203 protein-coding genes, 1 tRNA gene and 1 pseudogene (2 of these 205 only partly in view) are annotated in these 227362 nt (G+C 65.2%); 121 read left to right on the top strand and 84 right to left on the bottom strand.

The window, feature by feature from the left end; all coding sequences use genetic code 11:
• Positions 1-1120 carry the final stretch of an AAA family ATPase gene (locus tag ACP59X_RS21550; protein WP_428562495.1) on the top strand. The gene continues 1310 nt to the left of window position 1, outside the view, so only the last 1120 of its 2430 coding nucleotides appear in the window; the start codon falls outside the window, past its left edge; the stop codon is at positions 1118-1120.
• Here ACP59X_RS21550 and ACP59X_RS21545 read toward each other — a convergent pair.
• A protein-coding gene (locus tag ACP59X_RS21545; RefSeq protein WP_428561184.1) for an IS3 family transposase occupies positions 1091-2202 on the bottom strand; the annotation gives its coding sequence in 2 pieces (ribosomal slippage) (positions 1091-1944 and positions 1944-2202; 1113 coding nt in all). The two genes, ACP59X_RS21550 and ACP59X_RS21545, sit on opposite strands and share 30 nt — an antisense overlap.
• Positions 2203-2669: 467 nt before the next feature.
• Entirely contained in the window at positions 2670-9203 is a 6534-nt protein-coding gene (locus tag ACP59X_RS21540; RefSeq protein ID WP_428562493.1) for a DUF3320 domain-containing protein, read from the bottom strand.
• 768 nt (positions 9204-9971) lie between these two features.
• On the opposite strand from ACP59X_RS21540, the gene ACP59X_RS21535 reads away from it, so the two are divergent.
• The 3 genes from ACP59X_RS21535 to ACP59X_RS21525 all read left to right on the top strand — a co-directional run bounded on the left by ACP59X_RS21535 (position 9972) and on the right by ACP59X_RS21525 (position 14375).
• Positions 9972-10553, top strand: coding sequence for a YagK/YfjJ domain-containing protein (locus ACP59X_RS21535; protein ID WP_428562491.1), 582 nt, complete (start codon positions 9972-9974; stop codon positions 10551-10553).
• Between the two features lie 138 nt (positions 10554-10691).
• The gene (locus ACP59X_RS21530) at positions 10692-11309 is read left to right on the top strand and encodes a hypothetical protein (protein ID WP_428562490.1); all 618 of its coding nucleotides are present in this window, start codon (positions 10692-10694) and stop codon (positions 11307-11309) included.
• A gap of 930 nt (positions 11310-12239) precedes the next feature.
• Positions 12240-14375: a C1 family peptidase gene (locus tag ACP59X_RS21525; protein WP_428562488.1), complete on the top strand. Its 2136-nt coding sequence runs from the start codon at positions 12240-12242 to the stop codon at positions 14373-14375.
• Positions 14376-15025: 650 nt separating this feature from the next.
• Here ACP59X_RS21525 and ACP59X_RS21520 read toward each other — a convergent pair.
• On the bottom strand, positions 15026-16123 hold the full coding sequence (locus ACP59X_RS21520) for a transposase (protein WP_428559722.1): 1098 nt from the start codon (positions 16121-16123) through the stop codon (positions 15026-15028).
• A gap of 205 nt (positions 16124-16328) precedes the next feature.
• On the opposite strand from ACP59X_RS21520, the gene ACP59X_RS21515 reads away from it, so the two are divergent.
• From ACP59X_RS21515 to ACP59X_RS21475, 9 genes are all read left to right on the top strand, one after another.
• A complete protein-coding gene (locus ACP59X_RS21515) occupies positions 16329-17198 on the top strand; it encodes a WYL domain-containing protein (RefSeq protein WP_428562486.1) in 870 nt (289 codons plus the stop codon).
• A 100-nt stretch (positions 17199-17298) separates the two neighbouring features.
• Positions 17299-18786 (top strand): magnetosome protein MamC family protein, encoded by a 1488-nt coding sequence (locus ACP59X_RS21510; RefSeq protein WP_428562485.1) that lies wholly within the window; start codon positions 17299-17301, stop codon positions 18784-18786.
• 6 nt (positions 18787-18792) lie between these two features.
• Positions 18793-20436 (top strand): hypothetical protein, encoded by a 1644-nt coding sequence (locus ACP59X_RS21505; RefSeq protein WP_428562484.1) that lies wholly within the window; start codon positions 18793-18795, stop codon positions 20434-20436.
• Between the two features lie 553 nt (positions 20437-20989).
• Entirely contained in the window at positions 20990-21805 is an 816-nt protein-coding gene (locus ACP59X_RS21500; protein ID WP_428562482.1) for a tyrosine-type recombinase/integrase, read from the top strand.
• Positions 21798-22265 (top strand): terminase small subunit-like protein, encoded by a 468-nt coding sequence (locus tag ACP59X_RS21495; RefSeq protein ID WP_428562480.1) that lies wholly within the window; start codon positions 21798-21800, stop codon positions 22263-22265. Before ACP59X_RS21500 ends, ACP59X_RS21495 begins: the two co-directional genes overlap by 8 nt.
• On the top strand, positions 22262-22531 hold the full coding sequence (locus ACP59X_RS21490) for a hypothetical protein (protein ID WP_428562478.1): 270 nt from the start codon (positions 22262-22264) through the stop codon (positions 22529-22531). The genes ACP59X_RS21495 and ACP59X_RS21490 overlap by 4 nt, the downstream gene beginning before the upstream one ends.
• A 1372-nt stretch (positions 22532-23903) precedes the next feature.
• Positions 23904-24755, top strand: coding sequence for a DNA damage-inducible protein D (gene dinD / locus ACP59X_RS21485; RefSeq protein ID WP_428562476.1), 852 nt, complete (start codon positions 23904-23906; stop codon positions 24753-24755).
• A 1178-nt stretch (positions 24756-25933) separates the two neighbouring features.
• Positions 25934-28201 (top strand): RIFT barrel domain-containing protein, encoded by a 2268-nt coding sequence (locus ACP59X_RS21480; protein ID WP_428562474.1) that lies wholly within the window; start codon positions 25934-25936, stop codon positions 28199-28201.
• Positions 28202-28283: 82 nt separating this feature from the next.
• Positions 28284-29585 (top strand): chloride channel protein, encoded by a 1302-nt coding sequence (locus ACP59X_RS21475; protein ID WP_428562472.1) that lies wholly within the window; start codon positions 28284-28286, stop codon positions 29583-29585.
• 100 nt (positions 29586-29685) lie between these two features.
• On the opposite strand, the gene leuS is transcribed toward ACP59X_RS21475, so the two are convergent.
• The 9 genes from leuS to ACP59X_RS21430 all read right to left on the bottom strand — a co-directional run bounded on the left by leuS (position 29686) and on the right by ACP59X_RS21430 (position 39496).
• On the bottom strand, positions 29686-32199 hold the full coding sequence (gene leuS / locus ACP59X_RS21470; protein ID WP_428562470.1) for a leucine--tRNA ligase: 2514 nt from the start codon (positions 32197-32199) through the stop codon (positions 29686-29688).
• 54 nt (positions 32200-32253) lie between these two features.
• On the bottom strand, positions 32254-32760 hold the full coding sequence (gene nusB, locus ACP59X_RS21465; RefSeq protein WP_428562468.1) for a transcription antitermination factor NusB: 507 nt from the start codon (positions 32758-32760) through the stop codon (positions 32254-32256).
• 3 nt (positions 32761-32763) lie between these two features.
• Positions 32764-33234: a 6,7-dimethyl-8-ribityllumazine synthase gene (ribH, locus tag ACP59X_RS21460; RefSeq protein ID WP_428562466.1), complete on the bottom strand. Its 471-nt coding sequence runs from the start codon at positions 33232-33234 to the stop codon at positions 32764-32766.
• Between the two features lie 52 nt (positions 33235-33286).
• The gene (locus ACP59X_RS21455; RefSeq protein WP_428562464.1) at positions 33287-34507 is read right to left on the bottom strand and encodes a bifunctional 3,4-dihydroxy-2-butanone-4-phosphate synthase/GTP cyclohydrolase II; all 1221 of its coding nucleotides are present in this window, start codon (positions 34505-34507) and stop codon (positions 33287-33289) included.
• Between the two features lie 147 nt (positions 34508-34654).
• Positions 34655-35131, bottom strand: a complete 477-nt coding sequence (locus tag ACP59X_RS21450; protein WP_428562462.1) for a VOC family protein — start codon at positions 35129-35131, stop codon at positions 34655-34657.
• 45 nt (positions 35132-35176) lie between these two features.
• Entirely contained in the window at positions 35177-35611 is a 435-nt protein-coding gene (locus ACP59X_RS21445) for a DUF4019 domain-containing protein (RefSeq protein WP_428562460.1), read from the bottom strand.
• Positions 35612-35740: 129 nt separating this feature from the next.
• Positions 35741-36931, bottom strand: coding sequence for an acyltransferase family protein (locus ACP59X_RS21440; RefSeq protein WP_428562458.1), 1191 nt, complete (start codon positions 36929-36931; stop codon positions 35741-35743).
• Complete coding sequence (locus ACP59X_RS21435) at positions 36928-37590, bottom strand: TetR/AcrR family transcriptional regulator (RefSeq protein ID WP_428562456.1); 663 nt, start codon at positions 37588-37590, stop codon at positions 36928-36930. The genes ACP59X_RS21440 and ACP59X_RS21435 overlap by 4 nt, the downstream gene beginning before the upstream one ends.
• 424 nt (positions 37591-38014) lie before the next feature.
• Positions 38015-39496 carry an SLC13 family permease gene (locus ACP59X_RS21430; RefSeq protein ID WP_428562454.1) on the bottom strand — a complete coding sequence of 494 codons (1482 nt, stop codon included), beginning with the start codon at positions 39494-39496 and terminating at the stop codon, positions 38015-38017.
• A gap of 296 nt (positions 39497-39792) precedes the next feature.
• Here ACP59X_RS21430 and ACP59X_RS21425 point away from each other — a divergent pair, with 296 nt between their 5' ends.
• A complete protein-coding gene (locus ACP59X_RS21425; RefSeq protein WP_428562452.1) occupies positions 39793-40224 on the top strand; it encodes a phage regulatory CII family protein in 432 nt (143 codons plus the stop codon).
• 284 nt (positions 40225-40508) lie between these two features.
• Here the strand turns inward: ACP59X_RS21425 and ACP59X_RS21420 are convergent, their stop codons facing one another.
• From ACP59X_RS21420 to ACP59X_RS21380, 9 genes are all read right to left on the bottom strand, one after another.
• Entirely contained in the window at positions 40509-42302 is a 1794-nt protein-coding gene (locus tag ACP59X_RS21420; protein ID WP_428562450.1) for a putative 2-aminoethylphosphonate ABC transporter permease subunit, read from the bottom strand.
• The gene (locus ACP59X_RS21415; protein WP_428562448.1) at positions 42299-43408 is read right to left on the bottom strand and encodes an ABC transporter ATP-binding protein; all 1110 of its coding nucleotides are present in this window, start codon (positions 43406-43408) and stop codon (positions 42299-42301) included. Before ACP59X_RS21415 ends, ACP59X_RS21420 begins: the two co-directional genes overlap by 4 nt.
• A gap of 58 nt (positions 43409-43466) precedes the next feature.
• Positions 43467-44477 carry a putative 2-aminoethylphosphonate ABC transporter substrate-binding protein gene (locus ACP59X_RS21410; RefSeq protein WP_428562446.1) on the bottom strand — a complete coding sequence of 337 codons (1011 nt, stop codon included), beginning with the start codon at positions 44475-44477 and terminating at the stop codon, positions 43467-43469.
• Positions 44478-44677: 200 nt separating this feature from the next.
• Positions 44678-47059 carry a bifunctional diguanylate cyclase/phosphodiesterase gene (locus ACP59X_RS21405; protein WP_428562444.1) on the bottom strand — a complete coding sequence of 794 codons (2382 nt, stop codon included), beginning with the start codon at positions 47057-47059 and terminating at the stop codon, positions 44678-44680.
• A 306-nt stretch (positions 47060-47365) separates the two neighbouring features.
• Positions 47366-49597: a toxin-antitoxin system YwqK family antitoxin gene (locus tag ACP59X_RS21400; RefSeq protein ID WP_428562442.1), complete on the bottom strand. Its 2232-nt coding sequence runs from the start codon at positions 49595-49597 to the stop codon at positions 47366-47368.
• A 538-nt stretch (positions 49598-50135) separates the two neighbouring features.
• A complete protein-coding gene (locus tag ACP59X_RS21395) occupies positions 50136-50885 on the bottom strand; it encodes a zinc metalloprotease (protein WP_428562440.1) in 750 nt (249 codons plus the stop codon).
• A 74-nt stretch (positions 50886-50959) separates the two neighbouring features.
• Positions 50960-52978, bottom strand: a complete 2019-nt coding sequence (locus ACP59X_RS21390; RefSeq protein WP_428562438.1) for a CHASE2 domain-containing protein — start codon at positions 52976-52978, stop codon at positions 50960-50962.
• 106 nt (positions 52979-53084) lie between these two features.
• Positions 53085-56546, bottom strand: a complete 3462-nt coding sequence (locus ACP59X_RS21385; protein ID WP_428562436.1) for a tetratricopeptide repeat protein — start codon at positions 56544-56546, stop codon at positions 53085-53087.
• Positions 56547-56641: 95 nt separating this feature from the next.
• A complete protein-coding gene (locus ACP59X_RS21380; RefSeq protein ID WP_428562434.1) occupies positions 56642-58930 on the bottom strand; it encodes a methyltransferase domain-containing protein in 2289 nt (762 codons plus the stop codon).
• A 330-nt stretch (positions 58931-59260) separates the two neighbouring features.
• Here ACP59X_RS21380 and ACP59X_RS21375 point away from each other — a divergent pair, with 330 nt between their 5' ends.
• The 3 genes from ACP59X_RS21375 (at position 59261) to mnmM (ending at position 61853) form a co-directional block, all read left to right on the top strand.
• Entirely contained in the window at positions 59261-60598 is a 1338-nt protein-coding gene (locus ACP59X_RS21375) for a glutamine synthetase family protein (RefSeq protein ID WP_428562432.1), read from the top strand.
• Positions 60599-60668: 70 nt separating this feature from the next.
• Entirely contained in the window at positions 60669-61178 is a 510-nt protein-coding gene (locus tag ACP59X_RS21370) for a YchJ family protein (RefSeq protein WP_428562430.1), read from the top strand.
• An 84-nt stretch (positions 61179-61262) separates the two neighbouring features.
• A complete protein-coding gene (gene mnmM, locus ACP59X_RS21365) occupies positions 61263-61853 on the top strand; it encodes a tRNA 5-(aminomethyl)-2-thiouridylate-methyltransferase MnmM (RefSeq protein WP_428562428.1) in 591 nt (196 codons plus the stop codon).
• Positions 61854-62613: 760 nt separating this feature from the next.
• Here the strand turns inward: mnmM and ACP59X_RS21360 are convergent.
• Genes ACP59X_RS21360 through ACP59X_RS21350 form a run of 3 tightly spaced genes read right to left on the bottom strand, consistent with a single transcriptional unit; the run spans position 62614 to position 67197 of the window.
• A complete protein-coding gene (locus ACP59X_RS21360) occupies positions 62614-63981 on the bottom strand; it encodes a sensor histidine kinase (RefSeq protein ID WP_428562426.1) in 1368 nt (455 codons plus the stop codon).
• Complete coding sequence (locus ACP59X_RS21355) at positions 63968-64645, bottom strand: winged helix-turn-helix domain-containing protein (protein WP_428562424.1); 678 nt, start codon at positions 64643-64645, stop codon at positions 63968-63970. Before ACP59X_RS21355 ends, ACP59X_RS21360 begins: the two co-directional genes overlap by 14 nt.
• A gap of 14 nt (positions 64646-64659) precedes the next feature.
• Complete coding sequence (locus ACP59X_RS21350; protein WP_428562422.1) at positions 64660-67197, bottom strand: response regulator; 2538 nt, start codon at positions 67195-67197, stop codon at positions 64660-64662.
• Positions 67198-67401: 204 nt separating this feature from the next.
• Between ACP59X_RS21350 and ACP59X_RS21345 the strand changes: the two genes are divergently transcribed.
• Complete coding sequence (locus ACP59X_RS21345; protein WP_428562420.1) at positions 67402-68691, top strand: ABC transporter substrate-binding protein; 1290 nt, start codon at positions 67402-67404, stop codon at positions 68689-68691.
• 69 nt (positions 68692-68760) lie between these two features.
• On the opposite strand, the gene ACP59X_RS21340 is transcribed toward ACP59X_RS21345, so the two are convergent.
• Genes ACP59X_RS21340 through rnr form a run of 4 tightly spaced genes read right to left on the bottom strand, consistent with a single transcriptional unit; the run spans position 68761 to position 74466 of the window.
• Positions 68761-70965 carry an ATP-binding protein gene (locus ACP59X_RS21340; RefSeq protein ID WP_428562418.1) on the bottom strand — a complete coding sequence of 735 codons (2205 nt, stop codon included), beginning with the start codon at positions 70963-70965 and terminating at the stop codon, positions 68761-68763.
• A gap of 11 nt (positions 70966-70976) precedes the next feature.
• A complete protein-coding gene (locus ACP59X_RS21335; protein WP_428562416.1) occupies positions 70977-71843 on the bottom strand; it encodes a substrate-binding domain-containing protein in 867 nt (288 codons plus the stop codon).
• Positions 71840-72247 carry a hypothetical protein gene (locus ACP59X_RS21330; RefSeq protein WP_428562414.1) on the bottom strand — a complete coding sequence of 136 codons (408 nt, stop codon included), beginning with the start codon at positions 72245-72247 and terminating at the stop codon, positions 71840-71842. The genes ACP59X_RS21335 and ACP59X_RS21330 overlap by 4 nt, the downstream gene beginning before the upstream one ends.
• Entirely contained in the window at positions 72244-74466 is a 2223-nt protein-coding gene (rnr, locus tag ACP59X_RS21325; protein WP_428562412.1) for a ribonuclease R, read from the bottom strand. Before rnr ends, ACP59X_RS21330 begins: the two co-directional genes overlap by 4 nt.
• 125 nt (positions 74467-74591) lie before the next feature.
• Between rnr and ACP59X_RS21320 the strand changes: the two genes are divergently transcribed.
• Both ACP59X_RS21320 and ACP59X_RS21315 read left to right on the top strand, forming a co-directional pair.
• Entirely contained in the window at positions 74592-74942 is a 351-nt protein-coding gene (locus tag ACP59X_RS21320) for a hypothetical protein (protein WP_428562410.1), read from the top strand.
• 30 nt (positions 74943-74972) lie between these two features.
• Complete coding sequence (locus ACP59X_RS21315; protein ID WP_428562408.1) at positions 74973-75698, top strand: hypothetical protein; 726 nt, start codon at positions 74973-74975, stop codon at positions 75696-75698.
• Here the strand turns inward: ACP59X_RS21315 and ACP59X_RS21310 are convergent.
• A complete protein-coding gene (locus ACP59X_RS21310; RefSeq protein WP_428562406.1) occupies positions 75668-76444 on the bottom strand; it encodes a M48 family metallopeptidase in 777 nt (258 codons plus the stop codon). The two genes, ACP59X_RS21315 and ACP59X_RS21310, sit on opposite strands and share 31 nt — an antisense overlap.
• Positions 76445-76576: 132 nt before the next feature.
• Between ACP59X_RS21310 and ACP59X_RS21305 the strand changes: the two genes are divergently transcribed.
• Both ACP59X_RS21305 and ACP59X_RS21300 read left to right on the top strand, forming a co-directional pair.
• Positions 76577-77947 carry an SH3 domain-containing protein gene (locus tag ACP59X_RS21305; RefSeq protein ID WP_428562404.1) on the top strand — a complete coding sequence of 457 codons (1371 nt, stop codon included), beginning with the start codon at positions 76577-76579 and terminating at the stop codon, positions 77945-77947.
• 52 nt (positions 77948-77999) lie between these two features.
• Positions 78000-78434, top strand: coding sequence for a hypothetical protein (locus ACP59X_RS21300; protein WP_428562402.1), 435 nt, complete (start codon positions 78000-78002; stop codon positions 78432-78434).
• A gap of 55 nt (positions 78435-78489) precedes the next feature.
• Here the strand turns inward: ACP59X_RS21300 and ACP59X_RS21295 are convergent, their stop codons facing one another.
• From ACP59X_RS21295 to ACP59X_RS21275, 5 genes are all read right to left on the bottom strand, one after another.
• The gene (locus ACP59X_RS21295) at positions 78490-79689 is read right to left on the bottom strand and encodes an iron-containing alcohol dehydrogenase (protein ID WP_428562400.1); all 1200 of its coding nucleotides are present in this window, start codon (positions 79687-79689) and stop codon (positions 78490-78492) included.
• Positions 79690-80032: 343 nt separating this feature from the next.
• Positions 80033-80518, bottom strand: a complete 486-nt coding sequence (locus tag ACP59X_RS21290) for a hypothetical protein (RefSeq protein ID WP_428562398.1) — start codon at positions 80516-80518, stop codon at positions 80033-80035.
• Positions 80519-80727: 209 nt separating this feature from the next.
• On the bottom strand, positions 80728-82284 hold the full coding sequence (locus tag ACP59X_RS21285; protein ID WP_428562396.1) for a DHA2 family efflux MFS transporter permease subunit: 1557 nt from the start codon (positions 82282-82284) through the stop codon (positions 80728-80730).
• A gap of 4 nt (positions 82285-82288) precedes the next feature.
• Complete coding sequence (locus ACP59X_RS21280; protein ID WP_428562394.1) at positions 82289-83497, bottom strand: HlyD family secretion protein; 1209 nt, start codon at positions 83495-83497, stop codon at positions 82289-82291.
• Between the two features lie 9 nt (positions 83498-83506).
• Positions 83507-83965: a MarR family winged helix-turn-helix transcriptional regulator gene (locus ACP59X_RS21275; protein ID WP_428562392.1), complete on the bottom strand. Its 459-nt coding sequence runs from the start codon at positions 83963-83965 to the stop codon at positions 83507-83509.
• A 206-nt stretch (positions 83966-84171) separates the two neighbouring features.
• On the opposite strand from ACP59X_RS21275, the gene ACP59X_RS21270 reads away from it, so the two are divergent.
• Positions 84172-85419, top strand: a complete 1248-nt coding sequence (locus ACP59X_RS21270) for an Nramp family divalent metal transporter (protein WP_428569995.1) — start codon at positions 84172-84174, stop codon at positions 85417-85419.
• Positions 85420-85611: 192 nt separating this feature from the next.
• Here ACP59X_RS21270 and ACP59X_RS21265 read toward each other — a convergent pair whose 3' ends face one another.
• The 3 genes from ACP59X_RS21265 to ACP59X_RS21255 all read right to left on the bottom strand — a co-directional run bounded on the left by ACP59X_RS21265 (position 85612) and on the right by ACP59X_RS21255 (position 88394).
• The gene (locus tag ACP59X_RS21265; RefSeq protein ID WP_428562390.1) at positions 85612-85860 is read right to left on the bottom strand and encodes a hypothetical protein; all 249 of its coding nucleotides are present in this window, start codon (positions 85858-85860) and stop codon (positions 85612-85614) included.
• A 386-nt stretch (positions 85861-86246) separates the two neighbouring features.
• Positions 86247-87047 (bottom strand): class I SAM-dependent methyltransferase, encoded by an 801-nt coding sequence (locus ACP59X_RS21260; protein ID WP_428562388.1) that lies wholly within the window; start codon positions 87045-87047, stop codon positions 86247-86249.
• Between the two features lie 102 nt (positions 87048-87149).
• Positions 87150-88394 carry a hypothetical protein gene (locus ACP59X_RS21255; protein ID WP_428562386.1) on the bottom strand — a complete coding sequence of 415 codons (1245 nt, stop codon included), beginning with the start codon at positions 88392-88394 and terminating at the stop codon, positions 87150-87152.
• Positions 88395-88604: 210 nt separating this feature from the next.
• Here ACP59X_RS21255 and ACP59X_RS21250 point away from each other — a divergent pair, with 210 nt between their 5' ends.
• The 4 genes from ACP59X_RS21250 to ACP59X_RS21235 all read left to right on the top strand — a co-directional run bounded on the left by ACP59X_RS21250 (position 88605) and on the right by ACP59X_RS21235 (position 93073).
• A complete protein-coding gene (locus ACP59X_RS21250) occupies positions 88605-89729 on the top strand; it encodes an acyltransferase family protein (RefSeq protein WP_428562384.1) in 1125 nt (374 codons plus the stop codon).
• A gap of 101 nt (positions 89730-89830) precedes the next feature.
• Entirely contained in the window at positions 89831-90988 is a 1158-nt protein-coding gene (locus tag ACP59X_RS21245; RefSeq protein WP_428569990.1) for a BMP family lipoprotein, read from the top strand.
• 180 nt (positions 90989-91168) lie between these two features.
• On the top strand, positions 91169-92317 hold the full coding sequence (locus ACP59X_RS21240; RefSeq protein ID WP_428562382.1) for an autotransporter domain-containing protein: 1149 nt from the start codon (positions 91169-91171) through the stop codon (positions 92315-92317).
• A gap of 12 nt (positions 92318-92329) precedes the next feature.
• Positions 92330-93073: a FecR family protein gene (locus ACP59X_RS21235; RefSeq protein WP_428562380.1), complete on the top strand. Its 744-nt coding sequence runs from the start codon at positions 92330-92332 to the stop codon at positions 93071-93073.
• A 209-nt stretch (positions 93074-93282) separates the two neighbouring features.
• Here the strand turns inward: ACP59X_RS21235 and ACP59X_RS21230 are convergent, their stop codons facing one another.
• The 4 genes from ACP59X_RS21230 to ACP59X_RS21215 all read right to left on the bottom strand — a co-directional run bounded on the left by ACP59X_RS21230 (position 93283) and on the right by ACP59X_RS21215 (position 99292).
• The gene (locus ACP59X_RS21230) at positions 93283-94191 is read right to left on the bottom strand and encodes an alpha/beta fold hydrolase (protein WP_428562378.1); all 909 of its coding nucleotides are present in this window, start codon (positions 94189-94191) and stop codon (positions 93283-93285) included.
• A 60-nt stretch (positions 94192-94251) separates the two neighbouring features.
• Positions 94252-96513, bottom strand: coding sequence for a CHASE2 domain-containing protein (locus tag ACP59X_RS21225; RefSeq protein WP_428562376.1), 2262 nt, complete (start codon positions 96511-96513; stop codon positions 94252-94254).
• A 124-nt stretch (positions 96514-96637) separates the two neighbouring features.
• Complete coding sequence (locus tag ACP59X_RS21220; protein WP_428562374.1) at positions 96638-97990, bottom strand: APC family permease; 1353 nt, start codon at positions 97988-97990, stop codon at positions 96638-96640.
• Between the two features lie 177 nt (positions 97991-98167).
• Positions 98168-99292: an SGNH/GDSL hydrolase family protein gene (locus ACP59X_RS21215; protein ID WP_428562372.1), complete on the bottom strand. Its 1125-nt coding sequence runs from the start codon at positions 99290-99292 to the stop codon at positions 98168-98170.
• 251 nt (positions 99293-99543) lie between these two features.
• Between ACP59X_RS21215 and ACP59X_RS21210 the strand changes: the two genes are divergently transcribed.
• The gene (locus tag ACP59X_RS21210) at positions 99544-99891 is read left to right on the top strand and encodes a transposase (RefSeq protein WP_428562370.1); all 348 of its coding nucleotides are present in this window, start codon (positions 99544-99546) and stop codon (positions 99889-99891) included.
• A 372-nt stretch (positions 99892-100263) separates the two neighbouring features.
• On the opposite strand, the gene ACP59X_RS21205 is transcribed toward ACP59X_RS21210, so the two are convergent.
• The 3 genes from ACP59X_RS21205 to ACP59X_RS21195 form a co-directional block, all read right to left on the bottom strand.
• Complete coding sequence (locus ACP59X_RS21205) at positions 100264-100689, bottom strand: Lcl C-terminal domain-containing protein (protein ID WP_428562368.1); 426 nt, start codon at positions 100687-100689, stop codon at positions 100264-100266.
• A gap of 222 nt (positions 100690-100911) precedes the next feature.
• Positions 100912-103794, bottom strand: coding sequence for an Lcl domain-containing protein (locus ACP59X_RS21200; protein ID WP_428562366.1), 2883 nt, complete (start codon positions 103792-103794; stop codon positions 100912-100914).
• A 1132-nt stretch (positions 103795-104926) separates the two neighbouring features.
• Positions 104927-105478: a helix-turn-helix domain-containing protein gene (locus ACP59X_RS21195; RefSeq protein WP_428562364.1), complete on the bottom strand. Its 552-nt coding sequence runs from the start codon at positions 105476-105478 to the stop codon at positions 104927-104929.
• A gap of 251 nt (positions 105479-105729) precedes the next feature.
• Between ACP59X_RS21195 and ACP59X_RS21190 the strand changes: the two genes are divergently transcribed.
• Positions 105730-106143 (top strand): hypothetical protein, encoded by a 414-nt coding sequence (locus ACP59X_RS21190; protein ID WP_428562362.1) that lies wholly within the window; start codon positions 105730-105732, stop codon positions 106141-106143.
• Positions 106144-106371, top strand: coding sequence for a helix-turn-helix domain-containing protein (locus ACP59X_RS21185; RefSeq protein WP_428562360.1), 228 nt, complete (start codon positions 106144-106146; stop codon positions 106369-106371). It abuts the gene before it with no gap.
• 3 nt (positions 106372-106374) lie between these two features.
• On the opposite strand, the gene ACP59X_RS21180 is transcribed toward ACP59X_RS21185, so the two are convergent.
• Positions 106375-106794: a hypothetical protein gene (locus ACP59X_RS21180; protein WP_428562358.1), complete on the bottom strand. Its 420-nt coding sequence runs from the start codon at positions 106792-106794 to the stop codon at positions 106375-106377.
• A gap of 360 nt (positions 106795-107154) precedes the next feature.
• On the opposite strand from ACP59X_RS21180, the gene ACP59X_RS21175 reads away from it, so the two are divergent.
• The 15 genes from ACP59X_RS21175 to ACP59X_RS21105 all read left to right on the top strand — a co-directional run bounded on the left by ACP59X_RS21175 (position 107155) and on the right by ACP59X_RS21105 (position 115649).
• Complete coding sequence (locus ACP59X_RS21175; protein WP_428562356.1) at positions 107155-108939, top strand: Mu transposase C-terminal domain-containing protein; 1785 nt, start codon at positions 107155-107157, stop codon at positions 108937-108939.
• Positions 108936-109631, top strand: a complete 696-nt coding sequence (locus ACP59X_RS21170; protein WP_428562354.1) for an AAA family ATPase — start codon at positions 108936-108938, stop codon at positions 109629-109631. Before ACP59X_RS21175 ends, ACP59X_RS21170 begins: the two co-directional genes overlap by 4 nt.
• Before the next feature lie 2 nt (positions 109632-109633).
• Complete coding sequence (locus ACP59X_RS21165) at positions 109634-110179, top strand: hypothetical protein (RefSeq protein WP_428562352.1); 546 nt, start codon at positions 109634-109636, stop codon at positions 110177-110179.
• Positions 110179-110508 (top strand): helix-turn-helix domain-containing protein, encoded by a 330-nt coding sequence (locus ACP59X_RS21160; protein ID WP_428562350.1) that lies wholly within the window; start codon positions 110179-110181, stop codon positions 110506-110508. Before ACP59X_RS21165 ends, ACP59X_RS21160 begins: the two co-directional genes overlap by 1 nt.
• A 3-nt stretch (positions 110509-110511) precedes the next feature.
• Complete coding sequence (locus ACP59X_RS21155; RefSeq protein ID WP_428562348.1) at positions 110512-110709, top strand: hypothetical protein; 198 nt, start codon at positions 110512-110514, stop codon at positions 110707-110709.
• Positions 110706-111320 (top strand): DUF3164 family protein, encoded by a 615-nt coding sequence (locus tag ACP59X_RS21150; RefSeq protein ID WP_428562346.1) that lies wholly within the window; start codon positions 110706-110708, stop codon positions 111318-111320. The genes ACP59X_RS21155 and ACP59X_RS21150 overlap by 4 nt, the downstream gene beginning before the upstream one ends.
• A 21-nt stretch (positions 111321-111341) precedes the next feature.
• The gene (locus ACP59X_RS21145) at positions 111342-111539 is read left to right on the top strand and encodes a hypothetical protein (RefSeq protein ID WP_428562344.1); all 198 of its coding nucleotides are present in this window, start codon (positions 111342-111344) and stop codon (positions 111537-111539) included.
• A 2-nt stretch (positions 111540-111541) separates the two neighbouring features.
• Complete coding sequence (locus ACP59X_RS21140; protein ID WP_428562342.1) at positions 111542-111826, top strand: hypothetical protein; 285 nt, start codon at positions 111542-111544, stop codon at positions 111824-111826.
• A 287-nt stretch (positions 111827-112113) separates the two neighbouring features.
• Positions 112114-112548: a regulatory protein GemA gene (locus tag ACP59X_RS21135; protein ID WP_428562340.1), complete on the top strand. Its 435-nt coding sequence runs from the start codon at positions 112114-112116 to the stop codon at positions 112546-112548.
• Positions 112545-112868 (top strand): Mor transcription activator family protein, encoded by a 324-nt coding sequence (locus ACP59X_RS21130; protein WP_428562338.1) that lies wholly within the window; start codon positions 112545-112547, stop codon positions 112866-112868. The genes ACP59X_RS21135 and ACP59X_RS21130 overlap by 4 nt, the downstream gene beginning before the upstream one ends.
• A gap of 13 nt (positions 112869-112881) precedes the next feature.
• Complete coding sequence (locus tag ACP59X_RS21125) at positions 112882-113133, top strand: hypothetical protein (RefSeq protein WP_428562336.1); 252 nt, start codon at positions 112882-112884, stop codon at positions 113131-113133.
• Positions 113134-113233: 100 nt separating this feature from the next.
• Entirely contained in the window at positions 113234-113659 is a 426-nt protein-coding gene (locus ACP59X_RS21120; RefSeq protein ID WP_428562334.1) for a thermonuclease family protein, read from the top strand.
• A gap of 21 nt (positions 113660-113680) precedes the next feature.
• Entirely contained in the window at positions 113681-114205 is a 525-nt protein-coding gene (locus ACP59X_RS21115; protein ID WP_428562332.1) for a hypothetical protein, read from the top strand.
• 251 nt (positions 114206-114456) lie between these two features.
• Positions 114457-115377, top strand: a complete 921-nt coding sequence (locus ACP59X_RS21110) for an antA/AntB antirepressor family protein (RefSeq protein WP_428562330.1) — start codon at positions 114457-114459, stop codon at positions 115375-115377.
• Positions 115374-115649, top strand: a complete 276-nt coding sequence (locus ACP59X_RS21105) for a hypothetical protein (protein WP_428562328.1) — start codon at positions 115374-115376, stop codon at positions 115647-115649. The genes ACP59X_RS21110 and ACP59X_RS21105 overlap by 4 nt, the downstream gene beginning before the upstream one ends.
• 62 nt (positions 115650-115711) lie before the next feature.
• Here ACP59X_RS21105 and ACP59X_RS21100 read toward each other — a convergent pair whose 3' ends face one another.
• The 6 genes from ACP59X_RS21100 to ACP59X_RS21075 all read right to left on the bottom strand — a co-directional run bounded on the left by ACP59X_RS21100 (position 115712) and on the right by ACP59X_RS21075 (position 119424).
• Positions 115712-116167 carry a phage virion morphogenesis protein gene (locus ACP59X_RS21100; protein ID WP_428562326.1) on the bottom strand — a complete coding sequence of 152 codons (456 nt, stop codon included), beginning with the start codon at positions 116165-116167 and terminating at the stop codon, positions 115712-115714.
• A gap of 148 nt (positions 116168-116315) precedes the next feature.
• On the bottom strand, positions 116316-117623 hold the full coding sequence (locus ACP59X_RS21095; RefSeq protein WP_428562324.1) for a phage minor head protein: 1308 nt from the start codon (positions 117621-117623) through the stop codon (positions 116316-116318).
• 102 nt (positions 117624-117725) lie between these two features.
• Positions 117726-118652 (bottom strand): phage portal protein family protein, encoded by a 927-nt coding sequence (locus tag ACP59X_RS21090; protein WP_428562322.1) that lies wholly within the window; start codon positions 118650-118652, stop codon positions 117726-117728.
• A complete protein-coding gene (locus ACP59X_RS21085; protein WP_428562320.1) occupies positions 118649-118876 on the bottom strand; it encodes a phage terminase small subunit-related protein in 228 nt (75 codons plus the stop codon). The genes ACP59X_RS21090 and ACP59X_RS21085 overlap by 4 nt, the downstream gene beginning before the upstream one ends.
• Complete coding sequence (locus ACP59X_RS21080) at positions 118869-119126, bottom strand: hypothetical protein (protein WP_428562318.1); 258 nt, start codon at positions 119124-119126, stop codon at positions 118869-118871. The genes ACP59X_RS21085 and ACP59X_RS21080 overlap by 8 nt, the downstream gene beginning before the upstream one ends.
• Positions 119116-119424 (bottom strand): hypothetical protein, encoded by a 309-nt coding sequence (locus tag ACP59X_RS21075; RefSeq protein ID WP_428562316.1) that lies wholly within the window; start codon positions 119422-119424, stop codon positions 119116-119118. Before ACP59X_RS21075 ends, ACP59X_RS21080 begins: the two co-directional genes overlap by 11 nt.
• A gap of 160 nt (positions 119425-119584) precedes the next feature.
• Between ACP59X_RS21075 and ACP59X_RS21070 the strand changes: the two genes are divergently transcribed.
• From ACP59X_RS21070 to ACP59X_RS21020, 11 genes are all read left to right on the top strand, one after another.
• Positions 119585-120097 (top strand): transglycosylase SLT domain-containing protein, encoded by a 513-nt coding sequence (locus ACP59X_RS21070; protein WP_428562314.1) that lies wholly within the window; start codon positions 119585-119587, stop codon positions 120095-120097.
• Entirely contained in the window at positions 120090-120488 is a 399-nt protein-coding gene (locus ACP59X_RS21065; RefSeq protein WP_428562312.1) for a hypothetical protein, read from the top strand. Before ACP59X_RS21070 ends, ACP59X_RS21065 begins: the two co-directional genes overlap by 8 nt.
• The gene (locus ACP59X_RS21060; protein ID WP_428562310.1) at positions 120481-120792 is read left to right on the top strand and encodes a hypothetical protein; all 312 of its coding nucleotides are present in this window, start codon (positions 120481-120483) and stop codon (positions 120790-120792) included. The genes ACP59X_RS21065 and ACP59X_RS21060 overlap by 8 nt, the downstream gene beginning before the upstream one ends.
• Positions 120793-121212: 420 nt before the next feature.
• Positions 121213-121638, top strand: coding sequence for a hypothetical protein (locus ACP59X_RS21055; protein ID WP_428562308.1), 426 nt, complete (start codon positions 121213-121215; stop codon positions 121636-121638).
• Positions 121639-121647: 9 nt separating this feature from the next.
• Positions 121648-121968, top strand: coding sequence for an amidohydrolase (locus ACP59X_RS21050; RefSeq protein WP_428562306.1), 321 nt, complete (start codon positions 121648-121650; stop codon positions 121966-121968).
• A 3-nt stretch (positions 121969-121971) separates the two neighbouring features.
• A complete protein-coding gene (locus ACP59X_RS21045) occupies positions 121972-123129 on the top strand; it encodes a hypothetical protein (RefSeq protein ID WP_428562304.1) in 1158 nt (385 codons plus the stop codon).
• Position 123130: 1 nt separating this feature from the next.
• Positions 123131-125068 carry a collagen-like domain-containing protein gene (locus tag ACP59X_RS21040; protein ID WP_428562302.1) on the top strand — a complete coding sequence of 646 codons (1938 nt, stop codon included), beginning with the start codon at positions 123131-123133 and terminating at the stop codon, positions 125066-125068.
• An 8-nt stretch (positions 125069-125076) separates the two neighbouring features.
• Entirely contained in the window at positions 125077-125646 is a 570-nt protein-coding gene (locus ACP59X_RS21035; protein ID WP_428562300.1) for a hypothetical protein, read from the top strand.
• 389 nt (positions 125647-126035) lie between these two features.
• On the top strand, positions 126036-126995 hold the full coding sequence (locus ACP59X_RS21030) for a collagen-like triple helix repeat-containing protein (protein ID WP_428562298.1): 960 nt from the start codon (positions 126036-126038) through the stop codon (positions 126993-126995).
• A gap of 65 nt (positions 126996-127060) precedes the next feature.
• Complete coding sequence (locus tag ACP59X_RS21025) at positions 127061-127480, top strand: hypothetical protein (RefSeq protein WP_428562296.1); 420 nt, start codon at positions 127061-127063, stop codon at positions 127478-127480.
• A 14-nt stretch (positions 127481-127494) separates the two neighbouring features.
• The gene (locus ACP59X_RS21020; RefSeq protein ID WP_428562294.1) at positions 127495-127776 is read left to right on the top strand and encodes a DNA methyltransferase; all 282 of its coding nucleotides are present in this window, start codon (positions 127495-127497) and stop codon (positions 127774-127776) included.
• A gap of 205 nt (positions 127777-127981) precedes the next feature.
• Here ACP59X_RS21020 and ACP59X_RS21015 read toward each other — a convergent pair.
• Positions 127982-128057, bottom strand: a tRNA-Asn gene (locus ACP59X_RS21015).
• A gap of 183 nt (positions 128058-128240) precedes the next feature.
• Between ACP59X_RS21015 and lysS the strand changes: the two genes are divergently transcribed.
• The 6 genes from lysS (at position 128241) to fabZ (ending at position 135687) form a co-directional block, all read left to right on the top strand.
• Positions 128241-129833 (top strand): lysine--tRNA ligase, encoded by a 1593-nt coding sequence (lysS, locus tag ACP59X_RS21010; RefSeq protein ID WP_428562292.1) that lies wholly within the window; start codon positions 128241-128243, stop codon positions 129831-129833.
• The gene (locus tag ACP59X_RS21005) at positions 129830-131059 is read left to right on the top strand and encodes a lipoprotein-releasing ABC transporter permease subunit (RefSeq protein ID WP_428562290.1); all 1230 of its coding nucleotides are present in this window, start codon (positions 129830-129832) and stop codon (positions 131057-131059) included. Before lysS ends, ACP59X_RS21005 begins: the two co-directional genes overlap by 4 nt.
• Positions 131052-131753 carry an ABC transporter ATP-binding protein gene (locus tag ACP59X_RS21000; RefSeq protein ID WP_428562288.1) on the top strand — a complete coding sequence of 234 codons (702 nt, stop codon included), beginning with the start codon at positions 131052-131054 and terminating at the stop codon, positions 131751-131753. The genes ACP59X_RS21005 and ACP59X_RS21000 overlap by 8 nt, the downstream gene beginning before the upstream one ends.
• A complete protein-coding gene (bamA, locus tag ACP59X_RS20995; RefSeq protein ID WP_428562286.1) occupies positions 131725-134373 on the top strand; it encodes an outer membrane protein assembly factor BamA in 2649 nt (882 codons plus the stop codon). The genes ACP59X_RS21000 and bamA overlap by 29 nt, the downstream gene beginning before the upstream one ends.
• Before the next feature lie 163 nt (positions 134374-134536).
• Entirely contained in the window at positions 134537-135043 is a 507-nt protein-coding gene (locus ACP59X_RS20990; RefSeq protein ID WP_428562284.1) for an OmpH/Skp family outer membrane protein, read from the top strand.
• A gap of 179 nt (positions 135044-135222) precedes the next feature.
• Positions 135223-135687: a 3-hydroxyacyl-ACP dehydratase FabZ gene (gene fabZ / locus ACP59X_RS20985; RefSeq protein WP_428562282.1), complete on the top strand. Its 465-nt coding sequence runs from the start codon at positions 135223-135225 to the stop codon at positions 135685-135687.
• A 152-nt stretch (positions 135688-135839) separates the two neighbouring features.
• On the opposite strand, the gene ACP59X_RS20980 is transcribed toward fabZ, so the two are convergent.
• Positions 135840-137546: an HD domain-containing phosphohydrolase gene (locus tag ACP59X_RS20980; RefSeq protein WP_428562280.1), complete on the bottom strand. Its 1707-nt coding sequence runs from the start codon at positions 137544-137546 to the stop codon at positions 135840-135842.
• Positions 137547-137568: 22 nt separating this feature from the next.
• Entirely contained in the window at positions 137569-137955 is a 387-nt protein-coding gene (locus ACP59X_RS20975; protein ID WP_428562278.1) for a response regulator transcription factor, read from the bottom strand.
• A 54-nt stretch (positions 137956-138009) separates the two neighbouring features.
• Here ACP59X_RS20975 and ACP59X_RS20970 point away from each other — a divergent pair, with 54 nt between their 5' ends.
• Positions 138010-138315 carry a hypothetical protein gene (locus ACP59X_RS20970; protein WP_428562276.1) on the top strand — a complete coding sequence of 102 codons (306 nt, stop codon included), beginning with the start codon at positions 138010-138012 and terminating at the stop codon, positions 138313-138315.
• Between the two features lie 224 nt (positions 138316-138539).
• Here the strand turns inward: ACP59X_RS20970 and ACP59X_RS20965 are convergent, their stop codons facing one another.
• The 3 genes from ACP59X_RS20965 to ACP59X_RS20955 all read right to left on the bottom strand — a co-directional run bounded on the left by ACP59X_RS20965 (position 138540) and on the right by ACP59X_RS20955 (position 139745).
• On the bottom strand, positions 138540-138866 hold the full coding sequence (locus ACP59X_RS20965) for a hypothetical protein (RefSeq protein ID WP_428562274.1): 327 nt from the start codon (positions 138864-138866) through the stop codon (positions 138540-138542).
• A gap of 105 nt (positions 138867-138971) precedes the next feature.
• Entirely contained in the window at positions 138972-139304 is a 333-nt protein-coding gene (locus ACP59X_RS20960; RefSeq protein ID WP_428562272.1) for an IscA/HesB family protein, read from the bottom strand.
• Positions 139305-139424: 120 nt separating this feature from the next.
• Positions 139425-139745, bottom strand: coding sequence for an IscA/HesB family protein (locus ACP59X_RS20955; RefSeq protein WP_428562270.1), 321 nt, complete (start codon positions 139743-139745; stop codon positions 139425-139427).
• Positions 139746-139948: 203 nt separating this feature from the next.
• Between ACP59X_RS20955 and pyrR the strand changes: the two genes are divergently transcribed.
• The 3 genes from pyrR (at position 139949) to ACP59X_RS20940 (ending at position 142240) form a co-directional block, all read left to right on the top strand.
• Entirely contained in the window at positions 139949-140506 is a 558-nt protein-coding gene (gene pyrR, locus ACP59X_RS20950) for a bifunctional pyr operon transcriptional regulator/uracil phosphoribosyltransferase PyrR (protein WP_428562268.1), read from the top strand.
• A gap of 82 nt (positions 140507-140588) precedes the next feature.
• Positions 140589-140945: a helix-turn-helix transcriptional regulator gene (locus ACP59X_RS20945; protein ID WP_428562266.1), complete on the top strand. Its 357-nt coding sequence runs from the start codon at positions 140589-140591 to the stop codon at positions 140943-140945.
• A gap of 638 nt (positions 140946-141583) precedes the next feature.
• Positions 141584-142240, top strand: a complete 657-nt coding sequence (locus ACP59X_RS20940) for a flavodoxin family protein (protein WP_428562264.1) — start codon at positions 141584-141586, stop codon at positions 142238-142240.
• Positions 142241-142396: 156 nt separating this feature from the next.
• On the opposite strand, the gene pspC is transcribed toward ACP59X_RS20940, so the two are convergent.
• The 5 genes from pspC to ACP59X_RS20915 all read right to left on the bottom strand — a co-directional run bounded on the left by pspC (position 142397) and on the right by ACP59X_RS20915 (position 144549).
• Entirely contained in the window at positions 142397-142783 is a 387-nt protein-coding gene (gene pspC / locus ACP59X_RS20935) for an envelope stress response membrane protein PspC (protein WP_428562262.1), read from the bottom strand.
• A complete protein-coding gene (locus tag ACP59X_RS20930) occupies positions 142780-143028 on the bottom strand; it encodes a hypothetical protein (RefSeq protein WP_428562260.1) in 249 nt (82 codons plus the stop codon). The genes pspC and ACP59X_RS20930 overlap by 4 nt, the downstream gene beginning before the upstream one ends.
• A gap of 9 nt (positions 143029-143037) precedes the next feature.
• Positions 143038-143460 (bottom strand): hypothetical protein, encoded by a 423-nt coding sequence (locus ACP59X_RS20925; RefSeq protein WP_428562258.1) that lies wholly within the window; start codon positions 143458-143460, stop codon positions 143038-143040.
• On the bottom strand, positions 143457-143711 hold the full coding sequence (locus ACP59X_RS20920) for a hypothetical protein (protein WP_428562256.1): 255 nt from the start codon (positions 143709-143711) through the stop codon (positions 143457-143459). Before ACP59X_RS20920 ends, ACP59X_RS20925 begins: the two co-directional genes overlap by 4 nt.
• 151 nt (positions 143712-143862) lie before the next feature.
• The gene (locus ACP59X_RS20915) at positions 143863-144549 is read right to left on the bottom strand and encodes a PspA/IM30 family protein (RefSeq protein WP_428562254.1); all 687 of its coding nucleotides are present in this window, start codon (positions 144547-144549) and stop codon (positions 143863-143865) included.
• A gap of 171 nt (positions 144550-144720) precedes the next feature.
• Here ACP59X_RS20915 and ACP59X_RS20910 point away from each other — a divergent pair, with 171 nt between their 5' ends.
• From ACP59X_RS20910 to argB, 7 genes are all read left to right on the top strand, one after another.
• Positions 144721-145815, top strand: a complete 1095-nt coding sequence (locus ACP59X_RS20910) for a sigma 54-interacting transcriptional regulator (RefSeq protein ID WP_428562252.1) — start codon at positions 144721-144723, stop codon at positions 145813-145815.
• 9 nt (positions 145816-145824) lie between these two features.
• Complete coding sequence (locus ACP59X_RS20905; RefSeq protein WP_428562250.1) at positions 145825-147084, top strand: M16 family metallopeptidase; 1260 nt, start codon at positions 145825-145827, stop codon at positions 147082-147084.
• Positions 147085-147121: 37 nt separating this feature from the next.
• On the top strand, positions 147122-147688 hold the full coding sequence (locus ACP59X_RS20900) for a macro domain-containing protein (RefSeq protein ID WP_428562248.1): 567 nt from the start codon (positions 147122-147124) through the stop codon (positions 147686-147688).
• A 240-nt stretch (positions 147689-147928) separates the two neighbouring features.
• Positions 147929-148705, top strand: a complete 777-nt coding sequence (locus ACP59X_RS20895) for a methyltransferase domain-containing protein (RefSeq protein WP_428562246.1) — start codon at positions 147929-147931, stop codon at positions 148703-148705.
• A gap of 165 nt (positions 148706-148870) precedes the next feature.
• On the top strand, positions 148871-149413 hold the full coding sequence (gene hslV, locus ACP59X_RS20890) for an ATP-dependent protease subunit HslV (protein ID WP_428562244.1): 543 nt from the start codon (positions 148871-148873) through the stop codon (positions 149411-149413).
• A gap of 93 nt (positions 149414-149506) precedes the next feature.
• Positions 149507-150880 carry an ATP-dependent protease ATPase subunit HslU gene (gene hslU / locus ACP59X_RS20885; RefSeq protein ID WP_428562242.1) on the top strand — a complete coding sequence of 458 codons (1374 nt, stop codon included), beginning with the start codon at positions 149507-149509 and terminating at the stop codon, positions 150878-150880.
• Between the two features lie 21 nt (positions 150881-150901).
• Positions 150902-151795, top strand: coding sequence for an acetylglutamate kinase (gene argB / locus ACP59X_RS20880; protein WP_428562240.1), 894 nt, complete (start codon positions 150902-150904; stop codon positions 151793-151795).
• 48 nt (positions 151796-151843) lie between these two features.
• Here the strand turns inward: argB and ACP59X_RS20875 are convergent, their stop codons facing one another.
• A complete protein-coding gene (locus ACP59X_RS20875) occupies positions 151844-152830 on the bottom strand; it encodes a hypothetical protein (RefSeq protein ID WP_428562238.1) in 987 nt (328 codons plus the stop codon).
• 144 nt (positions 152831-152974) lie between these two features.
• On the opposite strand from ACP59X_RS20875, the gene ACP59X_RS20870 reads away from it, so the two are divergent.
• Positions 152975-153811: a ribonuclease H-like domain-containing protein gene (locus ACP59X_RS20870; RefSeq protein ID WP_428562236.1), complete on the top strand. Its 837-nt coding sequence runs from the start codon at positions 152975-152977 to the stop codon at positions 153809-153811.
• A 151-nt stretch (positions 153812-153962) separates the two neighbouring features.
• Here ACP59X_RS20870 and ACP59X_RS20865 read toward each other — a convergent pair whose 3' ends face one another.
• From ACP59X_RS20865 to ACP59X_RS20855, 3 genes are all read right to left on the bottom strand, one after another.
• Positions 153963-155105 (bottom strand): MFS transporter, encoded by a 1143-nt coding sequence (locus ACP59X_RS20865; RefSeq protein WP_428562234.1) that lies wholly within the window; start codon positions 155103-155105, stop codon positions 153963-153965.
• 257 nt (positions 155106-155362) lie between these two features.
• The gene (locus tag ACP59X_RS20860) at positions 155363-155854 is read right to left on the bottom strand and encodes a hypothetical protein (protein WP_428562232.1); all 492 of its coding nucleotides are present in this window, start codon (positions 155852-155854) and stop codon (positions 155363-155365) included.
• A 38-nt stretch (positions 155855-155892) separates the two neighbouring features.
• Entirely contained in the window at positions 155893-157242 is a 1350-nt protein-coding gene (locus ACP59X_RS20855; RefSeq protein ID WP_428562230.1) for an SGNH/GDSL hydrolase family protein, read from the bottom strand.
• 243 nt (positions 157243-157485) lie between these two features.
• On the opposite strand from ACP59X_RS20855, the gene ACP59X_RS20850 reads away from it, so the two are divergent.
• From ACP59X_RS20850 to ACP59X_RS20790, 13 genes are all read left to right on the top strand, one after another.
• Positions 157486-158940: an MBOAT family O-acyltransferase gene (locus ACP59X_RS20850; protein ID WP_428562228.1), complete on the top strand. Its 1455-nt coding sequence runs from the start codon at positions 157486-157488 to the stop codon at positions 158938-158940.
• A gap of 318 nt (positions 158941-159258) precedes the next feature.
• On the top strand, positions 159259-161748 hold the full coding sequence (locus tag ACP59X_RS20845) for a DUF459 domain-containing protein (protein ID WP_428562226.1): 2490 nt from the start codon (positions 159259-159261) through the stop codon (positions 161746-161748).
• A gap of 222 nt (positions 161749-161970) precedes the next feature.
• A complete protein-coding gene (locus ACP59X_RS20840) occupies positions 161971-162129 on the top strand; it encodes a hypothetical protein (RefSeq protein ID WP_428562224.1) in 159 nt (52 codons plus the stop codon).
• An 83-nt stretch (positions 162130-162212) separates the two neighbouring features.
• Positions 162213-162497 carry a hypothetical protein gene (locus tag ACP59X_RS20835; protein WP_428562222.1) on the top strand — a complete coding sequence of 95 codons (285 nt, stop codon included), beginning with the start codon at positions 162213-162215 and terminating at the stop codon, positions 162495-162497.
• 425 nt (positions 162498-162922) lie between these two features.
• Positions 162923-163801, top strand: a complete 879-nt coding sequence (locus ACP59X_RS20830; protein WP_428562220.1) for a 50S ribosomal protein L11 methyltransferase — start codon at positions 162923-162925, stop codon at positions 163799-163801.
• Positions 163802-163885: 84 nt separating this feature from the next.
• Positions 163886-164839 carry a UDP-glucuronic acid decarboxylase family protein gene (locus ACP59X_RS20825; RefSeq protein ID WP_428562218.1) on the top strand — a complete coding sequence of 318 codons (954 nt, stop codon included), beginning with the start codon at positions 163886-163888 and terminating at the stop codon, positions 164837-164839.
• A gap of 18 nt (positions 164840-164857) precedes the next feature.
• Complete coding sequence (locus ACP59X_RS20820) at positions 164858-165844, top strand: glycosyltransferase family 2 protein (protein ID WP_428562216.1); 987 nt, start codon at positions 164858-164860, stop codon at positions 165842-165844.
• Positions 165844-166863, top strand: coding sequence for a glycosyltransferase (locus tag ACP59X_RS20815; protein ID WP_428562214.1), 1020 nt, complete (start codon positions 165844-165846; stop codon positions 166861-166863). The genes ACP59X_RS20820 and ACP59X_RS20815 overlap by 1 nt, the downstream gene beginning before the upstream one ends.
• 1 nt (position 166864) lies before the next feature.
• Complete coding sequence (locus tag ACP59X_RS20810) at positions 166865-168340, top strand: B12-binding domain-containing radical SAM protein (RefSeq protein ID WP_428562212.1); 1476 nt, start codon at positions 166865-166867, stop codon at positions 168338-168340.
• Between the two features lie 98 nt (positions 168341-168438).
• Entirely contained in the window at positions 168439-169380 is a 942-nt protein-coding gene (locus tag ACP59X_RS20805; protein WP_428562210.1) for a glycosyltransferase family 2 protein, read from the top strand.
• Positions 169381-169424: 44 nt separating this feature from the next.
• Positions 169425-170492 carry an NAD-dependent epimerase/dehydratase family protein gene (locus ACP59X_RS20800; RefSeq protein WP_428562208.1) on the top strand — a complete coding sequence of 356 codons (1068 nt, stop codon included), beginning with the start codon at positions 169425-169427 and terminating at the stop codon, positions 170490-170492.
• Positions 170493-170810: 318 nt separating this feature from the next.
• Positions 170811-171878 carry an NAD-dependent epimerase/dehydratase family protein gene (locus tag ACP59X_RS20795; RefSeq protein ID WP_428562206.1) on the top strand — a complete coding sequence of 356 codons (1068 nt, stop codon included), beginning with the start codon at positions 170811-170813 and terminating at the stop codon, positions 171876-171878.
• A gap of 40 nt (positions 171879-171918) precedes the next feature.
• Positions 171919-172761, top strand: coding sequence for a tetratricopeptide repeat protein (locus ACP59X_RS20790; RefSeq protein ID WP_428562204.1), 843 nt, complete (start codon positions 171919-171921; stop codon positions 172759-172761).
• A 9-nt stretch (positions 172762-172770) separates the two neighbouring features.
• On the opposite strand, the gene mnmE is transcribed toward ACP59X_RS20790, so the two are convergent.
• Both mnmE and ACP59X_RS20780 read right to left on the bottom strand, forming a co-directional pair.
• Complete coding sequence (gene mnmE, locus ACP59X_RS20785; protein WP_428562202.1) at positions 172771-174171, bottom strand: tRNA uridine-5-carboxymethylaminomethyl(34) synthesis GTPase MnmE; 1401 nt, start codon at positions 174169-174171, stop codon at positions 172771-172773.
• Positions 174172-174177: 6 nt separating this feature from the next.
• The gene (locus ACP59X_RS20780) at positions 174178-175380 is read right to left on the bottom strand and encodes an aminotransferase-like domain-containing protein (protein WP_428562200.1); all 1203 of its coding nucleotides are present in this window, start codon (positions 175378-175380) and stop codon (positions 174178-174180) included.
• Between the two features lie 413 nt (positions 175381-175793).
• Between ACP59X_RS20780 and ACP59X_RS20775 the strand changes: the two genes are divergently transcribed.
• Both ACP59X_RS20775 and ACP59X_RS20770 read left to right on the top strand, forming a co-directional pair.
• On the top strand, positions 175794-176183 hold the full coding sequence (locus ACP59X_RS20775; RefSeq protein WP_428562198.1) for a helix-turn-helix transcriptional regulator: 390 nt from the start codon (positions 175794-175796) through the stop codon (positions 176181-176183).
• Between the two features lie 20 nt (positions 176184-176203).
• The gene (locus ACP59X_RS20770; protein ID WP_428562196.1) at positions 176204-177055 is read left to right on the top strand and encodes a hypothetical protein; all 852 of its coding nucleotides are present in this window, start codon (positions 176204-176206) and stop codon (positions 177053-177055) included.
• Here the strand turns inward: ACP59X_RS20770 and ACP59X_RS20765 are convergent.
• Complete coding sequence (locus ACP59X_RS20765) at positions 177052-178050, bottom strand: glycosyltransferase family protein (protein ID WP_428562194.1); 999 nt, start codon at positions 178048-178050, stop codon at positions 177052-177054. The two genes, ACP59X_RS20770 and ACP59X_RS20765, sit on opposite strands and share 4 nt — an antisense overlap.
• Positions 178051-178145: 95 nt before the next feature.
• Between ACP59X_RS20765 and ACP59X_RS20760 the strand changes: the two genes are divergently transcribed.
• The 3 genes from ACP59X_RS20760 to ACP59X_RS20750 all read left to right on the top strand — a co-directional run bounded on the left by ACP59X_RS20760 (position 178146) and on the right by ACP59X_RS20750 (position 181506).
• Positions 178146-179474, top strand: coding sequence for an ATP-dependent 6-phosphofructokinase (locus tag ACP59X_RS20760; protein WP_428562192.1), 1329 nt, complete (start codon positions 178146-178148; stop codon positions 179472-179474).
• Positions 179475-179569: 95 nt separating this feature from the next.
• Positions 179570-180637 (top strand): nicotinate-nucleotide--dimethylbenzimidazole phosphoribosyltransferase, encoded by a 1068-nt coding sequence (gene cobT / locus ACP59X_RS20755; protein ID WP_428562190.1) that lies wholly within the window; start codon positions 179570-179572, stop codon positions 180635-180637.
• A 308-nt stretch (positions 180638-180945) separates the two neighbouring features.
• Positions 180946-181506 carry a tetratricopeptide repeat protein gene (locus ACP59X_RS20750; protein ID WP_428562188.1) on the top strand — a complete coding sequence of 187 codons (561 nt, stop codon included), beginning with the start codon at positions 180946-180948 and terminating at the stop codon, positions 181504-181506.
• A 77-nt stretch (positions 181507-181583) separates the two neighbouring features.
• On the opposite strand, the gene ACP59X_RS20745 is transcribed toward ACP59X_RS20750, so the two are convergent.
• The 4 genes from ACP59X_RS20745 to ACP59X_RS20730 all read right to left on the bottom strand — a co-directional run bounded on the left by ACP59X_RS20745 (position 181584) and on the right by ACP59X_RS20730 (position 184818).
• Positions 181584-182891 (bottom strand): hypothetical protein, encoded by a 1308-nt coding sequence (locus ACP59X_RS20745; RefSeq protein WP_428562186.1) that lies wholly within the window; start codon positions 182889-182891, stop codon positions 181584-181586.
• 2 nt (positions 182892-182893) lie between these two features.
• Entirely contained in the window at positions 182894-183826 is a 933-nt protein-coding gene (gene hemC / locus ACP59X_RS20740) for a hydroxymethylbilane synthase (RefSeq protein WP_428562184.1), read from the bottom strand.
• A gap of 94 nt (positions 183827-183920) precedes the next feature.
• A complete protein-coding gene (locus ACP59X_RS20735) occupies positions 183921-184157 on the bottom strand; it encodes an FmdB family zinc ribbon protein (RefSeq protein ID WP_428562182.1) in 237 nt (78 codons plus the stop codon).
• Positions 184158-184203: 46 nt separating this feature from the next.
• A complete protein-coding gene (locus ACP59X_RS20730) occupies positions 184204-184818 on the bottom strand; it encodes a D-sedoheptulose 7-phosphate isomerase (RefSeq protein WP_428569988.1) in 615 nt (204 codons plus the stop codon).
• A 148-nt stretch (positions 184819-184966) separates the two neighbouring features.
• Between ACP59X_RS20730 and thrB the strand changes: the two genes are divergently transcribed.
• From thrB to ACP59X_RS20685, 9 genes are all read left to right on the top strand, one after another.
• A complete protein-coding gene (thrB, locus tag ACP59X_RS20725) occupies positions 184967-185497 on the top strand; it encodes a homoserine kinase (RefSeq protein ID WP_428562180.1) in 531 nt (176 codons plus the stop codon).
• On the top strand, positions 185494-186114 hold the full coding sequence (locus tag ACP59X_RS20720; protein ID WP_428562178.1) for a hypothetical protein: 621 nt from the start codon (positions 185494-185496) through the stop codon (positions 186112-186114). The genes thrB and ACP59X_RS20720 overlap by 4 nt, the downstream gene beginning before the upstream one ends.
• A 10-nt stretch (positions 186115-186124) precedes the next feature.
• Complete coding sequence (locus tag ACP59X_RS20715; protein ID WP_428562176.1) at positions 186125-186661, top strand: hypothetical protein; 537 nt, start codon at positions 186125-186127, stop codon at positions 186659-186661.
• A gap of 117 nt (positions 186662-186778) precedes the next feature.
• On the top strand, positions 186779-188068 hold the full coding sequence (locus tag ACP59X_RS20710) for an alginate O-acetyltransferase AlgX-related protein (protein WP_428562174.1): 1290 nt from the start codon (positions 186779-186781) through the stop codon (positions 188066-188068).
• A gap of 600 nt (positions 188069-188668) precedes the next feature.
• Positions 188669-189682, top strand: a complete 1014-nt coding sequence (locus ACP59X_RS20705) for an Lcl C-terminal domain-containing protein (protein ID WP_428562172.1) — start codon at positions 188669-188671, stop codon at positions 189680-189682.
• Between the two features lie 1142 nt (positions 189683-190824).
• Entirely contained in the window at positions 190825-191649 is an 825-nt protein-coding gene (gene nifH / locus ACP59X_RS20700) for a nitrogenase iron protein (protein WP_428562170.1), read from the top strand.
• Between the two features lie 192 nt (positions 191650-191841).
• Positions 191842-192972: an FtsX-like permease family protein gene (locus ACP59X_RS20695; RefSeq protein WP_428562168.1), complete on the top strand. Its 1131-nt coding sequence runs from the start codon at positions 191842-191844 to the stop codon at positions 192970-192972.
• A gap of 2 nt (positions 192973-192974) precedes the next feature.
• Positions 192975-193676 (top strand): ABC transporter ATP-binding protein, encoded by a 702-nt coding sequence (locus ACP59X_RS20690; protein WP_428562166.1) that lies wholly within the window; start codon positions 192975-192977, stop codon positions 193674-193676.
• Positions 193676-194821 carry an HlyD family secretion protein gene (locus tag ACP59X_RS20685; RefSeq protein ID WP_428569985.1) on the top strand — a complete coding sequence of 382 codons (1146 nt, stop codon included), beginning with the start codon at positions 193676-193678 and terminating at the stop codon, positions 194819-194821. The genes ACP59X_RS20690 and ACP59X_RS20685 overlap by 1 nt, the downstream gene beginning before the upstream one ends.
• A gap of 136 nt (positions 194822-194957) precedes the next feature.
• Here ACP59X_RS20685 and ACP59X_RS20680 read toward each other — a convergent pair whose 3' ends face one another.
• The 3 genes from ACP59X_RS20680 to ACP59X_RS20670 form a co-directional block, all read right to left on the bottom strand.
• Entirely contained in the window at positions 194958-196613 is a 1656-nt protein-coding gene (locus ACP59X_RS20680; RefSeq protein WP_428562164.1) for a glycosyltransferase family protein, read from the bottom strand.
• Positions 196614-197043: 430 nt separating this feature from the next.
• The gene (locus ACP59X_RS20675) at positions 197044-197352 is read right to left on the bottom strand and encodes an isoamylase early set domain-containing protein (RefSeq protein WP_428562162.1); all 309 of its coding nucleotides are present in this window, start codon (positions 197350-197352) and stop codon (positions 197044-197046) included.
• Between the two features lie 136 nt (positions 197353-197488).
• A complete protein-coding gene (locus ACP59X_RS20670; RefSeq protein ID WP_428562160.1) occupies positions 197489-197884 on the bottom strand; it encodes a response regulator in 396 nt (131 codons plus the stop codon).
• 189 nt (positions 197885-198073) lie between these two features.
• Between ACP59X_RS20670 and ACP59X_RS20665 the strand changes: the two genes are divergently transcribed.
• From ACP59X_RS20665 to ACP59X_RS20655, 3 genes are read left to right on the top strand one after another with little or no spacing between them, the layout of a single operon-like run.
• On the top strand, positions 198074-198790 hold the full coding sequence (locus tag ACP59X_RS20665; RefSeq protein ID WP_428562158.1) for a lysophospholipid acyltransferase family protein: 717 nt from the start codon (positions 198074-198076) through the stop codon (positions 198788-198790).
• Positions 198787-200442, top strand: coding sequence for a ribonuclease J (locus ACP59X_RS20660; protein ID WP_428562156.1), 1656 nt, complete (start codon positions 198787-198789; stop codon positions 200440-200442). The genes ACP59X_RS20665 and ACP59X_RS20660 overlap by 4 nt, the downstream gene beginning before the upstream one ends.
• A gap of 22 nt (positions 200443-200464) precedes the next feature.
• Complete coding sequence (locus tag ACP59X_RS20655) at positions 200465-201232, top strand: fumarylacetoacetate hydrolase family protein (RefSeq protein ID WP_428562154.1); 768 nt, start codon at positions 200465-200467, stop codon at positions 201230-201232.
• Between the two features lie 102 nt (positions 201233-201334).
• On the opposite strand, the gene ACP59X_RS20650 is transcribed toward ACP59X_RS20655, so the two are convergent.
• Positions 201335-202537, bottom strand: a complete 1203-nt coding sequence (locus ACP59X_RS20650) for a hypothetical protein (RefSeq protein ID WP_428562152.1) — start codon at positions 202535-202537, stop codon at positions 201335-201337.
• A gap of 231 nt (positions 202538-202768) precedes the next feature.
• On the opposite strand from ACP59X_RS20650, the gene rpsB reads away from it, so the two are divergent.
• From rpsB to ACP59X_RS20620, 6 genes are all read left to right on the top strand, one after another.
• A complete protein-coding gene (rpsB, locus tag ACP59X_RS20645) occupies positions 202769-203551 on the top strand; it encodes a 30S ribosomal protein S2 (RefSeq protein WP_428562150.1) in 783 nt (260 codons plus the stop codon).
• Between the two features lie 12 nt (positions 203552-203563).
• Positions 203564-204169, top strand: coding sequence for a translation elongation factor Ts (gene tsf / locus ACP59X_RS20640; protein ID WP_428562148.1), 606 nt, complete (start codon positions 203564-203566; stop codon positions 204167-204169).
• Positions 204170-204290: 121 nt separating this feature from the next.
• A complete protein-coding gene (gene pyrH, locus ACP59X_RS20635; RefSeq protein ID WP_428562146.1) occupies positions 204291-205013 on the top strand; it encodes a UMP kinase in 723 nt (240 codons plus the stop codon).
• A 1-nt stretch (position 205014) separates the two neighbouring features.
• Entirely contained in the window at positions 205015-205569 is a 555-nt protein-coding gene (gene frr, locus ACP59X_RS20630) for a ribosome recycling factor (RefSeq protein WP_428562144.1), read from the top strand.
• The gene (gene uppS, locus ACP59X_RS20625; RefSeq protein ID WP_428562142.1) at positions 205569-206288 is read left to right on the top strand and encodes a polyprenyl diphosphate synthase; all 720 of its coding nucleotides are present in this window, start codon (positions 205569-205571) and stop codon (positions 206286-206288) included. The genes frr and uppS overlap by 1 nt, the downstream gene beginning before the upstream one ends.
• A gap of 309 nt (positions 206289-206597) precedes the next feature.
• Positions 206598-209861, top strand: coding sequence for an ATP-binding protein (locus tag ACP59X_RS20620; protein ID WP_428562140.1), 3264 nt, complete (start codon positions 206598-206600; stop codon positions 209859-209861).
• A gap of 249 nt (positions 209862-210110) precedes the next feature.
• Here ACP59X_RS20620 and ACP59X_RS20615 read toward each other — a convergent pair whose 3' ends face one another.
• Positions 210111-211343, bottom strand: coding sequence for a hypothetical protein (locus ACP59X_RS20615; RefSeq protein WP_428562138.1), 1233 nt, complete (start codon positions 211341-211343; stop codon positions 210111-210113).
• A gap of 272 nt (positions 211344-211615) precedes the next feature.
• Here ACP59X_RS20615 and upp point away from each other — a divergent pair, with 272 nt between their 5' ends.
• Together upp and ACP59X_RS20605 are read left to right on the top strand one after the other, a co-directional pair.
• The gene (gene upp / locus ACP59X_RS20610) at positions 211616-212242 is read left to right on the top strand and encodes a uracil phosphoribosyltransferase (RefSeq protein ID WP_428562136.1); all 627 of its coding nucleotides are present in this window, start codon (positions 211616-211618) and stop codon (positions 212240-212242) included.
• A gap of 374 nt (positions 212243-212616) precedes the next feature.
• A pseudogene (locus ACP59X_RS20605) lies at positions 212617-212862 on the top strand (ammonium transporter); the annotation flags it as partial.
• A 94-nt stretch (positions 212863-212956) separates the two neighbouring features.
• Here ACP59X_RS20605 and ACP59X_RS20600 read toward each other — a convergent pair.
• Together ACP59X_RS20600 and ACP59X_RS20595 are read right to left on the bottom strand one after the other, a co-directional pair.
• Positions 212957-213787 (bottom strand): DUF1176 domain-containing protein, encoded by an 831-nt coding sequence (locus ACP59X_RS20600; RefSeq protein WP_428562134.1) that lies wholly within the window; start codon positions 213785-213787, stop codon positions 212957-212959.
• Positions 213788-213888: 101 nt separating this feature from the next.
• The gene (locus ACP59X_RS20595; RefSeq protein ID WP_428562132.1) at positions 213889-214305 is read right to left on the bottom strand and encodes a hypothetical protein; all 417 of its coding nucleotides are present in this window, start codon (positions 214303-214305) and stop codon (positions 213889-213891) included.
• A gap of 356 nt (positions 214306-214661) precedes the next feature.
• On the opposite strand from ACP59X_RS20595, the gene ACP59X_RS20590 reads away from it, so the two are divergent.
• A complete protein-coding gene (locus ACP59X_RS20590; protein WP_428562130.1) occupies positions 214662-215342 on the top strand; it encodes an SGNH/GDSL hydrolase family protein in 681 nt (226 codons plus the stop codon).
• 53 nt (positions 215343-215395) lie between these two features.
• A complete protein-coding gene (locus tag ACP59X_RS20585; protein WP_428562128.1) occupies positions 215396-217843 on the top strand; it encodes an ATP-binding protein in 2448 nt (815 codons plus the stop codon).
• A gap of 110 nt (positions 217844-217953) precedes the next feature.
• On the opposite strand, the gene ACP59X_RS20580 is transcribed toward ACP59X_RS20585, so the two are convergent.
• Entirely contained in the window at positions 217954-218322 is a 369-nt protein-coding gene (locus tag ACP59X_RS20580; protein ID WP_428562126.1) for a response regulator, read from the bottom strand.
• A 72-nt stretch (positions 218323-218394) separates the two neighbouring features.
• On the bottom strand, positions 218395-221043 hold the full coding sequence (locus ACP59X_RS20575) for a methyl-accepting chemotaxis protein (protein WP_428562123.1): 2649 nt from the start codon (positions 221041-221043) through the stop codon (positions 218395-218397).
• Positions 221044-221230: 187 nt separating this feature from the next.
• Here ACP59X_RS20575 and ACP59X_RS20570 point away from each other — a divergent pair, with 187 nt between their 5' ends.
• Together ACP59X_RS20570 and tsaA are read left to right on the top strand one after the other, a co-directional pair.
• On the top strand, positions 221231-222076 hold the full coding sequence (locus tag ACP59X_RS20570) for a hypothetical protein (protein ID WP_428562121.1): 846 nt from the start codon (positions 221231-221233) through the stop codon (positions 222074-222076).
• A gap of 44 nt (positions 222077-222120) precedes the next feature.
• Complete coding sequence (tsaA, locus tag ACP59X_RS20565) at positions 222121-222618, top strand: tRNA (N6-threonylcarbamoyladenosine(37)-N6)-methyltransferase TrmO (RefSeq protein WP_428562119.1); 498 nt, start codon at positions 222121-222123, stop codon at positions 222616-222618.
• A 193-nt stretch (positions 222619-222811) separates the two neighbouring features.
• Here the strand turns inward: tsaA and ACP59X_RS20560 are convergent, their stop codons facing one another.
• Complete coding sequence (locus ACP59X_RS20560) at positions 222812-223006, bottom strand: hypothetical protein (RefSeq protein ID WP_428562117.1); 195 nt, start codon at positions 223004-223006, stop codon at positions 222812-222814.
• A 20-nt stretch (positions 223007-223026) separates the two neighbouring features.
• The gene (locus ACP59X_RS20555; protein WP_428562115.1) at positions 223027-223443 is read right to left on the bottom strand and encodes a hypothetical protein; all 417 of its coding nucleotides are present in this window, start codon (positions 223441-223443) and stop codon (positions 223027-223029) included.
• 284 nt (positions 223444-223727) lie between these two features.
• On the opposite strand from ACP59X_RS20555, the gene ACP59X_RS20550 reads away from it, so the two are divergent.
• The 5 genes from ACP59X_RS20550 to ACP59X_RS20530 all read left to right on the top strand — a co-directional run.
• Complete coding sequence (locus tag ACP59X_RS20550; protein ID WP_428562113.1) at positions 223728-224003, top strand: hypothetical protein; 276 nt, start codon at positions 223728-223730, stop codon at positions 224001-224003.
• Complete coding sequence (locus ACP59X_RS20545) at positions 224003-225811, top strand: portal protein (RefSeq protein WP_428562111.1); 1809 nt, start codon at positions 224003-224005, stop codon at positions 225809-225811. The genes ACP59X_RS20550 and ACP59X_RS20545 overlap by 1 nt, the downstream gene beginning before the upstream one ends.
• Positions 225798-226163: a zinc ribbon domain-containing protein gene (locus ACP59X_RS20540; RefSeq protein WP_428562109.1), complete on the top strand. Its 366-nt coding sequence runs from the start codon at positions 225798-225800 to the stop codon at positions 226161-226163. The genes ACP59X_RS20545 and ACP59X_RS20540 overlap by 14 nt, the downstream gene beginning before the upstream one ends.
• A gap of 71 nt (positions 226164-226234) precedes the next feature.
• The gene (locus ACP59X_RS20535; RefSeq protein WP_428562107.1) at positions 226235-226801 is read left to right on the top strand and encodes a hypothetical protein; all 567 of its coding nucleotides are present in this window, start codon (positions 226235-226237) and stop codon (positions 226799-226801) included.
• A gap of 18 nt (positions 226802-226819) precedes the next feature.
• On the top strand, positions 226820-227362 hold the 5' portion of the coding sequence (locus ACP59X_RS20530) for a phage major capsid protein (RefSeq protein WP_428562105.1). Its footprint extends 429 nt past the window's final position; the window shows 543 of its 972 coding nt (coding positions 1-543); its start codon is at positions 226820-226822; its stop codon lies beyond the right edge, outside the window.

The following is a 227362-nucleotide window of genomic DNA, read 5'->3' as shown; positions in this document are numbered from 1 at the left end:
ATTTCCTCCGTCAATAAATACAACAGAAATAGTGCCAAGTGGCATGAATCGTATGGTGTGGGATAATATTTTTCAACATAATGATATTGGGCTCGTTTTGGGTCCTAGTCATTCCGGAAAGACAATATTTCTTATGTCGATTCTGTATGCCATTAGTTATGGTGTGACACTGTTTGGCATTAAAGTTATGAAGAGTAGGAGGGTGTTACTGATAGATGGGGAAACATCGCCAGGTGGCATCAAAGAGATGTTTCGAAGAATTCAATTTGCTTACCCTCTGTCGAAGCCTTTGCTTGAAAATGATCCGTTCCGATATGAAGGGTATCCTAGAGACCATAGTTTTAATTTTTCCGAGCGAGCTTCACGACAACAAGTGGAAAAATGGCTGGAGTCTGGAAAAATAGATGTAGTTGCTTTTGATAACCTAAATACACTTCTTCCTGGAAATGTTCAAAAACCATGCATGGTCACAAATTTTCTGGTTTGGGTAAAGCTCTTGCAATCTAAATTCAAGATTTCTATTGTTTTAGCGCACCACACCAAAGATACTAGAGCTGTATTTAAAAAGGCGTCTGGGTCAAAAGAACTAGAAGAAAGAAGTCAAACAATTATAGCATTGACTAATCGTTTCGAAATTAAAGAAAAGTATAAAAATAATGAAAATAATGCTTTTTTTGAGTACATTGACAAGAAAGGGGCTCTTTTTGAAATGCATGTAAAAAAATGTAAACATGTGCATGAATTTGATGGTGCACGGTGGGGATGCTATCTTCCATTGAATGTGGAAAATTCAATGGAGGGGCCCGTATGGCATATCTTTGCAGTTGATGAAAATGGTAGCTTTACTTGTTCTGCCGAAACGTGTGCGGAAAATAACGAAAATTATATTCCAGAATATGATCAGTTGAGTGAGGATGAGAAACGTATAATGGTTGAGCTTGCCCATAAAAAAAATAATTTTACAAGAGGAGATGTTGATAGCCTGTTGAAGCGCAGTGGTGAAACCTCTCGGAATCGACTTAAATTGCTTATTGCTAAGAATCTAATAGAAAAGAAATGCGTAGTGACCTGCCGGTGTTCTTCGGACCAGTCAATTCTTGAGGGTGACTCCTTGGTTTGAGGTACTATCGAGCATCCGAGCAAAGGCCCCCGGCGTCATTTTGCCGAGGCTCGAATGCGGCCGCACCTCGTTATAGCTTTTGCGCCAATCCTCAATAACCACCTTGGCTTCCACTCTGGAACGAAACCACTCCATGGAGAGGCATTCATCCCGGAATTTGCCGTTGAAGCTTTCGACCATCCCGTTTTGCCAGGGCTTGCCGGGATCGATCAGGGCGACTTCGAGCCCTTGATTCGCCACCCAGCGCAAAAGCGCCTTGGAGACAAACTCCGGACCGTTGTCCGAACGCAGGTGATGCGGCGCCCCGCGTTCGCTGACCAAGCGCGACAGGATTTCGATCACCCGATTTGACCGGATGCTCCCGGCAACGTCAATGGCAAGGCACTCCCTCGTATATTCGTCAATGATCGTAAGGCATTTGAGCTGCTGCCCATTGGCGCAAGCATCGTGCACGAAGTCGTAGGCCCAAACCTGGTTGGCTCCTGACGGCAATTGCGGACGAGGCCGCGAGTGCGCCACACGTTTGCGCGGCCGCTTTCGAGGCACCTGCAGCCCGGCCTTTTGCCAAAGACGCAACGCTTTGTCGGGTCCCATGGCATGCCCCAACTGCTCCATGAAAACCAATATCCGCCGGTAGCCGAACCGGGGGAACTGGTCTGACAACTGCTTCATGGCCGCCAGGAGCGGACCATCACGAGCGTCGATGCGCGACGCATAGCCAAGCGTCGATCGAGAAACGGAAAACAGCGCACACGCCCTGCGCTGCGACAGTCCGCGTCGCTGCGCAAACACCACCTGCCGGCGTCTGGCGGGTGCGCCTACCATTTTTTTGCGGCGACTTCCTTCATGACCTCGATCTCGAGGTCCCGCTCGGCCAGGAGCCGTTTGAGCCGGGTGTTCTCCTGCTCCAACTGGCGCAGGCGTTTGACGTCGTCGGCGTTCATGCCGCTGAAACGCTGCCGCCAGCCATAGATCGTCTGTTCGCTGACGCCGTGGCGCTTGGCGACCTGGGCAACCGGATCCTTGTCGGCCTCGCGCAGGATGCCGACCATCTGCTCTTCGGAAAATCGTCCCTTTCTCATGGCTCCCTCTTCGTCGTCGGGAGTCACCTTCTCAAGTTTCAGATGGTCCGAAAAGGCCCAAGCAGGTCAAAAACACTTTTTATACTCTTGTGAACAAGCAAGGATTGTTGGCAAAGAACTGATTTCCAGAAAATTGAATTGCTGATATTGATGCGATCAAGGCCAAAGTTCTTAACAAAAAAGTTGCTAAATCTAGCCAAAGTGTCAATCCTAGGTGTAACTTTTGCGCTGTCGTTGACTGATGGAAGCGGTACTGGAAGGCGGCATTTTCCTCCAAAGTTGCACCAAAAATGCGCCAAGTTTTGGTCCAAATTGGCGAAAATTTTGATTTTTATAAATATAAAAATCAATTATTTCAATAGAGTATTTGGGTGACGTTCCAAATGGAGAGACGCCGGAACTGGCTTTCGCCGGAATCGTCGACTTATGTCGTAATCAGATGTCGTTGCCTTCAGGTGGTGGCGGTTTCACTTTTCTGGTCGTGCTTGCTTGGAGAATCGCATATCCCAGGCTCGTTCAAGTCTGGCTCTTGTGACGGCACGAAGACGCTGTAATCCCATCATACGCGCCATCACTGCTACAGGGTCTTCAGCCTGGGCGAGGGAAGTGGAGGCGGCGCATGCGAGTGCGGCGAGTTCGGCTAAACTGATTTCATCTGCCGGGCGTGACTCGCCGTTCACTTCCATCCGAAAAAGGTCCCACTGGCCGAGCGTGGTGCCGACGGGCCAGAAAAAGACACCCCCATCTTCCTCTGCGAAGCTCGTAAATTCCTGAGAAGCAACCTTAAGGACTTTCTCCCGAATTTTGCTGCCAGCCTTGTGGAGGCCGCACCGCTTGGCAATACGCCTAGCCAGGACATCACTCCGGATTGGACCTTCAGCGGCCACAACTTCCCGGATGGCTTCGGCGAGTGCTGTTTCCTGACCATCGGTGAGGAGGTCTGAACTCGTCGCCACTGCCGGAGCCGCCACACAGCCTGTCTCTTGAGCAACACTACGGAAGGCATAGACAGCATCTGCCGCAGGCTCAGAGGGCACATCCGCAGCGGGCGTGGCAGAAAACAAAGAGATCTGGCGTGGACTGTCGTTTTCATCCGTTGGGGAAGCCATCATTTCGTTTGAAGCTGACTCTTGTGCCTCGCGCCGGGCTGCTTCCTGATGCGTCCGTTCCGCTTCGGCTTTGGCCTGTTCCTCTCGGGTTTCTTCAAGGATCTTTCGCAGCTTAGAGTCAACGGTCTTCGCGGCCGTCTCGGCATCATGCCACCAATCCGTAGACCAGATGCGCACGATCCTCCAGCCCAAACCCTTCAGGACCTGCTCGCGGAGCCAGTCCCGATCCCGTGCCGTAGCAGCCCGGTGATAGGTAGCGCCATCGCACTCAACACCAGCTAGATAGCGGCCAGGTCGTTCAGGATCGACCACACCCAAGTCTATGCGGAAAGCGGAGACACCGACCTGAGGGTGGACCGTCCATCCCCGACGGGACAAAGCTGCGGCCACGATTTCCTCGAAGGGTGACTCAAAGTCACCTTGTAGTGCAGTTGTTTCCTCAGCCAAGGCCCTGATGCCACGCTGGGCATAATCGAGAAAAAGCTTCAGGTCAGCCACTCCTTTGGCTTTGGTGCGCGTCAGGTCGATTTGATCAGGCAGAAGACTCGTGAAAATCCGCAGCCCGTGCTTGGCCCGGGTGACAGCCACATTGAGTCGCCGCTCCCCGCCATCCTTGTTCAAGGGGCCGAAGTTCATGGACACCCGGCCTGCGAGGTCCGGGCCATAGGTGATGGAAAAATAAATCAGGTCTCGCTCGTCGCCTTGAACGTTTTCCAGGTTCTTCACAAAGACCGGTTCGTTCAGATCATCGGAGAAAAACCTTTCCAACGCAGTGTCGCGGCGACGCTCTTCGTCGAGGAGGTCCTCGATCAGCTTTTGTTGCTGCGAGTTGAACGTCACTACGCCAATGGATTTGCCGCTGGCCACAAAGTCTGGAGCCTGGAGTTGGCGAACGATATCGGCCACGACCGCCTTGGCTTCAACCTGATTCGTGCGGCTCCCGCCTTTGTCATAGTGCCCACCTTCCACCATGTGCAAGGAAACCGCGCTGTCGTCAGTCACGGGCGAAGGGAAAGTGACAAGGCCACTGCCGTAATATCGGTTGTTCGAGAAGGCGATGAGACTTTCGTGGCGGCTGCGGTAGTGCCAATTCAGGCGCTGGCAGGGCAGGCCGGCACTCAGGCATTCGTTAAGGATGCTTTCCATGTCGCCGCCGATCTCCACGCTATCGTCAGCATCCTCATCCTCGGCCCGGTTGAAGAAGTTGGTTGGCGGCAGTTGCTTGGGGTCCCCCACGACCACGACCTGCTTTCCCCGGGCCATGGCCCCGATGGCGTCCCACACCGGGATTTGGCTGGCTTCATCGAAGACCACCAGATCGAACAGGGCTCGGCTTGGTGGCAGGTACTGGGCAATGGACAGCGGACTCATCAAAAGACACGGCGTCAGCCGGGGCAAGGCCGTAGGTAACTGTTCGAGAAGCTGTCGCAGGGGCAGGTGTCGACGTTTTTTCGCCATTTCACGACGCAAGACGCCCCATTCCGAGGCGCGTTTGGTCTCCTCGGCCTCGGGCACATCCTGGCGGACAATTGCCCGAATGCAGTCCCTGGCCAGATTGGCCAACACAAGGTCAAGGCGTCGAAAATCCTCAATGACCTGTTCGTGTTCCAATGAGACGAAGCGTCGCAACAGGACATCGCCGTCCACCACGGCTCTGAGCCACCAACGGCAGTAATTGATCGCAAAAGCCTCCCTGGCCTGCCCGGCGACAATGGATCCTTTGGCCAGGGCTTCGGCCAGTCCGCCCAGCCCGACGGCATGCGCTTCTTCCACGACTCGGTTCCAGGCGCACCAGAGGCGCAACAATTGGGGGCGCGCCAATATGTCGCGGCAATAATCGGCAAGCCGTGAGGACGTCAGGGCCTCCAGGCTGCGTGTCCCGGTTGTGTCGCTGCCACACCACTCTTTCAACGTAATCAGTGCGGTCCGCAACCGAGCGACTTTGGCTTCGAAATCGGCGCCGGACCGAGCCACCACGCCTGAAGGGGAAAGCAGAAGGTTGTTTTCACCGATAAGCCGTTGGAGGGCTTCCACCCCGGCCTTGAGCGTCTCGGGACAGTCATAGAGGCCGGCTAGACTGGCCTTGAGTCCATCTCCCAATTTACGGGCCAAGACAAGGTCCTCGGCTCTGGTCTCCACTCCTTTCCAGAGGCCGCCAGTTGCCGGGCCCAGCGCGGTATAGGCGGAGAGTTTCGTGTCCAGATCCCGTATTTTGACGAGGGCATTGAAGACGGCAGCCGCACGATTCAGCTTTTGCCAGAAGCGGTCGAACGCTGCTTGAAAGGTTGCGTGGCGTTCGGGCCAGTCCCAGGTGTGCTCGATAGGGTCTTTCAGGTCTTCGAAGGGGGCAAGCTTGGCATCCAGATCCCGAATACCAATGAGCAGGCCTAGGTCCTTTGCGTCATTCGGAGTCTTGGCTGGCTTGGCTTTGGCTACAGCCTGAAGAGCCTTGCGGACTTTGCCCTGCGCCAGGGTACTTTTGGGCCACCAAGCCGTGGCCGCCTGCTGCCAAGTTTGACGATGTCCCTCAAGGTCAAGGTTCAAAGCCTCAGGGAGATAATCCCGTGACAGCTGGTCCCACAACCGCTGGCGCTCCGTAACCAGGGCCTGCCCCTCCTGCAAACGGGCCAACGCGGTCTTATGTACGGCCTTGGCCGTGGTTGCCAAGGAAGATATCTCTTGCCGCAACCCGTCGAGTCCTGAGAAAATGGGAGCTTCCTGACTGTCGCCAAAAGGCGATACAGAGATTGCCTCGGTGCATGCGCGGTACCGGGACAATTTCCGTTCCATCTCTTGTACCGACTCTTCCAGCTCAGGCCATGGTCCTGAATTTTCATCGGCAGGACCGGCCGTGGGGGCCCCTGCGGCGTCTTGTTCCTGAAGCTCGGCCAGGAGTGCCCGACGAGGGCCAACGAAGGATTCCCCTTCCCCGAGTCGGACAAGGAGGTCCGGCCCGTCAGGGCGCAAGAGAAAGCTCCAGTCCCGACCGGATGCCTCAGGCAGGAGGGCGGCCAGCGAGGACAGGGCCTGTCGAACGGGTTCGGCCAGGGCTGCTGCGGGTAAACCGGTTGCAGCAAAAAATTGGGCGCCGGCGGTTTCTGTCTCCTCGCAAAGCATGAGCGCCTGGCGCAGGGCCTCCGACAGGGATTCTTCCCACCCTGGCGACCATTCCGTGGCCGTGACCAGGGCCAGACTATCCTTGGGTGCATCCATGACCTGGTCAGCATTGATGCCGAGCCGGGTGGCGATGTCCATCAGCCTGTTGAGGTCTGCCTTGTCATGGTTTCCCGGATCAGACCAACGGAGGGGAATCATCGCCATGTCTCGGGCCGAGAGGGTCTTGCTTATGGCAGTGAAGACGCTCAGGCCGTTAGGCCAGCGGTGGTGGAGGGTACTGACGAGGGCGTTTAGTTGATCGCGCAGGGAGCCCATGCGGGCGGCTTCTTGTTCCCACCGTGATTGATCGACACTGACGCGAGCATCCCAGGATTGCTGGAGTTGCTTGAGGATTTCCAGCTTGTTGGCCTTGTGGGAATGGAGTTCCAGGCAAAATTCTCCCAGTTCGACCTCTTTGAGCCGGCGATAGACCACGTCCAGAGCGGCGGTTTTCTCGGCCACGAAGAGCACCGTTTTGTTCATGGCCAGACATTGGGCGATAAGGTTGGCGATGGTCTGGCTTTTCCCGGTGCCGGGAGGACCTTCCAGCACGAAATCATTGCCCTGGGCCGCGGCCACCACTGCCGCGAGTTGAGAAGAATCAGCCGGGAGAGGACAAAAATTATGAGATGGGTGCAGGTGTCGGTCCAGGTTCCCCGGTTCGATGAAGGCGGCTCGATCACCGTATGTCTCAGTCGGGGTATCGATCAGGTGGCGCACCACGGGGTTTCGTTTCAATTCCTCCGTATGGTCGGTGAGGTCTTTCCACATGAGGTATTTTGCAAAGGAAAACTGTCCAAGGCTGACCTCTTCGGCCACTTCCCAGCCGGGCATGTCCTTGATGGCCGTGGCTACAGTCCGCCAGATGGCGAGCACGTCCAACCCCGAGTCATCATGCGGCAGTTCAGACTCGAGGCCCGGGAGGAGCAGGTGGAAATCCTGCCGCAGCATTTCCAGCAAGGTCAGGTTAAAGCGCGGTTCGTCTTCGTGGCTCGCAAGGGAGAAACCCGAGCGGACGGCTTGGCGGTTTAGCGTGACTGGAATCAGTATCAGAGGAGCCCGCAGCCGGCGCCCGTCCTTACCCTCCTGGGTCCAGACCAGGAATCCGAGCACAAGGTACAGCGTGTTGGCGCCGCCCTCCTGAAGGGCCATGCGAGAGGCACGGAACAGTTCCACCAGCCGACGCTCCATTTCCTCCTCGGACAGGCAGGTGAAGAGTTCGCCTTTACCGAGGCCCTCCCGCGCATGTTCTCGTTCAACCTCTTCTTTATGGCGCGCTTGATGAATGGCTTCGTCGCGCGGGTCGTTCCCCTGCATCAGGCGAATGCCCGGCCGCAGCTTGAACCGCTTGCCGTCGGCCAGCATGTCCTCCAGGTGACCGGGGTCGGGAACCATGAGCTCTAAGACCCGTCTGGTAGAGCGAAAGTTGAGCAGGTTGTTGCGCAGAGAAAGATCCAGAAGCTTGCGCTGCCAATTTCCGAGTCGGTCCTGAGGACCACTCGGAGTCGTGCTCTCAGGTTGCGTTTCGACTTCCGTGAGGTCCGGGACATCGTCGAAATCAAGAACATCGGGAATCTGCGTCGCGGACTCCTCTGGAGGCGCTGGCTGGACGAGACTTTCTTCGCTGGCCAAGGGCAAAATTCGTTCCATCCTCGCCCGTTGGATATCCAGCGCCAGTTGAAAAGGCCGCGGCTCTTCCTCGGAAACTTGGCGTGCTCCTACTTCGCATGACCATTTGAACTTGGCGGGGTCCTGCTGGCCACGCACCGCAAGGGTGGGCTCGAAAAGAAGGATTTCCTGAAGTTGCAGACGCTTTCGAAGGGCTGTGACATCGTCGATGGCGGTGGTCGCAAAGACTTCGGGTACGAGCCAAGCGCCGGCAAAAGCGTGCCCGTCTATGAAAATGAGGAGCGGATGGAGTCGGCACTGCTCAAGACATGAGGCGAAAAGCAAGGTCAGGTCGAGGCAGGTGGCGAGGCCATTCTGGAGAATCTGCTCAGGCGAGCGGACTTTCTGGCCCTGCTGCTCGAAGCCGGCTGGCGGGAGGGCATAGTTCAGGGACAGCGAGCAGATAGCTTGCCAGATGGCGGCCATGATCTCCCACACCCGGAGTTTGCCGCCTGTTTTGTATCCTTCCAGGGCAGATTCCTTCCCCGCCTGGTGCAGAAGGTCGGCTGCCTTTCTCAGCACCCGGTCCACGGCCGGATCATTGGGCCTCACGAAGGCCGCCGCCAGTTCGGGGAACTGATTCAATCCCCCCCATTCATTGCGGGCGAGCAGTGCTACTGACTGCTCTAATCGGCATAAGCTGGTGTCACCTTGACGCAAATCAAATACGATTTGACTCTTTTCGGCCTCGGTAAGCCGGAACAATTGCCCCCCGTCCATATTTAAGTCCAAGTCCGTGATTGTATAGCGCTGCTGCGGACTGATTTTGCTTATTTGCCAGTCCCGAGATCGGAAGAAAGCTGGAATGGAGTGCAGGGAAAGGACAAGATCCTCTCTGTCTTGATTGCTGGTATTTTCAACAGAGAGTTCCAAAAGCACTGGAATGGAGTTTTGATGCAAGGCAAAGGATATCTTTGGAGCAAAAGAACTTTTGATGACAAATTCAGTAGTTGTAATAGCTAGTTCAGTCATTATAATTCCCCATGACAATAGCTGCCTTACAATACTTGAGTGAAAGATAGTCCTGTCAGATGAAATTTTCTTTTCGACTGGAACGAAAGAGGGCAAGGAAAAAATCCTTGGCAGAAAAGGCCTGGGCAGGTCAGGGCCAGTAAAGTGAACGGGCAACTAAAGTCTACGCCGCGCATGATCAATAATCCTATCTCTGCCTGTTCGAAAAGTGAATAGACTTCTTATGCTGAGCTCGCCAATGCCCGGCAATGGAAGAGCATTGGTATGGAATTTTGAAAGCGCAAAAAGATAGGTTTGGCATGTACCTCACCTGGTCAGTTCATCCTCCCTCGCCATCAACTCGCCAGCGGTCTCAACTTTCGACTGGCACTAAGAATGGGAGGTTTACTCAATGGCTGAGCATCCCACAGCCTCTCCTTAAAACCTGCGTTTTTGAGAGGTCTTTAACTTCAATGAGGATAATCAGAATAGCCGCTATCGTTTTTTATAGGTGTATTTTGATGAGATCTCCAATCGCATCATTCATAAGAAGCAATGAAACAATACCTTTCTGAGTATTTGTGTATTATTTTTAACTAATTCACTCACTATAGTATGATCTAGATGTGATCACAATTAAAAGTCTAGCCGTTAATATCTGGTGTGTTCAAAATGATACTGGTGCAGGATGTTATGTAATACATAATAGATCATCTCTTCTAAATAAATCATATCTATAAAATAAACTAATATAAAAAATAAACAATAACCTCGTAACCAAATATAAAATTTAATAAAAGAACAGTAATGCCAAACACAACAAACTTTCTGTTTCAGATATAATAAAAGTACAATAAAGAAATTATGCAAGGAGGAGAAGCAATCATGCTCAATCACTGGAATGAAATGAGTGTATTGATGACACGATACGATTATGAATATTCTATATTTCAAAAATTAATAGAGTTATTAAATTTTTATTTAAACAAACACAGTAAATGTCTCGTTGTTAGATTTGATTTAACCTTCCCATTAAATTACATGTCAGTTGCAATAAATGTACTTATAAGTAGCTTTACTCAAAAACTGATACAAAAATATAAAAGACAAGGACTTGATCCATTTTATATCTGGGCAAGAGAACAGAATACAAGTGACCATCCTCATTATCACTTTGCATTATTGCTCAATGGACATAAAATAGAAAGTTTTAGTCATGTGTTTATGAATGCTCAGAGCCTTTGGGCTAGTACGTTAGGAGTAGACGTTTCTGGGCAGGTACACTATTGTATTGGAGAAAAGTATTATAAAAATTATGCTAATGGCATTATGATTGAAATGTACCATGATGAAGCCCAAGCTAAGTACGATGCAGTCATATGTCAATTGTCCTATTTGGCTAAGATAAAAGATAAAAGAGACTACGGTGACCCTTGGAGAAATTTTGGTATGTCTCGACTGGAATGATTTAAAATTTAAGTTCATCATTCTATAGGCAGACAGAGAGGGCAGGATGCTCTGGCCATATCCTGCCCTCTTTTGTTTAGGCATCTTTGGGACAGCTCTCTGTGACAACAATGTTTTTTTAAAAACAGGAGGATCTCCATGGATTCCAATAAGAAATTTCCCAAGATCAAGCAGGCTGGTGTGGTTCAGATTAGAGGTAAAGATGTGACCACTTATGAAAGTAAACTGGACTATGCTCACCAATATGGCATAAAAAGCTTGAAGGTAGAGGTGTTGCAGGTTCCTTCTGAACAAAATGGTCAAATGTGTTTTTGCAAAGCTGAACTGGTGACTGCTGATGACAAAGTCTTCTCTGATATTGCAGATGCATCGCCAAGCAATGTACCAAGAGGATGCGCTGACAGTTTCCCTCGGATCGCTGCCACGAGAGCAAAGGGAAGAGTGCTTTCAGATGCTTTCAATATCAAGAGTGTGATGATCGATGATGCGGATATGCCTCCAGATGGTGCTGGAGGTGGTCACATCATAGATGCTGATTATACAGATATTACGGATGAAAAACCACAGTGCAATCAAGCTCAAAATGGTGGTGGCTTTAAGCCCGCCTCGGAGAAGCAATTGGCGCTGATTTCATCTTTAGCTAGAAATCAAACTGTTTCGCCTGAAGATATTGCCAATACTTTGTTTGGCAAGTCGTTAAGTGACTTGCAGGGTTGTGAAGCAAACAAAATTATCCAGGAGTTAAAAGTGAAGTAAAGAATGGGCTTTTTCATGGATGCTGGAGTTTAGTTGTCGTATAGACCGGTAGCTTATGACGTTGTTTATCCTTAGCCAGGGAGAAGAGTTTGCTCTGAAGGGAAACGACAGGATGAGCCCGGCATATTCATTGGCAATTTGGAAGTCGGCCTGTCAGCGTTATCCATCTCCGCTTTCATTCTGCGGCTGGTATGCACCAATGGGCTCATTCCCAAGATGGAAGTCGAAGCCTCGTATCGTCATATCTCGACGCGGATACTCGCCGATTTCCCTACAGTGGTAGGCGATGTCAGCATAGTGACGCTTGCGTAAAAGAGGCAGTTGCAATATTCACTTGAATCAGAAGGGAAAAATCCCATGGATACCTTGCGATCATTCAACCGCCAGTTTCAATTGGGAAAGCCCGAGGTCGAGACCGTTGAGTGGGCGTGGTCGCAGTAGCAAGGGGAGACCATGTTCCACGTTATCAATGCCTACACCAAAGCGGCCAGCACCCTCGGTTGACGGCGGAGAGTGGCTATCGGTTGCAACGTGTTGTCGTTTGACAACGTGTCGGCGGGATGGTCCTGGGGATGGTCAATTAAGGTAGGAACGAGAGGCCCGGAAGAAGATCGAAAGCTGAGCCACGATCTCTTGCCAGTTCCTCGTTCGCTTCGTCCAGAGCTTCTCGGCTTCGGCCAACCTGAGCGTAAAAAACCCGGAAAGGCCAAAAATTTTTAGTTATAATTTTATGCAGTGAAATTATCTTGTTTTACCATTCGTTCTCGGGATACATGGCTTGAGAATGAAAACGTTTTATCATCGGGATGGGGCAAAGACTTTTGGTGCATAATGCTTGGTTGTTGTGCTAAATACAGCAAGAAAACTTGTAAAAATAGTTAAGCAAGGTGTAGTAAGGTGTTACATCAAAGGCTATCGAGGATTAGTAGTGTGTCTAGAGCCATAATCTTGGTTTTAATAGTTATTATTAAATTGTCTGATGTTGGGTGGGCTGATACAAAAATTTTTCAAAACAAAAACATTGATTCTATTAATTCCGTTAATGCACATCTCGCCCAACGGGGTGCTACCTGGAAGGCAGGGGAAACGTTCATTACCAAGATGCCGGATGACCAACGCAAGGCGCTTTTTTCCGGAGGTGCTTTGCTTCCTCCCAACCTCGATGAGATCAAGGCTCAGCACAAGCCTCTCACCCCACTCAAGCGTACCAACGGCGTTACGCCATTACCTGTCAAGTTTGACTGGCGCAATGTAAATGGTGTCAACTACGTGACTCCGGTCAAGAACCAAGGCGGCTGTGGCGCCTGCGTGATGTTCGCCACTACAGCTGTACTGGAGTCGCTCATCCGCATCAATACTTATGCCGATCGTCCTCTGTGGACCCAGGACTTCAGTGAGCAGTATATTCTGTCCTGCATGTCCTCGATCGGTTGCACCGGCTCCTATCTTGACGAGGTCCTCAATGATCTCATCAAGGATCAGGGTACGGTCATTGAACGGTATGCTCCCTATCAGGAGAAGGTGACTGATTGTGCCACGGTGGTGTCTGACGAGCATAAGACCACTGCCGGTCGGTACAAGATCCAAAACTGGTATGACCCTGGTACGGATCTTGAGACCATCAAGCGGACCATCGTAGAAAAGGGTCCGTTCGTAGCTACGATCTATGCTACCAGCGAGTTTCAATCTTACGTCAGTGGCATATATCAATCCACCAAGCCTGGTGGCATGTTGTCCGGCTATCACGTAGTGGAAGTCATTGGCTATGACGATGACCAAAAGTGTTTCATCATCAAAAACTCCTGGGGCAACTATTGGGGTGAGGATGGCTATGGCCGTATTGCTTATGCAGAAGCATCAGCTTCCAGCTACACCCAATTTCTCAACATCTTCAACACGGTCATGGAAGGTTCGGTGATTTCCCAGGCTGAGCCGAATGTTGAGTATCGTGCTAAGATCCCCAATTCCGACATCAAATACAGTAATTTCAATTACTACTACGTAGGCATTGTTGCTACGGGTGATGTGCTGTTTTACAAGTATCGTATGGATGGAGGAGATTACTCTGAAGTAAAAACTGTTGGTGCGGATGGCTTAATCATGATTGATAATCTGTATGAAGGTCTCCATACACTGGAGATGATCGGATGTGATTTTCTTGGCAATTGGCAGTCCACGCCTACGGTCTATACGTTTACAGTGGATCTGACATTTCCAATAATTATCCCAACGCAATACCCCGATGCAATCACCAATCAGACCAAGTACACGTTAACGTGGCGTGGGATAAACAACATCGATGATGTGGTTGGGTATCGGTTCAGTCTGGATGAGGAAACTTATCTGGAAAAACCAATAACCCCTGTCTCTCAACCTGCTGAGTTCACCATCACAAGAGACGGTGAACATTATTTTTGGTTTTATGCTTGCGACCGTGCAGGAAATTGCATGGCCAATAATTACACGTGGATAGTGGACACCGTTGCTCCCATCGGGAAGTGGACTACTCCTCCTGATCCTATTACCACTGAGGTGGATTACTATGTACTTGTGGATACGAGTGACGAACAAGCTGTGGTCTACAAGTACAGCCTCGATGGTGGTGATTGGGTAGAACAGTCTGCTGGTATATACAACGGGATACGCTTTTACAACTTGTCTCGTGGCACTCATGTGCTTAAGATCCTGGCGAAGGATATTGCCGGCAATTGGCAAAATGTTGCAGCACCGACGGTCTATACCTGGACTATCGTGGATCCTGCTGCACCAGTGGCCAAGCTTATGGCTTACCCGGGATATGAGTCTTATCTCAAAACTGGTACGATCACTGTCGGAGGCGACAACGTCGTCGCCTACAAGTATCGTATCGATGGAGGTGCTTATTCAAACGAAACGTCGGTGAGTACTCCCATTACCTACAACCTCAATTTTGGTCAGCACACTATCGAGATCGTGGGCAAAAACAGTCAGGGTACTTGGCAGACCGGATCTACCATGTATACTTGGAACATCTCACAGCAGCGTCGGAGTGTTCCACTAGCTGCGCTTCAGTTGCTGTTGCGGTAACAAAGGACATATGGGGTGCGCACAAACGCACCCCATATGTCTTACTGTATATATAATTTTTTTATTTATGAAATAGTGCTACTCATTTTATTTATATCTCATTTCATTCGATAGATACGATGATCAGCATTTCATGCTGATCATCATATTTCACATATATATTACATCAATGATTTGGTATTCAAACCTTTAACCCGAGTGAGGTTGTTGTGGCTGGAACCTGTGTTCGCTGGTGAGCATGTATGGGAAGGGACGCGGACCGCGTCAGCCAGAAGAACGAACAAAGCTTTCGCTGCCGGGCAACCTGTTGACAAAAAAAAGTGTTTATGATGATAAGAAAAAGTGTTTTAGTGAAGGTTATTAACAGCAAGCAGAGTTATGGCCTTTGTTCCGTTATCACTATTTCTGTGGGCTGGCGTATAAATTATGGCACAAAGACTCAATCCTGATTCATCAAGTTCGAGGAAAATGCTTGAGCTTTATAGTCTGAGGGTTTTGCAAAAATAATACGAGCTACAGAATTAACACATTCCAACGGGCATGAGTGCTCATTTTTAAACACTAATGTGTTTTAATGCTGTCGTGTTTCTATTTTGCACATAATTCAGAAACGAATATCCTGATTTATGAGTATCAAAATCATATTGTTGCTATACTGTCAACAAACGAATCAATTGATCTGCTGTCAACGCAAGGATGCCAAACATAAGATGAGCAAAGACCTTAGGTCCACCGCGAACCATAAGACTTCTTCCGCCAAAATCATCTTTAAGACGGCTGTTAACACGTTCAGAATTAGTTCTTTCTCTGTATCGAATGCTAGTTGCTGGCTCCATTTCTTTTTTTATTCCATTGCGTCTTTTGTTAAAATCAATAATCGGAACGTGCCCCAATGAACGACTAAAGTCGCGAATTGTTTTGGAATCGTACGCTGAATCCATCAAGTCATAGAGACTTGTTACTCGTTCAGCGGACATTTTTGCCAACGGTATGGCTGCCTGACTATCGTGTAGTGAAGCAGAAGTAAGTATACAACTGATAGGAATTTGACCATCCGCCGAATCAATATGTAATTTATATCCAATCCATCGACGAAAATGCCCCTTACTGCTAGATTTAGCACCGATATCACATGCCATAGGAAGAGTCATTCTGGCTTCGTCGCTAGTCATTTCTATCTGTCGCTCAAGTAGCTTCTTTGTCTTTGGCTTTGTCTTGCTATTAATCGGCCGCCCCCTGCGGCGGCGTTTTTTGGGTTTGGGCGGATTCATTTTTTTAGTTGGTTTTTCTCTGGCGTTAATTTCTGTCGAATCACGACTAATATGCCCAATCAATCGTTCGCTACAATGTAGCCTGACAAGTCTTTCATGGGCATTTTGAGGCAAACCTTTTAAAGAGAATTCTGAAAATGCACGACTAAATACAGATTCATGCGGAATAGTTTTGTGTTCTTCAAAACCGCAAATCCGTCTAAGACTTGGCATCAATTGCAACGCTTCAACGAGAGCCCTTGTGTTAGGAAAATTTAAAACAGCTTTCGCAATAAACGCTCTGGCAATAGCTGCGCGACTATATGATGGCCTACCTCTTCCGAATCGAGGCAAATCCGAAATATGATCTTCTATGCGAACCAACTCAATAATCTCAACGAGTCTTTTCTGCTTATCTGTCAAAGAACCAAACTTTTCTTCTAAACATGGAATCAAAGAACCTTGTATGGCACCGAGGATGCGTGATAGGAGTCTCATGGAAGCTGGCTCGTGTGGTTTTAGTTTAGGTTTGTGGTGAACTCAAACTACCACATAACCAGCTTCCGTTCTACTCCTATCCATACGGTTTTGCAGGATTATTTAGCAAAACCGATTTTTGCAAAACCCTCGTCTGTTAGTATTTTCTGGAAGGAAGCATACATTAACTAAGCTAGCTGAAAGGCTTCAGTGTTCCAAGGCAACTGTGCTTCGTCTGATGACAGATGTCGAACTTACTGAAGTTATAGATACTGGGAAAGATGGAAAGGAGCGTTGGTTTAGAATAAACAAATTAGCGAAAAGAACAGCAAAAATATTTACTCATGAAAATATACAGCAATTAGTTCTCTGTAGAGATATTCTTTTTAGCCTATTGCCTGCAGATTTGGTCGTAGAATTGGGGGATACTGTTGATAGCGCTGCTGAATTGATCCCGGACAAAGAAATAAGAAGCTATGCATTGTCACCGTTGGCAAGGTCCTGTATGAAGGGTGCTGTTGATTATACACCATTTCAATCGATAGTTACAAAAATAATGCAGGCTATTCCCAAGAAAAGGGTGTGCACTGTTTTGTATCGCAGTATAAAAAGCAAAGAAATTCGTGAATTTGTGGTCGCTCCAATGCGCATTATGGCGTATCATGAGAGTTTATATGTTGAGTGTTGGAGAATTAAGAATGAAAATGGACAAGAAGTGATTCAGCCGATGACTTTGGCTGTGCAAAGAATTAAGTCTTTTGACCCGATGCTAAAAAGGAAGCATGAATTCACAGAATATCCCGTATGTGATGAAGTGTCGTTTGGTTTTATGAAACAAGCTTCAGAACGAGTTCGCGTTCATTTTGATGAATCTATTTCGATGTATGTGTCAGAGCGAAAGTGGAGTGAAGATCAAGAAATTTTTGTATTAGATGATGGCTCAATAGATCTTCTGCTGACAATTGGTAGTAAAGAAGAATTTTTTTCTTGGATTTTGAGTTTTGGACAATTGGCTGAGATTGTTGAGCCTATAGATTTGCGTGATGAATTTGTTTGTAAGTTAAATTCGCTAAAAGATGTTTATATCAAAAAATAGTTTTAATATTATTTGCTCTGAGCTATTTATTTTTTAACCTCTGTCTTTTCTTAGTTTTCTATTGCATTTTTTGTATTTTTAAACTTGCGAGGTAGGCGTTGTGGATCATGATTCTTTAGAAAAAAAGTTTGAAAATGCATTTTCTGTGGCTTCTGCTACTTCCCCGGTGTTTAGTCATGAGGCTAAACAGCAAATGGGGAAGATGGTTGAGACTATTCTGCGTGGCAACAAAAATATGCAAACGCATCCCGGTCTAGCTGCTGCGAATAGAGGAGGCTTTATAGCGGAAGAGTTTCATGTTGAGTCCTTTAATCTTGATACAATTTTAAAAAATAAAGATATACGCGCATATACAGATAAATATCATCCTGAGTGGCTGAATTTGTCAAGACGTGGGAATGATGGTGCTACTGATATCGTCGTCGTTCAAGACGGTAAGGAAGTTTTGACAGCACAATCAAAGTATTGTGCATCAGCTGAAGATACAAGCCGAGCTTTATCTGAAGTTAAAGACAGTGTCCCTAAGTATGGTGATAATGATGTTTACTTGGCTCCTTCTGATCAGGTCAAAGCAAAAGATGGGTGCACTGGCATTTCAGAGCATGCAGAAGCTGCATCGTATGCCCAGGAACAAGCTGGCAAAACAATAGAGTCTAAGGCTTCGGCTCAAACGGCTCGAAAAGTGAGGGATGTTATTGAGCAGGACGGAGTTTCTTCTTCTCCCTTGACAAAGGAGGAAGCGACTAAGTTGGGCGAAGGAGATTTGTCAAAAATAAAAAAAATTGAATCTCAATACCAAACTCAATCGACTATTCAACAAGTAACTAACGCTGCGTCAGGTGCTGCAGCATTGTCTGCAATTGTTTGTGGGACTGTCAATGTCGTGAAATATATACAAATGGTTCGCAATGGTGAAATTGCTGAGGAAGAGGCGATTTTAAAAATAATTTGTGAAACTGCTTCTTCTGCAGCAGACAGTGCAGTAAAAGCTGGGTCTGTTGTCTGCGCCCAAAGTTTGCTTGTTCGTTATGGTGCGGAATCCGTTGTTATTGACAGTTTGGCAAGGCAAAGTGTTAGTAGTTTACTTAAAACAAACGCGGCCACTGTCGGTGTAGTATGTATGATTGATGCTATAAAGGATTTGGTTTTGTTGGGAACTGATAAAATCACATCAGATCAATTTTTTGAACGCCAAGGAAAAGGTATACTGAATACATCGTCTGGCATTTTTGGAGGAAGTCTCGGAGCTGTTAGTGCGCAAACTTTAGCTTCAAGTTTTGGATTAAACATCGCTATGGTTACTCCACTAGTAGGGGGACTTGCTGGGGGCTTGATTGCGGGATTAGCCATGAATCTGGCGATAGAGAACCATGTTGAAAAACCATACAAAGAATTGGTCTATAATACTGAAAATCTTCGTGGTGCAGTTTGTGAACTACAGCGTCTTTCCCAATTTGTTTTTAAAAGCCAAGTGTTGTTTGTACAAGTATTTGAACGAGATCATCAGCTTGATCAACTGTTTGCTTCAAAACTTGATAAAATCGACGAAACGGGTTTGTATGCTCGTTCTGTCATTGCAAAAATTTAGGAGAATATGATGCTTACACTTACTGACGCTGAAGTGAAGACCTTTGATACTGAGCTTGAACCTGTTCTTGAATGGGCGAAAACTCGTAGTGTCGAAGCGGAACAATTGGCACTTGATTGTGCTCGACTTCTTTCCTGCACTGAAGACCGTTTGGATCAAATAAAAGGTCAAGGTTTTTTTCGGCGCTGTTGGGGACAGTTGTCTGGAAAAACTGGAGAAATGGAGCGAGCCAATACTTCGGATTTAATTCTAATGCAAAAAGCCTCTTTGAGGTATATCGGTTTGTTGCAGGAAAGGCAATTGATGATGGCTCATTCCATGCTTACTTTGAAGAACAATTTAGTTGCTTTGGCAGTAAAGGAAGAGGAGACGCGCCTCTTGATTTTGGATTTAGCTAATAATGCATTGAAAAGATTTCAAGAATTAGAAAACAGAGTAGATCAACTTGCGATTTCTACAAATCTTCAAGGTTGGGTTTTGACTTTAGAGGAGAGAGGGTATGAGGAAAAGTTTAAAACAAATTTTTTTCGCATGTTTCGTATCGTAAATGATTTTTATAATTACAAAAGCGACGAATGGAATTATACAGATATACTTTTTTTACGTAAAGCTTTGAAGTTGGTTGGGATAGATCCAAAAATGGAAATATCTATTCAGGAGTTTGTTGAAAAATCTATCGAGGAAATACTTTATCAAGGTTTTGATATTTATGAAGACTTGGTGTTATCACAGTTCGTTGACAGGCAAATGGGCGGAGAATTAACGATTAATAGCGTCTCTTCTAATTATTTCACTGCAATACATGCTTTGCTTTTTCATTATATTGATAAGTCTGAGATTGTTGAAACTTTAAGTGAGGAATTGTCTGTCTCGAAAGATATTGCTTTGAAAAAAATTATTACACGAACCATCTCTCGTTTGAATGTTGATGTGTCGAAAACGTTGCCTCTTTCTGACATTGCTATTGAAATTTTGGGTGGAATACGTCTTGCTAATATGCTTATTGAACCTAATTTAGTCGGAGGCTGTCTGTCTAATGTAGAAACGCCATGTGAAGATGTCGCGGCTGTATTTCCTGCTACTTCAGAAAAAGATGGTGTAGATGAGGCTGATAGTGATAACAATATCTGTTCTTTTTTAGTCGATGCATTGGGGTTGGATAAAAACAAAACTAATTTCACAGATTATTTTATCAAAGGGTATGAAGATATTTGTAGTCCTTTGAATCTTTGTGATGTGCCAAGTGGTTTTGATTGTACTAAAAATGACTTGATTTTTTGTGCAAAATACACAGTTGCTGGACTAAAGCTATTGACAAGGGAATGGGTTTACTTTGGATACGGACTTTGTTTTTCTCGCAGTTATTTGTGTTTTGATTTTAGTTTTTTAAATCTAGTGTCGATGCCTATTCTTGAATTTGCTAGGATTATTCGTATTGAACGCAATCGCCAAAAAGACTATCAAAAATATGACTTGATTTATTATGACTCTGGTTCTCATGTGGAAATATTTTCTACATTTGAACCGAAGAATCTGTTTAATCTAGACGGTAATAATTATGAAAAATTATTTTCTATTTTAGAAGGTATAATTAGTCTCCGTGGGGGCTACAAGGGCCGCTATCTAGATGTTCCCCGTGTAAAGATATGACCATAAATAGATAGCGTCTATTGGGCCTAGCGCCCCTTGCTCCGGGCGTCTGTAGGCACTGCAGTCAGATAGAGGGACTCTAACTGTCATGTCGGGACAATTTTACCCTTGCCGGAAGAGGGTCAAACTGATAGGTCCAAATCAGAGAAAATGATTGTCAACTATTTTTGAAGTCTAAATATACTAGGCTGTTATCTCTTGAGGTGGGGTCCGAGGGTGCAGAGTCTCCCCTTCGGCACCATCTGAACATCCGACACGGTCCGATTTAGTCCAAAAGACCGCGAGATTCTTAAGAAACCGGGCGAGAGATCGTCCGGTTTCGTCTTTTTGCGTCCGTTGACATCCAGTATTCTTAGGGACACATGTAGGGGCATGGACGAAATGCCTCTGTCTGCTAGGGGCATCTCGAAGGCAAGCCCAGGGACATGTGAAAGAGGCTTAGTGGCCCTTGGGTTTGCGGGCGATGCGGGACACCAGAAAAGTGCCCCAAACCAACCCCGAAAACGCTTGATGCCCCTATCAGGGATGAGGTGCCCCCATGCCAAGAAGGGTCTTGCCTCTCACCGACGTGGCCGTCAGAAATGCCAAGACCCAGGCCAAGGCCTATAAGCTCGCGGACGGCGGTGGCCTTTACCTGGAAGTGTTGCCATCGGGCGGCAAGTCCTGGCGCATGAAGTATTACATGGATGGCCAGGAAAAGCGGATCGTCTTCGGCCTGTGGCCCGACGTGACGCTCAAGCAGGCTCGGCAATACCGTGATGAAGCTCGTGCCCTGGTGGCTGGCGGTATCGACCCGGCAGCATCCATCAAGCAGGAGAAGGCCGAGGCCCGCGCCAACGCCGTGACCTTCGAGAAGGTGGCCCGGGAATGGCTGGCGAAGATCAGCCCCACCTGGGTGGATTCCCACGCCGACAAGATGACGCGGCGCTTCGAGGTCGAGCTTTTCCCCTGGCTGGGGGCGCTTCCCATCAAAGACATCAAGGCGGCCGAACTGCTGGCCGTTATCCGTCGTATCGAAGCCCGGGGAGCCAAGGACACGGCCCGCCGGATGATGCAGAGCACCGGGCAGGTCTTCCGCTACGCCGTGGCCTGCGGGCTGGCCGAACGCGACATATCCGCCGACCTGCGGGGAACGGCTGCACGGCTGGGAGATGCTACCTCGACCAGTCGCCGTGTCCGGTCTGGCCCTTCAGGTCGGGGCGGTCCCCATACTATGGCGAAGGACGCAAGGAACGGCTTCGGGAGCACGCCATCCGGTCGGGTTCAGAAGCGAATTTTCGCCCGAAATTGGACGGAGCATGCCCGCCCCTTCCTTCGGGTCATCCCGCCGTCATCGGGCGATAAAAAAAGGAGCCATTGCCATGGGTAAAATACAGGTTGCGAAGACCGGGCGGCCGAGCACGTACTCGGAGGATGTGGCAGACACGCTCTGTCAGGAACTTATGGCGGGCAAGAGCCTTCGGACGATCTGCGCCGTGGAGGGGATGCCATCAGCCTCGACGGTCTATGCTTGGCTGAGGCAGTACCAGGAGTTTGCCGCGCAATACGCCCGCGCGCGCGAGGTGCAAGCCGACGTGCTGGCCGATGAAATCCTCGAAATCGCCGACTCGGACCTCGACCCGAACCGTGCGCGTGTGATGATCGACGCCAGGAAATGGCTTGCCGGGAAGCTGCGGCCGAAGAAATACGGCGACCGTGTGGAGCTTGACCACAAGGTGGACGGAACCCGGCCGATGCAAGTCACGGTGAACGTGGTGCCTTACGAAAAAACCGAGTCCGCCATTGAAGGCGAGATCGTCAAGCCCGCGCTGGAAAGGGGGACCGAATGAGTTTCGATATTTGGGAGCAGGCCCGGCGGTTTCTCAACGGCGAGGTGCCCGACGATGACGACGCGGCCCGACGCGCGAGGGAAGAGGCCGAGGCCCAGACGAATGCGGCAATGGCACGGCAGCGTGGCCTGTTTTTCGGTGCGGACGGCGAGGACGAAACCAGGATTTCCCGAATGCGAAAACGCCAGGTCCGAGAATGGCAGGCCATAGTGAACGCGCCGAGTAGCTTGCGGTCACAAGGAGCAACGCTGACGCCAGAGGAATAGACCTCATTGAAAAATTCCCACATGGGCGGCCTGCTTCCATTATGAGGTGGGGCTGACCGTGAGGCGGTTGGGTAGCGTGTTGGGGAGCCGGGAAGAGGTTTTGGAGTAAGGACAGCGGTACGCACGCACGCGCGTAAGAATATGAACCGCCGCCAAGACACAGTGACTTGAAGTGACTTGCCCCGTTGGCCCGAAAACTACGGGCAAATACGGCTATCCACCTGCGACGAAGATTTCGTCGAGGCCCTGGTCGGGCGAGGTGTGTATAAAAAATATACACAAAGCGGCTGTCTCCGGTTCGGGGGCGGCCGTTTCCATTTTCGCCGGCACGGTCGCCGTCCGGGTGGTCACAAAAACTCACGTTGGCGGGCGTGATCTCCTTCAGAAAAGTTCAGTCGCCGCCCACGGTGTCGGACCTCACAAAACCTCACATTGGCTGCGTCTATGGCGAGGGGGCCGCTAGGGAAAACTAGGTTTGGCAGGCATGGTGCCGAACCTGAAAAAACCTGAGATCGTCCGCTTGTGGCTGGACCTGCTGCTTGGGAAAACTTGTGCCCGGCGCTGGCGTCGTATTGATAAATATTGAGATCGCGACGGCGCTTGCGTCCGTCCCTGCGGCGGTAAGCAATAGTCAGTTCTTCTCGGCTGGCCACGTCGCTTGCGACCTGTCAAAACCAGTCAGCCCAAGGCGTGGCGGCAGTCCCATCGTTTGCGGTTCGCACGCAGGTTTGCACAAATTCCTTCGCGCGAGAGTGCGTACCGTCAAACCGAATCGAACAAGTTCATATCCCTGAAAGACAGGAAGGGCGCGGCGTTCCGGTGACGAGTGTTCGGTTGTGAGCGGTTTTTGTGCGCGGCATTTCTTCACACGCGCGCATAGGCGTCGGAGAACCCGGCCCGATTTCCACTCCGGTTTCCACGAAATCCTTCACCGCGAGGGGTGGCAACCTGACGACGGTTACCAGGGTTCCCTACGCGCGGGAGGATGGTAACCACGAAGTCACCGGCTTGGTCGCCAGGAACCCCACGTGCGAGAGGTGGGGACTATCCCCGGTCAATCCTCGTGAGCATGGCCTTTGCCTTTGCGCCCATGTCTTGCCGAATGGATTCCAGGGCCACTTTGTCGTTGCCCTGGAAACTATGGATAGGCATAAAGGAGCTTACCAAGACGACTAAAGCTCTCCGTCTGCCCCCTGGGCCTGCGCACGGACTTTCGACAGACTGGGGACACGCCTGCACGCCGCCATCAATGTGATGATCGAGTGCTCTTGCCTGAGCATATTTCGATCGGTCGAGGAGTTATTGGCGGGGCTGGCGGGGGTGAGAGACAAAAGGGATGGGGCAGAGCGGAAAAATTTAAAGGGGAAAGATAATGAGCCCAGACGAGATTGAAAAAGAGCACCACCAAACGTTTGAGGAAGTTCGGAATTCTGACGACGACGGGGGTGAATATTGGCTTGCTCGAAAATTAAGTGAAATATTAGGGTATTCCCAGTTTAGACACTTCCTTCCGGTTATAGAAAAAGCGAAAGAGGCATGCCGGGGTAGCGGACAAAATGAGGATGACCATTTTGAGGACATCCTCACAATGGTCCCCATCGGTTCTAGGGCGCATCGCCAGATCGAAGACATAAAATTATCAAGGTATGCTTGCTACTTAATCGTTCAAAATGGCGACCCTTCAAAGCCAGTGATTGCAGTAGGCCAGGCTTATTTCGCAATTCAGACACGACGGCAGGAACTACGGGATGGCTCGGCGTTCGGCCAACTCTCCGAGGATGATCGGAGGCTGGCTCTGCGATCTGAAATGGCCAACCACAACAAGGGATTGTGCGCCGCTGCTAAAGATGCTGGTGTTTTAACAAGCCTTGATTATGCGATATTCCAAGATCATGGGTACAAAGGACTGTATAACGGGTTGGGCGCAAAAGCTATCAAGGCAAAGAAAGGGCTGAAGAAAAGCCAGCAGATTCTTGACCATATGGGAAGCACTGAATTGGCAGCAAACTTATTTAGAGCTACTCAGACAGAAGAAAAGCTACGCCGCGAAAATATTAAAGGTAAACTAGCTGCTAACAAAACACATCATGCTGTTGGCGCAAAAGTCCGCCAAACAATAAAAGAGCTTGGCGGGACAATGCCTGAAGATCTGCCAACTCCTGAAAAAAGCATCAAAAAAATAGAGTCTGAAAAGAAGAAGGCTCTACCGCAATCTGAAGAGTAACCTCTCCCCCCCGGCCCGCCCCGCGCGGGCCTTCTCTTTTCCCGCCCCGAGTTCTACCGGAGTGGGGCTTGGCGCAGATTCGGACAGGAAATTTCACCTGAAAATGGCGGTCGTGCATTACCCCGCCCGCAAGGTCACATACTCCAAGACCAGTTCCCGCATGTGGTAAAATGATGGCACGTCTAGCCCCCGCTGGTGAAGCTCCCGGGCTTCGTCGTGGAGGCCGGCCTTCCGTAGCGCGGCGACGGCGGCGAGGTGAAACTCGTACATATCCCAGCCGGGAAGGACGGTAAGCGACGGCTTGGCCATGGCAGGCTGGTATCAGGCCGAGGCCCAGGCGGTCTACCAGTGGACAGTGAGTGGACACCTGAAAAAAGGGCAGGAGATTACATCGAGGTTACACCCGAAAAGGGCCGGGACCATGGGTGTGGTGGTGGGATGCCGATTGCCGAAATACCGTCCACCTGTGGCGCGGGCCTAGACGACGGCGTGCTCGCCGGGTGTGAAATCGGGCGCGGTGGAGGTGATGGGGGTAGCCTGAAATTTTAGGGGCACATTTAGGGGCATGCAAATTTTTTCAATTTTTTTTCATGTTGAAATACGAATAGTTATATATAAAATATGTGCCTCCCCTTCGCACCATATGAAAGTAAAGCCTCAGGTAGCCGCCTGGGGCTTTTTGGTCTTTGTTCTCCTGTCTTTCTCGCCATTTTTCCCCGAATGCACACTGTTTGATGACAGTTGGAGTCGAGGAAGCCGGTCCTTGCGACGGCCAGGACGGCTGCGACCACGTTTGTGAGCATCGAGCACGAAGGTCGTTGCGGTCTCTCGGCCAGGTGATTTCTCACCAGAGCCGCTTCCGGCCCGGTGCGTCACGGTGGCACGGCACGAAACCCTCCCGGGACCTTCGGCCGCTCGTGGCGGTTGGCACGGATTATTCCAGACGGCAAAAAAATATTACCTTGTCCGGATTTTCCGTGTAATGCTTGCATGCACTGGAAGCTCCTTGCTTCCTGTCCCGCAATATTCATAATGGTTATGATTGTTCGTATGTTTGCCAAGCAAATTGGTTCGGTTGCATTGTGCATCATGTCAAAATGGTACATTCGCTTGTTGGCTTGATTTATTGATATGCCACAAAGGCAAGCACAGCCCTGGCGCCAGTCTGGAGGAACGGCATGACCACCGCCCCGCTGTCGCACCTGCTCCTTGTCGTCGGTCTCGTGTTGTCCGCGCTGCCTGGCCCGGTCCTGGCCATGGATGTGCCCTTGACCATCACCAATCCCGAAGCCGTGGCGAAAACCGCGGAACCCATCACCTCGGGCGTGCCTTTTGCCCCCGGGGTGCTCACCGACGCGGCCGACGTCGGCCTGCTGCGCGACGGCGCGGAGATCCCCGGCCAGTTCCAGGCCACGGCCCGTTGGCCGGACGGAAGCGTACGCTGGTTGCTGTGCGATTTCCAAAGCGACCTGCCGGCCGGCGGCAGCGCCGTGGTTACCCTGCGTACCGGCCGGCGCCAAAGCCCGGTGGCCGACATCACGGTCAGCGAAGACGCCGTGGCCGTGCATGTCGACACGGGAGCCACGGTCTTCCATTTCGCCAAGGACGCCCTTTCCCTGGCGGGCGCCCCCTACACGGCACGCCATGCCGGCCATGACTACCTGGCCGTGCCCGCAGCCGGAGGCTGGGTCGTGGAGGAGGCCGGCCCCATGAAGGTCGTGATCCGCATCGAGGGCGACTGGCGGCGGGACGGCGCCGGCCTGCGGGACCCGCTGATCCGGTTCCGGGCCCGGTTGTTTTTTTTCAGGGGCAAAACCTGGTACCGGGCGGCCCTGACGTTTCGCAACAACAATCCGGCCGGCTTCAACGCCGAGGTCACGCCCCCCGGGCCTCTGACCCTGGACGGGCTCGCCTGCGGCCTGGCCTTGCTGCCCGCGGGCGGCGCCTACGTCTTCGGCGCCGGAGTGGAAAGGACCCACGAACTTCTCGTGTCCGGTTCGGATGGCGTGACCCTGGCCGAGCCCCGCTACGACGTCAACGGCCAGATCGCCCCGGGCTGGACCGCCGACAGGCCGCTGGCCCTGCCTGCCCCGGCCTACACCTGGGCCACCAGGGCCTTCGGCTACGTGGTCCCGCCCGTGACCGGGTTGCCGGCCGGCCGCCAGGCGGTCTTTGACCATTTCGAGCGCCTGCAGCGTGCCAAGGTCGACCCCGACGTGTTGCAGGACCTGCCCCACATCCCGGGCATCACGGCCTTCGGCCATCTGGCCGCCGACCTGGACAGCTGGCACGACTACGGGGACCTGCGCTGGGGCGGCGGCTTCGGCCCCTTTTCGGGCAACCACTACGACTGGAGCTATGGCCTGTACCTGCATTTCCTGCGGACCGGCCGGACAGGTTTCGCCAATCTGGCCCGTGTCATGGCCCGGCACGAGATCGACATGGACCTCTATCACTGCGGCACGGACGGGACCGCCTACAATTACCAGAAAAACTGGGAGTCGCGGCCATCCCACGACGGCCCGGAAAACGGCTTCGGCCCGGGCCGCCCCAGCCACGGCTGGATGCAGGGCTACGCGCTGCATTGGCTCCTGACCGGCGACCCGAGGGGAAGGGATGCCGTGGAGGAACTCCGTGAAGGCCTCGGCCAGTACATCTACGAGTCCTTCAACAACGAGGGCTACATCGACACCAACGAGATCCGCATCGCGGGCTGGATGGTGGACGCCCTGGTGACGCTCTGGCGCCTCGATCCCACCTGGACCTTTGCCACGACCAACTACGGAACCAAGACCATTCCCCAAGCCATCCAGGACATCCTGCGGGCGGTCTTCGACCGCGAACAGGCGGCCGGCGGCCAGGGGTTCGTGTACGCCGGGGATTCGTATGCCCCGGACCCGAACCTGCGCCAGCCCCTCATGAACTGCTACGTGCTCGAACCCCTCATGAAGGCCTACGAGGAGGTCTTCCGGGGCAGGGACGACGGCTATGCCGCCAGCCTGCTGGGGCTCATCCGCCGCATGACCGGGTTTCTCATGGCCGTGACCTACGGCGGGGACAGCAATGCCGAGGGGAACTACCGGCCCCGGCAGATGCCGTATATGGTCGATATCGCCACCGGGCCGACCGACGGCCAGGTGCCCTACATCCTCATGGCGGCCAACGCGGCGGCCTTCGGCTTCCTGCACACCGGCGAGCCCCGATTCCTGGGCTACGCCCGCCAGGCCTTCGCCGATTACGTCCAGTACATCGGCCTGGCCGGCGGCGACAGCTATGTCGACCCCGCCCGGTGGACACCCACCTGCTACAATTCCGACGTCTACCCGGACACCGAATCCAAGGTCCATGGCTGGTCGTCGCGCTACGGGCAATACATCCTGCACATGGAGACGCTGCTTTCCAGCCGCTTGCCCGCTTGGCCGCTCTTGCTCCTGCTTGGCCATTGAGTCCTGGTCGGGCAGGCCTTGGCAAGGGCGTGGCCGGCCCTTGCCATTGCGAAGTCCTGCCCGGCTGGGGTATGCGCGGGCGATGGGCAAGCCGACATCCCCGCCCCGGGCGGGCCAAGCCTCGGGTTCGCCGCTGCACCGGCTCGGCGGCGTGGTCGTGCTGACCGGGCTTGTCGCCGGCGTCGGCGGCATGGGCCTGGCCCTGCTGTTGCACGCCGTCCAGCACCTGGCCTTCGGCTACGAAATCGGCCACTGGCACGGCACGGTGAGCTTTCTGCAAGGGGTTGCCGGGGCGAGCCCCGAACGGCGGGTCCTGGCGCTTGGCGTCTGCGGCCTGGTGGCCGGGTTGGGCTGGTGGGGCCTGCGCCGCTACTGCCGGCCGCTGGTCTCCATCGCCCAGGCCGTGGCCGCCGACGACCACCGCATGCCGGTTTTCGCCACCACGGCCCACACCCTGCTCCAGATCGTCACCGTGGGCCTGGGCTCGCCGCTCGGGCGCGAGGTGGCGCCCCGGGAGTTCGCCGCCGTCTATGCCGGGCGCCTGGCCGGGTTGGCCGGGCTGACCGGCGAGGAGACGCGGGTGATCGTGGCCTGCGCCGCCGGGGCCGGGCTCGCCGCCGTGTACAACGTGCCGGTTGGCGGCGCGCTGTTCACCCTGGAAGCCTTGCTGTGCACCTACCGGTTTTCCGCCGTCATCCCGGCCCTGGCCACGGCCGGCATCGCCTCCATGGTCGCCTGGCTGGGCCTGGGCGATGTCTGGCAGTACCAGTTCCCGCCGCTGGCCATTTCGGCCTCCCTGGTCGGCTGGTCCGTGGCGGCCGGGCCGCTCTTGGGCGCCGTGGCCTTCGGTTTCTCCCGGGCCGCGGCGGCGGCGCGGGAAAGCGCTCCCCGGGACCGGCGGCTCATCCCGCTGTGCCTGGTGAATTTTTTGGGGCTGGGCCTGCTGTCCATCCCCTTTCCGGAACTGCTCGGCAACGGCCGGGGGCCCATCCAGCTCAGCCTGGAAAACGAACTGGGTACCGGGTTGGCGGCGGCGCTTTTCGCGCTCAAACTGGGCGTCGTCGTGGCCAGCCTGCGGGCCGGGGCCGCGGGCGGGCTGCTCACGCCCGGCATGACCCTGGGCGCCATGCTGGCCACGGTCACGGCCGGCGCCTGGAACGCCGTGTTCCCGCCGCTGGCGCCGGCCGCCTTCGCCATCATCGGGGCCGGGGCCTTCCTGGCCGCCTCCATGCGCATGCCCCTGGCCGCCATCGTGCTCACCTTCGAGTTCACGCGCTTCGACCACGATTTCTTCTATCCGCTGGTGTTCGCCGTGGTCGGGGCCTACGGCACCTGCGTGTGGCTGTCGGGCCGGGCCGGCCAGCCGGTGCCGGCCGGCCATTGAGGCGCGGGGCCGTCGCCCGCTGGGGCACGGCCGAGGCCGAACGAAAAAGGCCGGCGGAACGGACGTCCCGCCGGCCTCAAGAACCATTTGAATCGCGCGTCTAGCCGACCACCACGTTGACGAGCTTGCCCGGCACCACGATGACCTTGCGCACGGTCTTGCCCTCGATGTGCTTGGCCACGTTGGCGTCGGCCAGGGCGGCCTTTTCCACGTCTTCCGTGGCGGCGTCGCGGGCGACGCTCACCTTGCCGCGCAGCTTGCCGCACACCTGGACCACGATCTCCACCTCGTCGGTGACGAGCGCGGCCGGGTCGTGGCTGGGCCAGGGCTGTTCGATGAGGAGCTTTTCGTGGCCGATGCGCCGCCACAACTCCTCGCAGATGTGCGGGGCGATGGGCGAGAGCACGGTGAGCAGGGTGGCCACGGCCGAGGACACGGCCTTGGCCCCCTTGGGCTCGGCCTTGAGGGCGTCCACGTTGGCGTAGAGGAAATTGACCAGCTCCATGACCGCGGCGATGGCCGTGTTGAACTGGAAGCGCTCGCGGATGTCGGCCCCGGCCTTGGCGGCGGTGGCGTGTTCGCGCCGGCGCAGTTCGGCGAAAAGCGGCGGCAGGGCGTCGGTTCCCAGTTCCCCGGCCGGGGCGCAGGCCCCCACCGGCGAAAGCAGCCCGGCCAGCTCCTCGGTCACCAGGCGCCACAGGCGCGACAGGAACCGCGACGAGCCCTCGATGCCGGTATCGCTCCACTCCAGGTCCTTTTCCGGCGGCGCGGCGAAGAGGATAAACACGCGCACCGTGTCGGCCCCGTACCTGCCGATCATCAGGTCCGGGTCCACCACGTTGCCCTTGGACTTGCTCATTTTCGAGCCGTCCTTGATGACCATGCCCTGGGTGAGCAGATTGGAAAACGGCTCGTCGAAGGCGACGTAGCCGCAGTCGCGCAGGGCTTTGACGAAAAAGCGCGAGTAGAGCAGGTGCAAAATGGCGTGCTCGATGCCGCCGATGTACTGGTCCACCGGCAGCCAGTAGCCGATCTCGGCCGGGTCGAAGGGGCGGCCCGCCTCCCGGGCCGAGGCGTAGCGGGCGAAGTACCAGGAGGACTCGAAGAAGGTGTCGAGGGTATCGGTCTCGCGCCGGGCCTTGCCGCCGCACAGGGGGCAGGCGACGTCCGTAAACGACGGCGAGGCGGGCAGGGGCGAGCGGCCGTCGGGCAGCAGGGCCAAATCGCGCGGCAGCTCCACGGGCAGGTCGTTTTCCGGCACGGGCACGATGCCGCAGGCCTGGCAGTAGATGACCGGGATGGGCGCGCCCCAGTAGCGCTGGCGCGAGATGTTCCAGTCGCGCAGCTTGTAGTGGACGGCCCGCGTGCCCCGGCCCGTTTCGGCCAGCCAGTCGATGATTTTCCCCTTGGCCTCTTCGTTGGCCAGGCCCGTGAAGTCGCCCGAATCGACCAGCAGGCCGGGATCGACGTAGGCCTCGGTCATGGCCGCCGCATCGAGGGTCTCTCCCTCGGGGCTGATGACGACCCGAAGCGGCAAATCGTACTTGCGGGCGAACTCGAAGTCGCGCTGGTCGTGGGCCGGCACGGCCATGACCGCGCCGGTGCCGTAGCCCATGAGCACGAAGTTGGCGACGTAGATGGGGATTCGCGCGCCCGTGGCCGGGTTGACGCAATAGGCCCCGGTGAACACGCCCTCTTTTTCCAGGTCCTCGCCGCCGCGGGCGATGCGGTCCATGTTGCGCACGCTCTCGACGAAGGCGGCCACGGCCGTCTCTTGGGGCTTGCCGGCAATAAGCTTGGGCACCAGCGGATGCTCGGCGGCCAGGCTCATGAAGGTGGCGCCGAAAAGGGTATCCGGCCGGGTGGTGAAGACGGTGATCCCGGTCTCGCCGTCCACGGGCTCGGCCAGGTCGAAGGACAGCTGGGCGCCCACGGACTTGCCGATCCAGTTGCGCTGCATGGTCAGCACGCGCTCGGGCCAGCCGCCGGAGAGCTTGTCCAGGTCGGCTAGCAGCTCCTCGGCGTAGGCCGTGATACGCAAAAACCACTGTTCCAGGTCCTTTTGCACCACCGGCTGGTCGCACCGCCAGCAGCAGCCGTCGATGACCTGCTCGTTGGCCAGCACCGTGCCGCAGGTCTCGCACCAGTTCTGGGGCGAGTGTTTGCGGTAGACCAGACCCTTTTTGAGGAAGTCCAGGAAGAAGCGCTGTTCGTGGACGTAGTAGCCGGGGTGGCAGGTGGCGATCTCGCGGCGCCAGTCGTAGGAATAGCCCAGGCGTTTGAGCTGGGTGCGCATGGAGTCGATGTTGGAGATGGTCCAGGCGGCCGGGTGCAGGCCGTGCTTGATGGCGGCGTTTTCCGCCGGCATGCCGAAGGCGTCCCAGCCCATGGGGTGCAGGACGTTATGCCCCTCCATGCGCTTGAACCGGGCCACCACGTCGCCGATGGAGTAGTTGCGCACATGTCCCATGTGGATGCGCCCCGAGGGGTAGGGGAACATTTCGAGGACGTAGTATTTCGGCCGGGAAGGATCGGCCTCCACCTTGAAGTGGCCGCCCTCTTCCCAGATGGCCTGCCATTTTTTCTCGACGTCCTCGGGCACGTACTTGCTCATGGGAAAACGCTCCTTGGCGATGGCGCAAGACGGATGCGCTGGTATCCTAATGCATTAGAGGTCTTTGTGGATTTCGAACTCGCCGCTGTCAACGGCCTTGGCGATGGCGTCGAGGATGCCGTTGATGAAGTTGCGCGAGTTCTCGTCGCCGTAGCGCTTGGACAGTTCGATGGCTTCGTTTAAGGCCACGCGCAGGGGGATGTCCGGCCGGTGCATGATCTCGAAAACGGCCAGGCGCAGGATGGTCAGCTCCACCTTGGCGATGCGCGAGAGCTTCCAGTTCTTGGAAAACCGCACGATCACGGCGTCGAGGGCCGTCTGGTTGTGCCACACCCCAGAAACGAGCTCCCAGGCGAAGTCGCGGCCGGCGTCGGCCTCGCTGTCCTCGCTGACGTCGTGGGGACAGCGCGCGAACACCCGGCGTAGCGACCGTTCGTCGGCGGCGGATTCGAAAATGAGCCCGTAAAGGCACTCGAAAGCCTGCTTGCGACCCTTGCGCCTGGAGGCGACGGGCTTTTTATCCTCGGACTGCGGCATGATGCATTTCGCTGCTTGGGCCATGGGTTAGAGTTGCTCCAGCACGCGCACCATCTCCAGGACGGCGGCGGCGGCTTCGACGCCCTTGTTGCCGGCCTTGGAGCCGGCCCGCTCGATGGCCTGCTCCAGGGTGTCCACGGTGAGCACCCCGAAACCGACCGGCACGTTGGATTCGAGCATCACGTGGGCCAGGCCCTTGACGCATTCGTTGGCCACGTAGTCGAAGTGGGGCGTGGCGCCGCGGATGACGGCGCCCAGGCACACCACGCCGTCGTACTTGCCGGAGCCGGCCAGCTTTTTCGCGGCCAGGGGGATCTCGAAGGCCCCGGGCACGCGCACGATGGTGATGTCGGCCCGGTCGCCGCCGTGGCGGGTCAGGTAGTCCACGGCCCCGCCCACCAGGCGTTCGGTGATGAAGTCGTTGAAACGGCCGGCCACCAGGGCGAATTTGAGCCCCTTGGCGTCGAGCTGGCCTTCGATGGTGTTGACGTGCAGCATGTGTTTTCTCCCGGGCGGCGCGCCGCCCGATTGGCTTCGATGCCGGGGTTGCTTATTTGGCCGCCTGGGTGGGCAGGTGCAGCAGGTGACCCATGCGGTCGCGCTTGGTGGTCAGGTAGCAGGTGTTCTCGGCGCAGGGCCGGGTCTCGATGGGCACCCGCTCCACGACCTCGAGGCCGTAGCCCTCGAGCCCCACGATCTTCTTGGGGTTGTTGGTCATCAGCCGCATCTTGGACACGCCCAGGGCCACGAGGATTTGCGCGCCGGTGCCGTATTCGCGCAGGTCGGGCTTGAAGCCCAGGCGCAGGTTGGCCTCCACGGTGTCCAGGCCCTGCTCCTGGAGGGCGTAGGCCTTGATCTTGTTGGCCAGGCCGATGCCGCGGCCTTCCTGGCGCATATAGAGGATGACCCCCTTGCCCTCGGCCTCGATCATGCGCATGGCCTCGTGGAGCTGGTTGCCGCAGTCGCAGCGCAGCGACCCGAACACGTCGCCGGTCAAGCACTCGCTGTGCACGCGCACGAGTACGGGCTCGTCCGGGTGGATGTCGCCCTTGACCAGGGCGATGTGGGTCTTGTGGTCTTCGCTGGCGGTGAAGGCCACGGCCCGGAAGGTGCCGAAGGCCGTGGGCAGGCCGGCCTCGGCCACCTTGGTCACGGCCAGGTGGCCGAACTTCATGCGGTAGCGGATGAGGTCGGCCACGGTGGCGATCTTGATGCCGTGCTGCTCGGCGAATTCGACCAGGTCCGGCATGCGGGCCATGTTGCCGTCCTCGCGCATGATCTCGCAGATCACGCCGGCGGGCTTGAGCCCGGCCAGCCTGGCCAGGTCCACCGAGCCCTCGGTCTGGCCGGCCCGGTCGAGCACGCCGCCTTCCTTGGCCTTGAGCGGAAAGATGTGGCCCGGGGTGACCAGGTCGTCGGGGCCGGCGCCCTCGGCCACGGCGGCCAGGATGGTGGTGGCCCGGTCGAAGGCGGAGATGCCGGTGGAGACGCCGACTTTCGCCTCGATGGAGACGGTGAACCCGGTGCCGAACGGCGACTTGTTGTCGTTTGTCATCATGGGCAGCCCCAGCTGGTCGACCAGGTGGGGGGCCAGCGACAGGCAGATCAGCCCGCGCCCATGGGTGGCCATGAAATTGATGGCTTCGGGGGTGACTTTTTCGGCGGCGATGGTGAGGTCGCCTTCGTTTTCGCGGTCTTCGTCGTCGACGAGGATGACCATCCGTCCGGCGCGGATTTCCTCGATGGCTTCCTCGATGGGGCTGATGCGCATGGCTGCGTGTACCTCGTTTGGGGGGCCTTGGCCGCCCGTGTGGAAAAGACCAAAGACCCGGCCGGGCCGGGTCCAAGGGGGAAATAGTCTACGCGACGCGGGTTGGCAAGGCAAGCGCGCGGGGTTTTCGCGGCCTGTCGCCGCACGTCAGGAAGAAAGCGCCGCCCGCACCAACCCCGGCGGCATCATGGTAGCCGCGACGATGGCCGCCTCGTCCATCCCGGACGCCGCCAGGCGCCGCACCACAACCTCCATGGGTTCGGCCACTTCCACGATGTGCCCCTCCGGGTCGCGCACCCGGAAGCAGCGCTGCCCCCAGGGCTGGACCCGCATGGCGGTGACCAGTTCGCCTCCGGCCGCCACGGTTTCAAAGGCCGCGGCCACGTCCTCGGTCTCGAAATACAGCTCGAAGTTGTCGCGCCCCAGCCGGCCGGGCGCGATGGCCAGGGCGTCGTCAAAGATATGCCTGCCGGCCGTGTCCGCCCGCCACAGGGAAAAACCCGGGTAGGTCACGTAGCCGTCCAGGACCAGCGTCGGCGACTGGCCCAGCACATCCTCGTAAAAGGCGCGGGCCCGCTCCAGGTCGGCAACGAACACGCAGGGGCTGTGGAAACGGATGGGCATGCAACCTCCCAACGGGGCCGGATGGCGGCGGCGCTTCCGGTGCCCCTAGCGGATGAAATACCCCACGGCCCGCCATTTTCCGTCGTCCTCGCGCGAGAAGGCCACGGTCTCGAAAGCCTCCTTCTTGTTGGCAAACGAGGCGGCGAATTCCATGACCACATAGGTGCCGTCCGGCGCGCCCTGCAGGCTCGTCAGGCTCTTGGCCCGGGTGACCTCGCGGGATTTGAGGCCGCCCAGGGGCTTGCGGAAGGCGGTCAGGGCCGTTTCCCAGTCCTTTTGCGAGACCGCGCCGCGAAAATAGGCTGCGGCCTGCTGCCAACTGGCGCCGTAGCCGCCGGCGTCGATGCCGGCCAGCCAGGCCGTGGCCGCGTCCACGGCCGGCTTTTGGTCGTCGGTTACGGGCGTATTCGCTTCCTGGGCCAGGACGGTGGCCGGCAGCAGCACCAACAGCAGGAGCAAGGCGGCAAGCGGGGTCTTCATGGGAGCCTCCGGAGGTGATGGATTCCCGGCGTTATGCCGCCTTGCGGCCCGGCCGTCCAGGGTTGGCGGCGGCACGACCGGGGACGGCCCGCAGCAAGCCTCCCGGCCACGGGCCGATACCCCGGCGCCTCAGGGGAAGGCCAGGCACATGCCGATGAAAAAGGCCAGCAGGCCGGCGAAACTGGCCACAGGCCCCAGGCGCCGCCCGAGCGCCCCGAGGGCCAGGCTGGCTGTCGCGGCCGCGACGGTGACGAGGAGCATGGCCAGGCTCGGCGCCAGGGCGGCCGGCAAGGCGAAGGCGGCGAAAACCACCAGGGGCATGTGCAGCAGGTAGATGTCGTAGGAGCCCCGGGCCAGGACCGCTTCCGCCGGGGACAGCGGGCGCGGCTGGGCGGCGCCCAGGCGCAGGCAGCCGAGGAGGAGCAGGCCGTTGGCCGCGACCAGGGCCGTGGCGTACAGGGCCATGGCCCCGGCCGGGGCCGGGCCAGGGACATACACGGCCGGGCCGAGGACGAAAACCGCCGCCAGGGCGGCCGCCGCGCCGGCCAGGCTCGGCCAGGCCCGGCCGGTGCGCAGCCGCTCGAAATCCCGGCCGCGCAAGCCGGCCTGGGCGCCGAGGAGAAAGGCGGCGGCATACAGCGGCAGCCGCACCGGTTGCAGCAGCAGCACGATATTCCAGCGCCACCAGACCCCGATGGGCATGGCCGTGCCCAGGGCCGTCATGGCCGCGGCCACGGCCGCCCCGGCGCAAAGCCAGGCCAGGCCCAGGGACCGGGGACGGCCGGCGAGCAGGGCGCCGAGGCCGGGCGTGAATCGGTAGACCAGGAAAAACAGGAACAGCAGGGTCAAAAACCACAGGTGGTGCTGGGAGAGGCTGTTTTGACTGCTTAAGGCCTGTTGGAGGCTGGCGATGCACCAGGGGCGGAAGTTGGCCAGCCCGGCCAGGGAGGCGCGCCAGAAGTCGAAAAAGCCGGCCGGGTCGGCCGTGCGCTGCCGGTAGCCGGCATAGACCATGGCCGGCAGGAAGAAAAACACCAGTGGCGCGATGGGCGCGAGCAGCCGCCGGGCCTTTTTGGCCACGAACCCCCCGGCCGAAACCTTCGCCGCCGAGGCCGGGGCGAAACAGCCGGCAATGAAAAACAGAAACGGCATGAGGATCACGTCCAGCCCCGTGACCAGAACATCGGCCAGGGGGCTCGGCGCGCCCCGCATGTGCCACCAGGGCACGTAGCGGGAGTAGCCGCAGGCGGCGTGCAGCAGCACCACGCCGAGGATCAGCCAGGACCTGGCCCGGTCGAAAAAGGCCCAACGCGCGTTCATGGATGGTCCTCCCTTGGGGCGGCCACGGCCAGTCGGGCCAGGCCGCCGAGGATGAAGGCGCAGGCCTCCTCGGCCGTCTCCTCCCAGGCTTCGGTGATGTCCGGATGGTCGGGGAAGATGCGCCGGAAAGCCTCGTTGTTGTAGGCGAAATAGGTGATGGTGCCGATGGTGAAGGCCGCTGCCCGGCGCACGAGCCCGGGCGCGGGATCGGGGCCGAGCAAGGGGCGCAGCAGGTCAAGGAGCTCCTGGGCGCCCGGGGCCAGCGTCTGCCGGGCCACGGCGTCCAGGAAGGGCGAGGGGCTGAGCATCTCCCGGGCGTAGATGCGGCCCAGGTCGATGGCCAGGGGGCCGCTGCCGTAGAGCATGCGGCAATAGCCCGTGACGAAGGCCCGCAGGGCGTCCTCGCCCGTCGGGGCCTCGCCGGAAGCCGTGGGGCCGGGGCGCGCCCCGTCGAAAAGCCCGGTCAGCATCAGGCGCAGGATCTCGGCGTACAGGTTCCCCTTGCCGCCGAAGTAGTAATTGACGGCGCTGACGTTGACCCCGCCGGCCCGGGCGCACAGGTCGCGCACGGTCGCGGCCGCGTAGCCCTTTTCGGCGAAAAGGCCGATGGCCGCGACAAGGATGGCGCGGCGGGCGTCGGGTTTCGGTTCCTGGGGCATGGACGGCTCCTGGGCGAATCGTTCTCAAACACGTGTTTAATACAATTGTTTGAAAATCCCTCCCCTGTCAAGGGGAAAACGCGGCAAACGGCCGTGGCAAGGGTGCCCTGGCCGGCGCACGGGCCTGGGGGCGGCCCGTCGGGCCAGGGGCGAAAGGCGCGGCACGGGAACGCGGCCGGCCTGCGAGGCCCTTGGGCCAAGGGGTCAGGGCAAGGCCCGGGTGGGCGATGCCGGAGACGGCGGCCAGGGCAGGCGATGTCGGAGACGGCGGCCAGGGCCGGGGAAGGCGATGGGCCGCAACGCCGGCCCTGGGGTCAGGGCTGGCGACAGGCGAACGGGGCGTCGGCGGGGTGGGGCGCGTTGGCCGCGCCTGGTCCGGCCCCGGCCGACAATGTCGCCGGCCGGGGCTTGGGAGGGAGGTCCCCTACTTGGGCAGGGCCCAGCTGGGCAACGTCGTCAGGTCCACGTGCCAGACCGCCGGCATGAGGAAGTAGACCACCAGGGTGATCTGGATGATGCCGAGGATGTTGAGCCACAACCCGGTGCGGGCCATCTGGCGGATGGTCACCGCGCCCGAGCCGAAGACCACGGCGTTGGGCGGCGTGGCCACGGGCAGCATGAAGGCGTAGGAACAGGCGATACAGGCCGCCACGATGGGGCCGAGGGGGTTGATCTTCATGCCCACGGCGATGGCGCCCATGACCGGGATCATGAGCGTGGCCACGGCCGTGTTGGAGGTGACTTCCGTCAGGAAGATGTTGAGCGCCACGATGCAGGCGATGATCCATATGAGCTGCATGCCCTCGAGGTCGACGAGCAGGCCGGCGATGTACTTGGTCAGCCCCGTTTCCTGGAAGCCGTCGGCCAGGCACAAGCCGCCGCCGAAAAGCAGGATCACGTCCCAGGGAATCTTGACCGCCGTCTTCCAGTCGAGCAGGAACACGCCCCGCTTGAGGTCCGAGGGGATCACGAACAGGAGCAGCGCGCCAGCGATGGCCACCGAGGCGTCGGAAACGCCCTTGAATATGGGCCATTTGACCAGACCCATGAGAATCCACAGCGTGGCCACCACGATGAAGACGCCAATGATGAGCTTTTCTTCCTTTTTCATGGGGCCGAGCTTGTCCAGTTCCGCCTGGATGAGCGTTTCGCCGCGGCCCTGGAGGATGTCGCCCTTGACCCGGAAGAGGACCTTGGTCAGCAGCAGCCAGGTGATGATCAGGAAGGTGGCGGCCAGGGGCACGCCCACCTTCATCCAGTCGAGGAAGCTCACGGTCTGGCCGTAGAGCTTGTCGAGCTGGGCCACCATGATGGTGTTGGGCGGGGTGCCGATGATGGTGGCCAGGCCGCCGATGGAGGCGGCGTAGGCCAGGGCCAGCATGAGGCTGACGGCAAAGGGGTTGTGCTGGAGGTCGTGGTCGCCGGTGATGTCGGCGCAGGCCTTGATGATGGCCAGGCCGATGGGCATCATCATGACCGTGGTGGCCGTATTGGACACCCACATGGACAGGAAGCCGGCCGCAACCATGAAGCCGAGGACGATGCGCGAGGGGCTCGTGCCGACGAGCTTGATGGTGTGCATGGCGATGCGGTAGTGCAGGTTCCAGCGCTCCATGCACACGGCGATGAAAAAGCCGCCCATGAACAGATATATCAAGTGATTGGCGTAAGGCAACGTGGCCTTGGCCGTGGGCATGATCTTGAGCAGCGGGAAAAGGACGATGGGAACCATGGACGTGGCCGGAATGGGGATGGCTTCGCTGATCCACCACGTGGCCATGAGCGCCGTTGTCGCGGCGCAGTACAAAGCCGGCTGCGACATGCCCTGGGGCAGCGGCAGCATACAGATGAGCAGGAACAAGACGGGACCCAACGGCAGACCGATTTTCTTCATTCTGTCGACCATCAACATGCTCCTTGGCGCGTAGCCTGTGCGTTGTGCTTCATGCAACCATATTCGCCTGGCACAGTGGAAACAGGTTGTTTCTTCGACCTCCTGTGTCGCCGCATGGGTTGTCTGGGTCCGCTTCTGTCGTCGCCTGGGGCTTCGCGCAACCGGGGCGGCCGCAAAAACGGGAGCTTGGCCCGTCCTGTCGCGGATCGGAAACTCGCGATCGAGCCTTGACATTTCGCCGCTTGTTCATGCTATCAGCGCAAACAGGGTTAGATGCAACACGCTTATAATCTAACAGGTGTTTTATAATGCAGAAGGGCATCCAGGACCTGATCCTCCGGATGGTCCACAACAGCCTGCGGCCCATCAAGAGCATCGCCGAGGAAGTGGGGAAACCCTACTCGACGCTCATGCGCGAGCTGGACCCCGAGGACAGGGGCGCCAAGCTCGGCGTGGAGATGCTCCTGCCGCTCATGCGGGCCTGCGATTCCACGCTGCCCCTGCGCTTTCTGGCCGAGGGCATGGGGCACCGGGTGGTGTCGGTGCGGGACATCGAGCCGGACAAGCCGACCTTTCACGAGGAGTTGCTGGACACCTACCAGGCCCTGACGGCCTACCATCGGGCCATGCTGGAGGGGCGGTCCGTCGAGGAGGTGGCCAAGCGGCGCGAAGTGCTCATCCGCCAGCTCAAGGAGGATTTCGCCTTCTATACGACCCGGAAGGAACAGGAAAAAGCCTAGCGGCGGCAAGGCGCGCCGCCTGCGGCCGCCCGGAGTGCCCGGGCGGCTTTTTTATTTGGCGGGATCGGGCGCGGCCGAGTGTTGCATCCCCTAAAAAATACGATCGTATTTTTTAGAGAAAAATAATTATTCCTTGGTGTGTTATGTGAAAAAGCGAACGTCCTCTTCGAGAACGCGACACTAGTGTGGCGTTCGCGAAAAAATATTAATATTTTTTAGTAAAAAATAATTATTTAAATATTTTGTTCTCGAAATTCGCATGCCCGGATTTCGAGAACGCGACACTAGGTGCCTTCCCGGCGCATCCAGCGGCCGGCCCGGCGGGTCAGGCCGGCCGCGGCCAGGCCGCTTGCCCAGCGGGCCAGCACGTTGATCAGCACGATGCACACGGACATGGCCGCGGCCGGGGCGATGTCGCCGGCGTCGTCCATGTTGGCCACGGCCACCGAAGCCAGCGGGATGTCCGCCGAATACAGGAAGATGACGGCCGAAACCGTGGCCATGGAACTGACGAAATAGAACTGGCCGACCTCGATGATGGCCGGCAGGCACACGGGAACGGTCACCCGGCGCAGGGTCGTCAGGAAGGACACGCCCAGCGATTCCGAAACCGCCTCGTATTCCTTGTCCAGTTGCTTCAGCGCCGTGGTGGCGGTCAGAAAGGCCACCGAATAGAAGTGGGTGACGTTGGACAGGACCAGGATGCCCATGGTGGCGTACAGGAAATGGAAGGGGTTGGGGAGGGTCAGCCCGGCCAGGCTGAAGCCCGGGGCGTTGAAAAAGAAGATGTAGGCCAGGCCGATGACCAGCCCCGGCAGGGCCAGCGGGATCATGGCCAGGAAATAGGCCAGCTGGCGCAGGCCGGTCAGTCCCCGCGTCTTTTCGATGAGGTAGGCCGAAAAGAAGGTTATGGCCGTGCCGGCCACGGCCGAATACAGGGACATGCGCAGGCTGCCCCACAGGGCGGCGTAGCCGCCGCCGCCCATGTCGCCGAAGCGGTAGTGGGCCAGGGACAGGCGCAGGTCGTAGGGCCAGACCGTCACCAGGGAGGCGAACACCCCGGTGCCAAGGAAGGCGAGCAGGGCCAGGGCGACGAGCCCGCAATAGGCCGAAAAGAAGCGCTTGGCGGCCGGGTCGTCGCTGGGGGGCAGGGGCACGGATTTGGCGGCAATGAGCGCCGTCTGGCGTTTCTGGGCCAGCCGGTCGCAGCAGTAGGCCAGGACCGTGGGGATGAGCAGGATCACGCTCACCGTCGCGCCCATGGTGAAATTCTGCTGGCCGATGACCTGCTTGTAGATGTCCGTGGCCAGGACGTTGCACTGGCCGCCGACGACCTTGGGCGCGCCGAAATCCGTGAAGCACAGGATGAAGCTGACAAAGGCGGCCGAAAGCAGGCCGAAGCGCACGCCCGGCAGGGTCACGGTGAAAAAAAGGCGTCCGCCGCCGGCGCCCATGGACCGGGCCGCCTCGTAGAGCCTGGCGTCGGTTGCCCGCAGGGCAATGGACACGATGAGCACGACCTGGGGGAAGGTGAAGATCGTTTCGGAAATGATGATGCCCACCGGCCCGTACAGGCCGATGTCCCAGGACAGGTCGAGGCCGGCCACGCTGGTCAGGGACCCGAAAAAACCGGTGGTGACCAGCCCCTTGCGGCCGAAAAGGTAGATGAGGTTGATGCCGTACAGGAGCGTGGGCGCGAAAAGCGGGGCCATGGCCAGGCCGCGCAACAGGCCCTTGGCCGGGATGTTCACCCGGGTGAGGCCGTAGGCGTAGGCGAAGCCCAGCGAGACGGACAGGGCCGTGGTCACGGCGGCGATGTACAGGCTGTTGCCCAGGGACCGCGACAGGCTGGGGCTTTGGAAAAACGCCCGGAAGTTGGCCAGGCCGATGGAAAGCCCGTCGCGGTCCTGCAGGCTCTTGGCCAGGATCTGGGCCAGCGGCCCGAGGACCGCCGCGGCCAGGAACAGGGCGCACAGGACGAGCAGCGCCGCCCGAAGCCCGCGCTCGGAAAAAAGCGCCTCGGCCAGGGAGAGCCGTAGCGGGCGGATGGCGGTCGGGAAGCCGGCGGCGTCGCTCATGGGGCGGCGTAGGCGCTGACCCGGTCCGGGGGCAGCACGAGGTGCAAGACCTGGCCGGCGCCCAGGGCCAGCTCCCGGGCCCGGGCCGCCGGGATGTCGGCCTCGATGGGCGCATGTTCGGGCGCCGGGCCTTCCAGGACCAGGGAGACGCGGGTGCTTGGGCCGCGAAATTCCACCTGGCGCACCACGGCGGCCATGGCGTCATGGCCGGGGGCGGCCGGGGCCAGGGCCACGTCCTCGGGCCGTATGCCGAGGCTCGCCGCCTGGCCCGGCGACAGGGGCCGGGGCTCCCGGGCCGGGGGCAGTACCCGGCCGGACAGGTCGTAGCCGCCGTCGCCGCGTTTTTTCGCCCCGGCCAGGAAATTCATGGAACCGACGAAGGCGGCCACGAAGGGCGTGGCCGGCCGGTCGTAGATCTCGCGCGGCGCGCCTTCCTGGGCGATGCGGCCCTGGTCCATGACCAGGATGCGGTCGGCCATGGTCAGGGCCTCTTCCTGGTCGTGGGTGACCATGACCGTGGTCACGCCCAGGCGCTGTTGCAGGGCCTTGATCTCGGCCCGCAGGTGGACGCGGACCTTGGCGTCCAGGGCCGAGAGGGGTTCGTCGAGAAGCAGGATGTCCGGGGACAGGGCCATGGCCCGGGCCAGGGCCACCCGCTGCTGCTGGCCGCCGGACAGGGCGGCCGGGTATTTGCCCTGCATGGCCGTCAGCCCGACCAGGTCCAGGAGCTCGTTGACGCGCCGGGCCAGTTTGGGGCCGCCGAGCTTCTGGCCGCGCAGGCCGTAGGCCACGTTTTCGGCCGCAGTCAAATTGGGGAACAGCGCGTAGGACTGGAAGACGATGCCGACGTTGCGCCGGGAAACCGGCAGTTGCGTGACGTCGCGGCCGCCGATGGCGACCCGGCCCGCGTCAGGGGCTTCGAGGCCGGCCAGCAGGCGCAGCACCGTCGTCTTGCCGCAGCCGCTGGGGCCGAGGATGCTGACGAAGGCGCCGCGGCCGGCCGTGAAGCGCACGCCCGACAGGGCGGCGAAGGCGCCGTAGCGTTTGACGAGGCCCGAGGCGGCCAGGTAGGCCTGCCCGGGCGTGGGGCGGGTTGCCGGCTCCATGGCCTGCTCCGGAAAGCGGGCCGGGGCCGCCACAAGGCGGCCCGGCCGCGGGACGGGGTTATTTCTTGGCTTCGCTCTTGCCGTCGTAGCGCTTGGACCATTCGGCCAGGATGCGGTCGCGGTTTTTTGCCGCCCAGTCGAAATCGTTTTTGATCATCTGCTTGCCCGGATCGGCCGGGTAGCCCTCGGGGATGGGCGTGCCGGTGGGGTAGCCGGTGACGGCGAAGCTCTGGGCGTATTCCTTCATGGCCTCCATGGACAGGGCCCAGTCGAGGAAGGCCTTGGCCTCGGGCTTGATGGCCGCCTTGTTGACCAGGGCGTTGGCTTCCAGGTCCCAGCCCGAGCCTTCCTTGGGGAAGACGGTCGCGATGGGCTCGCCCTTTTTCTTCTGCTGGAGCCCCCGGTAGCCGAAGGAGACGCCGATGACGGCCTCGCCCGTGCCGGCCAGCTTGCAGGGCTTGGAGCCGGAGTGGGTGTAGGAGCCGATGTTGTCGTGCAGCGCGTCGAGGTAGGCCCAGCCCTTTTCCTCGCCGAGCAGTTGCAGGATGGCCGAGACGGTCAGGAAGCCCGTGCCCGAGGAGGCCGGGTTGGGCATGACGACCAGGCCCTTGTATTCGGGCTTGACCAGGTCGGCGTACGATTCGGGCATGGGCAGCTTCTTGGCGCCAAGCTCCACGGTGTTGACGCAAAAGCCGGTCATCCAGGCGTCGATGCCGTACCAGGCCGGGGGCGTGGCCGCGTCCTTGAACTGGGCGGACACCTTGGCCCCCTCCTTGGGGTCGTAGGGGGCGAGCAGGCCGGCCTGCTTAAGCTGCATGAGGCTGACGGCGGACAGGCCCCAGATGACGTCGGCCTGGGGGTTGTCCTTCTCGGCCAGCAGTTTGGAGGTGACGATGCCGGTGGAGTCGCGCACGAACTTCACGTCGATCCCGGGGTTTTGTTCCTTGAAGCTTTTGATGTAGCGGGGGATCTGGTCGTCTTCCAGGGCGGTGTAGACGAGCAGTTCCGCCGCCAGGGCGTGGGTCGAAAAGGCCACGAGCAGAACGAGGGACAATACGAGGCGTTTCATGGCGACGCTCCTTGGGCGGGTCGGGGTATGCCGTTTCCGGTGGGCAATCCCAGGGAGGCTAGCCCGGGCGGCTTTCGGGCGCGTGACCGCCGCGTGGCGGCTTGGTGACGGTCGGGGGCGCAGGCAAGCGGCTCCCCGCCGGGGCCCGTGTTGCCCCCTCCCGGCTGGACGGGCCAAGGGGATACGAAAAGGCAGTCCGCTCAGTCGTTGTCCTGGCAGAAGCATCCATCCTCTTTCTGGGCGCGTGCCGAGTCGGCCTGGGCCAGGGCCGCCCCCAAGGGGGCGCGGCGGTCGCGGACCACGGAATTGCCCGCCTGGGCCTTGGCCAGCTTTTTGACCGAGGCCACCCGGTGGCTCAAGTCCTCGAAGCTCACGCGCGTCTCGAACAGGCAGTCCAGAATGGCGATGGACAGGGTGATGAGGGGGAAGTCCCGGGGGCGGCCGTCGCGGTCCTTGCCGCGCATGGCGCCACGCTCCCGGTCCTCGGCGTCGTAGAGGGCCGGGACCTCGGCGGCGAACAGCGCCACCGTGGCCCCGGCGATGGCGTCGGCGCCGTCGCGCTCGGCGATGGCCACGAAGTCGTCGCCGCCGACGTGGCCGACGAAGTCCCCGGGCGCGCCGTGTTTGCCGACAGCCTCGCGCAGGGCTTGGGCCGTCAGCAGGATGACCCGGTCGCCCTGGCTGAAGCCGTAGACGTCGTTGTAGGCCTTGAAGTTGTCGAGGTCCACGTACAGCATGCAGCAGGGCAGGCCCTCGGCGGCCCGGCGCGAGAATTCCCGCTCGATGGACACGTTGCCGGGCAGCCCCGTCAGGGGGTTGGAACCCTTGGCCAGTTCCACCTGCACCCTGGCCAGGGTGTCGAGCATCTTCTGCACGGACACCGTACCGGCAAGCGCCCCGCCGCGCGTGACCACGATGTCGTCGTAGATCTTGGCCGGCGCCCGGTTCATGGCCTGGCGGGCCGCTTCCTCGATGGGCAGGTCGTGCTCCACGCACAACGGGTCGGCGTCCATGAGGCGAGCCACACGTTTGCGGTGGTAGAGGTCCACGCCGAACTTGGAACTGAGCGCCTTGTCCAGGTTGTAGTTCATGACGAGGCCGGTGGGGGCGTCGCCGTCGAGGATGACCACCGAGCACATGACCGGCTTGTCGGCCAGCATGTCCTTGACCTGGCCGATGGAGGCCTCGGTGGGGGCCACCAGGCAGGGCGCGGCCAGTTCGCCGATGGGCGAGGCGCATTTCCAGTCCCCGGCGGCCACCTGGCCGTAGCCGGCCTTGGGCGGCATGGCCCGGCTGGACTCGGGCTTGGGATAGGCCGGGGCGCCCAGGTGGTAGCCCTGGCCGGCGTGGACGCCCATGGAGACGAGCGACGTCAGGGCCAGCTCCGTTTCCACCCCCTCGGCGATGACCCGGGCGCCGATTTTCTCGGCCACGAGCACCAGCGTCTCCACCATCACCCGCTTGAAGGGGTTGCACTCGATGTCGCGCGTCAGCGTCACGTCGGCCTTGAAATAGTCCGGCCGCAGCCTGGCCAGGAGCATCATGTTGGCCTGCCCGGCGCCCACGTCGTCGATGGCCGTGCCAAAGCCGAGCGCCCGGTAGGCCTCCAGGCGTTCGGGCAGGACGGTCAGTTCGCCGGGACTCAGGCGTTCGGAAAATTCCAGCACGATCTGGTTGCGCGAAAGGCCGTACTCCTCCACAAGCCGGGCGAACCCCGAGGCCTGCTGCCCGGTGGCGGCCAGGCAGGCCGGGCCGACGTTGAGGAAGAGCTTCTGGCGGGGCTTGAGCGGGCCGACCTCGGCCAGGGCGGTGCGCCACAGGCCGTGTTCGATCTCCAGGCCCCGGTCCGAGGAGCCGATCATCTCGAACAGGCGCAGGGCGTCCTGGACGGCGATGCCGGAGCGGCCCCGGGCAAAGGCTTCCCAGCCGAGTATCGTCCCGGTGGCCAGGTCGGCGACGGGCTGGAAGACCACGCCGGCCTGGCCTTCGGCAAAAAGGGTCTTGAGTTCGGCGCGCGACGGGAAGGCCCCGGGATCGATGGTTTGCTGGGAGATGCGCCTGGCCTTGCACATGGCCGCGAACAGGGCGGTGGCGGCCGGGGCGTCGCCCGCCGGCTCCAGGCAGGCGAAGCCGACGCGCAGTTCGAGGCCCTCGCCGGTCAGGGCGGCCATCCGTTCGGCCACGGTGCGCAGGACCGCCGTGCGGTAGGAAAGGTAGCAGGAGAACAGCTCGTTGCGGTCCTCGCCGCCGTGGTCGAACAGCAGCACGCAGTCGCCCGGGGAGGCTTCCTGGACGCACAGCAAGGCCTTGCCCGGGAAGGACTGGGGGAACTGGTCCAGGGCGATGTCCAGGCAGGCGCCGAGGCAGGCGATGCCGGCGTCCACGCCGATGCCGGCGAACTTCAGGTGGAAATCGGCCGCCTGCAGGGTGAGCAGGGCCAGCCGGTCGTCCCGGATGTCGGGCACGGCGGCCAGCAGCGGGGCGACGCGGGGACGGACCCCCCCCGCCCGGCCGGACAGGACCTTTTTCTGTTCGAGCATGTGCTTGAACATGATCGAGGCTTCGATGCGAGTCGGTTCCATCCCTCCCTCCGCCGGGGCCGGCCGCCGGCGGACTGACTCAAGCCCAGGGCGGGCGTTTTCGCGCGACGAAGCGGCGACGAAAAGGTGAGCGTTTCGTGACGATTGCATGACGAATGGGGGATGGCCCGGCCAGGTCGCGCCCCGCGCCCGTCGTCGGCTCCGGGCCGGTCGCGGCGACGGCCCCCGGGGGCCACAGCGGGCCGGTCGCGGCGATCCGGCGCCCTGGGCCGTTCCCGTCGATGCGGCGCAGGGGTGCAAGCCGGTTGCAGGCGACAGGACGCGCCATGGCCGGACGTCGCTGCCGGCCTACAGGCTGCCGAATTCCTGCCAGCAGGCGTCGGTCGGCCCGGATTGCAGCAGGTCGTCGGCGTAGACGCAGGTCAGGACCGGGGTGCCGGCCGTGTCGTACTTGATGAAGGCCCCGTTTTTCTTGTCGCCCGCGTAGGTGCCCCGGTAGGCAGGCTGGCCGTCGGAGTGGTTGACCAGCCAGACGCCGTCCTTCTTGCCGTGGTTGTACTGCATTTCGTACCACAGGGTGCCGCTCTCGTAGTACCAGTAATGCGTCCCGTGGCCTGAGCCATTGGTGTCATAGGGCAGGAGATATTCCTGGCCGCCGGAGGAGTAATAGGTGCTGTGCAGCCGCATGTTGAAGGTCGATGGCCAGTTGCAGACCAGATCCTTGGGTTTGGTCCCTGCCGCGTCGTAATAACTGATCGAGGCATAGTAGTTCGAGCTTCCCGCCGCAGGCCGCCAGTACTTGTAGGCGCTGCCCGAATAGACGGTCATGCCGAAGACGGCCGTGGCCGGCACGTCCGGGCAGTAGGCGCAGCTTTCCTGGGGGCCGATGTGGACCGCGGCCTGCTCCGTGGCGGTGTAGGGCGCGGTGCTGTCGGTGTTGGTGACCGAGACCAGGTAGATGTCGCCCAGGGCGGCGGTTATGGACTGGGGATAACCGAAGCGCAGGTTGCCGAGAAAGGTGAAGGGGCCGGCGACGTCGCGGCCCTTGTAGAGGGCGTAGGTCAGGTTGGCGGGCGGGGTGAGCACGCTTACGGCGTAGTCGGGCGAGGTCACGGCGGTGTTGAAGACGAACAGCAGCTTGCGGGCGCTGTAGGGCGCCAGGTCCGAGGCGATGTCGGCCGAGGCCAGGCTGGCGTTGTACCAGGTGCGGTCGCTCGGTGGCATGGGCCAGCCGGCATAGCCCGTGCTTTGGGTATGGAAGCGGGTGGCGAAGGTGGTCCACTTGCCGCCAAGGGCCATGCCGCTGCCCACGGTGTCGATGAGCGCCCGCAGGTCGCTGTAGCCCGAGGTGCCGGCGACCTGGTTGCGCACGGTGGTCCACAGATTGAAAATAAAGGCGTCGGAGCCCTGGTCCAGGCGCAGAAAACGCAGGAAGCCGCTGGCCCAGTAGCCGATGTTTTGCATTTCCGTCCGGTTCGCGCCCGTTTCCAGGCCGCGCGGGGCCATGTCGGTGTTGTCGAGAAAGACCGAGGAGACGTAGGCCGGGTCGTCGAGCATGACGGACTCGAACCACACGGAGCTGGCTTCGGCCAGCCACAGGAAATGGGGGCTGAACAACAGGGTGTTGCGGATGGCCAGGGCCGAGCGCGGGTCGTAGAGGTTCTGGACGGCGTGGAAGAATTCGTGGCCCACCGTGGCCTTGAGGAGTTTCTCCTTGCCCGGGACGCACAGGGCGGCATTGATGTTGACGCTCTGGTAGCGCTTGCCGGAAAGGGGCAGTTCGGTTTCCCCGTCGCGTTCGCCCAGGCCCGTGAGGATGTTGATGCGAAACGGCCAGGAAAAGCGGCTGGCGAAATCGAAGCCCATGGCGCACAGTTTGGTGTAGGCCTCCTCGGCGGCGTCCAGGACGAGCTGGGGATAGTCCTCGGATTCGCCCAGGATGCCGATGGGGTAGACGAGGTAGAAATGGGTGCTGACCTCGGCCCGGAAGCCGCTTACGGCCCAGAAGGTGATGGCCCGTTTGGTGGCCACGGCGGCGGGTGCCTGGCCGGTGGCAGCCGCGCCGGCGCTTGCTGCCGGGCATTCGGCGCTTTCCGGCAGGGGCAGCGTCAGCAGGCCGCCGGAGACCGTGCCGACCTGGATTTCCGGCAGGTTGGCGCTTTGGCTGTCGGCGGCGAAGCTGACGGTTTCGCTCAGGGCCACGGCCACCTGCCGGTCCGGGCCGCCCAGGCGCAGTTGCAGGCTGGCCGGCTGGCGCAGGCAGGCATCGTCCATGTCCAGGGTGTAGGCCTTGCCGGACGGGGTGAGGCCGTAGGTGGCTTCCGGGGTGGCCTGGCGCAGGGTCACGGCGGTTGCGGCGTCGAAGGCGGCGGCCGGGAAGGTGACGCTGCCCGGCCCCAGTTTGAGGCTGCCGCCGGACGCGCCGATGGTGGCGCTGGTGGATTGGGGCGGGTGCAGGCCCGCCAAGACCAGGAGCAGGCTATCGTCGTCGGGGGCGGCCGTTGCGGCGGCGGGTGCGAAGGCGAGCAGGGCGGCCAGAAGGAGCGCGCCGGTCAGGGCGATGGTGGACAGGCGGTGCATGGTGGGCTCCTTGGGCAAGGCCCTTGCGGAAACGAGGTTATGCCGTCCGTGTTGCGTTGCGTGGGAATGCGGTGAAACAGTTTGTCCCGGTGAGGATGCCTCACTCTATGTCTACAGGGAGTTCGAGCGGGTTTGCAAGATAAAGTTCAACTGTGCATGAAAAGAGTAATAATTAATATGTGACAAGTTGTGGATGTCTCTGTTGATGGATACAACAGTATAGCAGGCATGGCAAACAGCTATTCCAAAAAATGGTGTTGATGTTTATTTTTTTTACACGAAATTGTTTTGATGGCTTGGCAAAAACATGAAAAAAAGCGAGGCCACCCTGTAGTTTTTGTCGGCCCCGCCAAGCCGCAAAGGACAAGCCTTTGGGATGTGATCGGCGAGGCAGGCGATGCTGTCTGGATTGTGACAATCGGAGGGACGTTACGGACCTGCGCACGAAAGGAGCCGGGCTGTGCGCTGGCGATGCGATGGACAGGCAGGCGTCCGATGCGCGAAGCGGCCCGGCCTCAGTCCACGGCGCGCCTTGGCCCTAGCCCACGGCCAGGGTCGCGCCCAGGCTCGGGGAGGTGGACACGTCCGGCCAGCCGACGACCGGGATGACGCCGAAGGAGCGGATGGTGCCCGAATCGGCGTAGAGGTACTGGAGCGTCTGCATGTCCAGGACGGAAAAATTGCTCTTGTAGGTGTCGGTCTCGTTGTAGGACATGACCGTGTAGTCCGTATTGTCCAGGACGGCCGGCAGGGTCTGCGTGTAGGCCGTATCGTCGAGGCCCAGGGTGTGGCCGATCTCGTGCAGGATGGTCTCGTAGCCGAGCGTCCCCGGCAGGGGATTGGACAGGACGGCGCCGTATTCGTTGTTGTCAAGGTAGACGTAGTCCTGGCGGTCGATGGTGACCTGGCCGCTGCTCTCCTTGGTTATGGTCGAGCCGGTCATGGTGTAGGCCATGACGCCGGGGTCCGTGATGTCGATCGTCCCAAAGGAGATATCGGCCGTCAGCGCATTGGACGTTTCGACGAAGGTAAGGCCGGTCAGCGGCTCCGACGTGGCGTAGACCAGGCGCACGGCCGCCTGTTGGGTGGCGTTTAAGGGCGCGAAATCGACGATGGCTTCCTCGTTGTCGGCCGGGACCAGCGGCGTGGTCATGAAGGCGTAGGTGACGGTGAGCCCGGAGGATGGTGTTTCCTGCGTCCACAGGGGCAATCCGACATAGACCAGGGAGTCGATGAGCACGTTGCCGCTTTCCCGGGCAAAGGTGTCGTCGGAGAGGGTCTGGGCCATGACCTGCCTTCCATCGTTGGATTTTTGCCATAACAACTACGACGAATCAGTGCCTGTCGCAAGGGGCGGAGCGGTCATTTTTCACCGGGCACGAACACGCCGTCCCAGTCCTTGGCCGGCGGCGCGGCCAAATAGCGGCGACAGCGGGCGGCCAAAACGCGCGCCGGCCCGTCGCCGTCCCCGCCCCGGGCGGCGTCGGCGGCCGCGAACCCCTCCAGGGCTGCCGCGAAGCGCCGTTCCCGGTAGTCGGCCAGGGCGGCGGCATAGGGCGCGGCATACGCGGGCAGAGGCGTGCCGGGCAGCCCCAGGGGCTCGAACACGGCCACCGCCGCCGCCCGGCCCTTGACCCGCACCCGGTCGACCTCCCGGGCGGGAAAGGCGTCGCCTGCCGCGTCCATGACCGCCGCGCTGACGAGGATGGTGGTGCCGTACTGCTTGTTGAGGGATTCCAGGCGCGAGGCCAGGTTCACCGTGTCGCCGAGGATGGTGTAGTTGAAGCGCTCGCGCGAGCCCACGTTGCCGACCACGGCCGGCCCGGCGTGCAGGCCGAAGCGGGCGGCCAGGCGCGGCAGCCCCCGGGCGGAAAGCCCGGCCGAAACCGTTTCCATGACCCCGGCCATGGTCAGGGCGGCCCGCACGGCCTTGGCCGCGTGGCGCGGTTCGGGCAGGGGCGCGCCCCAGAAGGCCATGACCGCGTCGCCGATGAACTTGTCGAGGGTCCCGCCGGCAGCCAGGATGCTGTCCGTGGCCGGGGTGAACCAGGCGTTCAAAACGGCGATGAGCTCCCTGGGAGCCAGCGTCTCGGAAAAGCTGGTGAATCCGGCCAGGTCGGAAAAAAGCACCGTGACCTCGGCCTCCTCGCCGCCCAGTTCCAGCCGCTCGGGCCGGCGCACCAGGTCGCGCACCACCACGGGCGACAGGTAGCGGGAAAAGGCCCGGGCCAAAAACCGCTTCTCGCGCGATTCCACCAGCCCCCGGTAGAGGGTGGCCGCCGCCCCCGTGGCCAGCAGCCCGGCCGAGACGAGCGCCGGCGGCAGCCAGTAAAAACGCCAGACGAAAAGCCCGGCCGCAAGGCCGCACAGGCCGCCGGCCAGGCCCACGGCGGTGGCGGCGGCGGCAACCGGCCGCAGGCAAAAGACAAGCGCCCCGCCCACCGGCAACAGCAGGCCCAGCCAGGCCAGGGCGGCGCCCGGGGGCAGTTCCCGGCCGGGGCCGCCGTGCAGCAGCGTGGCCAGGATGGCGGCGTGGATTTCTGGGCCGAAGGCCGGCTGGCCGGTTTGGCGGGTAAAGGGCGTGGGAAAGGTGTCGGCCTGCCCGAGCGGCGCGGCCGAGGCGGCCATGGCCCGGCCCACCACCACCAGCCGGCCGGCGATGCGGGAATCGGGCAGGGGATGGTCGGGGTCGATGACCGCGGCGTAGGAGACCGTGTCCATGGTGCGCGGCGGGCCGGGATAGTCGATGAGCCCGGCCGCCTCAGGCACCCGGCCGTCCGGGGCCAGCAGCCCGGCCGCCCTGCCGGCCAGGGTGGGCAAGCCGGCGTGGCGGCTGGCGAAGCGGCGCACCACGCCGTCGGGGTCGGGCGTCAGCACGGCCAGGCCCACCCCGGCGGCGGATGCGGCGAAAAGGGGCAGGGGATCGATGCGCACCAGCCGCGAAAAAGCCGGGTCGTCCACGGTTTCCAGCGCCGCCGCCAGCACGGCCGGGGCGCCGCCGGCCAGGGCGGCGGCCAGGGCCGCGTCGTCGACGGGGTCGCCCGGCTCGGCGAAGACCATGTCCAGGAGCACGGCCCGGGCGCCGGCCCGGTGCAGGCGGTCGAGGAGCCTCGCGTGCAGGCGCCTGGGCCAGGGCCAGGACAGGCCGATCTCCTGGAAGGAGGGCTCGTCCACGGCCACGACCAGGACGTCCGCCGGCCGGTCTTTTCGGGTTCGCAGCAGGTAGGCCGCATCCAGGGCCAGGTCCTCCAGGGACCGCCCCTGGGGCGTGCCGCCGGCCAGGACGAGCAGCCCCCACAGGCAGCCGCCGACAAGCCCGCCGAGCAGGGCGGCCCGTGGCCGCAACCGTCGCCCCGTGTCCCGTCCCGTCGCCTCGGCCATGGAAGTCCTTATGCCGCGCCCCTGCAAAAGGGGCCAGGGATTGTGGCGGCGCCGGGCCGGGAGGGGCACCCGTTGCCGCGGATGCCCGGCGCGTCGCGGCTTCGCCCTAGAAGTACCAACCCAGTTTGAAGACGATCTGCCGGTCCGGGTAGAAGGCGTCCAGGGCCACGGCCTCGCGCTGGTAGGTGAAGCGCGTGGCCGTGAGGTTGGTGCCGGTGACCGACACGAAACCGCGCTTGCCCGGGAACTGGTAGGAGACCTGGGCATTCAACAGTCCGAACAGTGTTTCCGTGCGCCGCTCGCCGTAGACGTTTTGGTAGCGGTTGTCGCAGTAGTACTGGTGCACGGCCGTGCCGGACACGCCGGCGCCGAGCCCCGATTCGTGCAGGAAATTGAGCGCCAGCACGCCGTCGGCCTCGAAGAAGTCGTTTGCCGGGTAGCGCCGGGCCGTGACCTCGGTGGGCAGGAGCCGCTTGGCCACGCCGAAGGCCGAAAGCCCCAGATACGGGGCCAGGATGCGGTTGACGCCGAGGGTGGCCATGTAGCGGCTGACGGTCACGTCGACCTCCCGGTTGCCGCTGGCGTAAGGGTCGTACTGGGGATTGACGACGTTGTGGTAGGTGAGCTTGGCCACGGTGAAGGTGTCCGGGTCCCACTGCGCCTCCCAGCCGGCCCCGAGTTCCGTGACCGTGGAGCCGTCGTCGGCGTTGAGCCGGGCCGGGAAGCCGGCCACTTCCGAGGGCTGGATCACGGACTGGAACAGGGTGTGGGTGTTCAAATAGCGCTGGAAGGCCAGGCGCAGGGTGTGGGCCTCGGTCATCTGCCAGTCGAGACCCAGCCGGGGGCTTATAAGCTCGCGGTGGATGGGGTCGGGCCAGCCGTAGCGCGGCGAATCCACGGCGTCGTAGCCAAGGCCGATCTCGGCCACCAGGCCCGGGGCCAGCTTCCAGTAGTCCATGGCGTAGACGCCGCCGGAGCGGTTGGCCGGGTTGTAGTGGTAGCGGTGGTAGGCATCCTCGGCGACCTGGCCGTAATAGACGTAGAAGTCGCGGGATTTGCGCAGGTAGTCGAGCTCGCCGCTGAAGTAGTCGGCGCCGGCCATGAGGGTGTGGTCGCCGAGGACGAGCTGCTGCTGGGCCTGCAGGCTCAGGTACTGCTGCCGGGTGCGCCGGTACTGCCGGTAGGATTCCACCAGGGGCGCGTCGGACTCGGTGGTGGAATAGTAGGTGCTGTCCTTCCAGTCCCAGATGTTGCTGGTGGCGGCGGCGTAGCCGATGAAGGTCGCCTGGGGGCCGAAGCGGTGGACGTAGCCGGCCTCGAGGTTCTTGTTGTCGAAGAACTGTTTTTGGTGGGGCGAGTTGGCGTAGTACCAGTCGTTTTGGCTCGTGTTGTCGCCGGTGTCGGTGTTGTTGGAGGTCACGGCGGCGAGCAGCGCGTCGCGCACGCTCGGGTCCCACTTGAGCTGGGCGAAGCCGTAGAGCGAGCGGGTGTCGCCGTTGTTGTCCCGCATGCCCCCGTCCTGGGACCAGGAGCCGTAGACGTCGCCGGCCAGGCCCGGCACGCCGCCGTAGGCCTCGGCCGAGGCCGACCAGGCCGGTTTGCCGTTGCCCCAAATGCCCGCGCTGCCCACGGTTTGCAGGCGCAGGTAGGGCATCTCGAACATGGGCGTGTAGTCGTTGTAGACGGTGAAGGTGTTCTGGTTGGCCGGGGAGAGCAGGCGGTAGAGGAGCAGTTCCGTGCCCGAGGCCCCGACGCGCTGGCGGGTGGCCATGTAGGCGGTGCTCATGAACAGGTGGGCCGAGGGGTTCAGCGGATCGTTTTTGACCGCCGTGACGGCCTTGGAATAGGCCCAGTCGGCCAGCCCGAGCAGGGTGAAGGAGCGGGCCAGGTCGACGTTGCGCACGGCCAGGTCGCGGTCGAGCGTCAGGCGCGAGCGGAAGATGGCCTGGTTGCCGTTTTTGGCGATGGAGGCGTTTATTTCCCGCACCGCTTCGCCCGGCCGGTTGAGGTCGGTGAGCGCGATGCCCTTGTAGAGGTGGGGCGTGGGGTCGTTGGGGTCCAGGCGGGCGGCGTAGTCGTAGGTGGCCAGGGCCTTGTCGAAATCGCGGTTCTGGTAGAGCGCCTTGCCAAGCGAGGACTGGAGCAGGGACAGGCGCGGCGAGAGCAGCGTGGCGGCCAGCATCCGTTCGAGCCCGAGGCCCTTTTGGCCCCTGGAAAAGGCCACGTAGCCCAGCCCCAGCCAGGCGTCGCCCAGGGCGTTGTCGCGCTCCCGGGCCTTTTGAAAAAAGGACTCGGCCCCGGCGAAATCACGGAACCCCAGGCGCACGAAACCGGCCGTGGCCAGGACCACGGCCTCGTCCGGCGCCGTGTCCAGGGCTTTTCGGATGGTGCGCCAGGCCGCTTCCAACTCGTCGGAGCCCAGTTCGATGCGGGCCAGGTACACGGCGGCGGCAACGAAAGCGGGGTCCAGGGCCAACGCCTGGCCGAAGCGGGCCTTGGCCCGGGGCAGCTCGAAGGCGGCCATGGCGGTCAGGCCGCCGGTGACCTGGGCCAGGGGGGCGTCCGGGGCGGCGGCCAGCAGGGCGTCGGCATCCTTGGCGGCCGCCTCGCGGCGATTTTCGAAAAGCGCGACCTGGGCGGCCAGGGCCCGGGCGGGGACGGAGCCGGGGTCTCGGGCCAGGGCCGCGGCCAGCCACTGGCGGGCTTGGGCCGGTTCGCCGGCCATGAGCGCCACGTAGGCGGCGGCGCACAGCGATCCGGCGTCGGCGCCGGCAGCGGAAAAGTCGCGCCGCAAGGTGGCATAGCCCCCGGCCACGTCCCCGGCGCCGGCCTTGGCCAGGGCCGCCCTGGCCGTCTGGCCGCCCTGGCCCTGCGGCGCGGCGGCCAGCAGCCGGGCCGGGTCGGCCACGGCCGGGTAATACAGCGTCCACTGCACGGCGTTTTCTGGATTGACCAGCACCTGCTTGGTCGGGGCCTGGCCCGGCCGGGCCGAGCCGATTTCCCCGGCGGCCAGGGCCAGTTCGCCCTGGGCGTTATAAAGCGTCAGGCTGCCGCCGAGCAGGGCCACCGAGGAAAACCCGTCGGCGGCCACCCGCACCACGAATTCCGTGCCGCGAATGGCGGCGGTCATGGCCGGGGTGGCCATTTCGAAACGGAAGCGCTCGGCCTCGTTTTTGAGCCAGACTTCGCCTTGGGGCACCTCGTAGAGGCTGGCCGCCTGGTCGGGCGCGGCCTTGGCCGGCACCAGGCCGCCGCCGGCCAGGCGGGCCGAGACGGCTGCGGACTTGAGTACCAATATGGTGTTTTCGTTGAGTTTTATTTGCGATTCGTCCACGCACAGCACGGCGGCCTTGGAGGCGGGGCCGGTTTGCAGGCTGTCACCCGGAAAAAGGTCCCGGCCCGGGGCGGCCTCGCCCCAGCCGGCCTCGCCGGCCGGGCGCAGCCGTACGTCGCCCTGGGTGGCGATGAGTCGGCCGACGGGGGCGGTGGCGGCCTGGAGTGCTCCGACAGCCGAAAGAAGTAAAACTATTGCAATGCCAAAGCAGTGGGCGGCCAGACTGCGGCGCATGGCGGTTCTCCGGCGGCTTGAATGGAGTATTGGCAACGGATGGCGCCAAGCTAGCCGATACCCCGGAGGAAATCCATACGCAGCAAACGGAAAAATCAGGCCAAGCCCTTTTGTATCCAGAACTGGTACATCTCCAGGAACGTGTCCTGGTTCTCCCGTTCGAAGACATGCCAGTTATCGAGGTTGGTTGCCGCCGGGTCGCTCGGGAAGCGCGCCCTGTAGGTCGCAAGCGTCGCCGGTTCGATGTCGAAGCCGAGAAAGCGCAGGCCGTTGCCGTCGAGGAAGGCCGCGATGGCCGGCAGGGTCATGGCCGATTCGCAAACATGGAAGAAGAGGTCGCGGCAGCCGCTGATGCTGTAGAAATCCTGTACCAAGAGGCGGCGTGCCGGATCGGTTTCCGGCAGGGACAACAGTTCCTGGCGGCACTGCCGCAAGGACTGGGGGGTCGGCACATAGCCTTTGGCCTGGAGCATCACGCGCAGGCGGGGGATGTCGCGGCGGGCCAGGTCGCTGTAAAAGCCCAGCCGCATGCAGCCACCGGGGCGCAACAGCGCCAGCAGCGCCCGCCAGCCGGCCATGGGGTCGTGCAGGTGGTGCAGCACGCCCGTGGACTCGATGACGTCGAAGCGGCGGTCGATGGCGCCCAGGCGCAGGATGTCGGCCTGGGCGAAGGTGATGTTGGCCACGCCGAGCTCGCGGGCTTTGCGCTTTGCGTAGGCCAGGCTGGACAGGCTCAGGTCCACGGCCAGCACCTGCGCGCCGCGAAGGCGTCGGGCCGTCTCCAGGGCGTGCTGGCCCGAGCCGCAGCCGGCGACCAGGATGTCCAGGCGGTCGTGGCGGCCAAGGGGCGCGAAGGACGAAAAGGGAAAGCGGCGGGACAGGAAGGCGTCGAAGGGCTGGGGTTCGTCCACGGGCGCGGCCCGTATCCAGCGCGGATAGGGGTTTTCCTCGTACTGGCGGCGCACGCGCCGGGAGACTTCGTCCTCGATGGGCGTCAGGCGCGGCATGGCCTCGCGGGAACCGCGCTCCTCGGCGTCCTCGGCCAGCCAGCGGCCCAGGGCTGCGGCCACGGGCGCCGGCCAGGGCCGTCGCGCCAGGGCCTCGGCGCCGGCCAGGCCGTTTACGGGCCGGTAGGCGGCCACGGCCAGGACGGCCAGGGCCGATACGGCCCCGTCCGCGCGCAGGGCGGCGTCCAGCCGCTCGGCCAGGGCCTCGGCCAGCCGCGCCTCGTCGTCCCCCTCGGCGAAGGCGTATTCGTTGACGCGGCACTGCCCGGCCAGGGCGGTGAAAAAGCGCAGCCCGGCGGAGTCGGCTTCCCAGGCGGCGTTTCCGGTCAGGCCCGCCTCCAGGAGGCAGCGGCGGGCCAGGGTGCAAAAGCGCTCCAGGGGCAGGGTGCAGACCGGGCCGGCGGCCAGCGTTTCGGTCAAAAGCCCGTTGTCGCCGCAGGCTCCCGGGCCATCCGGCCCGAACAGGTCCTGCGGGGCGAGGCTGGTCGGCCAGGCCGCCACGGCCCGGGCCAGGGCCGGGCCCAACAGGGCGTCGTGCTCCAGGACCCGGGCCGCCACGGGGACGAGCCGTTCGGGCCGATCCCAGGGTTCGGCCAGGGCCGTGGCCAGGCGCCGGGCCAGGGAGCCCGCGAGTTCCTGGGGCGGCAGCCGGTGCAGGCATTCCACGAAAAGGCGCTTGGCCTCGAGGCCGGCGTCGAGGGCCAGGGAGCGTTCGACGAGCGCCAGGACCTCGGCCGGGTCGGCCGCGCGGGAGAGCAGGCAGCGGGCCAGCAGGTCCAGGGCTTGCGGCAGGTCCGGGGCGGCGAGAAGGGCCGCCCGGGCGTCGGCCTCGGCCCGGCGCATCTGGCCGGCCTCGGCCCGCAGGATGCCCCGGGCGGCCAGGGCGTAGGCGTAGTCCGGCACCAGCGCCAGGGCTCGGTCGTAGCCGGCCAAGGCTTCCTCGAACTGGCCGAGTTCCTTGACGGCGTTGGCCCGGTTGTAGTGGGCCTTGGCATGGTCCGGCGACAGGCGCAACGCGGCGTCGTAGCTGGCCACGGCCTCGGCCAGGCGGCCGGCGGCCTGCAGGGCCGCCCCCCGGTTGGTCAGGGCGGGGACGCAGGCCGGGTTGCGGGCCAGGGCGGCGTCATAGCAGGCCAGGGCGGCCTGGCCGTCGCCGCAGTCGGCCCGGGCCAGGCCGAGGTTGACGTGGAGGTCGGCCACGTCCGGGGCCAGGGCCACGGCCCGGGCCAGGCAGGGTTCGGCCGCCGCGGCCAGGCCCCGGGTCAGGCGCAGGGAGCCGAGCACGCTCCAGCCGAAGACGTCGTCCGGGTAACGCCGGGTCCAGTCGCCGGCCAGGTCCTCGGCCTCATGCGCGTGCCCGTCCCGTAACAGGTTCACAATCGCATGTTTCTCTGCGAGGATACCGTCCTTGTCTGCCGCTTGGAAAGGCGCTTGCACGGGCATGGTCACCCTCCGGACCGCTCTTGGGGATTACCTTCACGGGTATCAAAAAAGCCAGGACAGTCCAAGGCGTATTGCGGCCGGGACGCGGCGGTGCGTCCTGCCCGGCGGCGATGGGGCTTTACGCCTGTCACGGACTGGGCTACCCAGGGGAATGGACGAAGGCCGGTTGCGGCTGCCGGCAGGGCCTGCTTTTGCGGCCGGCTGGCCGCGTGTTTCGCAGCGCCTGGGGCTTTGAGGCTGGAACACCAACAGGAGGACACATTCATGGCGGTATTTCACTGCAAAAACGCCGACGACGTGTTGCGGGCCGTGAAGGACTACAACGTCTCCTTCATCCAGTTCTGGTTCATCGACGTGCTCGGGGTGCTCAAAAGCTTCCAGATCACGCCGCGGGAACTGGAAAACGCCTTCGAGGAGGGCATGGGCTTCGACGGTTCCTCCATCACCGGGTTCACCAAGATCCAGGAATCGGACATGGTGGCCTTTCCCGACCCCACCACCTTCCAACTGGTGGCCTGGCGCCCTTCGGACCGTCCGGTGGCCAGGCTTTTTTGCGACGTGAAAAATCCCGACGGCACGCCCTTTGCCGCCGATTCGCGCTACGTGCTCAAGCGCCTGCTGAAAAAAGCCGCCGACATGGGGTTCACCTACTATGTCGGCCCGGAACTCGAATTTTTCCTGTTCGCCAATTCCTCCGAGCCGCAGATCCTCGACCGCGGCGGCTACTTCGACGCCCCGCCCCGCGACCTGGCCAACGACGTGCGCCGCGACATCAACTTCGCCCTGGAATCCATGGGCGTGGCCGTGGAATATTCCCACCACGAGGTCGCCCCCAGCCAGCACGAGATCGACCTGCGCTACCAGGAAGGGCTGATCATGGCCGACTACGCCCAGACCTACCGGGTGGTGGTCAAGGAGATCGCCCGCAAGCACGGCTGCTACGCCACCTTCATGCCCAAACCCCTTTTCGGCGAGAACGGCTCGGGCATGCATTGCCACCAGTCGCTGTTTAGGGGCTCGAAAAACGCCTTCTACGACGCTTCCGACGCCTACCACCTGTCCGGCGAGGCCAAGAGCTACATCGCCGGGCTTTTGCGCCACGCCCCGGAATTCGCCCTGGTCACCAACCAGTGGGTCAATTCCTACAAGCGCCTGGTGCCCGGCTACGAGGCCCCGGTCTACATCGCCTGGGCCCGGCGCAACCGGTCGTCGCTGGTGCGCGTGCCCATGTACAAGCCCGGCAAGGAAGCGGCCACCCGCATCGAACTGCGCAGCCCCGACCCGGCCTGCAACCTCTATCTGTGCTTCGCGGCCATGCTCGGCGCGGGGCTTAAGGGCATCGAGGAAGGCTACGAACTGGCCCCGCCCATCGAGGAGAACATCTTCAAGATGACCGAGGAGGAGATGGCGGCCAAGGGCATCGCCTCCCTGCCGGGCAGTTTGCGCGAGGCCGTGGATAATTTGGAGAAAAGCGAGCTTATGCGCGAGATCCTGGGCGACCACCTGCACACGGCCCTGCTCGACAACAAAAAGGCCGAATGGGACGCCTACCGCACCCAGGTCACCGAGTGGGAAATCGAGCGCTATCTGCCCATCCTCTAACCGTATCACCCAGCCGCGCCGCGCCGGGGCCGCCCGCCGGGCGGCCCCGGCGCGGCCTGCCGGACAAGCCATGACCGAAGAACCCTGCCCCTGCGGCTCGGGCCGCGCCTTTGCCGCCTGCTGCGGCCCCTGCCTGGCCGGGGCCGTGGCGGCGCCCACGGCCGAGGCCCTCATGCGCTCGCGCTACGCCGCCTACGCCCGCGGCGACATGGACTACCTGGAAAGGACCCTGCTTCCCCGCAAACGGGCCGGGTTCTCCGCCGAGGCCACCCGGGCCTGGTGTGGCGACGTCCTCTGGACGGGGCTGGACGTCGTGCGCACCGAAGGCGGCGGCCCGGACGACGAGACGGGCCTGGTGGAATTTGTCGCCCACTACGTCAAGGCCGGCGAGCCCATGGCCCTCCACGAGGTCAGCCGCTTCCGGAAAAAGGGCGGGCACTGGTTTTACGTGGACGGCCTGGCCGGCGACGACGGGGCCGCGGCCGCGCCCGCGCCCGAGGCGCCCCGGGGGGCGGCCGTTGGCCGCAACAGCCCCTGTCCCTGTGGCAGCGGCAAGAAATACAAGCGCTGCTGCGGCTGACCCCGCCGCCAACCGACACGGCGCGAACCGGGGCGGCCCTGCCCGGTGGCCAACCCTGTTTCGCCCGGCCGTGACGAGCCCGCCATGCTGGCCACCGCCGCCCTGACTTTTTCCCAGGCGCTTTTGGCGCGCATCCTGCGCCCCGGCGACATCGCCGTGGACGCCACGGCCGGCAACGGCCACGATGCCGTGTTCCTGGCCCGCCACGTCGCCCCGAACGGTTTGGTCCACTGCCTGGACATCCAGCCGGCGGCCCTGGACAGCACCCGGGCCAGGCTCGCCGCGGCCGGGCTTGCGGACATGGCCCGGCTCCACGACGCCGGGCACGAGCGGCTCGGCGACATCGTCCCGGCCGCGGACCGGGGGCGGGTGCGGGCCGTGGTCTTCAACCTGGGCTACCTTCCCGGCGGGGACGCCACCGTGACCACCCGGCCCGTGACCACCCTGGCCGCCCTGGAGGCGGCCCGGCGGGTCCTGTGCCCGGGCGGGGCCCTGGCCGTGGTCTGCTACACCGGCCACCCCGGCGGCGCCGACGAGGCCCGGGCCGTCGCGGCCTGGTGCGCCGGCCTGCCGTTCGCCGCCTGGCGCGCCGCCCGCTACGAGCTGGTCAACAAGCCCGGCGATGCCATCGTCTCCTTTTTCGTGGAAAACATTCCGGCCAGGCCCGCCGCCTGACCCTGGCTCCCAGGCCCCCACCTTCCCTGGCCCCAAAAAACACAGACCCTCGCCGGGGAAGCGAGGGCCTGCTCAAGGAGGGAGGAGAGAGAGTTATATGGTCGGGCCAGCGTGGTGCGCGCCGGTCGCGGCCTTGTCGGCGGTCCGCCAGAGGGGAGGCGGAGTCGCCGTCGAGTATGAACTAACCACGGAACATGGAGGGGGAATGGCCGGCGCATGAATTCTGCGTAGGGCAGCCGGCAAAAGGAAGCCCCCGCCGTGGGGGAGGCGGGGGCTTCGTTCGAGGAGGGAGCGGTTGCCATGGCTTGGGCGGGAGGGGGGACGCCGGCCATGGATCACAACAAGGGGCGGACGGCGGGGGAGGAGAGGGGATTCCCCGTTGCCGTTGGAAGCAAGATAGGACCGGGCCATGGACCAGGCATGGCCGCAACATGAATTCTGGTTAGGAAATGCGCCGCCGCACGCCCCGGCCATTTCGCCGCCCACCCGCCAGCCACCGCCTTCGCACACCGCGGCCCAGCCACGGCTTCCCCCAAAAACGCAAGCCCCCGCCGGGGAGCGGGGGCTTCGTGTAAGGAGGGGAGAGTAACCATGGGCCGTTGCGGAAGGGAGGGGCCAGCCGCAGGGCTCATCAAAACAGAGGGTTTGGTTAGGGCTTTTTTGGATCGGTCCGGCTTCCCGCCTTGTCCGATGGCTACCGAATAGAGGAGCGTCATGGAGGGGGGATTGCCGCAAGATGAACGAAAATTTAGTTTTGGGTTCAGGCCCGGGGAAAGCGCAGGGTGACGCGCAGCCCGGGCTGGTTGTCGGCCAGCAGCAGCCTGGCCTGGTGCAGCCCGGCCACGGCCGCCACCAGCGACAGGCCCAGGCCGCTGCCCGGGGTGTTGCGGCTCGATTCCAGGCGGGTGAAGCGTTCGAGCACCAGTTCGCGGTGCTCGGCCGGCACGCCCGGGCCGGTGTCGGCCACGGTCAGTTCCGGGCCCGTGGCCGGGTTGGTCACGAGCACGGTGATGGTGCCGCCGGCCGGGGTGTACTTGACGGCGTTGTCCAGCAGGTTGGCCAGGGCCTGGGAGAGCAGGTGCCGGTTGCCGGGCACGCGGACCCCCGGGGCCAGGGATACGCGCAGGCTGAGGTCTTTCTCCTCGGCCAGGGCGTCGTAGAGTTCGGCCGCGTCGGCGGCCAGGCTGGTCAGGTCGATGTCGGTGAAATCCTGCCGCCGGGCCCCGGATTCGGCCTGGGCGATGGTCAAAAGGGCGTTGAAGGTCATGAGCAGGTTGTCGATCTCGCCGACGGTGGTTTCGATGACGGCCCGGTATTCCGTCGGGGAGCGGTCCTTGGACAGGGACAGTTCCAGGCCGGACCGGATGCGGTTGAGGGGGCCGCGCAGGTCGTGGGCGATGTTGTTGGAGACCTGCCTGACCCCGTCCATCAGCCGGGTGATCTGGTCGAGCATGGCGTTTAGGTTGCCGGCCAGGCGGTCGAACTCGTCGCCGGCCCCGCGGCTGGGGATGCGGCGGCTCAAGTCCCCGGCCATGATCTCCCGGCTGGCCTTGTTGATGACGTCGATGCGCTTGAGCATCCAGCGGCTGGTGAGAAGCCCGCCCACGCCGCCGAGGACCACCGTGAGCCCCAGGCCCCAGAGGAGCGCGTCCATGATGAGCCGGTCCATCTTGAGGCGCTGGGACACGTCGCGCCCGACCACCAGGTGGAAGTTGCCGGGCAGCAGGAAGTAGCGCATGCGCACGCGCCGGGGCTCGAAATTCTCCGTGTCCTCCAGGGTGGCGTCGAACCAGCCCGAGCCGGTGTCCTTGAATTTGGGCCATTCGGGCAGGTTGCCGGCCAGGGGGTTGAACTTCCAGTCCGTCAGCAGGTAGACGCTGGAGCCGGCCTTGTCCTTGGCCACCCGGGACTTGATGACCCGAATCAGCCCGGTGAGCCCGAGCTGGCTGTACTGCTCGGCCAGGCCCTGGATCTCGGCGTTGATCGTTTCGTCGGTCTGGCGCTCCATGAAGCCGGCCGTGGAGGTGTAGATGAACCACAAAAGGACCAGCACCGACAGGCCGAAGGCGGCCATGTGGATGATGGACAGGCGCAGCGTCGAGGAACGCAGGAGCTTAGTTGGAATCACGCAGGCTGTACCCGGCGCCGCGGATGGTGGCCAGAAGCGGCTTGTCGTGGCCCTTGTCGATCTTCTGGCGCAGGCGGCTTATATGCACGTCGATGACGTTGGTTTGGGGGTCGAAGGAGTAGTCCCAGACGTTTTCGAGCAGCATGGTGCGGGTGACCACGTGGCCGGCGTGGCGCATGAGGTATTCGAGCAGGGCGAATTCCTTGGGCTTGAGTTCGATGGGCCGGCCGGCGCGCTTGACCGTGCGGGCCACGAGGTCCATTTCCAGGTCGGCCAGTTTGAGCGTCGTGTCCGGGGCGTCGGCCCGGCCCCGGCGCAGCAGCGCCTCCAGGCGGGCGAGGAGCTCGGCGAAGGCGTAGGGCTTGACCAGGTAGTCGTCGCCCCCGGCCCGCAGGCCCTTGACCCGGTCGTCCACGTCGCCAAGGGCCGAAAGGATGAGCACCGGGGCGTGGTTGCCGGCCGAGCGCATGGTGCGCACGATGGTCAGGCCGTCGACGCCGGGCAGCATGCGGTCCACGATGACCGCATCGTAGTTCTCGGCCGCCACCCGGTACAGGGCCTCGCGGCCGTCGGCCACATGGTCGACGATGTAGCCGGACTCCTTGAGCCCCTTGACCATGTAGGCGGCGGCCTCCTGGTCGTCTTCCACGATGAAAAGCCGCATGGCCGGCCTCCTTGTCAGGCGCGCCCGGCCGCCGAGGCCTGGCCGGCGGGCGGGGGCGCGCCGCGCTTGGCCGCCGCCCGGGCCAGGGCGGCGGCCAGTTCCCGCATGTCGATGGGTTTGGAGACGTAATCGTCGAAACCGGCCGCCAGCATCCGTTCCCGGTAGCCCTTGACGGCATGGGCGGTGAGCGCCACCACGGGCAGGGCGGCGGCCGGGCCGTAGACCGAGGCGTCGCGCAGCCGGGCAAGGGTCTCCAGGCCGTTTAAGCCCGGCATCTCCACGTCCATCAGGACGCAATCATACGCGTATTGCCGCAGCAGTTCCAGGGCGGCCAGGCCCGAATCCACGGCCGTGACCAGATGCCCGCGCCGCTCGAGCAGCCGTTTGGCCACCAGCTGGTTGATGCAGTTGTCCTCGACGAGCAGGATGTTGAGGGCCAGCGGTGCCGGTTCCCTGGCGAAGGCATCGTCCGGCTCCGGTACAAGCAGCCGGGTGGCCTCCTGGGGCTGGTCGAACAGGGCGGTGAAAAAAAACGTGCTGCCCGCGCCGGGTGTCGATTCCACCCACAGCCGGCCGTCCATGAGCCCGACCAGGCTCTTGCAGATGGAAAGGCCGAGCCCGGTGCCGCCGGCGCCCCGGGTGAGGCTGCCGTCGAGCTGGGTGAACGGGTCGAAGATACGTTCCTGCTTGTCGGTGGGGATGCCCGGGCCGTTGTCGGACACGGCGAAAAGCAGCGTCAGCGGCCGTTCGAACGTCTTGCCCAGGGGGCATTGCAGGGGCGGGGACGTCTCCACCGCCAGGCGCACGAAACCGTTTCTGGTGAACTTGATGCCGTTGGAGACCAGGTTGGCCAGGACCTGGAACAGCCGGCCGGCGTCGCCGATGAGGCTGTCGGGCACGTCCGGGGCCAGGGTCAGGGCCAGTTCGTCGCACTGGCGCGAGGCCTGGGGGGTGAACAGGCGCAGGCAGCGGGTCAGGGTTTGGCTCAAGGAGAAGGGTTCGCGCACCATCTCCATGCGGCCGGCCTCGATGCGCGAAAAGTCCAGGATGTCGTTGATGATGTCGAGCAGGGCCAGGGCCGACTGGCGGGCCAGGTCGAGGTATTCCCGCTGCTCGTCGGAGAGTTCGGTTTGCAGGGCGAGCTCGGTCATGCCCATGATGCCGTTGATGGGCGTGCGGATCTCGTGGCTCATGGTGGCCAGGAATTCGGATTTGGCCCGGTTGGCCGCCTCGGCGCCCTCCATGGCCCGGGTCAGGCGTTCGCGCGTGCGCATGAGCTCGGTGACGTCGACCATGGCCTCGATGATGCAGGGCGCGTCGGGCAGCTTGGCCGCGGTCTTGTACATGATGCGTTCGCCAGACAAGGTCTTGATGGCGCACTCCCGGTCGCGCACCAGGCCCGAATCGGCCCGCAAGGCCGGACAGGCTTCCTTGTTGCACAGATAGGGCTTGCACGACCGCCCCAGGGCGTCGGGGCCAAAAAGCGCGGCGGCGGCCGGGTTCTGGTAGTCCAGGACGCGGTCGCCGTCCTCCATGACCCGCACCTTGACGATGGGGATGGGGGCGCTGTCGAGCACGGTTTCCAGGTCCCGTCGGGCCAGGCGTTCCTCGGTCACGTCCAGGGTCAGCCCCTGAACGGCGTTGACCCGGCCCTTGGCGTCGCGCAGGAGCTGGATGCGGTCCGTGACGTGGCGGACCTGGCCGTCGCGCGGCCGCAGGCGGTAGTCCAGGCTGAAGACGTCGCAGCCGGTGGCGGCATTGTGGCGCAGGGTCTGCTCGACACGGTCCAGGTCGTCCGGATGGACCAGGTCGCGCGGCGAGACGGCTCCGGCGAGAAGGTCCTCGCGGGAAAAGCCGAAGCGCTTGATGTTGGAGGAGACGTATTCCACGGGTCCGGGTTCGCCGTCGACGACCGGATAGCGGATCAGGTAGGCGGGGCTGGCTTCGACGATGAGGCCCGCCAGGCGCAGGGCCTCGTCGGATTCGTGCCGGCTGGTGACGTCGGTGACGGTCATGCGCAGGCTGGCCGGCGTGGCCGTGGCGACGATGGCGGGACGGGGTTCGGCGGTGATCTCGGCGAAAAAGCGGCTGCCGTCGCGGCGGGTGAGCCGCAAGTCCAAGCTGCCGGGCCGGCTGGATTCGAACAGGCGGGCCAGGCCGGCGTGGAAGGCGGCCTGGTCGCTGCGGGCCACGAAGACGAGGAAGGGCTTGCCCACGAGGCGTGTCCGGTCCTGGCCGAGTATGACCGCGCCCTTGCGGTTGGCCTGCAGGATCACGCCCCGGGCGTCCAGGGTGAAGTAGCCTACCGGCGCGAAATCGTAGAGGTCGGCGTAACGGTCCCGGGTTTCGGCCAATTCGGCCTGGGTGCGGCGCAGCTCCTCGTTTTGCAGTTCGAGTTCCACCTGGCTGACACGCAGTTCGTGGATCAGCCGGGCCATGTCCACCGGGGAGAGGAGCGTGCCGTCCGCGGCGGCGGGGGCCTCGGCCAGCAGGGCTTCGGCGGCCAGGCGCAGACGGGCCTGCCGGTCGTCGTCGCGGGGTGAGTCGGCCATACACTTCCTTGCGGGCGCGTCGGGAATCGATCACGGGATCGGACGCCTTGCTGATCCCATAAAACAAGGGCCGCGCCTTGGAAAGAGGGGCGCCCCGCCATCGGGAGGCGTCAGTCCGGTTTTCTTTTGCCCGCATTGGGGGTATGGCCGGGAAGGCGCCAGGCGCCTTTTCCCGGACCGCGGTCCGGAAGCCAAGGAGCGGACATGAACGGGCAGGAAAAAAACAACGCAGGGCGTTTCGTGCAATCGACCGGACGGGTGGCCGTGGCCCTGGCCGCGCTGCTGGCGCTGCTGGCCCTGGCCGGGCCGGCCGGCGCCCAAAAGGCGGGCGGGTACGGCTTCGGGGCGCTGCTGCCGCTTTCGGGCGCCCTGGCCGACCGGGGCAAGACCTCCAAGGTCGCCCTGGATCTGGCCCAGGCCGACATCAACGCCTACCTGGCCGCGGGCGGCTTCGGCGGCCAGATGAGCATCAGCGTGGAAAATACCGGCAGCTCCCCCCAGCAGGCCCTGGAAAAACTCAAGGCCCTGGCCGGGCGCGGCATCAAGGTGGTCATCGGCCCCTACGGCGACGACGAGGTCGAGGCCTGCCTCGATTTCGCCGACAAAAACAACATCCTGCTGATAAGCCAAGGCAGCTCCAGGCCGTCCCTGGCCAAGCGCGGCGACAACCTTTTTCGCCTCTCGCCCTCGGACACCTACCAGGCCGAGGCCGTCACCGGGCTCATGCGCCAGGAGGGCGTGGGCACCATCGTGCCGTTGTGGCGCGGCGACCAGATGGGCGACGACCTGGTCGTGCACGTCAAGGCCCGGTTCAAGCAGCTCGGCGGCCAGGCCCTGCCCGGCTCGCGCTTCGCCGCGGACCGCAAGGACTTCGCCCCCATCCTCGACGACCTGGCCAGGCAGCTGGCCCAGGCGCAAAAGGACGGCAAGGCCGGCAAGGCGGCCATCTACTTCGCCGGCGGCGAGGAGATCGTGCCCATCCTCAAGGCGGCGGCCAAGCGGCCGGAGCTGGCGGCCGTGGCCTGGTACGGCTGCGACGCCACCTCCATGTACGACCCCATCGCCAAGGACCCCGAAAGCGCCGCCTTCGCCCTGAAGGTCCGCCTGGCCAGCCCCCGCTACGGCGAGGGCGGGGCCAACGTCTACGCCCTGACGGAAAAGCGCATCCAGGACAAGGTCGACACCTTTCCCGACACCCAGGCCGTGGCCGCCTACGACATCGCCTGGGCGGCCTTTTTCACGGCCCAGGCCGTGGGCGGGACCGGGGATTTCGCCCGGTTCAAGCAGCTTTTTCCCCAGGTGTGCGAGCGCATGTACGGCGTGACCGGCTGGCTGGCCTTAAACGAGCACGGCGACCGCCGCGAGGACTGGGACTTCGATTTCTGGGTGCTCGGCACCGAGGACGGCAAGACGTATTTCTGGCAAAAGGCCGCCCGCTACCAGTTCGAGCCGGGGACGGCCAAGGAGTTGTTCCTCGGTTCCGGCAAGAAATAGGCCGCGCACGCGCCACCGGTGCCTGACGCGAAAGGCCCCGCCGCAGCCCCTGCGACGGGGCCTTTCGCGTCAGGCCTCGGCCGCCTCTTCCACGGGCAGGCTGACCCAGGCCTGGGTGCCTTGCCCCTCGCGGCTTTCCAGGCACAGGCTGCCGCCCATGAGGGCCACCAGCCGCCAGGTGATGGACAGCCCCAGCCCCAGGCCGCCGAAACGCCGGGTGGAGGTGGCGTCCTGCTGGGTGAAAGGCTCGAAGATCGATTCCAGCTTGTCCTCGGCCACGCCCAGGCCCGTGTCCGTAACGGACACCAGCAGGTGGCGCCGGGCTCCGGGGCGGTGCAGGTGCGGCCCGGGGGCCACGGACAGGCGCAGGCCGACCGTGCCGGCCGGGGTGAAGCGCACGGCGTTGGAAACCAGGTTGCCGATGACCTGGCCCAGCCGGGCGGGGTCGCCGATGATGCGGGGGGGCATGTCCGCGTCCACGACCACGGTCAGGTCCAGGCCCCGCAGCCTGGCCGGCGTGGCGAAGCGCGCGGCCGCCTCGCCGGCCAGCCGGCGCGGGTCGAAGCCCTGGCGGCGCAGCAGCACCCGGCCCGCTTCCAGGCTCGCGTAATCGAGCATGGCCTCGATGACCTCCTGCAAGGTCTGGCCCGAGGCCAGGGCCTGGTCGATGCCGGCCAGGGACAGGGACGGCAGGGGCTGGTCGCGCAGATGCTCCAGGATGCCGAGGACGATGTTGAGCGGGGTGCGCATCTCGTGGGAGACCACGGCCAAAAATTCCGTCTTGGCCCGGCTGACGGCCTCGGCCGCCTTGCGGGCCCGGGTGAGGGCCTCGGCCCGGCGGCGTTCGGTCACGTCCATGGCCAGGCAGATCACACCCTGCCCGGGCTGGCCCGATTCGCGCAGCAAGGCCAGGGACACGAGCACCGGCACGGTGCGGCCGTCCTTGCCGACGAGCTCTTTTTCCAGCCCGGACACGCCGCCGGTGGCCAGCAGGTCCTGGTGGTCGGCCATATCCAGCAGGGCGCGCAGCGGGTCGGCGGCGGGGAAAAAATCCGAGCCCGGCCGGCCCTCGGCCTCGCCCGGGGCGTAGCCGAGCAGCATTTCCCCGGCCCGGTTGAGCATGGTCAGGCGGCCTTGCCGGTCCACCACCATGATGACTTCGTTGACGTTGGCCAGGATGCTTTCCAGGAAGTGCTTGGCCCGCTGCAGTTCCTGGCGCGAGGCGGCCAGGCGCGAGGCCATGGTGTTGAAGGCCCGGGCCACCTGGCGGGTCTCGGTCGGGCCGTCCACCGGGGCGCGCACGCTCAGGTCGCCGCTGCTGGCCACCTGGGCCGCCCGGGCCAGCCGGCCCATGGGCCGGGCGATGCCGCCGGTCCACCACACGGCGACAATCGTCGTCAGGCAGGCCGCCCCGGCCGCGAGTATGGCCACCAGGAACCGCAGCCGGCCGATTTCCCGGTCGATGGCGGCCTCGCGGGGCAGGGCCACCACGGCCGACAGGCCGTATTTGCCCACGGGCGCGGCGGCCAACAGGTAGGGCGCGCCGTCGAAGGCCTCGGTATGGTCCGTGGGTTTCTGGGCGGCCAGGGCCTGGGCCAGGGGGGTGCCGGGCTCGATTTTGTCCGGCAGGCCCGGCAGGCTCTCGCCGAAAAGCAGCCGGCCGCTGCCGTCGGCCAGGACCGCGCCCCCACCCTGGGCCAGGCGCAAGGCCAATACCCCCCGGGCGATGGCCTCCACCGGGCAGGCGGCCACCACGGCGCCCATGTCCCGGCCGAAGGGGCTGCGCCGGGCCAGGGCCAGCATCAAGGTCGGTTCGCCCCCGGTCGAGGCGCTGCGCAGGCCGTGGACGATGGTCCCCGGCGCGGCCAGGGCCGCGGCCACCAGGGGGTCCTCGCCTACGGGCGCGTCCCGGTCCGTGTAGCCCGGGCCCGAGGCGGCGTATTCCCGCACACCCCGGGGATTGACGTAGGCCATGAAGGTGAAGGCCGCCCGGTAGCGGTCGAACAGGGCCTGGAGCAGATGCGGGTTGCCGGTCTCCAGGTAGGTTTCGAAGGGCTGGCTGGTGACCAAAAGCCGCAGGAAGGTCTCGCCGCGTTCGGCCGTCAGCGCCGTTTCCCGCGCCAGGGCCTGGGCCAGCAGCCGGACCTTCTCCCGCTCCTTGTTCTCCAGAATCGAGGCGGCCACATGAAACACGCCGCCACCCAGGGCCAGAGTGAGCAGGGCCACCAGCGCGAACTGGCCGAGCAGCATCTGGTTTCGCAGCGAGCGCAGCATGCCGGTTTTCTTTACGGCGCGGCGATCTTGACCGGCAACGGCAGGCAGCCGTAGTTAGCCAGGGCCGTGCGCCCGTCCGGCAGGCCCAGGGCCTGGATGAACCTGGCCGCCAGCGGGGAAAGGGGTGGTTTGTAGACCAGGGCGAAGGGAATAAAAAGCGGATAGCGTTCCCGGGCCAGGTTTTCCGGCGAGGGCGGCACACCGTCGTAGGCCAGGGCGCGCAACTTGGAGCCGGTCATGGCCGGCTTGGCGAAATAGCCGATGGCGCCGGGATGGTCGGCCGTGAGCTTGACGGCCTCGGGCGTGGAATAGGCCACGGCCTGGCCCTGACAGCCCAGGGCCGCGAAGCCGGGGATGGCCGCGTTGAGGGTGTCGCGGCTGGTTTCCGGCGTCTCCCGGCAGACCTTGTGGATGGGGCCGGCCGGACCGCCCAGGGCGGACCAGTCCGTGACCTCACCGGAGAAAAGCTCCAGGACCTGCCTTGCGGTCAGGGATTCGACGCCGCTGACCGAGGGGTTGACGGCGAAGACCACCGGAGCCTTGGCGAAGACGATCTCCGCCAGTCCCTGGGCTTTTTCCTCGTCGCGAAGCGGCCTGGCCGTGCGGGCCAGTTCGGCCTTGCCGGCCGCGACCGCCCGGATGCCGCCCGTGGAACCGACGGAGTCGGGCACCTCGACTTGGGTATCGGGGTTGTCGCGCATAAAGCGCAGGGCAAAGGTGCGCAGCAGTTCCTCGCTGTCGCCGGTGCCGGCGATGACCAGGGGGGCGGTCTCGGCCGCGCCGGCGCGAAAGGCGCCGCCAAACAGGCAAAGCAGGGCCAGGGCAACGGCCGTCAGGAATCGGGCCCGTCGCGGGGCCGGCGTAAACAGGGGTTTCATGGCGTCTTGCCTCGCAAAAGGTTGCGGATCACCCCCAACAGCCCCCAGACGGCGGCTGTGGAGGCCAGGGCGAAGGCGGCGATGGCCGCCCGTTCCCGGGCCATGCCGGCCAGGGAGGCGGCATGGCGGTTGGCCACGAAGGCGATGTCGAAGCGCTCGCCGAACCGGGCCGTATAGTCGGCCACGAGCTCCTGGTACTGGGCGTCGGGGTCGGGGCCGATGGGCGCGTCGTAGGGGCGCAGGTCCTTGTCCAGGGCGTTGGCCCACAGGTAGGCCAGGCGCAGCCGCTCCTCGGAAAGCTTTTGGGGCGTGGGCCAGTCGCTGGCCGCCGCGCCCAGGGCCACCACGAGCCAGCCGGCGGCCAGGGCGGCGAAGAGGCGGTCGCGGCGGGCAGGGGCGGTCATTTGCGCCGCCTGCGGGAGGAGCTCTTTTTCCGGGCCGGCAGGGCCAGGGGCGATTCGCCGCCCTCGACCAGGCCCAGGTCCACGGACAGGCGGCCCATGTCCACATTGGTCAGCTCCACTTCCACGGGCTGGCCCAGCCGGAAGCGCCGGCCGGTGCGTTCGCCGATGAGTTCGTGGCGCTCGGGGAAGTAGGTGTAGTAGTCGTCGGACAGCGACGACAGGCGCACCATGCCCTCGGCCATGACTTCCTTGAGCTCCACCCAGAAGCCGAAATCGGCGATGGAGCCGATGACCCCGGTGAAGCGCCGGCCGGTCTTGTCGGACAGGAAATGCACGGTCACGCGTTTGAGGATTTCGCGCTCGGCCTCCATGGCCACGCGTTCCCGGCGGCTGATGTGCTCGGCCACCTTGGCCAGCCTGGCCGCCCGTTTTTCCGAGGTGGGCTTGCCGGCGAAGACATTTTTGAGCGAGCGGTGGACCACCAGGTCGGCGTAGCGGCGAATGGGCGAGGTGAAGTGGCAGTAGCAGGTCGAGGCCAGGCCGAAATGCCCGTCGAGCTTGGGCGAATAGGAGGCCTGCATCATGGTGCGCAGCGCCAGGCGGCTGACCAGGAAGTCCAGGTCCGAACCCGAGGCCTGGCGCAGCACCTGGGCCAGGTCGGCTGCTCCCGGCGCGGCCGGCAGCGTCTGGGCCAGGTCGGTGGTGCCCAGCAGCTTGAACAGGGCCTCCAGCTTGGTCGGGTCGGGTTCGGGGTGGACGCGGTAGAGCACCGGCGCCTCCCGTTCGGTCAGAAACCGGGCCACGGCCTCGTTGGCCGCCACCATGAACTCCTCCACGATCTGGTGGCCGAAATGGCGCACCTTGGGCCGGATGTCCTGGGTCTCGCCCTGGAAGTTGAACAGGATCTCCGGTTCGGGCAGGTCGAAGTCCAGGCTGCCCCGGGCGGCGCGCACGGCGTTGATGGCCCGGGCCAGGGTTTCGGCCGTGGTCAGCATGGGCAGCACGGCGGCGATGTTCTGGCGCTCCGCCTCGTCGCCAAGCAGCAGGGCCCGGTTGACCTGCGAGTAGGTCAGGCGCGCCTTGGATTCGATGACCGCCGTGTAGAAATCCGTGCGGCCGGGCTCGCCCTTGGCCGAGAAGTCGATTTCCGCCACCACGGCCAGGCGCGGCACGTTGGGGTTTAAGCTGCACAGCCCGTTGGAGATGCGCTCGGGCAGCATGGGCTCCACGGACTGGGGGAAGTAGTAGGAATTGCCGCGCTCCAGGGCCTCGGCGTCCAGGGCGCCGCCCTCGGGCACGTAGTGGGAGACGTCGGCGATGGCCACCCACAACGTGTAGGCCCGGCCGCGTTTTTTCACGTAGACGGCGTCGTCGAAGTCCCGGGCCTTGGCCCCGTCGATGGTGACGAAGGGCAGGGCGCGCAGGTCTTTTCGGCCGGCGAAATCGGCTTCGCCCGGCAGTTCGGGCAAGGCCTCGGCCTCGGCCAGGGCCTTGGGCGGGAAGGGGCCGGGGATGTCGTGGTTGAGCTTGACCAGCCGTTCCTGCACGGCCACGTCGCCCTGCGCCCCGAGCAGTTCCAGGCCCTTGCCGGAATAGAGCTTGTATTCGATCTTTTCGCCGATGCCGACACTGATGATGTCGTCGGCGACCGGTTCGGGATCGCCCGGCCCGGGCGGCAGGTAGTCCACCATGAAGCTCATGGTGTGGCGGCTGTCCGTGGGCCGGCACAGGAACAGGTCAGGGGCCAGCCGCTTGACCACCCGGCAGGGCAGTCGGGACACGGTGTGTTCGATGACCCGGGCCACCCGGCCTTCGTGGTTCTTGTCCTTGCGTTCGCGGGTGACGGCGGCGGCCACCCGGTCGCCGTGCCAGGCGTCGCCGATGTCCTTGGGGTGGATGAAGATGTCCTTGCGCCGCTTGTCGTCGGGGATGACGTAGCCCACGCCCGAGCGGCTGATTTCCAGCACGCCCGTGACCAGGCGCATGCTTTCGACCAGGCCCCAGCCTTTCTGGACGCGGATGAGCTTGCCGGCCTCGCGCAGGTCCTCGAGCAGGTGGCGCAGGTCGTGGAACTTGAAGGTGATGCCCTTTAAGTTGTGCGCCACCTCCTTGTCGGACAGGGGTTTGCCGCTTTCGCGGAAGACCCGCAGCACCACGGCGGCGTCGAGTCCCGCCCCGTGTTTCTTCGGGGCTTTTCCCCGTTTTCTCCTGGCTCCCATGATTCCTCCGGATGTCGCGCTCTTCGCTGTCTAGCGCCCCTTGGGGCGCGGCACAAGCCCGGCGGCGCGTTGCCGGGCGCATTGCGGCATGGTATCTGCCAAAAAAAGCATGTTTCGGAGGCGGTATGCCCGACGCACCCTGTCGGCTGCTTGGTGAAATACGCTATCCCGACGAATATTCCTTCGAGCGGGTGGGCGAGATTGAATCCGAGGCCGGCGAGGTGCTGGCCGGGGCGTTGGCCGGCCTCGACGTGGCCAGCCTGGAGGTGACGCCCGGGCCGGAATCGCTGCGCTTCGAGGCGGCCTGCCGGGCCTGCTTACCCGAGGCGGCGGCGGCCGTGTGCGAGGCGCTCCTGGACATGGCCGGCGACGGCCCGCTGGGGCGGCTGGTGGTGGTGCGTCGTATTGGCGAACCTATTTCCGTTTTTTATTTTCGCGAGGAGGAATTGGACGAGGTCACGGTCGAGCGGCCCTAGTAAAAGAACTGTATATCAAAGGGGACTTTTATGGCTTTGGATGATGTGGTGGTGGATAATGATCTTAAAAAAATACACAATGAAATTAATACATTAGGAAATGTTAGAGTTGTAATAGCAATCGGAGCTGTATCCGCACTCGGCTTTGCGGTATCGGCTGGCTTGAAATTTACTCCGCCACAAAATTCGATTGAATCGATGCATATTGCTATTCTGGTTAACTGGATTTGGGGGGTGGTGCTTATTTTAAACATTGCTTCTTTGGCTGCTTGGAAAAGAGTGAGGCTGTATGCTGCGTATTTGCGATTTAAGGATTATTCGTATTGGGAAAGAGATTGGCATGCATTTAGATTTGAACGGGTCGAAGATGATAAGTTAAATTGTTTTAGAAATGAGCTTCGGCGTATAGATGTGCAAGGGTTTGGAGGGGTATTTATTTATGCAAGGATATTGATTTGTATTCAAACTTATTATATGGTATGGGCTGCAACGATTTCGGTTGGAGAGCCTCTGTTTATAAATCCGTTGTATTCAATTGTCCCAATAGCTTGCTCAATAGCGTTGTGGCTTGGTTTTTCGTATGTGTTTCGTGAATCGCATAACGATGAATATGGACTTGAGAAAAAGATGATATATATATGGTGCATTCTTCTTCGGAAGCGTCACCATTCGAAGAAATGTGGTGAACATTATTGTTGCGAATGTTGCGTGAACCCCAGGTTGATTCATAAACTCGACAGCCATAGCGGCAGGTAGTGCCGGGCGCTGTTGAGCCGGGCGTCCAGCTCCCGACAGCCGGGCACGAACCCTTCCACCACGTCCCAGAAGCGCGGCGAATGGTTGAGTTCCACCGTGTGGCACAGTTCGTGGAGCATCACCAGCCGGCACAGCTCCCAGGGCAGGAAGGCGATGGTGTAGTTGAGGCTTATGCGCCCCTTGGCCGTGCAGCTGCCCCAGCGGGTGCGCTGGGCCCGGATGGTCAGGGCGCTGTAGGGAAGCCCCGTCTCCCGCGACACCTGCGCCAGGGCCGGGCGCAAAAGCTCCCCGGCGCGCAGGCGGCAAAACGCGCTCAGCGCCGCCGCCACCGCCGCGGCTTCCTGCACCGCCCCGGAAACGACCAGCGCCCCCGGCCCACGGGCGGTCACGGCGCAGCCGGGCCGGTCCTTGGACAGGTAGGTAAGCGCCCACTCCCGGGAAAAGGCCGTGAGCACCAGCCGGGCCGGGCGCGGCACCTCGGCTGCCCGGCCGGAAAACCCGCCCTCGGCCGAAAGTCGGCCGAACACCCGGGCGATCCAGTCCCGGCGCGCCTCCACCGCCTGGAGCAGATAGGCCGGCGCAACCCCGGCCGGCGACACCACCTCCAGGCCACTGCCCGGCAACATGCGCAGCACGATGCCCCGGGCCCGGGCGCTCACCCGCACCGTAACCGGCAACGCCGGCGGCAGCCCCAGGGCGATCAGCCGGGCCGTCTCCTGGACGTCGATGACCTTGCGCGCGCGCATTGCCACGGCCTTTCAGGAACATGCCGCCCGGATCGGGCTTGTCTTCGGTTGCGCCAACGTCTACTTTCCCCCGGCAACCGGATAGTCGGTGGCCGTGCCGGCCGTCAAGCCGGCCCAGGGAGTCCGTCCGCCATGAACCGTGCCCTTCGCCGTTTCCGTTTTGCCGTCCTGGCCGCCTTTTTGCTCCTGGCCTTCGGCTGCGCCAAGCCGCCGGCGCCGTCCTTCACGCCGCCGCCCCAGGCCAAGGGCAAGGGCGAGGTCGAGGACCTGCGCGTCCTGCCCCAGGACCTCAACGCCTACCTGCGGCCCGACAACGCCGACAAGCCCCTTTATCCCCAGGAACAGATCGGCCTGCGCCTGGACGGGTTCGTCCAGGAATGGTCCGCGCCCTGGCACATGGCCAAGCCCGGCTATCCCCGCAAGGCCGTGGAGGAGATTTTCCGCCGCTTCGAGAAATCCCCGGGCTTCGGGGCGGGCGGGCGGCGCAACCCGGCCGAGTTCGCCACCGCGCTGCACGCCGCCGCCGGCCTGGGCAGCTACCCCAACGTGGTGCGCAAGGCCGTGACCGTCAAGAACACCAACCTGCGCGGCATGCCGACGGCCAGTCCCCGCTTCGCCGACCCGAGCCTGCCCGGCGAAGGCTATCCCTTCGACTACCTCCAGCACACCGCCCTGCCGCCGGCAACGCCGGTGCTCGTCACCCACGCCAGCCGCGACGGCTCGTGGCTCCTGGCCGAATCGGCCCTGACCTTCGGCTGGCTGCCGGCCACGGACGTGGCCTACGTGGACGACGCGGCCATGGCCGCCCTGGCCACGACCAAGCTGGCCGCCGTCATCAAGGACCAGACCGCCCTGCCCGAGGTCGGGCTCACCGTGGACGTGGGCGCGGTCTTTCCCCTGGCCGGGCCGCCGGAAAAATCCGGGTTGACCGTGCTCGTGCCCGTGCGCGCCCCGTCGGGCGCGGCCGAACTGCGCCGCGTGCGCCTGCCGGCCGGGGCCGGGGCGGTCATGCCCATGCCCATGACGCCGCGCAACGTGGCCGGCGTGGGCAACCAGTTTATGGGCAAGGTCTACGGCTGGGGCGGCCTCGACGGCAAACGCGACTGCTCGGCCCTGACCCACGACCTTTTCGTGCCGTTCGGCATCTACCTGCCGCGCAACTCGGCCAGCCAGGCGGCCTACGGCGGCTCGGTGCCCCTTGGCGACCTGCCCAACGACCAAAAGGAAGCCACCATCCTCAGCCAGGGCGTGCCGTTTGCCACATTGGTCTGGATGCAGGGGCACATCCTCGTTTATGTCGGTCAGTACAAGGGGCGGCCCGTGGTCTACCACGACATCTGGGGGCTGCGGACCTTCGGCGAGGGCGGCCGCGACGGCCGGCTGGTGCTGGGGCGGGCCGTGGTGACCACGCTGCGGGCCGGCGAGGAGGCCCCGGCCGTGGGGCCGTCCCATATCCTGCTCAACCGGATCCGGTCCATGTCGATCCTGGCCCGGCCGAATTGAGCCGTGGCGCGGCCGGCACCGCCTGGCCGGCCTTTTTTGGGGGGAGGGAAGGATGCGCAATATCTTCGGCTGGACGAGCCTGTGTTTCGCCGCCGGCCTGGCGGGCGGATTGGTCAACAGCCTGGCCTTGTGGATGGCCGGCTACTACGGCTGGACGGCGGCCCTGGGCGTGCAGCTGGCCCCGGCCTGGACCCTGGCCTGGCTCTATCCCCGGCTGGTCTGGGGCGGCATCTGGGGGCTGCTATTCCTGCCGCGCTGGATGGCCGATTCGGTCTTCTGGCGGGGCGTCCTCGCCAGCCTCGGGCCGACCCTGGTCCAGTTGCTGGTGGTCTTCCCGCGCCAGCTCGACAAGGGCATGTGGGGCCGGGACCTGGGCGACTGGACCCCTGTGGTGGTGCTGGCGGCCAACGCGGTCTGGGGCATCGTGGCCGCCCTGTGGCTGTCCCTGGCCGACGACGCGCCCAGGGGCTATTCCCGCCTGCGCTAGCGCTGTGCCCCTTCCCCAATACGATCGTATGGGAGAAGGGGTGTCGCACGGGGCGTCACAGCGCCCGTTGGAAGACGCGCTCCACCAGTTGCGCGTCCACCCGCACCGGGGCCAGGGGCAGGAGCATCCTGGCCAGGGACGAGCGCAAGGTCATGCGTGACAGCGCCGGCACGTCCGCGCCGGTGAAGTAGACGGACAGGCGCGGCGCAAGCCCGATGGCCGTCAGCCATTCCCCCAGTTTTTCCACCGCTTCCGCGGCTTCCCCGGGCACGCCCTTAAGCCCCGGCGCGATGGGCGCGAGCAGTTCGGCCAGGATCTCCGGCGCGGCCGGGTAGATCTCCCGCAACACCGCCGGCAGTAGCAGCCCCAACCCCTCGCCGTGGCTGATGTCGGCGTTGAGGGCGCTCATGGCGTGCTCCAGGGCGTGGGTGATGTGCAGCATCCCCCGGTCGTAGCTCATGCCGGCGATGGCCGAGGCGTAGAGCAGCCAGTAGCGGGCGGACAGGTTGCCGGGCTGGGCCAGGGCCGTGGGCAGGTAGGCGACGATGAGCCGCACGGCCTCCTTGGCCAGCACGATGGAATAGGGCGAGGCCGTCACGGCCGTGGCCGCTTCCAGGGCATGGCACAGGGCGTCGAGGCTGGTGAAGACGGTCTGGCGGGGCGGCAGGGACTGGGTGAGCCTGGGGTCCTCGATGGCGTAGGCCGGGTAGAGGTGGGGCGAGTGCAGGGCGGGCTTGTCCTCGCCGTCGGACTGGGCCACGGCGAAACAGTCGCATTCCGAGCCCGAGCCGTGGGTGGTGTTGACGGCGACCACGGGCAGGGCGCCGCTGATGGGCACGCCTTTTTCGTAGAAATCCGAAGCCTTGCGCACGGGATGGCGCAGCAGTGCCGCCGCGGTCTTGGCCGTGTCGATGGCGCTGCCGCCGCCGATGCCGAGCACGGCCTTGGCGCCCAGGGCCTTGCCGATCTTGGCCGCCGCCTCGCAGTTGGCATAGGTGGGGTTGGGGCGCACGCCGTCGTAGTGCTCGAAGGCCACCCGGCGCGAGAGCATGGGCAGGATGGAGTCCCAGGCGCCGCTGGCCTTGTAGGCCACGGGGTCGGTGACCACCAGGATGCGGTCCTGCCCGGCCGCGGCTAGGTCGGCCAGGATGCCGTCGAGGCGGGCAAGCGCGCCCAGGCCGAAATAGGTCGTCGGCCGCGTGGGTTGCAGGACGAACACCTTGTGGATGTCGATCTTGGCTTCCCAACCGCCCATGTTGCGCCTCCCATGCTCCGGTCCCGACAGGCCGCGGGACAGCCTGTCGCGAAAGGGGCCGATCAATTCCCGTGCCACATAGTTTTACATATTATTCCAGTAAATTAGGGAGTTGGTGCGCTGTCGGACGTGGCATAACACCCCGAAGGCGCCGTGAAACCCGAAGCCTGGGCCCCTGGCGGCTGCGCCAGGCGGCCGGGGCCGGGGTTTTTTGCGCATGGGTAAAAAAGAAACACGTTTGGACAAACATGGGAATATATGACCCGAGACCGGTCGCCTGCCCGTGGAGGGCCGACCAAACGCCCCGCCCATCCGGCGGCGGGGCGTCTGATCCCGGGAAAACCTACTTGGTGACGGTGGTGGAGCGGTTGACGTCGGCGCTGTTGCCTTGGGGGCCGGTGTAGGTGGTGGTGTTGGTCCAGGTCTTGGTGGCCGGGTCCCATTGGCCCTGGGCGGTCCGGTTGACGGAATTGTTGGCCGGCCCGGTGGCGGTGCCGCTGTGGGTGTAGCCGCCGGGGGTGGCGGTGGTGGTGGCGGCCCGGGAGGTGGTGGCGCCGTAGGGGCCGGTGGTGGTGCTGCCGGTGGACCAGGTCTTGGTGGCCGGATTGTACTGGCCGGCCGCATTGCGGGTGACGGTGTTGTTGCCTGGGCCGGTGGTGGTGGCGCTGCGGCTGTAGCCGCCGGGGGTGCGCACGGTGGTGGCCTGGTTGGTGACGGTGTTGTTGCCGGGGCCGGTCACCGTGGTCTTGCGGTTGAAGGCCTGGCATGGCGTGGCCAGGGCCAGGGCCAGGGCCAGGGTCATGAGGGCGGCGGGGCGCGAAACGGTCATGGGGCGTCTCCTTGGGTTTGGCACGACTGGGTTTGGGGGTCGCGCGCCAGGGGGCGCGGTGGTGTCATGGTAGTGTATTTGCCAGGATTGTGCCAGGCGGTTGGGAAATAAATTGGTCCGTATCGGCGCCGGGTTGGCTCGGGCACGAAAAAGGCCGCCCGGGGCGGCCTGGAGGAATCGCCGAAATACCGGCATTGCGACGGCGCGCGTCAGTGCATGCCTTCGGGCATCTTGCTCCCCATGGGCGGTTTTTTCATGATCCACATGAGCACGGCCAGGCCCAGGAAAAAAAGCCCCTGGGCATGGAAGACGTCGTAGAAGGCCATGGCGTTGGCCTGCTGGAGCATGAGCTTGTACAGGGCCGCCCCGGCCATCTGGGAGGCGTCGTAGACCCCGAGGAACTTGGTCCCGAGATAGGCTTTGATCTGCTCCAGGGCAGACTGGTAGCTCAGGTCGTAGGGCGTGAGGTTCTCGATGAGCCGGGCCTGGTGGAACTGGGCCCGCCGGGCCAGCAGGGTGGTGACGAAGGCCACGCCGAAGGAGCCGCCCAGGTTTCGCAGCAGGTTGAAGATAGCCGAGGCGTTGTTCATGCCTTCCTTGGGGATGTAGGCCATGGTCAGGTAGGACAGGGGCACGAAGAAAAAGGCGATGCCGATGGCCTGGATGTTGCGGGCGGTGATGGCCGTGCCGAGGTCGATGCCCAGGGTGAAGCCGGCCATGTTGAACAGCGAATAGGCGCTGACGAGCAAGCCGGTAAACAGGATGAACCGGGCGTCGATCTTCTGGGTCAGCTTGCCGACCACGGGCAGGATGACGAGCATGATCAGCCCCCCCGGCCCGAGCACCACGCCCGAGAGGAAGGCCGTGTAGCCCATGAGGTTTTGCAGGTAGAGCGGCAACAGCACGATGGCCCCGAAAAAGGCGAAAAAGCCGAAGAACATGACCACGTTGCCCGTGGCGAAGCTGCGGTCGGCGAAGACCTTGAGGTCGACGACGGGTTCCTTGCAAGTCAGCTCCCAGGCGATGAAGGCGGTCAGGCAGATGGCGGCGACGACCGACAGGGTCAGGATGAAGTTGTCGTTGAACCAGTCGTCCTGCTGGCCCTTGTCCAGCACGATCTGCAGGCAGCCAAGGCCCAGGCTTAAAAGGCCCAGGCCGATAACGTCCACGGAATCGCCGCGCTTGCGCCGCTCCAGGTAGTCCGGGTCCTTGATGTAGAGCCAGATGAGCCCCAGGGCCAGGACGCCCACGGGCACGTTGATGTTGAAGATCCAGCGCCAGGAGTAGTTGTCCGTGATGTAGCCGCCCAAAAGCGGCCCGAGGATGGGCCCGAGCACGGCGCCCATGGCGAAGATGGCCATGGCCAGGCCGCGTTCGCGCGGCGGATAGGCCTCGAGCAGGATGGCCTGGGACATGGGTTGCAGGCCGCCGCCGCCGATGCCCTGCACGATGCGGAAAAATACCAGCATGCCAAGGCTCGTGGCCAGGCCGCAGAGCATGGAGGCGACCGTGAAGACCACCACCGACAACAGCAGGTAGTTGCGCCGGCCGAAGACCTTGGAGAGAAAGCCGCTGATGGGGATGACGATGGCGTTGGACACGAGGTAGGAGGTCAGCACCCAGGTCACCTCGTCCTGGCCGGCCGAAAGGCTGCCCTGGATATGGCCCAGGGCCACGTTGGCGATGGAGGTGTCCAGGATCTCGATGAGTGTCGGCACCATGACCGCGATGGTGACGAGCCATTTGTTGGGGGCGCGTTCGGCCATGGCACTAGTCGGTGTGGATGGTGGGCACGACGCTCATGCCCAGGCGCAGTTTGGGCAGTTCGCCGTTTTCCTTGTCGAAGACGATCTTGACCGGGATGCGCTGCACGATCTTCACGTAGTTGCCCGAGGCGTTCTCCGTGGGGAAAAGCGAGAAGACCGAGCCCGTGCCGGCCATGATGGAATCGACCGTGCCGGTGATCTCGCGGCCGGGGTAGGTGTCCACCTCCATGGTCACGCGCTGGCCGGGGTGGACGTTTTTGAGCTGCGTTTCCTTGTAGTTGGCCGTGACCCACAATTCGTCCGGATCGAGCGGCACCACGGTCATCAGGGCCTGGCCGGCGGCGACCAGGCGGCCGGATTCGATCTGCTTTTTCGTGACATGCCCGGCCACGGGGGAAACGATGCGGGTATAGCCCAGGTTGAGCTCGGCCTGGCGGACCTTTTCCCGGGCCAGTTCCGCCCGGGCCTTCTGGGCGGCCGCTTCCTTGGTCTGGATCACGGCCTGGTCCTCGCCGGTCTTGGCCAGGTCGATCTGGGACTGGAGGCGCTTGATCTCGGCCTTGATGGATTCGAGGCCCCGGCCGGCGGCGGCGGCCTTGGCCATGGCGGCGCGCAGCTCGGCCTCGTGGCCCCGGCGCTTGTTCTCGATGTTGTCCAGGTCGGACTGGGAGACCACGTCCTTGTGGCGCAACTGGCTGATGCGGTTGAAATCGAGCTTGTCCTGGTCGAGCTGGGCCTGGATTTGGGCCACCAGCTCCTCGGCCGCGTCGCGTTCCTTGACGGCCTGGTCCAGGCCGCGTTGCTGGCTTTCCAACTGCGCCTTGGCCGAGTCGACCTTGGACGAGGTCTGGGACAGCTGCAGGGGTACGCCCAGGTCCTGGGCGGCCAGCTGGGACTCGGCCGCGGCCAGGTCGGCCTTGGCCTGGGCCAGGGCCACCTGGTAGTCCGTGGGGTCGAGCACCACCAGCACGTCGCCCGGGGCCACGAGCTGGTTGTCGGTCACGGGCACCTCGTTGACGTAGCCGGCCACGCGCGGGGTGATGGGGTGGACGCGGCCGTCGACGAAGGCGTCGTCGGTGGCGATCAGCGACCGGGTGTAGAGGTAGTAGCCGAAGCTGGCCAGCACCAGCACGGCCACGGCGGCCAGGGCGAGGCGCTTGCGGTTCGACGGCGGGCCCTCGGGCTTGTGCTTGGCGCGGAAGATGCGTTTCATGCGGGTTCCTCAGGGTTCGAGCAGAGTGTCCAGGCGCGCCTCGATGGTGCCGAGGATGCGCCGCAAGGTTTCGCTGTCCTGGTCGGGGACGTCGGCGAAGGCGGCGGCGGCATAGGCCCGCACCAGCGGGACGAGCCGTTCGACCAGGGCCCGGCCGGCCGGGGTGAGGGCGATGCGCTGGCTGCGACGGTCGTGGGGGTCGCGGCGGCGGGTCAGCAGTGCCTTGTCGGACAGCCTGTCCAGGATGCGGGTGATGGTGGTCTTGTCCTTGACCGTGCGCTCGCCCAGTTCGGCCTGGCTCAGGCCCGGGGCCTCGTAGAGGCGATAGAGCACGACCCACTGTTCCGGGGTCACGTCGTGGCCATGGGCCAAGAACGTCCGGCGCAACCCGATCTTGAGCCGGGCGGCGGTATGGCCGATGGCGTAGCCCACGGCGTTGTCCATGTCGAAGAAGAAGGGGGTGTCCATGTCATGGCCCATAAATAGTTGTCGCGCGGAAAATAGGCATGGCAACGAATTTGGTCAAGGGCAACCATCGGTCGGGCGCACCGGTGCCGCGGCGGGCGCGGAAGCGGTTGCCGCCGTGGGCGCCTTCTGTCAGGGTAGGGGATGAAAAATCGCGGGAGGCGGGCGTGAGGGAAGCGATCAAACGGCTGGCCGGGGCGGTGGCGGACATGGTGCACGGCAGGGATCATGCCCGGCCGCGCCTGACGGCCCTCGAAATCTTCAAATACGTGGGGCCGGGGCTGCTGGTCACGGTGGGGTTCATCGACCCGGGCAACTGGGCCTCCAACGTGGCCGCCGGCTCGGACTTCGGCTACACGCTGCTGTGGATGGTCACCCTGTCCACGGTGATGCTGATCATTTTGCAGCACAACGCCGCCCACCTGGGCATCGCCACCGGGCTTTGCCTGTCCGAGGCGGCCGTGAGGCACCTGCCCCGGCCGGTGGCGGTTTCGGCCCTGGGCACGGCCGTGGCCGCCGCGGTCTCCACGGCCCTGGCCGAACTGCTCGGCGGGGCCATCGCGCTGCGCATGCTCTTCGGCCTGCCCCTGCCCCTGGGGACCTGCCTGACCCTGGCCGTGGTGCTGTGGATGCTCTTTTCGAAGTCCTACCGGCGGCTCGAAAAATACATCATCGGCTTCGTGTCGCTTATCGGCCTGTCGTTCGTCTTCGAGCTCTCCCTGGTGCACATCGATTGGGGCCAGGCCCTGGTCGGCTGGGTCAAGCCCGCTTTGCCCGAGGGCTCGCTGCCCGTGGTCATGAGTGTGCTCGGGGCGGTGGTCATGCCGCACAACCTCTTTTTGCACTCGGAAGTCATCCAGAGCCGGCAGTGGAACCTGGATTCGCCGGAGATGATCCGCAAGCAACTCAAATACGAGTACCTGGACACGCTTTTTTCCATGCTGGTGGGCTTTTGCATCAACAGCGCCATGATATTGCTCGCGGCGGCGGCCTTTTTCAGCCACGGCCTGTCCGTGTCCGAGCTGGAACAGGCCAAGGAGCTGCTTTCGCCCATGGTGGGGCCGGCGGCCGGGCTTGTTTTCGCCATCAGCCTGCTGCTGGCCGGCGTGGCCTCGTCGGTGACGGCCGGCATGGCCGGGGGCAGCATCTTCGCCGGCATCTTCGGCGAACCTTACGACATCCACGACAGCCACTCCCGCCTGGGCGTGGTCATCACCCTGGTGGGCGCGGCCGTGGCCATCCTGTTCGTGGGCGATCCGCTCAAGGGGCTGATCTGGTCCCAGATCGCCCTGTCCATCCAGTTGCCCATCACCATCCTGCTGCAGATCGGCCTGACCTCGCGCCGCTCGGTCATGGGCCCCTACGTCAACCGGCCCTTCACCACGGCCGTGCTGGCCGTGGTGGCGGCGGTGGTCATCGCGCTCAACATCATGCTGCTCATCGAGGCCCTGGGCTAGGCCGGCGGCCAGGCGGGACGGGCCAGGGCGGACGCGAACCGGCGCTTCCCGCGCCCGGGCGCAGCAAGCCAAGCCAGCGAGGCCCCGCCGAGGGCTTGAGCCCGGCCCGGCCCGGCTGGCGAACAGCCCCCAAAAAAAACGCCGCCGCCCGGACTGGCCGGGCGGCGGCGCCTTCCCCTCATGAAAACGGAACTACATTTTGCCTTTCTTGGCCTTCTTGCCCATCTTGGCCGGGGCGGCCTTGTCCGGGCCGGGGTAGTTGGCGACCATGCCGCCCATCTTCATGCAGGCCTCGACCGTGGGGGTCATGGTGGTCTGGCCACCGACGTTGCACTGCCAGGTGGCCTTGGCGGCCTTCTTGGCGGCCTTGCCCTTGGCGAAGGCCGGGGCGGCGGACAGGACGAGCGTGAGCGCGGCAGCGAGCACGAGCAACTTTTTCATGGGTTCCCTCCTCGAACGGAACTGTTTTCGGTTGCATATAACGGCCCGATGGGGAGCGCAAGCAACGCAGCGCCGACAAGTTGGACGGACAGCGGCGGTTGCATGGCAGGGAAGACATGCAAGGCGGGACGGGAAAGCGGTTCCGGGAAATCCTTTCCCGTTGCTACATTATAAAAATGTAATGTGCTTCAGCCGCAGGGACGGGATGGCGCGGCAAGGGCGCAAACCCCGCCGCCGGGCTGCGGCCAAAAGGGGCGGACAGCCTCCGCCCTTGTGGCCTGTCGGCCCGACGCGCCCCAAAACACTGCCGCTGTTGCGTGCGGCGGCGATGGTGGGTGTTCCCGCGGCGGCCGGCGGAAAAGGCCGGTTCCCCGGGGAGGGGCGCCCTAGGCCGCGTCCTTGCGCAGGACCAGATAGATGGTGCTGGTCAGCAGGTCGTCGGCCGGATAGGCGCAGGCCAGTTCCGGAGGCGGGACGAATTCGGCCGACACCCGCACGGGCAGGGCCGCCAGCACCGTCAGGCCCGACGCCTGGGCGAAGTAGAGGAGCTGGCGCACCGTCAGGCGGTTGAGGTCCAGGAACTGCTCGAGGAGGTGCTTTTTAAACCCGGCGAAATCGTTGTGGACATAGAGCAGGTCGCCCTTGTCCGTGGCGTCGGCGCCGTCGTCGGCCGCGGCCGCCCGGGCCGTGAAGGCGGCCGTGCTCTCCAGCAGGTGGCCCCAGGGCCTGGGCGTCAGCCGGCGCAGGTGGGAGCCGAAGGGCGAATAGTAGAGCGGATCGATCTGGATGAGGCAATGCCCCCCCGGCCGCAATACCCGGCGCAGGGCGGCCAGGGCGGCCGGCACGTCGCGCAGGTGTTCGAACACGGACCAGGAATAGACCGCGTCGAAGGCCCCCGTGGCAAAGGGCAACTGCAAGTCGTCCGCCACCTGGACAAAGGACAGGTGCGGCGGCAAGGCCGGCAGATCGAGATTGGCCGTGGCCAGGGCCGCTAGATGGCGAAATGCGGGGTTGATGTCCACGCCGACCACGGCCCCCGGGCCGAGCCGGGACAAGCCCAGGGCGGTTATGCCGTCGCCGCAGCCGAAATCCAGGACGCGCGCCCCGGCCAGGGGCAGGCGCTCGGCCAGGAAGCCATGGACCATGCGGGCGGCGTGCTCGTAATGGCTCTCAAACCAGCTGTCCATGACGCCTCGGTACCGGTGGGATGTGTATCACCGGGCGGAGGTATCAGGAAGTGGCTCGAAAGTCATGCCCCGCAAGGCGCTTTCGTCCGGCGCGCCGCCGGGTCAGGGTGTGGCGGACTGGCGGGCCTGCTGCAGCTTGCGATAGGTTTCGCGGTCGAGCTCGTGCCTGAGGGATTCGGGGATGGGCGCGGCCTGGCGCGTTTTTCGTTCGGCCTTGGTGAGGCCGGGCCCGATGAGCCCGTCCGCGCTGTAATTGATGTTTTCCCAGTTGTTCTGGGCCGCAAGCGTTGTCTTGTCCTCCTCGGCCGGCTCGTCCGGATCGCAATGGATGCCGAACGACACGCCGGCCTCGATTTTTCCGTCCTGGTTCCAGTCGATGGCCGCGTTGGCGTCGTTGATGTTGACCTGCCGACAGGTCTGGTTGGCGTAGTAGTAGAACACCGTGCCGTAGCCGGCGACGCTGCCGGCCCCGGTCAGGCCGAGGGTTTCGTTGAGGTCCGTCTCGTTGAGCGCTGGCGTGTCCTGGCGCTGGTAATCGAACAGCAGCGGATGGCCCGCGTCGCCGAAGTGGCCGTCCTTGTACAGCCCGGTCATCTGGAAGGTGTAGCTCATGATGCTCAAGTAGTTGGGCTTGTAGTTGGTGTCGTCCGTGCCGCCGTGTTTGAGGCCCAGGCAGTGGCCCAGCTCGTGGATGAAGGTGCCGAGTTTCTCCCAGCTCGTGCCGCCGGTGGTGGGGAAGGTGCCCAGGGAGACGATGAAGTCCGTGGCCGGGATGTTGCGGGCCAGGCCGCTGGAACCGCTTTGCTGGTAGTCGTTGGCCCAGATCATGTACCGGTGGGACCGGGCCAGGGCCGCGTTGAAGTCGGTGTCGGCGTCCTTGAGGGCGTCGAAATCGGTCCACACCGAGGCGTCGTCCCCTTTCGTGCCGAGTTGCTCCTTGTAGGCCACCTGGTTTTTGAGCAGGGGGTGGATGGTGACGCCCTTGGTGCCGTCGGGGTTGTCCACCGGCGCGTTGGCGAAGACGGCCTTGATGTTGTCGATGACCGTCTGGTCCGGCGCCAGGCTGGTGCTGTCGGGCTTGACCATGTAGTCCATCCAGACGAACAGGTCCTTGTGCCAGGGGTCGGCCCCCATGGCCGGCAGGTCCACGAAGGTGCCGCCCTCGGTGTAGCCGCGCAGCTCCCACACGTCCGGCAGGCCGTCGCCGTCGGAATCCCGGCCAAGCGGGACGCCGGTGAGCGGGGCGATGAAAAGCGGCAGTTCGAAGTCCCCGCCGGCGGCCTGGCCGGGGCTGGGAAGGGTCAGGACGAGGCACAGGGCGGCAAGGGCGGCGAAAAAAGGGCTCATGGCGATCCTCTCGGAGGTTGGGGTGTCTGGACCGGGAGGTGAAAGCAGCCGTGGCGCTGCCGATGATGCGGGAATCGATACGGGAAAAAGGGATTGTTGACAATCCCGGTCCATTATGCCGCAGCCCGGGGACGGTGCGCCTGAACGATGTGTAACTTGCGGGACCAAAGGCGGCGTGTTCCTGTGCGCGAACAAGGGAGGCTTGCGTCCATGCCTCGCCCCGTCGCCGCGCCGGCCGGCCGCAAAGCGCGTCTGCCTTCGGTGGATGTCATCCGCGGCTTGGCCGTGGCCGGCATGATTTTGGCCAACAATCCCGGCGATCGCACCAGCGTTTTCGCGCCGTTGCGCCATGCCGCCTGGCATGGCCTGACCGTCGCGGATTGCGTGTTTCCGCTGTTTCTGTTCCTGGTCGGCGTATCCGTGGCCCTGGCCCTCGACCGGGAGGCGCCCGGCACCCGGGCGGTGTGGCCCAGGATCCTGCGGCGGGCCTGCCTGCTGTTTGCCTTGGGGCTTTTGGAAAACGCCTATCTGCGCCTGAGTTTCGAAAGCCTGCGCCTGCCGGGCGTGCTCCAACGCATCGCCCTCGTCTACCTGGCCGCGGCCTGGCTGCACCGGCGCCTTTGCGACCGGGGGCTCGCCGCGACCATCGCCGTCGTCCTTGGGGGCTACTGGCTGCTGCTGGCCTGGGTCCCGGTGCCGGGCCTTGGCCGGCCGAGCCTGGACAGCGGGGCCAACCTGCAGGGCTACGTGGACCAGCTGGTCCTTGGCAGCCACATCTGGAAGGCCGGCACGACCTGGGACCCCGAGGGCGTGCTGTCCACCTTTCCGGCCGTGGCCCTGGGGCTTGGCGGCGTGCTGGCCGGGCGCTGGCTGCGCCGGGGCGGACGGGGCGCCGGCCGCGTCGCCGCCCTGGGCCTTGGGGCGCTGGCGGCGGGCTTGGCCTGGACGGCCGTCTTGCCGCTCAACAAATCGCTTTGCACGAGTTCCTTCGTACTGGTCCTCGGCGGCGGGGCGACGGTGCTGCTGGCCGCCTGCCATGCGGCCCTCGACGGCCGGCCGCGCCTGCCACGGGCGGTGGCGCCCCTGGCCGTCCTGGGCACCAATGCGCTGCCTGTGTATATCGGGGCCTCGTTTGTGGCCTCGACCCTGCGCCACATCACCTTTCCCGATGGCCGGGGCGGGCTGGTCAACACCCAGACCGCCCTGTTCCGGCTGCTGTTTTCCGGCTGGCCGGACCCGGAGTGGGCCTCGCTTGCCTGGGCGGTTCTGTTTTTGGCCTGCCTGTACCTGCCGGCCTGGCTCCTTTACCGCCGACGCATCGTGTTGACGGCCTGAGGCACCGTTTTTTTCTGGCGCCCGGCCGTCGCTTCTTTTACAGTCTGGCCGCCCGCAGCCTGTCGGCCAAGGAGGCCACCATGCGTCCCGTGTTCGTGCTCATGGCCATGCTGTTGCTGTCCCTTGCCCTCATGGACCCGTCGTTTGCCGGGCGCACGCCGTTCGTTTTCGGCCTGCTGCTGGTCGGCCCGGCCAACGACAAAGGGTACAGCCAGGCCCAGTACGAAGGCGGCAAATACGTCGAGGCCCACCTGCCCGAGGCGAAAATGCTCTACCTCGACAAGGTCAATCCGGCCGACCGGCCCGGGCTGACCATTCCCCAGGTGGTGGACGACATGGCCGCCAAGGGGGCCCGGCTGATCCTGGCCGGCTCCGACGATATGCGCGACGGCATCCTCGAAGCCGCCGCCCAGCACCCCGAGCTGGCCTTCGTCCACATCTCCGGCGACGACGCGCTCATGGGCAAGGCCCCAAAAAACCTGGGCAACCTGTTCGCCAAAATCGAATACGCCAAGATGCTGGCCGGGTTCGCGGCGGGCATGACCACGAAGACCGGGAAAATCGGCTACCTGGGGCCGCTGGTCAACGCCGAGACCCGGCGGGTGGCCAACGCCGCCTACCTCGGCGCCCGCTACGCCTGGGAGAAGGTGCGCGGCCAAAAGCCCGACGACCTGACCTTCAAGGTGGCCTGGATCGGCTTCTGGTTCAACATCCCGGGGGTGACGGCCGACCCCAACCAGGTGGCCGGCTCGTTTTTCGACCAGGGCTGCGACGTGGTCATCTCCGGCCTCGACGCGCCCGAGGCCCTGGTCGTGGCCGGGGCGCGGCGCAAGGCCGGCGCCGACGTGTACGCCCTGCCCTACGTCTACCGGCCGGCCTGCGCCATGGCGCCCGAGGCCTGCCTGGGCGTGCCCTATTTCAACTGGGGGCCGCCGTTTCTGGCCGTGGCCCGGGAGGTGGCGGCCGGGGCCTACAAGCCGTCCTTCCTCTGGCTGGCCCCGTATTTCGCGGCCATAAACGACCCGGACAAAAGCCCGGTGGGCTTCGAGCCCGGGCCGGGGCTCCCGGCCCCGGCCCGCAAGGCCCTGGAGCGGTTCACGGCGGGGCTCGGCTCGGGGGAAATCGACCCCTACGCCGGGCCGCTGTTCTACCAGGACGGTTCGGTCTTCGTGCCGGCCGGCCATTCGGCCAGTGAACGCGAGCAGTGGTTTTGCCCAAGGCTCCTTTGGGGCATGGAGGGCGACAGCGCGGCCAAATAACCGGCGGCGCCGCCGGGCGGCCGCCGTTTCGAGGACGGTTGACATTCGGGACATGCGCCAGCATGTTCGACCACAAGCGAATCCAGTTTGGCGTGTCCGTGGCGGCGTCGGCCGGAGGTCTGGCGACCGGGCGGCAGGGGCGTATCGCAAGCATCGGCGCGCACGTCGTGGAGAATGATCATGCGATGCCTTCTTTTGTTTCTGCTTGTCGCGCTGTGCCCCCTGCCCGCCCTGGCCCAGGACGGCAACGCGACGCTCGTGTACGCGGTCAACAGCGGCGACAGCCGGCAGGAAACGGCCAGCGTCAACGGCTGGTCCTACACGGCCCGTTCGGGCTCGGCCTACGCCAACGTGAGCGACTCGAGTTTCCAGGCCCTTTCCTATGATTCCCAGGGCCGGCTCGCGTCCTATACCGTCAACGGCCAGCAGCATTATATTGTGTACACGGACGATGCCAGCGGCCAGGTCCGCAGCATCGTCTCCACCGCCGCCCAGCAAACCGTCAACACCCTCAATCTCCTGGCCAGCCAGCGGGCCATCGACCGCTCCATCTTCGACCGCCTGTTCACCACCCTGGTCACCAACCGCCTGGGCGGCCGGGGCCTGGCCGCCGGGGACGAGCCGTCCGGCTCCCTGGCCGCCTGGGTCGACGGCTCGTTTACCCTGCAAGGCAGTTCCAAGGCCGGCTCCCAGAACGCCTCCAACCAGTACATGATCCTGGCCGGCCTGGACCGCACGGCCTCCGAGCGCCTGACCTACGGCATAAGCGCCGGGTTCAACCGCAACAACACCACCTACCACGTGGCCAAGGGCGGCGACCAGCAGGACGATTACTTCCTGCTCAACCCCTATGTCGGCCTCAACCTCTTCGGCAATGCCTTCCTGGGCCTGCAGGCCGGGCTCAAGTACGGCCGCACGAGCCTGACCGGCAAAACCAACACCGACTACCAGTCCCTGACAGCCTCGGCAGGGGCCTTCGCCACCTATGCCTTCCTGTGGGACAGGTTCCTGTTCAACCCCACGGTCGGCTACACCTACAGCTCCCGCACCGCCTACGCCGACGGCGTGGAGGGCAGTGCCTTGGGCCTGCTCAAGGCCGGGGGGCGCCTGACCTGGCAATCCGAGAAGCTCATTCCCTACCTCGACCTGGCCTACAACTACGATACGGTGGGCCAGGCCGGCGGCCAGCGCAGCGACATGCTCGGCACGGTCGGCCTGGATTTCCTGCCCAGCCCCAAGTGGCGCGTCAGTGCCTTCGTCTCCAACACGTTTTTCCGGGACCAGGAATACGCCACCACCTTCGACCTGAACCTGCGTTACTGCTTCTAGCCGGGAGGTCCCATGCCACGGCCCCGCCCCGTCCGCCGCGTCCTTGGCGTCCTCGCCGGCCTCGTTGCCGGCCTCGCCGCCTGCCTGGCGCTTTTTGCCGCCCCGGCCCGGGCGGCCGGCCCGGAGCAGGCCGGCCTGGTCACGGCCATCGAGGGGCAGGCCCTGGCCACGGGACGCGACGGCGTGCGCCGGGCCCTGGCCCTGGAATCCCCGGTCCGGGTGGGCGACAGCCTGGAAACGGGTGCCGACGGCGCCTTGCAGGTCACCCTTCAGGACGGCACGGCCATCACCATGCAGGCCTCGGGCCGCCTGGAAATCAACGACTTCCTCTACAAGGACCAACAGCCCGGGGCCATGGCCATGGCCGTGACCTTCCTCACCGGCGTGTGCCGGCTGGTCACCGGCGAAATCGTCAAGCACAACCCCGAGCGCTACAAGGTCAATTCGCCCTATGCCTCCATCGGCATACGCGGCACGGAGATCGGCTCGCGCGTAACGGCCGACGGCCAGCTCGTGGCCCTGCTGTCGGGCTCGCCCATCACTGTCACGGGAAAAAGCGGCGAGGCCCGGCTGATCGCCCAGGCCGATTTCGGCGTGGACGCGGCCAAGGGCGCGCCGCTGTCCGCCCCCCGTCCCCTGACCGAGGAGGAAAAGCGGCTGTTCGCCCGGCGCGTCTTCCGCAGCCAGATGGACAGCCAGCGCCTCCAGATGCTGCTGCAATCCAACCGGCCCATCTTCCGGCCGGGGCGTTTCTAGCGGCCTGTCCGGGCCATCCGCGCAATCGGACGCCCGGGCGCCCCGGCAACCCCGCCGCGATCCGTCCGGGAGGCCGGAGGCTTTCCTTACGGCCATCCCCGGCGATCCTTCTCCCTCGGTTCAGGCAGGAGCCTGCCCGGTCTTGTCCATCGTCACGGCGCGTCATGGGGCGGCCCGTGTCCGGCCTCCTTGCGGCCCGTGCCGGTTGGTCAGGGCCGGTCCGGGGGCGTCGACGGCGGCAGGCCGGGGACGAGGGCCGGCCAGGCCGCGGCCAGGCCGTCGTGGTGGCCCGCCCCCTCGATGACCAGGCAGCGGGCGTCGGCCCCGGCCGGCAGGCGCGCCAGGAAACGCTCACACAGCCAGGGCGGCGTATTGCGGTCGTTCGATCCGGCGTAGTGCGCCTGGGGGATGTGGGCCACGGCGGCGGCCGCTTCGGCCGGGTTGCGGGACGCGGCCAGGGGCGGCACATGGTGCAGGGCCGTCCAGGCCTCGGTGTCGAGGTTGGCGGCAACGGTCGCGAGGCCGGTCACGTCCGGGCGCCCGGCGGCCAGCAGCACGGCCAGGGCGCCGCCGCCGGAATAGCCCACCAGGCGCAGGCTCGTGGCGCCAAGGGCCGTCTTGGCCGCGTCCAGGGCGGCGTCGAGGCAGGCCAGGGCCTGGGGGCCGTAGCGGGCCGTGGTCCACAGGGCCAGGTCGCAGCCGGCCAGGGCCTCGGGCGGCAGGTACTGGCCCGGCCGGGCCAGGTAGGCGACCTTTTGCCCGGGGTCGAGGCCGGCCAGGCGCAGGGCCAGCGGATCGGCCGGGGTCGGGTCGTTGGCCGGGGTGAAGCGGTCGCTGTAGGCCTGGCCGTCGCCTTCGATGTAGACGGTCAGCGTCTGGCCGGGGCCGTTTCTGGCGTAGGCGGCCAGGGGCGGGCGGCAGGCCGGGCCCGTGTCCAGGATCAGGGGTCGCAACCGGCCGGAGGCGGCCAGGGCTTCGGCCGCTTGGCGCCGGGCGGCCCCGGACGGCACCCCGGCGCAGCCGGCCAGGGCCACGGCAAGGGCCAGGGCCAGGAGGGCGACCTTCCGGTATCGCCCCGGGCCACGGCCCCGCGGCGCCCCTATAGGCCAACCCCTCATGAACATTCCCTTCGGGGGCGAGGCAAGCGTTGGGCTAGGCCGAGGCACGGTGGCGGCCCCCTACCGGTTGCGCGGTTCGTACACCCCGTCCCAGTCCTCGGGCGGCGGCGCAAGGGCCAGTTCCCGGGAGCGGGCCGCGAAAAGGGCGTAGCGCCGGCGGCCGTAGCCCGTGGCCAGGGCCTGGTAGACCGTTGCGGCCTCGGAAAACCGCCTGGCCGTGTACAGGCCCCTGGCCTCCCGGGCCGTATCGAATTCCGCTTCCCCGGCGGCGTACTCGACCGGGGTGCGGACGGTGAAGATGGTGACCGGCCGCCGCTTGCCCTTGACCCGCACCACATCGATCTCCTCGAACACGAATTCCCCGTTGTCCTCCTCCCGCAGGCTGTCCGTGACCAGCAGGCGCACCCCGTAGACCTTGGTCAGGCCTTCCAGCCGGGCGCACAGGTTCACGGCGTCGCCGATGACCGTGTAGTCGAACAGGTCCTTGGTGCCGAAATTGCCCACCCGGACCACGCCGCAATGCAGGCCGATGCCGGCCTTGATGGCCAGGCCGAAGCTGGCCTTGAACCGGGGGTTGAGCCGGTCCAGTTCGTCGCGCATGGCCAGGGCCGCCCGCATGGCCAGGGTGCGGTGGCCGGGCACGTGCACCGGCGCGTTCCAAAAGGCCATGATGGCGTCGCCGATGAGCTTGTCGAGGGTGCCCATGTGGGCGGTGATGATGCCGGTCATGGGCGTGAAATAGCCCTGGAGCAGGTTGACCACCTGGGTCGGGGCGAGGTTCTCGGACAGGGTGGAAAAACCCCGCACGTCGGAAAAAAGGATGGTGATCTCGCGCTCTTCGCCCGAAAGGGCCAGAGCCTGGCGGTTGGCCACGATGCGCGAAACCACGGCCGGCGAGACGTAGCGGGAGAATGCCCCGTGCAGGAAGCGTTTTTGCCGCTCCTCGCGCCAGAATTTGAGGAACGTCAGGGCTGTGAAATTGGCCGCCAGCACGAGCAGCGGCCCCAGGGGGGACAGGAAGATCCCCTGGCCGAGCAGCGCCGCCGCGCCGTACCAGACCCCGGCGGCCAGGGCCGCGAACGGCGCCAGCAGCGCCAGGGCGCCGGTGACGGCCAAAAGCGCCGCGGACAGCAGGCCGGCCAGGCACAGGGCGAGCAGTTCCGCGCCCAGGGCCCAGTCCGGGCGGTAGAGGAAATCCCCGCCCACGAGCATGTCGGCGATGGTGGCATGGACCTCCACCCCGGGCATGGCCTGGTCCAGTGGGCTGGCCCGCAGGTCGTGCAGGCCCGCCGCCGAGGCGCCGATGAACACGATCCTGCCGGCCAGGTCGGCTTCCCGGGCCCGTTCGGCCAGGACGTCGGCGGCGCTTACGCGGGGAAAGCTGCCACCCGGCCCCCGGTAGTTGATGAGCAGCAGGCCCGAGGCGTCCAGGGGGACGACCCGCTGGCCCAGGGACTCGCTTTTGAGCGTGAGCGAGGCCAGGCCGCCCGAGGTGGCGCGGACCGTGATGTCGCGCACGCCGTAAGCCTCCATCACCGTGGCCAGGGCCAGGCTCGGGTAGACCTTGCCGTCATAGCCGGCCAGTAGCGGGCAACGGCGCAGGATGCCGTCGGCGTCGGGCACGATGTTGAAAAAGCCGGCCCCGGGCGCGGCGGCCAACAGCCGGGGCAGGGGGCAGACCGGCCAGGCCGGCCGCACCAGGCTGTCCGCCAGGGGGGCGGCCCCGGGGGCGCTCTGCACGGCCAGGCGCAGGGCCGGCAGGGGGCAGGTGCCCTGCGGCCTGGCCCCCAGGCCGGCCTTCTGGGGGAATTCGAAGAAATAGCCGAGGACAAAGGGGCCTTGGCGCAGCACGTCGGCCAGGACCTGGTCATAGTCGCGCAGGGCCTCGGGCAGCCCGGTCACGGCGGCCTCGATGTGCAGGTCCCGCCACAACTGCTCGACCACGGCCCGGGGCGAGGCCCGGTCCGGCTCGGCCAGGAGCATGTCCAGGCCGATGGCCCGGCTGCCAAGGTTCTTGAGCCGGGTCAACAGCAGGGCCAGGCGGTAGCGGGGCCAGGGCCATTGGCCGAAGGCGGCCAGGCTCGCCTCGTCGATGTCCACCACCACCGGCAGGTTGCCGGCCGCGCCGAAGCGCTGGTGCCTGGACAGTTCGTCGGAGAGCTTGAGGTCCTGGTAGGCCAGCCAGCCGGGCCGGGCCAGGCACAAGACGGCCACCAGCGCCGTGACGCCAAGGCCGGCCACGAACACGCCGGCCTTGCCGCCAAGGGGCCGCAGGATTGCGGAGAGGCGCGAGGGCTGGCCGTTGGCTGCGGTGTCGGGCATGGCGTATCCGCAAGGGGTTTGGTGTTGTTGTCGTGGCGTGGGCACGGACGGTCCGGCGCGCGAGTCCGACCCACCATGGCCGTTGTCCCCGAAAAAAGCATGCCCGCCCTGCGCAGGCGCGGCCCTAGGCGGCCCTTTGCGGGGCGGGCGTCGCCCCGGCCTTGAGCCGGCGCCCCGTGGCGCGGCGATAGGCCCACTCCAGGCCGAAGCAGACCGGGAAAAGCCCCAGCATGGTCCAGAAGGCCGGCTTGGAATGCGTGAACATGTTCGAGCCAAGGACGCCGAGCAGCGACAGGCACAGGGCGATGGAAAGCCAGATGAGCCCCGGCCGGCCGCCGGTTGCGGCCCGCAGGCGCAGGTGGGAGTAGGCCACGGCGGCGTAGATGAACAGGAAGGCGCCGCTGCCCATCATGGCGACGCTGGAGAGGTCGAAAAAGAGCACGAAGACCAGCACGAGGCAGGCCGTGAGGAAAAGCCCCTCCGGGGCACGTTTCCAGGCCAGGCGGTCCAGGCCGGCCGGCAGCTCGCCGTCGCGGGCGATCATGAAGCAGACGTTGGCCGCGCCGAAAAGCGTGGCGTTGAGCGCCGCCGCCGTGGCGAACAGCGCGCCCACGGCAATGAAGGTGAAGCCGGTGCCGCCCATGAACGTGCCGGCCGCCTCGGACAGGGCATAGTCCTTGGCCGCGTCGATATGCGGCAGGGAGAGGTGGCCGAGCACGGCCAGGGAGACGCCGAGGTAGACGACGATGACCGCGCCCACCGACAGGTAGAGGGCCTTGGGCAGGGTGCGGGCCGGGTCGGCCATGTCGCCGGCGGCATTGGCCACCAGGCCGAAGCCTTCGTAGGCGATAAAGAGCATGCCGCCGCCGAAGGCGATGCCCGTGGGCGGGGCCCAGGTGGCGGTGGTCGCGAGGGCGCCCCAGTCGGCCGTGGCGCAGCCCCAGACGGCGAAAACCGACAGCACCACCATGTTCACGGACACGGTGAGCAGTTCCGAGCGCCCGACCCAGGCCGCGCCGAAGACGTTGACCGCGGTGAAAAGGAGCACCGCCCCGGCCGCGCTGGCTTTGGCCAGCCAGGGGATGCCGGCGTGGGGGAAGAAGGTCATGAGATAGCCGGCGAACCCGGCGGCGTACATGGCCAGGGCGATGATGTAGCCGATATACATGTAGATATTGAGGCCGCCGCTGACGATGCCGTCGCCCAGGCCCCGGACGAGGAATTCCACGGCCCCGCCCTTGGTGGGGTAGCGCGCGCCGAGCCTGGCGTAGTTGTAGGAGGTGGCCAGGGCCACCAGGCCACCCACGAGAAAGGACAGCCACAGGGCCGAACCGGCGACCCCGGCGGCCGCGCCGAAGATGGCATAGACCCCGCCGCCGACCATGCCGCCGATGCCGATGGCGATGGCGGCGGACAGGCCGATCTGTTTAGGGGCAGCGGCAGGGGCCGCCGGGCCGGAAGTGGTGGTTTGGGGCATGGCCTGGCTCCGGCTGCGGTTGGCGGGGCGTCTGTTCCACGACGGTCCAATGCGTCAGGGGCCATTGCAGGGGAGAGGCGGCTGCATGGCCTTGGCGAGGCGCCGGCCCTCGCAGCAATGGCCCATAGCTATGGCTGCCGCGACCGAGGAAGTCAATGGAAGGGGCGGCGGCCGGGCTTACGGCAAGAGATAGGGGAAAGCCTTCTCGACGACGAATGGCAAGGGCACGCCGCTGTCCGGGGCCATCCTGTTTGCCAGCACGGTGGCTATGCCGTAGGCGATCAAGAAATTACCGATCTTGTTGAAATGGATATAGTCGTTTTTGACAAAAAGGCTGCGCCTGTCCGGGGCCGCATCGATGGCGGCCTGGACGTCGATGACCGTGGTGCCCAGTTTGCGGCCCAGGGCGTCATTGACGCTGCGCAGCAGGGGGGCGCCATACCAGAGGATGTTGAAATCCTCCCTTGCGATCGTGAAGTCGCGGTGCAAATCGTTCCAATTGTCCGGCATCCCCCGGTCCGTGTTGAAAATCCAGGGGGCATTGACGACGTACAATGCGGCCCCCGCGGCCTGGCAGGCCTTGGCCATCGCTTCGATATTGGCGGCATAGCCGGCCAGGGCCAAGGCGATGGTGCGCTTCACCTGCTCTTCCGATTCGCTCCGGATCAGAAACCGCCAATACAACCCGGCCAGCACATCGAGGCGGGCCGCTTTGAGCAGGCCGAGCAACCGCGCATGCTCCACGTTGCCGGCCACGAAGGCCTGGCCATAGTGCCGCCTTGCCGCTTCCGAGGTCAGGTTTTTCTTGTAGGCCGTGGCCATGTCGTTGAGCCCGTCCATGACCAGGACAATGTCCGGCTTCAGGGCGAGCAGTTCGTGGTCGAGCTTGTAGCGGCTGTGGCCGGAGAGGTAGCCGGGCAGGCCGGCGTTGAGGACTTCGAAATGGTGCCCCAGGCCGATATTATTTAAAATGGTTTCCAGGATGGCCGGCCAGGTAAGGTGGTCTTCCACTTCCACGCCGTAGGTTGTCGAGCCACCCAGGCACACGATCCGAAGCGTTGCGGCGTCCTTGGGCGTTTCGATTTCCCTGCCGCGCAAGCCGAGGCTATTGATGTACGTGCCGCCGGACACCTGCCTGGTGCCCCGGAGCCGATAGCCCAGGACTTCGTCGGGAATGTTGCTGCCGATATTGGAGTCGGGGAAGGGCTGCCAGCCCAGGGCGAGAACCAGGTAATTCGCCGCGTAGAGGACGAAGCCGGCGAGGACGAACGTCCATATACAGGTCTTCAAAATTCTAATCATGCCAGATTGCAGCAGATTATTCTTTTGTTGCTTCGATGGGATATCGAAAGTGTCATCGTGGTGGTCCGCATTCATTGCGGGTGTTCAAAATATGCGGGCAAAATAGAATTGTCAAATTGCAGCTCTGTGTTTGTGTGTCAAATTTATGGAATAGTTGATATGTGTAGTTCGTGTCGCCTTGTTGTGTTGATTGCTTGGCTGAAATGATTGTTTTTTCTGTAAAAAAATATCAATCACTGTAAGGAGGTTGTGTGTTTGATATAACCGTTTTCAGGATAGCAACATTCCTACGCAAAAAATTGTTTCCGCTCACTGCCCTGCTCAAGGGCCGTGTTTCGGCCCTGGTGAGTACATGCGAGACGTCGCATGGTCTGCCTGCACGTGTCATGGGGATCCACGCTGTACAGAGAGCGGAGCCCTTTGGCCAATCGCCTGTCAGCAGCGTTCGGTCAAAGATGGAGCGTGCCTTCGGCATCCTCAAGCGTGGCTACGGCTTCTTTCGAGCCCGCTACCTCGGTCTGGCCAAGGTCGAACTGGACTTCTTGCTCAACGCCATGGCCTTCAATCTGAAAAAAGCGGTCCTCAAGGTCGATTGTTGAGGAGACGTGCCTCCGTTGGCCGGCATATGACGCCAGCGGGTCGAAAATATCCTGGGGCTGGAGAAATATTGGCCATAAATACTGTCGCGCGACACGGAGGAACCGGACAAGTAGCAACTGATAAGAATTACGCAGCGGTCTCGTCTCGGCAAAATGACGCCGATGGCCTTTGCGCAGATGGTCGGCAACAACTCAAACCCGGGGGCCACCCTCAAGAATTGATTGGTCCGAAGAAGACCGGCAAGTCAGCCGTGGGCACATCTTCTTGAGCGCGGAAACAAAGAAGGAGGCCTTGCGGCCTCCTTTTTGGGAAACGATGGCTCAGTTTACGATTCGCGGGAGATGCCGAGGCAATGGCAAAGAATTAAATGATCAACTTTGAGGTCCGCCGCGAACACAACGCACGTGGCCCGTATAGCCTTTTGTTTTGTCGTTGCCCGCGCCGCCGAAGTCAAAGCTCACGCCCCAGGCGTTGGCCGAGTTGCCCGCGTAGGTCGTGCTAGACCAATACCAGTTTATGGGTTCCGTAAAAGCCGGATCAATAGCTGGCCTGAGGCGCGATTTATCCGCCAAGTGCTCTAGCTCCCGCTTGTTGGGCAGACGCCAGTCCGTATATCCCGCAGTCGTGGTCTGCTCGCACCACGCCAGGGCCTGCCCCCAGTTCATCCCGGAAGCGCTGCCGGCCTTTTCCCAGACCAGCCCCGTGGTCTGGTCGGTGACCGTGCCGTCGCCATTGTCCGCATAATTGCCGGCCTGGGCCGGGCTGGCTGCCAGGAGCGCCACAAGGCCCATGGCCATGAGGACTGAGCTCGTCCGCATCCGTTTCATTGAAATCCTCCCAGCCGGGAATCTGGTTTATATAGTTGTCCCTGGACATATCCTCCCCGTTGGGAAAGGAGCTCCATGGGGTGGCCTCGGCAAAACGCCCAGGGCTTCATGACCTGTACCCCCAGCTTCTTGAAATTTGGCAACTGTTCGTAACTAGTCATACTGTCTGCAAAGTATAACAGAAGCAAATGATCAATATAATGGTCCGCCGTGAACACACCGAACATAATTCGTATGGCGCCCGTAGCCGTCGCTGCTCGTGTCGCCAGTGCGGAAGGACACAGCCCAGGCGTAGCTCGAGGTACCCGCGTTGGTCGTGTCTGACCAATAAAAGTCAGAGGAACAGGTGAACACTGGATTGATGGCCGGGTTGAATCTCCCCGAGTCCACGATGCTCAGCAGTTCATCGATCGAGGGCAGCCGCCAGTCCGCACGGCCGCCTAGCCCCAAGGCCTGGCAATAGGTCCCGGCATCGTTCCAGGTCCGGGCCACTCCGTCATCGGCCTGCTGCCAAATCAGTCCTGTCACCTGATCCGTGACCGTGCCGTCGCCGTTATTCTGATAGGAAGGCTGAACACCCTGGTAATTACCATCCTGGCCATAGAAATCCTGTCCTGAACTGGGGCAAGTGATCTCTATGCTATTGTTGTAGCATTTGGTCTGCCCGCTATCTGGTAAAGTAAAAGTGGAAGTAGCCGATCCAGCTTGGTTGATTGATACGGTCTTGTCGGCCACCTGGACGGTGCCTGTGCGATTCGTTGTTGAGTTGTTGGCGTCAATGGACAGAGTCACTGTGCCGCTACCTGTGCCGCTGTTGCCTGAGGTAATGGATACCCAGCCCAGATTTTCTGTGGCAGTCCAGCCTCCTCCTGTGCATCCACTAGGAGAAACAGTCACATTGATCGTTTGTGTGCTGGCGGCAGCGGGAGCGCTTATCGTCATCGGGGAAACCGTTAACGTGCAACTCAGGGTGGCACCAGTCTGCGTGACAGTCACGTCCTTGCCCGCGACCTGAATAGTAGCCGAACGCGAGTCGGTCGCCGTATTGGCTGCGGCGGTGACGGAGGCCGTGCCGCCGCCCGTGGCCCCGGCAGTCGCCGACAGCCATGAGGAAGCATCCGTCGGAATGGCAGTCACCCAGGCGCAACTGTCGGCAGTGGCTGTGACCGTCACGGACTGGCTACCGCCACCGGAATCGAATGTCAGCGCCGACTTATCCAGGATGTAGGAGCAGTTGACCACATTGCAGGCGGAGCCGATGAAAACAGGCAGGACACTGTTTTTATCCCATAAGGGGACGTCCCAGTAGTCCACGATATTGTTGACGTTCATGTTCACGGCATAGCAAACACTCTCGTCAAGCGGCGTGGTGGTGACGTTGCCCAGTCCGTTGAGGTCAGGTACAATATACAGCGATGCCAAAATCCAGACCGGAAGATAGGGAACGGTAGCGCCGGCCTTGGTAGTAAGCTGGATATTGGATTCCACTCTGGAGTTGTTCATGTACTTTGAGAACGTCAAGCCTTCCGAGTAGATGCTTTTGCTGACATCGGCGATGTAGGGCACGTAACCGGGATTGATTGGAGAAACCTGCGGGGAGAGAACTTCGAGGTCCTTGACCTGGGCGGCGGACCCAGTGGCCGAGGCCACGGCCTGTAGAGTCAGGTACTGATCCTGGGGCAAGCCTTGATGCAATTTGACGGTATCGATGACGCCTGAATAAATGGTCGCCGCTGTGGCTTGCATATCCCGGGCTGTAAAATAGAGTTTGTCGTAGCCGCCGGTCTGACGCCAAGCATAGAGGGTATAGCGCTTGTCGGAAAGAATGGTGATACGGTCCGTGCCGTGGAGACGCTGGACATTGATGGTGCTCCGGGTGCCATAGCCGTCGCCAGGGTCGATATTCGCAACAAAATACAGATAGCCTTTGGAAATCTGGACAGGCATCGACGTCCAGGGAAACTCGATCACATTGTCCACAGCAATGGTCTTACTCGTGGTGGCGGCGTAGGGCAGAATCGTTGAGACGAGGACATTGGCCACAGAACCCGCCCCATCGGGCTGGCTGGAGTCAAGGCCGTAGAAATTGCCATCGTCACCCACCAGGGCATAGGCTGTGGAGTTCGGCAGTTTGACCCGATCGACCCCGCCGCCGTCCTTGGAGCGGGCGAAGGTCACGGCAGAACCGGTGGACTCTTTGTAAATGATGTTCTTGTAGCTGTCCTTGAGGAGATAATACACAAGGCTGCTAGCTAGGCTGATTTCACCTGCAGAAGTTTTCCACAAGAAGAGTCGAGCGGAGCTATCCAGGGTGTTAATCGCCTGAAAAGCGATATCACCATTGCCCATTGCCTTAAAGAATACCACAGATTGACTATCGTCAGTAAGTTCTGTAACCGTCATGGCTGGAAGCGTTACACGTTTAAGTCCTGGTTTTGTGGAGATAATGCCATTTTTCAAGCGGTAGCCGTTGAAAACGACGTTCCAGTCGTCATCGAATTGGATCGGCTTATCGCCGCTTTGCATTCTAGTATAGTAGTTGGAAGGAATCGGGGCCACCACGCAGCCCGTCGCCACTTTTTCCACTGCGTTAGTGGTCAGATTGACGCGGATCAGGCCGGTGTTCAGTTTCTTGACGAGTGCCAGGGTATCCGCGTCGGTGTAGTCCAAGGCGATGTAGACATACGTGGCCGTGGGGTCGGTCACCGCATACAGGGCCATGACTGCGCCTGTGGTTGAGGTCAGGGCCAAACTCGACGCGCCACCTGGTGTCACCTGGAACAAGTTGCTGGTTCCGACGGTCGCGCCCTTGGCGGCCTCCTTGCCCAGAAGCTGGTAATGAAAAACGTTGCCGTCGCCAGACCGGATATCAGCGTTCCTTACCGCAGCATTCAATGTATAAAGCTGTGTTGCACCAGCAATGTTTGCGCGAAGCAGGCTTGTTCTTATACTAGCTGAGACTGAGGCCGGGATGAAGAGCACTGCGTCGTCATTAGATGCAGAAAAAGCATTAGAGTTTGCAGAAATAAGACATAACGCAGACATTAATATCAAAAACAACTTCATCCTTCCCATGAAGCAGCTCCATTGCTTTTGAGTCGATCAATGTTGTGAAATATTAACCTGTTGCGACACGATGTCGCGAAAAACCTAGCTTCGCAACGGGGCCTGTGACGGGGTTGTTGTGAGGCGTGTTTGGGATGGTATCAGAGGGAAATAATCACTCCTCCTTAATATTGGCTTCTCTGGTAACGCTGAACACGTATGTTTGCAAGTCAAATATTTCATCCATGCAGGCGTAACGGTTTAACGGTTCACGGGTGCAGATTCATTATCGTTAAAGCCAGGTATGTCCTCCAGAACATGGCTAAGCCAGTGCGCTTCAATTCTGGTAAATGCGGCCGATCCTTTGTACGCTTTGCGAACAGTTGCAAATGGCAACAATTTTGCGAGGGGGTAGCGTAAATGTACTTCGTCGACTGCTATTTTTCCCTCGTCTACAAACTTGAGGAATTCATCTACGACCAAGGGGCCAAAATGAGTTGCACGCCCCCCCCGACTTCGACAAAACGGCCAGTCCATAGGGAGGACCAGGGCACTTTCTCTGTCCAACGTCCTGCCCATAGGTCCGCATCGCTTCGATGATCCTGTCCCGGTGCCTGGCCAGGTAGACCCGACAGCGGGCGGCCTCCTCCGCAGGCTTTCCGAGCTGCCCCTGGAGCTTGACGACCGACTCCGGGCCGTCCTCAAGGACGACGAAATATCCCCGGGCCTCCAGGACAGTCACGGTGGAGTTCCTGACCGGATGAGGGCTAGTCTTGTCCAGGGGCGGGCGTCGGTATCACCCGGGAGCGGGAGCTTCAAGCGGGTGCCCGTAATGGGCATGGCAGGGTGGGAGGCTTCGGGCCGGGGGGCAATCCCCACAGGCCGCTTTTCCCGTCGCGGGTAGTTTTTTCAGGAAAGAATGAGAAGTGAGGGAGGGAGGCCGATGGCCGGGAAGCCGCGTGGGGTGGGCATTTCGGGCGCGCGCGGGGCGCGAGGGGAGTTTGAGAATTTTTGCCGATTTTGCCGGGTTTCTTCAGGATACTTTGAGAATTTGTTCCGGTGCGGCGCGCGGATGCTTGGCGACGCTAAAAATTAGCATGATTACATTAATGATTTGACAGTATTTGTCATCTGATCTATTCGAAATACAATGCTTATCAGATTACCCGTCCGCACCCACCGCCTTTGCGGTGTTCTCATCCTGACGTTCTAATCTACGTCGCAATTCCGCGTTTTCTTTCTCCAATTCCGTCATGCGCGCTTCTATTTGCGCCCACCGTTCCTCCCTGGCCTCCAGGGCTGCGACGCGTTCCACCAACTGCGCAAGCAGCCGCTCGCTCCGAACGGCTTGATGGAACGCGTTGATATTGCTGGCTAACGCCGTCCGATAAATGGTGTCGGACTCCAAAACCTCGACGGTCTTGGTGATCATATCCGACATCTTGAAATCTTCTTCAGGCTGCGGTGTGGGCGCTGGTGCTGCCTGGGGCGCTTCTGCCGCGCTTTCGCCACGGCGCATAGGACCATCGCCAAAAAGCAGCCAATTGGGGTCAATTTCGAGGCTTTTGCACAATAAGGCAATGGCCTCACCGCCGGGAACGATCTCTCCACGCTCATAGCGGCCAAGAGTGTTTTTGGGGATTTTCGTCAGGCCTGCGAAGTCCGCCTGGGTTTTCTCCCCTCGAAGATGCCGGATTCTTTCGCCAATAGTCATAATTCGCCAGTGACGGAGTTCTCGTTCCGAACTACGACAGGGAACTCCGACAGTTCTTTGTTGATAATTGTAAGCAAAACAGCGCGTTGCATGAAAATGCATAAAACAAAACTTCGACACCCAAAAAGGGTTGACGAGAACCCTTTTTATGCACTAAACGACTCATAAAGAGTTACGGATTGTGTCCTTACAGCGCGAAACTACCCCGGGGATTGGCCCGGGGTCAATGTCCGAAGGGCCGGGAAAATCGGATGCGGCAGCTCTCCCTGTTTGAAAACCAGGTGCCGGACACGGAACCGCTCATCAAAGCGGCCATGAACCGGGCGGCCAAGGGGTGCGGGCTGTCGCGCGAGCAGATTGTGGACAAGATGAACGAAATCGCAGCCATGGGTGGCTATCGCCTCAACCGGAATGCCAGGTCCTTGAGTCTGGATGTCTTCGAGAAGTGGCTCAATCCGGCCGAGCGGGACTATGTGCCGGGCCACAATGCCCTCCACGCGTTCGTTTTGGCCACGGGCAATACGGAACCGCTCCAGGTCGCGGCCGGCATCCACGGCTTGGCCCTTGTGGGCGGCGACGACTTGAAGATCCTCAAGGCCGCCAAAATCGAACGCGAGATCGCGAACCTCAAACGCCAGAAGCGGCGGCTGGAACAGGAGCTGTAGATGGCCGGCACGCGAAACGGGTTGGAAATCAGGGCGGAGCTTATGCGGCGCGGCATGTCGATTGCCGACGTGGGCATCCTCGCCAAGGTGTCGCGGCCGCTGGCCAGCAGAACCGTCAACGGCCTGGAGAACAACCGGAAGGTGCTGCAAGCCTTGGTCGCCATTGGGGTGCCCAAGAAGTGGCTGGCACTGCCGGAAGACATGAAGAAAGGGAAGGAGGCGGCGTGATGGTTACTCCCCAAACGGATCAGGCCCATCAAACGGCCATAAATGTGGCTTGCCGTCATAGATATCCTTGGCGACAAGCCCATAAAATACCGCCTTATGCCTGTTGGAGCTATCTTTGGACAGAGGCCGCCTATCTAGCGATTCAAGCAGCACTGCGGCTCCCTGAAGATGGTGGATGGCTGCCAAAGTCAAAAGCCTTCGCGTTGCGCCGTCTCTCCAGATTTTTATCCGCTTGCGCCCGCTTGGGGTTTCGCATGTGTACTCCAGGATATCGGCGCGATTCTCCGAGCGCCATATCAGCCAGCCTTGGTGGCCAAGATCGCAACACTTTTGGCGAAGCCATGCGACGTCTTCTGCTGAAAGGGATTCAACGAGTTCTTGGATAAGGACATGGCAATTCCCGGCCGGCGACAGAAAGCCCATGGCATCCTCCAGTATTTGGCCTGGGCGTAACAAAGCGAACGACAAGAAACAAGGCGAAACGCGGCAATGAACGACACGGTCACGGCAAGCGATATCGCAAAAGCGCTCGGGATAGCGGAACGGACCGTGCAGCGTCGCGCCAACCGGGAGCAATGGCCCGTCGCCCGTCGTGAGGGGCTCGGGGGAGCTAAGGCGTTCGTCCTTTCCAAGCTGCCGGACTATGTTCAAATAGCCCTTCGCAATCCGTCCCGCCCCGCCCTGGGGATCATCCAGGGCGGCAAGGCGGCCACCGCCGCCAGCCCCGCCGTTGCTCCCGCGTCCATGCCCGCCTCCCCCTTGCCTGCGTCGCCGGAGCCGGCCTTGCCTCCGGCGGCGCTGGGCAAGGCGGCCCTCAAGGCCGACCTGGTCAAGGCCTACCTCGAAGCCAAGGCCTGGGGCCGCAAGCACGGCAAGCCGCTGGCGCAATGCCGCGAAGCCTTTGTTTTGGGCTACAACGGCGGCCAGCTTTGCCCGGCCATCCATGAGCAGCTCGGCGACACCTCCTGGAAATCCCTGGAGCGCTGGGCCGTGGAACTGCGGCGCGCGGACTACGACTGCGCGGCCATCGCCCCGCGCTATGGGGTGCACCGCCAGGGCACATGCAAGGTGACGGACGTCGAGGCGGAGCGGCTCCTGGCGTTGCTCCTCTCGCAGAGCCAGTTCAAAATCGGCACGGCCATCACCCTGGTGAAGATGGACCTGGAACGCCAGGGCATCCCTTCGCCTTCATCCCCTTCCACCCTGCGGAACTGGGCCGAGGCCTTCAGACGCGAGTATGCCGACGTCTGGACGTTGGCCCGGGAAGGCGAAAAGGCACTCACCGACAAGATCGCGCCCTTCCTGCGCCGCGACGCCTCGTTGCTCGAAGTCGGCGACGTGCTCATCGCCGACGGCCACCGCCTGAATTTCCGGGTCAAGCACCCGATCCACGGCCGTCCCTGCCGGGCCACACTCATCGCCCTGGAAGACTGGGCCAGCCGCGACATCGCCGGCTTTTCTGTCATGCTGGAGGAGGACCTCTGCGCCGTGCACCTGGCGCTGTATCGGTCGGTCCTGCGCCTGGGGAAGCTGCCTCGGATGGTCATGCCTGACAACGGCAAGGCCTTCAAAAACAAGGTGTTCGCCGAAACGCAACTCGACCTGACCACCTCCGGCATGGCCGGGCTGTATGGGCGCCTCGGCATTATGTGCCATTTCCCGAAAGCCTACAGCGCGCGATCGAAGCCCATCGAATCGTTTTTCAAGACGGCCGGCCTGTCCTTTGAAAAGGCCGTGTCCAGCTACTGCGGCAACAATATCGCCGCCAAGCCGGCCCGCATGCGCCGCAACGAGAAGTTCATGCAGGCGATCGAGCCCGAGGCGCTCCTCACCATGGAAGAGGCCAGCGGGCTTTTTGAATCCTGGTTGAACACCTTTTACCGCGTGAAGCCCCACTCGGGGCTCGGCGGCAAATGCCCGGGCGAGGTGTTCGCGGCCGGACGCGGGCAGGGGCTGGACCATGCCGCCATCCGCTACCTCATGATGCATGAGGAAGTAGCGCACCTGCACAACAACGGCATCAAGCGGTTCGGCGGCGAATATTTCGACGAAGCCCTCTACGGCCTACGGGACAAGGTCTACATCCGCTACGACTGGCATGATCTGCGGCAGGTCTGGGTCTACCGCATGGACGGCACCTACCTGTGCATGGCCAAGCGGCAGGGCGCGGTGCATCCCATGTTCAAGCTGATCGGCGGCAAGGACGCCGAGGGTTATTCCGACTTCAAGGTTGCCCTCGGCGAGCACGAGCGCCTGAAAGCCGGCACCAAGAAGATCGTCCGCAAGTTGGCCAAAGCGGGCTGCATCGCCGAGGCGCGCGACATCCTGCCCGTGGCCGAGCTGGCCGCGACCGGCAGCCCCCGCCTGGCCGAGAGCCTGGAACGGATCGAGGCCGAAAACACCCCGGACGTTCCCGCCATCCCCGACTTTTCCGAGCCCGTCGCGCCGGCCCCCTCCGGCCCCGGGCCGCTGATCGACCCCACCAGCCTGGACTTTTTCTCGACCGAGGAACTCGGCGCGGAGCTGGAATACCAGCGGCAGCGCGCAAAACAGGGAGATATGCGGTGAAAAAGCGATTCGCGGAGACGCAAAACGTCGGGCGCTACCTGGTCGCGGTCAACCGGATGCTGGCCAGCCCCCCGGGCATCGACAAGTTCATGCTGATCCACGGGGAGGTGGGCCTGGGCAAGACCGAAACCAACCTGTGGTGGAAAAACACCTTGTCGCCCCAGTCGGCCTTCATCCGCATCAAGAAGGCCATGGGCGTGCGCTGGCTACTCGACGAGATCGTGGTCGAGCTGGGGCTCGTGCCCGAGAAGCGCACAAGCGACCTCTTCCACCAGATCGTGGGCGAACTCATGGGCACCGACCGGGCGCTCATTTTTGATGAGATCGACTACGTGGCCGACAAGCGGACCCTGGTCGAGACCATCCGCGACATCGGCGACATGGCCGGCACGCCCATCATCCTTATCGGCATGCCCTGGGCTCCCGAGAAGCTCAAGCGGTTCCCGGCCCTGTGGCGGCGCATCTCGCAAGTGGTGCCCTACCACGGCCTGACCGCCGACGACGTGCGGTTGGTGCTGGACCAGATCTGCGAGGTGCCGGTGGACGATTCGGCCGTGGAGGCCATCGCGGGGTCGGCCAAAACGGTCAGCACGGCCAGCCTCTACCGCTGGGCGCAGGCCTGCGAAACCGTGGCCCGGGCCAGGAAGGCGGAAGTGGTCACGGCCGAACACCTCAAGGCCAAGGCAGTCTGACCATGGCCGCCGCCACGAAGATCCTGGCCATGGTGCGCACCATGCTGGCTTCGCGAAGCGTCGTGGACGGGCGGTTCCGGCCGGCCTGCCGCGTGAGTCTCACCGAAGTGGTGACCGCCTCGGGCTGTCCCCGCCGGCCGGTGCTGCGGGTGTTGGACCGGCTGGCGCGCGAAGGCTGGCTGGACCTGGTCGAGGAAACCCGGCAACGCCCGGCTCCCGGCGAATGCGGCCCGAAACGTCGAAACCCCGTCTACGTGGTGCGCCGGGACATTCGGGCGCATCGCGCGCACCAGGTGCGGTCGCACGTGACCTGCCGGGACAAGCTGTGGGGCACGTTGCGGACACTGCACCGCACCACGCTGTCCAACCTGGTCCGCCTGACCGGCTGCGGCGAGGACGTCTGCCGCGAATACCTGCACGTCCTGCGGGACAACGGCTACGTGCGCCAGGCCGGCCTGAACGGCCGGGAAAAAGTCTGGGCGCTGGTCAAGGATGCCGGGGCGCGCCGACCCGAGACGCGGGAGCCCTCCGCGAAAGGGGCGGCCTGATGGACTGGCGCGACATCCTGCGCGACCGCGTCGAGGCGCTTGGCCTGGTGGCCGTGGCCACGGCCCTGGGCACGGCCAAATCGACCGTCAGCATGCTGGTCAACGGCAAATACCCGGCCAGCACCCACAAGATGCAGGCCCGGGTGCTGGCCACGTATGGCGGTCAGACCGTCGCCTGCCCGGTGCTCGGCGGGATCGATGCCGCCGCCTGCGCCGACAACCAGTCGCGCGCCAAGCGCATCGGCCTGCGGGCCGGCAACCCGGAAACCCTGCGCCTGTTCAAAACCTGTTCAAACTGCCCCGTGCGGGGCGCGAAACAAGGAGGCTGACATATGCTGTCGCGTAAAATTTTAAACGTCAGGACGTCGCTATTGCTGCTCGAAGACAAGCTCGCCGACAAGGATGCGCTCGCCTTCGTGGAAGTGTGCCGCTCCGAGCTGGCTGACGCGGCGGACTTGGCCGTGGAATTGGAAAACACGCCCATGGGGCAGGCGGTCATGGCCGAGGAAGCCAAGCGGGTGGCGTCATGAGCGGGCCGGCCATCCCCGAGGGCTACATGCGGGACGCCCAGGACCGGCTGGTGCCGGTGGGCTCCATCAAGGACGTGGACATCGCCCGCGACTGCCTGGTGCGCGAGATCGCCGGCCGCGCCCTGGCCCTGCGCGAGGCCATGAAGGGGTTTCGCGACGACGTCATGGGCGACATCGCCGCCTTCGTCTCGCTCTCGGCCGAGCAGTACGGGGCCAAGGTCGGCGGCGACAAGGGCAATCTGACGCTCACCAGCTACGACGGCGCGTTCAAGGTTCAGCGGCAGGTGTCCGAAACCCTGGTCTTCGACGAGCGGTTGCAGGCGGCGAAATCCCTGATCGACGAGTGCATCACCGAGTGGACCGAGGGCAGCCGCGACGAGATCCGGGCGCTCATCAACGACGCCTTCCAGGTGGACAAGGAGGGCCGCATCAACACCGGCCGCGTCCTGTCCCTGCGGCGGCTGAAAATCGACGACGAACGCTGGCACCGCGCCATGCAGGCCGTGTCCGACAGCCTGCAAGTGGCCGGCAGCAAGGCCTATTTCCGGGTCTATGCCCGGAGGCCGGACGGCAAATACGAGCCCATCGCCCTCGATCTGGCGGCGCTTTAACCCCAAACCACGGAGGAGATCGTGACGAAAAAGGAACTCATCGACCGGATTGAAACCCTGGTGGCCATCGAGGCGCGCCGCTTGATTGGCGTGATCCTGGGCGACGGCCATGTGGCGGAAAGGCTCAAGGCCGTGTCGGCACTCTCCATGGAATTTGGGATCATCAAAAGCGATGCCGAATGTGCCCTGCTGCTCCTCGGCGATGGCCGGGAGGGATAGCCGTGGAATGGCGCGCCATCCCCGGGCTTGAGGCCTACGAAGCGACCCTGACCGGCCATGTCCGCCGTCGGGACACGCGGCACAGGATCAGCCGTGTCGGCAACTATTATCGCCTGCACGTCAACGGCCAGCTCCACAAGCTGTCGCCGGGGGATATCGTGACATTGGCCTTTCCCGGCCCGGAGGTCGTGGAGCGTCTTCGGGCGCGCGTCGCGGAGCTGGAAATGGCCTTGCGCCAGGCCCGGGAAGGCACCAATACGGCGACCGCGCCTGTCGCCTCGCCGTAACGTCCGCAGCCGTCCGTTGCAGCCAAGCCGAAGGAAAAACGTCCTGCTCCGACATATCGAGCCTGCACGGTTTGTTTGGGGAAATTCGTCCCAGAGGGAAACGAACACGTGTGCGCCACCTGCCGCAAGACAGCGCCGAAGCGCGCACAGAAACGGTATTGCGTCGTTTGCGGTCGCCTCCTGCCCCCGGGGTATTGGCGTCGCTGCCCGGATCACGCGTCCCCGGAAGGGGCCGGCCATACCGAAGACGACTTCAGCGGATCGGTCGCGCTGTAAAGGAGGCCATCATGGGAAAAGCACCAACACCGGGTCAGATCAAGAAATTGCACGCCCTGCGCCGGGCGCTCGGCCTCGACGAGCCCACTTACCGGGCCGTGCTGGAACGCTACGGCGCGGCGTCGTCCCTGAACCTGTCGCCGCGCGCCCTGGCCCGCTGCATCGAGCAGTTGGAACAGGATGCCGTCGCAGCCGGCGTCTGGCAGGCCCGAGGTGGCGCGCCGGCCCCCAGGAAGCGGCCCGGGGCGGCCTCGGACGCTCAGCTGCGCCTGGTCGCGGCGCTGTGGAAGCAGGTCTCCCGCCAGGAGACCGAGGCCGCCCGGAAGGCGGCGCTGGAAAAATTCACAGTGCGGATCACCGGCAAGCCGAAGCTCGCCTGGTGCGGCCAGCGGGACGTCGAGAAGCTGATAGCCGCCCTGGAGGGCATGGGGGCGAAGCGGGAATGAACAGCACGCCGACGCCTGCGGAGCTGGGCCGCGACGATTTCTTGAACACGGTCACCCCCGACGACCTGGAGGGCGACATCGCCCTCGTGGCCGAGCAATGCGGCATCGACGTGGCCGTGATCCTGGTCATGAAGGTGGGCGGCACGCAATTGTCCGTTCCCCGGTACGCGCTCAAGCGCGCGGCCGTCCGTTACATCCGCGCCCACTATGACGGCACCAATGCCAAGATCCTGGCCCTGGCCACAGGTATGACCGAGCGATTTGTGTACGACGCCGTGGCCAGTGCGCCGGTGAAAAATGACCAGTACAGGCTGGTGTGAAGGAATGGGCGATATGACACCCGATGAAAAGCGCCAAAGGTTGAGGGAAATCCTAGAGGCTGTGGCAGATGCGGAATTGAAGGCCGGAGCCAAAAAGGCCGAGAACCTTTTATGGATGGCTTCGCAGGTGGATTGTATTCCTGAAGGGCACCTGGCTTTCGAAGAGCGGGAAATGTTGTCCCTCTATGAAAAGGCCCGCATGGGGGTACTTCTTATGGAAGAGGCCACCCGCGAGTTATGTCGCATCCGTTTCAAACTTCCCTGACTTTGCGGACGGGCAGTGGCGGGTGTTTTCCGTGGGGAAAGGGGAGTCGGTGCTGGTCGGCGACCTTTCGTCTCAACGCATATCTTGATACGGTTTGCCTATGCGATCCACTGTTGTCGTTGCCCTTTGCCTCGCGGCGCTGCTGGCCAGTCCAGCCCTGGCCCGGGAGCCTGGCCCCGACCTTGAAGCCAAGGTGGTGCGCGTGGTGGACGGCGACACCATCAAGGTGCGCCTGCTGGGCCGCATGCCCCGGTGTTTCCGGGCGCAGGCCGTGCGGCTGCGCCACTGCGACACGCCGGAATTGCGGGACAACCGCCCCGAGATCGCGGCCAAGGCCCGGGAGGCCAAAGCTTATGTCGCCGAGCGGATCACGCCCGGCATGCGCCTGACCCTGCGGGATGTCGGGCGCGACAAATACGGCGGAAGGATGGTGGTGGACGTAGAGATTGCTGGGGAAAATTTGTGCCGGGCGCTCATTGAAGAAGGGCTGGCCGTGCCTTATGCGGGAGGGAAAAAGGTCTGGTAACCGTTTTACAAGGGGGGAATTATGAAAAGAAAAATCATTATTCTTTTGGGGTTATTAGTAGGGTTAACTGTCTCCAGTGCTCAAGCTCGAGAGGTCAATTCCTTCATTGTAAGCGATGGCCAAGCGTCGTACACTTTCGCCTTGGCTGAAACATCCATAAAACTTTTTTTCTACAGCTACCAGAGCTCGGATTATGGCGACATGAAAAGCCGAGTAATTGTCTACAAACCCCTTGGTCCAGCTCCCCTGAACAATCCGGTTATACGAGCCGAGATAGCCGGCAAAGTGCGCTGGCTGTTTATGAGTGATTTTGCAAGATTGGACACAACGAGTCCTGTGGATTTGCCTCATGACATCATGTGTTATACTGCGACCTCGGATTTCAGCAAGACATGCAATCTTGGCATGGGGATGAGAGTCAAAACCGAACAGGGGATGATAAAGCAAGTTGAAGTGGCCATATGCGGTTGTTGCGCTACGGAAAAGCGAACAATCGAAGCCTACGAGGCCAAAAGGCCCGGTCAAAAGCCCAAAAAAGGCAAGTAGCTTGACTTCCCACCCTGAAAATCCTAACCGGAAAGTCCCAACCCATAGAGGCGTCCTGCCGCCTCGGCCGTCCCGTCCCAGGGGACAGCGAAAGAGCGGGCTTTTTGTTTTGACCGCCCAAGCACCCCGAGTGGGGTGGCGACATATTGGCGGCATGACGTCCGGGTGTCCGCGAGGCCCCGGCTGCTCTATGGGCAGGGGAGCGTCATGCCGCCTTTTTTTGTCCAAATCCCAACCCATAGGAGATTGCCATGACGGGCAAGGATGTGATCCCGGTGCAAACCGGCAAAATCGGGGGCGAAGAGATCCAGACGGTCAACGCCAGGGAGTTGCATACCTTCCTGGAAGTCGGAAAAGATTTTTCAAACTGGATCAAGGACCGGATTGAGGAATATGGTTTTATCGAGGGTCAAGACTTTGTTAAAATCTCCAATGATTCCACTTCGCCAAATTTGGCGAATGCGAAATCATTGAAGAAAAATGGATGGTCCCGTGACCGCATCGACTACCACCTGTCCCTGGACATGGCCAAGGAGTTGGCCATGGTGGAACGCAACGACAAGGGGCGTCAGGCGCGGCGCTACTTCATCGCCTGCGAAAAAAAGCTCCAGGAGGTGAAGCTCTCGGCCGGCGCGGCGGCCCTGGCCCGGGTCGAGGGGGTGGAGAAAACCATCCAGGCCATGCGCGAGGCGCACGAGGCCGCCCTCGGCGACGTCCGCGTCCTTTCCAACGCGGTCAAACGCCTGGAGGGCCTCACGGCCGTGGACATCCCCCTGCGGCGCTTTCCCTACGACGGGGGGTTCCTCCACGTCTTCCTCTTTCGGGAACGGCCGTTGCTCCTGGCCCGGGACTTCCTCCGGGCCATGGGCCACAAGGGCCATGGCGGCGAGCAGTCCAAGCTCAAGTCCCTGCGCTTTATTCGCGACGAGGAATACGTGGTGGTCAGCCTGGCGGCCATGGCCTCGGACTATGGGGTGTCCAGCGGCTTCATCTGCGCCCGGGCCGGCTTGAGCGACCCCAAGCAGCTTTCCTTCGTGACGCAATCCGGCCTGGGCCGGATCAAGGACGAGAACCCGGCGCTGTTGGCCTGGTGGAAGCGGCACGTGCTGCCCGTGCTGCCGGAACTCTTCGCCGTGGTCCCGGACAAGCCGGCCTGGGAGGTGCGGTCATGATGCTGTGCGCCCTGGCCACGCCCGACGACCACCCCGACGATATCCTGGCCCGGGTGGCGTCGTTGATGGAACTGGTGGGGGAATACGCGGCCACGCTGAACTGCGCGCCGGTCGGCCAGGAGCCGAGCCGGGAAAGCCTGGCCGGCCTGACGCTGGTCTGCCAGCTCGTGCGCGAGGCCGTCGGCCAGGCCGTGGCCAACCGGAAACGGCGGGCGGCGCGGCCCTGGGAACGGGGACCGAACGGACCCGGTCAAAACGCGATGGTCCGTTAAACGAAAGGCCGGAATCGTGAAACAGGCGGCCCGTCGGAGCGATCCGGCGGGCCGCTTTCGTCCTACCCCACCGCCTCCCCCAGGAACTTGGCGAAGCTCTTTTCAATGGCGTCCTCGTCGTCCCGGGTCAATTCCAGATAGGGGCGGGCCGGGATTTTCACCTTGCGGCCCCGGCCGGCCTGGCCGCCCAACTGGTGGATGGCGGCATAGACCAGATTGGTGCCGACCACGGCGCTGTCGGCGTCATAGTGGCGGGTGATGGACCGGGCCAGGTTGCCCCGGCGCTGGAGCACCTTGCCAGGCCAAGAACCGTCCTTGGCGCGTTGTTTGATGGTGGAGGCGGCCAGGCTTTTCCACTTCGGCCGGCCTTCCTCCTCGAAGTTCTCCTCCACCGCGTCGTGCATGATGCCGGCCGCCCGGCGCATGGCCGGGGTCAGGTCGCGGCCGCTGGCGATGAGGCGCCGCAGGGCGGCGGTCAGTTTGGCGGAGTCGATGCGTATATCGATCATATCGGCCATGGCGCTTGCCTCCTGGGGCGGGCGGGATTAGAGATTGACCAGAAGACCGGCGGGGTCGAGATTCCTGGAGCGTTCGGGCGCTGGGAAGGGATGAAGGACCGTCGTGGAGCCCGCGACTCCACGGGGGTGGGACGCTCCGCCGGCTCTTTCATTTTTTCGGGTAGAGCAGTTCCCCCACCCGCTGTTTGTTCAAATGCTTGTCGTCGACCTGCATCATATTCCAGAGCAGGCTCCCGTCCCGGTTCACCCTGGCCACGGTCAACAAGTTGTATTTTCCGGTGAAGAGCCCGATGTAGCGCTCGCGAAAGCCGTCCTCGTACTCGGTCAGGTAGACCTCGTAGGGCTTTTGCAGCGTGGGCAGGAGGAAATTCCCGTAGCGCTCCCGGGCGTTACTCTCTTTTTCGACCAGGTGGGCCAGCAGATCCCGTTGCAGGGTCACCTTGCCCACGGGCGTGGCCACGACCCGGGCCGCCTGGCCCTCCAGACCGACCGCCCTGGCCAGGATGTCGAGGGCCTCCTCCCTGGTCTTGCCGCCGGGCAGCAGTGCCGGCGCGACCAGGCGCTGGCTCTCGGGCACGGCGCGAAGGTCCGGACGACCCTGGGACCGCCAGTCCGGTTGTCCCTGGAGCACCTTGATGCACTTGTCCCCCTCGGCGAAGTTTCGCGCCGTGCAGTCGGGCAGGCCGCCGTTGCGGTCGGTCAGCGGCCAGGACCGGCCCGGGTTGTAGGCCCAGCCCGGGTCGGTCTGCATGCGCACGTCGCCGTCGGTGTAGACGGCCATGCCGGCCGTGCGGCCGTCGCGCGAGATCCGCACGTCCTCGCGGGTGACCCGCCCCTGCGAGGTCTCGACCTTGATGCCCTTGCGCTCGACCCGGTCGCCGTCCATGGCCCGCACGCGGCAGCGGCAGTTCCAGCCGTTGGGCGGGTAGAAGCTGCTCCAGAAAGGATCGTCGTAGCGCAGGGTCTTGCCGTTAAGGGCGGCGTGGGCCGGCCGGGTGCGGGCGTCCATGACGGCCACGTACATCCAGTAGGGTTGCTCCTCGGCGTTTTCGAGCTGCTCGCGGTAGCGGCCGGCGGCGTAGGCCGTGGCCATGTTGGTCTCGTAGATGGTCTTGAGCCGCCAGGGACTGCCGAGCTGGGCTTGTCTCACCTCGCCCGTGCGCGGGTCGACCACCTCTTGCTTGCCCCACCAGCCCTTGGCCTTGAGGGTGGGTGTCAGCTCCTTGGCGAACTGGCGTTGCGTCTGGCCCTGGTCCAGGGCTTTTTGCACGGCGTCGCGGATGTCGGTCAGGATGTCCAGGCGCATGGCCTTGGCCACCGTGAAGGACCGGGCCTGGGCCTCCTCGAGCAGCTCGTGCCAATCGAAGCTGATGGCGTAGCCCTTGGCCTGGAAATAGCCGATGGCCCGTTCGGGCGGCAGGCCGATGGCGAATCTGAGGTCCGGCAGGTCGGGCATGTCAGTCCGCCAGGAGCAAGCCCAGTACAGCGATGAGGGCAATGCCGCCATGGTCGTTGACCAGGGCGACGATGGCCACGCCGAAAAGAAGCAGTGTCATGCCTACGCCTCCTTTCCCTCTGCCTGCGCCGACAACCGCCCCCACAGCGAGGCCACGAACACGGCCCGGGTGAGCAGGTCCGTGAAGGTCGTGTCGTCCATGTCCGGGTAGACGCCGTGCAGGCGCTCGGCGATGGCCTCGACCGAGCCGGCCGACTCCACCAGGTCGAGCACCGGGGCGAGCAGCTGGCCGGCGATGCCGTGCAGCGTTTCGGGCGTCAGGGCGGCGGCCATGGCGTCCAGCGGATCGGTGGTGTCGCCGCCGGCCAGGGTGGCCCGGGCCTGGGCGAAATCGGTGGACGAGGCCTCGCCGCCCGGCACCGGGGCCACCGGGGTGCCGGAGACCACCTCGAAATCCTCTTCCTCCAGGTCGTAGGCCTGCATGAAATACCGCTTGGTGAATTTCACCTGGCCGGTGTCGGAAAGGGTCTTGTCCCGGGTGGCCAGCTCCTGGTCGACCTCCTCTTCCTCGAACAGCTCGAAGACCGGCCGGGTATCACCAGGGCCGAAGTTTTGCTCGCAGATCCAGTCGATGAGGTCTGCCATGGTCTCGGCCACGATCTTCTTGTCGCCGTCCTTGATCTCGTGGCGTACCCGCTCGTGCACCTCGGCGGCGGCCCGGGAGCCGCCGGACACCGATGTGGTCAGGTTTTGGCCCAGGATGCAGATGGCAATGTCCTCGTCGCAGGTGGATTTGAGGTCCTTATACAGGGAGGAGGAGCCCGCTTTGCCGGCCGCCTCGATGATCTCGGCGCTGCTGCCTTCGGGGATCACCAGCACGGCATCCTGGATGGCCCGTTCCAGCTTGTCGGCCAGATCGTCGATCTCGGTTTTGTCCGCTTGCGGGGAATGCTTGCCGATGATCCAGGCCGAGCCGAACTTTTCGATGAAGCGCAGCCAGAACTTGAGCCCCCCCTTTTTGAACGTCACCGGCCAGAAGCACCGGGATCCTTGCCGAACTCGTACAGCTCCTCGTGGAAGCTGCGCCGGCTGGCCAGGTAGGCCCGGCGCTTGGCGTCCCAATCTCCGTGGGCTTTCCAGTTCTGGATGGTCCGCACCGAGACGCCGAGCCGGCCGGCGATCTCGGCCAGGGTGCATTGCTCGATGACGAAAAGCCGCTCGGCCTCCAGGCCGTGGAGCTGCTCCTTAGCCATTGCCGTCCCCCAGCGCCTCGGCCAGCTCGGCGATCCGGGCGTCGAGGGTGCGCAGCTCGGCGTGGATGGCCACCAGGCGCGTCATGTTGGCCCCGGCCTCGGGAAGGTGCAGCTTGGCCAGGTCCGGTTCGTACGGATCGAGGCAATCCCGCAGCAGAATGAGCAGCCCCTTGCCCTCCAGGGAAAGTTCGCTCCTCTTGCGGCGTGCTTCGGACAGACGGCCTTTGGCGCGCAATATTTCATCCCGCATGGTGCATCTCCTTTTTGACCAGCGGGCACCACTGGTTCGTGTCGATTTTCGATTCCATCCGGGCGTTTTGGGCGACGACGCACTGCAACGCCTCCAACTGGCCCGTCAAAAGAGAAAACACGCGCTCCTCGCGCACGTTCATGGCTTTCATCTGCTCTTCCCAGGCCTTGGCCTGGGTGGCGAGCTGCGATTCCCAGGCCTTGACCTGGGAGCGGTGGTACAGATACCAAACGGCGAAGATGAGCGCCGGGAAGCCGATGCTCTCGATGAGTTTCAAAAAAAGCGCGCTCTCGGTCACTCCATCCCCCTGGGTTTAAAACACCTCTCTCCTTCGCCCGCTGTATAGGCGGGCTGTTTTTTTGTCCGCTGCACCGTGCACAAGAGAAATTTCCGGTGGCCCGTTAGGGTCCGCCCATCCTTGCGTCGGGTTTTCCCGGCGCTGCAACGGAGGTGCGGACATGACGGATGCCGGCAATGGTGCCAACATCGATATCCTGATTCAGGAAGCGGCCAGAAACGCCCGGTTGCCGATCGACATCGTGCGCCCCGTGGTGATCCAGGAGAGCACGGGAAACCCTTTCGCCACCCGCTTCGAGCCGGCTTTCTACGAGCGCTACCTCAAGGGGAAGCCGGTCACATTCGTCCCGAACGGTTGCTCCAGGGAAACCGAACGGATCGGGCGCGCCATGAGCTGGGGCCTCATGCAAATCATGGGGGAGACGGCCAGGTTCAAGGGGTTTCGGGGATGGTTCGGGGAACTGCTCCTGCCGGAAACCGGCCTGTTCTGGGGCTGCCGCTATCTGGCCGGGCTGCGGGACAAGTATTTTGCCCAAGGTGGTTGGCCGGGTGTTTTGCGCGCCTACAATGGTGGCCCGGGCAACTGGGACAATCCCGGCAACCACTATCCCGACGCCGTGCTGTCCCACATCCCCGGCGGCGCCTGGCCCACCACGGAGGTGAGCCATGGCTGATGGCGCGCAGATCCCGTCCTCGGTGGAGCTGCCGCCGAAGCTGCTGCACATCATCGCCGAGGCCGTCGGCACGGCCCTGGCCGAGCAGGCGGACGCGGCCGGCCAGGCGGAAACCCCGAAAGCGCCGATGCCTCCGTTGGTCGCCGCCGGCCAGTCCGTCGGCACGGCTCTGGCCCCCGTGGCCGCCCCGGTCCTGGCCAGGGCCGCAAACAAGTTCAAATGCCCCACCTTATGGGTGGCCATCGGCACCATCGCTGGGTTGTTCGTCCAGAACCCTCTCGGGCTCCAGCTCCACCCGGCCACGCAGGTGGCTGCCGCAGCCGTGGCCGCCGTCTATATGTCCGCCACCTCCATCGTGGACAGCGCCAAGAAAGGAGACGGCAATGGATAAGCGCGCGTTTCTCTTCCCGCTGCTGTGTGGCCTCGTTGCCGGCTGTGCCGCCGGTTTTCTGGTTGGTGTTTGGCTGGAGGCCCGGTCCTTGGAACGGACGCTGGCCGAAGTCCGCACTCCGAACGCGTTGGTTGGCGACCTGGCCACGGCCTTGGAGAAATCCACCACCGCCCTGGTGCGCACCACGGCCGAACGCAACCGCCTCCTGGAGCACCTGGCGGACGTCGAATCCTCCGGCCTGGCCGGCGCGGATTGCATCCCGCTCATGGTCTGGGCCTGCCCAGTCAAAGGGGGAGCCCAGTGATCGCTTACCCCAAGGAGCGTGGTGCCATCCCCTACGAGCTGTTGCGGCCGCAGCTCGATGTGTTCGTCGTCACCTGGCTCGGCGACTCGCTCTTGTCTCGGGCCATCCGACGTTTCAAACCCGGCGGGTCGCACTCCAGCATCGGCCTCAACCTCTACGGCACCATCATGCTGGTGGAGGCCATGGAACTGGGGGTCGAACCCAACCGGGCCAGCTACCGTTTCGACGCCTACTCCGGCGACATCCTGATCCACCCCATCGAAGCATCGGCGGGCGCGGCCGACGCCATCAAGGCCACCGCGCTCAAGATGTGCGGGGCGCATGTCCCAATACAAGATCCAGATCGAGGGCACGACCACGACCGCGCTGTGCGTCTATCACGTCGCCGGGCGCATGGACGTGGCGAAATAAGGGGCCGCTATGACCCAGGACGCCGAAAAATACGCCTTCACCGATGGGATAACCCCGCTCTCGGCCACCGAATTCAACACGCGGTTTTTCGACATCGTCCGTCGACTGGATGTCCTGGAGAACGTGTCCACCGATTGGGAGGCGGCCATCGCCGAGGTGCGCAACTACGGCCTGGCGCGCATCAACGACGCCGTGCGGCCGTTGGTGGAGGGCCTGCGGGCGGACCTCGAGGCCCTCATCGCCCAGGGCCAGGCGGACCTGGCCGGGCAGTCGGCCGCCGTGGCCGCCAAGCTGGCCGCGGTCGATGCCGCCCTGGCCGCCGTGGCCGCCACCATGACGGCCATCGAGGCGCGCATGGCGGCCGTCGAGGCGGCACAGGCGCAGTCGGTCCAGGATATCCTCAAACAGGCCAGACGGCTGGCCCTCATTTTCTAGGAGGCTTCCATGGCGATCAAGATTTGGCCCCTGGGCTCCGTGACACCGAACGTCGCCACGGATCTGGTCGTACCCGCCGCCGGCAAGGAGGCCGTGGTCCTGGGGCTGTTCATCTGCAACACGGGTTCCGATTCCGGCCAAGTCGCAATCATGGTCGCGGATGCCGCCGGGACGATCCTGGCGACGCTGGTGCGCACGACGCTGGACCCGAGCGATACCGTGAGCGTGGACACCAAGATTTGTCTGCCGGCGAAGACGGCGCCGGACACGGTCCGCGTGTTGTCGTCCGTGGCCGGCATGTCCTTTTTCGCGTCCGGGGATGAGGATTAGGCCATGATATCCAAACTGTCCGATCCGCCTGCCTGGACGGCCACCTGGACGCCCGGCAACGGCCTGGAACACTTCTGCGCCCTCTACGACTCGCGCGGCGACGCCACGATCGGCACCGACACGGCCATCGCGACCACGTTGGACGGCCCCATCCAGGTCGCGCGCTACGACACCCTGACCCTGGCCGCCGTAATGACGGCGGCGGTGCGCTGCCGGGGCCTGATGCTCGTGGCCGACAACCTCGTGCTGCAAGCCGCCGGCAAGCTCTCCATGGACGGACGCGGCGCGGCCGGCAACGCCGGCTGGCCCGTCGACCGGGACCTGTTCGTGCCGCAGTCCATCACCTTCACCGGCCGCCATACCAGCTACCGGCGGTTCCTGGATTGGATCAGGCAGACGGGGTTCTGCATTTTCGACCCGGTCCTGTACGCCGCCCCGCCGCCGGGCATGGGCGACGTCCGCTGCGACTGGGCGACCTGGGTGCCGCACGGCGTGCCTCTCGTGACGGCTGCCGGCTGCGGGGCTGGCGGCGCCGGGCTAGCCATCAACTACAACTGGGGCGTCTATGCGGCGGGCAATGCCGGCGCGGCGGGCAGTGGCGGCCCGGGCGGCGGCGGCAGCGGCGGCGCGGCCTGCATGGCCAACAACGGCGCCGGCTCGGCCGGACGCGGCGGCCATGGGCGCATCTGGGGCGGCGGCCCTGGCGGCGGCGCGGCCGTCGGCTCAACCGGCAAAAACGCTCCGGCCGACCCTGGGGATCCCTACGGCGGCCCGGGCGGCGCGGCGACCAGCGGCGTGCCGGACACCAACGGCGCCGGCGGCGGCGCGGGCAATCCCGGCGGCGCCGGCGTCGGTGCGGGCGTCGCCGGGAGCGACGGCACGGGCGGCACGCTGGCGGCATTCGTGCGCCAATCCGCGACCCTGGCCAGCGGCCATGTGATTTCGGCGGCCGGCAAGCCGGGCGGTGCCGGATCAAACGGCCCGGGCGGCGGCGGCAGTGGCGGCGGCATTGCCGGCCTGTTTGTGTTCGGTGGCGTCACCGGCACGCCCAACCTGGTCGCCACCGGCGGCGCCGGAGGCACCGGGGGCGATGCCCCGGGCGGCGCCGGGGGTGACGGCCACGTCCTTACCACCAGTTTCGCCGCCATGGGTTGGAGCTGATATGGTTGAGACCACCGTCACCCAGATCCTGCAAGGGCCCAAGGGCGATACCGGGCCGCGCGGCGCGGCCAGCGCCTGGTCGACGGGCGTCGGCGCCCCGGCGGCGGATGTCGGCGCCACCGGGGACATGTACCTCGATACGGCGTCCGGCGCTGTCTACGGCCCCAAGACGACGACCTGGGGTGACGCTGTCGTCGTCCTCAAAGGAGAGCCGGGGCCGCAGGGCGAGACCGGCCCCATCGGCCCGAGCGGTCCCTACGGCGAGACCGGTTCGCAAGGCGCCACCGGTCCCCAGGGCGAGGCCGGGCCACAGGGCGAAGCCGGTCCGCAAGGCCCGGCCGGCCCAACTGGCCCCACCGGTCCCCAGGGGCCACAGGGCCAGCCGGGCGACGCCGCCTCGTGGATCGTGGGGCCGGGCGCGCCCACCGCGAGCGTCGGCGCATCCGGGGACATGTACCTCGACACGGTGACCGGCGCCATTTACGGCCCCAAGGCGACGACATGGGGGGTGCCCGTTATCAACGCCAAGGGGCCGCAAGGCCCAATCGGCGTCCAGGGGCCGGCCGGCCCCCGGGGCGAGGCCGGCCCGGAAGGTCCTGCCGGCCCGCAGGGCGAAACAGGCCCGCAAGGTGCGCCTGGCACCCCTGGCACCACCGACCACACACAGCTGTCCAACATCGGCACCAAGACGCACGCCCAGATCGATACTGCTTTGGAGGCCCTTGGCTCGGGCCTAGCCGCCGAAACGGCATACAGGCAGGACCATGCGCAAGCCCCCAACCCGCACAGCGGTTCGGCCAGCCTGGTCAACCTGGCCGATCTCCAGGCAGCCATGCGGGCCTCGCTGGACGCCTTCATTGCTACTCGCGCGGTGGCCCTGGGGCTGGCCACCCTCGACGACAATGTGCTCGTCGCCCAAAACCCGGCCAGCGCCTCGCAGACGCCCGGGGCGCTCCGCATCCCGCTCACTGATGCCTCGGGGTATCTGGATGCCTGGATTCGCCCGTTCCGGCAGCTGATCACGGACAATACGACGATCTATGTCGCCCCGTACGGCAGCGATGCCACGGGGAGTGGTACGGCGCTGTACCCCTACGCCAGCATCGCCAAGGCGTTGTCCAGTATTGCCGCAAAAGCGATTGGCGACGGCGTGTTGGTCACCATCCAGTGCGCGGACGGCACCTACACGATCGCCAGCACGATACTGCTCAGCCACCCCGACCTGGATAAGATTCAAATCCTGGGCAACGTTTCGGCGGAAACGACAGTATCGATATCGGCCATCGATCCCACGGCAAAGACCATCACCGTGGCGGGCGACTACACCGCAACGCTGCTGGTCGGCGATGTCCTCGGCGTGACGGGGAGCTCCACGGCAAACACCAATGGCGCGTATAAAGCCACGTCCGTCTCGTATGCCGACGGCTATACCACCATCGGCTGCTCCGGCGATGCGGTAGCCTCGGCGACGGTCGGGGGCGGCAGTCTCGTCATCAAGCCGTGCAACCGTTGCCTGCTTAATTTCACGGGCAGCCACGGCTTCACGTTCGCCAGCCCGCATGCCCTGTATGGACTCCGTGGCTTTCGAATCGTCGGCACGTCGTCATACCGTGGCATCTACTCGTCGAAAGCAGGATTCGCGACCGTGGGGAGTCGGCTTATTCTCGAAGGCTGGGGCCGGGGGGTCTTCCTCGGGGCTGGAAGTGTTTTTGATTTAACGACAGTCTATTTTTACAACACGGAATATGGCGCCGTTTGCTATAGTGCCATAGTAAATCTCAACGCCTCCTGTGTATTCTCAAAATGCACGACGGCAATATCGCAATACAGGAGCAACACGAGCCTAGTCTCCAGTCCGGTTTTCCGCGAGGTGGCAACGAACTATTCTCCCGCGCTCAATACGGTCGGCAACGGTAACGCCTACATCACAAACGCATAGGTCACGCCATGAAAATAGTCATTGCCACGGACGGATTGGTGAAAGCAACGCACGGCGACGCCCAATACATATCCGGCGTCCCCGGGTATGCCGGCTGTCTTGTCCTCACCGTGCCTGACGGCTCGGCAGTAGAGATCGGGCAGGCCTGGTCGGTGTCGCTGACGGACGCCGTAGCGGCGCGCGTGGCCGAGGCGGCGGCGGCCTGCGACGCGGTTCTGACGCCGTTGGCAGCGCGGTTCCCGATCTGGGAGACCAAGACGTGGGACAAGCAACTCGCCGAGGCCAAAGCTTTATTGGCCGACCCAACGTTGGCTGACGCGCCGAATCCTGACAGCGACGACCCGGAAAAGCGCGTAGACCACATCCCGACCATCAGGGGAATCACCGCTGTCACGAGAGAGGATGTCGGGCAATTTGCCATATCCGTGCTGGCCAATGACGAAACATGGACGGCCATTGTGTCGAATGTCGCCGGCCAGCGGCAAGTGTTCGTGGCCCGCCTCAATGACTGCACGACCGTGGCCGACGTGCTGGCCGTGCCGCTTGCCATCAGCTTGCCGGATGTGGGACAGCCATGACGGACATCAGCGTCACGACCATCCTCCAAGGCCCCAAGGGGGATAGCGGTCCGGCGGGCGACGCCGCCGCCTGGCTGCAAGGGGCCGGTGCCCCGGGCCAGGATCTCGGCGACCGGGGCGACATGTATTTCGACACGGCCTGCGGCGCCGTGTACGGCCCCAAAACCGATTCGTGGGGCGCGCCCGTCGCCGTGCTCAAAGGGGCCGCCGGCCCCACAGGCGCGGCAGGCGCGCAAGGCGCGACAGGCCCGCGAGGCCCGGCCGGCCCCACAGGCGCGACAGGGCCACGTGGCCCGGCCGGCCCACGTGGCGAGACCGGCCCGCCCGGAGCGACCGGCCCCCGAGGCGACCAAGGACCGGCCGGCCCACAGGGGCCGGCCGGCGAGTCCGTGATCTGGGTTGTCGAGCCGGGTGTCCCCTTGGCGAGCATGGGCGACCCCGGTGACATGTATCTCGACACGGTGACCGGCGATGTCTACGGCCCCAAATCCGCCTCGTGGGGGGTCCCCGTCATCAACATCATGGGGCCACGGGGGCCTATTGGCGTGCAGGGCGTGACCGGGCAGCGTGGAGCGCAAGGCCCGATCGGGCCACAAGGCCCGATCGGGCCTTGCACATGCGCGTATCGAGGCCTTAACCTCTCGGCCTCCGGTACCGATGCCATAGTGCATATCGGCGCCGAGGAATTGGTCCTACGCGACATGACCAATAGTGGCTTGTCGCTGCGGTCGATTTCTTCCACCGTCTCAACGGCCGTCACCGGTGATGGCGGGTTGGATAACGGCACCATTGCAGTCGATTCGTGGTATGCGGTCTTCGTGATTGCTAAGACCAACGGTACAGTGTCGGCCCTACTGTCATCTAGCCTAGCAGCTCCTGCGCTTCCAGACGGTTATACGTTTTTTACACGCGTCGGCTGGATTCGTACTGATTCGTCCAACAAATTTCCATTGGGATTTACGCAATACGGCCGATGCGTTCAATACAAGATTTCATCTACCGGCAACTTAAAAGCATGGCCCATAGCATCTTCCGGAGCGATAGGCGCATTAACCAATCCGCTAACACTGCGTCCCGTCTCGGTTTCGGGCTTTGTCCCCCCGACAGCGTCTCATATATTGCTACTGGTGACGGGCGTATATGGGGCGAGTATTTTTGTCACTCCAAATAATGACGTATCATTCTCAGGTTGGCCGCAATCGATTGCAGCATTTCACGTCGAGGGCAGCAATCAAAATGGGTATTATTACACAAGGCAATGTAGTATTTTACTAGAATCAACAAACTACTACGTTGCTCAAGATAATGGAGCAAAGACATCCGTCTATGGCTGGGAGGATAATATATAATGGGGTATGCGGTAAAAACAAGTGGCGTATACGGTTGCCGGGCTGTCGCAGGCCCGGAGCATTGTATGGATGACGAGTCGTACAGTGAGTTTTTTGTCGATCGCCTCGAGGAGCTTGAATCGATCAAAGCAGCTCGGGCGGCAGAGGTGGCCGCCGCCAGTGATGCTATCCTGCTGCCGATGGCCTCTCGCTATGGCGTCATGGAGCGCCAGACATGGGATACCCAGGCCCAGGAGGCCGCCGCGTATCTGGCCGATGCCCAAGCACCCACGCCCATGCTCGACGCCATGACCACGGCTAGCGGCGTGACAAAGACTGTGCTGGCCCAACGGATCATGGTAAAGCGCCTGTCATGGTCCACCGTAAGCGGAGCCGTGATTGGGCAGGCAGGGAAACTGGTGGACCGCATCTATGCCGCAATGTCGGTTGACGAGGTGTTGGCGGTGCCGATCAATATCACCCTGCCCAAGGATAGCCGGCCATAAAGCGGATCATACGGGTGGGCAAGGCTTGGACGCGGCGCTGCTTTCCCGGGGTCTATCATCATAATGTCGTGACCTCGCAAAAGGTCCATTTGACGGGCAAGCCACTGCCGCTGCTGATCGACCTGCTGAGCGTCACGCCCGAGGGAGGCATGGTCCTCGACCCATTCCTGGGTGGCGGCACCACGGCGTTGGCGTGCATCGAGACAGGCAGGCGATTCGTCGGGATGGAGTTGTCAGGGGAGTATTACCGACTGGCAGGCGAGCGCATCGGAGCGGCCGAGCAGCGCAAAAAGTAACCCGAGAAATCCCCCTGCACAGCGCAGGGGTATTTCTCAAACTAACCTACACAAATTCTCAAACTAAGTTGCGCGTTCTAGCGGGCCGGGTGACCTTCGCACGATTTCACCCGCGTACAATCACAAATTGGGGGACAGGTGGGGGACAAAACTGCCTGCAAAAGAAAAAGGGCGTCGGCCTACTCGGCCAACGCCCTGGATATTCTGGCTCCCCGGGACGGACTCGAACCGCCAACCTAGTGGTTAACAGCCACCCGCTCTGCCAATTGAGCTACCGGGGAACATCGAAGCGAGGAAGCCATTTATACCGCCCCGCCCCGGGCGTCAAGCGCTTTTTGCCGGGACCGGAAAAAACAGTCCGTCCGGTCCCGACGGCAATTCTTGACGGCGTCACGCATTTCTCGTACCCAAATGCGCTTGCCCGCTTCGCCAAGCCAACACGCCCCAAAACACGGAGTATCCCCGTGGGCACCGACGCGCCACGCAAAAAAGAATACAAGCTCCCGGTCAAGTCCAAGCGGGTGGAGGATTTCCGCCCCCTGCTCGAAAGCCTCGACGCCCGGGACGAACTCAACGAAGTTTTCAAAAACCGCATCGCCAAGGCCGTACAGCTCCTTGACGAGGGCGTGCCGCTTTACCCCAACGACTTCGCCAAGGCCGACGACATCGGTGCCGTGGCCGCCGCCCACGAACCCCTGGACGACGAGGCCCTGGCCGGCCTGGCCGACACCTTCAAGCTGGCCGGCCGCATCGTGTCCCTGCGCTCCTTCGGCAAGGTGACCTTTTTCACCATCCAGGACGCCTCGGGCCGGCTGCAGGCCTTCGCCGAACGCGAAACCCTGGGCCAGGAAGCCTATGCCACCTTCAAGAAGTTCGACATCGGCGACATCGTCGGCGTAACCGGCAAGCTCTTTCGCACCAAGACCGGCGAACTGACGCTGCACGCTGCCGGGGTGACCCTCCTGACCAAGTCCATGCGGCCCCTGCCCGAAAAATACCACGGCCTCAAGGACGTCGAGACCCGCTACCGCCAGCGCTACGTGGACCTCATCGTCACGCCCAAATCCGTGGAGATCTTCAAGGCCCGCACGGCTATCGTGCGCGAGCTGCGCGCCTTCCTGGACGGCGCCGGCTTCATGGAGGTCGAGACCCCCATGATGCAGGCCATCCCCGGCGGCGCCACGGCCAGGCCGTTCATCACGCACCACAATGCCCTGGACATGGGGCTTTACATGCGCATCGCCCCGGAACTCTACTTGAAGCGCCTGCTCGTCGGCGGCTTCGAGAAGGTCTACGAGGTCGGGCGCAACTTCCGCAACGAAGGCATCTCCACCCGCCACAACCCCGAATTCACCATGTGCGAGTTCTACTGGGCCTTTGCCCGGTACACCGACCTCATGGACCTGACCGAGCGGCTGTTCGCCCACATCGCCCGCACCGTCACCGGTTCGGACACCGTGACCTACCAGGGCCAGGAGATCTGCCTGGCCGAGGGGAAATGGGCCCGGGTGCGCTTCCATGACTCTCTGGAGACCATCGGCGGCATATCCCCCGCCGTGTATGGCGACTTCGACGCGGCCAAGGCGCTGGTGGAAAAAAGCGGCGAGAAGGTCCTCAAGGGCGAAAAGCTCGGCAAGGTCCAGGCCAAGCTCTTCGACATCTTCGTCGAGCCCAAGCTCGTCCAGCCGCACTTTATCTACCATTACCCCACGGAGATCTCGCCGCTGTCGCGCAAAAATACCGACGACCCGAGCATCACCGACCGCTTCGAGCTGTTCATCGCCGGCCGGGAGATGGCCAACGCCTTCTCCGAACTCAACGACCCCGTGGACCAGCGCCTGCGCTTCGAGGAGCAGGTCCGCGAGAAGGAAGCCGGCGACGACGAGGCCCACCAGATGGACGACGACTACGTCCGGGCCCTGGAGTACGGCATGCCGCCGGCGGCCGGCGAGGGCATCGGCATCGACCGGCTCGTCATGCTGCTCACCGACCAGGCCTCCATCCGCGAGGTGATCCTGTTTCCGCTGCTGCGACCCGAGGGCTCGCCCGGTTCATGAGTTTCGAATACTTCATCGCCAAACGTTACCTCCTGGCCCGGCAGAAGCAGGCCTTCATCTCGGTCATTTCGCTGATCTCCGTGCTCGGGGTGGGGCTCGGCGTGGCCTCGCTGATCGTGGTGGTCGGGGTGATGCACGGCTTTTCCACCGAGCTGCGCGACAAGATCCTCGGCATCAACGCCCACATGGTGGCGGCCGTGGCCGGCGGGGCCCTGCACGACTACCGGGCCGACATGGAAAAGGCCCAGGCCGTGCCCGGGGTGCTCGGGGCCACGCCGTTCGTCTACACCGAGGTCATGCTGTCGAGCCCCCGGGGGGTCAAGGGCGTGGTCCTGCGCGGGGTCGACGCGGCCTCGGCCGGCAAGGTCCTGGCCCTGCCCGGCGAGATGACTGCCGGCCGCCTGGAGGACCTCGATGCCCAGGGCATTTTCCCGGGCATCATCGTGGGCCGCGAGCTGGCCGACCGGCTGGGGCTGTCCCTTGGCGACACGCTCAACCTCATGTCGCCCGCGGGCAAGGAAAGCGCGGCCGGCTTTTCGCCCAAGGTCAAGACCTTTGCCGTGCGCGGGTTTTTCAAGACCGGCATGTACGAATACGACTCCACCCTGGCCTACGTCTCCATCCCGGCCGCCCAGGAGTTGCTCGGTTTCAAGCGCGACATCGTCACCGGGCTGGAGCTCAAGGTGGCCGACGTGGACGCCGTGGAGGCCCTGGCGACCAAGGTCCGCCAGGCCCTGGGCGGGCCGCCGGTCTACGTGCGCACCTGGATCGACATGAACGGCAACCTTTTCAAGGCCCTGCACCTGGAAAAGACGGCCATGTTCGTGATCCTGGTCATGATCGTGCTGGTGGGCTCCTTTTCCATCATCACCACGCTCGTCATGCTGGTCATGGAAAAGACCCGCGACATCGCCATCCTCATGTCCATGGGGGCCACGGCCAAAAACATCCGGGACATCTTCATGCTCCAGGGGGCCATCATCGGGGTCGTGGGCACGGCGCTGGGCTACGCCCTGGGCCTGGGCGTGGCGCTGACCCTGGAAAAATACCAGTTCATCAAGATTCCCGGCGACGTCTATCCCATGGACCATCTGCCGGTGCGCCTGGATTGGCCGGACATGGTGGTCATCGGCGCAACGGCCCTGGCCCTGTGTTTTCTGGCCACCTTGTATCCGGCCCGCCAGGCCGCGCGCCTTAAGCCCACGGAGGCCCTGCGCCATGACTGAGGCGCCCCTTTACGCGCTGCGCGGCCTGCGCAAGGTCTACCAGGGGCCGGCCGAGGAAGTGGTGGTCATCAAAGGGCTCGATTGCGAGATTGCCGCCGGCGACACCGTGGCCATTTTGGGGGCGTCGGGCTCGGGCAAATCCACGCTGCTGCACCTGCTGGGGGCCCTGGACACCCCGACGGCCGGCGAGATCCGGTTCCGGGGCCGCGACCTGGCCGCCCTGTCCCCGGCCGAGGCGGCCCGGGTGCGCAATCGGGAGATCGGCTTTGTCTTTCAATTCCATCATCTCTTGCCGGAATTCACCGCATTGGAAAACGTGGCCATGCCGGCGCTCATTGCCCGGATGGACCGACGTGAAGCTTTTGCTCGGGCCAGGGAATCTTTGTCGCTCGTGGGACTTGATGAAAGGGCCGAACACAGGGTAACAACGCTTTCCGGGGGAGAGAGACAGCGGGCGGCCATCGCCCGTGCTGTCCTATTACGGCCGGAGGTACTGCTGGCCGACGAACCCACCGGCAATCTCGACGAAGCCACTGGCGCGAAAGTGGGCGACATGCTCGTCCGGCTCAACGCCGAGCTTGGCATGACCTTGGTTGTGGTCACCCACAACCATAACCTGGCCGCTGCGATGGGCCGGAGACTGGAGCTGCAGGGTGGAGAACTCTATGCGCGCAATGAAACGTCACGGTCTTAGGGGGCTTTTCCTTGTCGCCTGCCTTGTCCTGGCCGCCGGCCAGGCCCTGGCCCAGTCCGGCAAGGTCCTGGTGCTGCCCTTTGAGATCAATGCGGCCGACGCCTTGCAGTCCGTCCAGGGAAGCCTGCCCAGTATTTTGGCCGACAAGCTCAAGGCCGGCGGCGTGGCCGCCCAGGCCGAGGGCGGCAAGGCCGTCACGGACGTGGCCGCGGCCCGCAAGCTGGCCGCCGGGGCCCGGGCCGATTACGTGGTTTTCGGCTCCATTTCCAAGGTCGGCGAGGGCCTGAGCCTCGACGCCCGCATCGCCCGGGTCACGGGCGGCACGCCCGAGTCGGTCTTCGCCGCGGCCAAAAACCTCGTCGGCCTCGACGCCGCCGCCGGGGAGCTGGCCCAGAAGATCATCCCGCGCGTTTCGGCCGTGGGCGGTTCCAGCCGCATCGTGGAAGTCGACGTGGAGGGCAACTCCATCCTCGACAAGGAGGTCGTCCTCCTCAAGATCAAGAGCCAGGTCAACCAGACCTACGACCCCAAGGCCGTCAACGACGACATCAAGAAGCTCTTCGACATGGGCTACTTCGACGACGTCCAGGTGCGCCTCGACGACGTGCCCGGCGGCAAGCGCCTGACCTTCGTGGTCAAGGAGAAGCCGCGCATCCAGGCCATCGGCGTCACCGGCAACGGCGACGTGAAAAAGGACGACGTCCTGGAAGCCATGAGCACCAAGGCCGGCGGCGTCCTCAACCTCACGGTCCTGGCCGACGACCTGGGCAAGATCCGCGAACTCTACAGCAAGAAGGGCTACTACAAGACCGAGGTCACCTACGAACTCGAGCAGACCGACCCCCGGGTGGCCCGCCTCAACATCATCATCAAAGAGCCGAAAAAGCTCTACATCAAGGAAGTCAAGATCGAGGGCGCCAAGCAGATTCCGGCCGGCGACATCGAGTCGGAACTGTCCACCTCCACGCGGCACTTCTGGTCCTGGGTCACCGGGTCGGGCGTGCTCAAGGAGGAAATGCTCGAGCGTGACGCCGCGGCCATCGAGGCCTACTACGCCAACCGCGGCTTCGTGGACGCCAAGGTCGGCCAGCCCGACGTCGTCTACGGCGACGACGGCATTACCGTCATCTTCCGGGTGGAGGAGGGCGACCGCTACAAGGTCGGTTCCGTGGCCTTCTCCGGCGACCTGCTCTACGACGAGCCCAAGCTCATGGACCGCGTCAAGCTCGACGAGCTGTCGGCCAAGGGCGAATACTTCAACCGGTCCGTGGTGCGCGACGACCTCAATGCCCTGGCCGAGCTCTACGCCGACGACGGCTACGCCTTTGCCGAGGCCGACGTCGACATGCAAAAGCATCCCGACACCAAGGTCATCGACCTCGTCTACGTGGTCAACAAGGGCCGCAAGGTCTACGTGCGCCGTGTCACCATCGAGGGCAACGAAAAGACCCGCGACAACGTGGTGCGCCGCGAAGTGAAGCTGGCCGACGGCGACCTCTTCTCCGGCTCCAAGCTGCGCCGGTCCAACGAGCGCCTGGACAAGCTCGAATACTTCGAAAAGGTCGACATCGAGACCGTGCCCACCGACAACCCCAACGAAGTGGACATCAAGGTCAAGGTCAAGGACAAGAACACCGGTGCCATCAGCCTCGGTGCCGGCTACTCGACCTCGGACAGCGTCTTCTTCGGCGGTTCCGTGGAGGAGAAAAACCTTTTCGGCAAAGGCTACCACGCCAAGTTCCAGGGCATGTTCAGCGGCAAGTCCAGCCGAGGCGTGCTGTCGTTCACCAACCCGCGCGTGTACGACTCCAACCTGGCCGTGGGCGCCGACGTCTACCAGGTCTACAAGGCCTACGACGACTTCAAGAAGTCCACCTCGGGCGGCAAGCTCCGCTTCGCCTACCCCTTGGGCGAGTACACGATCCTGTCGTGGGACTACCGCCTGGACCACTACCACATCTATCATACCAACTGGAACGCCTCGAGCGTCATCCAGCAGTCGGCCGGCTGGCACTGGTCGAGCTCGGTGTTCGCCCAGATCGACCGCGACACCATCGACAGCGCCACCAAGCCGACCAAGGGCACGAAAAACACCCTGTCCCTGGAGTACGCCGGCGGTATCGTGGGCGGCGACGATGCCTTCGTCAAACCCATGTTCACCTCCAACTTCTTCTATCCGCTGCCCCTGGACATGGTCTTCCACTGGCGCGGCCAGGTCGGCATGATCTTCCCCAACGCCGGCGGCGACATCCCGGTCTACGAGCGCTTCTACCTCGGCGGCATCAACAACGTGCGCGGTTACGAAGTGGACAAGATCTCGCCCAAGGACCCCTGGACCCACGAACGCATCGGTGGCAAGGCCGAGGCTTTCACCAACTTCGAGACCATCTTCCCCATCAGCAAGTCCATCGGCCTGCTCGGCGTCGCCTTCTTCGACGCCGGTAATTCCTGGGGCAACTACAACCTCATCAACTCGGACATCTACAAGAGCGTCGGCGCCGGGTTGCGTTGGTATTCGCCCATGGGCCTGATCCGGGTCGAATACGGCTACGGCCTCGACGCGGCCGACCACAACATGCAACCGTCGCAGATCGGTTTCTCCATGGGCCAGACCTTCTAGGGCAATACGGATGTATGGCGCGCGCCCGGTTTCGCGACCGGGCGCACGTGTTACGGGCCGGGACCGACGCATGGGCTGCCGCAGCGTCTGTCCCCGTCGATAACGGGACTATCCAACCGGGGGGCGAAAGCCCCCCGAAACACGGACGAGCAAGGAGTCGAGCATGGGCGTTATGGTGCGGATGGTTATCGTGTTGGCTTTTTTGGTTGTGCCGATGACGGCGTTTGCCCAGGGCAAAATCGGCATCATCAACCTTGATGACGCCCTGTCCAACTCCAGCGCGGGCAAGACGGCCTTGTCGGGCCTCAAGACCAAGTTCGAGTCGCGGGAGAAGGCGCTGGCCGCCCAGGGCGAAGACCTCAAGAAGATGCAGGACGAACTGCAGAAAAAAAGCGTGGCCCTGTCCCAGGACGCCATGAAGAGCAAGGCGGCCGACTTCGAGGGCAAGGCCCGCAAGTACATCGAAGACCGCAACAAGCTGCAGCAGGAAGAGCAGCAGGCCCAGCAGTCCGTGCTCCAGCCCCTGCTGTCGCGCCTGCAGAAGATCGTCACCGAGTACGCCAGCAAGAACGGCTACACCGTGATCCTGGAAGCCCGCAGCGTGCCGTACTACGATCCCAGCATGGACGTGACGGCCGCTGTCCAGGCGCAGTTCGACAAGAGCAAGTAGGGTCGGGCTACCCGGCGTCCGGGAGTGGGGCCGCGTCCGTACGGGCCGACGACTGGGGCGATAAAGCGGAACCTTGCTATCCGGCAGGCATCACGGCAGGTCCTGGTGTCCGTGCCGGCGGTTGTTCGGGCCGAAGCGCGTTGCGCTTCGGCCCTTTTCACACCCAACGGGAGAAACCCATGACCGCAGCGCCAGACGGCATCGGCATCGGCGAGATCTTCGACCTCCTGCCCCATCGCTACCCCTTCCTGCTCGTGGACCGGGTCCTCGAATTCGTGCCGGGCCAGTCCATTGTGGCCATCAAAAACGTGACCATCAACGAACCCTTTTTCCAGGGGCATTTCCCCGGCGCGCCGGTCATGCCGGGCATGCTCATCCTGGAGGCCCTGGCCCAGGCCGGTGGGGTGCTCGTGTCCAAAAGCCTGGAAGGCCCCCTGGGCGACCGCATTTTCATGTTCACCGGGGTGGAGAAGGCCAAATTCCGCCGACCCGTGGTGCCGGGCGACCAGTTGCGGCTGCGCTGCTTCGACCTCAAACGCCGGCTGACCTTGTGCCGGATGCGGGCCGAGGCCCATGTGGATGGGGTGCTCGTGGCCGAGGCGGAATTGTCCGCCGCCGTGGCCGACAAGAAAGCCTTGGGCTGACGGTCCGGAAGGCCAACGGCCTGTCGGCTGGGCCGCGCGCACTGCGGAGCCGGTCGGTCGACGGGACGAGCCCCACGGCCTGGGCCGTTCGGTGACCATGCCCGAGGCCGGCGCCGGCCCGGCCGTGGGCTCCGTGTGACGGGGCGGCGGGATCAGGCCAGGTCGGCTTCCAGAAAGGCCGTCAGGTCGGGCCGGCCTTCCAGGCGCTGGCAGTCCGCCTCCACCGCGCCGATATTGTCCGCCAAAAGTTCCACCAGGCGCGCGTCGATGCGCCCGGCCCTGGCTTCCTGCCACAGGATGCCCAGGGCCTTTTCGCGTGGCAGGGCGGGCTTGTAGTGCCGGGCCATGGTGATGGCATCGTAGATGTCCACGATGGCGATGATGCGGCTTTGCAGGAGGATGTCGGCGTCCTTGAGGCCGCCCGGATAGCCCGATCCGTCCAGGCGCTCGTGGTGCTGGGAAATGATGTCGAGCAGCCGGGCCATGTTGTCGGGGAAGGGGATGTGGCGCAGGATGCGGTGGGATTCCGCCGGGTGGCGCTCGATTTCCCGGCGTTCCTCGGGCGTCAGGTTGCCGCGCGGGATGAGCAGGCAGGTGATCTCCCGCTCGCTTAAAAGCGAAAACGACCGGTCGCCGATGCCGACCTGGCGCGCGCCGAGGCCGGCCACGAACAGGGCGTCCTCGCGGCTGACCGTATCCCCGGCGTTGATGCGCGAAAGGCGTTCGTAATCCGCATCGGCCAGGGCGCCCGTGACCAGGGCTTCCAGGGCCAGGCGCTGGCCGATGACGTCCATGGTGCCTTGGGAAAGGCGCGTGGCCTTGGTCAGGACTTCCTCGCGGATGCCGATCTTGCCCACGTCGTGCAACAGGCCGGCGAAAAGAAGCTCTTCGAGGTCGTTTGGCGAAAAGCACACGTCCGGGAAAAAACGCCGATCCAGGTGCACGACCCTGGCCAGGGCCACGCCCAGGCGGGCCACCCGCTGGGAATGACCGGCGGTGAAGGGGTCGCGGGCATCAATGGCCGTGGCCAGGGCCTGCATGAGGGAATTGATGAGCCCCTGGACGGATTCGAAATGCAGGGCGTTGCCCAGGGCGATGCCGGCGACCGTGGCCAGGGTGCCCACGTACTGCAGGTGGCTGGCCTCGAAACGCCCGGCCGTGGCCGCGCCCAGGGCCAGCATGCCCACGCAGCGGCTGGCGGCGCACAGCGGGCACAGCAGCAGGGAGCCCAGGCGGGCCTCGCCCCGCCAGCGGGTGTCCCGGTCCAGGTCGTTGACGATCTCCCCCTTCTGGGTGCGGGCCACGTCCCAGAACAGCGTGGAGCGGGCCGTGTCGGCCATGTGCCAGTCCCCGACTTCGCCGTAGCCGGCGATGGGGGTGAAAGTGTCGCTGCCCGGCGCCCGCAGGAAGACCATCCCCGCCTCGGCAGGGATTTCGCCCTGGCGGCATTCCAAAAGCAGGGCCTGGGCCGCGTCGCGGGGGCGCAAGGAGCCGTTGAGGCTCAGGGTCGCCCGGTGGAGCAGGGAAATTTCGCGGTATTTGCCCAGAGCCTCGGCCGCCAGGCTGCGTTTGGCCGCTTCGCCGGCAATGGCCTGTTCCAGGCAGTCGGCGACGAAGCGGGCCATGCCGGGCAGTACGGCCGCCCGGGCCGACTCCGGACAGGCCGCAGGCGGCGGGCAGCAATCCAGGTAGCCGACAAGGGCGCCGTCGAGGCGCAGGGGTTCGCTGTGGCAGGCCGTGGGCGGCGTATCGCCATGTTCGCGAACGCGCGCCTGCCAACCCGGCCCGAGAAAGGTCTCGGCCCGGTCGAGCAGGGGTGCCAACAGCCTTTTTTTGAGGAGACGGCGAAGCGGAACCATGGATCCTCGCAGCCGTCGCGCGTCAGTCGCCTATGCCCAACAGTTCCTTGGCCACGCGCAGGACCTCGTCGGGATCGAACGGCTTGGTCATATAGCGGCTCGCGCCGAGGTCGAGGCCTTGCCGCCGGTCGACTTCCTGGCCTTTGGCCGTCAGGAGCACGATGCCGATGCCGGTGATGGACGGGTCTTCCTTGACATGCTGGCAGACCTCGTAGCCATTGAGCTTGGGCATCATGATGTCCAAAAACACGACATCGGGTTTGGCGGAGCGAATCAGCGCCAGCCCCTCTTCGCCGTTTTGGGCGGAAAGGATCTCCACGTCGTGATCCTCTTCCAGTTCCTCGAGCGTTTGCTCAAGAAGCATGCGGATATGCACCTCATCATCGACGATGAGTATCTTCCCGGGCATGCGGGTCTCCTTGATGGCGCCAACCAGCTCGAATAGTAGTGAAAGGACTGATTCTTGGCAAGGCGTGACCCGAAAAAAAACGCTGTAAAACCGGTCGTCACGGAGGGGAATACGCTAGGAAACAGGGACTTGACCGGTGACGGCTCAAAAAATACCAAAAAAAAGGAACGGCTAGGAAAGAAAAAAAAGGGACTGGCGGTCACGAAAAAAAATGAAAATTACGTAAACGACCAAGCCGTGATCGTGGCACGCGCCGTTGTCGGTGGCGATAGACGGCGTAGGGCTGTCCGCGAGGCGTGCCGCGACAGCGCCGTCGTGCAGTTCGGCGCTCCTGCCCAGGCACCAGGGCAGGCAGTGTAGTCACGGCTGGCAATAAGGGCCAGTCGGCCAGGCGCCTCGTGCGGGCGCTGACAGACCGGTCAGCCGCCTCGCGAGGACGCCGGCGGGCCGGTTGGGCGGGGGATGCACCCCCGCGGCGAACCGTGCCGCTTCGCTTCGGCGCCTGGTACCAACGGAGCGAAGAAGCGAGGCAAACGGAACAACTCCCCCCCGACTACGAAAAGGGGCTGCGACCCTGGGGCGGCTCAATGGGAATCGCAGGCACCGCCGCAATTGCCGCCGGCTTCGGAAAAATCCAGGCTGGACTGGATCAGAAAGCCCGTCTCGTCGCAGTCCACCACCAGGGGGGCGGCCTGGAGTAACAACTGGCGATTGACGACCAATTGCCAGCCGTCCGTGTCGAAGGTGGCGTCGTCGCCAGCGGGTTCGGCCAGGGAGAGTTCCAGGCGCGGGCCGCTGTCGCTTAGAAAGGACAGGAAGACGCGCAGGCAAGGGCGCTGGCCTTCGGGAAACCGCAGGGCCAGGGCGGCACTGGCGGCCGGTGTCAAACGCAGGAGATCGGCTTGGTGCATGTCCATGCCCAGGAGTTACGGCGAGGAAAACCGGCTGTCAACGGGAACAAAAGGGGACCGGCCAATGCGGTCCCCTGCGAAAACGTCGGGTATGCCGCTGCGGGATCAGCCGCAGGAGCCGCCACCGCAGGAGCCGCCGCCACAGGAGCCGGCGCCGCAGGAGCCGCCACCGAGCTGCAGGCTGGAGCTGACGGAAAAACCGTAGTCCGTCATGTCCACGGTGATGGGGGTGGCCATGGCCATGAGTTCCTTGTCCACCACGAACGTATAGCCGTTCAAATCGAAGACGTCGTCGCCGTCACGGGGTTCATCCAGGGCAAGGGTGAGGGACGGGCCGCAGCAGCCGCCCTTGTTGAGGTAAACGCGTATGGGAGTTTTCTGTTTGTCGGCGAAATAATTGTCGAGTTCGGCGCGCGCCGTGTCCGTCAAAGAAACCATGCGATCCTCCAGGAAAGAGTTGCCAAAGGGGTAATCACCGAAGATTGGCTTGTCAAATACGGTCGCCCTATGGAACGGCCGCCAACCTTCGGTGATTCCCTATGGCATATTTCCCGGGGATCAGCCCGTGGAACAAGAGCCGCTGGAGCAGGAAGAGCCGCAGCCGCCTCCGCCCAGTTCCAGGCGGGAGCTGACCGAAAAACCCATGTAGGTCATGTCGACCACCATGGGCGAGGCTTTCTCAAGCAGTTCTTTTTCGACGACAAAGGTATATCCGGAAACGTCGAGGACCTCGTCCGTGTCGCGCGGCTCATCCAGAGCCAGCGCAAGTCTCGGGCCAGCTCAGCCGCCGGACGAGAGGTATATCCGGATGGGGCTTTTTTCTTTTTCGGCAAAATACCCGTCGAGTTGGGTTTTTGCACTGACCGTCAATTCGACCATGGAATCCTCCTGGGCAAGCTCGTTCGATGCAACTAAGCACGACCGATCGGAAAGTCAAATGGAACGCGCCCGGACCTATCGGGGCCGTCGGATGGCCTCCGCGAGCGGCGCGTACTCCCCGGCAGCTACGCAACGCGCACCGACCGATCGGGACATTGCCAGGCCGGGGAGGTTTGCGGTATGCGCGGGAAAAGCCCCGAGGGATGCCTGTGACAAAACGGAAAAAAATCATGACCGCTGGCGAGGTGCGCCGGACCCTGGAACGGCTGGCTTCCGAACTCGTCGAACGCCACGATCCGTCCTGCGGCCTGGCCCTGGTCGGTATCCAGCGGCGCGGGGCGGAACTGGCCACGCGGCTCAAGGCCCTCATCGACGCCCGGGGCCGTTGCGACGTGCCCCTGGGCAAGCTCGACATCAACCTCTACCGCGACGACTGGACCAACCGTGAGGTCCAGCCGCAGGTGGGGCCGTCGGACATCCCGTTTTCCCTGGCCGAGAAAAACGTGGTCCTCGTGGACGACGTGCTTTTTTCCGGCCGCACCATCCGGGCCGCCCTGGAGGCGCTGCTCGACTACGGCCGGCCCAGGCGCGTGGAACTGCTCGTGCTCATCGACCGGCGGGGGCACCGCGAACTGCCCATCCAGGCCGATTACGTGGGCAAGCGCGTGCACACCGAGCCTGGCGAGCACGTGGATGTGGCCGTGTCCGAACTCGACGGCGAGGATGGGGTGTTGCTCGTCGAGGAGCTGTCCGAGCGCTAACCGCTCCCCGGCCCCTTGGCCCGCAAACGCTTTTGCCCATCGAACGGAAGCCGTCCGTTTTGGCCTCAGGACGACCAGCGCCATGACACAAGCCAAGAAACGCCAATACCGCCACCTGCCGGCCTTCATCCTGCTGGCCCTGGCCCAGGGGCCGCTCCACGGCGGCGGCCTGCGCGGCATGTTCGCCAGCCAGGGCCTGGAGCTGGCCGTCGATTCCGCCGCCGTCTACCGGACGTTGCGCCAGCTCGAAGCCGAGGGCGCCGTCACCTCCGCCTGGGATGCCAGCCGGGCCGGGCCGGCCCTGCGCGTCTACAGCCTGACCGCAGCGGGGCACGACAAGCTGGATGCCTGGAAGGCGGACATCGAGCATCGCCTCGCCCTGCTGACAAACTTCCTGCACGCCTACGATCGCCTGCCCCCGCGCGGCCCGGCTTCCTGAACGGGAGCGCAAACGCCCCGGATCCGTCGCGTCCCCTTCGAGGGAACTCCCCGGCAGGTTTTGCACAAAGGGGCTGGGGAGAAGCCCCCGGCGGACCATGGGCTACCGTTCCTTTGAATCCCGTAACAGTCCAAGCTTGTTGCCTTTCAGGCAGTCGGGCCGCTCCCGAGTGGTTCAGGGTTAAGCAAACCCCTCCCCTGTCTTTTTCAGGCGCCGCCTCGGGCAACACCAGTCCGTTGGGGCGCCTCGCCGTTGCCGCGTGGGCCTGAGTGGGGTGGCTTGACAAACACGCAGCAAGATGCTCAATACATCTAACTGTTATTTACAGTAAGATGTTTTCGTCCCCATGAACCGACGGGGACTGCGGCCGGGGAGGCGGGACGTACCGGCAACGGTCGGGACATGTCCCCGCATTGTGGGAAAAAACGGTTTGCGGGCCGTCCGCGACGGCAAGGCGGGCGGCCAGGCTGCGATGACGGCCTGGCCGCCCGCCTTGCCGTCGCGGCGGCCAACCCCGGGGCAGGCCCGCCTGGACGGGTGCGGGAGGGGAACGGCCTGGTGCCTCTGTTTCCTTTTCGTGCCTGATTGTCCGGCAGGTGGAACGGACGTATGGGGAAGGCTTCGCAAAGGAGGTTCCCATGCGTATCATGGCCATAAACGGCAGTCCCCGGAAGAAATGGAACACCGCCAGCCTGCTGGGTCAGGCCCTGGATGGGGCCAAGGGCCGAGGCGCCGAGGTGGAGCTCGTCCACCTCTACGACCTGGACTTCAAAGGCTGCGTCAGCTGCTTCGAATGCAAGCGGATCGGCGGGAAAAACTACGGCCATTGCGCGGTCAAGGACGCCTTGACGCCCGTGCTCGAACGGGCGGCAGCGGCCGACGGCCTCGTGGTCGGCACGCCGGTCTATTTCGGGGCCGAAACGGGCGAAACCCGGTCGTTCCTGGAGCGGCTGTGCTTTCCCTACCTCACCTACACCCCGGGCTATGCCGCCATCTTCCCCCGGAAAATCCCCACCGCCCTGGTCTATACCATGAACATCCCCGAAACGGCGCTGCCGCAGTGGGGCTACGACATCTTCATGGAGCGCATGCGCGGGGTCATGGCCCGGACGTTCGGCGCCTGCGAACTGCTGCTGGCCACGGATACCATGCAGTTCGACGACTACGGCAAGTACCTGTCCACGGTCTGGGACGCCGCGGCCAAGCGCAAGCGCCACAAGGAGGTCTTTCCCGCGGACTGCGCCAAGGCCTTCGCCCTGGGCGAGCGCCTGACCGAACCTGTGCCGGCGGCCTAGCGCGGTATCCCGGAAGCAATCCAACTGCGTTATTGAATGAAAGGAATCGGTTCGGGGGATGCCCCCCCCGGGGCGGGCCGCTGCGGCGGGGGCGTGCCACGAGGCCGCCTGGCGGCGCCCGCCTGCCCGCATGGACGCGGCTGGCGGGCGCCGGGGTCAGGGATGGCGCAGCCGGCGGTCGAAGTCGTATTCGCGCGAGGTGACGTGGTCCTCCAGCCGCCGGATGCGCTTGTCCAGGCGTTCGAAGCGGCGCTTGACCCGGGTCAGCGCGTTGGCCCGGGACGTGACGTAGTCGTCGTAAAAGGCCCGTTCCTCGTCGGAGTCCGGCGTGATCACGGGCTCGGGCTTGATGACGAAGCCGGCGATCAGGTAGGCGGCGACCATGGGCCACACGCCGGTAAAGGGCGTCAGCACCAGGACGAAGGCGCGCAGCCAGAAGACCGGCACGTCCAGGAAGCGGGCCAGGCCCTTGCACACGCCAAGGAGCAGGCCCGAACGCGAGCGGTAGAGCTCGCGCAGGCGCAGTTCGCTATAGTGTCTCATCGCTCGTCCTCCCTGCCGGCCTTGCCGTCGAGGACCAGGGTTTCCAGGGCCTCCACCCGCTCTTCAAGCCGGGACAGGCTGCGGTGAATCTCTTGCAGGAGCCGGGCCTCCTCGGCGTCGTTGCCGCCCGGCTTGGGCGCGCCGGGGCGCAGCAGGCGGATGCCGAGCAGGAAGATGACGCCGAGGATCACCAGCCCGACAATGGTGGCCCCGGCCATGACCAGGGCGGTTACAAGTCCCATCATGCGCGTTCCTCAGGCCGGCCGTCGGCGGTCCGGCCGGTCGGCGGCGGCCAGCCGCCGGTCGAAGTCGAATTCCCGGGATGTGACGCGGGATTCCAGGCCGGCGATGCGCCCTTCCAGGTCGCGTGCCCGGTCGCGGATGCCCTGGGCCTCGCCGGACAAGTCGATGCCGGACACGCCGTCGTCGCGGGCGGTCACGCCGTCCGCGCGGTCTGGGCGCAGGAGCAGGGCGCAGGCCAGGTAGACGAGCAGGGCCGGCCAGCCGATGGTCAAAAACAGCACCACGAAGAAGGCCGCGACCACCCAGCCGGGCAGGCCCAGCTGCCAGGCCGTCCAGCGGTAGCCGCCGGTGACCAGCCCGCCGGGCCGGCCGCAGGGGCCGCGTCCGAAGCGGCTGCCGGAAAAACGGCGCGGGCCGCATCCCTGGTTTCTCATGAGCCGCCTCCCTTGTCCGCCTCCTTGCCGAGGACGGTTTCCAGGTTGCGCACCCGGTCCTCCAGGCGCGAGAGCGTGGCCTTGACCTCGCCGAGCAGGGCGACGGCCTTGGCGTCGGCATCGCGCCCGGCCCGGTCCGAGCCCTCGGCCCGGCGGCGCAGCCAGACGATGGCCGCGATCACGGCCACGATGAGGAACACTTGCAGCAGATGCGGGCCGCCGCCGTAAAACATCGCATGATGGGCAAACACGGTCACTCCTTGCGTTGCGTCACCTCAGGCCGTGCGTATCCGTCTTTCCCGCACCCTTATCCCTTTTCCCCGACGCACGCACGTCTCGTTCTCCCCGTCCGGGGGGTCCGGGGGGGATGATCCCCCCCGGCCGCCGGAGGCATCTTCGCCCTTACTCCCCACCGGCGCGGCGGGCCTTGAGGCGGGCCAGTTCGCGTTCCACGTCCTCGTCGGCGGCCAGGCGGTCGAAGCGGGCTTCCAGGGATTCGCCCTCGGCCGGGCGGCGCACGGAAGCGGCGGTTCCGGCCAGCTCGGCCTCGGCCTCCAGGCGCTCGATGCGGCTTTCGAATTCGTCGAAACGCAGCAGGGCCTCGGTGGAATCCACGCGGCTCATGTCCTCGCGGGCGCGCTTTTTCCCGGTTGCCCGCAGGTGGCGGTGCAGCAGGGTGCGCTGGCGCTCCTTGGCCGTGCCCAGCTTTTCCTCCAGCCGGCCGATGTCCTCGCGGTAGGCGGCGACCATGCCCTCGATGGCGGCCTGTTCGCCGGCCAGGGCCTCGGCCCGGGTTTCCAGGGCGCGCTTTTCCATAAGCGCCTCGCGGGCCAGGTCCTCGCGGCCCTTGTCCACGGCCAGCTCGGCCTTTTCGCCCCAGCGGCCGGCCCGATCGCGCACGGCGGCCAGTTCGCGGCCGGACTTGGCCGCCTGGGCCATGGTGCGGGCACAGTCGGCCTTGAGCTCCACCAGCGTCTCTTCCATTTCCTGGATCATCAGCCGGATGAGCTTTTCCGGGTCCTCGGCCTTGTCCAGCATGGCGTTGATGTTGGAATGGATGATGTCCCTGAAGCGGCTGAAAATACCCATGGCATACCTCCGGTGCGCGCAGGTGTGCGCGGCGTCACCGGACGGAAAAGCAGGGAGTGTGCCAAACGGAGGAACACATGATTTCCAGGGGTTATGATTTATTTGTGGAGCATGTGTTGTGATTTTTGCCAAACAATGGTTTTCTACGCCATAAATGAGGTGCATTTCGCCATGAAAGCCGTGGTCGAAGCCCTGGGCCAGTCCGATGCCTTTCTGGCCTTCATGGAGCGCGTGTCCGCCGTGGCCGCCGTGGACCGGCCCGTCATCCTCGTCGGCGAGCGCGGCACGGGCAAGGAACTGGCGGCAGCCAGGCTCCATTTCCATTCGCCGCGCTGGGAGCGGCCCTTTGTGCCCGTGAGCCTGGCCGCCCTGCCGCGATCGCTGGTCGAGGCCGAGCTTTTCGGCCACGAAGCCGGGGCGTTCACCGGCGCGCTCAAGCGCCGGGCCGGCCGGTTCGAGGTGGCAAACGGCGGGACGCTTTTTCTCGACGAACTGCAAGCCGCGCCCAAGGCCGTACAGGAAAAACTCCTGCGGGCCGTGGAATACGGCACCGTGGAACGCCTGGGCGCCTCGGAATCCATTGCCGTGGACGCGCGCGTCGTGGCCGCGACCAACGTCGATCCGCGCCTGCTCGTGCGAAACGGCCGCCTGCTCCCCGACCTCCTCGACCGGCTGGCCTTCGCCGTGCTCCACGTGCCGCCGCTTCGCGCCCGGCACGGCGACATCGCCTATCTGGCCGAGCGCTTCGCCACCCGTTTCGCCGCCGAGCTCGGCCGCCCCGACGCCCCGGCCTTCACCGCCGCCGCCCTGCGCACCCTTTCGGCCCATGCCTGGCCAGGCAACATCCGGGAGCTCAAAAACACCGTGGAGCGCGCCGTCTTCGACACCCGGTCCTCCCGTATCGACCACATCACCCTCGACCCCTTCGCCGCGCCCTTTCCCTCTCCGGCGGAGAGCCTTCCCGCCACAACACACAACACGCCCACCCCTCCCTCCATCCCCCTTCCAGGGGGCCCGGGGGGGATGATCCCCCCCGGCGGAGAGGTCCAGGAGAGGCAGAGCCTCTCCTGGCCGCCGGAGGCATCTTCACTCTCCCTCCCCGCCGCCGTGGCCGCCCTTGAAATTTCCTTCCTGCGCCGGGCGCTGGCCGCCTCGGGCGGCAACCAGCGCCGGGCGGCGGCGCTGCTGGGCCTTTCCTACCACCAGTTTCGCGGCCAGTACCGCAAGCATGCCGCCGCCCTTGACGCCGGCGGCAAAGCCCCGTAGCCCGTGCCGATGCTCCAATCATCAGACGCCTTCGCCCCTTGTCGCATCACCCGCCTGGAAAACGGCGTGCGCGTGGTGACCGAGCCCATGCCCACCGCCAAGACGGCCAGCCTCGGCATCTGGATCGAGGCCGGCTCCCGCCACGAGGGGGCGGGCCAGGAGGGCATGGCCCACCTGTGGGAACACATGGCGTTCAAGGGCACGGCGACCCGCGACGCCCTGGCCATCGCCAAGGAGCTCGACATCCTGGGCGGGCTTGCCAACGCGTTCACCTCGCGCGAGGCCACCTGCTTCCACATCCGGGTCATGGACGCCCATTTGCGCCGGGCTTTCGACGTGCTGGCCGACATCGCGCTGCACCCCGCCCTGGACCCCGAGGAGCTGGCCCGGGAGCAGGCCGTCATCGTCCAGGAAATTTCCATGGTGGAGGAGACGCCCGAGGAGAAGGTCCACGAGGATTTCTGGGCCGTCGCCTGGGCCGATCCGGCCATCGCCCACCCCATCACCGGCACGCCGCGCTCCGTGACCGCGGCCACGCCCAAATCCTTGCAGGCCTGGCGGCGCGAGCGCTACCGCGCCGACGCCGTCACCGTGGTGGCCACGGGCGCCGTGGACCACGAGACGCTGCTGGCCCTGGCCGGCGAAACCTTCGGCGCGCTTCCGGCCTCGTCGCGCCCGGCCGCCCGGCCGGCCGGGGCGTTCACTCCGCCGCGTCTGGCCGTGCGCCGGGATAGCGAGCAGAACCACGTCATCCTGGCCTATCCGTCGGTCGGCAACACAAGCCCCGAACGCTTCGCCCACACGCTCCTGGCCACGCTTCTGGGCGGCAACATGTCCTCGCGCCTGTTCCAGGAAGTCCGGGAAAAACGCGGCCTGGCCTATTCCATCTACGCCAGCGTCAGCGGCCTGGCCGATGCCGGCATCTTCGAGATCCAGGCCGCCGTGGACCCCGAACGCACGGCCGAGCTCATCGCCGTGGTGCGCGACGAACTCGACGCCGTGGCCGGCGGCGCGGTCACCGACGAGGAGCTCGACCACACCCGCGAACACCTCAAGGGGCTGCTCTACCTCGGCGCGGAATCGTCGGAAAACCGCATGATGCGCCTGGCCCGCAACGTCCTGCTCTTCGACCGCCACATTCCCCTTGAGGAAACCGCCGCCGCGTTGGATAAAGTGACGCGTGACGACCTGGCCGGCATCGCCCGGGCGTCCTTCGCCCCGGAAAAGGCCGGCCTGTGCATCCTGGGGCCAACGGCCGCGATCCCCTAGATTCCCGGTCGCGGCGCAAGACATGGAGGTGCGCGCCATGCCCGAGAAGGCGACCTATCCCATCGGTTCCGGCGTCCTGACGCTCCTTGAAGGCGACATCACCAAAGATGACGCCGATGCCATCGTCAATGCCGCCAATTCCGCCCTGGCCGGCGGCGGCGGCGTGGATGGCGCCATCCACCGGGCCGCCGGGCCAGGGCTCCCCGGCGCCTGCCGCGAGATCATCGCCCGCATAGGCCGGTTGCCGGCCGGCGGCGCCGTCATCACCCCGGGCTTCGACCTGCCGGCGCGCTACATCATCCACACCGTCGGCCCCATCTGGCGCGGCGGCACGGAAGGCGAACCGGAAGCCCTGCGCTCGGCCTATGCCCAGTCCATCGCCCGGGCCGTGGAAAAGGGCCTGGCCACCATCTCCTTTCCGGCCGTGTCCACCGGCGTCTACGGCTATCCCGTGGACAAGGCCGCGCCCCTGGCCCTTGGCGTCATGGCCGAGGCGCTCGGAAAGGGCGCTGTGCGGGAGATTCGTCTCTACCTGCACGGAAAACACGCCTACGCCCTCTGGCGTTCCGTGGCGGACGACTTATTTGCTGGGATTGCGCGGTAACTGGAGACGAAGATGCCTCCGGCGGCCAGGGCGCTGCCCTGGACCCGCCAGGAGGGGGTGACCCCCTCCTGGACCTCCCCGGCGGGGGAAGCGGTCGGCGGGTGTTGGCTTGGTCGGCGGGCGGTTGTCCGTCGGCGCGGCCGGAATTTGGCCTTTCGATGCCGTCGCTGCGCTCCTGGCTCGAAAGGCCAAATTCCGGCCGCGCGGGGCCGTCGCCCCTGCGGGGCGAAGGGAAGAGGTATGGCTTGGGATAGCGGGCAGTATTTGAAGTTCGAGGCGCAGCGGACCCAGCCGGCCAGGGACCTGGCGGCGCGGATCGGGCGCGAGGGTGTGCGCGACGTCCTGGACGTGGGCTGCGGGCCGGGCAACAGCAGCCGGGTGCTGGCCGAGCGGTTTCCCGGGGCGTGCGTGCGCGGCATCGACAGTTCGCCGGAAATGATCGAGGCGGCCAGGGCCAGGCACCCCGACCTGGAATTTTCACTGTGCGACGCGGGCAAGGATTTGGGGAAGCTGGGTCAAGCCTTCGACGTGGTTTTTTCCAATGCCTGCATCCAGTGGATTCCCGACCATCCGAGGCTCGTGCGCGAGCTGCTGGGGCTTTTGCGGCCCGGCGGCGTGCTGGCCGTGCAGACGCCCATGAACTATGACGAACCCATCCACACGATCATTGCCGGGCTGGTGGCCGGGGAGAAGTGGCAGGGGGCGTTTAAGCGCCCGCGCATCTTTTACAATCTGCGGCCTGGGCAGTATTTCGACCTGCTCGCCGACGTGGCGGCGGGCTTTGACCTCTGGCAAACCACCTACTACCATGTGCTGCCCTCCCACGCCGCCATCATGGAGTGGTACCGGGGCACGGGGCTGCGCCCCTACCTGGGCGCCCTGCCCGAGGCGGACCGGGCCGCCTTCGAGGCCGACGTCTTCGCCCAGGTGATCGAACAGTATCCGAAGCAGCGGGATGGCCGGATCATTTTTCGTTTTCCCCGCTTTTTTTTCACGGCCACGCCCAAGGTCGCATAATGCTGCCATCGTCGGCCTGATCGACTCGCACGGGCTGCCCGCACGGCTGTCTTTTGATAATCTCCCCCCTTTAAAAGTTTTTAGGGGAAGAGGGGGGCTCGGGGGGAGGAACCCCCTTTTTTCAAAAAGGGGGTTCCTCCCCCCGATTCCCCTCTGGAGTACCATATGGAACTACGTGGAACGACGATACTGGCCGTGCGCACGGATGCCGGCGTGGCCGTGGCCGGCGACGGCCAGGTGACGCTCGGGCAGGCCGTGGCCATGAAGCACGGGGCGCGCAAGGTGCGCCGCATCTACCATGACAAGGTCGTGATCGGCTTTGCCGGCTCCACGGCCGACGCCTTCACGCTCTTCGAGCGCTTCGAGGCCAAGCTGGAGGAGTTCAGCGGCAACCTGGTGCGGGCGAGCGTGGAGCTGGCCAAGGACTGGCGCAAGGACAAGTACCTGCGCCGGCTGGAGGCCATGCTCGTCGTGGCCGACGCGGCCAACGTGCTGCTTTTGTCCGGCAACGGCGACGTCATCGAACCCGACGACGGCGTGGCCGCCATCGGTTCGGGCGGCCCCTACGCCCTGGCCGCCGCCCGGGCGCTGTTGCGCCACACCGAATTCACCCCGCGCGAGATCGTGGAAAAAGCCATGGGCATCGCCGCGGAAATCTGCGTCTACACCAACGACCGCATCGTGGTGGAGACCATCGACCGGGCCTAGGGGAGACGCGGGTTGCAGGGACGTCCCTTGCAGGGAAAATGACCGTATTGGCCACCCCCGCCGGGGGGGATGACGAGAGACCAAGGAGTCGGCATGCACGCCAGCCTCACGCCGCGCGAAATCGTATCCGAACTCGACAAGTACATCATCGGCCAGCAGGACGCCAAGCGCATGGTGGCCATCGCCATGCGCAACCGTTGGCGCCGCCAGCAGATCGAACCGACGCTTCGCGACGAGATCGCGCCGAAAAACATCATCATGATCGGCCCCACGGGCGTGGGCAAGACCGAGATCGCCCGCCGGCTGGCGAAACTGGCCGGGTCGCCCTTTTTCAAGGTCGAGGCCACGAAATTCACCGAGGTCGGCTATGTCGGCCGGGACGTGGAATCCATGGTGCGCGACCTGATGGAGATCGGCGTCAACCTCGTGCGCAAGGAGGAGCAGGACAAGGTGGCGGCCAAGGCGGAAAAGAACGCCGAGGAGCGCCTGCTCGACCTGCTTTTGCCCGAATCCCAGCGTGGCGGGGCCATCCCCATCCCCATGCCGGCCGCGCCCGAGGCGCCGACGCCCCCGTCCGCCGAGGCCCCGACGAGCACCCGCGAGAAGCTGCGCAAGCTCTGGCGCGAGGGCAAGCTCGACGACCGGGTCGTGCCCGTGGAGGTATCCGTGCCCGCGCCCCAGGTCGAGATCATGTCCATGCCGGGCATGGAGGACATGGGCTCGCAGTTCAAGGACATGTTTTCCAAGATGTTCCCCCAGCGCAAAAAAACGCGCAACATGCGCGTGCGCGACGCCTACGACGTGCTGTTGCAGGAAGAGTCCGACCGCCTGGTGGACATGGACAAGGTGTCCGAGGCGGCCAAGGAGCGTGTCGAGCAGACGGGCATCATCTTCATCGACGAGATCGACAAGATCTGCGGCAAGCAGGGCGGCGGCTCCGGTCCGGACGTCTCCCGCGAGGGCGTGCAGCGCGACCTGCTGCCCGTGGTCGAAGGCTGCGTGGTCAACACCAAGTACGGCATGGTGAAAACCGACCACATCCTTTTCATCGCCGCCGGGGCCTTCCACTTCTCCAAGCCGTCGGACCTGGTGCCGGAGTTGCAGGGCCGGTTCCCCTTGCGGGTGGAACTGCGGCCGCTTACGGCCGAGGATTTCTACCGCATCCTGACCGAGCCGCAAAACGCGCTGACCGTGCAGTACAAGGCGCTTCTCGGCACCGAGGGCGTGACGCTCGACTTCACCGACGAGGCGTTGCGCGAGGTGGCCCGCTTCGCCCGCAAGGTCAACGAGGAAACCGAGAACATCGGCGCCCGGCGGCTGTATACCATCATGGAGAAGATCCTGTCCGACCTGTCGTTTACCGCCTCGGACCAGGGCGGGCAGACCGTGGTGGTGGACCCGGATTACGTCCGCGACAAGCTTTCCGACGTGGCCGAGGACCGCGACCTTTCCCGCTACATCCTGTAAACACCCGTTGGAGGACGGCCCATGGATCGCGAACACGCCAAGGCGAGGCTTTTGCTGGAAGCCCTGCCGTACATCCGCAAGTTTTTCGGCAAGACGGTCGTCATCAAGTACGGCGGGCATGCCATGGTGGACGAGGCCCTGCAAAAAAGCTTCGCCCTGAACGTCATCCTGCTCAAATACATCGGCATCAATCCCGTCATCGTCCACGGCGGCGGGCCTCAAATTGGCCAGATGCTCAAGCAGCTGGGCATCGCCAGCGAATTCCGCCAGGGGCTGCGCGTCACCGACGACGCCACCATGGACGTGGTCGAGATGGTGCTCGTGGGCAAGGTCAACAAGAACATCGTCAACCTCATCAACTTAAACGGCGGCACGGCCGTGGGGCTGTCCGGCAAGGACGGCCGGCTGATCACGGCCCGCAAGCTGGAGATGGTGCTGGAAAAGGGCGACGCGCCCCCGGAGATCATCGACCTCGGCAAGGTGGGCGAGGTCACGGGCATCAACACCGGGCTGATCACAACGCTTTTGGGCCAGGGCTTCATCCCGGTCATCGCGCCGGTGGGGGTGGACGAGAAGGGCGAGACCTACAACATCAACGCCGACACCGTGGCCGGGGCGGTGGCCGCGGCGCTGGGGGCCAAGCGCCTGGTGCTCCTCACCGACGTGGCCGGGGTGCTGGACAAGGACAAGAACCTCATCTCGTCGCTCGACATCGTCGAGGCCTCCCAGGCCATGGCTTCGGGTGTGCTGACCGGCGGCATGATCCCCAAGGTCACCTGCTGCATGGAAGCCGTGGACGCCGGGGTGGAAAAGGCCCACATCCTGGACGGGCGGGTGGAGAACTGCATTATTTTGGAATTTTTCACGAATTCCGGCATCGGCACGGAAATCGTCTGCAAGCGCTGCAATCTGTAGCGCCCGCGAGCATCGCCGGGGGAGGGCCGCTCCCCCGGCGTTTTCCGTTTACCACCGCCCCGGCATGATCGAGAGCCAGGACTCGGGGATGGCCTGGTGGAAATCCTTGCCCACCTGCCACAGGCGGGTCAGCCGGCCTTCGATGACGATGGCCCGAGGGCGCGGCCGCAGGTGCCGGTAATGGCGCGGCAACTGGAAGCGGTTGTTCTTGGACAGCACCACATCCATCTCCGCGTCGCGGTCGCGCACGACCAGGGCCTCGGGGAAGAAGACCGTGTTGCGCAGCCGCTTGGAAAGCACCGAAAAAAGCGCCGCGTGGATGGCGGAAAACGGTTCCGCCGACAGCCGGGCCGTGGGCGCGGCCACGTTCTCGTTGCCGACGAACGCCACCGGGCCGTCGGGCAAGCCCCGGTAGGCGTCCGGTTCCCGGGCGTCGGCCACGAACACTTCGCCGATCCCCAGCGAGGTGAACAGCAGCTGCGTGCGGCCGGCGATGTCCGCGTCGATGTCCAGGCCGTAAAGCCGCGTCTCGGCCACGCCGTTGCGCTTGGCCTGGAACCAGGCCGCGGCCAGCAAAATGCCGCTGCCCGTGCCACAATCGATGCCCAGAAACGGGTCCTGGACCATGGCCGGCGGCAGGGGGCGGTTGGCCACGGAACGGAAAATGTGGGCCGTGCGCGGCAAATCCGTCAGCATGCGCAGCGAAAAGGCGCTGTACGGCCCGGCCAGGGGCAGGGCGCCGTCGGGGCCGTCACTCGACCACAAGTCGTAAAACCGGCCGAGTTGGGTGCTCATCTCCGTCAAGGGCACGGCATGGTTCTCGGAGCCGGGAAAAAGCGAAGCGTAGAAATACTTGACCAGGAAGCTGAGAATGTCCGCATCGGCCATGGGTGTGGCCGGATGGGACAGGCGCCCGAAATCGTCCCGCAGCGGCCCGGGACGGAACATTTCGCGGGCGATGACGGGTTCCCGGCCGGCCCTGGCGTCGAAACTCCGGGTTGGCGCGGGCGAGATGGCATCGGTGAGTCGCGGCATGGAGGCTCCTTCCTTGGAATGTCGAACCGCACCCGGCGGCAAGAATATCCGATTCGCCGTAAGTCATGCATCTTTGATGCCGTCCCCGGCCGATCCGTTCCCCCGAGGTTGAGGCCGGCCGGCAAAAGGCGTAAGGCCTCAGCCGTGCTTACCCATACTTTCGTGCATCTGCCCGGACTTGGCCCGTCCACGGAACGCCGCCTCTGGGCCGCCGGCATCCTCACCTGGGACGATTTCCTTTCCGCCGAAACGCCGCCGCTCGGTTCCGTCAAGGTCCCGATGTGGCGCGACGAGCTGTTGGCTTCCAGGGAGCGCCTGGCCGCCGGCGACGCCGATTATTTCGGCTCCCGCCTGCCCCCGGCCGAGAGTTGGCGGCTTTTTTTCGATTTCCGCGACCACCTCGCCTGCGTGGACATCGAAACCGACGGCACGCCGCGAAACGAGGTCACGGCCGTGTCCCTCTACGACGGCCGCGATACCGTGCGCACCTACGCCCATGGCAGAAACCTCCAGGACTTCGCCGTGGACATCCTGGAGAAAAAGGTGCTCGTCACCTTCAATGGCCGCTGTTTCGACGCGCCGGTCCTGCGCTCCCACCTGGGCGCCAGCCTGCCCAAGGCCCACATCGACCTGCGCAACGTGCTCACGGCCATCGGCATCAAGGGCGGGCTGAAAAAGTGCGAGGTCCACTACGGCGTGGACCGGGGCGACCTGACCGGCGCGGACGGCTACTTCGCCGTGGTCTTGTGGCGCGAATACGTGAAGACGGCCGACCCGGCGCTCATGGAAACGCTGCTCGCCTACAACGCCGCCGACGTGCTGGCCCTGCCGGTGCTTTTGGCCCATGCCATCAACGACCTGCTCGAACAAACACCCTTCGCCGAGCGCTACCGCCTGCCCATCCCCGCCCCGGGCGACAATCCCCACGCGCCCGACCCCGGCGTCCTGCGCCGCCTGGCCTGGGCCTTTTCGAGGAAGTAGCGGGGCGGCCGGCTTGCCCGGCCACCCCGCTGACGACCCCTTCGCCTCGTGCGGCGTCCCCCAACAATACGAGCGTATTGTTGGGGAAAACCGGAACTCCTGAAACACGTTGTCCACGGAATGCGTCCGGGCGTATTTCGCGGACGCGACGTTAGTCCGCCAGGGGCCGCGATCCGGGGCCCAGGGCTGTCCAGCCGACCAAAACCGCCGCAGCCAGGGCCAGCGCCGCCAAAATCGCGACGGTCGCCGGCAAGCCCAGGCTGTTGGCCACAAGGGGCCCGGCGCAATAGCCCAACCCCCAGACAAGGTAATACAGGCCGCAGGCCCGGCCCCGGGCCGTGGCCGGACACCGGTCGTTGACCAGGGCCAGGGAGGCCACGGTGAAGGCGCCAAGGCCCAGGCCCAGGGCCGGGAAGGCCGCCTGGCCCAATCCCCGAGCCGAGGCTGTCGCGCCCCAGAGCCCGGCGGCCATGACCGCCAGCCCGCCGACGAGGAAGGGCAGGCGCCCCAGGCGGTCGGACAACCGGCCGGCCAGGCCCTGGGACAGGGCGATGCCGGCGTAGACCTGGAAAAAGACCCAGGCCAGCGCCCGGCTGTCATAGCCTGCCTGGCCGGCCAGATGCACGGGCAGGGAGCTCGTCAGCAGGCCGTAGGCCGCCCCGGCCAGGGGCAGGGCCGGCAGCAAGGCCAGCAACACGCGGGGCAGCCTCGCCACGCCCGCGCGCGCGACACCAGCCGTCGCCCGGCCCGGCCTGCCGTACGGCACGACCAGGGCAAGCCCCATGGCCGCCAGGCACAGCCAGCCAAAGGCGGTGAAGGGATCGCCGGCCAGCCGGGCGGCGCCCCAGGCCCCCAGCAGCGGCCCGGCCATGAGGCCCAGGTGGAAGGCGGCATTGTACAGGCCCATGACCCGGCCGCGCCGTTCGGGATAGAGCCGGGCCAGCACGGCCGGGGCCAGGGCCCAGACCGGCGCCTCGCCCGCGCCCTGGAGCGCCCGGCCGGCGAAAAGCCACGGCGGCGTTTCGGCCAGGGCGTAGGTTACGGCCGAGCCGGCCATCAGCGCGAAGCCCGCCGCCAGCACGAACCGGGCGCCCACGCGGTCGGCAAGGCGGCCGGCCGGATACTGGCAGGCCATGGAGGCCAGGGCGAATGACGCGGACAGCCAGCCGGCCGCATGCAGGCCACCCTGGCAACGCAGGTATTTTTCCGGCAGGGCGGCCACGATCAGGCCCATGCCGGTCATGGCCAGAAACACGGCGAGGCACAGCCCCGCCAAGGCAAGAAAACGCTGCATCGAAATCCCCTCCCCAGGGGTAGCCGCGACGCCGTCGGAAGGTGACCGCCGGACAGGTCGCGTACGAGCGCAAACCCGGGCGCAAGCCCGGTCAAAGGCCGCAACACGACAAGGGAGGGGGTGACGCGGGCGCGCCGGAAAAGCCCGGGCGCAGGAAACGCGCCGGGCGGTTACGGCTTGGGGCCGAGGCGAATCCCTCCCCTAGGCGCGGGGAGGGGAAAGGCGGGAAGCGGCGGTGCGCATGGCGCGCGTTCCTTTCAGCGGTCCTTGCCGAAGCGTTCGAACTCGGCGAAGGCGTTGCGCTTGGCTTTGTTCTTGGCCTTGATGTCGTCGAGGATGGAGTTGCTCAGGTCCGAGGCATCCACGGATTTGACCCGGGTACGGTTCATCTGGCCGGGCTCCAGGAACTGGCCGCCGAGGTCCGTCAGTTCGTCGAGGGTGAGCATGGCGCCCGGGCCCGAAGGGGCCGGCGACGCGGCCTCGGAAGCGGGACGGGCCGCCATGGGGGCGTGCGGCGGTGCTGCCGGGGCGGGCTGGTCCGTGGCCCGGGGCGACGGCGCCGCGGCCAGGGGCGGTTGCGGGGCCGCCGGTTGCGGCATGGCCGGTTGCACGGCGGGCGCGGGGGGCGTGGCGGCTTCGGGTTGGCCGGCGGAAACGGCCCCGGGGGCCAGGGCTTGGCGCAAAAGGCGCAGTTCGGCGAGAATCGCCTGCTGCACCGCCAGGAGTTGTTGCAGGGTACCTTCGTCCATGGCTCGGCCCTACCACGCCCGGGGGGCCGGGTAAAGGCTCAGGGCTTTTCCAGGCTGGCCACGGTCGGGCTCATGGCGGCCAGGGCGGCGTGGGCCAGGAGTGTGGCGCCGTAGGGCGTCAGGTGCACGCCGTCGGCGGTACGCACCGGGCGGGGGCCGCCCGGGGCCGGCAGGGCCTTGGCGTAGTGGCCGCCGGCGTCGGCCAGGGTGCGGCGCACGTCCACGAAGCGGCAGCCGGGCAGGGCGGCGATTTCCCTGGCGATGACGGCGTTTATGGCGGCCACGTCGGCGCTGAGCCGGGGGTTGGCCATGACCGGGGCGCCGATCCAGTAGATGCGGGCCCGGGGGTTGCCCAGGCGGGCCAGGTCCACGAGCCGGCGCACGCGGCGGCCGTATTCGGCCTCCCAGCCGGGCCGGCCGAAGGCGACCTTGACGCCGTCGGGCCGGGTCAGTGTCTGGTTGTCGTTGGTGGCGATCATGATGACCACGCTGTCCGGCCGGCTGGCCGTGGCGGCGGCGGCCATCTCGCGCTCCCAGTTGAAGAAGTCGGGCCGGGCCAGGCCGCTGGAGACCTTGCCCTTGGCGGCGAAGTGCACGCCCGGGCGCCCGGCCAGCATGGGCCGCAGGGCGTCGGCCAGAAACAGCGACAGGGAATCGCCGGCCACGAGGATGCTGCCACCGGGCGTCGCGGCCCGGGCCGCGGGGGCGGAAACGGGCGTTGCCGGCGCGAAGGGCGCGGGCGGCGTCGTGTTCTTGACGGTGACTTCTGGCCTCGGCTTGGCCGGCGTCGTGGCCGTGGTTACGGCCACGGTTGCGGGAGCCGCCCTGAGCGAGGCCTTGGCCACGGGAAGTACCTGGGCCGAGGGCGCGGTCACGGCCGTCGCCTGGGCCGTCGCCTCGGTGACGAGAGCCGCCGTGGGCGGGGCCTCGGCCACGGGAAACGGCTTGGCCGGCGGGCCGGCCGGGCTGGCGCTGCCGGCGGCCAGGGCGCGGGCGGCGGGCTCGGGCATGGGACGTAGCGCCTGCGGCTGGGCCGGGGCCAGGGCGACCAGGCGCAGGGGCTGTGCCGGGCCGCCCAGGTGGCGGTCCTCCCGCACGGCCACGGGGGCGCTCCCCGGATGGACGGCCGCCTTGTCCACGGCCAGGCGCACGGCGAAGGGCGAAACGGCCAGGCGCACGGCATGGCCAGCGGGTGTGCCGGCCGGGGTTTCCTGGCTGCCCCGGCCGGCCACCAGGGCGCGCAGGGCCTCGTTTGCGGCGAGGTCGGGTTCCGGGGCCGGGCCGCCGAAGGCCGGCCCCGTGGCCGCGCACAGGCTGGCGGCCACGGCCAGGGCCGTCAGGAGACGGCGGGCCGGTCGAACCGGGGGCAAGAGGGGGGCGTTTGGCATGGCGATTACGGGTTTGCCGCCGGCCGGACCGCTCGGCCAGGGCTCGGCGTTGGCATTGCAAGGCGCGGGCCGATGCGGCGTTGGCCCCATTTCCGGCCCCTTGGGCCGTTGCGCCCGGCCGGGGCGTCGGTCCCCTGACGCCTGCCTGGGGGCTGCCCGGGGGCCGGCCCCAAGCCGGTTGCCTTTTGGCGGCGGCGACGCTAGCCTGCCCGGCAATCCCAAACGGCCCAGCGAGCAGCGCGCATGAATATCACCAGTTTCGAATTCGCCTTGTTTTTCGCGGTCATCTTGCCGCTCAATTGGCTGTTGCGCCGATTTTCCGGCCCGTACCGACTCTTTTTGCTCATCGCCTCCTATGTCTTCTACGCCTCGTTTAACGCCAAGTTCCTGTTGATCCTGCTGGTCTTCAGCTTCCTGACCTGGTTTTTCGCCGTGGTCTTCGCCGAAACCAAGGACGTCCGTTTCCGCCGCTTCTGCCTCATCCTCTATGTGGCCTTTGCCCTGGGGATGCTGATTTTCTTCAAATATTACGAGATGCTCTACCTCTCGGCCGACTGGCTGTTCCGCACGCTCGCCGTGGCCAGCCCCGTGCCGCTGCTCGACGTCATCATGCCCATCGGCATCTCCTTTTTCACCTTCCAGGGCATGAGCTACGCCATCGACGTCTACCGCGACCCGGCCAAGGTCGAGCGCAGCCTGGTCGAGGTCTTCTGCTTCATCTCCTTTTTCCCGACCATACTCTCCGGGCCGATCCTGCGGGCCGGCAATTTCCTGCCCCAGCTTAAAAAGGAGCGGGTCGAACCCGTGGACTTCACCCGGGCCTTTTATCTGCTCACCCGGGGGCTGCTCAAAAAGATCATCATTTCGAGCTATTTGTCCGAACATATCGTGCGCACCACCTTTGGCGCGCCCGAGGGGTTTTCCTCGGCCGCGGTGCTGGTCGGCGTGCTGTCCTACGCCGCCCAGATCTACTGCGACTTCTCGGGCTATTCCGACCTGGCCCAGGGCGTGGCCCTGCTTATGGGCTTCGACATCCCCGACAACTTCCACGCCCCCTACAGCGCCCTGTCCCTGCGGGATTTCTGGCGGCGCTGGCACATCACCTTTTCCCTTTGGCTGCGAGACTACCTCTACATTTCCCTCGGCGGCAACAGGAAAGGACGGTTTCGCAAATACGCCAACCTGATCGCGACCATGGCCCTGGGCGGGCTGTGGCACGGGGCGGCCTATAATTTCCTCATCTGGGGCTTCATCCACGGCTTTGGCCTGGTGGGTAACCACCTGGTGGTGGAGTATCGGGCCTCCCGGGCGGCGACCCGCGAGGCCAAGGGCCTGCCGCCGGCCGTGCCGGGCTTCGGGGCGGCCCTGTGGACCGGGGTGTGCTGGTGCGTCACCTTCGCCTATGTCTGCCTGGCCTGGGTCTTTTTTGGGGCCGAGGACGCCGGCAAGGCCTGCGACATCCTGGCCCGGGTGGCGGCCCTGGACCCGTCCGGGGCGGGCTTCCGGCCGACCTGCCTGGTGCTGGTGGGGGTGGTGCTCCTGGTCCAGGTGCTGGACCTGTCGGGGAAGGATTTTTTCCGCAAGGGCTTCGAATGGCTTCCTTTTCCGCTCCAGGGCGCGGTCCTTGGCCTGGCGGCGGCGCTTATCCTCAAACTCGGGCCGGACGGCGTGCTGCCGTTCATTTATTTCCAGTTCTAGTTTTTTTCCTGTCTTTTCCGCCTATTCCGCTTTTTTGGTATTCTTCTTGAAAGCGGGTTCCCGTTCTGGTATGGTGCATGACCAGGATGGGAAAGCAGCCATGGCGGCTGCGCCATTCCGCAAGCGTCACGAATCGTTGGGGAAACGAATCGTCGCAGGAGGCTCGGACGCGGGCGGGGCGCGGTGTCAGGGACGCCGGCTGTTTGAGATTGTTATCCCATCCCGGGTCGCGTTTCTTACATTATCATGCCGCCGCCGGGGCGTGCCGCGCGCGATGGGGGTCGCGCCAGGGCGTCCGGGCAGGCGTCGAGGTGTTGTATGCGAAACCCGAGTCAGGTCCTCCTCCTGGCCGTTTTGATGGCGTCCCTGATCCTGCCGCCGGGCCTGGTTCCGGCTGGCGCGGCCGTGTCCGCGTCGGCGGGGGCCGCGCGCGCCCGGTCCGTGCTGCTCGTGGGCGACTCCCTGTCCATTGGCCTTGGCCAACAGCTCGAGGCGGTTTTCGCCTCGCGCGGCGACGTCCGTTTCGCCCATCTCGGCAAGGTTTCGAGCGGGCTGGCCAACCCGGGCTTTTTCGACTGGAACGCCCAGCTCACCGCCCAGGTCAAGGCCCATCATCCCGACGTGGTGCTCATCATGCTCGGGGCCAATGACGACAAGCCCCTGCCCGGCGCCGACGGCCGGTCCGCCGCCTTTGGCTCCAAGGCCTGGGACGCGGCCTACGCCGAGCGCCTGGCCAGGCTCCACGCCATCGCCCGGGCGGAAAATCCCCGGGCCACGGTCTATTTCATCGGCGTACCCGTCATGGGCGACCCGTCCTTCAATGCCCTGATGGTCCACGTCAACGGCGTCATCGCCGCCACCGCCGCCTCCCTGCCCGACTGCGCCTTCATCGACGTCAAGGACACCCTGGCCGACGCCAAGGGGCGGTTCGCCCCCCTGGCCCGGGTGCCGGACGGCGGCGTGGTCAAGCTGCGGGCCGCCGACGGCGTGCACATTTCCGGCACCGGTTCCCGGCTGCTGGCCGCCCGTTGCCTGGATGTCGTCTCCGACGCCGCCGGCCTGCCCAAAAAGGACCTGCTGGCCGCCGTGGCCGACCGCGACGCCCAGCCCATGACCGGCGAGGCCGCCGTGCCCGTGCGCCTGGCCGAAACCCGCCGGCCCGCCGCCGAGGTCAGGCCTGTGGCTGCGGCCAAGGCCGTTGCCGCCCTGGAGGCCAAGCCGGTCGCTACGGCCAAGGCCGTTGCCGCCGTGGAGGCCAGCCCCGCCGTCGCGACGAAGGCCGTTGCGGTCGAGGCGACGGCCCCCGTTGTGGCAACGAAGGCCGCGCTCGCCGAAGCCAAGCCTGTCGTCGCAAAGCCGGTTGTTCTGGCCGAAACCAGGGCCACGCCCACAAGCGCCGTGACCGCGAGAGAGAACCGGCCGACCCCGGCCCAGCCGGCCAAACCGGCCCCCTTGGTCCTGGCCGAGGCCCCGGCCCAACCCGCGCCTCGCGTGACCGCCGTCGCGGCCGTACCCGTGCTGGCCAGGCCGGCCCCCGCGCCCGCCACCGCCGCCGGTGCCTACACCGTGGCCGACGGCGACACCTTGTGGTCCGTGGCCAAGCGCCTGGGCGTTTCGGCCGATGCCCTGGCCGGGGTCAATCCCGGCCTGGATCCCCGCCGCATGTCCATCGGCCAGTCCCTGGCCCTGCCGGCCGGGGCGAACCTGGCCGCCGTGGCCAAGGCCGAAGCGGCTCCGGCCCGCGGCGCCGCCGCCCGGCCCGCAGCCTCTGTCACCCACGTGGTGGCCGACGGCGACAATTTCTGGAACGTGGCCAAGCGTCACGACGTGACCGTGGCCGCCCTGACCCAGGCCAACCCGGGCGTGGACCCGACGCGCCTGCGCATCGGCCAGGAACTGGCCCTGCCCGGGTCGGCCACGGCCGAGGCCCCGGCGGCCCCGGGCCCCGACGGCCGTTACGTGGTGGCCGACGGCGACAACCTCTGGTCCATCGCCCACCGCCTGGGCATCGACGTGGACCGCCTCAGCCGCGCCAATACCAGCGTCAATCCCTTGCGGCTCCAGCCCGGCCAAGTCCTGACCCTGCCCGGCGCGGCCCGGGCCGAATTCGGCCGGGCCAAGGCCCGCGCCTCCGACGACAAGCCCGCCGCCCAGGGCCTGGGCGAGGCGGCGCTGTATCCCGTGGCCCCGGGCGACACCCTGTGGGGGTTGGCCCGCCGCTTCGGCGTGGACCTGGAGGCGCTGCTCGCCGTCAACAGCGAAATCGACCCCATCCGGCTGCGGGTGGGCCAGCTCGTGACCATCCCGGGCGGCGAGTCCATGGCCTCGGCCGAGGCGCTGGTCTTCCCGGTCAGCCCCGGCGACACGCTGTGGTCCATTGCCCGGCGCTTCGACGTCAGCGTCGAGGCGCTGGTGGCGGCCAACCCCGGCGTGGACCCCTTGCGGCTGCGCGAGGGCCAGTCCCTGCGCGTGCCGTCGTCCCTGGCCGCCGTGGCCGCTTCCGGGGCGCCCAGGAAGGACAAGGACACGGCCGCGACGCCGACCCTGGCCCCGGCCGCCGCCCGGCCGGCCGAAGCCCCGGCCGCCGCCCGGCCGGCCGAAGCCCCGGCCGCCGCGCCCACCGCCCTGGACGGCCCGGCCCGGGTGCACACCGTTTCCGAGGGCGATACCCTGTGGGATCTGGCCCGCAGCTACGGCGTGCGCGTGTCCGCCATCCTGTCGGAGAACCCCGGCCTCGACCCCGTGCGCCTGCACGTGGGCCAGGCCGTGCGCCTGCCCGGCGGCACCGTGGCCATGGCCGCGCGCTAGGTTGCCGGCTCCGGACGGGGCTGGAAGGTACAGGGAAGACCGGGAGGCGGGCTTGGCGGAAAAGGCGTCGCGATCCGGCGCGGCCTGGGGCGGCGGGCATTTGACCGTGGCCACGGACCCGGTTAAGGATCGGGCGTTGCCTTGCCGCCAACCGCCGGAGAAACGGCTCTGCATGCTGCGTGGCGGGATGTCATGGGGAGTACGGCAGGGTTTTCGCTCCTCATGAACACCCTGGACAATATCCGGGAAGTCGCGCCCACCTCGGCCGTCGATCGCGGCGAGCCCGTTCGCCTCGTGGCCGCGGATGCCGGCGCGGCCGCCCGGGATGCCGGGACGGCCTACGCCTCGGGCGTGGGCTCGTTGCCCGACGCCAGCGCCTGAACCGGGCGCGTCGCAACCCGTCGCCGGGCCGCAACGCGGGCAGCCGCCCGTCCCGGGCGCGCCCAAAGACCTGGGGGATCGTCATGAGCGCCATCACCTTCTCCAATGCCCTGGGGGCCGAAACGGCCTACGGCATCGTGTCCAAGACCCTCGACACCATGAACAACACCTCCGCCGCCACCGGGGAATACACGCCCACGGACAAGCAGTCCTTCGGCGCGGCCGTGGTCTCCAACACGCTGGACTACTTGAACAGCGGTTCGGGCTCCTCGGCGTCCAAGGACATGAGCCAGACCTATCAGTTTTCCAAGGACGTGCTCGGCGCCTACACCTCGGGCATCGGCTCCCTGGCCGACGCCAACGCCTAGGGGGCGGTTGCCGGAGCCGTTTGGGGGGCGCCGTACGCCATCGGGCGCCGACACCGAGCCGGGGGATGGCGGGGCGGTCGTGGGGCCGTTCGGGAAGGCCGGACAGGCCGGCCGGCGCGGCCCGTTGCGGCCCGTTGCGGCCGAACACCCGGCGCGGCCCGCTGCGGTCGAACACCCGACGCGGCCCGTTGCGGTCGAACACCCGGCGCGGCCCGCTGCGGCCGAACCTCCGGCGCGGCGGCGATGCGCCGGGCGAGCGGCGCGCCGGGCGAGCGGCCGAAGGCGCGACGGGCGGGGTTTCGTTTTTTTTCGCGGGCACCCGGCGTCGGGGCCTGCGGCTGTCGTGACGACGGGTTTCCGTCACCAGGCCCCGCGCGGCGGCCTTTGGGTTGGGCGCGCGGGTTTTTTCATGCCCGGGAGGGCGCGTGCGTACATTGCTTCGAGTCGATATCACCGTTCCCCTGACCGGGGACGGCCCGGAAGAAACCGAATTGTCCGAGCGCCTCGAGGCCTGGCTGGCCGGGCGCGCCGCCCAGGGCTGGGAGGAAACCCCGGCCGCCGACGGCTCCTCGGTGCGCTTTCGGGTGCACCTGGAAGACGGCCCGCCGGCCCGGGATTTCGATGCCGAAGCCCGGCGCGACTGGCCGCAGTTGGCCATCGAGGCCTCGGTCATCGAGGAAGAGGACTGGGGCGCGGCCTGGATGGCCTTTTTCACCCCCATCGAGGTCGGCGGCGTCTACGAGATTTTGCCCCCCTGGCTCGAAGGCAAGGACACGGGGGCCTTGCGGCCCATCCTCATCGAGCCCAAGATGGCCTTCGGCACCGGCCACCACCCGACCACGGCCCTGTGCCTGGAGGCCTTCGCCGAAGCCTTCCGCGCCGGGCGTGTCCGTGCGGGCCAGCGCTTCCTCGACCTCGGCACCGGCTCGGGCATCCTCGGCATCGGCCTGTGCCGGCTGGGCCTGACGGGCTGCGGCCTGGACATCGATCCCCAGGCCGTGTGGTGCGCCGCCGAGAACCTGCGCCGCAACCACGTGGAAGGGGACATGGCCCTGGCCGTGGGCGGCGTCGGGAGCCTTGCCCCCCAGGCCCGTTTCGAGGTGGTGGTGGCCAACATCCTGGCCGCGCCGCTCATTGCCATGGCCCCGCGCCTGGTGCGCCACGTGGCCCCGGGGGGCCTGCTCGTGCTCTCGGGCGTGCTGACCGGCCAGGCCGCCGGCGTGGCCGCGGCCTACCAGGCCATCGGCCTGCCCGAGCCCGTCATCCGGCAGTCCGGGGAATGGGCCAGCCTCGCGTGGGGATGAGTTTACATTCCCTGGAAACGGGATTAAGGCTTCGCCTTGCCCGTCTTGAACCTAAAAATCCAAACCGCGCTTAAGGCCTAAGCCATGCACCTGAAAAAACGTGTTCTCGTCACCGGCGGCGCCGGCTTCCTTGGTTCGCACCTGTGCGAGCGCCTCATCGAACGGGGCTGCGACGTCATCTGCCTGGACAACTATTTCACCGGGGCCAAGCAAAACGTCAAGCACCTGCTCGACAACCCGCATTTCGAGCTCCTGCGCCATGACGTCACCTTCCCCCTCTATGTGGAAGTCGACGAGATCTACAACCTGGCCTGCCCGGCCTCGCCCATCCACTACCAGCACGACCCGGTGCAGACCACCAAGACGAGCGTCCACGGGGCCATCAACATGCTCGGCCTGGCCAAGCGGCTGCGGGCCAAGATCATGCAGGCCTCGACCTCCGAGGTCTACGGCGACCCGTCCGTGCATCCCCAGCCCGAATCCTACTGGGGCAACGTCAACCCCATCGGCTTCCGCTCCTGCTACGACGAAGGCAAGCGTTGCGCCGAAACCCTTTTCTTCGACTACCGCCGCCAGCACAACCTGCGCATCAAGGTGGCCCGCATCTTCAATACCTACGGCCCCCGCATGCACCCCAACGACGGCCGCGTGGTCTCCAATTTCATCATCCAGGCCCTGCGCGGCGAACCCCTGACCGTCTACGGCCAGGGCCAGCAGACCAGGTCCTTTTGCTACGTCGACGACCTCATCGAGGCCTTTTTGCGCCTCATGGACACGCCCGACGACTTCACCGGCCCGGTCAACACCGGCAACCCGGGCGAATTCACCATCCTGGAACTGGCCAAGCTCGTCATCGAATACACCGGCTCCAAGTCGGTCATCGATTACCGGCCCCTGCCCCAGGACGACCCCAAGCAGCGCCGCCCGGACATCACCCTGGCCAAGGCCAAGCTCGGCTGGGAGCCCAAGGTGCCGCTGTCCGAGGGGCTCAAAAAAACCATCGCATACTTCGACCGGTTCCTGCGCGAGCAGCCCTAAGCCGGAAACGTTGACCGCATGACGTACGACGACGCTGTCCGCCCCGACGCCTGCCGCCGGGGCGGCAAGATCACCCTTGTGGTGCCCGTCTACAACGAGGGCCAGGGCCTTCGCGCCCTGCGCGACGCCCTGGTGCCCGTCATGGACGGCCTGCCCTACGACTGGGACTGCATCCTGGTCGACGACGGCAGCCGCGACGATTCCTGGGCCGTCATCGACAGCCTCGCCGCCGCCGACCCCCGCTTCAAGGGGCTCCTTTTTTCCCGCAATTTCGGCAAGGAGATGGCCCTGACCGCCGGTGTCGAGGCCGCCGTCGGCTCCGGGGCCGTCATCTGCCTCGACGCCGACCTCCAGCACCCGCCCGAGATCATCCCCCAGCTCGTGGCCAAGTGGGAAGAGGGCTACGACGTCGTGGCCACCATCCGCGAGAAGGTCGCCGACTACTCCCTGGTCAAAAAGCTCGGCTCCAAGGGCTTCTACTGGTTCATGAAGCGCTTTACCGACCTGGATTTGCCGCCCAATTCCACGGACTTCCGGTTGCTTGACCGCAAGGTCGTGGAGACGCTCGCGCAATTCACCGAGGGCTCGCGCATGTTCCGGGGGCTCATCGACTGGATGGGCTACAAAAAGACGTACATCTCTTTTTGCGCCCCGGCCAGAAGCCAGGGCGAGCCGGCCTATTCCGTCAAGAAGCTGTTCAACCTGGCGATCAACAGCTTCACTTCCTTTTCGCTGGTGCCCCTGCGCCTGGCCGGCTACCTAGGCCTGGGCATCATGGCCGTGACCATACCGCTTCTGTGCCTCATGGTCCTGGCCAATTGGACCGTGGGGGCCAACATCACGCCCATCGCCTTTTTCACGGTCTTCAACACGCTTTTAATCGGCGTGGTCTTGTGCGCCCTGGGCATGATGTCGCTGTATATCGGTCACATCCACACCGAGGTGGTCAACCGGCCGCTGTATATCGTGCGCTGCCGCGCCGGAAACTGGGACGGCCAAGGCTGATGCTCCCCGACGCCCCGGTTTTTTCCGTCATCATTCCCTTCAAGGCGCCCGGACCCTACCTCGTCGAGAGCCTGCCGCATCTGCTGGCCCTGCGCGAGCCGCGCTTCGAGGTCGTCCTGCTGCCCGACGAGCCCTTCGACCTGGCCGCCTATACCAACGACCCCCGGGTGCGGGCCGTTCCCACCGGCGCGGTCTCGCCGGCGGTCAAGCGCGACCGGGGCGCCGAACGGTCGCTGGGCGAATTCCTGGCCTTCATCGACGACGACGCCTATCCCGACCCGGCCTGGCTCACCGTGGCCCTGGTCGCCTTCGAGGATAACCCCAGGCTCAGTGCCGTGGGCGGCCCGGCCGTGACCCCGCCCGACGACCCCTTCTGGGCCCGGGCCTCGGGCGCGGTGTTTGTAAGCCGCCTGACCGGCTTCCCCGAGCGCTACCGGCCCACCCCACCCAGCCGCGATGTGGACGACTGGCCGACCGTCAACCTCATCGTGCGCCGCGCCGCCTTTTTCGCCGTGGGCGGCTTCGACACCGCCTGCTGGCCCGGCGAGGACACCAAGTTCTGCCTGGACCTGGTCCACAAGAAGGGCGGCACCATCCGCTACCTGCCGGAACTGTTCGTCTGGCACCACCGCCGGCCGGGTCTGCGCAAGCACCTGCGCCAGGTCGGCAACTACGGCCTGCACCGGGGCCATTTCGTGCGCGTCCACCCCGAGACCTCGCGCCGGCTGCGCTATTTCCTGCCGGCCCTGTGGGTGCTTTTTCTGGCCGCCGCCGTGCTCCACGGCCTGGCCGCCCTGGCCGGCGTGCCGGTCCTGCCGTTGGGCGGGCCGCTCATTTGCCTGGGGCTGGCCGCCTACGCCGTCTTTTTGCTCGGCATCTGGGCCGATCTCCTGCGCTTCGAGCCCGCCAGCGTGGCCCTGGCCGCCATGCCCTTCGTGGCCCTGACCCACGTCTGGTACGGGGTCCGCTTTCTCTACGGGCTTACCAAAACGAAACTGATCAGCAGCCTCGGCAGGTAACATGAAGATTTCCGTGGCCTATCCGCCGCTGTCCTCGGAAAAGGGGACGCCGCTCCTGTCGCAAAACCGGCAGTTCCAGTGGTTCACCAACCCGACCTACATCTATCCCATGGTGCCGTCCTACGCCGCGAGCCTGCTCGCTTCGCGCGGCCACGACGTCTCCTTCGACGACGGCATCGCCGACGAGATGACCTACGAGGCCTTCATGGCCGACCTGGTCCGGCGCGCGCCGCAGCTCGTGGCCATGGAGACGAAAACGCCGGTCGTCACGCGCCATTGGGCGATCGTGGCCGACCTCAAGGCGCGGCTGCCCCACGCGGCCGTGGTGCTCATGGGCGACCACGTCACGGCCCTGCCGCGCGAATCCATGGAACACTGCCCCGTGGACTACGTCATCGCCGGCGGCGACTTCGATTTCATCCTGGCCGACCTGGCCGACCATCTTTCCGGCAAGCCGGTGGCCATGCCCCAGGGCGTGTGGCACCGCCGGGACGGCGCCATCGTCGACGGCGGCATGGGGAGCCTCAGCCACAACCTCGACGAGCTGCCCTACATCGACCGCGACCTGACCAAGTGGCAGCGCTACGCCTATAAAAACGGCAACTTCAAGTACACGCCCGGCACCTACGTCATGGCCGGCCGCGACTGCTGGTGGGGCCGCTGCACGTTTTGCTCCTGGACCACGCTTTTTCCGGGCGCGACCTATCGCACGGTCTCGCCCGAGCGCCACGTGGCCGAGATCGAAAGGCTGGTCAACGAACGGGGCGTGCGCGAGATCTTCGACGACTCGGGCTGTTTTCCGCGCGGCGCCTGGCTCGAGGAATTCTGCCGGCGCCTCGTCGACAAGGGCCTGCACAAAAAGGTCGTCCTCGGCTGCAACATGCGCGTGGGCGAGCTGACCCAGGACCAGTGGCATCTGCTGAAAAAGGCCAATTTCCGTTTCATCCTCATCGGCCTGGAGTCCATGTCCCAGGCCACGCTCAACAGGCTCAAAAAGGGCATCCAGGTCTCCCAGATCGAGCAGACCGTGGCCATGGCCAAGAAGGCCGGCCTCGAGCCCCACATCACCACCATGGTCGGCTATCCCTGGGAAACCCGCGAGGACGCCCGGCGCACCATCGACTTTGCCAAGTCGCTTTTTTCCCGGGGCCTGCTCAACACCCTGCAGGCGACCATCGTCGTGCCCTATCCCGGCACACCGCTGTTCGAGGAAGCCAAGGCTAACGGCTGGCTGACCACCGAGAACTGGGACGACTACGACATGCGCGCCTCGGTCTGGAAAAGCCCGATCTCCAATGCCGATGTGTTGCAATTCAAGGATGAGTTGTATAAAGCCGCCTTGACGCCAGCGTTCATTGCCCGGAAAATCATGAGCATCCGCGACGTGGATGACGTGAAGTTCCTGTTTCGGGCCGCCGGGAAGCTGCTCGGGCACCTGCTCAACAAGAGCCGCAACAAGGATTGCGGCTGCAAATAGGAACCCCCCAGGCCAAACGACACCATGACGCGAATCGATCCCCCGCGCCGCGCCGCGACGGCCGGCCGTACCGCTTGGCAGGGAAGGGAGCGCTAGGCTTGGACCGTGTCTCGGTGGTGGTCACCACCAAAAACGAAGCCCGCAACATCGGCGCCTGCCTGGCCTCCGTCGCCGCCCAGGACTATCCCCGGGAGGCGATGGAGATCATTGTCGTGGACAACGGTAGCACCGACGCCACCAAGGCCATCGCCCGGCAGTATACCGGCCTGGTCTTCGACAAGGGCCCGGAACGCTCGGCCCAACGCAATTACGGCATGCTGGAGGTGGCCACGGGCGCCTATGTCATGTTCCTCGACGCGGACATGATCCTGTCGCGCAGCGTGGTGCGCCGTTGCGTCGAAGCCCTGGCCGTCGGCGGCCACGTGGCCTTGCATATCCCGGAAATCGTGCTCGGCGCGGACTTTTTTCCGTCCGTGCGCCGTTTCGAGCGCAGCTTCTACGACGGCACCGTCATCGACGGCGCCCGCATCATCGAAAAGGACGCTTTCGCCGCCGTCGGCGGCTTCGACACTTCCCTGACCGGCCCCGAGGACTGGGACCTGGACAAGAAACTCAAGGGACTGGGTACCATCGGCCTCCTGTCGCGCTACGATTTCGACGCGGTGGACGCCTACGTGGCCCAATTGCCGCCGGACGGCATCCCCGAGGCGCTAATTGCCTTCGAGGAACGCTCGGGCCTGGACACCCCCCTTTTGTTCCACAACGAAGCCGCCTTCGACCTCGTGCGCTACCTGAAAAAAAAGACCTACTACACGGGCAGCGCCGAGGCCTACATCGCCAAATGGACCGGACAAGACCCGGACGACCCGGATATCCGCCGCCAGTACGGCGCGGCCTACCGGTTTTTTGGCGTCTTCGTCGAACAAGGCCGCTACCGCCGGCTCCTGTCCCATCCGGGCAAGGCCTGCGGCATGTATTTCCTGCGCTTTCTCGTGGGCGTCCTGTACCTGGCCAGAAGATCACGCCAGGCCAAGGCATAGCCGCCCCGGAAGGCGCGCCCAATCCGCCAAAAGGAGACAACCCCGTGGCAGTCGCCATCGTCACCGGCTCGGCCGGCCTCATCGGTTCCGAAACCGTGCATTTTTTCAGCGAAAAAGGCTTCGACGTCGTCGGTATCGACAACAACTTCCGCAAGACCTTCTTCGGCGAGGACGCCGACACCTCCTGGAACCGCAAGCGCCTGGAGGAAACCCACAAGCACTACACCCACTACGACGCCGACATCCGCGACAACGACGCCATCGCCAAGATCTACGGCCGCTACGGCAAGGACGTGAGAGCCGTCATCCACTGCGCCGCCCAGCCCTCCCACGACTGGGCCGCCTCCGACCCCTACATGGACTTCACCGTCAACGCCAACGGCACCATGGTGATGCTGGAAAACTTCCGCCAGCATTGCCCCGAGGCCGTCTTCATTTTCACCTCCACCAACAAGGTCTACGGCGACACGCCCAACTCCCTGCCCCTGATCGAACAGGAAACGCGCTGGGAAATCGACCCCTCCCATGCCTACGTGGACGGCATCGACGAGACCATGTCCATCGATCAGACCAAGCACAGCCTGTTCGGCGCCTCCAAGGTGGCGGCCGACGTGCTGACCCAGGAATACGGCCGCTACTTCGGCCTCTACACCGGGATTTTCCGCGGCGGCTGCCTGACCGGCCCGGCCCACTCCGGCACCCGCCTGCACGGGTTTCTCTCCTACCTCATGCGCTGCTGCATCACCGGCCGCAAGTATTTCATCTACGGCTACAAGGGCAAGCAGGTCCGCGACAACATCCACTCCCACGACCTGGTGAGCAGCCTGTGGCACTTCTTCGAGAAGCCGCGCGTGGCCGAGGTCTACAACATGGGCGGCGGCCGCTACTCCAACTGCTCCATGCTCGAAGCCATCGCCCTGTGCGAGCAGATTTCCGGCAAGAAGCTCAATTACGAATACGACGAGACCAACCGCATCGGCGACCATATCTGGTGGATCAGCGGGCTCAAGAAGTTCGAGGAGCACTACCCGACCTGGAAGATGCAATACGACGTGCCGACCATCCTCAAGGAAATCCACGAGACCCAAAAGGACGTCGTCGAGACGGCCTAGCCGGGTCTTGAGGGAAGATGCCTCCGGCGGCCGGGGGGGATGATCCCCCCGGTCCCCCCCGATGGTGGGGTAGGCGCGGGGTCGGCCCGCCCGCCGCTTCGCGGCGGACAAGCCGACCCCACGCCTACCCCACAATGCGTTGGAGACCGGTTCTCGAAGGGAATAGACGGCAACCGGCCGAACCTTCGCACGCATTTTCCCCTTCACCCTTTAAGAGTTTTTTGGGAGGGTGGGGGTCCGGGGGAGGGAACCTTTTTTTGCAAAAAAAGGTTCCCTCCCCCGGTTCCTCACTTCCACACTCCCAAAGGAGTCCTTCTCATGCGCACCATGCTTGTGACCGGCGGGGCCGGGTTCGTGGGCAGCAACCTGGCCGTGGCGTTTAAGCGCAAGTATCCTGATTTGAAAGTGATCGTGCTCGATAATTTGAAGCGCCGGGGCTCGGAGTTCAACCTGCCGCGCCTGGCAGCCGAGGGCATCCGCGTCGTGCACGGGGACATCCGCAATCCCGAGGACCTGGAGTTCGAGGACAAGATCGACGTGCTGCTCGAATGCTCGGCCGAGCCCTCGGTGCTGGCCGGCTTCGGCGGTTCGCCCAAATACCTGGTCAACACCAACCTGACCGGCACCATCAACTGCCTGGAAGTGGCCCGTAAAAACCAGGCGGACGTGGTGTTTCTGTCCACCAGCCGCGTCTATCCCTATGATCCTATCAACGCCGTGCCCCGTCGCGAGGACGCGACGCGGTTCGTCTGGGAGGACGTGGCCGGGCCGCGCGGCTGGTCGCCCCAGGGCCTTGACGTCGATTTTGACTTGAACGGCCCCAAGTCCATGTACGGCGCGACAAAGCTGTGCTCGGAATTCGTGCTGCGCGAATACGAGGCCATGTACGGCGTACGGGCGGTGGTCAACCGCTGCGGCGTCATTGCCGGGCCGTGGCAGTTCGGCAAGGTGGATCAGGGGGTGTTCTCGCTGTGGGTGCAGGCCCATTATTTCAAGCGCCAGCTGGCCTATATCGGCTTCGGCGGCCGGGGCAAGCAGGTGCGCGACCTGCTCCATGTGGACGACCTGTTCGATCTTCTCGATGCGCAACTGGCCGATCTTGAGAAAGCGAGCGGAAAAATCTATAACGTTGGCGGCGGGCTTTCCTGCAGCCTTTCCTTGCTGGAAACCACGCGCCTTTGCGAAGAACTGACCGGCAACACCATCGCCATCCGCGGCGACCTGGTCGACCGGCCGGCCGACCTGGCCATCTACATCGGCGACAACAGCCGGGTCACGGCCGATTACGGCTGGGCGCCCAAACGGAGCGCCAGGACCATTTTGGAGGACCTCCTTGCCTGGGTCCGCGAGCACGAGGCGAACCTGAGGACGCTGGCGACGCTGTAAGCCGGCGCATCCCGGGGCCGCCGCAACGGAAGGCAACGACATGCAACCGCGCAAGGTCGATCATCAACGGATGGTGGCGGACGCCCGGGCCATTCGGGAAAATATCAGCCGGGCCAGAGGCTATCTGCGCCGCGACGAACTCTTTCGGTGTATCGAGGCGGCCAACGACGCCCTGGTGCTCAAGAGCACCGGAGCGGCCTTGGGCCTGGGCCGCTCCGAGGTGGACCTGCTTTTCGCCGAGATGTGCGACGAGTTCAGCCGCCATCCCAAGGTCATGGCCTTTCTGGAAAGCATCGGCGTCTCGGGAGGCGTCTTTTTGCGCTACAAACCCGGTGACGAAACCTTGCTGATCAAGAAGCTGACGGCCTTTCGCATCAAGATGGAGGAGTCCGAGCAGCGGGAAAAGGATCAGCAGGACCAGCGCCGCACCCAACAGCGCGACGAATGGTTGGCCCTTGGCCGGGAACATCTGCGCCAGAAAAGTTTTCCCAAGGGCAAGGTCTATCTGCGCCGGGTGGCCGAAACCTACGGCGAGGAGCCGGACATCGTGCGCGAGGTGGGCCGGCTGTTTTTGGAGGCCGGGCTTTTTCCCGAGGCCGCCGAGATGTTCGCCCTGGCCGTCGAGCGCTTTCCGGGCGACCAGCAGGCCTGGCGCGGGGCCATCGAGGCCTATGACGGGCTGGGCGAATTCAAGAAGGCCGAGGCCCTGTACCTCGACGCGGTCAAGGTCTTCGGCGGCCACCCTTTGACCTTCCTCAATATCGCCAAGTTCTACCTCAAGTGGAATCGTAAGGACGACGCCTACGACTATGCCATCCGGGCCCTGGACCAGGACCCCAACCTGGCCGAGGCGTTGGAGATCCGGGACAAGCTGGAGCGGTAGGCGCCCGGCTTACTTGCCGATGCAAAACGTGTCGAAGACGGCGTTGAGCACGTCCTCGGGCGTGGTCTCGCCGGTCACGTCGGCAACGAGCGCCCGGGCCGTCTCCAGGCGCGCGCCCATGAGGTCGTAGGGCACGTCCGCCGCGATGTCCGCGGCAAGCGCCGCCAGTTCCTTGCGCGCTGCGCCGAGGCTTGCCGCCTCGCGCTCGCTTGGGGCCGCGGCCCCGGGTTCGGGCGCGCCGGCCTCGCGGGTCAGCCGGGCGCGCATGGCGGCAAGCAGCGCCGGCAGCCCGAATCCCGTCATGGCCGACACGGCGACCGCCTCCAGGCCCATGGCCGCCAGGTGTTCCCGGGGATCGGGCAGCCCCGGCGGCAAGTCGGCCTTGCTCAGCACGGCCAGCACCTTGTCCGGGCCAAGCCTGGCCAGGAGGGCTTCGGCCTCGGTGTCCGGCTCGTACGGCGCCGCGCCATCCACCACGAAAAGCCCCAGTTCGGCCACGGCGGTAAGCCCCAGCCCCCGGGCCTTGCCGGCCGCTTCCACGGCGTCGGGCGTCTCGCGCAGGCCGGCCGTGTCCGCAAGCAGCACCGGCAGCCCGTCCAGGTCCAGCCCCTCCTCCAGGTAGTCGCGGGTCGTGCCGGGAAGGTCGGCCACCAGTGCCCGGTCGGCGCCGAGCAGGGCGTTGAAAAGGCTCGATTTGCCGGCATTGACCCGGCCGAAAAGCGCCACCCGCGCCCCGTGGCGAAAGGGCCTGGCCCGGCGCGTGGCGGCGAGCAACCCGTCGATGCGAGCGATGACCGCGTCGACCGCCGTCGCAAAGGCCGCCTTGGGCAGGCATTCCACCTCTTCCTCGGGAAAATCCACGGCCAGGCAGATGCCGGCGCGCAGGTCGTCCAGGGCGGCGCCCAGTTCCCGGGCGGCCTGGCCCACCGCCCCCTCCAGGCGCGTGCGGGCGATGTCCGCTTCGGCCTCCCCGCGAGCGGCGATCAGTTCGGCCACGGCCGCGGCCTGGGACAGGTCCAGCCGGCCGTTGAGGAAGGCCCGCTTGGTGAATTCCCCCGGCCCGGCCGGCCGCGCCCCCAGGGCGAAACAGGCGGCCAGCACGGCCCGCAGCACGGCCGGCGCGCCGTGGCAGAAAAATTCCACCGTATCCTCGCCGGTATAGCTGCTAGGTCCGGGCATGTGGGCGACCATGCCGCGATCGAGGGGGTGGCCGGTCGCGTCCAGGATGTCGCCGTGGTGCAGGCGGTAGGGTTTGAGCCCCGTGAAACCCGGCCGGGCGGACGCGAACAGCCGCGCCCCGATCCGGCCGGCCAGGGGGCCGGACAGGCGCACGATGCCCACGCCGCCGCGCCCGGGCGGCGTGGCCACGGCGGCGATGGTGTCGCCGGCGACTTCGAGGGCGAGCGGCACGGGGTCCTACGCGCCTGCGGCGCAACTGGTCTGCGCCAGAAGTTTCTTGATGCCCCGGCCCATGCGGGCGATGCCCTCGGCGATGCGGTCCGGCTCGGCGTTGGAGAAATTGAGCCGCATCTCGCGCGCGCCGCCGCCGTCCACGAAAAAGGGGCCGCCGGGCACGAAAGCCACCTTTTCCTGGATGCACAGGTCGAACAGGGCAAAGGCCGAACAGCCCTCGGGCAGGGTCACCCACAGGAACATGCCGCCTTCGGGCTCGGTGCAGGTGACCTCGGGCGGGAATTCCGCCTTGATGCGCTCGACCATGAGGTCGCGCTGGGCGCCGTAGGCCTGGCGGATGGTGGCGATGTGGGCGTCGAGGTCGTTGTCGGCCAGGTACTGGATGAGGACACGCTGCACGAAGGTGGAGCAGTGGAGATCCGAGGCCTGCTTGGCCGTCACCAGCTTGGGCAGGGTGTCGGGCGTGGCCACCACCCAGCCCAGGCGCAGGCCCGGGGCGGCGATCTTGGAAAACGTGCCGAGCATGAAGGCGTCGCCTTGCAGAAAGGCCGACACCGGTGGCTGGGCCTCGCCGTAAAAACGCAGTTCGCCGTAGGGGTCGTCCTCGACGAAGACCGTGTCGGCCACGCGCAGGATCTCGGCCACGGCCCGCCTGGCCGCCAGGGAATAGGTCAGGCCCGAGGGGTTCTGGAAATTGGGCACGGCGTAGAACATCTTGGCCTTCCTGCCCAGGATGGCGTCGCCGAGGCGGTCGATGTCCGGGCCTTGTGGGGTCAGGGGCACGCCGACGAACTGGGGCTCGAACACGGAAAAGGCCTGGATGGCGCCGATGTAGCCGGGCAGTTCCACGGCCACGATGTCGCCGGGGTCGAGGAAGACCTTGCCGAGCAGGTCCAGGCTTTGCTGGGAGCCGTTGGTGACGAGGACGTTGGCCGGGTCGATGTCCATGCCCTTTGTGGTTTTGTAGCGGGCGGCGATCCACTCGCGCAGGGCCGGCTCGCCCTCGGTGACGGAATATTGCAGGGCGGCCGGGCCGTTGTCGGCCAGGACCTTGGCGGCGGCTTCGGCCATGGGGCCGGTGGGGAACAGGTCGGGCTTGGGCAGGCCGCCGGCGAACGAGATGATGGACGGATCGGCGGTGACCTTGAGGATCTCGCGGATAAACGAGCGGCGCACCTGGGACATGCGCTTGGCGAAAGCGGGCACGATGGACCTCCTGGGCTCTCTGGAGGCCGCGACAAGTGGCGGGCGACTGGCCCGGAAACGCGGCCGGTCGCCCAAGGCTACCCCGAAGCCGGGGAAGATAAAAGCGTTTTGTCGAAAGGTGTCGGGGGCGTTTGACCTGACACAAAAAATGCGTACACTCTGCGTCATGGCCTGGGCAATTGGCATATCCGGCCGCGTGGCCAAACGGATACGGCAGTTGCCCGAGCCCGTTCGGGTGATCGTTCGCCAGCTTGTCCATGAAATCGAAATGTTGGGTCCTGTACGCCAGGGCTGGCCGCATTACGGCAAGATCACGGGCAGGCCGGGGTGCCATCATTGCCACATCCGGCGCGGGCGACCGACGTATGTGGCGATTTGGAAGGAAACGGGCGAGGGGATGGTGGAGGTGACGTATGTCGGAACGCATGAAGGCGCGGACTACGGACGGCTTTGTTGAATTTTCGTTGCGCGTGCCCGAGGCGCAAGCCGACCGGGTGGCGGCGGCGCTTCGGGCCATCGTGGCCCTTTTGCCGGAAGGGCCTTGCGTATCGCCCTTGCCGGATGAAGCGTTGGACGACGATGTCCTGTATTCTCTGGAGGCGGTGTTCGGTTCCCGGACGCCTGGCGCGGCGGTCCGGGCGTATCGGCTGCGCGAGGGCCTGACCCAGGCCGCGCTGGCCCGGGTCATCGGCGTCACGCGGTCGGTAATAAGCGACCTGGAAAACGGCCGCAGGCCGGTCAGCGGCGCCATGGCCCGGAAACTGGGGGCGTTTTTCAAAATCGAATATAAAATGTTTTTATAATACACTGTAAAGAGCAAACGATGAATGAACTGGGTGCGTCGATTCTTTCGTCTGTAGCAAGTTCGGTCGTGTTGGCTGGGATAATTCTGTTTATTGTCAAACACTGGTACATGGTGCGATTGAAAGAGGGTGTGAAATTTGAGTACGACAAAAAAATAGAAAAAATAAAAGCTGAGCTTTCAGCGTCTAATTTAAAATTAGTTGAATATTATAAATCAGAACTTGCTAGTTATTCATCGGTTTTGGGTGCTGCGCATAAAGCTGTTGGAGAGAGTTCTTTGGTGTTGCAGCAAAAGAGGCTATGCGGCGTTGAGGTTTTATGGAAAGCTATGCTGACAGTTCGAAATAATACGCCTGTTGTGCTAATGTTTGTTGATACGATGCCTGAAAGCGATTTTGAAAAAATATTTCGGCATGATTTTAGTGGGTTTGATACAAGCATTGATGCGAGATATGTTGTTGCGATGTGTGGAGTTGGTAGTGTTGTTGTAGAGGAGGTGCGCCCATTTGTTGGCGATTATTTGTGGCATCTTTACTCTTGTTACCTGACTCTTCATTTGGCGGCTGTGTCACTTTACACGACTGGAAAAGGAAGAGGTGTTCTTTCTCCTTGGTATCGGGATGCTGGTTGTCTACAGATAATGTCTGCGATTGTGGATGAAAAAGAAAAGGTAACGTTTGACAGCCTGGAAATTGGGCATTTGACCTGGGTGCGCACAGTTATCGAGAATAAATTCTTAAAATCGGCCGATAGGATTTTGTCTGGCAAGGAACTAGGAGATTTTACAGTACAAGAATCGCTTAGAGCAACCGAAACCATCAGGGAATGGTATCAGCAAACTCTAATGAACAAGTTATCCTCTCCACGCTAACTTCCAATCAACCCACAAAGAGACAGCAATTCACTCCGTCGCTCCTGCGCTCCATAACCTTTCGCCGTCATTGTTCCGTTTTCCAGCACCGTCGTCAGCCCCTCGCCGCCCGTGACCCAAAGGCCCGCCGCCGCCTCCAGGCAGGCCGCCGCCCCGAAAACGTCATTGTCGGCGGCGTAAAACCCGTTGCCGCCCCAGGGGACCTCGCGCAGGGGAACGCTTGGGGCATAGCCGCCCTCGCCGGCCTGGCGCATGTAGTCGAAACCGCCGAAACCGGCGAACCCGGCCACGACGCAGCCGCAGGCCAGGGCCTCGAGCGGCGGCAGGGGGCAGCCCTCGGGAAAGCCCGTGGCCAGGAACACGTGGCAGGAACGCAGGGCCGCAGCCACGCCGTCCGGGGACAGGCCGTCGATGGCCACCCAGTCCAGGGCCAGGCCGGTGTGGGCCGCCCGGGCCGTGGCCACCTGGCGTATCATGGCCGCCAGGGCCTTGTTCTTGCGGGGCATGAAGCCCACGCGCACGGGCGCCGGGGCCGGCTTGGCCGGGGGCGGGGAAAACCGGGCCGGGTCGATGGCCGGGCGCACGATGGGCGGCAGGTGCCCTAGGGCCAGCTCGATGTACCGGGCCACCGGGTCGGACACGGCCAGAAACGACACCGGCAGCCTGTCCCAGCCGACCCCCTCGGGCAGGCCGTTGAAAAGATAGGCCCAGTTCTGGCAGTAGACGACGCAGCGCGCTCCGGCGGCAAGCCCCGGGGCCAGGGCGTTGGGCCAGCCCTCGGGCACGAGGTAGGTGTCCTCGGCCGTCAGGCCGGCCGTGGCCAGGGGCACGGCGGCAAGCTGCGGCGGCAGGGCAAGGGGCGTGGCCCCGGCCTCGCGCGTGACGAGCACGACCTCGCGGCCCAGGCCGGCAAGGGCCACGGCGAGGTCGCAAAGCACGGCCAGGCCGCCGGAGACAGCGCGAAGCGGCGGCAGAAAAACGAAAATGCGTCCCACAACGCTCCTTTGGCCGGCCCGGTTGCCGGCGACGGGGCAAAACGCTAACAGGAAGGCCCTCGCCCCTCGCAACCGAGATGCCGCAAGGAGTCGCCATGCGCAACAACAAGGATGCCGTCCCGGACATGACGCTGACCGCCGAGGCCACGGCCGTGCCCACGCTCGGCCAGCCGACCTGCGACAGCCCCAAGCGCGTGGGCACCTACGTGCCCGACGATGCCGGCGTGCTGGTCGGCATCACGCGCGGCTCCGTCACCTGCGACGGGGCCACGCCCGTGTTTTTCGAGGAAGCCGGGCCGCGCCAGAAAATCTTTTTTTCGCCCCACAAGACCAAGGTGGCCGTGGTCACCTGCGGCGGCATCTGCCCGGGCATCAACGACGTCATCCGCTCCATCGTCATGGAGGCCCACCACCAGTACGGCGTGGCCGCCACGCTCGGCATCCGCTACGGCCTGCGCGGCTTCATCCCGGCCTGCCGCCACGACGTGCTGGAGCTTTCCCCGGCCAATGTGGCCGAAATCCACGAATTCGGCGGCACCATCCTCGGCTCCTCGCGCGGTCCCCAGGCCGTGGACGAGATCGTGGACGCCATGGACCGGCTCGGCATCGGCTTTTGCATCTGCATCGGCGGCGTGGGCACCCTGCGCGCCGCCTCGGCCATCCAGGCCGAAATCGCCTCGCGCGGCCTTTCCATCGGCATTGTCTGCATCCCCAAGACCGTGGACAACGACATCCACTTCGTCTCGCGCACCTTCGGCTTTTTGACGGCCGCCGAACAGGCCACCGAAGCCATTGCCTGCGCCCATGTCGAGGCCCTGGGCGCGCCCTACGGCATCGGCCTGGTCAAGCTCATGGGCCGGCAGTCCGGTTTTATCGCCGCCGAGGCCAGCATGGGGCTCAAGCACGTCAACATGGTGCTCGTGCCCGAGGAGGCCTTCGCCCTGGAAGGGGAGGGCGGGGTGCTCGACGTGCTCGAGCGGCGGCTGCGCCAGCGCGGCCATGCCGTCATCGTGGCCGCCGAGGGGGCCGGGCAGCACCTGGTGCCGGAAACCGGCCGTTTCGACCCCTCGGGCAACCCTGTGCTGGGCGATTTTTGCGGCCTGCTCGCCTCGGCGGTCAAGCGCCACTGCAAGGCCGGCGGCCTGCCCATCACGCTCAAGCTCATCGACCCGAGCTACATCGTGCGCGCCGGCGTGGCCAACACCGCCGATGCCGTCTACTGCGGCTTTCTCGGCCGGCTGGCCGTGCACGCCGGCATGGCCGGCAAGACCGGCCTCATGATCGGCTCGGTCAACGACCGCTACGTCCATGTGCCGCTGCCGCTGGTCACCCGCGAACGCAAGCGCATCGACATCGATTCCGACTACTGGCAGGCCGTGCTCGATTCCACCGGCCAGCCGCGTTTCACGCCCTACGTCGCCTGACGCCGTGCCGCCGGAAGCGGCCCGGACAACCCCCGCGCCGCGGGCGGACCGGCACCGGCCGGTTCCCCGCGGCGACGCCTTTGCAAGGAGTTCCCATGTTCGCAAGCCTCGATGAAGTGTGTGCCGCCGTGGGCCCCGTGGACGCCGCCCTGTTCCCCGTTGCCCAGGCCCACCTGGACAACCTGACCAAGCCGCGCGGGAGCCTGGGGCGGTTGGAGGAGCTTGCGGCGCGGCTTTTCGCCATCCGCGGCGGCAAGGCCCCCTGTGTCGACCCGGCCCGGGTGTACGTCTGCGCCGGCGACCACGGCGTGGCCGCCGAAGGGGTGAGCCTTTTTCCCCAGGAGGTCACCCGGCAGATGGTGGCCAATTTCCTGGCCGGCGGCGCGGGCATCAACGTCCTGGCCGACACCGCCGGCATCGATTTGCGCGTGGTCGACGCCGGCTGCCTGGGCGAGCCCTTCGCGCCCCATCCCCGTTTCGCCGGCTCCCGCGTGGCCCCGGGCACGGCCAACCTGGCCGCCGAGGCGGCCATGAGCCGGGAGGTCTGCGAAAAGGCCTTGCTGCTCGGCGCCTCCCTGGCCGGCCAGGCCGCTTCCGAGGGCATCATGGCCCTGGGCACGGGCGACATGGGCATCGCCAACACCACGCCGTCCACGGCCCTTTTTTGCGCCTACCTGGGCCTTGCGCCCGAGGCCATCACCGGCCCCGGCACGGGGCTCGATGCCGACGGCGTGCGCCGCAAGGCCGGCGTGGTGGCCAAGGCCCTGCGCCTGCACGGCGACGTGGTGGCCTCGGGCGATCCCGTGGCCATCCTGGCCGCCCTGGGCGGGCTGGAAATCGCCTGCCTGGCCGGGCTGATCCTCGGCGCGGCGGCGTACAAGCGGCCCGTGGCCGTGGACGGGTTCATCTCCACCGCCGCCTACGTGGCCGCCCGGGCCATCGCCCCGGCCGTGGCCGACTACGCCTTCGTCAGCCACGCCTCGGCCGAGCCCGGCTATGCCGCGGTCGTGGGTGCCCTGGGGCAAAAGCCGTTGCTCGACCTGGGGCTGCGCCTGGGCGAAGGGACGGGCGCGGTGCTGGCGCTGTTCCTGCTGCGGGCCGGGGCGAACATCTACAACAAGATGGCGACCTTCGCCGCGGCGGGTGTGGATAGCGGCGCCTAGGCCGGCCTGCTTTCAGGGGTCGGGTGCGCACCAATGGCACCGCTGGGTTTGCCTGTCATGGTGGAAGATGACAAAATAGTCATGTTGCTCGCCCCCGGACGTCCCCGTCCGGGGGCGAGTGCTTGGGCCGACGGAAAAGGTGTCGTGGTGGCGGCTGGATAGCGATTTTCGTTTGTATAGCAACGGATAACCGTTGCAACAACAGGAAAAAAAAGAGGCTTTCGTGATGTCGCGGCTCTTGCGTCGGGCCGGTGGAGGCCTCATTAATTGAGACAGAGAATCGGTATCAACAACCCGGGAGGGAAACCATGTACCGCCGCATCTCCATCGCCTTGCTGGCTGCCGTGCTGCTGCTTTTCGCGGGCCAGGCCTCTGCCAGGAAAATGACCGGCCCCGACCGCATCAGCGCCGAATACGCCCAGGGCGTGCAAGCCGTGAACGAGCGCCATTGGAACGCCGGCATCGAATCCCTGACCAAGGTCATCGACAACCCGGCCACGCCCAAGGACATCCTGCCGCTGGCCCTGACCAACCGGGGCACGGCCTTCGCCAACAAGAAGATGACCGCCGAAGCCCTGGCCGACCTGAGCCGGGCCATAGAGCTCAAGCCCGACTATACGGCGGCCTATTACGACCGGGCCCGCATCCTGGCCATGCAAAACAAGCACGCCGAGGCGGTGGCCGACCTGACCAAGGCCATCGAACTGAGCAAGGCCGGGGTCCAGCAGGCCGTCTACTTCAAGAACCGGGGCCTGAGCTACGGCGCCATGACCAAGCTCGACGAAGCCAAGGCCGATTTCAAGAAGGCCAAGGAACTCGACCCCAAGATCAAGATTCCCATGCATTACAAGCCGCTTTTGCAGTCGTAGCGCCTTATGGACGTTGCCGGTGAAAAGGCCCCGCCCGGGGCCTTTTCACTTGGGGAAGCGCCGTCCGGGCAGCCGGGTCATTTCTGGATGTGCGCCAGCCCGACCCAGACGAACGAATAGACCGACATGGCGCACATGATGGCGGCCAGGGGCCCGGTCACGGGCAGGGTGCGGTTGGCCGCCTTGGCGAACCGGGCCAGCAGCATGCCGGCCATGGCCCCGATGGGAAAGAGGTAGCGGCCCTGGGCCTGGAAATCCGAGGTCCAGGAGTGCCAAGTGGACTGGAAGATGGTCAACCCGGCGAACAGCACGAAGACGAGCACGCCCGTCGTGCCGCCCCGGCCGCCGTGCAGGATAAGGGCCAGGGCCAGGGCGCCCATGAGCGTCCAGAGCAGGTAGCCCATGTAGCGGTAGTAGATGTAGGGCGCGTAGACCTTCATGTAGTCGTAGACGCCAAACGAGGTGCGAAACGACCAGATGTGCCAGGTCCACACGGAGAAAAGCTGGGGATAGGTCAAGCCCTGGTCGCGCATGCGCAGGCCCCAGAACTGCGTGCCCGCTTCCTGGGCCGAGGGTTTGTAGTCCTCGCGGGCGTATTTTTCGGCGTTTTGCGTGGGCACTTCCGGGCGCACCGTGCGGTTGACGTAGACGTTGTGCCCCCAGCGGCCGGCGAACAGCGCGGCGGCCACGGCGAACACCAGGGCGGCGTTTTTGGCCGCCGCGCCCATGTCGCGCCCGGCCAGGCCGCAGACGCCGAAAAAGGCCAGGGTGAAGGCCGCGAAGACGTAGTAGTTCTGTTTGGAAATGCAGACCAGGCCGAGCAGGGCGCCCATGTACAGCAGACGCCGCGTGTCGACCCGGCGCGGGTCAAGCGGGGGTGGGGAGACGGGCGGATCGAGCCGGGCCGCCAGATAGACCATGCAGAAGGTCAGGAACATCGGAAAGGCGTCGCCATTGAAATAGCTGAAAACATACCAGATCTGCGGCGTGATGAAAAGCGGCACAAAGGCGATCTTGCGGTCGTCGGGCAGGCGCAAAAAAAGCGCCATCAGGATGGCGAACAGGAAGATGTCGAAAAAGCGCAGGGCCATGTAGTCCTGCCCGGCCAGGGGCAGGATCAGGTTGGCGAAGCGGCCGGCGAAGAAATAGACGATGTCGAGCTGCTGGAGGTAGGTGACGCCGTAGTTGCTGAAGGAATGGGCCAGGCGCGGGTCGTCCATGGCCGGAAAATCCCAGTACTGGATGAAGTACCGGCCGGCGTTGACGTGGTCGAGCTCGTCGGGGTGGGCATTGAGGCGGCTGCCCGTGGCCATGGCCACGAGCAGGGACAGCAGGCCGGCGGCCAGGACGGCGAAAGCCAGGTTTTTGAGCAATTTCCTGGACATGCTCAGGTTGCATCCCGGCATACGGCGTCGAGCACGGCCTTGGCCCCCATGGCCAGGACGGTTTCGGCCAAGGCCTGCCCAAGGTCCGTCGCCGCGTCGCGCCGACCGGTTACGGCGTCGCGGAAGGTTTCGCCGGTTTGGGGGTCGGCGACCAGGCCGTCCAGGGTCAGGCGGTCGCCGTCGATGGCGGCGAAAGCGGCGATGGGCACCTGGCAGCCGCCTTCCAGGCGGGCCAGGAAGGCCCGTTCGGCGGCCACGGCGTCGCGGCTTTCGGGATGGTCGAAAAAGGCCAGCATGGACGCGGTTTGGGGATCGTCCACGCGGTATTCGATGCCAAGGGCCCCCTGGGCGGCGGCCGGCAGGAAGCGCGGCGGCGCCAGGCGTTCGGCCTTGGGCGCGGCCAGCCCCAGGCGGTTGAGCCCGGCGGCGGCCACCACGATGGCGTCGAACTGGCCGTCCAGGAGCTTGCCCACCCGGGTGTCCAGGTTGCCGCGCAGGTCGACGATGGCCAGGTCCGGCCGCACGGCCGTGAGCTGGGCCTTGCGGCGCAGGCTGCTCGTGCCGACCGTGGCCCCGGCCGGCAGGGCGGCCAGGGAGTCGTGGGCCACGGACAGCAGCATGTCGCAGGGGTCCTCGCGCTCGGGCACGATGCCGACCACCAGGCCTTCGGGCTGTTCGGCCGGCACGTCCTTCATGGAGTGCACGGCCACATCGGCCCGGCCGTCGAGCAGGGCTTCCTCGATCTCCTTGACGAACAGCCCCTTGCCGCCGACCTTGGCCAGGGGCACGTCGAGGATCTTGTCGCCCTTGGTTTTGATGGGCAACAGGTCCACGACGAGGCCGGGATGGGCTTCCCGCAGCCGGGCGGCCACGTAATTGGCCTGCCACAAGGCCAGTTTGCTGCCACGGGTGGCGATGACGAGTTTGTCGCGCATTGCGGATTCCGATCCCTTCGAAGCTGTTGATGCGGCAGGCCCGGGCCGTCGCGGTCGCCGGCGGCCCGGGGGCATGGATACCGGGGCGGCGCCGTCAGTGGCAGGTGGCGCAGCTGCCGCCGGAACAGCCGGCGCAGCCGCCGCCCGAGGACGGCGCGGCCGTGCGCGCGCCCGTCTGGCCGCCGCCCGTGCGCGTGCGGCAGGCGGACATGAGTTTTTTCGTGGCGCCCGAGGCGCACTTGGGGCAGGGCGGGCAGGTCGTGGCCGTACTCGACACGATCTCCTCGAACTGCGCCCCGCATTTCTCGCAGGTGTACTCGTAAATGGGCATGGGCAAAGACTCCTTCAAAGGGGACGGCCTGGGGCGACCGGAGGTGTTAGCGGGCTTCGAGATACGGTTCAAGCTCCATGACGCTCTCGAACAGGTAGTGGTCGGTCAGCTTGCACAGCAAGTGGCCGATGGCGATATGCACCTCCTGGATCAGGGCCGTGCGCTCGTGGGGCACGAGCAGGGCCAGGTCGCACAGGGGCACGATGGCCCCGTTGGGCCCGGCCAGGCCCACGGTGACGCAGCCCTTGTCCCGGGCGGCCCGCAGGGCGGCCAGCACATCGGGGCTGTTGCCGGAGGTGGTGATGCCGACCACCACGTCGCCGGGTCGGGCCAGGGCCTGGACCTGCTTGGCGAAGACCCGGTCGAACCCGTAATCATTGCCGATAGCGGTAAGTATCGAAGTGTCCGTGGTCAAGGCCACGGCCGGCAGTGGCGGGCGTTCCAGCTCGAAGCGGTTGACGAATTCGGCGGCCAGGTGCTGGGCGTCGGCGGCCGAGCCGCCGTTGCCGCAAAAAAGGATCTTGCCCCCCCGGGCCAGGGCCACGGCCATGGTCCGGGCCACCGTGTCCACAAGGGCGGCGTTTTCGCCAAAAAAACGCGCCCGCAGCGCGATCGCTTCCTCGGTGTAGGCGGCAATGAGCCGCATGGTGGTTTCCGACATGGCCTCCCCCTGGCGCGATACCCGCAAGGCGTCGCACAGGCCCTTCTTAGCCAAAGCCCGGCTCGCTGACAACGCGTAAGCACGCCTAGGCAACTGCCCCGAAAAAGGCTAGGTTGCGCCAAGCCGCCGGCCGGGCGGCAACGAGCCCATGCAACCATCCTTACTGACACGGATTTCCGACGAAGGCTGCCTCAGCCTCGTCGGCATGGCCGGGGCGGGCAAGTCCACCCTGGCCACACTGCTCGCCCGGCGCCTGGGCTGGGCCAGCCTCGACACCGACCGGCTCATCGAGGCCACGGCCGGGGAAGGGCTGGCCCAGCTGCTGGCCCGGCTGGGGCTGGAAGGGTTTTTGCGCCTGGAGGAGGACGTGGTGGCCGGGCTTTGCGTCAAGCGCTGCGTGGTGGCCACGGGCGGCTCGGTCATCTACGGCCGCCGGGCCGTGGAGCGGCTCAAATCCTGCGGGCCGGTGGTCCACCTGGCCATCGACCTGCCCACGTTCTTGGAGCGGGTGGGCGATCCGGGCCAGCGCGCCTTCGTGGTGCCGGCCGGGCTCAGCCTGTCCGATGTCTACGCCGAGCGGCAGCCGCTCTATGCCGCCGCCGCCGACCTGACCGTAACCAGTTGCGGCGTCACGCCCGAGGCGTGCGTCGAACAGATCCTGCGAGGAATCGCTTCGTGACCGTATCGTTTCCGGCCTCGCGCCGCCGGGTCGTTTTGGGCAAGCTCGCCACGCTCTACGCCGACATGGACGCGGCCTACGCCGCCGCCGCGGCCACGGCCGGGCTGTCCTGCGCCGGCTGCGCCGAGAATTGCTGCACGAGTTTTTTTCAGCACCACACCCACGTGGAATGGCTCTATTTACAGGCTGGCCTCGACGCCCTGCCGGCCGAGCGCCGCGAGGCTTTCCTCGACCGGGCCAAGGCCTACGTCGCCGCCTGCCGCGAGGCCCTGGCGCGCGGCGAGACGCCCCGGGTGCTGTGCCCGCTCAACGACGACGGGCTGTGCGGCCTCTACGGCCACCGGCTCATGATCTGCCGGCTGCACGGCGTGCCCAACGTGCTCATCGGGGGCATGGGCGTGCGGGAGTTCCCGGGCTGCGGGCCGTGCCAGCGCCTGGTCGCCGGCCGGCCCGGGGCCAAGTTCATGGACCGCACGCCGCTATTAAAGCGTCTGGCCGCGCTGGAAATGGAGCTTTGGGGCAGCAAGCCGGGGCGGCCGCCCAAGGTGGACCTGACTCTGGCCGAGATGCTGCTGGCCGGCCCGCCCGGCGGCGAGGCGGCCAAACAGGGGAAATAAGGGGGGAAAGATGGCCTGGATGGGACATGCCTTGCGCCTGTTGTGGCCGGTTGGGGCCATGGGCTGGCTGCTTTTCGTCGCGGCCGCCTGTTCGTCGCTGTCCGTCTCCCACTTGCCGTCGCGCCCGCTCGTGGCCGGGCCGCCGACCGAAGTGGCCATGAAATTCTGGCGCTTCGACTTCACGGGGATGCTGTCCGGCGACGCCTACGTCATCCGTGGCCGGGCCACGCCCGTGACCACCGACCTGCCGCCCTGGGTCGACCGGGTGGAGGAGCTGACCTTCGCCGCCTACCTGCGCGACCCGGCCGGCAACGTCCTGGCCACGGCCGAAAAGCCCTTCCCGCCCATGGCCCTTGCCCCGGATGCAGCCGTGCCCTTCGAATTCGTGCTGTCCCCGGCCGGGACCGCCGCCGGCAACTACGCCGTGTCCTTCGGCTACAAGGCCGTCTACGGCTCGGCCACGGCCCGAAGCGCCCTGGGCGCCAAGGGGCCGCCGCCGGCCGGATCGGTCTTTTTCGCCGGCGAAGGGGCGCTGCGCAAGAACTAGGCTTTGCGGCGCCTTGCCAGCCGCCGCCCGTCCACGTAGGGTGCGCCGACCGTTTTCGGGCCGGGCCGGTTTGTGCGTGCCCGGCGGCCAACCCTTTTTCCAGCCAGCCCCCAAGCCATGAAACGCCGCCTGTTGCGCCTTTTCGGCATCGTCTTCCTTGTCGCTGTCCAGATCCTGGCCGTGTGCCTCGTGGTGGATTTCTTTTTCCGCAAATACGAAAAGGAACACGTCTATTCCTACGCCAGGCCGGGCGCCGCCTCCTATTCCCTGGAGGCGATGCTGCTCAACGACCACCATGACGTCGTGACCCGGAAAAAACCGGCCGGTGAATTCCGCATCCTGGCCATCGGCGATTCCTTCACCTTTTCCGTGACCAGGCCCGAATTCGGGCTGTGCGCCGCCATCGAAAAAAAGCTCGGCGCCCTCGTCCCGGGCCGCACGGTCCGGGTGGTCAACCTGGGCTTTCCCTCCATCTCCTTTCCCGGCTATCTTGAACGCCTGTATTTCTGGAGCCAGGCCCTGGAGTACGACGCCGTGGTGTTCAACGTCTACCTCGGCAACGACTTCAACGACGTGCGCGAAACGCCCTACGACCCGGCGGCCCTCAATGCCCGCCTGGCCGACCTCTGCCGCCTGGGCCTGGCCTACGGGCCCTACACCCTGGTGCCGCACCAGTACCCCTTCCGGTTCATGGACTTCATCAAGGCGCAGGTGCTGTTCAAGCTCCAAAGCGACAAGGAGTTGCGGCGCCTGCTCTTTCTGCCCGATCTGGAGACGCTCGGCGTCCTGCCCGACGGCGCCGACACCCGCTACCGGTCGCTTCTGCCGCTTTCCCCGGCCCAGATGGCCTCCGAGCGCCGCTCCACCATGAAGCCCTTTTTCCGCGACACCCTGTTCGCCTACCAAAACGACATCCCCTGGTACGAGTTGCTGCTGGCCACGGCGGCCAGGCTGCGGGAGGCGGGCAAACCCGTGCTGGTCATGCTCGCGCCGCCGGAAGCGGCCGTGGACCCGGCCATCGGCCGGCAGGCCGCCCGGGACCTGGGCCAGGCCCCGGAGGCCTTCGATTTGGCCCTGCCCGCTCGCCTGACCCGGGAACTGGCCCGGCAGGTCGGGCTGCCCCAGGCGGATATCCTCGACCTGACCCCCTGCCTGGCCGGGACGACCCCGGACGGCCACGGGACCTATTCCGGCCGCGATACCCACTGGAGCCCCGAGGGCAACGCCTGGGTCGGCGATCTGGTGGCCAAGGCCCTGGCCGGGCGCTGGTTCGGCCAAAAAGGCCTGGAGGGCGCCTGCCCCGAGGCCGCGCCGGCCTTCGAGCCGCTGCCGGCCGCAACGCTTGCGCCACCGACGGAGGTGGCCGCCGAGGCCGCGGCCATCGTGGCCGGCTGCCCGCCGCGCTGACCGCGCACCCCCGTGTTTCCCACCAACCAGTCGCCCCAGCGACGAAAATGTCCGTCGCTGTGCCCCGGCGCCTGGGGCCGGGGCCGTGGGCACGGCCTAGCGGCGCCATGTAATTCCGATTCCACTTCGACGGTGGAATTGGTATATATCGTTAATATAATTATATGTTTTTGAAAGTGGCTCGCGTTGTGTCCTGAATTGGGTAGAGGGCGCGAGGCCGCATTGGCGCGGTCGTTGTGGAGTCCTGGCGACCCCATTTCCCAAGGATGCGCGGCCGGATGGGGTGTCCTCCTCCTGGCCGGCCGGCATCCCGACGCTTCCTCGCGTGATCGGCTTGCGGTTTCCGTGTCTGGCGGCAAAAACGACGTTGTATCGGGCAGCGTCGTTTTTGTGTGCCAGGCATGACGCGCATCGAGGAGGTGAAAGTCCTCCCCAGGCCCTGATGGTGGGAAATGGTCGCCGGAGGGAAGGCCGAGCGCCGGTTGAATCGGCCTTGACAACAGCGGTGAAGTTCGGTCGAAAGAGAGGTAATTCCACCAGTGTCGGGGTCGTTGCCCTCTGGCAGGGTTTTCTTAACCGCAGTGCTGCATGAGGTGACGTATGAAAAGGCACCTAGTGTTTCTGCTGGTTTTTTTTGCCTGCCTTTGTTCCGAAGCCATGGCCTGGACCGTTACAGGAACCGGCCTCACCGATTGCCAGGATGCGAATGGCTGGCCTGTCAGCTGCCCGCATTCCGGACAGGACTGCTACGGGCAGGACGCGAACTTCCGCAGGCCCATGCAAACGTTCAACCTGGGCAACCAGAGCCTGGCCGTGGACACGCATACCGGTCTGACCTGGCAGCGCAATGATGATGCCGTCCAGCGTAATTGGGCCGAGGCCGTGAGTTATTGCGCGGAATTGGTTCTTGAAGAATATGACGATTGGCGATTGCCGAGCATGAAAGAGCTTCAGACGATTTATTACTTAAAAAACAATGAATATTATGCCTGTATCGATAACACATGCATCAGCAAGATGGCTTTTCCCAATACGCGCAGGGACGGGCCATATTGGTCCGACACGACGTCACATGCCGAGAATTCGAATGCCTGGTATCTTTCCTTCAACGGACTGGCCACCGGGGCGATGAACAAGGACGGAGAAGCCTACACCCGCTGCGTTCGCGGCACAGTCCTGCCCCATGGGCCATTCGTCGCTGCGGATGCGGTTGTCAACGATCAGGCCACGGGATTGATGTGGGAAAAAAATGTCAGCGACGCGGACATGAGCTGGCCTTCCGCCTTGGCCTATTGCTATGGCCGGACGACCGGAGGCTATACGGACTGGCGCTTGCCGGACATACGCGAACTGGACAGCATCGTCGATTTTTCCACGGACACGCCCGCCCTCGACGCGGCATTCACAACGGCCAATCCGTCCCTGTGGCTCTGGTCGAGCACTCCGTCAAAGATAGACGGCGGGGATACACGAGCCTTTGGTATCAGTCAGGAGTTCGGCTATACGGATACGCTCGGTGGGGCGGCCATCCACGCGCTTTGTGTCCGTGGCGGCCAGGTCACGCCGATAACGCCCTCTGTTCCGTTTTCGCTCTTCTTGCTTGGCGATAATTGAAGTGTTCAAACGGCTTCCGCTTTTCCACCAGGGGGTTGCCGTTGGCCGCCAAGCCGGGAACTCTCTCCGCCGTCCCGCCGTCCCGCCGTCCCGCCGTCCCGCCGTCCCGCCGTGCTCCGTTGCGGAGCGGCCGGCCGGATGGCGGGGCGAACGGCGTGTCCGTCACCGAGGCCGGCACGATGGTCATGAGGCAGTCCACGGTGGACATCAGCCTGGCCTTGCCGGCAGAGGCCGCGACCTTGGCCACCTCGGCCTGGTTGGCCTGCATCCTGGCGGGACACCACGGGAACAGCCCGGCCATGACCCGGCTGTCGGCCAGGGCCGAACGTATCGCCCGGACCTGTTGGTCGGCGCGGGGCCGCCCGGCTTCCCCGGGGATGGTGCCCCGTATCGGGCCGCTCGGAGGTCTTGCCGCCACCGACCGGGTCCCCGGGTGGCCGCACGCCCGGGGCATCAGGCCGGGAAAGGGGTCCGATATTGATCCGTTGTGCCGCCGACGGAGGTGGCCGCCGAGGCCGCGGCCAGCGTGGCCGGCTGCCCGTCGCATGGACCGCGCACCCCGCATATCCTACCAAATTGTCGCCAGACCGACGAAAATGTTCGTCGTTGCGGCGCCCTCGCCTGTGGGAAGGGCTGCCTGGGCGGCCTGGCCTGGCCATTTGCGGGCCATGGCGCCGTTGGCACGGCCTTTGAATAAAGCACAATGACCCCAGTTCCCAAGGATGTGCGGCCGGATGGGGTGTCCTCCTCCTGGCCGGCCGGCATCCGGCGCTTCTTCGAGTGATCGGCTTTTGGGTTTCCGTGTCTGGCGACAAAAACGGCGTTGCATCGGGCGACGTCGTTTTTGTTTTTGGGCGTTTGGACGCAGTGCGGCTCGAACACCGCTTTAGATGAAATGGTGTCCGTTCGAATTTGTAGAGATGTCGCCTGGTTGCAACGATTTTGTTTGCGTGTGTTCAGTCAATCGCAGAGAGTGTTTGCGATACTGCACTGGTATTCATGCGGAAAATGGCGATGGTACGGGCTGTGCTCTAGGCAGGGAAGCTTCTTGCAGGGGGGCGGCTTCGGGAGGGGCGAAATTGCGCGCGCTCCTTCCGGAACCGCCGGAAAAAAGCGACACAGTCTGTTCGGAGGTCCATCGGATGCGGAAGATCGCCATCTACGGCAAAGGCGGCATAGGCAAGTCCACCACCACCCAGAACACCGTGGCCGGGCTGGCCGAGATGGGCAACCGGGTCATGGTCGTGGGCTGCGACCCCAAGGCCGATTCCACCCGCCTGCTGCTGGGCGGGCTGCAACAGAAAACCGTCCTCGACACCCTGCGCGAGGAGGGCGAGGACGTCGACCTCGATGACATCCTCAAGGAAGGCTACAAGGGCACCCGCTGCACCGAATCCGGCGGCCCGGAACCCGGCGTGGGCTGCGCCGGCCGGGGCATCATCACCTCCATCAACCTGCTCGAGCAGCTCGGCGCCTACCAGGCCGACAAGAAACTCGACTACGTCTTCTACGACGTCCTCGGCGACGTTGTCTGCGGCGGGTTCGCCATGCCCATTCGCGACGGCAAGGCCGAAGAGATCTACATCGTCTGCTCGGGCGAGATGATGGCCATGTACGCCGCCAACAACATCTGCAAGGGTATCGTCAAATACGCCGACGCCGGCACCGTGCGCCTTGGGGGGCTGATCTGCAACAGCCGCAAGGTCGACAACGAACGCGAGATGATCGAGGAACTGGCGAGCCGCCTGGGCACCCGGATGATCCACTTCATGCCCCGCGACAACCAGGTCCAGCGGGCCGAGATCTACCGCAAGACCGTCATCGACTACTCCCCCGAGCACCAGCAAGCCGACGAGTACCGGGCCCTGGCCAAGAAGGTCCACGAAAACGAGATGTTCGTCGTGCCCAAGCCCCTGTCCATCAACGAGCTGGAAAAGCTGCTCATCGATTTCGGCATCGCCAACTGAGGCGGCCCGTCCCCTTCCCTCCGTCCGTCGCCACGGGGCGCGCCGCCCTGCGTCCCGTGGCCCCTTTCCGCGACACGCCCGCAGCGCGAGGCACCGCCGCCGCGTTGACATGAGGCCGCGTTCCCCCTTTACGGGGCTGCGGCGATGGGGTAGCGCCGAGGGGCCGGTCGTGTCGTGTCGCCGGCGGCAGCCATGACCATCCGCATCGCCCTGCGAAACCTGCTGCACGACCGCGTGCGCCTGGCCGTGACGCTCACCGGCGTCGTCTTCGCCGTGGTCCTCATCGCCGTCCAGGGCGGGCTGTTCGTGGGCTTCACCCAGGCAACCACCTGCGTGATCGACAACACCGAAGCCGAGGTCTGGGTGGCCTCGCGCGGGGTGCGCAATTTCGACGTCACCCATCCCCTGCCGCCAAGCAAGTTCCACCAGATCCTGGGCGTGCCCGGCCTGGCCCGGGCCGAGCGGATCATCGTGCGCTTCGCCAACTGGAAAAAACCGGCCGGCGGCCGCGAATCCGTGGAAATCGTCGGCTTCGACCCGGGCTCGGGCCTGGCGAGGCCCTGGGACGTCACCACCGGCGGCCTGGCCGCCTTGCGCCTGCCCGACACCGTGGCCGTGGACAAGCTCTATTTCCACAAGCTCGGCATCACCGGCGCGGGCGACCGGGCCGAGATCGGCGACCGCCGGGCCCGGGTGGTGGCCGAAACCTCGGGCATCCGCTCGTTTACCACCTCGCCCTACGTCTTTGCCTCCTACGAGAACGCCTTGCGCTATACCGGCATGGCCGACGGGGAATGCACCTACGTCCTGGCCCGGCCGGTGCCCGGGGTCACGGCCGAGGCCCTGGCCGAGACCATCCGCCGCCAGGTGCGCGACGTGGACGTCTTCACCCGCGAGGAGTTCGCCGGGCTGACCCGCCACTACTGGATGTTCACCACCGGCGCCGGCATGGCCCTGCTGATCGCCGCAAGCCTCGGGCTCGTGGTCGGCGGGGTGGTGGTGGCGCAAACGCTCTACGCCACCACCATGGACCACCTGCCGGAATTCGGCACCCTGCGGGCCATGGGTGCCCCGGGCGCCTACATCCACCGCATCATCGTCATCCAGGCCGTGGCCGCCGCCCTGGTCGGCTACGGCTGCGGCATCGCCATCAGCTTTTTCCTGGTCGACCTGGCCGCCCGGGGCGGCGCCTCCATCGTGTTGCCGCCGACGCTGTCCGTGGGGCTTTTTTTCCTGACCGTGTTCATGTGCGTCACCGCCGGCCTGGTTTCCATCCGCAAGGTCACGACCATCGACCCGGCCATGGTCTTTCGGGGGGCCTGAGCATGGTCGCCGGGGAGACGCTGCTGGCCGCCGCGGGCGTGGCCAAGACCTTCACCCTCGGCAAGGTCGAGGTGCCGGCCCTGCGCGGGGTGGACGTGTCCGTGGCCGCCGGCGAGGTGGCGCTTTTGATGGGCCCGTCGGGCTCGGGCAAGACCACGCTGCTGTCCATCCTCGGCTGCATCCTCTCGCCCACGGCCGGCAGCGTCGCGGTCATGGGCCGGGAGACGGCTGGCCTGCCCGAACGCGAACTGGCCAAGGTGCGCCTGGCCCACATCGGCTTCATCTTCCAGGGCTACAACCTTTTCCCCACCCTCTACGCCGTGGAAAACGTGCAGGTGGCCCTGGATCTGCGGGGCATAACCGGCCACGACGCCCGGGCGCGGGCCCTTGAGGCCCTGGCTTCGGTGGGGCTGGCCGACAAGGCCGACGTGCTGCCTAGGGATTTGAGCGGCGGCCAGAAGCAGCGCGTGGCCATCGCCCGGGCGCTGGTGGCCGAGCCCGAGATCTTGCTGGCCGACGAGCCCACGGCCGCGCTTGATTCCGAAACCGGCCGGGCCGTCATTGGGCTGTTGCGCGAACTGGCCGTCAGCCACGGCCGGTCCGTGGTCATCGTCACCCACGACCCGCGCATCGCCGATTTCGCCGACCGGGTCATCCGTATCGAGGACGGCCGCATCGTGGCCGAAGCACGGGAGCCCTCGTGATGCAGCGCCTGCTGGTCTTGCTCGTCGCCGCCGCCATGGTGGCCACCGGCGCCTGGTGGATGTCCCGAAACCGGGTCGACAGGCCGCGCCAACCGGTCCCCCAGGGGGCGGCCGCGCCCGCGCCTGGCGCCGGTTCGAACGACCCGGCCACATCGCCGCCCGTCGCCGGTTCGGCCGCGCCGGCCACCCGGGCCGCTACCGTCGCCTGGATCGCCGCGCCGGGGCGGGTGGAACCCCTGTCCGAAGAGATGCGCCTGGGCTTCGATTTGGCCGGCAAGATCAAGGAAGTGCTGGTGGAGGAGGGCGACCGGGTGCGCCAGGGCCAGGTGCTGGCCCGCCTGGCCGCCGACGAGTTGCCGGCCCGGGTGGAGGCGGCCGAGCAGGGGCTGGCCGCCAGCGAGGCGGCCTTCGCCAAGGTCGTGGCCGGCGCCCGGGACATGGAGCGCAAGGAGGCCCGGGCGGCCGTGGACGAGGCGCGGGCCATCCTGGACGTGGCCCGGGTGGAAAACGAGCGCCGGCGGCGGCTTTTATCCCGCGAGGTCCTGTCCAAGGAGGAGGCCGACCGGGCCGAGCGCGAATACCGGGTGGCCAGCGAGCGCCTGGACGCCGCCCGGCAGCGTTTCCGGCTCGTGGACGACCCGACCCGCGAGGAGGACGTCAAGCGGGCCATGGCCGAGGTGGGCCAGGCCCGGGCCAGGCTCGAGGAAGCCCGGGCCCTGGCCGAAAAAGGCGTCATCCGCTCGCCCATCGACGGCGTGGTCCTGCGCAAGCACCGCCGGGCCGGGGAGATGGTGTCCGTGTCCTTCGACACGCCCGTGGTCACGGTCGGCGACGTCAGCCGCCTGCGCGTACGCACCGACGTGGACGAGCGCGACATCGACAAGGTGGCCGTGGGCCAGAAGGTCCTGCTCATGGCCGAGGCCTTCGGCGACCGGCGCTTTGTCGGCCACGTCTCCCGGGTGGCCGGCATCCTCGGCAAAAAAAACATCCGCACCTACGATCCGGCCGAGAAAAACGACACCCGCATCCTGGAAACCCTGGTCGATGTGGACGAGCCGGCGGCCTTGCCCGTGGGCCTGCGCATGGACGTCTTCATCTTGACCGCGCCGGGCGGCGAGGCAAACCTGCCGGCCTACCGGCCGTAGGACGAAATCAACGGCAAGACGTCGGGTCTGTGCTGATGGAGAGTCTTCTCTCGGCATGATCCGTCTCGGGCGGGTTGCGCTGCCGCCGGAGAGCCGCAAGGCCTCCGCGCCGCCGGCCGGCCTGGCGCCCGCGTCGTCAACGGACGGCACCGTCCTCGCCGCCGAGGGCCGCCCGGGCGATGCGGCCCGAGGGGTCGGCCAGGGCCAGCCGCCGGACGAAACGTTCGCCCTGGCCGAGCCGGGCCGCCGTGGCCCCGGCCAGACGCACTTCCTCGACGCCCGCTTCCAGACGGCAGCCGCGCAGATTGGCCAGGCCCAGCTCCAGGGCCAGGGACCAGTCGTCGGGCCGGCGCAGGGTCAGGTCGGAAAGCAGGCCCACCCGTTCGGCCTCGGTGCCGGGCTGGCGGCGCAGGAGCGCCTCCAGCCGCCGCTCGATGTCCACATCGTGGGGATGCAGGGCCTGGGCGGCGATCAGGCACTGGACGGCGGTTTCCGGCAGATGGACGGCGGGGTCGAAGGGCATGCCCGGCGCGGCGACTTCGCCAACGGCCTCCAGGGCCTTGGCGAAAAAAAGCAGATAGTCGCGGGGGGCTCGCAAACGCGGCGCGTCGCGTCGGCCCGAGGCGGCCAGGAAGCCGACATAGGCCCGGGCCGCCGTGGCCGCGTCGCAAAGGCGCAGGGCGGCCAGGGCGCAGGCGCAGGCGCTTCGCGCGTCGCCGGACAGTTCCGGCCGGGTCAGGCACAGGGCGCACAAGGCGGCCGCCAGCTCCCGGTTGGCGTCGGCCAGGGCCAGTTGCAGCCGGGCGGCCACGATGGCCGGCGTGCCCGGCGCCTCGGCCACAAGCCCCCAGATGGCGGCCCGGGGCGTGGCCAGCTGGCCGGCCCGGTTGAGGTGGTAGACGGCCAGGGCCGTGCCCGCCCGGGCCTGGCTGTCCCGTGGCGGCGGCCCGGCCCGCCGGAGGAGGCCCAGCAGGGCGGCGGCCCGGTGCTCGGGCAGATGCCTGGCGGCCACGGCGGCCCAGGCGGCCCGGCCCAGGCGCTCGGTCAGGTCCGGGTGGGCCAGGGCGAAGCGCAGCCGCTCGTCGAGTTCCAGCACGTCGTCGTAATAAAATGCCTCCCGGTCCGGGGCGAAGAGTTCCTCCACCTCCCGCGGCGCGCGCGGCGACACCACCAGGCAGCCGCTCGAAGCCGCCTCGAAAAGCCGCAGGTTCACCTCGCCGGCGATGCACTCGTTGGGCACGATGCGGGCCGTGTCGTAGGCCGCGCCCAGGGCCGGGCCGAAGGCGTCCTGGCGGTGGCTGAGCCCGAAGCGGGCGAGGTGGTCGCAAAACCAGCGCCGCCGGTGGCGCTGGGGGCTGAGCCTGCCCACGAAGGCCAGGGCCTGGGCGCGGTCGGCGTGGGGCACGAAGGGGCGGTCCTGGCCGTGCCAGGGTATCCAGGCCGCGGGCCTGGTCCCCGGCGGCGCCAGGTCCGCGAGCAGATGGGGTTGGCTCGTGGCCACGGCGCAAAACCCCGTGGCGTAGTGGCGCTGCCAGAAGGCATTGAGGTGCGTGTCCAGGGACCAGAAGACCGTGGGGCAGGGGGCCTTGTCCAGGCCGGTGAGGACCAGCCGCCGGCCCAGGTGCTCCTGGTGCACGACGCAGTCCACGGGTTCGGCCAGGCCGGCCAGCAGTCGGGGCAGGTCGGCCAGGCCCTCGGGCGGGTCCAGGGAAACGACCCGGCAACCCAGGCCGGTGAGGGCCGGCCCCAGATGGGAATGGATGAGGCAGATTGTTTCGGGGCGGGCGGTCATGCGGTGTCGCTTTGGCGGTGTCGCGGCGCCTGGGCCTTGGCCGCAGGTGCCGCGGGGCAACGACCGGCCAGGCCTCGCCGGGAGGCGGCTATCGTCCCGCCGGGCGGGGCGGCCGTCGTTGCGTCGGTCGGGCGGCCTGTGGCCCGCCGTTTACACGGTCGGATGCGGCCGGGCCTGCTCGCCGTGGCGGACGGCTCGGGCGCGCCCTGGCCGCTTTCGGTCCCCGTCACCGCCATCGTCGGTTTGGGCCGGTTGCCGCTCGTGTCGCCGGTCCCCGGACCCGGCTCGCCGCCAGAAGCGGGTGTGGCGGCGCGGCGCGGCAGCTGTTGCCGCCCGTGCCGTTTGTCCCCGGCGACGGCCGGTCGCCAGGGGCGTTTGCGGCAAGGCGGCGCGGCGCCGGCTGGCGGCGCCTGGCCGCGCGGGGGCGCCGCTAGACCGTGACCACGGAATTTTCGCAATCGCCGAAAGGCGAAAAGGCGTATTTGTCCGCCTCGGGGTCGCTGATCCAGATGTCGCCGTCGATGAGGTAGCGGTACTGGTACTCGCGGCCGGTGGCCAGGTCGAGGGTGGCCGAAAACGAGCCGTCTTTCTGCTTGCGCATGGGCGTGGCCCCGATTTCCCAATCGTTGAACTCGCCGACAAGGTGCACCTCACGCGCGGCCTTGGCCTGTTCCTTGGCCAGGTTGAAGGAGACCTTGCAAATCGGCTTGCTCTTCAGCGGCTTTTTCTTCAGGGACATGCACTTCCTCCTCGGTAAAGGCCGTCTTGGCGCGGCGAGCCTGGCCGCGCCGCGCACGATCGGACCTTGCCCAAGGGGTATCCGCTCTTTGTGTCGATGTAAAATCTTTTTTGAAGAAACACGGAAACACGGCGGATCAGATCAACTCTTCCCGCCGCAGCTCCTCGACCATGGCGCGCAGGTCGATGGGTTTGGTGAAATAGCAGGTCACCTGGCCCTTGAAAAAGGAGGTGCTGATGTTTTTGATGTCGTCATGGCAGGTGATCATGACGGCCTTGGCCTCGCGGCCGGGCGCGACCTTGCGCTCCCGCTCCAGTTCGCGGATGGCGCAAAGCGCCGTCTGCCCGTCCATGACCGGCATCTGGATGTCCATGAAGACCAGGTCGAAGGGCTCGGCGGCGTCGAGTGCCGCCGTGAAACGGGCCAGCCCATCGCGGCCGTTGCCCTCGCAGGCGCACTCCCCGAAGCGGGACAAGGTGGCCGAAAGCGCGATCTGTGAAACCGGATCGTCGTCGACAATGAGTATTTTCATGGGCGCCCCTTTGGCCCGGCCGCACCGGACCATGTAGGCCGTGGTGCCAAAAAAGGAAAACTGATGCAAGTACGTAAGCGACCCGGAATGGCCGGACGAAGGCTGGATTTTTTCCGTCGCCGCCCCTAGAATGCCCCCAGGGGCGACCCCCTTACCCGCCGCTTCATGGGCAACATGGGAACATACCGCATGATCAGATCCTTTTTTTTCGCCTTGAGCGTGGCGCCGCTGACCATTTTTTTCAGCAGCCTGTGCTGGGTTTTCGCCTGCCTCGGCCGTAACGGGGCCTTCTCCCACCGGCTGGAGGCCCTTTGGGCCACAAGCCTGCTGTGGTGTGCCGGCGTGCGCGTCAAGGCCGACCTGTCGGCCCTGACCCCGGGCGAAAGCTATATTTTCATGGCCAATCACCAAAGCCACATGGACATCCCCATCCTGTTCGCCGTCCTGTCCGGCTTCAATTTCCGCTTTCTGGCCAAGGAAAGCCTTTTCACGATACCTGTCTTCGGCCCGGCCATGCGCCGGGTGGGCCATGTGGCCATCAACCGGGAAAACCGCCGCAAGGCCATGGAATCCATCAAGGAAGCCACGGACCTCGTGTCCAATGGCGTGGGCCTGCTCGTGTTTCCCGAGGGAACCCGCGCCGTGGATACCGCGCGGCTGGGCCCGTTTAAGACCGGCGGCATGATCGTGGCGCTCAAGTGCCAGGCCAAGGTCGCGCCCATCATCATCACCGGCTCGGCCGGCCTTTTGCCCAAGCACGGCAAGCGGGTGCGCTCCGGAACGGTGACCGTGCGCGCCCTGCCGCCGTTCGACCCGCACGCACAATACACGCTCAAGGAGCGTGAGGCTTTCAAAAACGACCTTTGGGCCCGCATGGACGGGGCCTACCAGGAGATGCGACAATGAACGCCAACCCCGCCGTGACCCTCTACCCATTGGGAGGCCTCGGCGAAATCGGGCTCAACTGCATGGCCCTGGTCAGCGGCGATTCGATGATCGTCGTGGACTGCGGCCTGATGTTCCCCGACGACTCCCTGTTCGGCATCGACGTGGTCATTCCGCGCTTCGATTTCCTTTTGGCCAACAAGGACAAGCTCAAGGGCATCCTTCTCACCCACGGCCACGAGGACCACATCGGCGCCTTGCCGTGGCTCATGCGCTCCTGCGACGCGCCCCTTTACGGCTCGGCCTTCACCCTGGCCCTGGCCGCCAAGAAGCTCGAGGAGCACAGCCTCAAGGAGTTCACCCGCTTCGTGCCGGTCACCGGCGGCGAGACCCTGACCCTCGGCGATTTCCGGGTCACCTTCTTCCCGGTGTGCCATTCCATCGTCGAGGGCTTCGCCCTGGGCATCGAGACCCCGGCCGGGCGCATCGTCCACACCGGCGACTTCAAGATCGACCGCACGCCCCTGGACGGCCACGCCACGGACCTGGCCGCCATCAAGGCCTTCGGCAAGCCGGGGGTCATGCTGCTGCTGTCCGATTCCACCAATGCCGAGCGCGAGGGCTTCGCCCTGACCGAGCGCGAGATCAAGTCCACCCTGGACGGGATTTTCCGCGACGCGCCGGGCCGGATCGTGGTGACGCTTTTTTCCAGCCACATCCAGCGCATGCAGGAGATCTACGACCTGGCCCACGCCTGCGGCCGCAAGGTGGCCGTGTCGGGCAAGTCGCTTTTTTCCAATATCGAGATCGCCCGCGACCTGGGGCATCTGCGCGTGCCGTCGGGCACCGAGGCCAGCCTCGACGAGCTGCCGGGCCTGCCCGACGACAAGGTGGTGCTGCTGGTCACCGGCTCCCAGGGCGAGCCCCTGTCCGCCCTGTCGCGGCTGGCCTACGGCGAGCACCGCCAGATCAAGGCCCAGAAGGGCGACACCGTCATCCTGTCGTCGCGGTTCATCCCCGGCAACATCCGGGCCATCACGCGCCTTATCAACCGCCTCTACAAGCTCGGGGCCGAGGTCCTCTACGAGCGCGTCCAGGCCATCCACGCCTCGGGCCACGCCCACGGCGCGGAACTGCGCCTGATGCTCGAAACCGTGTCCCCCAAATACTTCATCCCCATCCACGGCGAATACCGCCACCTGGTCAAGCACGCCCGCATCGCCGTGGCCTGCGGCGTGGCCCCGGAACGGGCGCTCGTCATCGAGGACGGCCAGCCCGTGACCTTCAGCCAGGGGTTGGTGCGCCTGGAGGAGTCCATCCCCGTGGAGCACATCTACGTGGACGGCAAGGGCGTGGGGGACGTGGGGGTCACGGTGCTCAAGGAACGACAGCTCCTGGCCGGCGAGGGGCTGGTCATCGTCGTGCTCGTGGTGGACGAGAAATCCGGCGAGCTGACCTTCGGGCCGAGCATCCTCTCCAAGGGCTTCGTCTTCGAGCAGCACTACAGCCACGTGCTCGAAGACGCCAAATGCATCGTGCTCGACATCTTCGAAAACGTGCCCCCGGGCCAATCCGATTTGCTCAAGGAGCGCATGCGCTCCGCCTTGCGGCGCTTTTTCCGCAAGGTCCTGGAACGCGATCCCGTGGTGGTGCCGCTGGTCATCACCTTGTAGGTCCGCAGGGAGGCCTTGCGCCATGAAAGTGCTGCGCGTGCGCCGGGGGGACAGGACGTATTACGGCCAGCTGCTGTTGCCCCAGCGGGCCGTGCGCTGCCTGGACCCGGCCTTGGGTGTGCCCGAGGTGGTGGGCTTGTCGGAAGTGACGGTGCTGCCGCCGGTTGCCCCCTCCAAGGTCGTGTGCGTGCTGGACAATTTCCCCGGCAGCCCCCGGGGCCGCGCCCAGGCCGACGGCCCGCTCCTTTTTCTGAAGCCGCCCTCGGCCATCATCGGCAGCGGCGAGGCCATCCTGCTGCCCCGGGCCGTCGCCCGGGTGGAGGCCTTCGGCGGGCTGGCCGTGGTGCTCGGCCGGGCCTGCCACAACGTGGCCCCGGCCGAGGTGCCGCGCTGCCTGTTCGGCTTCGCCTGCGCCAACGACGTCACGGCCGGCGACCTGTACGCCGCCGACGGCCTGCCGGACCGGGCCAAGGGCTTCGACACCTTCGCCCCCATCGGGCCCTGGATCGAGACCGCCGTGGCCGACCCGTCGGCCCTGACCCTGCGCACCCGAGTCAACGGGACCCTGGTCCAGGAGGCCAGCCTGGCCGACATGGCCGTCTCCCCCTTCGACCTGGTCAGCTTCGTGTCCGGCGTCATGACGCTGCTGCCCGGCGACGTGATCCTCACCGGCTCGCCGGCCGGCGGCGGCCGCCTGGCCCCGGGCGACGAGGTGCGGGTGGAGATCGACGAGGTGGGCGTGCTGATCAACGCCGCCCGGGGCGAAGCCGAACGGGCGCCCTTGCAGTGACGCGGCCGGGGCGGGAAGCCTCCGGCGCCAACGGGCCGGCGTCCGCGGGGCTCGCGCTTGCGCACAGGCCCCGGCGGGGGAGTAGGCCAGGAACCGATCGGGTTACGTGAAGACCCGGCAGGTGCGGCCTTCGCGGCGGCCACATTCCACGTAATGCCGGTAGGGGTCGCAGTCGGCGGCCAGCACGTCGGGGTTGGCGATCAGGTAGCACAGGATGTCGAAATCTTCGGGCACCAGGGGCCTGGCCGGCGAGGCGGCGAAATGGCGGGCCTTGTGCAGGGCCGCCGCGGCCACGCAACTGGAAAAATCCCGGAAATGGGCCACCGCGTCGGCGAGCAGCCCGGCCACGGTCGGCGTCGGCGGCGGCTGGGCGGCGGCCAGGGCCGCGAAGGTCAGGTTGGGCCTGCCCGGGTAGGCCGCCCGGGGGCGCGGGGCGCCGTGGCGGTCCAGGAAGGCGTGGACCGCGTCCTGCACGGCCGGGTCGAAAAAGAAAAACCGCTCCCGGTCGGCGTCGCCGGTCACGTACTTGTCGCACAGGGCCTGGCACAGCGCCATGTTGCCGCCGCTTGCCCGGTTGAGGGTCAGGAAGGCGAAGGCCTCCCCGGCCGACAGCGACCGGTTGAACCGGGCCGGGCCGGTCCCGCCGGGCCGTGGCGCCTCGGCCGCCTCGGGCGCCGGCAGGCCCAGGGCGGCGAAAAAGGCCCCGGCCGCGTCGTGGCGGCAGGCGTCGTAGTCCAGGCGCAGCAGCGAGAAAAGCCCGCCCGAATCGGCGCACACCCGGGCGAGAAAAGCCGGGGCCAGCAGCGGCCGCAGGTAGCCTTCCTCGTTGCCGGCCAGGGCCGCGTCCAGCCAATCGGCGCAGCCGTCGCGCTTGACCGCCTGCAGCCAGACCGAAAAATACCAGGCATACGGGTCGCGCTCGAAGACCACGAACCGCGTCGGCAGGCCCAGGGCGGTCAGGCTGGCCAGCAGCGCCCGCCAGCCGGCCTCGGGCAGGGCGCACAAGGTCTCCGAGGACAAGAGCACGGTGTCGCAAGCGGCCCGGGCGGCCGCGTCGAGCTGGGCAAGGAGATGCTCCCGGATGCGCCCGGCCGCGCCGTCCGGGTCCACCCCGGCCGCCTCGGCCAGAAGGGCCAGGCCGTAGGCATTGCCCGAGGTGCGGGCCGCCCCGCCCGGGGCCAGCCCCATGTCCGGGTCCGGCACGAAGACGCCCAGGCGTGAAAGCCGCCCGGCCTTGCGGGCCAGGGCGAGTTGGATGGCCGTGGAGCCGGTTTTTTTGAGTCCCGCGTGGAGCACGATGCGCATGGTTCATCCGTTGGCTGTCACGGCCGTGGGGTAGCGGCCGGCGCGGCCCCTGTCAACGCGGCCCCTGTCAACGCGGCCGCCCGGCCGGAAGGGCCGCGATTGCCCCTTGCCTTTTTTTTTCAGTCGGTCTACAAACCGCCGTTTCCCAAAACACACGCCTCGCCCGCATCCTGGGTGCCGGCCGGACCGGTGACCGCCTGGCGAGACGGAGGACAAACCCAAGGAGATCCCATGCCTTACGTGACCATGAAGCAACTGCTCGAGACCGGTGTCCACTTCGGCCACCAGACCCGCCGCTGGAACCCCAAGATGCGGACCTTCATCTTCGGGGCCAGAAACGGCATCCACATCATCGACCTCCAGCAGACCGTCAAGCTCTACCAGAAGGCCCACGACTTCGTGGCGGGCATCGTGGCCACCGGCGGCCGGGTGATTTTCGTCGGCACCAAGCGCCAGGCCCAGGAGTCCGTGAAAAAGGAAGCCGAGCGCGCCGAGCAGTTCTTCGTCACCAACCGTTGGATGGGCGGCATGCTCACCAACTTCCAGACCATCAAGAAAAGCATCGACCGCCTGAAGAACCTGGAACGCATGTTCGAGGACGGCAGCATCAAGCGCTTTCCCAAGAAGGAAATCGTCATGATGGGCCGCGAGGTGGAGAAATTAAACGCCACCCTTGGCGGCATCAAGAACATGGACCGCCTGCCCCAGGCCGCGTTCATCATCGACCCCAAGCGCGAGGAAATCGCCGTCCAGGAATGCCGCAAGCTCGGCATCCCCATCGTGGCCGTGGTGGACACCAACTGCGACCCCGACGTCATCGACTACGTGATCCCGGGCAACGACGACGCCATCCGGGCCATCAAGCTGTTTGCCGCCAGCATCAGCGAGGCCTGCCTCGAGGGCGCCGCCCAGACCAAGGACGCCCCCGTCGCCATGGACAAGGACGAAAAGCCCGAACCGGCCCCGGCCCCCGTCGCCGAGGAAGCCGCATCCGAAGAAACCACCGAAGAGTAGGAGGACCGCCCCATGTCCGATATTTCCGCCAGCTCCGTGAAAGCCCTGCGCGACAAGACCGGCGCGGGCATGATGGACTGCAAGAAAGCCCTGACCGAGTGCGCCGGCGACGACGAAAAGGCCGTGGCCTGGCTGCGCGAAAAGGGCCTGGCCAAGGCCCAGAAGCGCGCCGGCCGCGCCACCTCCGAGGGCGTCATCGGCTCCTACATCCACTCCACCGGCAAGATCGGCGTCATGGTCGAGATCAAGTGCGAGACCGACTTCGTCGCCCGGTCCGAGCGCTTCCAGGAATTCGCCAAAAACGTGGCCATGCAGATCGCCGCGGCCAACCCGGTCTGTCTGGCCCCCGAGGACGTCCCGGCCGACCTTTTGGCCAAGGAAAAAGAGATCTTCAAGCACCAGGCCATGGAAGAGGGCAAGCCCGAAGCCATCGCCGAGAAGATCGTCGAAGGCCGCGTCAAGAAGTTCTACAAGGAAATCTGCCTGCTCGAACAGGCCTTCATCAAGGACGACAAGGTCAGCATCAAGGACCTGCTCAACGAGCTCGTCGGCGTCCTGGGCGAAAACGTCCAGATCGGGCGCTTCACGCGCATGGCCCTGGGCGAGGACGCCGCCTAGGCCGTCGCGAACCGACTTCCAAACGGGCCGCAAGGCCCGTTTTTTTTGCCGTCGCATCGCTTGCGCCCGGGGCGGGATTTCCCGCCCCGGGCCCCTTCCTCCCGCAACCCAAGGGGGTTTCATGTCGAATTTGCGGTTTTCCCAGGTTTTGCTTAAGATCAGCGGCGAGGCACTGGCCGGGGGTCGCCCGTTCGGGATCGACAACCTGACCATCACCAACTTCTGCGGGGAAATTGCCCAGGCGGCCGCGGCCGGGGCCAGGATTTCCCTGGTCATCGGCGGCGGGAACATATTTCGCGGTGTCTCGGAACAGGCCGCCGGCATGGACCGGGCCTCGGCCGACTACATGGGCATGCTGGCCACGGTGTTAAACGCCCTGGCCGTGCAGGAAGGCCTGGAGAAGCAGGGGCTGTCCACCCGCGTCATGTCGGCCATCTCCATGCGCGAGGTCTGCGAGCCCTACATCCGCCGCCGGGCACTGCGGCATTTGGAGAAGGGCAGGGTGGTCATCTGCGCCGCCGGGACCGGCAATCCGTATTTCACCACGGACACCGCCGCGGCGCTGCGGGCCATGGAGCTCAAAACGGAGGCCATCCTCAAGGGAACCAAGGTCGACGGCGTCTATGACAAGGACCCGGTCAAGTACCCCGATGCCGTCAAGTACGACAGCCTGACCTACATGGACGTGCTGGAGAAGAGGCTGCGCGTCATGGACACCACGGCCATCAGCCTCGCCATGGACAACAACCTGCCCATCGTGGTCTTCAACATGTTCACCCCGGGCAACCTGACGCGGGTGCTCACCGGGGAACCCGTGGGAACGGTGGTCAAAGGAGACGAGTGATATGCAGGCAGTGCTTACTGATGCCGAGGAGCGCATGAAAAAGGCGCTGGCCTCGCTGGACAAGGAATTCGCGCGGTTGCGCACCGGCCGGGCCACCACGAGCCTGCTCGACGGCCTGCGCGTGGACTACTACGGCACCCTCACCCCCCTGGACCAGATCGCCTCGGTGTCCACCCCCGACAGCCGCACCATCACCATCCAGCCCTGGGACCGCAAGGCCTTCAACGACGTGGAAAAGGCCATCCTCAAGTCCGACCTCGGGCTCACCCCGGTCAACGACGGCAAGATCATCCGCATTTCCATCCCGCCCCTGACCGAGGACCGCCGCAAGGACCTGGCCAAGGTGGCCAAGAAATACGCCGAAGAGGCCAAGGTCGCCGTGCGCAACATCCGCCGCGACGCCAACGAGGCCCTCAAGAAGAAGAAAAACGACAAGTCCATCAGCGAGGACGACCAGCACAAGGGCCAGGAAGACGTCCAGAAGCTCACCGATGCCTACATCGCCAAGGCCGAGGAGATCCTTTCCAAGAAAGAAAAGGAAATCATGGAGATCTAGTGGCCGATTCCACGTCTGTCCCCAAGCACGTGGCCATCATCATGGACGGCAACGGGCGCTGGGCCACCTCCCGGGGGCTTCCCCGCAGCGAAGGCCACCGGGCCGGCACCGAGGCCGCCCGGGGGGTGGTCACCCGTTGCCGCGAGCTGGGCATCCGCCACCTGACGCTCTACACCTTCTCCAAGGAGAACTGGGGCCGGCCGGCCGACGAGGTCAAGTTCCTGTTCGACCTGCTGGTGCGCTTCCTGACCCGCGAGCTCGACACGCTGCTCACCCAGTCCATCCGTTTCATGGTGCTCGGCGAACTGGCCGAACTGCCCCTGGCCACCCGCAAGGTGCTCTCCCACGTCATGGCCAAGACCGCCCACTGCACGGAGATGACGCTCAATCTGGCGCTCAATTACTCCGGCCGCGAGGAGATCCTGCGCGCCTGCCGGCGCCTGATCGCCCAGGGCCTGCCCCCCGAGGCCGTCACCGAACAGCGCCTGGCCGCCGAACTCTATACCGTCGGCCAGCCCGACCCCGACCTCATCATCCGCACCAGCGGCGAGATGCGCCTGTCCGGCTACCTGCTGTGGCAGTCCGCCTACAGCGAATTCGCTTTCCCCGAGACGCTGTGGCCCGATTTCACGCCGGCCCACCTGGACGCGGTCCTGGACGACTTCCGCAAGCGCTCCCGGCGCTTCGGCCTGACTAGCGAACAGGTTTCCGCGCAGTAGGCGGGCGGCCCACCGCCGTACCGGCCGCAGGCGTGGTGGAGGTGTCGGCCACCGCGGCTGCGGCCGACACGCCATGGCCGGGACCCGGGGCAAGGCTGCGCTTTCGTTGCGGTATCGGCCGCGGTGCGCCTGATCGTGGCGGTTCGGGGCGGCGTGGCCGGCCGGCCTGCCTTGCCCCTGCCAAAAAACAGCGGTAACCGGCCGTTGTCACCGTGTTTCCATTGACAGTCCCTGGGGCTTTCGCAGTAGGATCGGCAATCCTCAATTCGGTGTATCGGGACGCAATCCTGTGCGAGGCGTCGTTTCGCCATGTCGCAAACCATGCCGCCAGAGCCCACGGGCCGCCGTCGCAAGCCGCCGCTTCGCCTGCTGCTCACGGCCCCGGTCCTGGCCCTGGTGCTGCTCACGGGCCTGGGCATCGGCTGGCTGGCCCTTTCGGGCGGCCGGGCGGCCGTGGGCGAGGCGGCCGGGCAACTGCGGGCCGAGGTCCTTCTCCGGGTTCGCCAGACCCTGGCCGCCTATCTGCGCGTGCCCGAGGAGGTCAACGCCCTGGGGGCCGAGGCCCTGCGGCGCGGGTTGCTCGTGCCCGGGCAGCCCCAAAACGTCCAGCGCTATTTTTCCGCCATCCTCGAAGCCAACCCGTCCATTGCCTACAACTTCTACGGCACCGTGGACGGCGAGTTCTACGGCGCCCGGCGCCTTGGCCCGGACACGGTCCAGATCGTGCGGGCCGGGGCCGAAACCGGCGGGGATTCTCGCAACTACGCGGTCACGCCCGACGGTGACGCCGGGGAGCTCAAGCAGGTCTACAAGAATTTCGACCCGCGCACCCGGCCCTGGTACAAGGCCGGCGCGGCCGCCGGCGGGCCGGTCTGGACGCCGATCTACCGCCATTTCGCCCTGGGCGTGCCCACCATCAGCGCCTGCCTGCCGGCCTACGGCCCGGACGGCGGGTTGCGGGGCGTGTTCGGCGCGGACTATCCCCTGACCCGCATCCACGAGTTCCTGCGCACCATCAAGGTCGGCCGGCGCGGCGAGGTCTACCTGCTCGAACGCACGGGCGCGGTCGTGGCCGCCTCGTCCCTGGAAACCGACCGCCTCCTGCTGCCGCAGCCGGACGGCAGTTACCGGCGCCTGGGGGCCCTCGAGGCCGGGGACCCCATGCTGGAGGCCGCCGTGGGGCACCTCCAGAAAACCCCGGGCGGGCTTTCCGGCATCGACGGCCCGGTCCTGGCCCAGGTCCGGGGGGCGGCCGGCGACCTCTACGTGCTGGCCGAGCCCTTTCGCGACGGCCTGGGCATCGATTGGCTGCTCGTGGCCGCCGCCCCGGTGTCGGACTACACCGGCCGCATCGAGGCCGGCATGCGCCAAAGCCTGGCCGTGGTCCTGATCGGGATCGCCGCCGCCGCCTGGGCCGGGGTGTTCATGGCCAGGCGCATCGCCCGGCCGGTGGAACGCCTGGCCGCGGCCGCTGACGACCTGTCGCGCGGCCACTGGGACCTGGCCTTGCCGGCGCCCAGAAGCCGGGAACTGGCCAGCCTGTCCGAGGCCTTCGGCCGCATGGCCGGCCAGTTGCGCCAGGCCATCGACCGCCTGACCCGCCAGCACGCCGTCATCGTGGAATCCAACAAGACCCTGGAAGCCCGGGTGGCTGCGCGCACGGCCGAACTCACCCTCATGCACGGCCGGTTGCGGGCCATCTTCGACGCCATCCCGGGCTTTGTCCACGTGGTGGACCGGGACCTGCGCGTGGTGGACGTGGGCGACAACCTCCTGCGGGCCATGGGCATCGCCCGCGAGGACGTGCTCGGCCGCAAGTGCCACGAAGCCTTCCACGGCCTCGACGCGGCCTGCCCCGATTGTCCCCTGGGCCAGGCGTCCGGCGAAACGGAGGTCCGGGTACGGCCGTCGACGGCCCGGGAGGAAGCCTTGCTTGGGCTGCCGTTTTTGGCCTACAGCGCGCCCATCCTGGACGAGGGCGGCGCGGTCTGGGGCCATATCGAGTGCTTGATGGATGTCCGCGAACTGCGCGAGGCCGAACGGCAGCTCGAGGCGGCCAAAGAGGAGGCCGAGGAGGCCAACCGGGCCAAGTCCGACTTTCTGGCCAAGATGAGCCACGACATCCGCACGCCGCTCAGTTCCATCATCGGGCTCACGGACATTTCCCTGCAATCGCGCCTGTCGCCGGATATCCGCGACAACCTGGCCAATGTGCTGGAGGCGGCCCGGGGACTGCTGGAACTGATCAACGACCTGCTGGACTTTTCCCGGGCCGAGGCCAAGAGCCTGACGCTTCGGGAGGAGCATTTCTCCTTGCGGGGGTTGCTCGCCGCGTTGCTGCGGGCCTTTGTGCCCCAGGCCCGGGCCAAGGGGCTGCGGTTGCGGCTGCTGCCGGGGCGGGATTGCCCGGCGGTGGTGCGCGGCGATGCGGCCAGGCTGCGCCAGGTGCTGGCCAACCTCCTGGGCAATGCCGTGAAATTTACGGAAAAAGGCGAGGTCCGCCTGACGGTTGCACCCGCCTCGCCGCCCCCCGGCCGCGAGGCCGGAGCGGGTTGGCTGCGTTTTACCGTGGCCGATACTGGGCTCGGCATCGCCCCCGAGGCCGTCTCCGGCATCTTCGAACCCTACCGCCAGGCCAGCGGCGAGATCGCCGAACGCTTCGGCGGCTCGGGGCTTGGGCTGGCCATCTGCCGCCAGATGGTGGACCTCATGGGCGGCGTCATCGGCGTGGACAGTACGCCGGGCCAGGGAAGCCGGTTCACGTTCACCGTGCCGCTGCCCGCCGGGGACCGTTCCCTGGCCAGGCCCGTGAGCCCGCCCGCCCGCAGCCTCGACAGCCTGCGGGCGGGCCAGCGGCCCCTGCACCTGCTTTTGGCCGAGGACAACCCCATGAACGTGCGCCTGGCCCGGGCGCTGCTTGCGCGGCTGGGGCATACGCTCACGGTGGCCGGTTCGGGGCGCGAGGCCATCGAGCGCCTGGCCGTCGAGGCCTGCGACGCCGTGCTCATGGACGTGGAAATGCCGGAGATGGACGGCCTGGAGGCCACCCGCCGCATCCGGGCCGGCGCGGCCGGGGACGACCGGCGAAACGTGCCCATCGTGGCCATGACCGCCCACGCGCTCTCCTCGTTTCGGGACCGTTGCCGCGAGGCCGGAGTGAACGCCTTTGTGGCCAAGCCCGTGGATTTCGGCGAACTGGCCGACGTGCTGCGGGCCATCGCCGGCCAGGGGACGGCCTCGGGCGAAGCCGACCCCGTGCGCCGGGCCGAGGCCATCGCCCGCCTGGACGACGACGTACCGCTGTACCGCGAGCTGTGCCGGATCTTCCTGGACGAGGCTCCGGGCTACCGGTCGCGCCTGGAGACGGCCCTTGCAGCCGGAGACCGCGCCGGCCTCGGCCAGGTGGCCCATTCCATCAAGAACAGTTCCGGGGCCATCGGCGCCGACGGCGGCCGCCGGCTGGCCGAGGAGGTCTTCGGCCTGGCCGCCTCCGGAGACCGGGATGGCCTTGCCCGCGCGGTCTCCCTGCTGCTGCGGGAGATCGACCGGGTGACCGCTTCCCTGTCAGGCTGACACCGCATCGGGTCACCAGGCGATTGGGCGGGCCGGGTCGGCCGGGGCACCGCTTCTCCGTCGGGCGGGCAGGGCCAGTGCGACCGTTTCCCGGCCTGGCCGGGAGGGGCGGCCGCGTCTGGTCGTTCCCCTGGCGTCGCGAAGGGGCTGTTGCCCGGCGGCAACAAAAACCGGGATGACGGCCGTGGCGGCGTCATCCCGGTTTGCGGTGTCGGGCCGGGGGGGGGCGGCGGCCGCGGCCGCCACGGGTCAGGGCTGGGCGGACGGGCGGGCCGTGTCCATCTGCCGCTGGGTTTCGAAGTCGAGTTCGTGGCGCAGTTCCTCGGGCATCTCCTGGCTGGTGGCCTTGCGCCGGGCTTCGCCGGCGGTGGGGCCGATCTGGCCGTTGGCGCTGTAATTGATGTTGGGCCAGTTGTTTTGGGCCGTCAGCGTGCCGGTCGTGCCGCCGGACCGGTTGATGTCGGCGCTGACCGGGGAGGTGTCGATGACGCCGTTGTGGTTCCAGTCGATGCCGCCGGCGGCATTGGTGGCAATCTGGTTGTAATAGTAGTCGCCGGAAACATAGTAATACACCGTGCCGTAGGCGCTGACGTCGTCGGCCCCGGTCAGGCCCAGGCCTTCCTGGAGCGAGGCCTTGTCGAGGGAGGGCGTATTGAGGCGCTGGTAGTCGAAGTTGAGCGGATAACCGTCGTCGCCCCAATGGCCGTTCCTGTAGAGGCCCCAGGTTTGAAACGAGTAGTTCATGACGCTCAAGTAGTTCGGCTTGTAGTTGATGTGGTCCGAGCCGCCGTGGGTCAGCCCCAGGCAGTGGCCGAGTTCGTGGATGAAGGTGCCTTGCTTTTGCCAGTCCGTGCCGCCCACCGTCTGCCAGCCGCCGAGGGTCACCAGGAAATCCGTGGCCGGGATGCCTCGGGCCAGGCCGCTGGAGGTCCCTTGATTGTAGGTATTGGCCCAGATCATGTACCGGAAGGACGGGGCGTAGGCCGTCTCGAAGGAGTTGTTTTTGAGGGCGTCGAAATCGACCCAGACCTGGACGTAATCGTTTTTTATGCCGAGGGTCTCGGCGTAGGGCACCTGGTTTTTGAGCACGGGGTGGATGTGGATGCCTGTCGTGCCGTCGGGGTTGGTCACGGGGGCGTTATTGAAGACAGCCTTGATGTTGTCGATGACCGTCTGGCTGGGTCCGAGGTTCACGCTGCCGGGCGTGACCATGTAATCCATCCAGACGAAGACGTCCTTGTGCCAGGGGCTGGCCCCCAAGGCCGGCAGATTCACGTAGGCGCCGCCAACCGTATAGCCGCGCAACTCCCACAAGTCGGGCAGGCCGTCGCCGTCGCTGTCGCGGCTCAGCGGCGGCCCGGCCAGGATCGGCGGCAGCAGGCTGATGTCGAAATCATCCGCCCGCACCGTCCCTGGAGCGGACACGAGCAGGGCAAGGGCGAAGAGGAACCACAGGGGGACGACCGCGTGGCGGCGTGACATGACGGACTCCGTTGCTGGGGTTGCCCAATGGCCCTGGTGAGGCTGCTTTCGGGCCTGCCTTGGCCTATTTCAGACTTCTATACTGTGGCACATATCCGCCCAGCCGTCCATGGCCATGATCCGGGACGGCGCGGCCGGGCGGACGTGGTTCGGGTGGCTATTGCCCTGGCGGCCCATCCCCGGTCATGGCTTCCCGGTGCGATTTCCGCTATGATGGCTGCGGCGCCGCGACCGGGCGCGCCGCACCCCATATCAAACGCCAGGAGCCTGCCATGCCCGTTACCGTCGTCGATCACCCGCTGGTGCGCCACAAACTCGGCCATATGCGCGAGCAGGGCCTGAGCACCAAGGAATTCCGCGAACTGGCCGGCGAAGTCGCCCGCCTGCTCACCTACGAGGCCACCAAGTCCCTGCCCACCGAAAAAGTGACCATCCATGGCTGGGCCGGCCCGGTGGAAGTGGACCGCATCACGGGCAAGAAGATCACCGTGGTCCCCATCCTGCGGGCTGGGCTCGGCATGATGGACGGCGTGCTCGACATGATCCCCGGGGCCAAGGTCAGCGTGGTCGGCATGTACCGCAACGAGGAAACCCTGGAGCCGGTGCGCTACTACGTCAAGCTGGCCAAAAAGATCCACAAGCGCCGGGCCATGATCCTCGATCCCATGCTGGCCACCGGCGGCACGCTCATCGCCACCATCAACCTGCTCAAGGAAGCCGGCTGCCGCCATATCCTGGGCCTGTTTCTGGTCTGCGCCCCGGAAGGCCTGGCCCGGCTCGAACGCGAGCACCCCGACGTGGCCGTCTACACCGCCGCCATCGACGAGCGTCTCAACGAACACGGCTACATCCTGCCCGGCCTCGGCGACGCCGGGGACAAGATCTTCGGCACCAAGTAGGCGCTGCCAACCGGCCGGCGCAGCCGTCACCCGGCGATGGCCTGGCATCCCAAGGACGGTAACCGGCCGTTCGGCCCCCCAGTTTACGAGACGCGGGGCCGGCGTTTGGGTGCGGCCCTTTGGGGAGAGGGGCCAAGTGTACAGCCATCTTCGTCTGGGGACGAGGCGCTCCGGCCGTTGCCGTCCTCACCGTCTTTGCGTTTTTCTTCGGCCGTTGGCCAGCTGATCGGCCGATCTGGTCGGGCCGGACGCTGTTGGATGGTCTGGTGGGGCTCTGGGATATTTCTCGCCTCGAACTTGGGCTGTCGTTGACTGCGTAGTGTTGCCGATTTCACGATGCAGGGCGTGGCCACATCGCCAGTCTTCCTGTCCGGCAGTGCGTTTTTGCCGCCACGGCCGTAACCATCGTCTCCGGCGCCATCGCCGAGCGCACCAAGTTCGTGCCCTGCCTGATCCTCGGCTTCGTGGTCACGGCGATCATCTATCCCGCCTCCGGCCACTGGATCTGGGGTGGGGGCTGGCTGTCCACGCTCGACGCCCCCATGCTCGACTTCGCCGGTTCCACGGTCGTCCACTCCGTGGGCGGCTGGGTCTCCCTGGCCGGGACCAACATCCTCGGCTAGGGCGCGGTTGTCGCCAGGGGCAAAGGAAAGGCCTCTCCCGGTTGCGGGAGGGGCCTTTCGCATGGGCGGCCGGGTAGTACCGGGGCGGTCGCTACCGGGAGCGCAGCAGCGGCCAGCGCTCGGGGGGGACGTACCCCTTGGGCTGGCGGGGGCATTCCCGCACCCGCATCTCCGCAAGGCTGACGCGTGCCCCCGACGGGAAGGCGTACACGGCCAGCGACCCGCAATCGGCCAGGCCCCGGGCCTTGGTCAGCACGGTCAGGGTGCCCTTGGCGGCATCGAAGGACACATCGCCCACCAGTTCGTCCTGGGGTACGGGCGGGGACGGGGCGGCGCTGTCGGCCAGGGCCGGGAAGCGCAACGGCATCCCCGGGCCATCCGGCTGTTCCGTCAGCACGGCCGTGTACGTGGCCTGGTAGGCGGCCTGGTCGCATTGCACCACGTAGAGCGTCCGCCCGCCGCTTAAGGCATAGGCATCGACCCCGGTGGAGCGGACCGTGGCGCCCATGCCCTCGGGGGAAACCATCTCCTGGTAGGCCGCCTCGCAGGATGGGGGCCAGCCCAGCCGGGCGCGCAGTTTTGCCCGCGCGTCGAGATAGCGCTGCCGCGTCGCGGCCATGGCGGCCTGCAGGGCGGCCAGGCGCTCGGCCTGGCGGGCGGCCAGGCAGGTGGCGTCGGAGCAGGCGTTGCGCGAGGCGAGCCACTCGCGCTGTTGCGCCCGCACGGCCGGCTTGTCCGCCTCCGGGACGGCGCCGAGCAGGTCGGCGAAAGTCTCGGCCATGGCCGCGTCGCCGGCCCGCAAGGCCGGGTCGGCGCAGATGGTTTTTTCCACGGCGGTGGCCGCCTTGGCGCAGTCCAGGCCCGCCGCCTTGGCCCGGTCCGGCGCCAGCCAGGCCAGGAGCAGCAGGGCGGACAGGGCCATAAACGCGCGGGCACGGCCCCCACGATGGCCGCGCCGGCCACGGAAGCCGCGGCGCGGCGCGAACGCGCGGGTGCGGTTTCCCCGGTCGCGGGATGGCCCACTCATGGCTTTTGCTTGACGTACAGCGCGATGCCGATGGCTTGCCGGCCGCCGGCATCGTGGGAATAGACGAGTTCCATGGAGCCGTCCGGCAGGAGGCGGCCGTGGAAATTGCCTTCCTCTTCCAGGATATGGACGGTCACGTTGTCGTAGGCCACAAGCCCCATGATTTTCTCCTGGTGCTTGGCGCTCTTTTTTACGCCCAGGAAGCGGCGGCCTTCCTGGGCCGTGATCTCCATGGCGAACTCCCCGCTGACGAAGCGCGGCGCCTGGTCGGCTTGGGGGAAGTGGCGGCTGCCGGTGGTGATGCCCTCATGGGCGGTGGTACGCCATGTTCCCCGCATGTCGGGCACATCGGCGGCCGGGGCGGCGGTGGCGCACAGAAGCCAGGCGAGCGTGCAACACAGGGCCAGGCGCATGGCGGCCTCCTTGGGTTGGGGTGTATGCCGGGGCGCCCAGGCGGCCCGGCAAGCGGCCACGGATGATCTATGCGCGGCCAAGGGAAGGCGCGTCAAGGTGTGCCGCGCGGTTGCCCGGCCGAAGCCCGGAAAAGGGCCGGCTGCCGGAAGCCGTGCCCGGGTTTGTCGGGAGTGAATGGGTGTTTACGTGGCCGAGGGAACCTGCTATTGCCAGCAACTTCCGGCCACAGACGGCCCAACCTCAGCTTTCCGGCGTGAATCCCTTGAGAGAAAACAAAGTCATCGTAGGGCTGCTTTGTTGTAGCATCGTTATTCTTTCCTGCATTGCCTTGTATTACAGGAGAGGGTGGCATGTCGTGGACGGACAGCTGCGGGAAATATCGTCGAATGTCGACACCATAAACATGGTCATGCGTGACCTTGGCGGCCTGTATTATCGTACCAGGTCCGCCATCATATTGACGCAGATCAAGTCCCAGGCCGATCCCCTCCTTGTCGTTTTCGGCGACAGCATAGTCGAACAGATGTACTGTCCCGCAACGGACGGCCTCAATGTCGTCAACGCCGGCATTTCCGGATCCAAGGCCCTGGAGTCCTTGCCGTTTCTGCAACAGGTCCTGGCGGCTTCCAAGGGGCCCCTCGTGGTGCTGTCCATCGGGGCCAACGACGCCTTCGGCGCTTCCGTGGCCAGCCCCGAGCAGTTCGCCGCAGGCTACGAGGCCCTGGCCAGGGCCGTGCTGGACAGCGGCCGCGCCCTGGTCGTGGCCACGCTGCCGCCCATGGAGCCCGGCAAACTGGCCGCCGAGCATTTCCATCATCCGAGCATCGCGGCCTACAACACGCGCATCCGCGAGATCGGCCAGCGCCTGGGCGCGCGGGTGGCCGACGTGGACGATGCCCTCGATCGCTGGCGCCAGGGCCGGCCGGAAGGGGCCACCGTGGACGGGGTGCACTTAAACGGCCAGGCCGCCGCCGTCTGGCGCGATACCGTCTACGCCGCGGTCAAAAGCGCCCTGGCGGCCCGCCCGTCCCCCTGACCGACCGGTCCGCCCGCCTTGACAAGCCGGAAGGGGCCGCGCAACAAGGTGACATGATTCCCTCCCCGGACGCCCCGGCCGGTGCCGCCGCCTGCTATGCTTGCCTGGCCGACGGCTTTCCCGGATTTTGCCTGCTCCTTGCCGGGGATGGGACGGTCGTTGCGGCCAGTCCCCGGACCCGGGAGTGTTTCGGCGACATCACGGGCCGGCGCTTTCCGTTGCTGCCCGCCACCTTCCCGGCCACGCCCCTGGCCGCGCCTGTGGACATGGCCCACGGGGCGCGGCTCTACCGCGTCCTGACCGTTGGCCCGGACGGGCTGGCCCAGGCGGGCGACGCCTGGCGGACCCTGGTCCTGGGCCTGGACGTCACGGACCTGGAGATGGCCCGGCGCCAGGCCGCCCGGCGCCAAGGGCAGTTGGCCGCCATCGTCGAAAACGCCATGGAGGGCGTGGTCGTGGCCGTGGCCGGCCGGCTCGTCTACGTGAATTCCTTCATGGAACGCCTCACCGGCCACGACGCCGCCACCTTGTGCTCCCGGCCGTTTTCCGGCTTCCTCCACGAGGAAGATCGAGCGGGCGTGGTGGCAAACCACCGCAAACGCCTGGCCGGCGAACCGGCCCCGGCCGGGCAGACGTTTCGCATCCGGGCCCGAAACGGCCAGGTGCGCTGGGTGCGCACCGTGTCCCGGCTCATGGCCTGGGACGACGTTCCGGCTTCGGTCAGCCTGTTGGCCGACATCACGGACCAGCGCCAGGTCCAGGTGACCCTGGACACGCTCATCCGGGACCAGGAAGCCCGCATCGAAAGCCGCACGGCCAGCCTGCGCCAGGCCAACGCCACCCTGGAAGCGGCCAACGCGACGCTCACCCGCGAAATCGAGGCCCACGAGCACACGGCCCGGAAACTCGCCGCCGCCCGGCGCAAGGCCCTGGAAGCCACCAAGGCCAAATCCGTGTTCCTGGCCAACATGAGCCACGAGATCCGCACGCCGCTCAATGTCATTTTGGGTATGGCCGACCTGCTTTCGCGCCCCGATGGCCAGGAAGGCCTCGATCGGGGCCGGGCCCTGGCCATGATCCGCGAGGCCGGGACCTCCCTGCGGGGCTTGCTTGGCGACCTGCTCGACCTGTCACGGGGCGAGGCCGGGCGGCTGGCCCTGGAGAACGTCGCCTTCCGGCCGGCCGAGGTCCTGGAGACCGTGCTGTCGCGCTTCGGCCCCCAGGCCGCCGAGCAGGGGCTGGCCCTGGCCGGGGCCATCGCCCCGGACGTGCCAATGGTGCTGACCGGGGATCCGGGCCGGCTGACCCAGGTTGTCGGCAACCTCGTGGCCAATGCCCTCAAGTTCACCCCCTCGGGCCGGGTGGACGTGACCATGGCCCGGGCCGCGCCGCGCCGGGCAACGGCCGCGACCCCGGGAGTGGTGGGGCTGCGGGTGGGCGTGCGCGACACCGGCATCGGCATCCCGCCCGAGCAGCGCCGCCATATTTTCGAAAACTTCCGCCAGGTCGACGGGGCCGGGGGCGGCGGGGCCGGCCTCGGGCTGGCCATCTGCCGCCGGCTGGTGGGGCTCATGGGCGGGCGCATCCGGGTGTCCAGCCAGCCGGGGGAGGGCAGCGAGTTCTCCTTTACGGCTCGTTTCGGCCTGGCCCGGGAGGCGACCCTCGAGGCCGCGGCCCAACCCGTGGAAATCCCCCCGGCGCCGCCCCTGGACATCCTTTTGGCCGAGGATTCGAACCTGTCGGCCGAGATGGTCGCGGCTTACCTCGTGCCCAGGGGGCATCGCCTGACCCGGGCGGCCAACGGCCGGGAGGCCCTGACCGCCTTGGCCATGGGCCATTTCGAGGTGGTGCTCATGGACATCCGCATGCCGGTCCTGGACGGCTTGGCCGCGACCAAGGCCATTCGCCGGGGCGACGTGCCGGGCTGCGACCCGGCCATCCCCATCCTGGCCCTGACCGCCCACGGCGCCCGGCGCGACCGCGACCGCATCCTGGCCGCCGGGGCCACGGATTATCTGGCCAAGCCCGTGAGCCTCGACGCCCTCCTGGCCGCCCTGGCCCGCCTCGTCCAAGGGGAAAAAGGCGCCGGTGGCCACCCCCCGCCAACCACGGGCGCGGCCGGACCCGAAACGCCGGCCGGCCAAGGGGCCGAAGCCTTCGATGCCGGGCGCGCGGAGGCCCTGGAAAACCTCGGCGGCGATACCGACCTCTACGACCGGCTGGCCGCGGTCTTCGTCCGGGATACGCCCGGCGACCGGCGAAGACTCCGGCGGGCCATGGACGACGCCGACGGCCCCGGCCTGGTGCTGGCCGCCCATACCCTCAAGGGCAATGCCGGGGTCATCGGTGCAAGCCGGGCCGCCCGACTGGCCCGCGACCTGGAGATGGCCGCCAGGGACGGCCGCGCGGCGGATTTCCCGGCCCTGGCCGCCGCCCTGGGAGAGGAACTGGACCGGGTGCTGGCCGGCCTGGCCGACCGGGGGATCGCACCGGCGGACTGACCGGCGCATGCCGGCCGGAGGGAAGACGCCGTGTCGTGCCGGGAAGGCGCCACGAGCAGTCGAGCAACCCGGAACGCGCCCCGGCCGGTCGAGCCGCCGGGAAAGGGGCGTTACCGGCCGAGCAGCCGGGAAAGGGTCGCCAACACGGCTTCGGCGGCGAGGGGTTTGGCCAAAACCTCGGCTGCGCCGTAGCTCTTGGCCCAGCCCAGGGTCTCGGTGTCGGTGAAGGTGCTGCCGGCGCTGATGGCCACGATGGGCAGCCCCGGGGCGAGTTCCAGCAGTTCCCGGATGGTGGCCAGGCCTTCCTTGCCGGGCATGAAAATGTCCACGAAGGCGGCCTGGGCCGGGGTCTCTCGGAAGGCGGCCAGGGCCGCGTCGCCGTCGGCGGCCTCGACCACCGCGTGGCCGGCCCGCTCCAGCACCGCCCGCAGCATGGCCCGCGTGATGGCCGCGTCGTCGACAACCAGAATCCGTGCCACGTCTGCTCCTCCTTGCGGCCGCAACGGGCCACGAAGCGCGTTTGTCCCGATAAGCCAGATGCGGCCGCCGCGTCAGGCCGGCAGCTGTCCCGGCTCGTCCTCGCCGGCGGTGGTGGACTGCATCCGGGCGATCAGGGCGTTGAGTTCCTCGGTCTCGTCGTTGAGGCCGCGCACGGCCGTAACCGAGGCGGCCATGCCCTCGCCGATGTCCTTGGCCACCTGGCTGACTTCCTCCGTGGCCCGGCTGATCTCCTCGGTCGTGGCCGACTGCTGCTCCGCCGCCGTGGCGATGGCCCGGACCTGGTCGGCCGTGCCCTCGACCATGCCCACGATGGCGTCCAGGGCCGCGCCGGCCTGTTCGGCCAGGGAGGCGCTGCGCCCGGCCGCGTCCGCGGCCCGGATGGTTTCGGTGTTGCCGCGCCGGGCGCCTTGCTGCACGGCCTCGATGGCTTGGCCCACCTCTCGGGTGGCGGTCATGGTCTTTTCGGCCAGTTTGCGGACCTCGTCGGCCACCACGGCGAAGCCGCGCCCGGCCTCGCCGGCCCGGGCCGCCTCGATGGCCGCGTTTAAGGCCAGCAGGTTCGTCTGGTCGGCGATGTCCGAGATGACCTCGAGCACCCGGCCGATGCCCTCGGCCCGTTCGCCTAGGGCGGCCATGTCGCCGCGAAGCGTCTCGGCCAGGGTGCTGACCTCCTCGATGGCCGCCACCACCTGGCCGACCATGGCCGAACCTTCCCGGGCCCGGGCCTTGGCCTCGTCCGCGCTGCCTGCGGCCAGGCCGGCGTTTTGGGCCACTTCCAGCACGGTGGCGTTCATCTCTTCCATGGCCGTGGCCGTTTCCTCGCTACGCCGGCGCTGGTTGGCCACCCCCTCGCTCGTGCGGTCGATGAGGACGGCCAGTTCCCGGGCGTTGTCGGCCACTCGGGCGGCGATGTCCTCGGCCGTGGCCGCCGACTGGGCGATGAGCCGGTTCTGTTCGGCCAGGGCCTCCTGCTGGAGTTTGACCTTGGTCAGGGTGGCCAGCATGGCGAAGACGCCGAGCATCTTGCCGTCGCTGCCGCTTATGGGCGCGGCGTCGATCTTGACGAAAAACCGCTCGCCCCAGGCGTAGGCCCCGTCGTACTCCACGTTGGTGATGATCTCCCGGCGGGTCAGCACCGCCTCCAGGGTCTCGGCCACCGGGCCGTGGCCGGCAAAGACCTGGCGCAGCGGCCGGCCGACATAGGCCTCGGAGCCTTTCTTCTCGCCCAGGAAATGCGCCAGCCAGCGGTTGACCAGCAGGACCTTGCCGCTGGGGTCGGCCACCACGCAGGGCATGGTCACCGAATCGAGAATGCCCCGGGCGAATTCCAGTTCCTCCTTGAGCGCCGCCACCATGGATCGGATCGAGGCGGCCAGGCTCGCCATCTCGGCCGTAAGCGTCATGGACACCGCAGCCTCGAGGTCGCCGCCGGCCACCCGGTCGGCGTAGTCCACGATGGCCCGGATGGGCCGGTTGAGCAGGCGGCGCACCAGCAGGAAGGCCAGCACGGCCATGGCCGCCAGAAACACGGCCGAGGCAGCCACGAGCTTGACCGTGATGCCGTGGACGGCCGAGTCCAGGGCGGCCGACTCGGCGGCCACGGCCGCGTCGATGCCGTCGATGGCGTCGCCCATGCCGATGATCCAGTTCCAGGGCTTAAAAAGCGTGACATAGGAGAGCTTGGGGTACAGTTCGCGGGATTCGCCGCCGCCGGGCAAGGGCTTGGTCCAATCGTAGTTGACGTAGCCTTCGCCCGTGGGCCCCACGGCTTCGAGCATGGCCTGGGCCAGGTTCTTCTTGCCGCCGGGAAACGGGGTCACCGGCGCGTCCTGGCCGGCCTGCATGGCCGTGGCCCGGTTGTAGGCCGCATCGTCCTGGACCTTGCCGTCGAGGTCCGGCCGGATGGGATGCATGACCATGCGCGGCACCGGGCTGGTGGTGTCGTAGATGAAAAAATAGTTGCCGTCGGGCAGGCGCATCCGGGACACCTGCGCCTTGGCCTCGTCCCGCAGCCTGGCCGTGGCGTCCTCGAGCCAGGCCCCGGACCCGAAGACCCAGCCCAGTTCGGGCACCAGCCGCACGTAGGACACCTTGGGCTTGGGGTCGCCCGGCGCCCCGGGCTTGTCCCACAGGTAGGCGACCATGCCCTGGCCGTCCTTTTTGACGGCCTGGACCATGTCCATGAAAAGCGCCGTGCCCTTGGGGTCGCGGTAGCCGGACAGGTCCTTGCCGTCTAGGGCCGGCTGGGTGGGGTGCATGACCATGCGCGGGGCCATGTCGTTGATCCAGACGTAGTTGCCGTCGTCGAACCGGGCGTCCCTGGTCATTTCCTTGATGCGCGCCTCGATTTCCTCCCGGGGCAGGCTGTCCTTGTGCGCCGTGTAATAGGCCAGGGCCTGGTTGGCCACGGCGTCTGTCACGGCCTTTAAGCGATCATGGGCGCGCTTTTTGAGGGCTTCCTCATCCTTGGAGACGGAATAGAAATAGTTGACGACTTCATATACCTGGCGCACGGCCTGCCGCTGGCGGGATTTTGCCTGGGCATAGAGGTCGTTGCGCAGTTTCGCCGCATTCTGGTCGCGGTAGGCGTCGAGCTCGTAGAGGAAAAAACCCACGGAAAAGCCGGAGAGTGCCGTGAGCATGGCGATGCAGACCAGGACGATCTTGAGGCTTATGGGCCAGTCGCGGATGCTTTTCATGAGGCATTCCCCGGATTGCGGACCCATGCCGGTCCGTTTGCTGGTCCGTTCCGCCGCGATGCGCCCTGGCGGAGAAAAGGTCGACCATGATAGGCCATGCTATGACCCAAGGCCGACACGATGGCAAGGGCTTCGCCGCTCTTCCTTTTCCAGCGGCCCTTTGGCATAAGGCCCACGGGTAACGACAATGATCACGTTCTACGAATTCGCCACCAATCTGTTCGATCCCCTGCATTCCTTCTGGGAACGGCCGCAAACCCGGCGCTTCGTGGCCGTCAGCCAGGTCGTGGCTTTTTGCATCGGGCTTTTGGGCATCGAGCTCAACCTGCGCGGCCTGCTGCCCCCGGTGCTGGCCAAGCTGACGCCCACGTCCCATTTCTACGCCATCAACCTCGCCTTCACCCTGGTGCTCATCCAGGAGGTGGTGGACCTCATTTTCGTGCTGCCCTGCTCGGTCACCAAATCCCTGGGCAAGCAGTTCGAGATCCTGTGCCTGATCCTGTTGCGCGACGCCTTCAAGGAACTCGTCCACCTCCACGAGCCCATCGTCCTGATCGAATCCATCCACGTGCTGCTGCCCATGCTGGCCGACGGCGCGGGCGCGCTTATGTGCTTCATTGGCCTGGGCATGTACTACCGCCGCTACCGCAGCAAACCGCAGTCGCCCAAGGGGCCATGGCTCTACCCGTTCGTGGCCAACAAGAAGTTCCTGGCCTTCTGCCTGCTGCTTTTTTTCCTGTCGTTTGGCCTGTGGGTCGCCTGGGAAAGCGCCAGGACCGGGGAAGCCCACGACTTCTTCACGGTGTTCTACACCGTGCTCATTTTCAGCGACATCTTCATCGTGCTGCTTTCCCACACCTACCAGCCGGCCTTCCGCTCGGTGTTCCGCAATTCCGGCTTCGCCCTGGCCACGCTTTTCATCCGCTTCGCCCTGGCCGCGCCGGCCTACTACGCACCGCTTCTGGGCGTGGCCGGCATGGCCTTCGCCTATGGCGTGGCCTGGGCCAGCGACTCCTTCGAAAAGCAAACCTGAACCGGCGCGCCCCCTGTCGGCGTGCCATACGCGGGAGGTTTCGCATGGCCGCATCCGTGACCCTGACCCCCATCGGCGTCATCCGCTCGCCGTTTACGGCCCTGGCCGGCATGCCCATCCAGCCCGGCGGCGCCCGGCAGGCCCTGGGGCGGCTGGAACTCGACCCGGCCCTGGCCCCGGCCCTGGCCGACCTGGACGGCTTTTCCCACATCTACCTCCTCTACCTCTTCCACGCCTCCAAGGGCTACAATCTGACCGTCACCCCGTATCTCGACGATACGCCGCGCGGGCTTTTCGCCACCCGTGCCCCCAAGCGGCCCAATCCCATCGGCCTGTCCGTGGTCGAACTGGTCGCCGTGGACGGGCCGGTGGTGCATGTGCGCGGGGTGGATGTCCTGGACGGCACGCCGCTTTTGGACATCAAGCCCTATGCCCCGGCCTTCGACGCCCCGGCCGGGCCGGTGCGTTCGGGCTGGCTCGAAGGCCGGGCCGACACCGTCGCCGACACCCGCAGCGACGACCGCTTCGTGCCGCCCGTCTGAGCCGAACATCCGGGGCAACCCGTTCGTTGCCGCCAGCCGCGGCGCCGGCCGCCCGGTGCCGGCTGCCCGGCCCCGACGCCCCGACGCCCCGACGCCCCGACGCCCCGACGCCCCGACGCCCCGACGCCCCGACGCCAAAAGGCCGCCGCCCTTGCGGGCGACGGCCTTTTTTTCGTGAGCGGGGTGTCCCGCCTCAGGCGGACGTGTCCGTGAGGCGGCCGCGGCGCACTTCGGCCAGGGCCGGGGTGGCCCTGGGGATGGCGGCCTCGGCCCGGGTCAGGTCCGAGGGCGAGGTGATGGAAAAGGGGCGGCGTTCGGCCGGTTCCAGGCCGTCGGCAAAGGCGATGGAATGGTAGCCGTCCGTCACGCCGACAACGTAGTCCGCCATGGCCTCCTCCTTGCCCGCCGCTACTTGGCCACGTCGGCCTGCAGCTGCTTGGCCATCTCCGAAATCTTGGCCGCCGCCGCCTTCTGGTCGGCGCCGTCCAGGCCCGTGGCCAGGCGCTCGGCCGCGGCCGCGAATTCCGCCACCTTCTCCGCCGCCATCTGCTTGCGCAGCTTGGCCGGCAGCCCGTCGAAGGCCGCCACCTTGGCGTCGATGGCCGCCACCTTGGCCGGAACCTCGGCCACGGTTTGGCTCAGGCCCGAAATCTTCGCATCCAGGGCCACATAGACGCCGAAAGCCAGCACGATGGCCAGGATGGCCAGGGCCAGGCCGGCCCGGGCCGAATTGGCCGTTTCCTTGGCCTCCACCACAGGGTTGCCGACTTTGCTCTCCACATCGTCGCCATACAGCGCGCGGACCTTTTTCTCCATGCCGAGCATAAGGCGTTTCCTCCCAGGGAAAATTTGGAATGCCATTTTACATACCCGAAAGCCGTGCCAGCCACAATGGAAATCCGGGCAACGCCGCGATTATTCGTGATTTTTTTCTCATTTTGCTATTTGCGACTGAGCGCGTGCTCGGTTTTTGAAACCGGGGCCAAGGCCAAAGGCCCGGCCGGATCGGCGAAATAATGACGGAAACTGGCTGGTGCCTGTCCGCTTCCCATGGACTGATGGCTTTTGCGGGCGGCGGGAAACGCCGCCGCCAAAAGGGGAGAGCCAACATGATCCTGCGCTGCCGTTTGTGTCACGCCGCCATTGCCGCCTTCGACCCCGCCGACCTCCGCCCGCCGCTGACCGGCGCCGTGTTCGGCCCCCTTGAGACCGGCTTCCCGCCGCCCTTTGATCCGGAAATTCCCTTCGAACACGCCCGCTGCCCCTTCTGTCGCCACCATCCCCAGGGCTACGACCCGGCCGGCCGGGAAAGCCTCGAAACCGACCGCGGGGCCATCGTCATCCCGGCCGCCGCCCCGATCCGTCGCTCCAAGGAGGGCAAGTAATGGCCGACGCCGACCGCAACCGCGAACTGCTGCCCCCGGCGGCGCGCCCGGACCTGGTCGGGCCGCGCGTCTTCGAGCTGCTCGAAGCCGTGGTGCGCGACAAGGCCCGCCTGGGCCTGGCCGAAAAATGGACCAGCCACTACCGCCTGGGCCTGGGCCGCGTCTGGCCGGCCGAGGCGGCCCTGGCCGCCCCCGCCCCCTCCGCCAACCTGCTCCACCTGCACCGCCAGCGCACCGTCAACATGCTCACGGACAACAACCCCACCTTCAACGTCAACCGGGTGGGCCCCGGCGGCGACGAGGCCCTGTTTCGCAGCCTGGAGCGGGCCGCCGCCTGCTGGTGGATCGAGCAGGAGCAGCAGTCCGTGTTCGAGCGCTCGGTGATTAACGGCGAAACCTACGGCATCGCCGTGGAAAAAGTCGTCTTCGACCCGGACCTCGAATATGGCCTGGGCGAGGTGCGCACCGTGGTGGTCGACCCCTTCGCCTTTGGCGTGTTCCCCACCGATACCCTGGAACTCCAGGACGCCGCCGCCGTGCTCCATTTCACGGCCATGCCCCTGGCCGAGGCGGCCCGGCGCTGGCCCGAGGCCGCCGGCCGGCTCGCCAGCGACGCGGCGCTTCTGGCCTCGCTTGGCGACAACCGCCGGGAAATGGTCACGGGCGACGGTTCGCGGCTGGGGCTTTTTTCCCGCTTCGGCGAGGTGCTCAAGGCCCTTGTGGGCGCGCGCGGCGGCGACGGCCCGAGCGACGACGCGGTGCTCGTGTGCGAATGCTGGGCCCGCGACTACACCATGACCGGGGACGGCCCCCTGTACCCGGGCTTTATCCGCTGCGTCACCGTGGCCGGGGCCGGCGACCTGGTGCTGTCCGACCGGCCCAATCCCTCGGTCAATGCGCGGCTTACCCCGGCCGAGGCCATGGCCACCTACCTCTACGACCGCTTTCCCTTCGCCCTGGCCAATTCCCTGACCGATCCGGCCAGCCTTTGGGGCGCTTCGGACTTCGAGCAGTTGGCCGGCCTCCAGCACGAGGTCAACAAGTGCCTGGCCCAGCTCACCGCCCACAAGGACCACTGCGCCCGGCCGAAAATCATCAATCCCCGGGATTCCGGCGTGGCCAACGCCGCCTTCACCAACCGCCAGGGCATCGTCAACCCCACCTCCATGGCCGCTGCCCAGGGCATCCGCTACCTGGAATTTGTCAACAACACCAAAGACATCGAAAGCGTGCTGGCCATCTATCGGGAGCTTTTCGCCCAGATATCGGGCCTGGGCGACCTGGAACGGGCCGCCTCGCCCGACCACCCCGTCATCGCCTACCGGGCCATTTCCGCCCTCATCGAGCAGGCGGCCACCATGCTGCGCGGCAAGATCCGCAACTACTCAAGGCTTATCCGTGAACGCGGTCGCATGTTCTTGAGCCATATGCAGAACTGGTACACCGAGGAGCGCTGGATCAGCTTCGCCGAAAACGGCCGCCTGTCCGTCGCGCCTCTGCACGGCGCCGACTGCCGCATCCCCGCCCGCCTCACCGTGGTCTCCGGCTCCACCATGCCCGTCTCCCGGGTGCAGCAGCGCGAGGAGGCCCTGGCCCTCTACCAGATGGGCGCCATCGACCGCCGCGACCTCCTGGACAAGCTCGACTGGTCCGGCCGGGCCGCCGTGCTGGAGCGCATGGAGGCGAGAGCGAAGGGGGAGGGGGAAAGTGAAGATCGGGGCGCTGCCCCGGACCCCGCCGGGGGGGATCATCCCCCCCGGACCCCCCGGATGGGGGAAGGGCAGGGGGGTGGACATGCCGCTGTATGACTTTGCTTGCCGGGTGTGTGGCCGGACGTTCGAGGCCTTGGCGAGGATGGATGCGGGGCAGGGCGTGTGCGCCTGCGGCGGCACGGCCGAGCGGCTTATCTCCGTGGGGCGCGGCTACCGGGCCGACGCCGACTGGCTGCCCTCGGTCACGGCCGTGGTGGACAAGGATTCGCCGGCCCCCCACGTGCGCGCCTTCCTGGCCGAGCCCAGCCGGGCCAACTACCGGCGCTGGCTGGCCGGCGAGAAGCTGCGCCCCCTGGAACCCGGCGAGCCCCGCCCCGGGCCCGCGCTCGGCCCGGAGATCGCCCGCGAAGTCCGGGCCCGTTTCGCCGCCAGGCACCCTGACGCCTGAACCGTCGCTTGCGGCCGGCCGCTTCCCGGCCGGCCGGTCCCTCCGCAACCGTCAACCGTAAAGGGGAGGTCATGGAAACCCAAACCGTCGCGTCGCCCGAACAGGTTCCCGCCGCCGTTGCCGCCGTTGCCGCCGCTGCCGGTGACCCCGGCCTGGGCGCCCTGGAGCCGTTTTTCGCCGACCTGGAAAAGCGCCTGGACGCCCTGCTCGAAGCCCGCCTCGACGCGGTGGAGGCCCGCCGCCGCCAGGCCGAGCGCGAGGCGCTCCTCAACCGTTTCGCCACCGAGCACCCGGATTTCCGGGGACTGGCCGAAAACGGCGCCCTGGAGGCCCAGAAGCGGTCCAACGCGCTTCTCGACGACGTCGGGGCCTACTTCGCCCACCACCTGGCGGCCGAACGCCAGGCCCGGGACGCCGCCGTGGCCGATGCCTTGCGGGAAGGCGCCGCCGCGGCCGAGGCCGGGCTCATGGAAAAACTGCGCACCAAGGGGCTGGCCCGCACGCTCAGCGCCGCCAATGTCGCGCCCGAACGGGGCCGTGGCCCGGATCCCGACCTGGCCGCGCCCGAGAAGTTCGGCGGCGTCCACGCCGTCCTGGCCGCCCGCCTCACCGCCCGTCGCCAGTCCGCCGGCGCCTAACCCCAAGGAGGAACCCGCATGTCCCTGACGCTTACCGAAATCGAAGCCATCACCAGCGACTACTTCGCCGCCGCCGGCGGCAAGGCCGTGGACATCTACTTCCGCAACTCCTTTCTCCTGGACCTGCTCATGAACCGCCAGGCCGGCCTGTTCGAGCGTCCGGGCGGCGGCGAGAAGATCCGGGTGCCGCTGAACTACTCCGACGCCGAAGGCGGCTTTTTCACCCGCTCCGACACGCTCTCGAGCGACGACCGGGTCAGCGTCAACGCCGCCGCCTTCCACTGGAAGCACGCCTACGGCAATGCCACCGTCTACCTCACCGACGAGGTGGCCGCCGCCGGGGACTATGCCGCCGTGCAGTTCGTGACCCAGAAGATAGAAACCGCCCAGCGCACCTGCGCCGGCTGGCTGGCCGCCACCCTGTATTCCGCCGCCGGCGACGAGGCGCCCACCCTCACCGGCCTGCGGGCGCTGACCAGCCCCGACGCCGACAAGCCCTACGGCGGCATCGCCGAAAACGACCTCGTGGCCGCCGACGGCACCAAGCCCTGGAAGGGCGTG

The sequence above is a fragment of the Solidesulfovibrio sp. DCME genome, from assembly GCF_049995385.1.
GTDB lineage: Bacteria > Desulfobacterota > Desulfovibrionia > Desulfovibrionales > Desulfovibrionaceae > Solidesulfovibrio.
The sequence above is the reverse complement of the archived record's forward strand: the minus strand, read 5'-3'. Positions and strand labels throughout refer to the sequence as shown.

Excerpts from the sequence above, each read along its gene's own strand:
- ACP59X_RS20770 (WP_428562196.1), top strand. The coding sequence starts at position 176,204 with ATGAATGAACTGGGTGCGTCGATTCTTTCGTCTGTAGCAAGTTCGGTC.
- ACP59X_RS20650 (WP_428562152.1), bottom strand. The coding sequence starts at position 202,537 with ATGCGCATCGTGCTCCACGCGGGACTCAAAAAAACCGGCTCCACGGCC.
- ACP59X_RS21445 (WP_428562460.1), bottom strand. The coding sequence starts at position 35,611 with ATGAAGACCCCGCTTGCCGCCTTGCTCCTGCTGTTGGTGCTGCTGCCG.
- ACP59X_RS20915 (WP_428562254.1), bottom strand. The coding sequence starts at position 144,549 with ATGGGTATTTTCAGCCGCTTCAGGGACATCATCCATTCCAACATCAAC.
- ACP59X_RS21335 (WP_428562416.1), bottom strand. The coding sequence starts at position 71,843 with ATGAAACCCCTGTTTACGCCGGCCCCGCGACGGGCCCGATTCCTGACG.
- ACP59X_RS20875 (WP_428562238.1), bottom strand. The coding sequence starts at position 152,830 with ATGCCGCGACTCACCGATGCCATCTCGCCCGCGCCAACCCGGAGTTTC.
- ACP59X_RS21345 (WP_428562420.1), top strand. The coding sequence starts at position 67,402 with ATGAACGGGCAGGAAAAAAACAACGCAGGGCGTTTCGTGCAATCGACC.
- ACP59X_RS20790 (WP_428562204.1), top strand. The coding sequence starts at position 171,919 with ATGCAACCGCGCAAGGTCGATCATCAACGGATGGTGGCGGACGCCCGG.
- ACP59X_RS21450 (WP_428562462.1), bottom strand. The coding sequence starts at position 35,131 with ATGCCCATCCGTTTCCACAGCCCCTGCGTGTTCGTTGCCGACCTGGAG.
- ACP59X_RS20600 (WP_428562134.1), bottom strand. The coding sequence starts at position 213,787 with ATGGCCCTGTCCGCCCTGCTGCTCCTGGCCTGGCTGGCGCCGGACCGG.
- ACP59X_RS21070 (WP_428562314.1), top strand. The coding sequence starts at position 119,585 with ATGACGGATGCCGGCAATGGTGCCAACATCGATATCCTGATTCAGGAA.
- ACP59X_RS21155 (WP_428562348.1), top strand. The coding sequence starts at position 110,512 with ATGCTGTCGCGTAAAATTTTAAACGTCAGGACGTCGCTATTGCTGCTC.
- ACP59X_RS21000 (WP_428562288.1), top strand. The coding sequence starts at position 131,052 with ATGACTGAGGCGCCCCTTTACGCGCTGCGCGGCCTGCGCAAGGTCTAC.
- ACP59X_RS20775 (WP_428562198.1), top strand. The coding sequence starts at position 175,794 with ATGTCGGAACGCATGAAGGCGCGGACTACGGACGGCTTTGTTGAATTT.
- ACP59X_RS21055 (WP_428562308.1), top strand. The coding sequence starts at position 121,213 with ATGACCCAGGACGCCGAAAAATACGCCTTCACCGATGGGATAACCCCG.
- ACP59X_RS21225 (WP_428562376.1), bottom strand. The coding sequence starts at position 96,513 with ATGCCCGACACCGCAGCCAACGGCCAGCCCTCGCGCCTCTCCGCAATC.
- ACP59X_RS20840 (WP_428562224.1), top strand. The coding sequence starts at position 161,971 with ATGAACACCCTGGACAATATCCGGGAAGTCGCGCCCACCTCGGCCGTC.
- cobT (WP_428562190.1), top strand. The coding sequence starts at position 179,570 with ATGTTCGCAAGCCTCGATGAAGTGTGTGCCGCCGTGGGCCCCGTGGAC.
- ACP59X_RS20750 (WP_428562188.1), top strand. The coding sequence starts at position 180,946 with ATGTACCGCCGCATCTCCATCGCCTTGCTGGCTGCCGTGCTGCTGCTT.
- hemC (WP_428562184.1), bottom strand. The coding sequence starts at position 183,826 with ATGCGCGACAAACTCGTCATCGCCACCCGTGGCAGCAAACTGGCCTTG.
- rnr (WP_428562412.1), bottom strand. The coding sequence starts at position 74,466 with ATGGGAGCCAGGAGAAAACGGGGAAAAGCCCCGAAGAAACACGGGGCG.
- ACP59X_RS21050 (WP_428562306.1), top strand. The coding sequence starts at position 121,648 with ATGGCGATCAAGATTTGGCCCCTGGGCTCCGTGACACCGAACGTCGCC.
- ACP59X_RS20545 (WP_428562111.1), top strand. The coding sequence starts at position 224,003 with ATGGCCGACGCCGACCGCAACCGCGAACTGCTGCCCCCGGCGGCGCGC.
- upp (WP_428562136.1), top strand. The coding sequence starts at position 211,616 with ATGCCCGTTACCGTCGTCGATCACCCGCTGGTGCGCCACAAACTCGGC.
- ACP59X_RS21220 (WP_428562374.1), bottom strand. The coding sequence starts at position 97,990 with ATGCCCCAAACCACCACTTCCGGCCCGGCGGCCCCTGCCGCTGCCCCT.
- ACP59X_RS20760 (WP_428562192.1), top strand. The coding sequence starts at position 178,146 with ATGCGCAACAACAAGGATGCCGTCCCGGACATGACGCTGACCGCCGAG.
- ACP59X_RS20895 (WP_428562246.1), top strand. The coding sequence starts at position 147,929 with ATGGCTTGGGATAGCGGGCAGTATTTGAAGTTCGAGGCGCAGCGGACC.
- ACP59X_RS20855 (WP_428562230.1), bottom strand. The coding sequence starts at position 157,242 with ATGCCAAACGCCCCCCTCTTGCCCCCGGTTCGACCGGCCCGCCGTCTC.
- ACP59X_RS20695 (WP_428562168.1), top strand. The coding sequence starts at position 191,842 with ATGACCATCCGCATCGCCCTGCGAAACCTGCTGCACGACCGCGTGCGC.
- ACP59X_RS20860 (WP_428562232.1), bottom strand. The coding sequence starts at position 155,854 with ATGGACGAAGGTACCCTGCAACAACTCCTGGCGGTGCAGCAGGCGATT.
- ACP59X_RS21265 (WP_428562390.1), bottom strand. The coding sequence starts at position 85,860 with ATGAAAAAGTTGCTCGTGCTCGCTGCCGCGCTCACGCTCGTCCTGTCC.
- nusB (WP_428562468.1), bottom strand. The coding sequence starts at position 32,760 with ATGGCCCAAGCAGCGAAATGCATCATGCCGCAGTCCGAGGATAAAAAG.
- ACP59X_RS20690 (WP_428562166.1), top strand. The coding sequence starts at position 192,975 with ATGGTCGCCGGGGAGACGCTGCTGGCCGCCGCGGGCGTGGCCAAGACC.
- ACP59X_RS20620 (WP_428562140.1), top strand. The coding sequence starts at position 206,598 with ATGTCGCAAACCATGCCGCCAGAGCCCACGGGCCGCCGTCGCAAGCCG.
- ACP59X_RS21310 (WP_428562406.1), bottom strand. The coding sequence starts at position 76,444 with ATGCGCGCGCGCAAGGTCATCGACGTCCAGGAGACGGCCCGGCTGATC.
- ACP59X_RS21270 (WP_428569995.1), top strand. The coding sequence starts at position 84,172 with ATGGTGCACGGCAGGGATCATGCCCGGCCGCGCCTGACGGCCCTCGAA.
- ACP59X_RS20665 (WP_428562158.1), top strand. The coding sequence starts at position 198,074 with ATGATCAGATCCTTTTTTTTCGCCTTGAGCGTGGCGCCGCTGACCATT.
- ACP59X_RS21280 (WP_428562394.1), bottom strand. The coding sequence starts at position 83,497 with ATGAAACGCATCTTCCGCGCCAAGCACAAGCCCGAGGGCCCGCCGTCG.
- ACP59X_RS20685 (WP_428569985.1), top strand. The coding sequence starts at position 193,676 with ATGCAGCGCCTGCTGGTCTTGCTCGTCGCCGCCGCCATGGTGGCCACC.
- ACP59X_RS20980 (WP_428562280.1), bottom strand. The coding sequence starts at position 137,546 with ATGGTTCCGCTTCGCCGTCTCCTCAAAAAAAGGCTGTTGGCACCCCTG.
- ACP59X_RS21095 (WP_428562324.1), bottom strand. The coding sequence starts at position 117,623 with ATGCCCGACCTGCCGGACCTCAGATTCGCCATCGGCCTGCCGCCCGAA.
- ACP59X_RS21400 (WP_428562442.1), bottom strand. The coding sequence starts at position 49,597 with ATGCACCGCCTGTCCACCATCGCCCTGACCGGCGCGCTCCTTCTGGCC.
- ACP59X_RS20745 (WP_428562186.1), bottom strand. The coding sequence starts at position 182,891 with ATGTCCAGGAAATTGCTCAAAAACCTGGCTTTCGCCGTCCTGGCCGCC.
- ACP59X_RS21135 (WP_428562340.1), top strand. The coding sequence starts at position 112,114 with ATGGGAAAAGCACCAACACCGGGTCAGATCAAGAAATTGCACGCCCTG.
- ACP59X_RS21230 (WP_428562378.1), bottom strand. The coding sequence starts at position 94,191 with ATGAGGGGTTGGCCTATAGGGGCGCCGCGGGGCCGTGGCCCGGGGCGA.
- ACP59X_RS20595 (WP_428562132.1), bottom strand. The coding sequence starts at position 214,305 with ATGCGCCTGGCCCTGTGTTGCACGCTCGCCTGGCTTCTGTGCGCCACC.
- ACP59X_RS20675 (WP_428562162.1), bottom strand. The coding sequence starts at position 197,352 with ATGTCCCTGAAGAAAAAGCCGCTGAAGAGCAAGCCGATTTGCAAGGTC.
- ACP59X_RS21520 (WP_428559722.1), bottom strand. The coding sequence starts at position 16,123 with ATGAGACTCCTATCACGCATCCTCGGTGCCATACAAGGTTCTTTGATT.
- ACP59X_RS21240 (WP_428562382.1), top strand. The coding sequence starts at position 91,169 with ATGCGATGCCTTCTTTTGTTTCTGCTTGTCGCGCTGTGCCCCCTGCCC.
- ACP59X_RS21505 (WP_428562484.1), top strand. The coding sequence starts at position 18,793 with ATGATGCTTACACTTACTGACGCTGAAGTGAAGACCTTTGATACTGAG.
- ribH (WP_428562466.1), bottom strand. The coding sequence starts at position 33,234 with ATGCTGCACGTCAACACCATCGAAGGCCAGCTCGACGCCAAGGGGCTC.
- ACP59X_RS21060 (WP_428562310.1), top strand. The coding sequence starts at position 120,481 with ATGGATAAGCGCGCGTTTCTCTTCCCGCTGCTGTGTGGCCTCGTTGCC.
- ACP59X_RS21150 (WP_428562346.1), top strand. The coding sequence starts at position 110,706 with ATGAGCGGGCCGGCCATCCCCGAGGGCTACATGCGGGACGCCCAGGAC.
- ACP59X_RS20835 (WP_428562222.1), top strand. The coding sequence starts at position 162,213 with ATGAGCGCCATCACCTTCTCCAATGCCCTGGGGGCCGAAACGGCCTAC.
- ACP59X_RS21200 (WP_428562366.1), bottom strand. The coding sequence starts at position 103,794 with ATGGGAAGGATGAAGTTGTTTTTGATATTAATGTCTGCGTTATGTCTT.
- ACP59X_RS21390 (WP_428562438.1), bottom strand. The coding sequence starts at position 52,978 with ATGGCCGAGGCGACGGGACGGGACACGGGGCGACGGTTGCGGCCACGG.
- ACP59X_RS20810 (WP_428562212.1), top strand. The coding sequence starts at position 166,865 with ATGAAGATTTCCGTGGCCTATCCGCCGCTGTCCTCGGAAAAGGGGACG.
- ACP59X_RS20925 (WP_428562258.1), bottom strand. The coding sequence starts at position 143,460 with ATGAGAAACCAGGGATGCGGCCCGCGCCGTTTTTCCGGCAGCCGCTTC.
- ACP59X_RS21275 (WP_428562392.1), bottom strand. The coding sequence starts at position 83,965 with ATGGACACCCCCTTCTTCTTCGACATGGACAACGCCGTGGGCTACGCC.
- ACP59X_RS21025 (WP_428562296.1), top strand. The coding sequence starts at position 127,061 with ATGGATGACGAGTCGTACAGTGAGTTTTTTGTCGATCGCCTCGAGGAG.
- ACP59X_RS20655 (WP_428562154.1), top strand. The coding sequence starts at position 200,465 with ATGAAAGTGCTGCGCGTGCGCCGGGGGGACAGGACGTATTACGGCCAG.
- tsf (WP_428562148.1), top strand. The coding sequence starts at position 203,564 with ATGTCCGATATTTCCGCCAGCTCCGTGAAAGCCCTGCGCGACAAGACC.
- mnmM (WP_428562428.1), top strand. The coding sequence starts at position 61,263 with ATGCTGGCCACCGCCGCCCTGACTTTTTCCCAGGCGCTTTTGGCGCGC.
- ACP59X_RS20940 (WP_428562264.1), top strand. The coding sequence starts at position 141,584 with ATGCGTATCATGGCCATAAACGGCAGTCCCCGGAAGAAATGGAACACC.
- fabZ (WP_428562282.1), top strand. The coding sequence starts at position 135,223 with ATGACCGCAGCGCCAGACGGCATCGGCATCGGCGAGATCTTCGACCTC.
- ACP59X_RS21205 (WP_428562368.1), bottom strand. The coding sequence starts at position 100,689 with ATGGCCATGGGCCTTGTGGCGCTCCTGGCAGCCAGCCCGGCCCAGGCC.
- ACP59X_RS21330 (WP_428562414.1), bottom strand. The coding sequence starts at position 72,247 with ATGACCGCCCCTGCCCGCCGCGACCGCCTCTTCGCCGCCCTGGCCGCC.
- ACP59X_RS20730 (WP_428569988.1), bottom strand. The coding sequence starts at position 184,818 with ATGTCGGAAACCACCATGCGGCTCATTGCCGCCTACACCGAGGAAGCG.
- ACP59X_RS20820 (WP_428562216.1), top strand. The coding sequence starts at position 164,858 with ATGACGTACGACGACGCTGTCCGCCCCGACGCCTGCCGCCGGGGCGGC.
- ACP59X_RS20900 (WP_428562248.1), top strand. The coding sequence starts at position 147,122 with ATGCCCGAGAAGGCGACCTATCCCATCGGTTCCGGCGTCCTGACGCTC.
- ACP59X_RS21320 (WP_428562410.1), top strand. The coding sequence starts at position 74,592 with ATGCCCGACGCACCCTGTCGGCTGCTTGGTGAAATACGCTATCCCGAC.
- ACP59X_RS20555 (WP_428562115.1), bottom strand. The coding sequence starts at position 223,443 with ATGCTCGGCATGGAGAAAAAGGTCCGCGCGCTGTATGGCGACGATGTG.
- ACP59X_RS21180 (WP_428562358.1), bottom strand. The coding sequence starts at position 106,794 with ATGGGCTTTCTGTCGCCGGCCGGGAATTGCCATGTCCTTATCCAAGAA.
- ACP59X_RS21100 (WP_428562326.1), bottom strand. The coding sequence starts at position 116,167 with ATGGCCGATATGATCGATATACGCATCGACTCCGCCAAACTGACCGCC.
- ACP59X_RS21535 (WP_428562491.1), top strand. The coding sequence starts at position 9,972 with ATGCTCAATCACTGGAATGAAATGAGTGTATTGATGACACGATACGAT.
- ACP59X_RS20710 (WP_428562174.1), top strand. The coding sequence starts at position 186,779 with ATGAAACGCCGCCTGTTGCGCCTTTTCGGCATCGTCTTCCTTGTCGCT.
- dinD (WP_428562476.1), top strand. The coding sequence starts at position 23,904 with ATGAGCCCAGACGAGATTGAAAAAGAGCACCACCAAACGTTTGAGGAA.
- ACP59X_RS20815 (WP_428562214.1), top strand. The coding sequence starts at position 165,844 with ATGCTCCCCGACGCCCCGGTTTTTTCCGTCATCATTCCCTTCAAGGCG.
- argB (WP_428562240.1), top strand. The coding sequence starts at position 150,902 with ATGGATCGCGAACACGCCAAGGCGAGGCTTTTGCTGGAAGCCCTGCCG.
- ACP59X_RS21455 (WP_428562464.1), bottom strand. The coding sequence starts at position 34,507 with ATGCGCATCAGCCCCATCGAGGAAGCCATCGAGGAAATCCGCGCCGGA.
- ACP59X_RS21040 (WP_428562302.1), top strand. The coding sequence starts at position 123,131 with ATGGTTGAGACCACCGTCACCCAGATCCTGCAAGGGCCCAAGGGCGAT.
- ACP59X_RS20680 (WP_428562164.1), bottom strand. The coding sequence starts at position 196,613 with ATGACCGCCCGCCCCGAAACAATCTGCCTCATCCATTCCCATCTGGGG.
- ACP59X_RS21315 (WP_428562408.1), top strand. The coding sequence starts at position 74,973 with ATGGCTTTGGATGATGTGGTGGTGGATAATGATCTTAAAAAAATACAC.
- hslU (WP_428562242.1), top strand. The coding sequence starts at position 149,507 with ATGCACGCCAGCCTCACGCCGCGCGAAATCGTATCCGAACTCGACAAG.
- ACP59X_RS21530 (WP_428562490.1), top strand. The coding sequence starts at position 10,692 with ATGGATTCCAATAAGAAATTTCCCAAGATCAAGCAGGCTGGTGTGGTT.
- ACP59X_RS20990 (WP_428562284.1), top strand. The coding sequence starts at position 134,537 with ATGGGCGTTATGGTGCGGATGGTTATCGTGTTGGCTTTTTTGGTTGTG.
- rpsB (WP_428562150.1), top strand. The coding sequence starts at position 202,769 with ATGCCTTACGTGACCATGAAGCAACTGCTCGAGACCGGTGTCCACTTC.
- leuS (WP_428562470.1), bottom strand. The coding sequence starts at position 32,199 with ATGAGCAAGTACGTGCCCGAGGACGTCGAGAAAAAATGGCAGGCCATC.
- ACP59X_RS21355 (WP_428562424.1), bottom strand. The coding sequence starts at position 64,645 with ATGCGGCTTTTCATCGTGGAAGACGACCAGGAGGCCGCCGCCTACATG.
- bamA (WP_428562286.1), top strand. The coding sequence starts at position 131,725 with ATGCGCGCAATGAAACGTCACGGTCTTAGGGGGCTTTTCCTTGTCGCC.
- ACP59X_RS20845 (WP_428562226.1), top strand. The coding sequence starts at position 159,259 with ATGCGAAACCCGAGTCAGGTCCTCCTCCTGGCCGTTTTGATGGCGTCC.
- ACP59X_RS20705 (WP_428562172.1), top strand. The coding sequence starts at position 188,669 with ATGAAAAGGCACCTAGTGTTTCTGCTGGTTTTTTTTGCCTGCCTTTGT.
- ACP59X_RS20540 (WP_428562109.1), top strand. The coding sequence starts at position 225,798 with ATGCCGCTGTATGACTTTGCTTGCCGGGTGTGTGGCCGGACGTTCGAG.
- ACP59X_RS21235 (WP_428562380.1), top strand. The coding sequence starts at position 92,330 with ATGCCACGGCCCCGCCCCGTCCGCCGCGTCCTTGGCGTCCTCGCCGGC.
- ACP59X_RS21250 (WP_428562384.1), top strand. The coding sequence starts at position 88,605 with ATGCCTCGCCCCGTCGCCGCGCCGGCCGGCCGCAAAGCGCGTCTGCCT.
- ACP59X_RS20905 (WP_428562250.1), top strand. The coding sequence starts at position 145,825 with ATGCTCCAATCATCAGACGCCTTCGCCCCTTGTCGCATCACCCGCCTG.
- ACP59X_RS21350 (WP_428562422.1), bottom strand. The coding sequence starts at position 67,197 with ATGGCCGACTCACCCCGCGACGACGACCGGCAGGCCCGTCTGCGCCTG.
- ACP59X_RS21125 (WP_428562336.1), top strand. The coding sequence starts at position 112,882 with ATGACACCCGATGAAAAGCGCCAAAGGTTGAGGGAAATCCTAGAGGCT.
- ACP59X_RS21415 (WP_428562448.1), bottom strand. The coding sequence starts at position 43,408 with ATGGAGCCGGCAACCCGCCCCACGCCCGGGCAGGCCTACCTGGCCGCC.
- ACP59X_RS21045 (WP_428562304.1), top strand. The coding sequence starts at position 121,972 with ATGATATCCAAACTGTCCGATCCGCCTGCCTGGACGGCCACCTGGACG.
- ACP59X_RS20975 (WP_428562278.1), bottom strand. The coding sequence starts at position 137,955 with ATGCCCGGGAAGATACTCATCGTCGATGATGAGGTGCATATCCGCATG.
- ACP59X_RS20585 (WP_428562128.1), top strand. The coding sequence starts at position 215,396 with ATGATTCCCTCCCCGGACGCCCCGGCCGGTGCCGCCGCCTGCTATGCT.
- ACP59X_RS21420 (WP_428562450.1), bottom strand. The coding sequence starts at position 42,302 with ATGAGCGACGCCGCCGGCTTCCCGACCGCCATCCGCCCGCTACGGCTC.
- ACP59X_RS20535 (WP_428562107.1), top strand. The coding sequence starts at position 226,235 with ATGGAAACCCAAACCGTCGCGTCGCCCGAACAGGTTCCCGCCGCCGTT.
- ACP59X_RS20795 (WP_428562206.1), top strand. The coding sequence starts at position 170,811 with ATGCGCACCATGCTTGTGACCGGCGGGGCCGGGTTCGTGGGCAGCAAC.
- ACP59X_RS21490 (WP_428562478.1), top strand. The coding sequence starts at position 22,262 with ATGAGTTTCGATATTTGGGAGCAGGCCCGGCGGTTTCTCAACGGCGAG.
- ACP59X_RS20660 (WP_428562156.1), top strand. The coding sequence starts at position 198,787 with ATGAACGCCAACCCCGCCGTGACCCTCTACCCATTGGGAGGCCTCGGC.
- ACP59X_RS21430 (WP_428562454.1), bottom strand. The coding sequence starts at position 39,496 with ATGGTCGACAGAATGAAGAAAATCGGTCTGCCGTTGGGTCCCGTCTTG.
- pyrH (WP_428562146.1), top strand. The coding sequence starts at position 204,291 with ATGTCGAATTTGCGGTTTTCCCAGGTTTTGCTTAAGATCAGCGGCGAG.
- ACP59X_RS21305 (WP_428562404.1), top strand. The coding sequence starts at position 76,577 with ATGAACCGTGCCCTTCGCCGTTTCCGTTTTGCCGTCCTGGCCGCCTTT.
- ACP59X_RS21105 (WP_428562328.1), top strand. The coding sequence starts at position 115,374 with ATGATGCTGTGCGCCCTGGCCACGCCCGACGACCACCCCGACGATATC.
- ACP59X_RS20930 (WP_428562260.1), bottom strand. The coding sequence starts at position 143,028 with ATGATGGGACTTGTAACCGCCCTGGTCATGGCCGGGGCCACCATTGTC.
- ACP59X_RS21480 (WP_428562474.1), top strand. The coding sequence starts at position 25,934 with ATGACCACCGCCCCGCTGTCGCACCTGCTCCTTGTCGTCGGTCTCGTG.
- ACP59X_RS21435 (WP_428562456.1), bottom strand. The coding sequence starts at position 37,590 with ATGCCCCAGGAACCGAAACCCGACGCCCGCCGCGCCATCCTTGTCGCG.
- ACP59X_RS21340 (WP_428562418.1), bottom strand. The coding sequence starts at position 70,965 with ATGCTGCGCTCGCTGCGAAACCAGATGCTGCTCGGCCAGTTCGCGCTG.
- ACP59X_RS20865 (WP_428562234.1), bottom strand. The coding sequence starts at position 155,105 with ATGCAGCGTTTTCTTGCCTTGGCGGGGCTGTGCCTCGCCGTGTTTCTG.
- ACP59X_RS20735 (WP_428562182.1), bottom strand. The coding sequence starts at position 184,157 with ATGCCCATTTACGAGTACACCTGCGAGAAATGCGGGGCGCAGTTCGAG.
- ACP59X_RS21385 (WP_428562436.1), bottom strand. The coding sequence starts at position 56,546 with ATGCGCCGCAGTCTGGCCGCCCACTGCTTTGGCATTGCAATAGTTTTA.
- ACP59X_RS20965 (WP_428562274.1), bottom strand. The coding sequence starts at position 138,866 with ATGCACCAAGCCGATCTCCTGCGTTTGACACCGGCCGCCAGTGCCGCC.
- frr (WP_428562144.1), top strand. The coding sequence starts at position 205,015 with ATGCAGGCAGTGCTTACTGATGCCGAGGAGCGCATGAAAAAGGCGCTG.
- ACP59X_RS20575 (WP_428562123.1), bottom strand. The coding sequence starts at position 221,043 with ATGAAAAGCATCCGCGACTGGCCCATAAGCCTCAAGATCGTCCTGGTC.
- ACP59X_RS21405 (WP_428562444.1), bottom strand. The coding sequence starts at position 47,059 with ATGGAACCGACTCGCATCGAAGCCTCGATCATGTTCAAGCACATGCTC.
- ACP59X_RS20550 (WP_428562113.1), top strand. The coding sequence starts at position 223,728 with ATGATCCTGCGCTGCCGTTTGTGTCACGCCGCCATTGCCGCCTTCGAC.
- ACP59X_RS21185 (WP_428562360.1), top strand. The coding sequence starts at position 106,144 with ATGGCCGGCACGCGAAACGGGTTGGAAATCAGGGCGGAGCTTATGCGG.
- ACP59X_RS21475 (WP_428562472.1), top strand. The coding sequence starts at position 28,284 with ATGGGCAAGCCGACATCCCCGCCCCGGGCGGGCCAAGCCTCGGGTTCG.
- ACP59X_RS21395 (WP_428562440.1), bottom strand. The coding sequence starts at position 50,885 with ATGGCCCAGACCCTCTCCGACGACACCTTTGCCCGGGAAAGCGGCAAC.
- ACP59X_RS21130 (WP_428562338.1), top strand. The coding sequence starts at position 112,545 with ATGAACAGCACGCCGACGCCTGCGGAGCTGGGCCGCGACGATTTCTTG.
- ACP59X_RS20570 (WP_428562121.1), top strand. The coding sequence starts at position 221,231 with ATGATCACGTTCTACGAATTCGCCACCAATCTGTTCGATCCCCTGCAT.
- ACP59X_RS21495 (WP_428562480.1), top strand. The coding sequence starts at position 21,798 with ATGGGTAAAATACAGGTTGCGAAGACCGGGCGGCCGAGCACGTACTCG.
- ACP59X_RS20825 (WP_428562218.1), top strand. The coding sequence starts at position 163,886 with ATGCACCTGAAAAAACGTGTTCTCGTCACCGGCGGCGCCGGCTTCCTT.
- ACP59X_RS21160 (WP_428562350.1), top strand. The coding sequence starts at position 110,179 with ATGGACTGGCGCGACATCCTGCGCGACCGCGTCGAGGCGCTTGGCCTG.
- ACP59X_RS21285 (WP_428562396.1), bottom strand. The coding sequence starts at position 82,284 with ATGGCCGAACGCGCCCCCAACAAATGGCTCGTCACCATCGCGGTCATG.
- ACP59X_RS21375 (WP_428562432.1), top strand. The coding sequence starts at position 59,261 with ATGGCGGTATTTCACTGCAAAAACGCCGACGACGTGTTGCGGGCCGTG.
- ACP59X_RS20615 (WP_428562138.1), bottom strand. The coding sequence starts at position 211,343 with ATGTCACGCCGCCACGCGGTCGTCCCCCTGTGGTTCCTCTTCGCCCTT.
- ACP59X_RS21290 (WP_428562398.1), bottom strand. The coding sequence starts at position 80,518 with ATGACCGTTTCGCGCCCCGCCGCCCTCATGACCCTGGCCCTGGCCCTG.
- ACP59X_RS21110 (WP_428562330.1), top strand. The coding sequence starts at position 114,457 with ATGACGGGCAAGGATGTGATCCCGGTGCAAACCGGCAAAATCGGGGGC.
- ACP59X_RS20945 (WP_428562266.1), top strand. The coding sequence starts at position 140,589 with ATGACACAAGCCAAGAAACGCCAATACCGCCACCTGCCGGCCTTCATC.
- nifH (WP_428562170.1), top strand. The coding sequence starts at position 190,825 with ATGCGGAAGATCGCCATCTACGGCAAAGGCGGCATAGGCAAGTCCACC.
- ACP59X_RS21065 (WP_428562312.1), top strand. The coding sequence starts at position 120,090 with ATGGCTGATGGCGCGCAGATCCCGTCCTCGGTGGAGCTGCCGCCGAAG.
- ACP59X_RS21085 (WP_428562320.1), bottom strand. The coding sequence starts at position 118,876 with ATGGCTAAGGAGCAGCTCCACGGCCTGGAGGCCGAGCGGCTTTTCGTC.
- ACP59X_RS21120 (WP_428562334.1), top strand. The coding sequence starts at position 113,234 with ATGCGATCCACTGTTGTCGTTGCCCTTTGCCTCGCGGCGCTGCTGGCC.
- hslV (WP_428562244.1), top strand. The coding sequence starts at position 148,871 with ATGGAACTACGTGGAACGACGATACTGGCCGTGCGCACGGATGCCGGC.
- ACP59X_RS20715 (WP_428562176.1), top strand. The coding sequence starts at position 186,125 with ATGGCCTGGATGGGACATGCCTTGCGCCTGTTGTGGCCGGTTGGGGCC.
- ACP59X_RS21425 (WP_428562452.1), top strand. The coding sequence starts at position 39,793 with ATGCAGAAGGGCATCCAGGACCTGATCCTCCGGATGGTCCACAACAGC.
- ACP59X_RS21190 (WP_428562362.1), top strand. The coding sequence starts at position 105,730 with ATGCGGCAGCTCTCCCTGTTTGAAAACCAGGTGCCGGACACGGAACCG.
- ACP59X_RS21245 (WP_428569990.1), top strand. The coding sequence starts at position 89,831 with ATGGCCATGCTGTTGCTGTCCCTTGCCCTCATGGACCCGTCGTTTGCC.
- ACP59X_RS21300 (WP_428562402.1), top strand. The coding sequence starts at position 78,000 with ATGCGCAATATCTTCGGCTGGACGAGCCTGTGTTTCGCCGCCGGCCTG.
- ACP59X_RS21195 (WP_428562364.1), bottom strand. The coding sequence starts at position 105,478 with ATGACTATTGGCGAAAGAATCCGGCATCTTCGAGGGGAGAAAACCCAG.
- ACP59X_RS21440 (WP_428562458.1), bottom strand. The coding sequence starts at position 36,931 with ATGAACGCGCGTTGGGCCTTTTTCGACCGGGCCAGGTCCTGGCTGATC.
- ACP59X_RS21115 (WP_428562332.1), top strand. The coding sequence starts at position 113,681 with ATGAAAAGAAAAATCATTATTCTTTTGGGGTTATTAGTAGGGTTAACT.
- ACP59X_RS20910 (WP_428562252.1), top strand. The coding sequence starts at position 144,721 with ATGAAAGCCGTGGTCGAAGCCCTGGGCCAGTCCGATGCCTTTCTGGCC.
- ACP59X_RS21295 (WP_428562400.1), bottom strand. The coding sequence starts at position 79,689 with ATGGGCGGTTGGGAAGCCAAGATCGACATCCACAAGGTGTTCGTCCTG.
- ACP59X_RS21005 (WP_428562290.1), top strand. The coding sequence starts at position 129,830 with ATGAGTTTCGAATACTTCATCGCCAAACGTTACCTCCTGGCCCGGCAG.
- ACP59X_RS21410 (WP_428562446.1), bottom strand. The coding sequence starts at position 44,477 with ATGAAACGCCTCGTATTGTCCCTCGTTCTGCTCGTGGCCTTTTCGACC.
- pspC (WP_428562262.1), bottom strand. The coding sequence starts at position 142,783 with ATGAGACACTATAGCGAACTGCGCCTGCGCGAGCTCTACCGCTCGCGT.
- ACP59X_RS21255 (WP_428562386.1), bottom strand. The coding sequence starts at position 88,394 with ATGAGCCCTTTTTTCGCCGCCCTTGCCGCCCTGTGCCTCGTCCTGACC.
- thrB (WP_428562180.1), top strand. The coding sequence starts at position 184,967 with ATGCAACCATCCTTACTGACACGGATTTCCGACGAAGGCTGCCTCAGC.
- ACP59X_RS21080 (WP_428562318.1), bottom strand. The coding sequence starts at position 119,126 with ATGCGGGATGAAATATTGCGCGCCAAAGGCCGTCTGTCCGAAGCACGC.
- ACP59X_RS20960 (WP_428562272.1), bottom strand. The coding sequence starts at position 139,304 with ATGGTTTCTTTGACGGACACGGCGCGCGCCGAACTCGACAATTATTTC.
- ACP59X_RS20670 (WP_428562160.1), bottom strand. The coding sequence starts at position 197,884 with ATGAAAATACTCATTGTCGACGACGATCCGGTTTCACAGATCGCGCTT.
- ACP59X_RS21370 (WP_428562430.1), top strand. The coding sequence starts at position 60,669 with ATGACCGAAGAACCCTGCCCCTGCGGCTCGGGCCGCGCCTTTGCCGCC.
- ACP59X_RS21035 (WP_428562300.1), top strand. The coding sequence starts at position 125,077 with ATGAAAATAGTCATTGCCACGGACGGATTGGTGAAAGCAACGCACGGC.
- ACP59X_RS21260 (WP_428562388.1), bottom strand. The coding sequence starts at position 87,047 with ATGGACAGCTGGTTTGAGAGCCATTACGAGCACGCCGCCCGCATGGTC.
- ACP59X_RS21215 (WP_428562372.1), bottom strand. The coding sequence starts at position 99,292 with ATGATTAGAATTTTGAAGACCTGTATATGGACGTTCGTCCTCGCCGGC.
- pyrR (WP_428562268.1), top strand. The coding sequence starts at position 139,949 with ATGCCTGTGACAAAACGGAAAAAAATCATGACCGCTGGCGAGGTGCGC.
- ACP59X_RS21165 (WP_428562352.1), top strand. The coding sequence starts at position 109,634 with ATGGCCGCCGCCACGAAGATCCTGGCCATGGTGCGCACCATGCTGGCT.
- tsaA (WP_428562119.1), top strand. The coding sequence starts at position 222,121 with ATGGCCGCATCCGTGACCCTGACCCCCATCGGCGTCATCCGCTCGCCG.
- ACP59X_RS20850 (WP_428562228.1), top strand. The coding sequence starts at position 157,486 with ATGAATATCACCAGTTTCGAATTCGCCTTGTTTTTCGCGGTCATCTTG.
- ACP59X_RS20560 (WP_428562117.1), bottom strand. The coding sequence starts at position 223,006 with ATGGCGGACTACGTTGTCGGCGTGACGGACGGCTACCATTCCATCGCC.